Below are 188,400 nucleotides of genomic sequence, written 5' to 3'. Positions count from 1 at the left end.
GACGTTGAACATCACCAGCCTGCCATGACCGCCCTCTCTCAGCGAATTTGCAGAACTCTCAGCACACTACCAAAAATAGAGGTGCCGCAAATCGACGTGGTGCCGCTAGGGCTGCGAAGAAAGGACCGGCTTGCAGAGGCGCTCTATCGTTGCCACGGCGGAATCGATGTTCTTCGATATCTCATCCTTGTCAGGTTCGTCCCAACCAATGACAACTTCATATTTCTCCTGGCGTTCGGAATTCAACGGCTTTCGGTCGTTCAGCAACGCATAGGTGGCATGTTGAACTCGATTATAGCCAGTCACCAAATGGGAAAAGGCAGCGTCGCCATCGCTCCCAAAAAGCGCCGCGAAACGATATCGCTGCGCATTTAACTCTGAAAGAAATGGAAGCTCCTTTGTGAGCCGCTCCAGTGGTGCGTAAATGGCATTTTTGTAAGCCGCCGCATCATCAGTTTCATCTTCGCCCCTCTCTCGCGTGGTTCCTTCGCCACTGCGGGCAAAAGGTTGGCGGGCGGCTTGGAAGATAGATCGAGCCCTGTAAAAGCCCCCCAACACCGTCTCAGCGATATCAGTCTTTCGTTTCCAATCAGCCAGGGCTCGTTCGTAAAGATACCTCTTTTCCGCCAATGCGGCATCTGCAGCTAGACGTTCGGTATGCATCGTCCTTGCGCTGCGGGCGGCAAGGGTAGCTGAAACCAATGATATTGCGCCCGAGACGACCGCCGCGACAACCGCTGGTCCAATCAGAGCAGTGATATCCATCGACGCACCTCATGAACAACGAGAATCGATTTATCGACACACCGGTACCCGTTGGCTACACATGCAACACACAATATGTGGGAAGTCACAATGCGGCTTTTACTGAATTCTTGACGGACGGGACCGAGCCGCCTTTTATGGGCCATGCGCTGAAATAAAATGCGGTTTTCCCGGCTCCTCACCTGTTTACGACGTGTGGAGTGGACTGGAAAAAATCGCCTCAGAATACTATTTTAGTGTTTACCGGCGCGCTCGACGCTAGGTAGGGTGAACAGACCGGCAGAAAAAGATGCGCGAAAGCGCTATATATAGACAGAAGACCGTCGCCGCGTTGGCGCCGATGAAGACCGGCCGCGCCGGAGCCCGCGCTTACAGCGCCTTTCCCTAGAGTTCCAAATGATGTCCCGCACCATCGCGGTCGGCGCCGAAACGGCGCAGGTTCGCAAGCTATCTTGGGCTGAATTCTATCGAATCGTGCCGGTCAGGAAGCCCGCGAACGATACCCGTTCGGACTTTGGGGCGAGCCACGGCACGCATGGGGGTAGCCAGACGAGGCCGCACCTTGATTTGCCAAATGGGAACAAGATGCCAATGGCTCCTGCTCAAGCTCGAAAAGGGAGCCGGCTGGCGTCCTCGCCGATCGAAATGCACGGCTAGGCTTTCGTCGACTGCGGCCAATACGGCGCACCGCTCGAGCTGATCGTCGGACATCTCACAATCGGGAACTTTATCTCGCACCCACTGAACGGCAGCAAAGGTTGAAATGATCCGGCCAGGAGCAGAGCAGCCGATATACCCGACGATAGCGTCAGCGACGTCATCGGGAATATGAAAGTTCAAATGGCGCGAGGTGGAAGCTGCGCGGTTTGGCATTTCGCCTTCAGTAAGCCCCACCGGACTGGGACGCCGGGAAAGAAGAATTAGCAACACCTAATGTACGGCGCAGGATGTTATGCACCGTTTTCTTATTGCGGAATGGCACTGCCCGGCTTGGCCGGTTTCTCGAATGGGATGACCACCCGATGACAAAGACCACTCGTAAAGAAATGCTGGTTGCTGCCGACACGATTCTGAAGGCCAACCCGGTGGAGAAAAGCACGGCGATCCGGATCCGATACCGCGGCGGGCGCCCGGCCCTGACATGGATGAAGAAGCACAACGCCACCGGCGCCGCCGCTCTATGGCTTGTAGCCAGAGAGCGGTTGCCGCAAGCCGCGAACGATAACCTACCGATTGAAGCCGGACTTAACGTCGACCGCAGCCGCAAGGATGGAAGGTCGCGCGGCAAGAATCCGATTCCGCGCTCGCTGGATGCGTATCTCGCTCTACCTGCCATTCAGCCACGCATGGGCGACGCAGAGCCAGAGCCCGCGCCACGCCCGTGGTGGGCTGGCAGGGAAGACGCCGAGCAGCCACGCATTACGATCAAGCCGCAGCGGCAAAACTTCGAATTCAGCCCACACTGCCGCTTCAGCTTCCATCCTCCTGAGATCGCTGAGGGTGCAAGCTTCCTTGGCGCGATGGGCGGACTCGGCCATCTCAAGATGGGAAAAAGACGTGGTGATGTGCGACACCCCGACCGCGCAGATCTGTGCAATCCGCCTCCAGAGATCGATGCCGTTATCGAAGTGATCTTGGCAGGAGGCGGTGTTGCCGACGTTGGCAGGGCTTTCGGGGCGAAGGGCGGACATGCGGACAGACGCGGGGGCGCCGAGCTGCTCGCGGCAGGCCGGTGGGCGGTACTGGCGATGGCGAATGACATTGGTCGCATGAGGGCTGCTTAGGCCCATGTGCCAAATCGTGGACCCGAAAACCCTCTAGGGCAACAACAACGAAATCGGGGCGCTTCGGCGTCCCTTTTCTTTTGCGCCTGACGTCTCGTCATCGTCATGCGTAACGCGCTCATTGGTCCAGTAGGCCAGGGCGCGGTCAATCGTGCACTTCGGGTGCGCCCGCACTTCCCGAAATCCGACTGTCGGCAACGGCAGTTGTTGATCGACCCCAGCCGTCCCGTCGGGGGTGGTTGGGGTACCGTTTTCCCTTCTGAAAGGACCATAGAGATGGCCACCGCAAAAAAAGCAGAGGCAGCACCCGCAGCGCGTGAGTTCGATGAAATCCAGCGCCGGGCGGGCGGCCTCAAAGCGCGCGAAAAGGAACTGCTCGCCGCTCAGATCGAACTAGAACAGGCCGGTATTCGACCGGAACTGCCTGCGGTCGGACCCAGCGTGAGGGATTGGGCTGCAGCGTTGCTCGATGGTTCAGCGGTCCCAGCCGATCGCGATCCAACACCTGGCGAAGATCTTCAAAAAATCGTTCTCGAACGCCAGGCCATCGCAATCGCACTCGACGCGCTTGCCGAACAGGAGAACCAGGCCAGGCGCATCGCTGCTGCAGAGATGCTGCAGGAATCGGCGGCCGAATGGCGGGAAATTGTCCGGCAGCGCGCTCTTGCTGTTCTCACTTTGAGGCGCGTCAACGCCGCGGCATTCGAATTCCGGGAGCGCATCCGGCGCATTGCCCGAACAAACCCCAACCTAATTTGCGACGTCACGTCGGGTCCGCTCTTCGGACCGCCTGTCGTCGGCGACGGCGTCTACACGTTTCTCGAATCTGCGGTCGCGGCCGGGATCATCACCAAAAAGGAAATCGCCCAATGAATTTTCACTCCGGCGCCCGCATCCGCGCCTTCGATACCGACGCGGCAGCCCTAAAGGCTGGCATGTTTTTCCGTGCGGCTCTGCACGATGGTGACGAGGTCGCACAAGCCTGGTGCGCGAAAAACAGCGTGCGTATCGAGAAGGCGCAAGGCGAAACTAGCGGCACTATCGGCGGCTATCTTGTCCCCTCCGAAGTTGAGGCCGGAATCATCAAAATCCGCGCACTGGTCGGAACGTTTCGACGCAACGCCGACATCAAGCGCATGGGCTCGGACACGCGCTCATTCCCGCGGCTCGACACAGGTTTGACGGCTGCCTTCGTCGGCGAAAATGCAGCGATTGCAGAGCAGGACCGCGTTTGGAGTTCCGTGACGCTTAACGCCAAGAAAGCGGCAGCCCTGTCTCGCATTTCCAGCGAACTCGGCGAGGACGAGACGATCGACGTTGGCCAGGACTTCGCCGAGGATGCAGCCTTCGCAATTTCAAAGCTTGAGGATGATTGCGGCTGGAATGGTGACGGCACAGGCGCCTATGGCGGGATTGTCGGGATCTCCACAAAGCTCATCGATGGCAACCACGACGCCGGGAAGATCGTGGCGGCTACCAACAACGACACGTTCGCCGAGCTAACGGCCGCCGACCTGGGCACAGTTATTGCCGCTTGCCCTGAATATGCCTTGGGTAACGCAAAGTGGTACGCGAGTTCATACGCAATCGGCCAGACGTTTGTTCGCCTCGGCGCGACCGTCGTTGGGCTTGAAATGACGCCTACCGGCCCGAAGCCGATCCTGCAGTACGGCTCTTATCTCATCGAAGCCGTGCTCAGCCTGCCCGGCAGCGGCGATCAGTCGGGCAAGGTGATGATTGCCTTTGGCGACCTATCCATGGCGGCAACCCTCGGCGACCGCCGCGGCGTGACCGTGAAGACGACTGAGGAGCGATACCTCGAGTACGACCAGATAGGCTGCCGCGCGACCGCGCGTTTCGACATCAACGTGCACGATCTCGGCAGCAACACCGTTGCTGGACCTCTTGTTGGTCTGATCGGAAACTGACCATGGCCGAGATCAAACGCTCCTTTGTGGCAACAGTGCTAAAGTTTGCCGGCGATGGCATCGGACCCCGACAGGTCCGTGCGGTCGTCTCCACTGGCGAGGTGGACCGCATGGGCGATATCATCGTCCAGAGCGGAATCGACCTAACCGCATTTCGCAAGTCTCCGACAGTCTTGTGGCAGCACGATGCCGACCATCCGATCGCGAAGTGTCTGAGCGTCGGTATCGAAGGCGGCAAACTCGTCGCCCTGGTGCAGTTCCCGGATGCAGGCGTCAGTGCCAAATCGGATGAGGTCTATGGCCTGATCAAGGCGGGCGTCATCAACAGCACTTCGATTGGCTTTGTGCCGCTCAAGTATGTGCCGATCGATCCATCGAAGCCTTACGGCGGGCAGCGGTTTACGAGCAGCGAGATGCTGGAATTCAGCTTCGTCAGTGTGCCCGCCAACTCGAGCGCTTTGATCACAGGCAGATCGGCCAGCCAGACGCCGCGCCTCGACGCAGCCAAGCGCAAGTTCGCGCAGCTCAGCCGGTAACGATCCAGATTGGGCATTCCGAGACGGGGTGTCCATCCGGCGCCGAGGTGGCGTCTGACCCTCGGCGCCGGCCTTTCAATTCGCAGCAAGGATACAAAGATGCCCCATCAAGACAGGCAAACCGGGACCGTCAACACGTGGATCGACGGTTCAGCATACGGCTTCATCTCGCCCCATGATGGTGGCGCTGATCTGTTCGCGCACGTCACTGCCTTGCCGGGTGGCCTGGACTGCCTGCGCGTCGGCCAGCGCGTTTCATACGATAGCCAGGTCGACAGACGCAGCGGTAAGTCGCGCGCGATCAACGTCGAGGTGATGGTATGACAGAGAAGGTTCACTTCGATGGCAACGGCGACAGGCTCGTCATCGAATCTGGCGGATCCATCATCGTTCGCAATGGCGGCAACCTTCGAGCCGAAGCAGGCGCCGTCATCGACCTTCCCGAGACGGTCGAATTCTTCGCTGGCACAAGCTTCACGCTGTCGACGCGCGAGCGCTTCGTGCGGACCACAAGCGCAAGCGCTGTGTCGATCATCGTGCCGCCGTATGCGTCGGTGCCATTCCCGCCTGGTACGACGCGCACCGTACTGCAGGGCGGCACAGGTCAAGTCACATTCGTTGCTGGTGATGGCGTCACGATCAACACGCCAGAGACGCTGAAGATTTCCAAGCGGTATGCGACTGCCATGGTCGTTGCGACTGACGTGCAAGATGTTTGGGATCTCGTGGGCTACCTCGAGGCAGCGTGATTGCAACCCAGGGTACAGGGTCATCGACCCCTTTTCAGCCTTTGGGTTGCGACCGATGGGTCCCTCACCTTTTCAAAACGTCCACTTTTTTTGTTTCTGACGAAGGTTTTTTCATGGCAGCGCGAGGCAGAAAATCTGCGGCAAGTTTGGCAATCCAGACCATCAACATCGGTCAGGCGACCACGTTGCGACCGGCGGAAGGCCTGTCGGTAGCCGAGGCCGAAATGTGGTTCGACGTCATGGCGTGCATGCCGTCTGGCTTCTTTCGTCCTGAAAACGCAGAGCTTCTCGCTGGCTATGTGCGCCACTCGGTGTCGGCCCGCGATCTGTCCAAGATGGTCGCCGAGTTCAACCCGAGATGGCTGGTGAAGGAAGGCGGACTGGAGCGGTTCGACCGGCTGTTGAAGATGCGAGAGCGGGAGTCGCGCGCAGCATCGGCGGCGGCTCGTTCCCTGCGCATGACGCCCCAATCCCAGCAAGATCCGAAGACCGCAGCACGCAACCGCAACAGCGGCTGGGAACCCTCCGCGTACGAGATGATGAACGATGAACGCTAAGGATAAGAAAGCACTGGAACGTTGCATGGAAATTGCCTCACGCGACCGCAGCCGGGCAGAGCAACTCGACAGCATGCTGAAGGATCGCCACTGGGACGAGGTAGCGCACTTCGCGTGCTATTGCGTGCAGTCCCAGGCCCTCAACTTGAAGCCATGGGAAACCGCCCCGGCCTTCGCTGATATTGCCCACCCCGAAGGCATCCGCCGCGATCCCAATGCAGGTGCCTTGCAAGACAAGATGCTAGCCGCTGGTTTGTCGGTTTTCGAACCGGATCCGCTCTCGGCACTTAGGAGTAACCGTAAATGATCACAGCCCGCGACCAACTCACAGCCGCGCACAAATCTATGACGAAGACCCAGATTGCCGAGAACGCGCTGCTCTTAGCTGACGAACTCGAGCGCATGCACTACGCCCTTGGCAGTGCAGTGGAAGGCATGAACGCAGCCGCGGCCGCGGTCGGCTCTTTCGAAGAACTCGTTCGCATCCTGAAGGCTGACATTCGAACCGCCAGCAATCTTTTTCAGAGCGGCAGGAAGCGCGCAGCGCGCGAACTTTTGGCGAGAATGGCAGCCGTCCCTGACTTGGACCAGATCACCTTACGCATCAAGTTGAGTAGTCGACCGCGATGTTCAGCCCAGGCGATGCGCGGGAGGCGCGCCACTGATGGCCGACGAAACCGTTATTACCGAGTTGGTCATTGACGCGAGGCAGGCCGAGCAGGGCTCGGCAGCCTACGTGCGCGCCATGAAGGCTGCGCAAACTGCCTACGACAAGACCATCGACCAGACCAACGCTGCCACTGTTGCGATGGAAAAGCAGACTACAGTCATGACCGGAACAGCCGGCTCGATCACCTCGACGGCCAAGGCTTGGGAGCGGCTTAAGGCTGGCGTCGACCCTGCCTACCAGGCAACGAAGCGCATGGAGGGCGCGCTACTGACCGCCGACGCTGCAGCGAAGAAGCTCGGCGTTGACCAGGCTGAAATCAACCGCGTTATGGACTTGGCGCGCACCAAGCATCTCGGCACCGCTGTGGCTGTTGAAGAGGGTGCAGCCGCTGCGAAGCTTGGCGCGACCCAATGGGCTTCGCTTGGCCATTCTGCGCGCTCCGCTGCGGAAAGCATCGCCATTGGCGCATCGCCGATGCAGGCTTTGACCCAGCAGGCCAACCATCTCAGCTACGCCATGAGCGGTCCTCAGGGCATCATTGCTGCAACTGCCGGCGTCCGCGCGGCATTCGGAACATGGATCACGACAATCCCCGGCTTGCTCACAGGGGCGGGCGTGGCCGCGGCTGCGGCTGTCGGCGCCTATTTGCTCGCGACGCGGGAAGACATCAAGTCAGCGGACGAGGTGCTTCAGAACCATAAGACGTTGATTGACGAGATTGCCAAAGCTTACCCGGCTGCTGCCGAGGCCGCGAAAAATACGAGGAACAGGCGGCGAAGATGCCGCAATCGGTTGCCAATGCTGATCTCAAAGACCAGATGGCTGACGCACAGAAGACCATGTCGTCTCTCATGCAGAAGATGGCGATCGATTCTGAAGGTGCTGGGCGGTGACTATGCCCTTACCGGCTCTGTCGGCTCTAAGGCATTCGCCGACATCTCTGAAAAGATCACGCAAGGTAAGACGGATGCGATCGATCTGCAGGCAACGTTAGGTCACCTGCGCGTAGATCCAACCCTGTCAGATACGGCTAGGGATTTCGCGAAGTCATTGCAGGATACCGCCAACCAGGCGGCGAAACTCGAGAATGCTATCAAGGCCGAGGGCACCGTCAGCGACGTCATAGGAGGCGGCCACGCAGTGAAGACGCTTGCCGACATCGCTGCCGGGTTCAAGGATGTCTCAGAGAAGGCGGGCAACGCCGACACGACGATTGCCAAATTGTTTGGCGACATGGGCGGCGGCTCTGGCGGTTTTGGTGTGACGCGGTCACTTGGCGGCCTCAGCGGCTCTATCCAGGCCACGCTGGGTCAGTTCGAACAGATCGAGCAGGCCGTCCAGAATTCCCGCCGCAACCAGCTTCAAGGGATGCTGGACCTTACCAAGCAGTTCCGCGACACAACGACGGAGGTCGACACGCTGAAAGAGGCCCTTGCCTCGGCTGGCGGCAAGGACAACATCAAGGCCTTCTTCGGCGATGTGAACAGTATCGAGGGCGCCAACGCGGCTCTCGGCAACACCGTTGGGATCATCAACAGACTCTTCGACGCGATGAGCACCGGCAACGCCAAAGCCAGCGATGTGGCATCAGGGGTCGACCTGCTGCGCAAAACCCTGGTCGATGGTGGTCTGGGCGTTGAAGCGGTCGACAGGTTCATCGACTCGCTAGTCCGCGCCCGCATGATGTTGGACGCCGACACTGGCAAAGTCCACCAGTTGGGCGCTGCGGTCAACGCTCTGCGCGACAAGACAATCACCGTCACGGTGGTCACGCGCCAAGTCGGCACCGGCACGCAGTCGACCTACGATGTACCGAACCAGACAGGCGGCACTACCGGCGTAGGCGTCACGCGCTACTCCTCGAACGGCCCAGCGGTCTCCTCGACTCCGATCTTCAACACCTCCACCAATTCGTGGGGCTACACGCAGCCCAAGACCTATCAAGACCCGAGGGTGCTTGCGCAGGTTAATGCCATGTACCCGCAGCGTGCAGCCGGCGGTCCAATCTCGCCCAACACACCTTATTGGGTTGGCGAAAAAGGCCCGGAACTGGTCATGCCTCAATCGGCCGGAACGGTCATCCCGAACGCTCAGTCAATGACACTTGCCAACCCGCAATCCGCCTTCACAGGACAGGTAGCCACGCGCGAGACCGATCGCATGTGGCAGTTGTTCATGAACATCGAGGCCAACACCCGCAAGACTTATGAGGGTGTCGATAAGTGGGCGACTACAAGCAGCTATAGCGGCGGGTCGTCGTCTTCCGTCAGCAGCGGGTCGTCGTCGTCAGGCAGCAACTTGGATGACAAAGCCCGGCAATACCGGAAAGTCCTTGCCACATGGAACTCAAACTTTGCGGCTGCCGGAATCGTCGGCAGCGGCAACATTGGCTATGGCGCGCAGGGACTCGGCGCCACGCCGGAGCAAATAGCGCGTCGCATTGTCTACGGCATGGCTACAGGCGGCATAATTGGCGGCGACTCTCGCGACACGCAAAAGGTCGAGTTCTTCAAGAGGCCGAGCGAGCGGGTCATCATTGCCGATAATGACCAGATCAGCGATCAGCGCAGTGGGTCGTCAAGGTCCGCTGGCGGAGGCGAGCGACCTGTAGAAATCAAACAATACATCAGCATCCCTGGCGGCGTGTCGCCATCCAAGGAAAGCCTGGCCGAACTGCGAAGGCAGACTGCCATGGGCGTGCGCGATGGCTTGAGGTCACTCAATGGTCGATAAGCTCGCATGCTCTCCGCGGGCGTCGTGTTGGCGCTGGCTTGGCCGTTTTAGAGATCGCTTGGGCTTGCCATGGCGCCGTCGGTGACCACGGATGTACTGGCGGCGGCGGAGAAATTGTCCGATGCCGGAGCCAGACCGATCTGCATTGCGGATCTCCTTCGCGATGCACATCTATTAGCCAGGGCTATGTGGGTGCTTCGTGATCACGATCGACAATGCCATTCGTCTGGCCATCAGCCTGACGCTTCTCTTCATCGGCTTTCAGATGGGGGCCATCTGGGGAGCGCAACCAGGGGTCAACGGATGGCTATACATGTGGCAGACGCTTTTCGCCGGGCTGATGGCCATAGGCGCCGCGCTGCTGACAGTCTTTGCCATGTTCCGCACTGACGCAAAACAGCTGGAGCGTCACAACGAAATCTACGCCTTGACCCTCCGCCGCGACATCCTTGCCGTCGAGCGGGCCGCTCACATGGACCACTTCTATCGCCGTCTCGCTGGCGACATCGCGGCGACCACCGGAAAGGTGAAGGCAAATCTGGAAAGTGGTACGATCCGCCCAAGTGAGGACGACATCGACGCCCTCATCAATCTCGGAAAGCGGTTCAATATCGCCGTCAATATGACGCTTGTGAAATCTGCTGCGGATTTTTTCGGGCCGAGAATGGCGCAGGTTTACGAGGGTCTAGGCTTCGCGATGCCGGGCTTGGAAATTGGCGTCAACGACTTGCACAAAATGAATCTGGCGCGGGGGAATGCTGCCGACCACAATCTGCATGCCGAAGCTCTGCGTTACATCGGAGACATCAGTCACTACAACGATAGCCTCGTAGAATTTGCAGATTGTTTGGTCGCTCTCGGGGACCGATATCAAGGGCTTAAACGCTCATCCTCCCCGTCATGATGCCAGACTGCCCGTCGATGGTATCCACTCCGGCTGCGCTTTGATCTTTGATAATTTGAGGAATATAATCCTCCTGTTGCGGCGACCCCTCAAACGGAGATCGCCAGATGCCCCATACACTCGCCGACGCCCTTGCCGACAACGAATCCATATACGTCAACTGCGGGCATCCTATGTGCGCGAAGTCGACCAAGCTCGACATTCAGGCGCTGATCGACCGGCTCGGGCCGGATCATGGTGCCATGCACTGGGATATTGTCGGGATGTTTGGATGCTCGTCATGCAAGGCTGCCGGCCGCGATCGCCGACCGGTGTTCTTCACCTGTATTCCCGATTATGAGGGCCTCAACAGGGCTCGCAACCGTGACTGGAAGCCGACTTTCGAACGATAGACGGCAGGTGCGGGCAGCGGCTATATTTTAGCGATGCCTGAAAAGCCCGCAACAACCTACATCGTCAGCGTGTTCGACAAGCCGAATTGGCGCACGATCCTGACCACGAAGGACAGGGCAGCCGCAGAGGCGCTTGAACAGGTGATGGTGCAGGATGGCGTTAAGGCGCAGATCGAGGAGATCACGCCGAAGCCGAAGAGGCGCTAATCATCCTCAATCGGCAGGAAGGTCGGCCACATTTCGACAACTACCCGTCGTAGCGCAGTGGTGAGGGACACGACGCTGCCGTCCCGGCGACGCACAAGAACATCTCCTTTGTCGTCGCCCTGAAAATCGGTTTCTATCTCGATATCCTCCCCCGGAATCTTCACACCCCATAGCGCTCCCGGTGTGCCAACTTCGTAGAAGCCCTTAATGGCGTATAGGTGCTTGTAGACCGTGGCGACACTTTGAATCGTGAGGAAGCTCGGCTCCAGACTGCATAGGTGTCTTAGAAGTTTCTCCTTATTTGGCCACTGCGCGACCATTGCCGGATTCTCGCGTTCATAAAATGCATAGAAGATATCCGCGAGTTGAAAGGCCGACAGGCAAGCATTGAACCCGCGCCGCGCGTCGTCGGGTTCCGCCAGGTAATCCTCAAGATTGGGCTCCACGAAAACATGGAAGAACGATCGTGGTGTTGTTTTCAAGGGTCGCAGCCATCCATAGTTTTCGCCTTCGCAAGGTTGTGATTGACGATTTCATTCGAGGAAAATGGCCGGCGCTGCAGTGGGAGGTTGCCTGATCAGCGCCGGCCGGACGGTAATCATGTCCGCCGCGGCTCACTGATAGCTGAGTCTTTCCGTTACGTCATGTGGGGATCGGACTACGCCTAACCCTCAGCCTTCCGACCTAGACCAGACGCCTTCGCAAGCGCCGATCGCTTCGCGGCGTAGTTCGGCGTGACCATGGGGTAATCGCGAGACAAGCCCCACTTCTCACGGTATTCGTCGGGCGTCCTGGAGCGTTCTCAGGTGCGCAATCGCACACCCGGCCCGCCTTCGACCGTCTCGCCGTCGGCCAGGAAGATGACACCAGCGGATTCGAAAACGGCGCGTATAGCCTGGAGTGTCCGCGGCAAGAGTTCCTCGCCCCGTTCGAACCGGGTTACCGTGTTGATTGCCACTCCGGCCGACTTAGCCAAATCGCGAACTCCCAAGCCGAGCGCTGCCCTTGCCATTTTGCATTGTATTGGATGCATCTGCGAATTCTCTTGACGTTCTGAGGGTACGGCGTATTGTTGAGACATTGTAGCGATTCCGCTACAAACAATCAACAAGGGTTTGGGGCATGAATCACACGATAGTAGACTCTGCAGCCACCGAACAGGTGGCCGTTCACCTTGCGCCAAAGCGTGTTGCCTGCGAGCCAGAAAGGCCGCCAGCCGGCACGTTTTGGGGGAATAAGAATTACAAGGTGGATGGCTATTCTATTGGCCTACTGACGCACCACCGCCGTGGCTTTTCGTACATAGCCAATCCGATCGGTTGGTTTCCCGAATATGAAGCCGCAGTCAGCGCGGCTCGACAGATGGAGAGGGGTTCGGAGTCGGCATGAGTGTCTGGGGGGTCAACCTCTGAACCATGCGATATCGCAAATGAAAGGCCCGCCTCGCGCGGGCTTTTTGCTACCGCCCAATGGGCGTTCACGCGTGCGCTGAGGAGAAACAGCATGAGCCGCAACGCTGCTAACGATAACACTCCAGATGCATTGCTGTGGACATCGAAACAGACTGCAGCGGCGTTGGGCATCACAACCAAAACCCTGCTTGCCCACGTAACTTCAGGAGAGCTTCCTTACGTCCCGTCGGGCCGCGGTGTGGTGCGCCCCCGGATGAGTTTCCTACCAGACGACGTGATCAGATTCATCGAATTGAGGAGGACACGTAATTGTCCGTCTACAAGCCCAAAAACAGCCCGTTCTACCAATACGACTTCCAACTCGCAGGGCAGCGGTTTCATGGCTCTACGGGCAGCAAAAATGAGCGCGACGCACGCGGAATAGAGCGGGACCATCGTGCGAAAGCCAAGGCGGCTGTTCAGGCAGCCCGTGCCGCTAAGGGTGGCCCGCTGACAATGGATGATGCAGCCGCCCGTTATTGGCTTGAGGTTGGCCAGCGCCACGCCAATTCAAAAACGACGTGGACGGATCTCGGTCGCTTGGTCGACTACTTCGGCCCTGGCAAGCTCTTTGTGGAAATCACTGACGATGACGTCGCCAAGCTAGTCCAGTGGCGCCGCTCTCAAACCGCATGGGGCAAGTCGGAAACGCAGGATGGCAAGCCAATGCGATTGGTCTCATCTGCCACCGTAAACCGGTCCACCACGTTGGTCTTGAAGAAGATGTTTACCCGCGCCAAGCGCACATGGCGGCACACGTTCCCCGCCGAGCCTGTCTGGCGTGATCATTTCATTGCCGAGCCACGAGAACGAGTTCGCGAACTTCAGGCGGGAGAAAGCGCTGCGCTGCGATTGGCAACCCGATCTGACTACACGCCAGTCTTTGAATTCGAGCGCGCAAGCGGTCTGCGGCTGGATGAGTGCCTGCTACGCTGGAGCGAAGTCGATTGGGAGACCGGCTGGATTGTTACGACAGGTAAGGGTGGCCGCATGGTCAAAACCGCCCTCACCTCCGCTGTGCGGGCCATCCTGCTTCCGTTGCGTGGTCATCACAAGGAATGGGTGTTCACCTACCAAGCGAAGCGGACACGCAAGGCCGATGCTTCTTACAAAGGCGACGGCAAGGAACACATCAAAGGCCAACGCTACCCGATCACCTACAGTGGCCTGACCTCACAGTGGAAGCGGATTAGGAAGGCTGCCGGCGTTAAAGACTTCCGCTTTCATGACTTCCGCCACGACCTCGCCACCAAGCTTTTGCGGGCGACGGGCAATTTGAAGATGGTACAGAAAGCCCTCTCTCATGCCGATATCAAGACGACGACTCGATACGCTCATGTCCTTGATGAGGAGGTGGCGGCTGCAATGGAGTCGCTGCAAAATTCTGCCGCGAAGTCCCGAACAAAGTCCCGAACCCGAAAGCCAAAAACTGCCTAACGCAATGCGCCTAGACAACAATTTGCGTTGCGCCCTATTTCCTGGGGGTCAAGGGGTCGTCGGTTCGAATCCGGCCACTCCGACCAAACAAATAGTTGGCCGCTTCCCCCAAGGTGGCTACCGTCTTTTCGACTTCCCGCAAACAAGGTGCATTCTTAAGCCGCCATGCTGGCGTGCCGCTCGATAAAGAGTTCGATGGGACCTGTGAGAAAAGCAGCCTCCTGCTTGATCTTCTCGTCGCTCCATTCCCACCACCGGATCGCCAGCAATTTCGCAATAACATCCTGTGAAAAGCGATACCGGATAAGCTTGGCCGGGACCCCGCCGACGATCGCGTATGGCGGCACATCCCTGGTGACAATGGCGCCGGCCGCAACAATAGCGCCATCCGCGATGTGGACGCCTGGCATGATCAGCGCTTGGCGGCCGATCCAGACATCATTGGCGATGGTAATGCCGACGGGTTTGCCGCCGTGCGAATTGAGATCGGTCGCGTTCATCATGCGGCTGTGGATCGGAAAAGTGGTTGCAGCCCAAGGCACGTGGCTTCCCCCGGAACATTCAAAGCTCACGTTGCCGGCGACCGAACAGAACGCCCCAAGGGCCAACGGAGTGGCGGCAGACGCTCCAAGCACCTTCTTCCGGCTCACCCCATAGGTGTGACGTCCAACGGTCACGCTTGGGGGCAGCTTGGATCGAAACAGATTCCTCATGCGCAGCCAGCCCGTCACAGTGACCTCTTAAGCTTCTGGAGCAAGAGATCCGCGGGAGTCCGCCATAGACGATATCGACTGGCCTTTGCAACCTGCTGGCCGACTGGCGCCATGCCGTACGCGTTAAAGAACGCATGAACACGCGGCTCAGCGAACTGCTTTTTGCCTCGGGTATTGTAGTGTCGGATCGGCAGGCTATGAGGGCTTATGATTCGGCCGTTTTGAAAAAGGGCTACCCCGAGGCAGAACTGCTCGGGCGCCCAAGTGTCGGTCACCTTATGAACGGCCTTGATAGCGGCGAAGGCGTCCACCATGGCTGTGAGGTTGTCCCGGTGGATCCCGACGATGCCGCTGTTCCACATCGGTTCCTGGCCGGTCAGGACCTGGCCGCCGACGCTGATGTTCTTGCCCGGCAGCGCGTTCTGATAGATGCGATGCGGCCCTTCGCACAGGCGCATAGTGGAATGGGTCGCAGAGATCGAGCGGAAGCCCTTCGACGGGTCACCCACCGGGTACATGTCGGTGTCCATGAAAAGGAGCCGATCTGCTCGCTGCAAAAGCTCACGCATAGCCCCGGCCTTGATACCGAAATGGTAGCTTCCGCCGAAAGACCACTGGTCTTTCTGTTCGGCCGTTATGAGCATTGTCTCAACAGGATAAGCGCGAAATAGGTCAGTCCTGTCCGTTGCGACGACTATTCTGGCGGTCGGGCAATGGTGCAAAAGCTTGAGGGCGCTGAGTAGCGCGCCGCGATGGTAAAGCTCGTTCTCACCATAGGCGATGTAACCAAAAACGTCGTTCATTCCGCCACGTATAATGGGTCGTTCAATCTTCTACTAGCTGCGCTCGCAGTCGTTTTGCTCCCAGAAATCTCCTGCTGAAATCAGCCGACGATTACTACTGGCACACATCGACCCATTCGGCATCGACAATCTGTGCCATGCGCTCAGGGCTCAGCCGCACCGCGGCGTTGGTGGCGCCGGCCGCGGGCACGACTTCATCGAAGGCGCGCAGCGAGACGTCGCAATAGACCGGCAGCGGCGCCGGCAGGCCGAACGGACAGACGCCGCCGACGGGATGGCTGGTAATCGCGACAACCTCATCGGCGTCCAGCATCCGCGGCTTGCCGCCGAAGCGGTCCTTGAACTTGCGGTTGTCGAGCCTCGACATGCCCCCGGCCACGATCAGCATGGTCTCACCGCCGACGCGCAGGCAGATGGTCTTGGCGATCTGCGCCGGCTCCACGCCATGCGCCTCAGCCGCCAGCGCCACCGTCGCCGAACTCGCTTCGGTGACGAGCACTTCGACATCGGGCGCATGGGCAGCCAGGAAGGCGCGCACGGTCTCAAGGCTCATCTCGGCATCGTCCCATTCGAAAAATGCGGTTAGCGTTCACACTGGATAGCTTCACGCTCGGTCGGCGGCAACCTCCCCGCCCCTCGACGGCTGCAGCGGTACCAGGCCAGGCGGGCCGCGCCGCATGTCGGCAATGGAAGGCGCATCCCCCGTGCGGGAGATGTGTTCGGGCTGCTGCCTTGGTAGGTCGCAATGGACCAGGGCCGGCGCTGATGCTGTGCTCCCACGACCAACCGGAGAGATCATCATGCTCAAGCTCGCCTCGGCTCTGGCGCTGCTGCTTGTCGGGACGGCGCCGCTGCTTGCCGACGACATGCCGATAAACGCGGACGCCATCAAATGGGGCCCTGCTCCTGCTGTCCTGCCCGCCGGCGCGGACATGGCTGTCATCGCCGGGGACCCCTCGAAGGATGGCATCTACGTGCTGCGGTTGAAGCTGCCGGCCGGCTACAGGATTGCCGCGCACAACCATCCCACCTCGGAGTATGTGACGGTGATTTCCGGCAATTTTCATATCGGCATGGGCGACAAGCTCGACGAGACCAAAGGCATCGAACTGACCGCCGGCGGCTTCGGCGTAGCCCCACAGGGAATGAACCATTACGCCTGGACGACAAGCGCTACGATCGTCCAGGTTCATGGCGAGGGGCCGTTCGCGATCACCTACGTCAACCCGGCGGACGATCCTAGCAAGAAGTGACATTCGCCATTGGGCGAATGCAACAAGCCCGCCAGGGCAAACCATGGCGGGCTTGTTGAACGACGCTTGGCCGTTGTTTATGAAACGGACCGGTTTTCCACAGGCGCCGTGGGCGCCGGGGCATCGATCAGGGCCGTTTCCGGCAATTGCAATGCTGCGGCGATCCGGCGAAGTTTCGTCGGATCGGTGTCCTTGCCGCTCTCTATGTCGGCAATCTCGCTGGTCGACAGACCGCAGGTCAGGGAAAGCTCTTCAATACTGTATCCCTTTGTCTCCCGGATGGCTTTGAGGCCGGGGTGCTCAAGCGCTACATCGGCCGCAACATCGGCCGCCAGCCTGGAGAAGGGTTCGTGCTTTGCAGTTTGGGGCATTGGCAACTCCATGGGGCTAAAGAGTTTTGGATCAAATGATAGGGTGTTGCCTGAGAGCCGGGACAATGCCCGCTTGACGGCGATTTGCCAAGGCCCAAACCGACCGTCACAGCATCGTGAACCGGCGTCAAAACCGCAGGCGCCAGGGCACATATAGGATCTCCGCCCCGATCTCCCAATCAAGTTCTTTTGAAGGGCCGCACGCCGAAGTGTTCAGCGGTTTTGCGCCGCTCGCGCGTTAGCCTGATGTTGCTGGCAGTCGCATCGGGCCAGCTTTTCCCAAGAGGATCAGATCCATGACATTCAAGACATCAGCCATCGTGCTCGCCACGATTTCAGGCCTCGCCGGCGCGAGCATGGTCGCGGCGCAAGCCGCCGAGGCCGTGCGCATTCGCGGCACGGTGACCGCCTTTGCCGGAGCGACGCTGACGGTGAAGACCCGCGAAGGCGCTACCGACGCCATCGCGCTGGCTGAAGGGTGGAAGATTTCCGGCGTCGCCAAGGCGGATGCCGGGGATATCAAGCAAGGCGATTTCCTCGGCATTGCCTCTGTTTCGAAGGCCGATGGCGGCAGCGGCGCGCTTGAGGTGGTGATCTTCCCGGCCGCGCTCAAAGGCGCCGGCGAAGGCGACCGCCCGTGGGATCTCGAGCCCAACAGCCGGATGACCAACGGCACGGTCGCCGATGTCACCGAGATTGCAGGTCGCACGGTGACGCTGACCTACGACAATGGCCAGAAAAAGCAGATCGCGATCCCGCAGACGACGCCGGTGGTGACCTTCGCGCCGGCGACGCCCGCCGACCTCAAGCCTGGCTCTGTGGTGTTCGTCAACGCCGAGCGCGGCAGCGACGGCAAGCTGACCGCGGGCCGGGTCGTGGTCGGCACCAACGGCGTCATTCCGCCAATGTAAGTTGCCGACGAAGCGGCCAGACACAATCCAGAAACAAAATTCTACAGTCCGGAAAAACTGTCGAAAAGTTCGGAGGCGATAGTCATGACTGCGGGGTTCACCGGGACCGATCTTGCTCGGTGACGGTCAAATTCAGCCCGCGCAGAAAAGGAAACGAAGTCATGAAGAAGTCCCTCCTGTCGGCTCTCGGGCTGGCTTTTGCCCTGGCTGTCTCTCTGCCCCTCATCGGCGCCAGCAGAGCCGACGCAGCATCGCTGCACAAGAAGCATCACCATCATCATCATCACAACAAGCATCACCGCCATCACCATCACCACCACCACCACCACCACAACAAGGTGGAGGCCAAGAAGGCCTGACACGGCCGACTTGCCCAACGGGAAGGCTGGCCCTGGAGTCCTCGCCAAGGCCGCCTTCCCGTTGGTTTTTGCCAGGCGACATGTGGAAAAGCTGAAGGCAGGATTCGATGGCGCCGATGCGCCAGAACGCGAGCAACCACAGCGCACCCCAACGAACGTATCAGGCGCAAGGCCGACAACACAGCGGTTGCCAGTTGCAGGACACCACGGGTCTCTCAATGCTGTCGGAACCCGCTAGGACGGCGCCGCGAACGCGAGCACTATTGCGATCAAAATCAAAAGCGGTCCCATCCATTTGAAATGCTTCGCGACCTGCAGCCACCATGGCTGCTGACCTTTCTGGGCCTGAAAAGGACTTTGGAGCAGCCCAAAACCAACGCCTGTCATCCACAGCCCAGCGCAGAACATGATGAACTCGTCGATGTAATTTGCGACCACGCCCGTCTCCTCCGCCGGTACCTTTGGACTGGCGTTATAGTCGCAGCCGGGAGTGGCAGAAAGCGCGGTGCCAAGTGGCGGCAATGACTGCTGCCGCCACCTGACAAGAGCCGGGCGCGGACTCGGTCTTGGCCGGCCATTTGGGCACGCCACGGTGTGACCTTCGCATGGGATGCCGCGCCGCTACCTCAGCGGCCTTCACGCGAAAATGCATGGTCGATGCCGGCCCCGCCAGGCGCCGTCCGTTGGCGAAGGCTAAAAATCGACGTCGCGAAAAAACGCGAAGAAAATTCGAACCACGCATGAACCTTTGCTTTGGAGGCCGCACTAACCGGCATGGACGCCGAGAAGGCGATCCCAACACAGAAGGACGCCATGGTGGCGATCCTCGATCCAGAGAAGGAAATGCTCAAATGACCAACTTCAAGCGCATCACGCTCGCCGCGGCCCTCATCGTCTCGGCCTTCGGTTCGGCTTCCGTTCCGACCTCGGCTTTCGCCAACGGCACGCATCCCACGGGCGACGGCGGCGCGGTTTGCAAGGGCTCCGGTCATTGCCTGGTGCTCTCGATCGAGTGCAAAGGCACCTATACCGACGCCACGGACAAGAATGGCACTGTCTATGGCAAGTGCAGCCAGACCGCGCAGGTTTCGCCGCAGGCCAAGATCAAGCTCGCCAAGTAATCGGCCGCAGATCAGGGAAATGCGGTCGTCCGCGGGACGGCCGCCATTTTCTTTTTGTTTTCGTGAATTGTTTTAGCGCCGGCTGAGCAACAAGCTGGCGAGAAGGCCGACCACGACCAACCCAACAGCAGCGGCTGTTGCCGGACGATCGCGCGCCGTCTTTTCGATCGCCCTGCCCTGCTTCCTGATCGCCGGCAGCGCATCGCTGACAAGGTCGGCAAGCTGCCCATAATAGTCCGAAGCGGCATCGCGCCCGTCCTCGTAGTAAGCACCGCCGCGTTTGGCCACGACTTTGCGCAAGGCGGCGAGCTCTTTGGAAAGGGTCGCGACCTGCTTTTCGAGATCGAGATCGGAGAGGGTCGAAAGCGATGCCATGATTGTTTTCCTTCTTTTTGAGAGAAGGCCAAACGCATGGCCGCAGAACCGGTTCCGGTCTGCTTGCCCGAGGCAGCGGAAAGGTTAGCGCACCTGGTCGAGCAGGCGCTTGCACTCCAGGAGGTCAAACAGCGCCTCCTGCAGCAAGGCCCGGTTGTCGCGCGACAGTTTCGATGCGCCGGGCTGGACCGGACCTTCCTCCTCGGTCTTGCCCAGGCCGAAAAAGCGGCGGCTGGGTTTTACCTTGGGCTGGCCGACCAGCATCTCGTCATCCATGCCGCGCGGCTGGGCGGCTGGCGTCAGCGGCACCTGATCGGCCTGCCTGCGCTGCGAGATCGCTTCGACGGCAGCCATGTCGCCATTGCCGATGGCGACCAGGAAATGGTTGCCGTTCTCGCGCAGCAGTTTCTGCACGCCCTTGATCGTGTAACCCTGGTCGTAGAGCATGTGGCGGATGCCCTTGATCAGTTCGACATCCTGTGGCCGGTAGTAGCGGCGGCCGCCGCCGCGCTTCATCGGCTTGATCTGGTTGAAACGGGTTTCCCAGAAGCGCAGCACGTGCTGCGGCAGATCGAGATCCTCCGCGACCTCGCTGATGGTGCGGAAAGCGTCGGGGCTCTTGTCCATGGGCGAAATCCTCACGCTGGACGGCGATCCGGCCCAGTCTGCCGAATCGGGTATCATTTCAGCGGTTTATGAAACAATATTCAAGCCCGGCGTCAAAACGGCCCGGCGTTTTCAACCGAAGCCTGCGGCAGAACCTATTTGCCGCCCTTGGCCTTGCTGTTCTGGTGCGAGCGCAGGATACGGCTTTTCAGCACGTTCGACGACTTGAAGGTCATCACCCGGCGCGGCAGGATCGGCACTTCCTCGCCGGTCTTGGGATTGCGGCCGATGCGTTCGTTCTTGGAACGGACGTGGAAGGTGGCGAAGGACGACAGCTTCACCGTCTCGCCGCGTACGATGGCTTCACAGATTTCGTCCAGCACCGCTTCGACGAGTTCTGCCGATTCAGTGCGTGACAAGCCGACCTTACGGTAAACAGCTTCGGCAAGGTCGGCGCGCGTAAGTGTCTTTCCCCCCATGCGACCGTCCCATCAGTTCAAAAAACATAAATCGATACAGGTAAAGGCAGAGCCTAAGTAATTGATCCGGCAAGGTCAAGGACCGAAACCGGACCGTTCGGCACTTACCAGCGAACGAGAACCGCGCCCCAGGTGAAGCCGCCGCCCATCGCTTCCAGGAGCACGAGATCACCCTTCTTGATGCGACCGTCGGCGACAGCCACCGAAAGCGCCAGCGGCACGGAAGCAGCCGAGGTGTTACCGTGCAAATCGACGGTGACCACCACCTTTTGCTCTGCAATCCCGAGCTTCTTGGCCGAAGCGTCAATAATGCGTTTATTGGCCTGATGCGGCACGAACCAGTCGAGGTCGCCGGCGGTTATGCCGGCCTGCGAAAACGTCGCCTCGATGACATCGGTGATCATGCCGACGGCGTGCTTGAACACTTCGCGGCCTTCCATCCTGAGATGGCCGACCGTGCCGGTGGTCGAGGGACCGCCATCGACGAAAAGCTTGTCCTTGTGGGCGCCGTCGGAGCGCAGGCTCATCGCCAGCACGCCACGGTCGGCAATGCCGCCGGTGCCCTCATCCGCTTCCAGCACCAGCGCGCCGGCGCCGTCGCCGAACAAGACGCAGGTCGAGCGGTCGCTCCAGTCGAGGATGCGGGAAAAGGTCTCCGCGCCGATCACCAGCACGCGCTTGGCGAGGCCGCCTCTGATGTAGAGGTCGGCGGTGGTCACCGCATAGACGAAGCCCGAGCACACCGCCTGCAGGTCGAAGGCAAAGCCGTGATGCATGCCGAGCCGGTTCTGGATCTCGACGGCGGTCGCCGGAAAGGTGTTGTTGGGCGTCGAGGTCGCCAGCACGATCAGGTCGATGTCGGCAGGCGTAAGACCAGCATTGTCGAGCGCTGCGCGCGCCGCCGCCTCGCCCAGCGACGCCGTCGTCTCGTCATCGGCGGCTATATGACGCTGGCGGATGCCGGTGCGCTGGGCGATCCACTCGTCCGAGGTCTCGACCATGCCTTCGAAATCGGCATTCTTCATGATGCGGCGGGGCAGCGCAGCACCGGTGCCGCGCACGACTGATCTGATCAAAGCTCTTTCCTATTCCTTTTCGTCGACGGTGGCGTCGGATTTCCTGCTTGCCTGGGCATGCGGGTTGCGCGCATGGAACAGGTCGAGATCGGCCTCGATGCGGTCGATCAGATTGTTGCGCACCATGTCATAGCCAAGCTCGATGGCCGCCGCGAAACCGTCCGAATCGGCGCCGCCATGGCTCTTTACCACGATGCCGTTCAGACCCAGGAAAACACCGCCATTGGAGCGGCCCGGATCGAGCTTTTCGCGCAGGCGGTCAAAAGCGCCCCTGGCGAAGACATAGCCGATCCTGGCCATCAGCGTGCGGTTCATCGCGGCGCGCAGATAGCCTGAGATCTGGCGCACAGTGCCTTCTGCCGTCTTGAGCGCGATGTTGCCGGCGAAGCCCTCGGTGACTACCACGTCGACCGTGCCCTTGCCGATGTCGTCACCCTCGACGAAGCCATGATAATTCATCGAGGCCATGTTGGCCTCGCGCAGCATGCGCCCGGCTTCCTTGACCTCTTCCTGTCCCTTGATCTCCTCGACGCCGACATTGAGCAGGCCGACTTTCGGCCGGTCGATGCCGAACACCGAGCGCGCCATGCCGGTGCCGAGAATGGCAAAGTCGATCAGCTGGTGCGCATCGGCGCCGATGGTGGCGCCGACATCCAGCACCACGCTCTCGCCGCGCATCGTGGGCCAGATCGCCGCGATCGCCGGACGATCGATGGTCGCCATCGTGCGCAGGCAGAACTTCGACATCGCCATCAGCGCGCCGGTATTGCCGGCCGAAATGCAGGCCTGCGCGCTGCCACTCTTGACTGCTTCGACAGCCTTCCACATCGACGACTTCCAGCGGCCGTGGCGCAGCGCCTGGCTCGGCTTGTCGTCCATCCTGACCGCGACTTCGCAATGGTGGAACTCGCTGACCTCGGCCAGTTTGGGAAATTTGGCGAGTTCGGGGCGCACCAATTCCTCGCGCCCATATATGACGAAGCGGATGTCGGGACGCCTGACGGCGACCGTCATGAGTGCCGGGATGACCACGTTTGGCCCGTGATCGCCACCCATGGCATCGATGGAAATCCTGATCACGCGGTCTTTATCTCACTAGCTTGGGCCAGGGCACATGGCCCGCGAAAGAAATACTAAACTCGCGAAATTCGGGGGCTCGCGAAGGTTCGGCGAAAATAGCGGTTTTGGGCTGCCGCACAACCGGCTTTTCTCCGATCGCTTCGTGTTTTAGGATTTTCCAAGCAAGGATCGCAGCTTTTGCTGGAATTCATTCTCGACGGGCTCGTCCGGGCCGGCGGCATCGAGAGAGGCGCCTGCCTTGCGCGGATAGGGATCGATCGCCAGCCCGAAGAACTGTTCGGCGAGCGCGCCGACGTCGATCGTGTCGCCGGAGAATGTTTCCGGGCCGTCTGGCCCGTCGGCGTCGAGCAGGATCTCGCCGCCGCCTTCGAAACCTTGCCGTCCGAGTTTGGATTGTTCGGGCAAGAACAGCGCCTCGACCTCCTCGTCGATATGGGCCGCGACCGGCTCAAGGGTGACGATGCAGGCCTGGGTGATATCAGCCTCGACGCGGCCGCTGACCTTGACGCCATTGCGCTTCCACGGCGCCACCAAAAGCTCAGCACGGTAGTTTTCGACCGAAAGCAGCTCGTGCTCGCGCGCAAGCATTGCGCGCTGCGCGGCGTCGGCGTCGATCACCACCTGCAAACCTTTGTGCGGCAGGCGGCCGACATTGGCCGCGAATGAGACCGGGCTAGGCGTGTCCACATGTTTCATCTTGGTCTCCCCTCCTCACTCCGCTTTCGCGACCGGAAACGCCACGGCACCGGAAACGATCAATTCGGACGGCTGTGCTTCAAGCTGCCTTGCGGCATCGATTACATAGGACGCCAGCGGCAAGGCTTGCGGCCAGGCGCCGGCATCGGGCCTGACATTGCGCGCCAGGGCGGCAGCAAGCGCGTCGGGGTCGCTGCGTCTCAGCGCGTCGTCATAGGCGGCGGTACGGCCGTAGAACATTTTGGCCAGCCTCTTCATGCGCTTGGGCACGCCGACATCGCCAACGCCCAGTTCCCGCAGCGAATGCTCGACATCGAGAAAGAACTCGTCGATCAGCACCTGCGCGACCTCATGCGCGACGCCCTCTTCGCCGCGCAGCCGGTGCTGAAACAGGAACATGTGCAGCGACAGCATCTCGAAACGGCCGAGCGGCGTATCCGGCACATTCCAGTGGGAATAAAACACGGTCTGCCGCGCCGCCGCCACGATTTGTGCGTAAAGCGCCTCGGTGATAGCGCGGTTGGCATTGCGTTCGCGGCCAAAAAGGCGCTGGAACATTGAGGGTGGTCTCCTGGGGACCGATTGTTTGAATGGGCCTTGTTGCATCGGCAAGCAAGCTGGTTTACCGGTTTTGCCGCCCAGCGCAAGTTGCGGCCAGCTAATGGAGTTGTTGTTGCGCGCGCTGAAATTCAAGTCGACTTTTCTGCCTGGGGCCACCGCCGCGGTTTCGCTGGTGCTGGTGGCCTCCGCGCTGTCGGGCTGCAATTCGTCCAAGATGTTCGGCGACCTTAACCCTAGCGAGACGCTGACGCAGGGCTATGTTATCGACCAGCAAGCGGTCGATTCGGTGCCGGTGGGCTCCAGCCGCGAACAGGTGCTTCTGGCGCTCGGCACGCCATCGACGAAAGCCACCTTCGACAATGAGGCGTTCTATTACATTTCGCAGACGCGCAAGCGCTATGTCGCTTTCGACAAGCCGCGCCTGGTCGACCAGAAAGTGCTCGCGGTCTATTTTGGCGAGGACGGGCGCGTCACCCAGATTGCCAATTACGGTCTGAAGGACGGCAAGATTTTCGACTTTATCTCGCGCACCACGCCGACCGGCGGCAAGGACCAGAACTTCCTCAGCCAGATCATCAAAGGCGCCAGCAAGCTGGCGCCCCCCATTCCTGGCGGCGGCGCCTAAGAAGCGACCGCCTTCCTCAGATTTTTGCTTCCCCCGAAGCGACACCATCTCAGGCGACCAAAAGCCCGCGGGAGCGATCCTGCGGGCTTTTGTTTTGAGGTTATGCGGCCGCAACACCCGTCGCGCTTTGCCGCGCGTGGCCTGTTCGGCCGCCGGGCTCCAGCGAGGCGCGGTGCACAGCCGCACTCTGCCGCGCTTCCGAAGGCGTCATGCCGAAATGCCGGCGGAAGGCGTGGTTGAAGGTCGAGAGATCGCCGAAGCCGGCGTCGAAGGCGATGGCGCCGATGGTGCGGTGTGCCAGGCGCAGGTCGGATAGCTTGCTGCAAACCAGCGCCAGCCGCCGGCCAAGCACGAACTGCGACAGCGAGGTACCCTCACCCTCGAACAGCTTTCTGATATAGCGCGCGCTGACGCGGTGGCGCCCGGCCAGCGCGTCCGACCCGACATCGCCGGAAGCCAGATTGCTTTCGATATCGGCTTTGATGGCGCGCAGCCGCGCGGCGCGTATGCCGCGGCCTGCGGCGACCTCGGTGGCGTCCTGCGTTGCCCCGACCACGACCGCGACAAGGTCCTGTATGTGCTTGGCGGCAAGCCAGCGCAATTCGGACGCGGCCAGGTTCGGCTCCTGCATCAGCAGACGGACATAGCTGGTCAGCAGCAAGAACTTTTCGCCCACGCATGACATCGGCGTCATCAGGGCGGCATCCGCATTCGCAGCCATGGGCCCGAGCGCTGCCTTGGGGATGGTGATGAAGAGATGATGCGACATCGCCCGCTCGATCACATGCGGATCAGAGGAGGACAGAAGGATTGCCTGGCCGGCCTCGATGCTGGCCTCGCGGCCGAGATGCGAGAAGGTGGCAGCGCCCTCCAGACACATGAAGAAAATGTAATCATCGGTCCCCTTGGCCACGGCGCGGGAACGGATGGTGCGGAAGGCGGTGGTCCTCGAATCGGCAATGCCGACGCCCGGCAGCCGCAGGATGGTCGCGTCGACGGAGAGCTTTTCCTCCGTGACGTTAAAATCCATGTCGGTCACCATCCGGCGCAACAGGTCGCAATAGACGTTTCGCCATTCCGCTCGCGGCCACATGGCGGTCGAAAAGCGCGCATGCGCAAACTCGGGGGGTCGAATAGTCATGGGGTACTCCCAAGCGATTGTCTTCATTTCACTGTCGTTCGTAGTCGAGGCTCGTTCCATGAACGGCCTCTCATTCCGACGGCGGCAATCGGGGGGCAGTGGATGGCTACAATGATTTGCGCACTTGGACAAAAGACTATTTACGAAGCTATGGATGAGCTTAGTTCATTCATGCTAAGAAACCCAGGGGCAGGATAGGGTAACGGCAGATGACAAGACGGCTTCCACAACTGGAATCCATTCGGGCTTTCGAGGTCATTGCCCGGCTGGGCAGCTTCAAGCGCGCCGGCGATGAGCTGAATGTTACGCCAAGCGCGCTCAGCCACCGCATCGCCGATCTCGAAGCCGATCTCGGCGTGCTTCTGTTCACCCGCCATGTCCGCCGCGTCGAACTAACGCTTGAAGGCGAAAGATTGTCCGCGGGCGTGAGACGCGCACTGCTGGAAATCCAGAGCACGATCGCGAGTGTCGCGCGCAACGAGCGCACGAGGCTGAGGGTCACCGCCATTCCTTCGCATGCCGTGCGCTGGCTGGCCCCGCGTCTGCACAGGTTTCGCAAAAAGCATCCCGAAACAGAGATCGACATCAATGCGGATCTTGCAGTCGTCGACCTTTCGCAGCGAACAGTCGACATCGCATTGCGCTTCGGCGGCGGACACTATCCGGCCGTCGAGACCGAATGGCTGATGGCTGATGCGATCTTTCCTGTCGTCAGTCCCGACTATCTCGCCGCCAACGGCCCGGTCAGAGACCAGCACGATGTGCTGCGACTGTTTCGCATCCTCGACACGACGGCCGAAAATGACGAGAGCGGCGCCAATTGGCGCCACTGGTTCGAGAGAAACAATCTGCCGCTGGATACGGTTGGCGACGGCATGAATCTGAACGGCACCTTGTTGGCGGTCGAAGCGGCGGCGAGCGGTCTGGGCGTCGCCATCGCGAGGAAGTCGCTGGTCGAGAGCGATTTGCGCACCGGCAGGCTCGTCCGCCTCCTGACGACGGACATACCGACGAACTGGAACCACTACGTCGTCGTCCACCCGTCCATCTCCGCCTGGGAGCCTGCCAGATCGTTCATCAACTGGCTGAAGGCGGAAGCCGGCGACAACACCGGCGACGGTTGACCTCGGCGGCCGTCTAGGAGCTCTCATCACATCGTATCGGCCATTTGCTCATCCTTGCGGCCCGACTGGTTTGCGGTCTTGGCGGCAAGCGCTGCCGCCATCTGGCTCTCCAGCTCGCGCAGCTTGGCGTCGAGTGTCGCCATGCCGCCCCAGGCGAATGTCGCGCGGTACAGCGGTGCGATCTCGGGCGTCAGGAATTCGACCAGGGTTTCGTCCTCGACCCAGACCTTGAGCACCTTGAACAGGCGGGCATCGATCAGCCCGCTATGCCAGCCCATGCGGGCGGCAATGCCCTGGATGGTTTCGGTCGAATTGGGCGTGCTGAGCAGCACATGCGAGCCGGAGCGCAGGCGCATGTTCGGGTCGAAGCCGATGCCGAGCGGCGCTTGCTGGTCCAGAACCGTGCCGCACGGCAGGATTTCAATCAGCGAGCCGAAATCGTCGCCGAGGCAGACGAACCATGCTCCCTCAGGAAATGGCGGCGACGGCGCACGAACCGCGGTGGCGACAAGCATTTCGGCAAGGACGCTGGCGACGGCCTGCGGATCGCGGGCGTTGAATGAAGCGTGGTGCAGCATGGCAATACTCCTGTTTTCAACGGCGGCGGCCGGCAGAAGTGCCGACCCATGCCGCGGCGTTCCGCGAAAACTGAATCACCGGCTGAGCGTCAGGATGACCGCGGCAAACAAGCAGGCGTATTCGGCCAGTCCAAGCACAAGGCGCAAATTGTGGTTGGCCGCCCAGTTGTCGCGGGTCTGCGCCCAATCATCGGGGATGGTCACCGGCGTCCAGCTCTGCACCTGTTTGTTGAGCGGCACCTGAGTGCTGACGGTGAAGCCAATGTCGATCACCACCAGCGCCGCGGCGACGATGGTCAGGATGCGCGGCAGGCCGGCATCGACCGCAAACATCGCCATCGCCGCGATCAGCACCAGCGTCGTCAGCCTGACGACCGGCATCACCCGGGTAAACGTCCGGTCGCGCATCTGATGCATGGCCATGTACTGGCCGGCGGTAAGATCATCGATGCGAAAATCGTGGATTACGCCCGAGACGTAGATGCCGGCAATAATTCCAGCCAGCGCAAGCGAAGCCGCCATCAAGAAAATGTCCATGTCTTTTCCCTGTCCGAATGTCGTTTCCCTGGCCAAAATCGCCGCAGAGGCGAGCCCGACACCGCGCCTATTGCAATGTCCTGGCCAATGGCCGGGGTATTAAAGCAGGCGGAGGGTCCGGGCTTGGGTAGGATGGAACGATGTTTTGGGCAATGCGGCCCTCCGATTGCGTCGGAAACATCAAGTGCCGTGAGGTCGAAAGCTATCAGCAAACATTGACGCGTACTTGCCAGCGACCGGTCAAATTCGTATCAGACCGTGCTGGCCAATGGCGCATCACGCTGAATTGGGAGGAGCATCCGTGCCGGAAAAAACCCGGACAAAACCGACAGGCTGGATGGCGACCGGAACGGCTGACGGCCAGGTGGTCACGCCTGACTGGATACCCATCGAGCCGGTGGCGATCGATGGCGTGAGGGTCAAGGAGATCAGGCCGGTCGCAACCTCCACCGGCTATCTGACCGAGATCTTTCGCGAGGAGTGGGAGCTCGATTCGGAGCCGGTCGGCCAGGTCTTCCAACGGACCTTGTATGCCGGCGCGGTGACTGGCTGGCATGCACACGCGGTGACCACCGACCGGCTGTTCTGCTGCGTCGGCAGCGTTCGCATTTCGCTGTTTGACGGACGCAAGGCCTCGCCGACCTTCGGCGCCGTCTGGCACAAGATTATCGGCCCGTTGCGCCCGGCGGTCGTCATCATTCCACCCGGAATATGGCACGGTGTTGTTTCGCTCGGAGCGGAGACGGCGGTGCTGCTCAACCTCGTCGACAAGGCCTATGCCTACGATCAGCCCGACCATTGGCGCCTGCCGCCAGACACCGACCACATTCCCTACAGACTGGTGTAGCGTGGAAGCATCTGCGCAGCGCGATCAGGCCGGCGGCGAACCGCTGGTTTCGATCGTGATCGCGACGCACAACCGGCCGGCAGCACTGTGGCAGGCATTGACCAGCGTCATGCGCCAGACGTTGCAAGACTGGGAAGCCTTGGTCATCGGCGACGATTGCAGGCCGGATACGGCGGCCGTTGTCGCTGAATTTGACGATGCCCGCATCGTCTACATCGATCTTCCCGTCAATTTCGGCGAACAGTCCGGTCCCAACAATATCGGCTTTGCCAGGGCGCGTGGCCGCTTCGTCGCCTTGCTCAACCACGACGATCTGTGGTTTCCCGACCATTTGGCGGCGATGACCGGCTGGATCGACGCCTCGGGCGCCGACGTGGTGCTGGCGCGCGGTGCCGTCATCCAGCCGCCGTCGGCGGCCGGCAATCCTGTCAATTCGATCTTCGGGATCGGCAAGGATGGTTTTTACGACCCCGTCACGACGGAAGGATTTGGCTCGGCACACATGTTTCGCCGCGCTTCGTTCAGCCTGCTCGGACCTTGGCGACCCGCCAGCCAGTGCTTTTGCGAAAGCTCGCAGGACTGGCTGTTTCGGGCATGGCGAAAGGGCGCGGTGATCGCGACGATGCCGCACCTCACGGTGATCAAGTTGCATTCCGGCATACGCAAGGGTTCCTATCTCGGCGACAATGCGCAGGAACAGAAGGATCTTCTGGATGCCATGCAGACGCCAGACGCCTTGCGCGTGAAAATCCTTGGCTGCGCGGGCGAACCCATTCGCCTGGCGGCATCGAGTTATCTCAGGCGCAGGCTGATGGCGGCTCTTGGCATCCATCCCCGCGCCCGCGCCTTCCGCCGCAAGTATAAGCGAGGCGCCTTCCTTGCCAAGCTGCGGCGCCTGCGTGGCCTGGCGCCGATGCCTGAGCGCGAACCTGGCGTGAGCGAATTGCTGGATCGCTACAGCAAGCGCGGCGATGCCGGGACCGAGCCGGGTGAGGTCTGAACAGACCCCCGCATGAATCTCAAACAAAAACCCGCGGGATCGCTCCGCGGGTTTTTTCTTGAATCAGTGGCTTTGCCTCAGCCGTGCGCGAGCACGGCCAGCAGCAGAAGCGCCACGATGTTGGTGATCTTGATTGCCGGGTTGACCGCCGGGCCGGCGGTGTCCTTGTAGGGATCGCCAACCGTGTCGCCGGTGACCGAAGCCTTGTGCGCTTCGGACCCCTTGAGGTGCTTGACGCCGTCCTTGTCGACAAAACCGTCCTCGAACGACTTCTTGGCATTGTCCCAGGCGCCGCCGCCCGAAGTCATCGAGATGGCGACGAACAGGCCGTTGACGATGACGCCGAGCAACGAGGCGCCGAGTGCCGCAAAGGCGGACGCCTTGGAGCCCGAGATCAGCTGCACGCCGAAATAGACGACGAGCGGCGCCAGCACCGGCAGCAGCGAGGGGATGATCATTTCCCGGATCGCCGCCTTGGTCAGAAGGTCGACGGCGCGCGCATAGTTTGGCTTGGAGGTGCCGGCCATGATGCCCGGATCCTCGCGGAACTGCTTGCGCACTTCCTCGACGATGGCGCCGGCCGCACGGCCGACGGCCGTCATGGCGATGCCGCCGAACAGATACGGGATCAGACCGCCGAAGATCAGGCCGGCGACGACGTAGGGATTGGAGAGGTCGAAGGAGACATCGCCCATGCCCTGGAAGTACGGATATTTGTCGCCATTGGCGGCAAAGAACTTCAAATCGTTCGAATAGGCCGCAAACAGCACCAGCGCGCCGAGGCCGGCCGAACCGATGGCATAGCCCTTGGTCACCGCCTTGGTGGTGTTGCCGACCGCGTCGAGCGCGTCGGTGGAGTGGCGCACTTCCTTGGGCAGGCCGGCCATTTCGGCAATGCCGCCGGCATTGTCGGTGACCGGGCCGAAGGCGTCGAGGGCGACGATCATGCCGGCAAGGCCGAGCATGGTGGTGACCGCGATCGCCGTGCCGAACAGGCCGGCGAGCTGGTAGGTCGAGATGATGCCGCCGACGATGACGATTGCCGGCAGTGCGGTCGATTCGAGCGACACCGCAAGTCCCTGGATGACGTTGGTGCCGTGACCGGTCACCGAGGCCTGGGCGATGGAGTTCACCGGGCGCTTGTTGGTGCCGGTATAGTATTCGGTGATCACCACGATAAGACCGGTCACAACGAGACCGATCAGGCCGCAGATGAACAGGTTCTTGCCGATGATGGTCATGCCGGCGACGGTGCCGACCTCGCCCCAGCCGACGGTTGCCGAGGTAGCGACACCGAGACCGACGATCGACAGCAGGCCGGTGACGATCAGGCCTTTGTAGAGGGCGCCCATGATCGAGCCGTTGGAACCGAGCTTGACGAAGAAGGTGCCGACGATCGAGGTCAGGATACAGGCGCCGCAGATGGCGAGCGGATAGAGCATCGCCGCACCCAGAGCGGCGGTTCCGCCGAAGAAGATGGCAGCCAGCACCATGGTGGCAACGACGGTCACCGCATAGGTCTCGAAGAGGTCGGCGGCCATGCCGGCGCAATCACCGACATTATCGCCGACATTGTCGGCGATGGTGGCCGGGTTGCGCGGATCGTCTTCGGGAATACCGGCTTCGACCTTGCCCACGAGATCGCCGCCGACGTCGGCGCCCTTGGTGAAGATGCCGCCGCCCAGACGGGCGAAGATCGAGATCAGCGAAGCGCCGAAGCCGAGCGAAACCAGCGCATCGATGACGATGCGGTCATTGGGCTGCAGGCCCATCGGGCCGGTCAGAATATAGTAGTAAATCGACACGCCGAGCAGCGCCAGGCCAGCCACCAGCATACCGGTGATGGCGCCCGACTTGAAGGCGATGTCGAGACCGGCGGCGAGGCTGTTGGACGCCGCCTGCGCGGTGCGCACATTGGCGCGCACCGAGACGTGCATGCCGATGAAACCGGCGGCGCCCGAAAGCACGGCGCCGATCAGGAAGCCGACCGCGGCGGTGATCGAAAGCAGCCACCAGGCGAGCACGAGCACGACCACGCCGACGATGGCGATGGTGGTGTACTGGCGCGCCAGATAGGCCTGCGCGCCTTCGCGGATGGCGGCGGAGATTTCCTGCATGCGTGCATTGCCCTGATCGGCTGCAAGAACCGATCGTGTCGCCCAGATGGCGTAAAGGATTGAAAGCAAGCCGCAGGCGATGACGGCAGAAATGATGGTCATTGCCGAATTTTCCTCGATTGATGGCCCAAAAGAACCCCTCCCTGGGCCGTTGGTGCGGGGAGCGGATAAAGCCTAGGCGGAATCCGTCCTTCGCAGCGGTGTATGCGAAACAGGGCTCGGAACGTCAAGATATTGTTCGGTTTTTGCCCCGCTTTCAGCCAAAAGGTTTAGGCCACAACATTCCCATTGCCGATGCCCTGATATTAGATCGATTGAAATGACGCCGCGTCAGTCAATGCTTTGCCCGCAGTCCAGCGAACGTCAGTCGCCAGTCTCCTGCCCCATCTTGCGCGCCGTGTAGCGCTCGATGGCGGACAGCCCGTCATAGATCAGCACCGCCAGCGCCGCGACGATCAGGCCGCCTTGCAGGACGAAGGCGAGATTGCTGGACAGCAGGCCGGCGATGATCACCTCGCCCAGCGTCTTGGCGGCAACCGTCGAGCCGATCGTCGCCGTGGCCAGGCTGATCACCACCGACAGCCTTATGCCGCCCAGAATGATCGGCGCGCTCAGCGGCAATTCGACCTTGACCAGTCTTTGCCAGCCCGTCATGCCGGCGCCGCGCGCGGCCTCCATGATGTTGCCCGGCAGCGTCGTGAGGCCGGTCAGCGCGTTCTCGAAGATCGGCAGCAGGCCGTAGAGAAACAGCGCAATCAGCGTCGGCTTCTCGCCGAAACCGACGGCGGGCACCGCCAGCGCCAGCACCGCCACCGGCGGAAAGGTCTGGCCGATATTGACCAGACTGCGCGACAGCGGCAGGAATTCGGCGCCCGCCGGCCTGGTCACCAGGATGGCAAGCGCCACGGCAACGATGGTTGCGGCGACGGTAGCGATCAGCACGGTCCTGAGATGCACCAGGGTCAGCGTCAGCAGGCTGCCCTGATTGTAGATCGCCGGCGCATTGTTTTCGGTCAGCGGCTTCAACAGCGGCTCGAACCAGCCGGGATTGGTGACGAAGGCTATGAGAAGCACCACCAGGGCAAGCCTGAGCAGCGAAGGCAGCCAGGCTTTTAGACCGGCCCCTTTCATGCCGGTCTCGCCGCGCGCTTCACCAGCCCGTCGACGGTGACGCGGCCGAGAGGCTTGCCGTCTTCGCCCTTGACCGGCAGCGCCGGCCGGCCCGACCACAGAAGCTCGGCCAGCGCGTCGCGCTGGCTGGCGTCGCCTGGGATCGCCTCGCCTTCGGCAGTCCCCTTTTCCACGGCGTCGCGCACGCGGCCGAGCGACAAGAGCCGGAACGGCTTTTCGCTGGCGCCGACCAGGGTTTCGACGAAGGCGTTCGCCGGCCGCGCCAGGATCTCTTCCGGCTTGGCGTATTGCACCAGCTTTCCGGCATCCATGACGGCGATCTTGTCGCCCATGTGGACCGCCTCCTCCATGTCGTGGGTAACGAGGATGATGGTGGTGCCGAAGCGCTTCTGGATTGCCAGCAGGTCCTCCTGCGCCTTGGTGCGGATGATCGGGTCGAGTGCGCCGAACGGTTCGTCCATCAGAAGCACATTGGGCTCGGCGGCGAGCGCGCGGGCGACGCCGACACGCTGCTGTTGCCCGCCGGACAGTTCGTGCGGGTAGCGCGGGCCATAGGCCTCGGGGTCGAGCTGGTAGAGTGTCATCAACTCATCGACGCGGGCCTTGATGCGGTCCTTGTCCCAGCCCAGCAGGACCGGCACGGTGGCGATGTTCTGCGCAACGGTGCGGTGCGGGAACAGGCCGTGGCCCTGGATAGCGTAGCCGATGCTGCGGCGCAGCTCGTAGCCGGGCAGCGTGCGGTTGTCGTTGCCGTCGAGCTTGATGACGCCGGCGGTCGGCTCGACCAGCCGGTTGATCATTCGCAGCAGCGTCGTCTTGCCGGAACCGGAGGTACCGACAATGACGCAAACCGTACGCGGCTCGACGACCATGGACACGTCGTCGACCACGGTCGTCGCGTCATAGCGCTTGGTAATGCCTTCGATCTCGATCATGCCGTTTCAACCCTGCGCCTGGTGGCGGTCATTTCGATCACTGCGTCGAGGATGATGGCCGCGGCGAAGGCCAGCGCCACCGTCGGCACGGCGCCGAGCAGCACCAGGTCCATTGCGGTCTGGCCGACGCCCTGGAAGACGAAGACGCCAAAGCCGCCGCCGCCGATCAGTGCGGCGATGGTGGCCAGGCCGATGTTCTGCACCAGCACGATGCGGATGCCGGTGAGGATCACCGGAAAGGCCAACGGAAACTCGACGCCGAACAGGCGCTGGCCATTGGTCATGCCCATGCCGCGCGCTGCATCATTGGCCGCGCGGGGTACGCCGGCAAGCCCGACCACGGTGTTGGCCACCACCGGCAGCAGCGAATAGAGGAACAAAGCCACGAAGGCGGGCGCGGTGCCGATGCCTCTGATACCGAGCGCTGCGGCACCCGGAACATGCGCGGCGACCCAGCCCAGCGGCGCGATCAGCAGGCCGAACAGCGCGATCGAGGGTATGGTCTGGACGATGTTGAGCACATTGAGCACGCCGGCCCGCAACCGTTCGACGCGGTGGCACAGGATGCCGAGCGGCAGGCCGACGATCACCGCCGCCGCCAGCGACCCCAGCGCCAGTGTGATGTGCTTGGAGCCTTCCGCCCAGAAACTATCGGCGCGGTTTGCATATTCCTTGAGGATCGACAGGCTGTCCCACTGCCCCGATATCAGCAACAAGCCGATGGCCAGCGCCGCGAGGACGAGCACGCCGATGCGGGCCGGTGGCGACAGGTTGAGCCTGGTCAGCACGTCGGCGAGCAACAATGTGAAGGCAAAGATCAACAGCCAGAAGCCGGAACCCGGCGAGATGCGGGCGAAGGTGTTGCCGGCCGGCGTCAGGAAGGTGCCGGCGACACCGATCAGGATGGCAAGGGCGGCGAGCGCCACGACGCTTGCGGCCAGGCGCAGGCCAAGCGGGGTTTTCAGCAAGGCAACAATTGCGGCCACGACGACGACTGCCAGCAGCAGCGGCCCGATCGTTGCGGGCAACGCCTCCAGCATCGAGCGCGCCTGACCGGGGACGATACGATTGGCGCGGAAGGTGGCGAACGGGGCCAGAAACGCCGCATAGGCAACGATCGCCGCGATAACCATGCCGAGCTTGTCGAAACGCAGGGTCATGGATGCCCCTCATGAGGAGCGATTTTCCACGTTGCGCAGACTACGCTGGTGATCGGCGAAAGCCGACGCGAAATCCGATCTCCCCCTTTGCGGGGGAGATGGCCGGCAGGCCAGAGGGGGGTGTGAAGGATCGCCAGCTTTCGAGCGTCGGCCTGTTCAGAAGCAACCCTGTCGAGGCACGCACCTGCTACCGGTTGTGAGGTCGGCGGGACAGCACCCCCCTCTGTCCTGCCGGACATCTCCCCCGCAAGGGGGGAGATCAGCAGCTTCCAGAGAGGGGTGTCTCGCACCAGCGTCACGATCAGCTATGCGCTGACTACTTCAAAAACCCGTTCTTCTTCAAAAAGTCCTCGGCGACACCCTTGACCGGCTCGCCGCCGACTTGGACGCGGCCGTTGAGTTCCTGGAGCGTGACGAGGTCGAGCTTGGCGAACACCGGCTTCAACAGCGTCTCGATCTCCGGATGCTCTTTCAGCACCGCTTCGCGGATGATCGGCGCCGGCTGGTAGACCGGCTGCACGCCCTTGTCGTCGGCGAGCACGACCAGGCCGGACGGCGCGATGCCGCCGTCGGTGCCGTAGACCATGGCGGCGTTGGCGCCGTTGGTCTGGTTGGCGGCAGCACCGATTGTCGCGGCGGTGTCGCCGCCCGAAAGCGTGATCAACTGCTCCGGCTTCAGCGTGAAGCCGTAAGTGGTCTGGAACGCCGGCAGGGCTGCCGCCGAATTGACGAACTCAGCCGACGCCGCCAAAACCACCGTGCCGCCGCCGGCGACGTATTTGCCGAAGTCGGTCAGGGTCGCCAGCTTGTTGGTCTCGGCAACCTCCTTGCGCAGCGCGATCGCCCAGGTGTTGTTGGCCGGTGACGGCGACAGCCAGACGATCTTGTTGGCGTCATAGTCGAGCTTCTTGGCGGTCTCATAGGCCTTGGCGGCATCCTTCCAGACCGGATCGTCGGCCTTCTCGAAGAAGAAAGCGGCATTGCCGGTGTACTCGGGATAGATGTCGATCTCGCCGGCAGTGATCGCCTTGCGTACCACCGGCGTGCCGCCGAGCTGGATGCGGTCGGTGGTCTTGATGTTGTTGGCGTTGAGCACAAGCTGGATGATGTTGCCGAGCACGCCGCCCTCGGTGTCGATCTTCGAGGAGACGACCACCTGGGCATTGGCGGAGGCGGCCGTGATGCCGAGCGCCAACGCCGCGCCGGCCAGAATCTTGACTGAAAACATTGTGAAAACCCCTTGCTTTGGACCGAAACGCGGTGGCCGCATATGAGCATGGCTTCAACGCCCCGTCGGGGCACACGGTTTCATAACAATGGGTACAGACGCAATAATTTTGTGCGGTCGCCGCGATTTCGGCCGCCGCCATGCTGACACGTCGTGCCAAGCCAAAGATAGAACCGGATCAGGCGCGGGCTTTGCGCGATCCGGTCAGTTTGAGCGCGCCAAGGGCGACGAAGCAGAGGGCGACGACCGGGAAAACCAGCCAGTTCAGCATCTCCCAGCCCCACGCATTGTAGATGGCGCCCGACATTAGCGAGGCGAAGGCGACGGAGCCGAACAGGACGAAGTCGTGGAAGCCCTGCACCTTGCTCTTTTCGGACGGATGGTAGCTGTCGGCGACCATGGAGGTGGCGCCGATGAAGGCAGAATTCCAGCCGAGGCCAAGCAGGATCAGCGCCGTCCAGAACTGCCACAAATGCAGGCCGGACAATGCCACCGCGGCGCAGCCGATGAGCAGGACCAGGCCGGTTGCGACGATGCGTTCGGCGCCGAAGCGATGGATCAGCGATCCGGTGAAGAAGCTCGGCGCAAACATCGCCATCACATGCCAGGAAATGCCGAGCGTGGCGTCGTCCGTCGACAGGCCGCAGCCGACCATGGCCAGCGGCGCGCCGGTCATGACGAAACTCATCAGCGCATAGCTGCCGACGGCGCAAAACAGTGCCGCGACGAAACGCGGCCGGGTGACGATCTCGGACAGCGGCCGGGCGTCGCTTGACGCGACTTCCGCGTGGCCGGGAGCCTTGGCCGGGATGCGCAGGAATGACAGGATGATGGCGCCGGCCGCCGCCAGAACCGGAATGGCCACGAACGAGCCGGCAAACATCACCGGCGCCAGCAATTCGCGGGTGAAGATGACGATCTGCGGCCCGAGAATCGCGGTGATGACGCCGCCGGCCAGCACGAAGGAAATGGCGCGCGCCTTGAATTCGGGCGGAGCATTATCGGCGGCGGCGAAGCGGAACTGCTGGACGAAGGCGCCGCCGACGCCGATCACCAGCAGGGCGAAAGCGAACAGCCAGAAGCTGGCGTGGAACAGTGCCAGCGTGGAGATGACGCCGCCAAGCGCGGTCACGATGGTGCCGGTCATGAAGCCGCCGCGCTGGCCGAGCCAGCGGATGATGGCCGCGGCCGGCAACGCGCCGAGCGCCACGCCGATGTTGAAGCCGGTGATTGGCGCCGTTGCCAGCGACTTATCGGGGCCAAGCAGATATTGCCCGGCCAGCCCGCCCATGGAAATGGCAATCGGCGCGGCCGAACCGATAATCGCCTGCGACGTCGCCAGAATGATCGCCGTGCGGCGCGCTTCCCTTGCTGCGCCGGCGACGGTGCCGGTCACAATGCGTCCTTGCCGCGCCCCTCGCCCCGCACCCGGCGCGACACACGGTCGAGCACGGCGTTGGTCAGCTTCGGCTCGTCTTCCTCGTAGAAGGCCTTGGCGATGTCGACATATTCCGAAACGATGACGGCCACCGGCACGTCGTCGCGCTTCATCAGTTCGTAGACGCCGGCGCGCAGGATGGCGCGCAATGTCGAATCGAGTCTGGACAGCGGCCAGTCTTCCGTCAGCGCCTGGCGTATGATCGGATCGATGGTCGTCTGGTTCTCGACGACGCCGGCCAGGATGGCGCGGAACCACTGCGCGTCGGCCTCGCGATAAAGCGCGCCGTCGACTTCCTTGCCGAGCCGGAACGCCTCGTATTCGGCGGTGATCTCGAAGACGCCGCTGCCGGCCACGTCCATCTGGTAAAGCGCCTGCACGGCGGCCAGACGGGCGGCGCCACGCTTGTTGGCGTGGCGTATCGCGGGCTGGCCGGGCGAAGCGGGTTCGCTCACGATTGCGCTCCCAGCTTCTCCTTGAGCGCGATCATGGTCAGCGCCGCGCGCGCGGCAAAGCCGCCCTTGTCGCCCTCCGAGCGCTTGGCGCGCGTCCAGGCCTGCGCGTCGTTCTCGGTGGTCAGGATGCCGTTGCCGATCGCAATCGCTTCCTGCACCGAGAGATCCATCAGCGCGCGGCTCGATTCATTGGCGACGATGTCGAAATGATAAGTGTCGCCGCGGATGATGGTGCCGAGCGCGACAAAACCATCATAGTCCTTGCCGCCCTCGCCCATGCCGTCGAGCGCAAAAGTGATCACGGCTGGAACTTCCAGCGAACCGGGAACGGTGACGACGTCATAGGTCGCGCCGGCTTCGTCGAGCGCGCTCGTCGCGCCGTCGAGTAGCGCGTCGGCAAGATCGTCATGAAAGCGCGCCTCGATAATCAGAAGGTGGGCCTTCTTCTTCGGGCGAATGAACGCTTTGCCGTGTTGGGATGTGCCTGCCATGAATGTCTCCGGGGGTAGCCGGTGACTTAGGCCGAAGCGGTCACATTCGCAAGCTTTGTCCGACGCTCAGGCCCGGTCTAATTTCCCAGGGGGGCTCAAAGCCCCTCTTTCACCGCCTCGACCAGTCGCGCGGCGTAGCGGGCCATGGTGTCGATCTCCAGGTTGACCTTGTCGCCCACCTTGCGCTCGCCCCAAGTCGTCACGGTCAGCGAATGATGGATCAACAGCACGTCGAAACGGGCGCCTTCGACCTTGTTGACGGTAAGCGAGGTGCCGTCGAGTGCGACGGAGCCTTTTGGGGCAATGAATTTTGCCAGTTCGCGCGGCGCCTCCAGCGTGAAGCGAACGGCATCGCCTTCATCCTTCCGCTCGGCGATTTCGGCCATGCCATCGACATGACCCGACACGATGTGGCCGCCGAGTTCGTCGCCGATCTTCAGTGCCCGCTCGAGATTGACCTTGGTGCCTGATTTCCAGCCCGACGCCGTGGTCAGCCTCAGTGCCTCTTCCCAGGCTTCGACCTCGAACCAGCGGGCGTTCGAGCCGCCATCTGGCAGCGCCGTCACCGTCAGGCAGACGCCGCCGCAGGAGATCGAGGCACCGATGGCGATCGTCGCGGGGTCATAGGCGGTGTCGATGCGCAGGCCGACGCCTTCGCTCAGCGGCTTGACGGCCGCGACGGTGCCGATATCGGTGACAATTCCAGTGAACATTTCAGATATCTCTCACCCATTCGGCATAGCTGTCTTCCCCGAAGCGCATCTCGCGCAATTTGCGGAAGCCTGCCGGGATATGGTTGGCGTCGATGGGCGATGCAATGCCGCCCTCGCCGATCGCTTCCGGTCCCTGGAACAGCACGATGCGGTCGACCAGTCCTTCGGCGAGGAAGGCGCTGGCCACCTTGGCGCCGCCTTCGACCAGAACGCTGGCCATGCCGAGCGCGCCGAGATCCTCGAGCAGTTCCGGCAAGGCAATGCCGCCTTCATGGGTTTCGGTGCCGATGAAGCGCACGCCGGCACGCTCCAGCACCGACCGCCGTAGCGGATCAGCCTCCAGGCTCGCGGTGATATAGAGCGGCACCCGGTCGATGCCGGAGACCAGCTTCGAGGCTTCGGGCAGCCTGATCTGGCGGTCGAGCACGATGCGCGCCGGCGAGCGGTTCTCCAGCCCCGGCAGCCGCACGGTGAGCGCGGGATCATCCTCCAGCGCCGTGCCGATGCCGACCAGTATGCCATCGGCTTCGGCGCGCATCAGATAAACTTCGCGGCGGGCGATATCGCCGGTGATCGCGACCTGGCCGGCGCCATGCCTGCCGATCTTGCCGTCGCTGGAAAGCGCAAGCTTCAGAGTCACTTCCGGACGCTTTTTCATGGATCGAATCAAATAGCCGGCCATCTGCTCGGCGGCTTCCTCGACCAGCACCTTTTCGACCACTTCGATGCCGGCGGCGCGCAGGATGGCATAGCCTTTGCCGGAGACGCGCGGATCGGGATCGCTGGCGGCGCCCACCACCCGCGCCACTCCGGCATTGACCAGCGCGTTGGCGCAAGGCGGGGTGCGGCCATGGTGGGCGCAGGGCTCCAGCGTGACATAGGCCGTGGCGCCGCGCGCCAACTCGCCGGCTTCAGTCAGCGCCTCGGTCTCGGCATGCGGCCGGCCGCCAACGGCGGTGACCCCTGTGCCGACGATCATCGGGCCGGCGCCATCGTCGCGAACGATGATGGTGCCGACCGAAGGGTTGGTCGAGGTGCGGCCGGCATTTCTGCGCGAGAGCCTCAGCGCTGCGGCCATGAAGCGGCGATCGAGGGCCTGCTGATCGGCCTTCCCTGACGTTTGGCTTGCCATGCTCAGCCGGCGTCCTCTTCGCTCTTCAGCTCGTCGCCTTTGAGTTCGTCACCTTTGAGCTCACCCAGCACATCGTGAAAATCCTTGGCCTCACGGAAATTGCGATAGACAGAGGCGAAGCGGACATAGGCGACGTCGTCGAGCGACTTCAGCGCTTCCATGACGAGCCGGCCGACCTCGCCCGAGGCGATTTCCGTCTCGCCGGAGCTTTCGAGCTGGCGCACGATGCCGGTGACGGCGCGGTCGATGCGCTCGGGATCGACATTGCGCTTGCGCACCGCGATCTCCACCGAACGCAAGAGCTTGTCGCGGTCGAACGGCACCTTTCTGCCGGACTTCTTGACCACAACGAGATCGCGCAGCTGGACGCGCTCGAAGGTGGTGAAGCGGCCACCGCAATCGGGGCAGACGCGTCGCCGGCGGATCGCCGCGCCATCCTCGGCGGGGCGCGAATCCTTCACCTGCGTATCTTCGGACTGGCAATAGGGACAGCGCATGGAGAGCCTTCGGGTTGGCGATTCGGCGGAACGATAGGCTTAGAGGTTTTTGCCGGGACGGCAAAGGTTCGGCAACGGCCGCTGGCGCCCTCAGAGATAGCGAGGCGGGAGGAAAATTGCCAGCCGCGCCAGATGTCAGGGGGCGACGTCCTTGGTCGGGAAGCCGCAGGACGTTCCGAGGTTGCGGTAGGCCTTGGTGAAGCCATCCATCGGGATGCTGGCGACAGCCTGCTTGCCGAACGTCACATCGAGCGAGATGACCTGGCGCATGGCCCGCAACAAAGCGAGACTGGTCTTGGCCTGGTTGTCGACGGTCCAGCTCGGGCGGCCGGCATCATTGGAATAGACGGTCGCGGAAACCTTGACGCCGGGGTCGCCAAAGGTCGCGGCGATCTTCTTGCCGGTCGGCAGCTCCTTGTTGGCGATGGTGAACATGATCGCCGGATAGGCATCGGGCGGCAGGGCGTCGCCAGTCGAGATCGAAAGCGTCAGCGTGCCGGCATTGCCGTTGCCGTCGACAAAGGCTGTCGAGGCCGCACAGGTCTTGTGCGAATCCTGGCCGGTGTCGAGCGCATCGATGATGGTGGTCCACCTGCCAAAGGTGTTGGTGGCCGGGATATCCGTGCCCGGCTGCGTCTGCTCCTGGGCGATCGGGCCTGACGCGGTGAAAGCGGCAAGCAAGCCGAGGAAGGCCAGAACGGCAGGATGGAACATGCGCATCGTCAGATCTCCACAGGCCGCGCCGCCCGGACAGCAAGCGGCGCAGAGCGCGGGATAAAAGACGAAGCGCCGCTGGCGGTCAACCGAGATAGGGATAGAGCGGGAAACGATCGGTCAGCGCCACGACCTTGGCCTTCACGGCTGCTTCCACAGCCGCATTGCCTTCGTCGGAATTGGCGACCTTCAGCCCGTCCAGCACTTCGGCGATCAGCTTGCCGATCTCGCGGAACTCGGCCTGGCCGAAGCCGCGCGTGGTGCCGGCCGGCGTGCCCAGACGCACGCCAGAGGTGACGAAAGGCTTTTCCGGATCGAACGGGATGCCGTTCTTGTTGCAGGTGATGTTGGCGCGGCCGAGCGCTGCCTCGGCGCGCTTGCCGGTGGCGTTCTTGGGCCTGAGATCGACCAGCATCAGATGGTTGTCGGTGCCGCCGGAGACGATGTCGAGGCCGGTTTCCTTGAGGCTCGACGCCAGCGCCTTCGCGTTGGCGGCGACACTCTCGGCATAGAGCTTGAAGCTCGGCTTCAGCGCCTCGCCGAAGGCGACCGCCTTGGCGGCGATGACATGCATCAGCGGGCCGCCCTGCAGGCCGGGGAAAACCGCCGAGTTCATCTTCTTGGCGATGTCCTCGTCATTGCACAGGATCATGCCGCCGCGCGGGCCTCGCAACGATTTGTGCGTGGTCGTGGTCACGACATGGGCGTGCGGCAGCGGTGACGGATGCACGCCGCCGGCAACCAGGCCGGCGATATGGGCCATGTCGACCATCAGATAGGCGCCGACCGCATCGGCGATCTCGCGAAAGCGCTTCCAGTCCCAGATGCGCGAATAGGCGGTGCCGCCGGCCAGGATCAGCTTCGGCTTGGTCTCATGCGCGGTCTTTTCGATCGCATCCATGTCGAGCAGATGGTCGTCCTTGCGCACGCCATAGGAAACGACCTTGAACCATTTGCCGCTCATATTGACGGGCGAGCCGTGCGTCAGGTGGCCGCCGGAGTTCAGGTCGAGGCCCATGAAGGTATCGCCCGGCTGCAGCAGCGCCAGGAAGACCGCCTGGTTCATCTGGCTGCCGGAATTCGGCTGGACATTGGCGAAGTTGCAGCCGAACAGCTTTTTGGCGCGCTCGATGGCGAGTTCCTCGGCGACGTCGACGAACTGGCAGCCGCCATAATAGCGCTTGCCCGGATAACCCTCGGCGTATTTGTTGGTCATGATCGAGCCCTGCGCCTCGAGCACGGCGCGCGAAACGATGTTTTCCGAGGCGATCAGCTCGATCTCGTGACGCTGGCGGCCAAGCTCGTTGCGGATCGAGCCGAAGATCTCCGGATCGGCATCTTCCAGCGTGGTTTCGAAGAAGGATTCGAACTTGTTCGACGCTGCCGCTGCAGTTGCCATGGCCTGAAATCCTTCGGTTCGGGGCATTTATCTATGCATATCGTTGCCCCGAAACCGCTGCACGGTTCCGGGCGACATGCATTGCCGCGCCATTAACACAGTTGTTTTCGCCTCGCCACGTTTGCAGCGCGAAATTTGCTGGCCGGATTGCGCCAGAGCGGCCCTGAACCGCTATTTTCGCTCCTGCCGCCCCTGCAGCAAGGCTTCGGTGAGCGTGATCTCGGTAAACAGCGCCCGCGCCGTATGGTCGTTGATCGCGCCGCTGCTTAACATGTCGCGCACGGCGATGCGCTCGGCCTCGATGCCGGCAAGCCGCATTTCGAGCTCCAGCCGCCCGGCTTCGCGGGTCTCTGCCCGGGCGTCGTCGGCCTCGACCGAAGTGGCGATCCGGCGCCGGTAGCCGGCGACGATGTTTTCGGCGGCGGCAAGCCTGGCGCCGGGCACCTCGCCCTGGTCGTCGTCGCTGGCGCCCGCCATGCTTTCGACGCGGGCGATGGCCGCCTTGGCGGCGCCGATGCGGGCGAGACGCTCCTCGATGGCGCTGCCATCCTCGCCCGGCTCGACCAGCCCGCGCGCTATCTTCGGCAGCGCCACGCTGGCGATGGCGAGCGAACAGATGATGACGCCGGCGGCGAGGAAGATCACCAGGTCGCGCGCGGGAAAAGGCGAGCCGTCCGGCATGGCGAGCGGGAGCGACAGGATGCGGCCAGCGTGATCGCGCCGCGCACGCCCGCCACCGAGCCGGCAAGCCGCACACGCATCCCGAACGGCTCGGCCTTGCGCTTTCCCCATTTTGCCTTGAGGCCTGCCGCGATGTCGCCGACCCAGATCCAGAGGAAGCGCAGCGCGATCAGGCACAGCGTCAGCGCTATCACCGTCGCGACCGGCTGGATGATCGGGTAATGGCCGGTCAGTTCGGGCGGCACGCGGCGAATGATTTCGGGAAGCTGCATGCCGAGCACGATGAACAGCGCGCCATTGTAGACGAAGGACAAGGTCGTCCACAGCGAGATCGTCTGCATGCGCGCCGAGACGCCGAGGAAGCGGAAGACGCCGGAGCCGCCGGTCAAAAGCCCGGCGGTGACCGCCGCCAGAATGCCTGAGGCATGCAGATGTTCGGCGACGAGATAGGCAATGAAGGGCAGCAGGACCATGACCAGAACCTGCGCCTCGGCCGGAACGCCGCCGATGCGATTCAGAAGCTGCAGCAGCCTGGCGGCGATGAACAACGCGGCGATGCCGGCCAGGATGCCGATGGCGACGGCATAGACGAAGGACAGCGATGCATCGGCGAAGGAAAAGCTGCCGGTCACGGCGGCGGCGACGGCGAAGCGGAACATGACCAGGCCCGAGGCGTCGTTGAGCAGCGCCTCGCCTTCCAGAATATGCATCAGCCGCGCCGGCACCAGGCTTCTGTCGACGATCGAGGACACCGCCACGGCGTCGGTCGGGGACAGCACGGCGGCGAGCGCGAAGGCGACGACCAGCGGGATGCTCGGCACCAACCAGTGCAAGGCATAACCGAAGCCGACAATGGTAAAGAAGACCAGCCCGATGGCCAGATCGAGGATCGGTCCGCGCAGCGCGATCAGCTCGCGTTTTGGCGCTCCATAGGCATCGCCGAACAAAAGCGGCGGAATGAACACCAGCAGGAAGAGTTCGGGGTCGATCTCGACATGGATGCCTTTCACCGGCCAGGCGAGCGCGGCGCCGATGGCAATCTGCAGCACCGGCAGCGGCACCCGAACCAACCGCACCAGTGCGCCGGAAAGAGCGACGAAGACCAGCACGGCGAGGATGAAGATTGCGACCTGCATGGCGCGATTCCGGCTGTTTTGAGGACCATGCGCAATTGCCGTTAGTCCGTCCAGATGGGCCTGCGGCGCAACGTCCGGCAGTGTTCATGGCCTGCATGGCTGGCGGCCACCAGTCTTCTTCTGTTGGGATGTCGAACGGAAAAGGCCACCTTGCGGTGGCCTTTCCTGAAGGAGATCAGCAGCTTAGAGCGAAGAGGTGATCTGCAGTTCGCTGGCGCCATCGAGCGCGTAGACGTCGTCGCGGAACTGCACGACGCCCGGACCCGTCGACCAGGCCGACACATAGAGGAAGTGGACCGGAACCGGGTTGACGACCTGCACCGGCGTGTTCTCGCCGGTCTTGATGGTCGCCTCGAAATGCTGGCGGTCCCAGCCGGGTGTGTCGCGCAGGATCCATGTGACGAGGTCGCGCACGTTCTGGACACGCACGCAGCCCGAGGAATCGAAGCGCATCATCTTGCCGAACAGGCTTTGCTGCGGCGTATCGTGCATGTAGACGCCGTCGGGGCTGGGGAAGTTGATCTTGACCGAAGCCATGGCGTTGCCGGAACCCGGATCCTGGCGGAAGCGGTATTTTGCGGCATCATCCGTCGACCAATCGACAGTCATCGGATCGACTTCGCTGCCATCCGGCGCAAACAGGCGGATATGGCTGTCCTTGAGATAGTCGGGGTTCTTCCGCATCAGCGGAATGATGTCCTTGCGCACGATCGAGACCGGCGCGTTCCAGTAAGGATTGACGATGATCTCGTTGATCTTGGAATTGACCACCGGGGTCTGGCGGTCGATCTTGCCGACGATTGCGGTGTGGCGCAGCACGACGCGATCGTTCTCGACCGCCTCGATCTGTGCCGCCGGGATATCGACCAGCACATAACGGCTGCCCAGCGTGCCGGCCTTTTCGCGCAGGCGCTCCAGATTGGTCTGCAGCTGACCGAGGCGGATCTGCGCCGAAACGTTCATCGCGGCATAGGTGTATTTGCCCATGGCGCCGTCGGCCGGCAGGCCATGGCGCGCCTGGAAGCGCTTGACCGCGGCGTCGACGTAGGAATCGAACGACGTCGAAATGCCGGCGCTCTGCGCCAGGTCGCCCGAAACCATCAGCCGCTTGCGCAGCGGCACCACGTCCGGATCGTCGACGCCAAGCTGCAGCTTCTTGGTCGCTGGCACCTCGCCCCAGCCGCCCTGGGCGACGATGTTCTGATACTGCGCCACCGCCTGTTCGGTGAAGGCGACCGTCTGCAGGCTGAAGATCGGCAGCGTCGAGGCGACCTTGCCGCCTTCGGAGGCGCGGGCGTCGAACTGGTCGTCCCAATTGCCACGGTTCGAAGACTTCAGGATATCGTCGATCACATCCTGCGCGCTGGCGGCATTGGCAACCATGGCAACGGCGAGCGCGGAAGCTCCGGAAAGGAAAAAGCGGCGGCTGGTTCTCATGGACGTTCCAGACATTCTTGTCGTGTTTGGCTTGTAGCGTTTGGCTGTTGCAGCGTTCGGCTACGTGCTCGATGTTGGGCGATATCGCCCGCACTCTAAAGTTGGCACTGTTAACAATTAGCCAACCATGACCTGCGTCACCTGGCCGTCAAAAGCGGACGGCGATGCGACCTTACAGGCGCGCGAACAGCTTTCGCCGCCGCATACCCACAGCCCTCGCTTCCACCGCGAATATGGCGGCAACGTGGCTTTGCGCCGAATTGGAAGCGCAGGCGGCTCGAAAAAGAAAAGGCCGGTGCTTTTCGGCACCGGCCTGTTGACTGAGACTTGCCTCCGGCCGCGCTTCTTCCGGCGCAGCTGCTATTCAATGGCCCGCTGATTACATCCGGTAGGCGATGGTGTCGTTCCAGAAGCGGTCGAGGCGCTGCAGCGCGCGGTTCATCTGCTTGAACTCTTCGCTGTTGATGCCGCCGACCTGTTCGATCGAGCCGACATGGCGCTCATAGAGACCGGCGACGACTTCCGCCACTTCATTGCCCTTCGGCGTCAGCGAAACGCGGACCGAACGGCGGTCGATGCGCGAGCGCTGGTGGTTGATGAAGCCGAGATCGACCAGCTTCTTCAGATTGTAGGAGACGTTCGAGCCGAGATAGTAGCCACGCGAGCGCAGCTCGCCGGCGGTCAGTTCGGAATTGCCGATATTGAACAGAAGCAGCGCCTGGATGGCATTGATGTCGGAACGGCCGTTGCGGTCGAACTCGTCCTTGATCACGTCAAGCAGACGGCGATGCAGACGCTCCACCAGCTGCAGCGATTCCATGTAAAGCGAACGGATAGCCTCGCGGCGATCGTCGGATACGTTGGCGGTCTTCGCCGCCGGACGCGAATTGATCATTGTCTTTGCCTCTCGTTTGTCGCCCTGGTGATTTTTTGTTTTTCACCTTGATTGCGACACTATCGAATACTCATAAAATTCGACTTAAACGCTAGGGCTAACAAGAGCTTACCGGTAATAGGTTTCGCAAGACGCTTAACGAACGGTCACCCGAGCAAGGATAATTAACCTAAAGATTTACCCAATGGCTGCGGGGCGGCGTTTCAGGCGCGCGCGGGGCGCTTGCGCATCCAGATAACGGCGCGGAAGGCGATGTAGAGCAGCGCCACCGCGGCATGCGAGAAGACGATCAGCGGCCGGTGGCCGTACAGATCGGGGAAGCCGGCATACATGATGGTCTCGGTCACCGCGCAGATGAACCAGATCACCGGGCCCCACGACGCCAGCATCCAGAGGCCGGCGGCGGCGAAGGGGAAGAACACGGCCAGCATCACCGCCACGACCTGCCAGTGCACCGGCATCAGGTCGAAGCGCCACAGCGGGCCGGGATAAAAGCCGATCAGCCGGATCCAGTACAGGACGCCGAACAGCAGGCAATAGCCCGCTATGACGCGCTGGAACCAGGCGAAGATGATCTCGACACCCGAGGGCTGCAGCACGATGCGCCGCGACGTGACCTCGCTCACAGTTCGAGCTCCCGTTCGAGCGGCGCGAAATAGGCGTCCACCGAAGCAGCGTCGACCTCGGCCAGGCTTGCCGGCCGCCACTGCGGCGTCGAACCCTTGTCGACGAGGACGGCGCGGATGCCTTCATAGAAGTCGTGCCCGGCCAGCATGCGGTTGAGGATGCGGAACTCCATCTTCATGCAGGCTTCCATCGACAGCGTCAGCCCGGCGCTGATCTGGCGCCACGCGACATTGAGGCTGGTCGGCGAGCGGGTGCGGATGGTGGCCAGCGTCTTGGCGGCAAACTCGTCGGCGCCTGCCGCCCGCTCCAGGCTCTCGAGGATTTCGGCGAGCGAGGGTTGGGAAAAATGCCGGGCAATGGCTTCCAGCACCGGCTGGCCGGTCTCCCGCCTGGCCGGCACGAAAAAGCCGCGCAGCACCGATTCCGGATCGCCATTGGCGCAGAGCCGATCGAGAAAGGCAGCCTGGTCGGCGGCCTTGATGGTGTGGGTGGCCAGGCCAGACCACAGCGCATCGCCATAGCGAATGCGGTTGCCGGTCAGCGCCAGATACATGCCGAAGCTGCCGCCAAGGTCGGGCAGAAGATGGCTGCCGCCGACATCGGGGAAGAAACCGATGCCGACTTCGGGCATGGCGAACTGGGCGTTCTCGGTCAGCACACGCTGCGAACCGTGGAAAGAGATGCCGACGCCGCCGCCCATAACGATCCCGTCGATCAGCGCGACATAGGGCTTTTTGTAACTGTTGATGCGGGCGTTGAGCCGGTATTCGTCGGCGAAGAACTCGACCGGCGGCTTTCCGGCGCGGGCCTCGTAGACGTGCATGATGTCGCCGCCGGCGCAAAACGCCCTGCCCTCGGCCTTGACGATGACGACATCGACGCCGGTATCGCGCTCAAAAGCGTCGAGCGCCTTGTCCAGCGCCTTGATCATGCGATGTGTCAGCGCATTGAGCGCCTGCGGCCGCGTCAGCGTGACGACGCCCGCCTTGCCCAACCGTTCGAAGCGGATCTCGTCGCCGCCGCCAAAAACCATCGTCAGAGAATCCCTCCCCGCGCCTGCGGGACTGAAGTGCTAAAGGTGGCGCATGGGTGCGTCAACCGGCGGGCGCGGTTTGGATTTTCGCAAGGGAACGCGACCGTGCTTTGCCCCCGACAGAAATGCGCGCAAAATTGCCGGGCAAAACAGCCTTTCTTCTGATGCAGGGACAAACGCATGACGCTTGAAACCGCAGCGCCGAGCCATGGCTGGGAGATGCCGAAAAAGTTCGACCCGGATGATGTTCTCAGCCGCCCGCTGATGGCCAATCTGGCGACCGTGACGCCTGACGGCGCGCCGCGCAACGCGCCGATGTGGTTCATCTGGGAGGACGCTGCGATCTGGCTGCTCGGCTCGACCGGGGCAAGTGCTGTCAAACACCTCGAACGTGACCCGCTGCGCCGTGGAGATCGTCCATTTCGACAATGAGGCCGGCATCCTGCTGCATCTCGGCCTGCGCGGCGTCGCCACCATCGAAGCGATGGCGCCGAACCGCTTCAAACGGCTGCTGCACAAATATCTCGGCCCGGAGGCGACCTGGAACCGCTGGTTCATCGACAATGTGGCCGACATCGACCATCCGGACGGGCGCCTGATCCGGCTCGCCCCGGAGAGCATCTTCACCAACAATGTGTCGTTCTTCAAAACCGGCCCCGAGCTGGCGTGGCCGCCGAAGCCGTAAGCAGCGCGTTATCGACTGGCACAATCGTGTCGCATTGGTCAGAGGCAAGGCCTCGTGGTAAAAGCCGCCTCGACCCGGAGTTTTTGCGATGAACAAATTCACCCCCGCGACGAGCAACAAATTCGCACCGGCAAAGCCCGCCGGTGCGCGCAGCGTCGACGAGATCACCGGCAGCCGCCGCTTGCGGCGCATGCGCAAGGCCGACTGGTCGCGCCGCCTGGTGCAGGAAAACCGGCTTACCGTGGACGATCTGATCTGGCCGATCTTCGTGATCGACGGCAAGAACACGCGCGAGCCGATCGCCGCCATGCCCGGCGTCTTCCGCCTGTCGCTGGACCTCGCCGTCAAGGAGGCCGAGCGGGCCGCTAAGCTCGGCATTCCGGCGATCGCCACCTTCCCCAATGTTGAACTCAGCCTGCGCGACCAGACGGGATCGCACATCCTCGACCCGGAAAACATCATCAACCGCGCCACCCGCGCCATCAAGGACGCGGTGCCGGAGATCGGCATCATCACCGATGCGGCGCTCGACCCGTTCACCTCGCACGGCCATGACGGCATCTTGCGCGACGGCATCATCGTCAATGACGAGACAGTGGAACAGGTGACCGCCGCGGCCGTCATCCAGGCAGCGGCCGGCGCCGACATCATCGCGCCGTCCGACATGATGGACGGCCGCATCGGCGCCATCCGCGACGCACTCGACGCCAATGGTTTTCAGGATGTGGCGATCATGTCCTATGCGACGAAATTCGCCTCCGCCTTCTACGGCCCCTACCGCGAGGCGGTCGGCACCGCCGGCCTGCTCAAGGGCGACAAGAAGACCTACTATCTCGACCACGCCAATTCCGACGAAGCGGTGCGCGAGGCCGAGCAGGATATCGCCGAGGGCGCCGACATGCTGATGGTCAAGCCCGGCCTGCCCTATCTCGACATCATCCGCCGGCTGAAGGACGAGTTCCAGATGCCGACCTTCGCCTACCAGGTGTCAGGCGAATATTCGATGATCAAGGCGGCGGCCGCCAATGGCTGGATCGACGGCGAAAAGGCAATGCTGGAGAGCCTGCTCGCCTTCAAGCGCGCCGGCTGCGACGGCATCCTGACTTACTTCGCGCCGGAAGTGGCGCAAATGCTGAAGGGATAAATTCACTCCAGCACATAACTCTCTTTGACATTTCTTGTTTCGAAGTCCAGCCGACCACGCCCGCAAACCGACATGTCTTGGAACAAGTCGGGCTTCTTGATGCCTGCTTCAACACAGGCTTCTCTCAATTTGGGGGTGCAAATGACAATGCCCATGTTCTTCTGTTTGAAGATATGCGCATCGCCAACAATCTCCTCCTTGAAATAGAAGCAGGCGCCTCCGGCGCGGTCGTAGTGGACGCCTCCATTCTCGCCGATCAAAAGCCTAAACTTCGACGATTCGAGATCCACGGCATCAATCTTGCGAACGATGTCGCAAAGGTAGTGCTTTGGTTCGATCGGCTTTCCGCTCAAATAGAATACGTCGCAGTCGTTAAACACGACCCCATCGGGGTCGACTGACTGCAGAACGTCCTTCAGGCGCTCGGATACAAGCCAGTAACAATGAAAATCTTCTAAGTCTTTTGGTGGCCTGCAATAGGCTGTCGCTTCAGGCCGTAGCCTGGGCGTCTCCGGGTACTCAGGAAAGCCGTATCCCCCAAACTCCGTCGGCCCGAGCAGTATGCGGGGTGGCGGCACCAAAGCTTGGGCGTTTTCCAGCTGAAGACAATGGGACCCGCCGCGATATGTCGGTCCGATCTGGAAGAATTTTCCATGTTTCTTGAATTTCGCCTCTTTGCGGAAAACCCGCTCTGGGACTTGAGCTGGCCTATTCTGCGGGCGGTTCCGGTTGGCAAACAGTTTTGCAATGAGTGAAATAATGGTCACGTGCGCGCCTGCTCAGTTTACCGACTTTCGAGTTCAAGACTAAATCGCGTGAGAGTACCCGTCCACCTGCTTCGCGCCCGAAGTGGCGCAAATGCTGAAGGGTTAGCCGGAACCCTGATACACCGGGTTCCGGCTTTTCCTCACGCCTTCGGCAAATAAGGGATCGTTCCAGCGAGATCGGTATCGTCGATCAGTTGGAAGCGGCTGTCGCTGCCCTTCCGGCGCTCCGCCACAAACGGAGCGTATTGCGGATCGTTGGTGAAGGCTTCGGCTGCCTTTGCCGACGGAAACGCCATGATGGCGATCAGGCTGGTGTCGAGCGGCTTGCCCTCCAGCGTCTTCACATTGCCGCTGCGGGCGAGATACTTGCCGCCATGCTTGTGGACGAGGTCATGCACCGAAGCGGCATAGGCCGGCACCCATTTGTCGTCCTTCACCTTGATGTCTGCGATCACGTAAGCGGTCATTGTCCAACTCCTCATGGATCGGCACCGGACTGCCCGGTGACGTGACCGCTGCCTCGCATGGCGGCGCCGGACCGCTCCAGTCACAGAACTGTACCGGGGGTGCCAGTACAGCTTCTGTACTGGCTGAACTCAGGTTTTCTGAATAAGGTCCGGCAACATCTTTTGGAGCTCACCACATGACACAAGCCGGTTACAAGCAATTCTGCCCGCTCTCCATGGCCGCCGAGCTGCTCTGCACACGCTGGACCATGGTGCTGCTGCGCGAACTGGTGGCGGGATCGACCCGCTTCAACGATTTGCGCCGCGGCGTGCCGAAAATGTCGCCAACCCTTCTGTCGCAACGGCTCAAGGACCTCGAGGCCGGCGGCATCGTCGAGCGGACCGAGATCGCGACCGAGAAGGGCGTGTTCGAATACCGGCTGACCGAGGCGGGCCGGGATTTGCGCCCGGTTGTCGAGGCGATGGGGTTTTGGGGCCAGAAATGGATCGAGGCCAGGCTGTCGCTCAAAAACCTCGATCCGTCGCTGCTGATGTGGGACATGCGGCGCAATCTGAACCCCAGTCCGCTGCCGGACGGGCGCACCGTGATACAATTCCTGTACCATGACCTGCCGGCGTCAAAACGATCGTGGTGGCTGATCGTCGAAAAGCAGGGCGAGGTCGATCTTTGCTGGTACGATCCGGGCTTCGACGTCGATCTCTACGTCTCGACCGATCTGTGCACCATGACCTCGATCTGGATGGGGCTGACGACAGTTCACAAGGAACGCGACAAGATCAGCCTGACCGGCGATCTCGACGTCGCCGGCAAGATGCAGATCTGGCTTGGGCTCAGCCCGTTTGCGGTGATGCCGAAGCGCGTGGCGGCTTGAGGTCCCTGCGCATTCCACAGATCGGCTTGCCTCTAAAAATACTAGTTGCAAAATGCAATCAGTTTGAATACTGATTGCAAATCACAACTGGTCACCGAAAGGGAGTCTCCATGTCCAAACTTCGCGTCAATGCCTTCACCTTGTCGCTCGACGGTTTCGGCGCCGGTCCTGACCAGGACCTGCAAAATCCGCTCGGCGTTGGTGGCGAATATCTGCACAAATGGATGACCGGCACCCGCACCTTCCATGAGATGGTCGGCAAGGATGGCGGCACCACCGATGTGGACGACCGGTTCACTGTCCGCAGCTTCGACAATGTCGGGGCCTGGATCCTCGGCCGCAACATGTTCGGCCCGATCCGTGGCGAATGGCCAGACGAGAGCTGGAAAGGCTGGTGGGGCGACAACCCGCCCTATCACGTGCCGACCTTCGTGCTGACCCACTACAAGCGCGACCCCATTGTGATGGAAGGCGGCACCGTTTTCCACTTCGTTGCCGGCGGCATCCACGCCGCGCTCGAACAAGCAAAGGCCGCGGCCGGCGGCAAGGATGTCCGCGTCGGCGGCGGCGTTTCCACCATCCGGCAATATCTGCAAGAGAAGCTCATCGACGAGTTGCATCTGGCGGTGTCGCCGGTGTTGCTCGGGAGGGGCGAGAGCCTGTTTGCCGGGCTGGATATGCTGAAGCTGGGTTACCAGTGCACCGAGCAGGTGGCGACAGCGCTCGCCACGCATGTGACGATCAAGCGGGTGTAGTGGCGAAGTGATAGGCGCAGGCTTCTTTCTCCCCGTTCTACGGGGAGAAATGCCCGGCAGGCAATGAGGGGCAGCGCTGCTTTTGGAGGTTAGCAGCGTCCGACGGCTGTGAATTCGTCGATGCCGGCGCTGCCCCTCATCCGCCCTTCGGGCACCTTCTCCCCGTGAAACGGGGAGAAGGAAAAGTGCTCAATACTTCTCCGGCACGTAAAGCTCGCGCGGCAGGACCTGGCGCTCGTACTCCGGGTTGAACACCCGCTCGGGCAGCGTGATTTCTTCGTGCGGCACGTCCTCATAGGGCAGCTGTTTGAGGAGATGGTCGATGCAGTTCAGCCGCGCCCGCTTCTTGTCGTTGCCTTCGACGATGTACCACGGTGCCTCTGGGATGTTGGTGCGGGCAAACGTCTCTTCCTTGGCCTTGGTGTACTGCTCCCAGCGCACGCGCGACTGCAGGTCCATCGGCGACAGCTTCCACTGCTTCATCGGGTCGTGGATGCGCATCATGAAGCGCATCTGCTGTTCCTCGTCGGTGATCGAGAACCAGTATTTGACCAGCGTGACGCCGGAGCGGACCAGCATGCGCTCGAACTCCGGCACGTCGCGGAAGAACTCTTCGACCTGATCGGGTTCGGCAAAGCCCATCACCCGCTCGACGCCGGAGCGGTTGTACCAGGAGCGGTCGAACAGCACGATCTCGCCGCCGGCCGGCAGATGCGGCACGTAGCGCTGGAAATACCACTGCGATTTTTCGCGCTCGGTCGGCGCCGGCAGCGCCACGACGCGGCAGATGCGCGGGTTGAGGCGCTGGGTGATGCGCTTGATGACGCCGCCCTTGCCGGCGGAATCGCGTCCTTCGAAAACCACCACCAGCTTCTTCTTGTGGTAGGCGACCCAGGACTGCAGCTTGATCAGTTCCGACTGCAAGCCGATCAGGTCGCGGAAATACTGCATGCGGTCGATCGACGGCGGATGCGCGTTCTTGTAGATCTTGGAGATCTCCAGCGACAGCGCCGGCTCCGACATTTCAAGCTCATAGTCCTCGTCGAGCATGTCGGCGAGTTCGGCTTCCAGCCAATCCCTGGCCGGAGAATTCTGCTTCAACTCGGTCATTTCCACTGCTCCGCTTGCCGGCTGGCATGAAACCCTGAGCCGACTCGATATAGGCCGCCAATGACGGTTTTATTGCAAGCCGCCGGCCAGCCGGTCATCACTGCAAACCAGCGAGCATTGCCGATCCATCGCCCTGGGATGGCGACAAGCCGCTCAAATTGTCCTACAATTGGCGGACCCCTTCGGGCTTCCCCGCCCTTTCCTGCTAAAACCGCCTCCCCACCAAAACTACGAGGATCTGACATGGAATACCGCACGCTTGGCCGTTCCGGCTTGAAAGTTTCGGCGCTGACCTTGGGAACCATGACCTTCGGCGGCAGCGGGCCGTTCGCCGCCGTCGGCAATTCCGATCTCGCGGAGGCCTCGCGCATCATCGACACTTGCATCGATGCCGGCATCAATCTCATCGACACCGCCAATGTCTATTCCAACGGTCTGTCGGAAGAGATCATCGGCGAGGCGCTCGGCGGCAAGCGCAAGAACGACGTGCTGATCGCCTCCAAGGCGCGCATGCGGATCGGCAAGGGCCCCAATGACGAAGGCCTGTCGCGCCATCATCTGATCCGCGAATGCGAGAAGAGCCTGAAGCGCCTCAGGACCGATGTCATCGACATCTATTTCCTGCACGAATGGGACGGCGCGACGCCGCTCGAGGAAACCATCTCCGCGCTCGACACGCTGGTTGCCCAGGGCAAGATCCGCTATGTCGGCTGCTCCAACTATTCCGGCTGGCAGGTCATGAAGGCGCTCGGAATCAGCGACAGCCAGCACCAGCCGCGCTTCGTCACCCAGCAGATCCACTACACGCTGGAAGCACGCGAGGCCGAGTATGAGCTCTTGCCGATCTCGGTCGACCAGGGCCTTGGCGTTTTGGTGTGGAGCCCGCTCGCCGGCGGCCTGCTGTCGGGAAAATACCGCCGCGACAGTCCGACGGCGCGCCAGATCGGCGGCTGGTCGGAACCACCGATCCGCGACGAGGACCGGCTGTGGCGGATCGTCGACGTGCTGGTCGACATCGGCGCCACTCGCGGCGTCTCGGCGGCGCAGGTGGCGCTGGCCTGGCTGCTCGGCCGGCCAGCCGTCAGTTCGCTGGTGATCGGCGCACGCAATGAGTCCCAGTTGAAAGACAATCTCGCCGCGGCAAGCCTGACGCTGTCCTTTGATGAATGCCAGCGTCTCGATGCCGTCAGCCGGCCGCCGGTGCTCTATCCCTACTGGCACCAGCAGTTTACGGCGAAGGACCGCTTCGGCCCGGCCGATCTGGTTATGGACCGCAGCGTCATCTGACTTAAGGGCGCCGGAAGCCGCTAGCCCGCGATAAACCGCCAGACCTGCGGATCGGGCTCGATCTGGCCGCTGAGCACGAAATATTTGTAGAGCACGAGCAGGCAGATCGCCTGCTCGGCCCGCTCGTCGGCGAAGTTGCGGCAATAGGCGTTGGCCGCCGCAACGATGCGCTGGGCCTCGGCCGGATGTTTCTCGAGATGGTGCACGCGCTCGGCCAGATCGCTGAAGTCGGGCGCCAGCGGCACATAATGGACATCGGGCTCGAGCTGCCCCTCGGCGAACCAGGTCTCGTAAGTCGGCGGCGGCATCAGGCAGAGCGAGTTCGAGCTCATGATCCATTTCAGATTGGTCGCGACATCATTGCCTTCGAGCGAGATGATGTAGCGGTAGCGGCGCTGCTGATCGATGCTGAGATAGGGCTTGCGGTATTCCGCAGGTGCTGTCGCCCTCGGCGTGCCGACATCGCAGAACGGCAGATTGCGGGCTGCATCCAGCAACAAGGTGCGGATCGGATTGTTGAGTTCGCCGCGCCAAACGACGAGCGGATGCTTGTCGGCGAAGGCGACATCGTCGGCCGGCATGTAGAAATGACGGAACTTGTTCAGCTTGAACAGGACGCCGTTGCTGTTGTCGCCCGCTATCGGCCGGTCCTTGACGATCGACGGCATCTTCGGCACTTCGATGACGTCGCCGAATTCCAGGTCGATGCGCAGATCTGGGTCGAAATAACGGGTGAACTCCTTCAGATCGTAATAGTACATGCTGCGGTCCGACGGCAGCCGGCTGACCGGCACGGCCTCGGGGCTGGGGCTAAAAGGCTCCCGCAGCGTGTTGTAGTAATTGAGCCGCTGGCGGACGGATGCGTCGGAAAGCCTGGCCTGATCGAGCAGCCGGCCGAGCCGGCGCCGGAAAAGAACCGGCGGCGCGATGTCGCGCATGGCGTTGCGCGCATAGTAGATCAGCTTCTGTGCGTTTCTTTGAAGCGTGGCCATCGGTCGTTTTGATTCGAAATCGGTCGGCGGCGGCTCCAGCAACTGTCCCGCAGCCTTTTCTAAACCATTGTGTTCGCCATCACGCAAGTCCAGAACCGCTGGCATCTGCCCTCGCGGCGCTGTTGTGTTTGCCGGCCAATGCTTCTAGGCAGGATCAGGCACAGCGAAAGGAAACGATATGGCTCGACCACCGAATTACGGTCAGGAACGCAAAGAGCGCGACCGGCAGAAGGCCGCCAAGAAGGCGGAGAAGCTCGCCGCCAAGGTCGCAGCCAAGGAGCGCGCCGAGCCTGAGAACGAGGCAAGTTCCAAAACCGACACCGAGACAGAAAAATAGGCAAGACAGGATCACCGGCCCGCGAAACGGGCCGGATCCTGGCAAAATGCCGGTGTGATCAGGCCGATGTGATCAGGCCGGGGCCTTGTCGCTGACGAAGACGTTGACCTCGCGCGCGGCGGCGATGAAGGCGCGTCTTGCAATCATCGCCGGCTTGTCGCCGGCCAGCGCGTCATGGCAGGCCTGCAGCGCTTCGCGGTGCTTGGGGCTGCGCTTGCCGGGCCAGCTGTTGAGCAGGTAATCGGAAGCCTCGCGCACCGTACGCAAGAGCTGAGTGCTTCCCTCCGTGCCCGACTTAACGGTCACGGGTGTTTCAAATCGGTTGTTTTCCATGGCCGCCTCTTACGCCATCGGCGTCCGCGAAGCGAGGCCGAAAGCGGATCGCGACGGCGTTCTTTCGTTTTCGTGACCAGTATCAAGCGGCGACGACGGCAAAACCCCTGGCGCGCAGGCCGCGCCGGTCATTGTGCAACGACGTCACCAGGCGGGCGCGGCTGCCGGCTATATGGGCGGAAAGTCGCGCCGCCGCCGCATCGGCATCGCCGGCCCGCACCGCTGCCAGAATGGCGTGATGCTCGCTCCAGGCGCGGCCAAGGGCCGCCTCGTCGCGCACCTCCAGCCAGCGCGCCCGCGACAGCCGCGTCATGGCATCGCGCACGGCCCGAAACAGGAACTCGTTGCCGGAGAGCCGCGCCAGTTCGATATGGAAATCCATGCCGACGCGGTGCCATTCCTCGCGCGGCGTGGCAGTGTCGCAGGAGTCCAGCATCGCCTCGATGACATCGGCTGCGCTCCTGTCGGCCAGCGCCGAAGTCAGCCTGACCGCCGCGACCTCGACCGCTTCGCGGTACACCGCGATCTGTTCCAGTTCGGCAAGGTTGATCGGCGACACGGTCCAGCCGCGCCCGTCGCGGCAGATCAGCCCTTCCGTCTCCAGCCGCAGCAGGGCTGCCCTGACCGGCGTGCGCGAGGCGCCGAAGCGGCTCTCGATCCAGCGCTCCGTCAGCCGCTCGCCAGGACCGACCTCAAGGCCAAGGATCATCTCGCGAAGCGCTTTTTCGACGATCTGCATCTGCGACATAGTTGCTTCCATTGCTGGCGATCGGCCTTGCCCGTTGGTCTTGCCGATCACATTGAGAGCGCCTGATTGACAGCAGCCGGGCTTTGCGTCCATGAGGTACCAAGTTGGTATCCCAGAATGGTATCCGCAGCAAGCGGACAGGACAGGACATGCCGCAGGACAGTGCAGCGCAGGCCGCCGAAGCGCCTTCCACCTACAACATTCATTGGCGGCGCAACCTGCTCGTGTGCTTTGCCGGATCGTTCAGCACGCTTGTGGCGATGACGCTGTTGCTGCCGTTCCTGCCGCTCTATGTCGAACAGCTGGGCGCCCTGGGCCACGCGGCGATCGTGCAATGGTCCGGCATCGCCTTCGGCGCCACCTTCCTTGCCGCGGCCCTTGTCGCACCGCTGTGGGGGCGGCTCGGCGACCGCTACGGCCGCAAGGTGATGCTGGTGCGCGCCAGTTTCGGCATGGCGATCTGCATGTCGCTGACCGGCATGGTGCAGACCGTCTGGCAATTGGTGCTTTTGCGCCTGCTGATCGGCTTTGCCGGCGGTTATTCCTCAGGCTCGACGATACTTGTCGCCATGCAGACGCCGAAGGAGCGCTCCGGCTGGGCGCTTGGCGTGCTGTCGGCCGGCATCACCGCAGGCTCCCTGGTCGGCCCGTTGCTTGGCGGCGCGCTGCCGCCATTGATCGGTATTCGCGCCACCTTCCTCATCGCGGGCGGCGTCATTTTCCTGGCGGCGCTGGCGACGACGTTCCTGATCAAGGAGATGCCTCGCCCGCCAATGCAGGCACAACCCAAGGAGAAACCAAAGGGCGGTTGGGCGCAGATCCCCGACAAACGCCCTGTCGTGGCGATGCTGGCAACCGGCATGCTGTTCACCTTCGCCAACATGTCGATCGAGCCGATCATCACCGTCTACGTCCAGCAACTGGTCGCGGACGCAAGCCGGGTGACGCTGGTCTCCGGTGTCGTCATGTCGGCGGCCGCACTCGGCGTCATCCTGTCGGCGTCAGGCTGGGCAAGCTCGCCGACCGCATCGGCCACTGGAACGTCATCGTCGCATCGCTGGCCGTCTCGGCGCTGCTGTTGATACCGCAGGCCTTCGTCACCGAGAGCTGGCAGTTGGTCGGGCTGCGGTTCCTTATGGGTCTGGTGCTGGGCGGGCTGTTGCCCTGCATCACCAGCGTCATCCGCCACAATGTTCCCGATGGGGTCGGCGGCAATGTGCTGGGCCTGGCAATCTCGGCGCAATATGTCGGCCAGGTCGCGGGGCCGCTGCTGGGCGGCTTCGTCGGCGGCCATTTCGGCATGCGCGCGGTGTTTCTCGGCACGTCGGTGCTGATGGCGGGCGGTGCCGCGTATAATTGGCTGGCCCAGGCGCGCCGCACGCGCGACATGCTGGCGATATCGGAAAAATCCTGACAGACAGGTCGCGCCGCCTATCGTCAATCACGGAGCCCGAGACATGAGCATCGCCGAGTCAGCACCAGCAAACAGCGCGCGCATCCTCGTTTTCGCCGGCGGCATTGCCGGCGCGGCGGGCGTGGCGCTGTCGGCGGCTTCAGCGCATCTCGGCGGCGCGTTCGTCGGCACGGCCGCATCCTTCCTGCTCATGCATGCGCCGGTGTTTTTGGCCGTCGGCCTCGCCGGCGCAAACCGGATCTTGCGGATCGGCAGCCTGGTGCTGCTCGTCGGGCTTGTTCTGTTCTGCGGCGATCTGCTGGCACGGGATTTCGTGGGATCGCGGCTGTTCCCGATGTCGGCGCCGATCGGCGGCACCTTGCTCATCGCGGGCTGGCTGGTGATCGCGGCCTCGGCGCTCGTGCGGCAACGGTCCTGACGAGCCAAGAACCCTGCCCCATCAGATATCACACGAGGCTTAATCCTGCCGGTTTTGCGGCAGCAGGTCGCGGTTGCGCTTGGCAGACTTGGTCGGCCGCCGCCTTTCCGGCTGCTCCGTGGCAGGCGAGATACCCCAGTAGTTGCGATAAATGTCTTCGAACAGATGCTTCACGAGATGCATGTTCGTTCTCCTCTTCAAGAACTTGAATCGATCCAATCAGCTGGCACGAAAATGCCGGGGCCGATCAGTTGCGCTTGCGTTTCACAAGGTATTGCAGGTCACGCCTCCACGGCCCGACCTTGTCGCGGCGCTTGCGGGTGGCGGCGTCGGAGACTATGCCCCAATCATTGCCATAGATGTCTTCGAACAGATAATTCACGGGATGCATGGCACCCTCCTCTTGAATCGATCCAAGTTGTACTTGGTGAATCCCTTGGATCGATTCAAATATAGACTCTCTCCGCCGTCCGATCAAGGGAAAATTTGAACCGATCCAACGAAAGTGCTAAACAGGCTCCGGTTCAGGAGACGAAAATGACGGCATTGACCTCCGGCAAGACGAGACCAGTGCGGCTTGCCGACATCGCCAAGGCGGCCGGGGTCTCGCACGGTACCGCGTCCAACGTGTTCGCTCGCCCGGAAATCGTGCGCGAAGAGGTCCGCGAGCGGGTCAAGGCGGCGGCGGAAGCGATGGGCTATGCCGGCCCGGATCCCAAGGGCCGGCTGCTGCGCGCCGGCAAGGTCAACGCCATCGGCGTGGCAACGGCAGAACCATTGTCCTATTTCTTCGACGATCCCTTTGCCCGCGTCATGATGGCCAGCATTTCGCAGGCCTGCGACGCCACCGGCGCCGGAATTTCGCTGGTCTCGGCCGCCAACAGCGAGCAGCTCGCCTGGAACATCCAGAGCGCCCTGGTCGACGGCTTCATCGTGTTCTGCATCGAGGGTGGGTCGCGGCTGGTCGAACTGGCGCGCGAACGCAAACTGCCTTTCGTGGCGCTTGATCTCGATTCGGAAAATGAGGCGGTCGCTGCGATCGGCGTCGACAACGTCGCCGGCGCGGGTCTGGCGGCGCGCCATCTGGCCGAGTTCGGCCATCGCAGCTTTGCCGTACTCGCCCTGGAATCTGCCGACGCTGGCTTTGGTCCCGTCACGCAGGAGCAAGTCGAGACGACATCCCTCTACTCGGGCACACGCGACCGTCTGCGTGGCTATTTCGGCGAGCTCTCCCGCTTCGGCATCGACGTCTCGCAAGTGCCAATCTACGAAACCCTCAATGACGAGGCGAGCGTGCGGGCCGGCCTCGATCATATTTTCGCGCTGCCGCAGACGCCGACGGCAATCCTGGCCATGTCGGACAAGATCGCGCTGCATGCGCTCGACTGGCTGCGCGAGCGTAACATTGCCGTGCCGGGCGATGTGTCAATCGTCGGCTTCGACGGCGTGCCGGAAGGCGCCGACTCCGAGCCGCCACTAACCACTGTCGCCCAGCCGATCGCCGAGATGGGCCGCCTGGCCGTCAAGGCGATCCTCGAAAATGACGGCTCGCAGCACCGGCAATTGCTGCCGGTCGATCTTGTGGTGCGGGGGTCGTCCGGCCCCTCGCCTGCTAGCTAGGCGGCTGATGTGGGATCATCGGCTTAGCCTTGGCATCGCGGGCATGCCGAAGGTCTGGTGAACGGCTGGCGCTTCTTTGCGAACCGGCTTTTTGCCCAAGCCGATGCCGGACAGCCACTCAAGATAGAAGGCGAGCGCGAATTGCATGGCGATGCCGGCCGAAATCAGCAAGACGTCATAGGCAAAGCCGCCCGGATTGATCAGCTTCATCACCTGCGCCGCCATGGCGATCAGCGTGCCGGCGAGGAACACCGGCAAGGAGCGCTTGCCGAGCAGCGCTAGCGGATGATCCGGGCTGAGACCGAACAGGTTCGAGAAAGCCGGCAGGGCGACGATCAGATAGCTCACCGCCAATATGTGCAGGAGCCGCGGCAGCGACAGGAACGTCTTGTCGAAGCCGCCGATCACCACGGGCAGGTTAAACCACGTTATCTCGCCCCAGAGCGGGCTGTGCACCCAGACCGCCGCTGCCGCGACATAGGTCGCCGCGGCGCCCACCAGCCAGCGGTTCACCGGGAACGTGCCGCCGCGCCTGACATGCAGCATGCCGGCAAGGCCGATGTTGAACAGGAATTGCCAGGACAGCGGGTTGAGGAACCAGAAGCCGGGCTCGGGATAGTTCGGCGGCGCGATCTGCCAGAGGCCGGCGACGAGCCACAGCGCGCCGGAAAAGACCAGCGCCGGCAGCGGCCGGTAGCTGACGAAGAGCAGGAAGAGCGGCGCCATCAACAGCAGCGCCGCATAGACCGGCAGGATGTTGTTGTAGCCAAGCTGGTGGCCGAGCGTGACAATGCCGATCATGACCTCCGGCGTGTTCTTCATCAGCGGCTCGATGTTGATTAGCTTGAGCAGTTCCGGCCGCCGGCCGAACACCGCCGCGGCGCAGAATAACGCCATCACAACCATGGTGGTGACGATGTGGGCGCTGTAAAGCACGCCGGCCCGGCGCCACATCTTCAACGTCGCCAGTAGCCGGCCGCCCGGCTGGAACTTGTTGCCATAGGCGAGTGCGACCGACATGCCGGAAATCAGCACGAAGGCTTCCGCCGCGTCCGAGAATCCGAAATTCTTGTAGGTCAGCGTTTCGAAGACGGTGCCCGGCACGTGGTCGATATAGATGGTCAGGAGTGCGAGCGCGCGGAACACGTCAATGCGCGTGTCGCGATCGGGGATACGCGGAGCGCGATCGGCGATACGCGGAGCGCGATCGGCGATACGCGGGGCGCGATCGGGCGGAACTGGCAGGGTCATCGACAAAAGGCCTCAAAGGAGAGCAAGGGTGCTCGCGTTGTTCATGCCGGGATGCGACCATCGGCGCACACCGCTTCGATTCCTCCCGCAGGGAGCATATCGGCGCAGAAACGGTCTGAAATGAGCCTGCTGCAATCACATTTCGCGGAGCGTGAAAATATTCCGTTTTGAAGCTGGCAAAGGACCAATACCCCGTGAAATCAATGAGATATGAGCGTGCATCGATATAGCGACGAGAACGCCTTTCTGCATCAGGATCTGGCCTTTCCCTACCGCCTCCTCAAGCCGGAGAATGCCGGCGGCGAGAGCCTGTTTTTACTGCACGGATCGGGTGTCGACGAAACGACGATGGTGCCGATTGCGAGGCAGATCGCCCCCAACGCCACGCTGGTCGCGGTGCGTGGCCGCATCCGCCAAGAAGACGGCTTCCGCTGGTTCGAGCGGATCACGCCGACCAGTTTCGAACAGGCCAGCATCCGTGCCGAAACATTGGCCTTTGCCGCCTTCGCAAGCGAGGCCGCAAAGCGCCACGGGCTCGACCTCGCCCGGGCGACTTTCGTCGGCTATTCCAACGGCGCCAATCTGGTTTCCAGCCTGATGCTGCTCAACTCCGGCCTCGTCCGAAAAGCGGCGTTGCTGAGAGCAATGCCCGTGCTTGACGATGCGCCGGCAACCGATCTGACAGGAAGGCGCGTCCTGATTGTCGCTGGTGCCGCGGACGAGACCTACGGGCCGTTTGCGCCGCCACTGGTGAGGCTGCTCAACAAACATGGCGCCGAGGTAGATGCGCGCATCGTGCCTTCAGGTCACGAAATCGGCGACCCGGATGCCGCCATCGTCCGGCAATGGCTGGCGGGACCAGCATTGGTCGCACGCCAGGCAGGCTAGGAGACCTTGGTAGACCGCATCGGCGCCCGGCGGAACAGCTGAGCAGATGCTCGTCGCCTAGCCCTGTCCCATCCGGTTCCAAGCATCGAGCCCGGCGATCTTGTAGGCTTCGGCCAGCGTCGGATAGTTGAAGGTGTTGTTGACGAAGAAATCAACCGTGCCGCCGAGGTTGATCACCGCCTGGCCGATATGGATCAGTTCGGTGGCGCCTTCGCCGACGATGTGGGCGCCGAGCAGGCGGCGCGTTTCGACCGAGAACAGCAGCTTCAGAAAGCCGGAGTTGACGCCCATTATGTGGCCGCGCGAGGTTTCGCGGAACCGCGCCAGACCGACTTCATAAGCAGCGCCGCTCTCGCGCACCTGCTCCTCCGACTGACCAACGGTGGAGATTTCCGGCACGGCGTAGATGCCATAGGGGAAGGTTTCCGGCGGCGGTGGCAGTTGCACGCCGAAGGCGTGGCAGGCGGCCACCCTGCCTTGCTCCATCGATGTCGAGGCAAGGCTGGGGAAACCGATGACGTCGCCGGTGGCATAGATGTTGGGCGCACTGGTCTGGAAGGTCTGCGGATCGACCTTGATGCGGCCCCGGGAATCGGCCTCGATGCCGACCACGTCGAGGCCGAGGCTGCCGAGATTGCCGCTGCGGCCGGCGGCGTAAAGCACGATCTCGGAGCGGATGGTGCGGCCATCGGCGAGCGTCACTTCGGCATAGTCCGGTTTTGAGACGATTTCCTTGACCGTACTGCCGAGGCGAATGGTCATGCCGCGGTCGCGCATCTGGTGGATGAAGTCGTCGACGATCTCGCGGTCGACGAAATCGAGGATGGTGTTGCGCGGCTCCACCAGCGTCACCGGCACGTCGAGCGCCGAAAAGATCGTCGCATATTCAACGCCGATGACGCCGGCGCCGATCACCGTCAGCGTGCGCGGCAGATGGTCGAGTTCCAGCATCTCATCGCTGTCGAAGACGCGGATCTTGTCGAAAGGCACGTCGCGCGGCCGGTGCGGCCTGGTGCCGACCGCGATCAGCGCATTGGTGAAACCAACCTCCGAGTAGTCGCCATTGTCTGCCGTCAGGCTGACCTTGTTTGGGCCGACGAATTTCGCCATGGCGCGCACGCTTTTGACGGCGTTGCGCATAAACTGGTGCTGCAGCACCTCGACCTCGTGGTCGAGCGTCTTGTGCAGCCGCTCGACCAGGTCGGCGATGGAGATGTCCTGCTTGACCCGGTAGCCGCGGCCGTAAAAGCCCCGCTCGCGCCAGCCGGACAGGTTCAGCACCGTCTCGCGCAGCGTCTTCGACGGGATGGTGCCGGTGTGCACCGAGACGCCGCCGAGGCGCCGGCCCCTGTCGACCACCAGCACCGATTTGCCGAGCTTGGCCGATTGCACCGCGGCGCGGCGCCCGGAAGGGCCGCTGCCGATGACCAGCATGTCGTAATCCATGTAACCCCGTCCCCTCGGCGTCTTGTTGCGCCGCAGCAAGCTAACGCCATCCGTCCACCAAATTCAATCGGCTCAACCTCGTCACACTGCCGAGCCGGACCGATGGACGAACCGATCTTGATTCCGCCCGCGGTCTTCACCATTTCAGTGGCGGCGCACCCTAGCGTGGCGCCTGTTACGAGGACATGACATGAACGCGCGCGTACTTGACGGCGAAATCATCACCAGCAGGCTCGACGACGTCAGGGCCTATGACGGTGTGCGCACGCGGCGCATCCTGGCCTTCATCATCGACTATTGCATCGTGGCGCTGCTCACCATTCCGTTCGCGATCCTGGTGGCCGTGCTTGGCCTTTTGACATTCGGTCTTGGCTGGGCGCTGTATTCCATCCTCGTGCCGGCGGTCGCCATTCTCTACATCTGGAACACGCTGGGCGGTCGCAACCAGGCCACATCAGGCATGAAGATGATGGGCATTCGGCTCGATCGTCTCGACGGCAGCCGTATCGACGGCCTCACCGCCGTTGTCCATTCGGTGCTGTTCTGGGCGAGCACGGTCATCCTGACGCCGCTCGTCCTCCTGGTGACGCTGTTTTCCGATCGCAAGCGCACACTGCACGACCTGCTGCTTGGCACCGTCGTCAGCCGCAGCGACCGTTGAACCGGCGTTCAACCGACGCCAACAGGCATTTGTGCGCAAATGTGAAGGGGTCCGTTCAACCCCGCCTTCACAATCCTGTTGAATTTTTCGCCAGCCAAGCCAAAGGTAGAGCGATTCGCAGGAGTGTTCCCAAGGTTCGATGACGCACCATCCGACCCAGTCGCCGCAGTTCTTCCTGACCGCGCCATCGCCGTGCCCGTATCTCGAGGGCCAGTTCGAACGCAAGGTGTTCACGCATCTGGTCGGCGACAAGGCGCCGGAGATGAACGATCTGTTGACGCAAGGCGGTTTCCGGCGCTCGCAGAACATCGCTTACCGTCCCGCCTGCGAGACCTGCCGCGCCTGCGTCTCGGTGCGTATCCTGGCGCAGGAGTTCACCGCCAGCCGCAACATGAAGCGGGTGATCCAGCGCAATTCCGATCTGATCGGCGCCATGCACGACGCGCAGCCGTCGACCGAGCAGTATTCGCTGTTTCGCGGCTATCTCGACGCCCGCCACCGCCGCGGCGGCATGTCCGACATGACGGTGCTCGACTACGCCATGATGGTCGAGGATACCCATGTCGACACCAAGGTGATCGAATACCGGCGCCGCGGCCCCGACACATTCATCACCGGCAAGGGCCAGGGCGAGCTGATCGCCGTGGCGCTGACCGACAAGATGGCCGATGGCCTGTCGATGGTCTATTCCTACTTCAATCCCGAGTTCGAGGACCGTTCGCTCGGCACCTTCATGATCCTCGACCATATCGCCCGCGCCCGGGCCATGGGCTTGCCCCATGTCTATCTCGGCTACTGGGTCAACGGCTCGCGCAAGATGAACTATAAAATGCGCTTCATGCCGCAGGAGCATCTCGGCCCGAAGGGCTGGGAACGCTACGACCACGAAGCGGTCACGCGCTGATTTTTCTTCTTACCAGATCCTGATCTAAACATTTTCAGCCGAGACGATGCTGGTCTTCCGCCCGTTGGCGGGGCGATTGCGCCGACCGGCATCTGCTCAAATCATTGCGAAAGCCGTTGCATGTCCTCTCACAATGCCCACACCAAAGGACTCCTGCTCACCGCGCTTGGCGGGCTGGCGCTGACCATCGACATTCCCCTGATCCGGCTCGCCCATGGCGAAGCCTGGACGATCCTTTTGCTGCGCGCCGGCTGCACCTTCGTGGCGGGGCTGATCGTGTGGGCCATCTGGCGCTCGTTCAGCAAGAATGCTCCGCAGCTGATACCCGGCTGGGCGGGGCTCGTCGTCGCCACCCTCTACGGGCTCGGCGCAATCGCCTTCATCACCGCCGTCTACAACACCTCGACCGCCAATCTGGTTTTCATCCTGGCCTTCTCCACCATGTTCTCGGCGCTGCTCTCGTGGCTGTTCCTGAAGGAGCGACCGCAGCCGCTGACGCTTGCGGCAATGGCGCTGATGATCGTCGGCATCGCGATCATCGTCGGCGATTCCGTCGGCACGGGAAATCTGTTCGGCGATGTGATGGCGCTGTGTTCAGCCTTGGCGATTGCCTGCGCCATCACCGTTTCACGCGCCAGCGGCAGGGATATGGGATTCACCGCGCTGACCGGCGTCCTGCTGCCGTTCGGGCTGGCGGCGCTCATGGTCTCCAGGACCGGTTTCCAGGTGGAAGCGCCATGGTGGATCGTTTTCAACGGCGCCGTCATCATGCCGTTCGCCTTCTTCTGCCTGGCCAATGGGCCGAAATACATTTCAGGCCCGGAAGTGGCGATGTTCTATCTCCTGGAAACGGTTCTGGCGCCGGTCTGGATATGGATGATCTTTGCCGAGGCGCCGTCGCGCAACAGCCTGATCGGCGGCGTGATCCTGATCGTCACGCTGGTCGCGCATTCCCTGTGGCAGTTGCATGAAGGGCGCAAGCGCCGGGCAGCGCTCGCCGTCGCTTACCCAGCCTGACTTTTCTTCGCCGGGCCGGCGACAATCTCGATCTGCGGCGGCCCGCCTTCGAGCTCGGCCGCCCCGTCGGGAACGGTGTCTTCGGCCAGTTCCACCTCGCGCAGCCATTCGCGCCATATTGCCACCAGCAGCGCCATCAGCACGGGGCCGATGAACAGGCCGAGAAAGCCCATCGTCTTGACGCCGCCGATCAGGCCGAAAAAGGTGGGCAGGAAGGGCAATTTGATCGGTCCGCCGACCAGCTTCGGGCGCAAGGTCTTGTCGACGATGAACAGTTCCACCGCGCCCCAGATGAACAGCGCCAGACCCGCCATCGGCGAGCCGCTGGCGGCGAGGTAGATCGACACAAGCGTAAACGACAGCGGCGCGCCGCCGGGGATCAGCGCCATCACGCCGGTCAATGCGCCCAGCGTCACCGGCGACGGCACCCCGGCCAGCCAGTAGGCGATGCCGAGCACCAGCCCCTCGCCGATGGCGATCACGGTCATGCCGGTAACGGTCGAGGAAATGGTCGCCGGCACGACGCGCGAAATCCGCTCCCAGCGCGTCGGCAGGATGCGTTCGCCGAGCCGGTCGATCTGGCCGGCAAAGTGTTCGCCGTCGCGGTAGGCGAAGAACAGCGCGATCATCATGAACAGCAGCGTCAGCAACAGGCCGAAGGCGCTGCCGCCGGCAGCCAGCACGCCGCGATAGATGCTGCCGATATTGGCGCCGCTGACCAGCTGGATCAGCTCGCCGATGCCGCCGGGATGGCCGAAATTGTCGATCCACTGTTCGTTCAGCCACTCGCCGACGACAGGCAGCGAGGTGATCCAGTGCGGTGTGACCGCGCCGTGCCTGTTGGTCTCGATCGCCCAGCCGACCCATTCGCGGACCTCGTTGATGGCGTAGGTGCCGGCGAGCGCTATCGGCACCACCAGGAAGGCGAGGATGAACAGGATGGCGAGCGTCGCGGCGACGGTGCGGTTGCCGCCGACACCGGCAAGCAGCCGGCGGTAGAGCGGCCAGCTGGCAAAAGCAATGACGAGGGCTGCCAGCACGGGAAACAGGAACCCGTGGAAGAAATAAACGCCGGCGGCGACGATCAGCACCAACAGCCAGCGCGCAGCCGACAGCGGCGGAATGACGGCGGCCCGCAACGGTGTCGACAGGCCGAACAGGCGCTGCTGACGTTCCGGCTTCTGGATCTTCGCTTCCTTCAAACGGTCAATTCTCCCCAGCCTACACAGCGTTTATGCACTGTTATAGTGCCGCAATCGTGACGATAGTCCAAATGCCTTGGGATCTCCCCCCTTGAGGGGGAGATGGCCGGCAGGCCAGAGGGGGTCGCCGCGCATGAAGCGCCAGCCTTCTCTGCCAGCGAAAGGGTGTCGTGTCAGGACGTACCGACCCCCTCTGTCGCCTTCGGCGACATCTCCCCCTCGAGGGGGGAGATCCCTACCCAAATTTCCNCCCCTCTGTCGCCTTCGGCGACATCTCCCCCTCGAGGGGGGAGATCCCTACCCAAATTTCCCCGTCCGCGGGAATCCCTTCGGCACCATCCGTCCGGCCGACGCTCTCGCGCCGATCCATTCCGCCAGCTCCTCGCGCGACCTGACGAAGGTGCGGTCAGCGGAATCCTGCCAGGACAGGCCGCTCGCCAGCGTGAAGGGTCTCAGGTCGAGCAGACCGCCATCCTTGTATTTCTGCAGGCGAACGCCCTTGCCGCGGCCCATCTCCGGAATTTCGGAGAGCGCAAACACCAGCATCTTGCGGTTCTCGCCGACAATGGCGAGATGATCGCCTGACACGGGGACGCAGGCCTTGGCCTCGTCGGGCGCCTTGACGTTCATCACCTGCTTGCCCTTTCGGGTGTTGGCGACGACCTCCTCCTCCGGCACGACGAAACCATTGGCATCGTAGGAGACGAGCAGCAGCTTGCGTTTCGGGTCATGGACGAAGGCGGTGACGATGTCCTGGTCGTTGTCCATGTCGACGATGATGCGGATCGGTTCGCCATGGCCGCGGCCGCCCGGCAGCCGGTCGGCGCCGATGGTGTAGAATTTTCCGCCGGTGGTGAAGACCAGGATCTTGTCGGTGGTCTGGGCATGGAAGGCGAGCTTGAGGCTGTCGCCTTCCTTGAAGGTGAGCGTGGAATGGTCGGCCAAATGGCCTTTCATCGCCCGCAGCCAGCCCTTTTCCGAGACCACCACGGTGACCGGCTCGCGCTCGATCATGGCGTGCGCGATGTCGGTCAGATCGTGCTCCGGCGCGTCGGCGAACTGGGTGCGCCGCTTGCCGAGTTCGGTCTCGGGGCCGAACTTGTCGCGAACCTGCGTGACTTCCCATTTGATCGTCGACCATTGCTTGGCGTCGGATGCGAGCAATGCCTCGATCTGCTTCTTCTCGGTGGTGAGACCGTCGAACTCCTTGCGGATCTCGAACTCTTCCAGCTTGCGCAGGGCCCGCAGCCGCATGTTGAGGATGGCTTCGGCCTGGGTGTCGGTGAGCGACCAACGGGCCATCATCACCTGCTTGGGCTCATCCTCCTCGCGGATGATCCTGATGACCTCGTCGATGTTGAGATAGGCGATCAGGTAGCCGGCAAGGATTTCCAGCCGCTTCTCGATCTCGCCAAGCCGATGCTTCGAGCGGCGGATCAGCACATCGCGCCGATGGTCGAGCCACTCCTTCAGCACGCCCTTCAGCGACAGGACGTTAGGCACCTTGCCCCGCGACAAAACGTTCATGTTGAGGGGAAATCGGCTTTCGAGCTCGGTCAGCTTGAACAGCGATTCCATCAGAATGCCGGGATCGACCGAACGGCTCTTCGGTACGAGCACAATGCGGACGTCCTCGGCGCTTTCGTCTCTGACATCCTCGAGCAGCGGCAATTTGCGCGCGATCAACAGCTCGGCGATCTTCTCGATCAGCCTGGCCTTCTGGATGCCGTAGGGGATTTCAGTGACGACGATGCTCCAGGTGCCCCTGCCCTGATCCTCCTGGCCCCATTTGGCGCGCACGCGAAAACCGCCGCGGCCGGTCTCATAGGCCTCCAGGATGGATGCGCGGCTGTCGACGATGATGCCGCCGGTCGGGAAATCCGGCCCCTGGACGAACTCCATCAGCTTTGTCACGGGCGCGTCCGGCTGCTCGATCAACTGCAGCGCCGCGTTGCAAAGCTCGGCGGCATTGTGCGGCGGGATGGACGTGGCCATGCCGACCGCAATGCCGGAGGAACCGTTGGCGAGCAGATTCGGGAAGGCGCCGGGAAGCACTACGGGCTCCTCGTCCTCCTCATTGTAGGTTGGCCGGAAATCGACGGCGTCCTCGGTGATGCCGGCAAGCAAATCGCTCGCCACCTCGGTCATGCGCGCCTCGGTATAGCGCATGGCGGCGGCGTTATCGCCGTCGATATTGCCGAAATTGCCCTGCCCGTCGACGAGGGGATAGCGCATGGAGAAATCCTGCGCCAGGCGCACCAGCGCGTCGTAGATCGACTGGTCGCCATGCGGATGGAACTTGCCCATCACGTCGCCGACGATGCGGGCGCATTTGGCAAAGCCCTGGTCGGGGTTGAGCCTGAGCAGCCGCATCGCATGCATGATGCGGCGATGCACAGGCTTCAGCCCGTCGCGCACGTCAGGCAGCGCCCGGTGCATGATGGTCGAGAGCGCATAGGCAAGATAGCGCTCTTCCAGCGCCTTCTTCAGATCGACCGGTTCGATGTGGTCACCGCCGCCATTTTCAGGCGGCAAAATCCTTTTTCCCATGCGGCTGGACTAGCCGAGCGGGTGATTCGCGGCAAGGCGGGGCTGCGGAAATCCGCACTTTGCAGCCTTTGGGCTTACGAGGGCGGCTCAAGGTCCGACAATGGATGTGACGGACTTCATGTTCCCCCTTGCCGTCCCTGTGCAACAGCAACGGTAGCAGTGCTGTTGCCAACCAACATCAATCTGTTACACGCCCTCTCTAAGGCAGGAGACGGTACGCAGGGGAGCCCGACCTTCATGACATATTCACCGCGTCGGGCGAAGGCTCCCGCTCCGATTTGCCTTTTGCCGTGATTTTCGACAACTCTGCGGGAAAGCGCCTTTTTCCCGTCCAGTTCGTCACGGAATGGTGATGGCGTAGAATTGAGAAAACACTTTTTCAGGACTCTCTCAGGGAACTCGCGATGACAATCCAACGTTCGACACTCAAGAAACTTGCTTTTTCGACCTTTTTGCTGACGCTGCCGCTGAATGCCGCCTTTGCGCAAGACACGGCGGTTGCCGACCGACTGAAGGCCGCACTTGCCGTCCAGGGCGTCGATATCACCTGGACCGGCGTTACCGGCGACAATTCCAGCATGGTGCTGCAGGGCGTGTCGGTCAAACCGGCGGCCGAAAAGGAGGCGCTGCCGATCGGCGACGTCAAGCTCGAGAGCGTGACCGAAGCCAATGGCGGCTTCGATGTCGCGACCATCACGACTTCGGCCTTCGAGCACAGCAAGGACGGCGTCACGCTCAACCTCACCCCCTTCGTCATCCACGACGCCAACATCCCGGCTGAGGGCGCTACAGGCCCGCTCGGCTCGATGATGATCTACAAGTCGGCCGAACTCGAAAACCTGACGGTCAAGGTTGCCGACAAGACCGCCTTCTCGGTGGATGGGCTTGCTGTCCAGATCACGCCGCCGGCCGACGGCAAGGCGATGGAGTTTTCCGCCACCACGGAAAAGTTCAACGCCGACCTGACCCTGGTCGACGATGCGAAATCCAAGGAAGCCATCGAGGCCCTCGGCTACCAGAACATCTCGGGCAATATCGAAATCGGCGGCACCTGGCAGCCGAGCGACGGCAAGATGGACCTGTCGAAATACGACATCTCGGTCGAGAATGCCGGCACGCTCGGCATGACCTTCGGCCTCGGCGGCTACACGGTCGACTTCGTCAAGTCGCTGCAGGAGATGCAGAAGAAGATGGCGGCGCAGCCCGAAGGCGCCGACAATTCGGCGCAAGGCATGGCCCTGCTCGGCCTGTTGCAGCAGCTCTCCTTCAACAGCGCATCGATCCGCTTCGATGACGATTCGCTCACCGGCAAGGTGCTTGAATATGTCGGCAAGCAGCAGGGCATGTCGGGCAAGGACATCGCCAACCAGGCCAAGGCGATCGTGCCGTTCGGCATGGCACAGCTCAACAATCCCGAACTGACCGCCGAAGTGACGGCGGCGGTGAGCAAGTACCTCGACGATCCGAAGAGCCTCGAGATTTCGGCCGAGCCGCCCGCAGCGGTGCCGTTCGCGCTGATCATGGCCGGCGCCATGTCCAACCCGGCCGACCTGACCAAGACGCTGGGCGTCCACGTCAAGGCCAACGAAGACTGATCGAAGTTAGCTCCCTTCTCCCCGTCACTATACGGGGAGAAGGTGCCGGTGTCCGAACCGGATAGATAGGTAACAGAATGGACCGATAGCATGGGTGACAGTTTTCTTGTCCGCCGGAGGACCGGCGATGGTTTGGCGAGAGACTGGCATCATGGACGAGCGGCTACGGTTTGTTGTGGAGTGTCTTTCTGGGGATGAGACGATGGTTGCGCTTTGTGCGGCCTACGGGATCTCACGCAAGAACGGCTACAAATGGCTAGGACGCTATCGGACGTTTGGGCCTGAGGGTTTGCACGACCTGCCGCGAGCCCCGCTCAATCATGGCCGGGCGACAGCTCAGGATCTGGTTGAGCGGATTGTGGCGGCCAAGGAGCTGCATCCGCTTTGGGGTCCAAAGAAGATCGTGGCACGGCTCAGGCGCACGGCTCCCGAGTTCATGTGGCCTTCAGCCTCGACGGTCGGCGCGATCCTTGCGCGGCATGGGCTTGTCCGCGCCCGCAAGCGACCCCGCCTGCGGGCCTGCGGCAATGGACCCTGGCCACAGCCGCAAGAACCGAACGCGGTGTGGACTGGCGATCACAAGGGCTGGTTCCGGACCCGCGACGGCTGGCGTTGCGAACCCTTGACGGTGATGGATGCGTCGAGCCGCTACCTCCTGGCGCTCGAAGCGACGGGATCGACGGCCGATAGCGAAGCCTGGCCGGTGTTCGAACGGCTGTTTGAAGAGCATGGCCTGCCGGATCGCTCCAGAAGCGACAATGGCCCGCCCTTCGCATCGGCCGGCGTCACCGGACTGACGCCGCTTGTCGTGCGCTTCATCAAGCTCGGCATCACCTTGGAGCGGATCGCACCCGGCAGGCCACAGCAGAACGGACGTCACGAGCGCTTTCACCTGACCATGCTGCCGATGGCCGAGGCACCGGAAGCCGACCGAACGGCACAGGGCCAGGCCTTCGAGACCTTCCGCCAAAGCTACAATGAGGAACGTCCCCATGAGGCGCTGGGCATGGATACGCCCGCCCAGCACTACCGGTCCTCACAGCNCGAAGACGGACAATGGACACTCTCATTCCATGCCCACCCGCTCGGCATCATCGACACACGGCACATGAAGCTTGTCCGCCGCAGCGCCGCGCCAACCAATCCGCTTGGCGCTGCGGCGGACGCATAGGGGGAGAGAAGTGTCACCTATGTATCCGGTTCAAAGTGTTACCCATCTATCGGCTGGAAACCGGCAGGCGGGGCGGCGCGACGTCAGATGGGCTTTCGTGCCCGGCCACCATCGTTGCACGGACCGATCTGGCCCAACGCAAGTGGATTGGTCTGACCGGGCAGCACCCTTATTGTGCGCTGCAATGAACGCCGCGCCCTTACGCCTTGCTCTCGCCGGCATGATCGCCATGGCCGTTGCCATGGGCATTGGCCGCTTCGTCTACACCCCGATCCTGCCCGGCATGATGGAGGAACTGCATCTGTCGCCGGCCGATGCCGGCTGGATCGCTTCGGCCAACTATCTCGGCTACCTCGCCGGCGCGCTTGCGGCGGCCGGCGGCTGGGCGCATGGGCGCGAGCGGCTGCTGATGTTTGGCGGCCTTGCCGCCAGTGCTGCGCTCGCCGCCCTGATGGGACTGACCGAAACGATGACGGCCTTCATCCTCATCCGCTTCCTTGCCGGTCTCGCCAGCGCCTTCGTCATGGTGTTCATGGCCTCGATCGTCTTCGGTCACCTGGCAGCCGCCAACAGAAGCGACCTGCAGGCGCTGCATTTCGGCGGCGTCGGCCTCGGCATCGCGGCATCCTCAGCGCTGATGGCGGTTCTGGTCACCGAACATGCCGGCTGGGCTTCGGGCTGGCTGTGGTCGGCAGCGATTTCCGCCGCCGGCCTTGCGCTCGTCGCCTTGCTCGCCGGCGGCACCGCACCTAGCAGCGGCGTGGCCGACCGCGAACCGGCACTGCCGAGGGACCGGTCGTTGGCAAAGGTCATCGTTGCCTACGGCCTGTTCGGCTTCGGCTATGTGGTGACGGCGACCTTCCTGGTCGCCATCGTGCGCCAGGGCGGCGGCGGCCGTGTCTTCGAGGCAAGCGTCTGGATGGTCACCGGCCTTGCCGGCTTTCCCTCGGTCTGGCTGTGGCAAAAGATAGCGGCACGGATCGGGCTTTATACCGCCTATGCGCTGGGCTGCCTGGTCGAGGTCGTCGGCGTCACCGCCAGCGTCGCCATCGGCGGCACCTTCGGCCCGTTGCTCGCGGGAGTCCTGCTCGGCGGCACCTTCATCGCCATAACAGCACTCGGCCTGCAGACGGCAAGGCAGCTCGTGCCGCAGGCGCCGCGCCGCATCTTCGCTCTGATGACCGCGTCCTTCGGCATCGGCCAGATCGTCGGCCCTGTCGTCGCCGGCCTGCTGGCGCAAGCCTCGGGCAACTTCTTCCTCGCCTCGATCGTCGCTGCTGGCGTATTGGTGGTATCTGCTGGGATCACCTGGTCGGCCGCGCCAAAATCGCCATGATTGTGGTCTTGCTCGATGCCGGGCATCGGGCACGGGCATTTGCTTTCCACCTAATGTGTGACTTTATGCCCGCTGAACCCCGCTGATTTGCGCACCGACCGAGGATTTCACCACAGTGTTCGTATCCTTCTTCCCGCAGCCGAAGCTGTTTTTCACCTCGGCCGCCGTCTGGAGCCTTTTGCTCATCATAATTTGGTTTTTCGGCGGCCAAGAGCTGGGTACCCTGATTGGGCTTGCTCCGGTGGCAGCCGACACGCCCGTTGGCGTTGAAGTCTTTTGGTCTGACCCGTTCGTCTGGTTCTACCTATACTACGGCACGGGCGTAGCGCTTTTCGCTGGCTTTTGGAGGTGGTATTCACCCCATCCTTGGCAGAACTGGTCGATCCTTGGGTCCGCGCTCATTCTCTTCGTGATCTATTTCCAGGTTCAAGTGGATGTAGCCTTTAACGCTTGGTACGGACCGTTCTACGATCTCATACAGCGGGCGCTCGGCAAGGCGTATTCGACAACGCCGTGGGATTTCTACAGCCAACTGCTGACCATCTCCTGGGTCGCTGGATTGGCCGTTGCCGTGGGTGTTCTTAACCTATTTTTTGTGAGCCATTGGATCTTCCGCTGGCGCACGGCGATGAATGAATACTACATGTTCTATTGGGACAGGCTTCGCACTATCGAAGGAGCGTCGCAGCGTGTCCAGGACGACACCATGCGCTTTTCCACGACGATGGAAGCACTCGGTGTGAATTTGGTCCGCTCGGTAATGACGCTGATCGCATTCTTGCCCGTTCTCCTCGTTCTGTCGAAAAATGTAACTGAATTGCCAATCGTCGGAGAGGTCCCTTACTCCCTAGTGGTGGTAGCGATTGTTTGGTCGATTTTTGGGACTACTTTCTTGGCGCTCGTCGGCATCAAGTTGCCAGGCCTCGAATTCCGTAACCAGCGCGTCGAGGCTGCCTATCGAAAAGAACTTGTTTATGGTGAAGATGATCCGAATCGTGCTCGGCCGCCCACTGTCGCCGAACTATTTAACAACGTGCGGCGAAATTACTTTAGGCTTTACTTCCACTACATGTATTTCAATGTGGCTCGCATATTCTATCTTCAGATAGATAATATATTCCCTTATATAGTATTGGTCCCAACGATGGTGGCCGCCAAAATCAGTTTGGGTCTATTGAACCGAATTCTCGATGCCTTCGGGCAAGTGCGCTCCTCGTTCCAATATCTCGTCAATGCGTGGACAACGATTGTCGAGCTTCTGTCCATTTACAAGCGCCTGCGTGCCTTCGAGGCAATTATCCACGGCGAGCCGCTTCCCGATATCGATCGTCGTTTCCTCGCGCGCCAGGCAAAGGAACCCGACCCGGCTTGATCCTATCTGCATAGACGGTTGGCGGCTCAGCCGCCCACCGCCGCCTGCCTCTCGCTACCACGTTGCCGCTGCACATAATCGCGAAAACTGATGCACTCGACATCTGATTTGACGCAGTTTTCGCCGGCAAAGCGCTCCAGCGCGTCCCAGTAGGCGCCGTTGTTCATCGGCGTGAAGTGGAAGCTGAGCACCAGCGGGATGCGCTTGCTCTGATATTGCCTGTCGAAGGCGGCGCGGAACGCCTGGTACGTCCGCTCGGTGAAGTCTGCCGCCTGGCTTGGCCGCTCGAAGCCGCCGGAATGCCTGACATAGAGATTGTAGTCCATGGCGATCACCAGCCTACCATCAGGGCCTTCCGGGATCTGCGGCAGCGAAAAGCGGGTCAAGCCGCCGCCGGTCGGCGGCTCGACCGGGCCTTTCGAAACGCCGCTGGCATCATAGTGGTAGCCGGCTTCAGGCAGGGCCTCATAGAGCCCTTTGCTGGTCGAGAGGTACGGCGCGCGAAAGCCGACAACGGCATGGGCAATATCGCGCCAGCCTGCCGGCTCGGGCGCTATGCCGTTGATCGCATAGGCGTTCTCCAGAATGTGCCCGAACGAGGCGAATTCCTTCAGCCAGTCGGCCTTGCTCCAGTCCTTGCCGTCGAAATGGCCGCAGCCATGGCTGGCGATGTCGTGGCCTTCCGAAGCGGCGAGCCCGATCTGATCGAGCCGATCGGCGACGTCCTGCTTCGAAGCGGCAAAGCCGATGTTGGATTTGCCCGCGGACTTGGCCGGAGCTGTGTAGTCGGCCCGCGTCTGCGGCGACAGCAGGAAGACGCAGGACAAAAAGTAGGTGAAATGCGCGCCGGTGCGCTTGGCCAGCGCCCGGCTGCGCTGCCATTGCGAGATCTCCCGGGCGCTATCGAACGAGATGATGACGATTTGCTTCGGCTTTGCCGGGGCAGGCGGCGCCGGCGGGTCGGCGAAAGCCGCACCAGCCATGGCAAGCACGGCTGAGGAAAACGCAACAACGCGGGACAAACGTGGCATCGGCAATCTGGGCTTGATCTGGAGGCAGTCCAAGCCGGCTATCGGCAAAATGTGGCGCGGGTGCGATCAACGTCGGCAGCTATGCGCCCGGCGATTAGCCGATTTTCCTGCCGAGCCCCTTCCATGCCCGCGAAATTTCGCTAAAACGCGGGCTCAAGAAGCGCCCCTGTTAGGGCAGCAATGGTTTTGATTGATGTCCGACGACAGTTTTATCCGCGAAGTCAACGACGAGATCCGTCGCGAGCAGGCGCAGGCGCTATGGGACCGCTTTGGTCCGGCGATCCTTGGCCTCGCCATCCTGGTGGTGCTTGGCACCGCCGCCTTCGTCGGCTACCGCTATTGGGACGAGACCCGCGCCAACCGCTCCGGCGATGCCTTCTCGCAGGCGCTGAAGCTTGCCAATGACGGCAAGAGCGACGAGGCGCTGACCGCCCTCGAACAGCTGGAAAAGGACGGCTACGGCGCCTATCCGCTGCTCGCCCGCATGCGCGCGGCGACCGTCAAGGCCGACAAGGGCGACTTTGCCGCCGCCGTCGCCGATTTCGATGGCGTCGCCGCCGACAACGCCATTCCCCAGGGCATTCGCGACATGGCGCGCCTGCGGGCCGCCCTGCTGCTCGTCGATCACGGCTCCTTCGCCGACGTCTCCAGCCGCGTCGAGGCGCTGACCGCCGACAACAACACGCTGCGCCACACAGCGCGCGAAGCGCTCGGCCTTGCCGCCTGGAAAGACGGCAAGACCCAGGATGCGCTGAAACTGTTCGACCAGATCGCCGCCGATGACGGCGCCCCGCGCAACGCGCGCCAGCGGGCGACGCTGATGTCGGAATTGATCCGCGGCTCGGGCGCGTCATGATACGCATCGCCCAAAGCCTGCCCTCGGGCCTGACCCAAGGGCGCGCTGCGGTTTGGGCGATGATATGGATAGCCGGATGAGCTTCAAAGTCGCCATTATCGGCCGGCCCAATGTCGGCAAATCCACGCTTTTCAACCGGCTGGTGGGACGGAAGCTGGCGCTTGTCGACGACACGCCGGGCGTCACCCGCGACCGTCGCGTCCACGCGGCCAAACTCTACGATCTGCATTTCGATGTCATCGACACCGCCGGTTTCGAAGACGCCGCCGCCTCGACGCTGCCCGGCCGCATGCGCGCGCAGACCGAGATCGCGATCCGCGAAGCCGACCTGATCTTCTTCACCATCGACGCCAAGTCCGGGCTTTTGCCCGACGACCGCACCTTTGCCGAGATCGTGCGCAAGTCCGGCAAGCCGGTCGTGCTGGTCGCCAACAAGGCCGAGGCCAAGGGCGCCCAGGGCGGCATGCTGGAGGCTTGGGAACTCGGCCTCGGCGAGCCGATCCCGGTCTCGGCCGAGCACGGCCAGGGCATGCCCGATCTGCGCGACGCGGTGATCGAGGCGCTGGGCAAAGACCGCGCCTTCGGCGAGGAAGAAGACGAGGCCGAGGACGTCGCCGCCAGCGAGGTGCTGATCGGCGAGGACATCACCGATCCCGACGCCGAACCCGCCTATGACGACACCAAGCCGATGCGCATTGCCGTCGTCGGCCGGCCCAACGCCGGCAAGTCGACGCTGATCAACGCGCTGATCGGCGAAGAGCGGCTGTTGACCGGCCCGGAAGCCGGCATCACCCGCGATTCCATCTCCGTCGACTGGGACTGGCATGGCCGCCGGCTGAAACTGTTCGACACTGCCGGCATGCGCCGCAAGGCCAGGATCCATGAAAAGCTGGAAGTGATGTCGGTGCAGGACGGCTTGCGCGCCATCCGCTTTGCCGAGATCGTCATCATCGTGCTCGACGCCACCATCCCGTTCGAGAAGCAGGACCTGCAGATCGCCGACCTGATCATCCGCGAGGGCAGGGCGCCGGTCATCGCCTTCAACAAATGGGACCTGATCGACAATCCGCAGGAACTGCTGGCCGAACTGCGCGAAAAGACCACACGGCTTTTGCCGCAGGTGCGCGGCATCCAGGCGGTGACGGTTTCGGCCGAGACCGGGCGCAGCCTCGACAAGCTGATGGATGCCGTCATCAATACGCACAAGGTGTGGAACAGCCGCGTTTCCACCGGCAAGCTCAACCGTTGGCTGGAAAGCATTCTGGCGCATCACCCGCCGCCCGCCGTCGCCGGCCGCCGGCTCAAGGTCAAATATGTCACCCAGGCCAAGACCCGGCCGCCGGGTTTCGTCGTCCAATGCTCGCGGCCCGACGCGATGCCGCAATCCTATGTCCGCTACCTCTCCAACAGCCTGCGCGAAGCCTTCGACATGCCCGGCGTGCCGATCAGGATAGCGCTGCGGACTTCGGACAACCCGTTCGCGGGGAGAGCGAACAAGCGCAAGTGAGCGCAAATAAGCTTCAGGCTGGCGGGACAGCACCCCCCTCTGCCCTGCCGGGCATCTCCCCGCAAGGGGGGAGATCAGTCGTTTCGTCTTTGGAGCCTCTCTTGCAACGTTGAAAATTGGCGAAAGCATTCGCGAGATCCAATCTCCCCCCTCGCGGGGGAGATGTCCGGCAGGACAGAGGGGGGTGTGACGGAACGCTACGCTGGACAGCCGCTTCCGTCTAAGCGACCTCTCTCAACCGCTCGTCCTGCGGCAGCGCCGCCACCGCCGCGTGCCACAATATATCCGCCAGCCGCGCCGCCACCGGGTCCAGTTCGGCGTCTTTCTGGTGCAGCACCAGCGCCATGGTCGGCAGCGCGGGTAAGCCCAGCGTTTGCGGCGCCATCGCTCTGACATTGGCCGGCAGGCCGATATCCGTGCGGATCGTCAGGCCGAGGCCGGCGGCGACCGCCGCCCAGATGCCGCCAAGGCTGGGGCTGGAGAAGGCCATCCGCCATGGCAGGCCGGCGCGGTCGAGCGTTTCCGTCGTCACTGTGCGCAGCAGGCATGGCGCTTCCAGCGCCACCAGCGGCAGTGCCTCGGCCTCGCGCAGCCTGGTCTCGATCAGCTTTGCCGGCCCGATCCAGCGCAATTGCGCGTCGCCGACATGCCGGCTGTAAGGCAGCGCCTGGCCGCTGTCCCAGGCCAGCGCAATGTCGAGATTGCCTGATGTGATCCGCTCGGCGAGTTCATAGCTGCGCCCGATCCGCGCCTCGATCTTGACCTTGGGATGCGCGCGGGCGAAGCGTCCGAGCACCTCCGGCAGCACCGCCTCGCCGAAATCCTCCTGCAGGCCGAGCCTGACCCAGCCTTCCAGTTCCACGTCGTGGATGGCCGAGGCCGCCTCGTCGTTCAACTCGAGCAGCCGCCTGGCATAGCCGAGCATGGTTTCGCCGGCTTCGGTCAACGCCAGTCCGCGGCCCGACTTGCGGAAGATCGGCGTCGCCGCCTGGTCCTCCAACTTCTTCAGTTGCGCGCTCACCGCCGAGGTCGAGCGTCCAAGCCGGTCGGCGGCCTTGGCGAAGCTGCCGAGTTCCATGCCGGTGACGAAGCTTCGGAGGACATCGAGGTCGAAGGTTACGCGGCGCATCACAACGATCCTGTTTTTCGGGAACAATTGTCAAAAACTTCCCGATATTCGGGATGAAGTTATGGCGGTAAGACGAGGCGTCAAGGCCCTGAAAGGGCATCAACAGGAGTCCCGCCATGTCGATTGCCGACGCAAATTGTGAGCCAGGCCGGGTTGGCCGAGCCGCCGTCACGTCGAAGGCTGAACGATTTCGCGCCAATCATCGCTGGAAGGTGCTTGGCATCGGCGTTGCCGCCAATGCCAGTTTCTCCGCCACCTTCGCCGGCATACCGGCGGCGGCGGTGTTTCTGCGGTCGGGCTATCACTTGAGCAATGGCAATCTCGGCCTGGTCCTCGGCCTTCTCGGACTGGGCGTTGCCTTGAGCGAACTGCCCTGGGGCCTGCTCACCGACCGCTGGGGCGATCGCGGCGTGCTGTTGACCGGCCTTGGCGCGACCGCGGCGTGGCTCGCCTTGATGGCGTTGTTCATCGTGCCCTCAGTGACCTATGTGCCTGGCGTCGCAATGCTGGCCGCGTGCCTTCTGGTCACCGGCCTGCTCGGCGGTAGCGTCAACGGTTCCAGCGGCCGCGCCATCATGGCCTGGTTCCACGAAGGCGAACGTGGCTTTGCCATGAGCATCAGGCAGACTGCGGTGCCGCTCGGCGGCGGGCTCGGCGCGCTGGTCCTGCCGTCGCTGGCATCGGTGCACGGTTTCGCGGCGGTCTTCGGGCTGCTGGCCGCCATGAACGCCGTCTCTGCGTTGTTTGCCTGGCGATGGCTGCACCAGCCGCCGGAACTGGACAATGCCGGCAGCATGGCCATGGCAAAGTCGGGCGGTCCGGCGCCGCTGCGCAATGTCGAGGTCTGGCGCATCGCCACCGCCATCGGCCTGCTCTGCTTTCCGCAAGTGGCGGTGCTGACCTTTGCCTCGGTCTTCCTGCACGATTTCGCCGGCATGGCCACGCTCACGATCAGCGCCAGCCTTGCCGCGGTGCAGACCGGCGCGATGGTGATGCGCGTCTGGAGCGGCCGCTTCACCGACCGCCATGGCAACCGCCGCTGGTTCCTGCGCCTCTGCAGCATGACGAGCGCGCTTGGTTTCGCGGCCCTCGGCCTGCTGGTCCTGGCGGCAGGAGCCACGCCAGGCTCCCATGCCGCGTTGATCACGGCGATCGCCGTGATGCTGGTCGTTGCCGGCATTTCGGTCTCCGCCTGGCATGGCGTCGCCTACACCGAACTCGCCACGCTTGCCGGTGCCAGCCGCGCCGGAACCGCGCTCGGTCTTGCCAACAGCTTCGTCTTCATCGCCTTCTTCGTGGTGCCGACCGCCATTCCGGCTTTGCTGCTCATCTGGTCGTGGCCTGGCGTCTGGCTGGTGGGCGCGCTCTGCGCCATGATTGCATGGCCAATTTTCCTGCGGCCGAACTGACGGGTTGCCGGCCGGCAAACGGCGTCCCATTTCGGGCCGCTTCGGAACAACACGATCGACCGCGTTAACCCCGCATCAAGGTTAATGCTTCACTCTGGCTCTCCAGTGGCTCAGTTGCGTTTCTGGAGAGTTCCCCGTGCATCGACGTGTCCTGAAGCGGCTGGCCGCCGCCGCCGGTGAGAAAAAACGTTCCTTCGTATCGCCATTGGTCATCGGGCTCGGCATCTGGATCGGCTTTCCAACCGTCGTCGCCTACCAGGACATGGGCAGCCTGATTTCCGGCCTCGAAGCTTCGGGCACCCGCTGGAACTCTTATGTCGAGCGCTCCGTCGCCGGCTCGGTTCATGCCGCCGAAATGCCTTTCATCGATTCCGTCACCACCGGTTCGCTCTCGGGCTCGGGCGTGCGCCTGCCCGGCGTCGGCAAGGTCTCGTTTCGCGGCAAGGGCAATGTCGCCGGCATCACGCCCGACGAGGACCGCATCATGCGCGCCGACAAGAAGGGCCGCATCATCCAGGTCTCGCCGGTGGCGCCGCCGAAGAACTTCAATGCCGGCTCGATCTTTCAGCGCACGTCCTCGCTGCTGCGGCCGAGCATGGACAGCGGCCTGAAGCTCGCCTTCGCCAAGCCCGGCATCAAGGGCAAGGAAATCCAGATCGCCCAGGCCTTCCACACCAATGTGGACAAGAAGCCCGATCCCGGCGTGCCGGCCATGCTTGCCGCCCTCGTCAACAATGACAGACCGGACGTGCTGGCCACCGCCTATGCCCAGGCCGAACCAGATTACGCCAAGGCCTCGCCCTTCGAGGCGCTGCTGCAGGACGAGGAGCCGAGCAGCGGGCGCTTCATTCCGCCGATGGCCAAGGGTGACCACTCGTGGATCCAGAACCCGCTGCCGGCCAGCGTCTTCTCCACGAAGGAGCAGGCCTGCCTTGCCAACGGCATCTATTTCGAGGCGCGCGGCGAATCCGTGCGCGGCCAGGCCGCCGTCGCCCAGGTCATTCTGAACCGCGTCCGCAATCCGGCCTATCCAAACTCGATTTGCGGCGTCGTCTACCAGAACGACAACTGGCTGAACCGCTGCCAGTTCTCCTTCGCCTGCGACGGCCGCAAGAAGCGCATCGAGAGCCCCGCCCACTACAAGACCGCGCAGGACGTCGCGATGGCGGTCACCGCCGGCAAGATCTTCATTCCCGAAGTCGGCTCATCGACCCACTACTACGCCAACTACGTCCATCCGGGCTGGGCGCGCACGATGCAGAAGATGACCAAGATCGGCCTGCATATCTTCTACCGCACCTATGGCGGCGGCTGGAGCTGAGCCCTTCGGCTTGCCTGTCCCAAACGGACCGCAAAAGGTCCCGGAAGCCGAAATCGGACAGCGGTCGCCGGACGGATTCGGGGCATGTGCCGACCCGATAGTGCCGGGCACGATGTCGCACCTCGCCAAGTGATTGATTTCAATAGAAAAAATACATGGCTTTGAAGTCCCGCCCGTGGCTTGACGGGCGCAAACCCTCTAACTATGTTGCCGGCGACTTTAGAAGCGGACGGACGGTGACGGTCTGACCGGGCAGGGGGGTTACGATGGCCGACAAGAACGGGCCAGACGGAACCGGAGAAACCGGCCGCGGCAGCAAGCACGAGGCCGACATCCGCGACGAAGATCTCGAACGCCGCCGGCGTGAGCTTGGAGCATCGCTTGCGACAAGACGGCCGGATCAGCTCGAGGGGAATGACGGCGCGAAGGCGACGGCCGGATATGGCCAGGCGCTCAAGCTGTCCAGCGAGTTCATCGCCGGGATAGTGGTGGGTGTGGGCCTTGGCTGGTTTCTGGATCGCGTGGCGGGAACCTCGCCATGGGGTCTGGTCGTCGGCTTGTTGCTGGGCTTTGGCGCCGGCGTGCTCAATGTCCTGCGTTCGTCAGGTGTTGTGGCGGAATTCGGAAAAAGCGAGAAGTCGCACGATCCGAAAGAATGAAATGGCGCGCCGCCAATGGCGCACAAGGACACTTAAGGCCGCTCGCGGTTTTGACGGGGATGTAAATGGCTGCTGACAAGGTCGATCCGATCCACCAGTTCCATATCGTCAAGCTGATTCCGATCAATATCGGCGGCTATGACCTGTCCTTCACCAATTCGGCTCTGTTCATGGTCGCGACCGTGGCCATTGCATCGGCGTTTCTTTACCTCTCGACCGCAAGCCGCAGCCTTGTTCCCGGCCGCCTGCAGTCGGTTTCGGAAATGGCCTACGAGTTCGTCGCGAACATGTTGCGCGATGCAGCCGGAACCCAAGGTATGAAGTTCTTTCCCTTAGTGTTCTCGCTGTTCATGTTCGTGCTTGTTGCCAATCTGCTTGGCCTTTTTCCTTATTTCTTCACCATCACCAGCCACATCATCGTCACCTTCGGCCTGGCCGCGCTGGTGATCGGAACCGTCATCGTCTATGGCTTCATGAAGCACGGTCTGGGCTTCCTCAAGCTTTTCGTGCCGAAGGGCGTGCCCATCCTGATGATGGTGCTTGTCGTTCCGATCGAGGTGATTTCCTTTGTCTCGCGTCCGGTCAGCCTATCGGTTCGTCTGTTCGCCAATATGCTCGCCGGCCACATTACCCTGAAGGTGTTTTCCGGGTTTGTGGTCAGCCTGAGTGCGCTCGGCGCGCTCGGCGTTGCGGGATCGATCCTGCCGCTGGCGATGGCTGTGGCGCTGACCGCGCTGGAGTTGCTCGTGGCGCTCTTGCAGGCATATGTGTTCGCCGTGCTCACCTGCATGTACCTGAATGATGCGCTGCATCCTTCGCACTAGATAGAATGTCCGGCATCTTTCGCCGGATGGAATTGCAACGAATTACAGATCCAAAGGAGTTTAAAATGGACGCAGAAGCAGCAAAGTACATCGGCGCCGGTATCGCTTGCCTGGGCATGGGCGGCGCGGGCATTGGCCTCGGCAACATCTTCGGCAGCTACCTGGCGGGCGCCCTGCGCAATCCGTCGGCCGCCGATGGCCAGTTCGGCCGCCTGATTTTCGGCTTCGCCGTGACCGAAGCTCTGGGCATTTTCTCGCTTCTCATCGCGCTTCTCGCCCTGTTCGGCTGAGCCCCTGTTCGGCCAATTATCGGTCGGACGAGCATTGGGAAGAATTGGCTGGCCGCATTCCTGCGGCCATGCCTGATATCAGGGGATAGTCCATGTTCGTGACATCTGCGTTTGCGCAAGAGTCCGCACCCGCCGCTGAAGGCGCCCACACCGGTACGGAAGGCGACACGCATTCCGGCACCGGCGTGCCTGCCGAGGCGCACGGCACGTTCCCGCCATTCGATCCGGCGACGTTTCCGTCCCAGCTTCTGTGGCTGGCGATCACGTTCGGGCTGTTCTATTTGTTCCTGAAGAAGGTGGTGATGCCGCGCCTTGGCGGCATCATCGACGTCCGCAGCGATCGCATCACGCAGGACCTCGACCAGGCCGCCAAGCTGAAGGGCGAGGCCGACGCCGCCGTTGCCGCTTACGAGCAGGAACTGGCGGAAGCCAAGGCCAAGGCCAACGCGATCGGCCAGCAGGCCAACGACGCTGCCAAGGCTGAAGCCGAGGCTGCCCGCAAGAAGGTCGAGGCCGCCCTCGACAAGAAGCTCGGCGAGGCCGAGGCCAGCATTGCTTCCATCAAGGCCAACGCCATGAAGGAAGTCGGCACGATTGCCGAGGACACCGCTTCAGCCATCGTCGATGCGCTTGTCGGCGGCAAGACGAGCAAGGCCGAGATCTCGGCTGCGGTCAAATCCGTGGCCCGGTGAGGAGCACATCATGGACGCCACATCTCTCGCAACGCTTTGGGCAACGGTTGCCCTCGTCATTTTCCTCGGCGTTGCCGTTTACATCAAGGTGCCAGGCCTGATCGCCAAGTCGCTCGACGCCCGTGCGACCAAGATCAGCGACGAGCTTGCGGAAGCCCGCCGGCTGCGCGAAGAGGCCCAGCAACTGCTCGGCCAATACCAGAAGAAGCGCAAGGAAGCCGAGCAGGAGGCCGCAGCCATCGTCGCTGCCGCCAAGCGCGAGGCCGACATGCTTGCCGCCGAGGCGCACAAGAAGACCGAAGACTATGTCACCCGTCGCACTGCGCTTGCCGAGCAGAAGATCGGCCAGGCAGAGCGCGAAGCCGTCGCCGAAGTGCGCGCCAGCGCCGTCGACATCGCCGTCGAGGCGGCCCGCACGCTGCTCGCCGGCAAGATCGACGCCAAGGCCGGCGCCGACCTGTTCAAGTCCGCGCTGCAGGACGTGAAGGCCAGGCTGAACTGAGCGGCGTTAACTCGCTGACATCAAGCCGCCCGGGCAACTTGGCGGCTTTTTTGTTGAGCGCGGACAATCTGCCCCCTTGAGGGGGAGATGTCGCCAAAGGCGACAGAGGGGGTCGGTGCGACCGGGCGCGACGCTCTTTCTGCGGCCAGTAAGGGCTAGCGCTTCACGCGCGGCGACCCCCTCTGGCCTGCCGGCCATCTCCCCCTCAAGGGGGGAGATTACCATTACTCCAACCCGGCGAAGCTCTCTTCCTCAACCACCTCAACTCCACCCAGCCTGAACGGCGCGAATGACGCCCGGTGCAGCCTTGCCACCGGACCATGCGCTTCGATCGCGGTGCGGTGCCGCACGGTGGCGTAGCCCATATGGACTTCGAACCCGTAGCGTTCGTGGTGGCTGCCGCAGCCGCACATCATGCGGTCGCGCATCACCTTGGCGACAATCGAGGCGGCGGCGATCGATTGCGAGCGCTGGTCGCCCTTGATCAGCGCGCGGCCTTCGCAGAGGAGGCCCGGCGGCACATCGCGGCCATCGGCCAGCGCCAGCTTCGCCTGGATCGGCAGGCCGGCAAGGGCGCGGCGCATGGCTTCCAGGCTGGCCTTGAGGATGTTGCTGCCGTCAATGCCTTCGGCGCTGACCGAGGCCATCGACACGCCGAGCGCTGACCCCAGGATTTTCAGGAACAGCGCCTCGCGCTGCAAATGGTTGAGCCGTTTGGAATCGTCGAGCCCGTCGGGAATGTTGGCGGGATCGAGGATCACGGCCGCCGCCACCACCGGCCCCGCCAGCGGACCGCGGCCGGCCTCGTCCATGCCTGCCACCGGCCACAGGCCTTCGGCCATCGCCTTCGTCTCGAAGGAGAAATCGGGCTTTTCGACGATTTCGAAAAGAAGCGGAGAATCGGAACGTGCGCGAGCCATGTTGCGGCGAGGTTCGCATCGGCTCCGATTCTCCGCAAGTCCCTCCAGGGTCGAGTGGGGCAAGACCGGGAGGGCACCGTCTGCAGGCCAGGGGACAGGCCGGACGGGATTCTTGGGTCGCCTGACAGCCACGAGGGCAGGGCAGGCGCTACTCTCAGAGCAGCATCAGCTGCTCGGTCGCCTTGGCGGCGGCGACAAACTGGTCGGTTCGGAGCGTGCGCCGCTCGGCGTTGAGGCCGAGCCGCTTGGCCGTGATCTCGAAGCGCCGGCCGATCTGCCAGGCATAGGGGCCAGCGCCTTTCATCCGCTTGCCCCATTCCGAATCATAGTCCTTGCCGTCGCGCATCGAACGGATCAGCGACATCACGTGCCGGTAGCGGTCGGGATAGTGGCGCAGCAGCCAGTCCTTGAAGATCGGCGCCACCTCGAGCGGCAGGCGCAGGATCACATAGCCGGCCTCGCGGGCGCCTGCGGCGCGTGCCGAATCGAGGATGCGCTCCATCTCCTGGTCGGTCAGGCCGGGAATGATCGGCGCCACCATGACAGAGGCCGGGATGCCGGCATCGGAAAGCTGCCGGATCGCCTCAAGCCGCTTGGTCGGCGTCGACGCGCGTGGCTCCATGGTGCGCGCCAGCATGCGGTCCATCGTTGTCACCGACAGCGCCACCTTGGCCAAGCCCCGTTCGGCCATGCGCGACAAGATGTCGATGTCGCGCGTCACCAGATGGGATTTGGTGACGATGCCGACCGGATGGCCGCGCGCCTCCAGCACTTCGAGGATCTCGCGCATAATCCGGTATTGTTTCTCGATCGGCTGGTAGGGATCGGTGTTGGTGCCGATCGCGATGGTGCGCGGCTGATAGCCATCCTTCGACAGTTCCTTGTCGAGCAGCCGCGCCGCATCCGGCTTGGCAAACAGCTTCGCTTCGAAATCCAGCCCCGGCGACAGGCCCATGAAGGAATGCGTCGGCCGGGCGAAACAATAGACGCAGCCATGCTCGCAGCCGCGATAGGGGTTGATCGAGCGGTCGAAGGAAATGTCGGGCGATTCGTTGCGGGTGATGATGGTGCGCGGCTTCTCGACCTGCACTTCGGTCTTGAACGGCGGCAATTCCTCCAGCGAATTCCAGCCGTCGTCGAACACATGCCGGCTGACCGGCTCGAACCGGCCGGACGGGTTGATGCCCGCGGAACGGCCGCGGTTGCGATCCGGACGGACGCGCATGCCGCTCTGTTCGATCATCGCATTGGCCATCTCGGCTCGCCCTGCTCCGAAAGCAGCAATGTCCGCACGCACGATATGTTCCATTTTGGCCCTTTCCCAAGGACTGTCGGCTGGCTGTCGAATCGCTCTGTTCATGAAAATAATCCTATTTCGCTGATGAGAACAAAGCAAGAACTTTTTCGTTGGCCATGCACAACTGGCGCTGCGCCGGGCTTTCGGCTATTCGGCTAAAAATGCTCAGCGTTCTGATCGAAACCCGGGATGACGAAGAAGGCCTTGCCCGCACGCTCGCCTCGTTGATCGGCGGCGCGGTCGAGGGCGTGGTGCGCGATGTCATCGTGTGCGACACCGGCTCGACCGACCAGACGCATCGGGTTGCCGATCATGCCGGCTGCCACTTCGTGGCCGGCGGCATTGCCGCGGGAATCAGGCAGGCGAAGGGTGACTGGCTGCTGTTTCTGGAACCCGGCGCAAGGCTGGCGGAGGGCTGGATCGACGACGTTGTCGCTCACACGGCGCGGCAAACCATGCCGGCGCGCTTTTCCCGTGCGCGCGGCAGCCGCACGCCGTTCCTGTCACGGGTGTTTTCGGGCAACCGGGCGCTGGCCGAAGGGCTGGTCATCAGCAAGCGCCAGGCCGCTGCCCTGTCGAAGAACGCGCACAGCGCCGAAGCCCTTGCGCGCGGTCTCGCCACCAGGCGGCTCGACGCCGAAATCTGGCTGGCGCCGAAGAAGTGATGTTTCTCCCTTTTCCCGTTCCCAGGGAGAAGGGTGCCCGAAGGGCGGATGAGGGGCAGCGTCGGCGTCTCATCCGCATTGGCACGGTCGCAGCACCATCCCTCTTTTTCGCCGCAAAAAGCTATTGTGCATTGCACAAAAGCTGACGCGGGATTAGCATTCCGTTGATGCGGGATATCGGGGTTTGGGTAGTGCCGGAGCGGTAAGCAAGCGCCGCGTCGTCGTTGCTGCCGTTCATATCTGAGGACCCCGATGAACCTTTCGTCCCCCGACAAATCCGGCGCCCCCAGTCTGGAAGCCATTGCCCGCAACGGCAGCCTGCTCCGCCGCATTGCGGTGCGTATCCCGACCTATCTGTCCGACCTGCGCGAAAATCCCGCATGGCTGCCGATGTTCGTGCTTGCCCGCACCATGCCGGCGCGCAAGCTGCACTGGCTTGGCGCCAAAGCCGCGCGCCCCGCGCAGAGTGCCGGAGCGACGATGTTCAGGGGCGTCGACCTCAAGTCGATCGTCGCGGCGCTGCGCACCGATGGCCTGTTCTCCGGACTGGTCCTGCCGCAGGCAATCCACCAAGAGATCGCCAGCTTCGCTCAGAGCACGCCGTGCTTCGGCAATTTCGACCGCCGGCTCGAATTCATGCCCGGAGAACACGCAGAAGCCGAGAAGCGGTTCGGCCGCTCTTTGCTCAGCGGACACTATTTCGAGCGCATCCTCGGCTGCAAGGCGGCACTCGCCATCCAGAACGACCCGCTGCTGCTCGACATCGCCGAGCACTATCTGGGCGGGCAGGCGAAGCTGATCACCACGCGTGTCTGGTGGAGCTTTCCGACAGGCGAGGCTTCCGACGCCGACAAGAACCTTGCCTCGCTAGGCAAATATCATTTCGATCTCGACGACTGGCGGATGCTGAAATTCTTCTTCTATCTCAAGCCCTGCGATGCCGGCACCGGCCCGCACGTCTATGTCAAAGGCAGCCACAACAGGCGCAGCCTCAAGCACCAGTTGACGCTGCTGGTCGGCCATCCGGCGCAAGACGTGCTCAAGGTCTATGGCGACGACAGCCCGGTCACGCTGACCGGCGAGGCCGGCCTCGGCTTCGTCGAGGACCCGTTCGGCTTCCACATGGGCACCGTGCCGTCCACCACGCCACGGCTGATGATGGAGGTCGGCTTCGGCATCTCGCCGCCCTCGCGCCGCCGCTTCCACGGCGAGCCGGTCATCCGCTGACGCCGGAGCGGATCTCGACCGGCATCCAGCGCGCTTGCCGCCGGGCAATGCGACCCTCTTTGTTCTCGGCATCATAGTCCATTGGGACCGGCTCGCGGTTGAACCGCGGCCGGTCATCCAGCGCATTGGCGATGACGATCGCTCTCGGTTCGCCGTCGGTGGTCACAGCAGCGACATAGACGCCGCAGTCCCGGCAGATGAGATAATCGGCGGTGCGCAATCCGAACCGGTATCGGTGCAGCCGCGCCTCGTCCTCGACCGAGACGATCAATCGGCCCTGCGGATCGGCAGCGGCGCGCGAACCATGCCGGACACAGAACGCGCACTGGCAGGCGCGGATCTCCACCTCGGCCGGCTCGATTCCCGTTTCGAACGTCAGGTGGATGTTGCCGCAATGGCAGCCGCCGCGGTGCGCGCTCATTGGATCTCTTCCGTCTTGACTTGGCGACAGACTATCCGCCCGACGACCCGGAGGAAATGACCTCTCGAAGGCGCAGCCGCCATTCTGCCTGACAAAGGCAGCACTTGGCCGGCTTTGCCTTGGTTTACGAGGCGGCCTTGCCGCGCCGCAAATGCTCGTCCAGGCGCGGCATGATCTCGACGAAGTTGCAGGGCATGTGGCGGTAGTCGAGCTGCGGTTTCAGGATGCCGTCCCAGGCGTCCCTGCAGGCGCCGGGCGAGCCCGGCAGCACGAAGACGAAGGTGGCGTTGACGACGCCGCCCGTCGCCCGACTCTGCACTGTCGAGGTGCCGATCTTGTCGTAGGAAATGCGGTGGAACACTTCGGAAAAGCCATCCATGCGCTTCTCGAAGATCGGCTCCAGCGCCTCCGGCGTCACGTCGCGGCCGGTAAAACCGGTGCCGCCGGTGGTGATGACGACATCGATGTCTTCGTCGCGCGACCAGCCCAGCACCTTGTCGCGGATTTTCTCCCGGTCGTCGGTGACGATGTCGCGCGCGGCCAGGACATGGCCGGCCTCGACGATGCGATCGGCCAGCGTCCGCCCTGATTTGTCGTCGGCAAGGCTGCGCGTATCGGACACCGTCAGCACCGCGATGCGCACCGGGATGAAGGGGCGGCTTTCGTCAATTTTGGTCATCGGCCCCCTCTGAAGCGATGCTTCGTGTCGCGGCGACAAACCACTCCGGTTCGCGGCTGCGGATCTCGGCGGCGGCGCGCTTGGCGACATTGCCGGTCTCGAACAGTCCGAAGCATGTCGCGCCGGAGCCCGACATGCGCGAGAATCCAGATCCGGCCCTGTTCAGCAGGGAAAGCGCTCGGCCGATGGGTGGCTGGATCGCCTGCGCCGCCGGTTCGAGATCGTTGCGGGTGATCTCCAGCCAGTTGCGGACACTGTGGAAGTCAAATGCACGCGGCAGCGGCGGCAATCCCTCATTGTCGCGTTTCTCAAGTGCGTTGAACACATCAGGCGTCGAGACGGCGACGCCGGGATTGACCAGCACCAAAGCGAGCGCCGGAAAATCCGGCACCAGCGACAGCTCGTCGCCGACGCCACGCGCAACCAGCGGTTTTGCCGCAAGACACATCGGCACGTCGGCGCCGAGCGTGAGACCGATCCGGCTCAGTTCGGCCTCGCCGATGTCGAGCCCCCAGGTCCGGACAAGACCCTGCAATACCGCCGCCGCGTCGCTTGAGCCGCCGCCGACGCCGGATGCGATCGGCAGGTTCTTTTCCAGCCGGATGGCAACCGGCGGCGTGCTCTGCTGGCCGGCCTGCCTGCGCAGCGCCTCGCGCGCCTTCACCACCAGATTGCTGTCGTCGATCGGCACGGAAGTCGCGTAACGGCCCGATACGGAGAACCGGTCGGCGTCGGCAGGCTCGATCTCGACCCTGTCGCCGAAGCGGGTGAAAACGACCAGGCTCTCGAGCAGATGGTAGCCGTCGGCGCGCTTGCCGGTGACGTGCAGCGCCAGATTTATCTTGGCGGGCGCAAGCCACGTCCGGGCTGCGGCATCCAAACTGTCGGCTGCTGACGGGATGATGATCAGTCCTTGGCCAGGCGGTATTCGCCGGTCTTGGGATCCTGGACCAGCGTGCCGTTGGTGCCGTTGGCTGCCTGCTTTTCGGTGCGCCGCACCTTGGCGGTCACACGTTCGGCCTCGCGGACGAAGGTGCGGTAGCCGAAATAAGCGGCTGCGCCGACAACTGCGAAGAAAATGATCTGTGGCATTTCAAAGCTCCTCCCTCGCAAGGCGGCAAGGCAGACTGTCAAGCCCTCATGCTAGACGCTTTCCCTGCTTTTTCAAAGCCCGAAGCGAGCCCACAATGCGCGCTCTTCCGCCGCATCGATCACGCCGCTTGCGGCGGCGGCGGCAATATCGGGCGCTGAAAAGTTCGAGCCGAACAGGCCGATGCGGCCAAACAGGCCACGCGGCGCGGTGACCAGCCTGAGCTGGGTTTTCGCGCCGAAGCGGGTTTTCAGTACCGTGCGCATGTCGCTCAACGCATCGACGAGGCCAAGCTCCAGCCCTTTCTTGCCGGTCCAGAACAGGCCGGTGAACAGGTCCGGATCGTCCTTCAGCTTGGTGCCACGGCGTTCCCTGACCAGGTCGATGAAGGTCTCGTGCACTTCCAGCTGCAGCGCCTTCAGGCGCTCGACGTCTTCCCTCTTCTCCGGCTTGAACGGGTCGAGCACCGCCTTGTTCTGGCCGGCGGTGTGGACACGGCGCTCGACACCGATCTTCTTCATCAACTCGGGAAAGCCGAACGAGGCCGAGACGACACCAATCGAACCGACGATGGAGGACGGATCGGCAAAGATCTCGTCGCCGGCGACCGCGATCATGTAGCCGCCCGAGGCCGCCACATCCTCGACAAAGACCAGCACCTTTTTGTTCTTCTCGACCGCGAGGTCGCGGATGCGCTTGAAGATCAGCCGCGACTGCACCGGCGAGCCGCCAGGCGAATTGATTGAAATGGCGACGGCGGGCGCATCGAACAGGAACGCCTTTTCGATGAGGGCGGCGGTGGACGCCAAGGACAGGCTCGGCCGGAACGGGCCGCCGCCGGCCATGATGGTGCCATGCAGCCTGATGACGGGAATGGTGACGACGCTGGATCGCCAGGATTTCGGCAGCAGGCGGTTGAAAAGGCGTTTCACGAGGTGGCTGTCTCCAAATGGCTTCAACGCATGTAGGGATTTGCCGGTCAACGGCAATGCTGCAATCCATCTCAGCCAACTGTGTGCCGGTTTTGCGGCAACGACACTGACGGGCCTAAATCAATCGCCAAACAGCGACGCCAGTCCGTTGTTGATCATCTCGGTTCGTTCCGACGGGCCGTCGCCCGTTTGCCCATGCAGCATCAAAGGCTGGCGGATCGACAGCTTGCCGCGCGCGCCGAGCGCTGCCCTGACGACAATGCGGATTGCGGCTGCTTCCGGGCGCGGATGCACGGCCAGCATCTCGGCGTCGCCGAAGCGGCCCGACAGCGCATGGAGGAGGTCGCCAAGCTGTTCCGGCCGCGCAATGACGGCCAGGCCCCCGCGCGGCTTGGCGACGGCAGCCGCACTTCGGATCCAGCTCTCGAACAGCCCGTCGTCCATGACATGCGCTTGCCGCCGCAGCGGATCTGGCGTGGCGCGGTCCTGCGCCGCGTTGAAGGGCGGGTTCATGATGACGAAATCGAAGGAATTGTCGGCAAGGCCGGCTTGCGTCCGCGCCCGGCCCGACAGCGTGACGTCGGCGGTCAGCACCGAGGCGCGATTGCCGAGATGCGCATTGCCGGGATGGGCGAGCGTGGTTGTGGCGAAGCCTGCCATCTCGGTCGACCGTTCGACGAGCACGACCTGCGCCTCTGGGCAGCGCGACAGCACGGCAAGACCCGCCGCACCGGCGCCGGCGCCGAAATCGGCGAGGCGTCCAGCAAAGCCGGATGGAACTGCTGCCGCCAGCATCATGGCATCCATCCCGGCGCGATGCCCTGTCCTGGGCTGGACCAGCCAGAAGCGGCCGCGATGGAAGGCATCGACCGTATGGGCCGGCGTATCGCTGGTAAGCGCGCTCGCTTCAGCCATTATGTCTGGCGGATTTCGTTCTCGATGCCGGCGTCTTTCAAGATGCGCCGCGCCTGATCGGCCTGGTCGGCATCGACCATGACGCGCTTCTGCAAAAGACCGATCGACCCTTCGAGAATGCTCATGTTCTGGTCGGCGACGAAGCAGGCAATCCCGGCATCGCGCATCAGCGATTCGACGAAGGAGATGATCACGGCATCGTTGGTGCGCACGAGTTCTATCATCGGACGAAGTTCGCAGGTTGCAGCGTTGATGTAAACGCTGGAGCATGGCGCCGAAAAGTGTGGAGAGGTTTTCGGGCAACGGCATGCGGTCGCTAAGGTTGACACGCCGTCACCGCAGCCGCGCCAATTCGCCTCTTGCCGTGCCCGTATGTGCCGCCCTAGAGTCCCAGGCGGGACCAGGGTGCCGTCGCACGCGTGATCAAAGACGGGAGTGTTTGTTGGTGGGTGTCGTTCTCAACATCGAAAACGGGAAGCGGGAACCCGCCTCCATCAAGGATCTCATCGACCTGACAGCAGCCGATATGGGGCGCGTCAACAAACTGATCCTGTCCAAGGCCGGCTCCGACGTCGAGATGATCCCGGAGGTCGCCAATCATCTGATCTCGTCGGGCGGCAAAAGGCTGCGTCCCATGCTGACGCTCGCGGCGGCCCAGATGTTCGGCTATTCCGGCGAGGGCCACGTCAAGCTCGCCACCGCGGTCGAGTTCATGCACACCGCCACGCTGCTCCATGACGATGTCGTCGACGAGAGCGGCATGCGGCGCGGCAAGAAGACCGCCCGCATGATCTGGGGCAACCAGGCGAGCGTGCTGGTCGGCGATTTCCTGCTCGGCCAGGCTTTTCGCATGATGGTCGATGTCGGTTCGCTGGAAGCGCTCGACATCCTGTCCAGCGCCGCCTCGATCATCGCCGAGGGCGAGGTGATGCAGCTGGCGGCAGCCAAGAACCTGGATACCACCGAGGACGAGCATTTCGCCGTCATCAAGGCCAAGACCGCGGCGCTGTTCTCGGCTGCCGCCGAGGTCGGCCCGGTCATCGCATCGGCGACGCGCAACGATCGCGCCGCCTTGCGCTCCTACGGCATGAATCTCGGCCTTGCCTTCCAGCTCATCGACGATGCGCTGGATTATGGCGGCTCCAGCCAGGAGCTGGGCAAGAATGTCGGCGACGATTTCCGCGAAGGCAAGGTTACACTGCCGGTCATCCTCGCCTACCGGCGCGGCACCAAGGCCGAGCGCACCTTCTGGAAGCGCGCCATCGAGGACAATGTCACCGACGATGCCGGCCTGGAGAAGGCGATCGGCCTGATGACCCGCCATGGCGCCATTGCCGACACCATCGGACGGGCCCGCCATTTCGGCGAGATCGCCCGCGATGCGCTGGCACCGCTGGAGGCGACGCCGCAGAAATCGGCGCTCATCGACGTCATCGACTTCTGCATCAGCCGGGTGAACTGACCCGCGCCTGGCGCCAAAGCAAGTTTGCACGCGAAATCGGGCAATCACCGCTCGACAATCGGCAGCAGTGCAAATTATCTATAAAACATGGCAAAGACCGCAGACGACACCATCGCCGTGCGCATCAGCAAGGTGCTGGCGGATCGCATCATATCGGGCGCGATCGAACCCGGCGCCCGGCTGCGGCAGGATCACATCGCCGAGGAATTCCAGACCAGCCATGTCCCGGTGCGCGAAGCCTTCCGGCGCCTGGAGGCGCAAGGGCTGGCGGTCAGTGAGCCCAGGCGGGGCGTGCGCGTCGCCGCTTTCGATCTCGGCGAGGTAAGGGAAGTCGCCGAAATGCGGGCAGCCCTCGAAGTGCTGGCGCTGCGCCATGCCGCGCCGCATCTGACGGCTTCCATTCTCAACCTTGCCGAAGAAGCCACAAAGGCCGGCGACAAATCCCGCGATGTCCGCTCTTGGGAGGAGGCCAACCGCACCTTCCACCGGCTGATCCTGGCGCCCTGCGGCATGCCGCGGCTCATCGCCACCATCGACGATTTGCACGCCGCAAGCGCCCGCTTCCTGTTCGCCGCCTGGCGCTCGGAATGGGAAATCCGCACCGACCAGGATCATCGCGCGATCCTGAGCGCGCTGCGGCAAGGCAACACCGAATCGGCCGCCGCCACGCTTGGCCGGCACGTTCAGTGGATCGGCNCCTGAGCGCGCTGCGGCAAGGCAACACCGAATCGGCCGCCGCCACGCTTGGCCGGCACGTTCAGTGGATCGGCCAGAAACCGGTCAAGACCGCGTCGGGCAAGATGCGCGAAGCGTTTGCCATCGTCGGGTAGGGACGAAGGGACAAGTCGTCGGATTCCGCGCGTAGCGATCCTTCACACCCCCCTCTGTCCTGCCGGACATCTCCCCCGCAAGGGGGGAGATCAACAGCTTTGCCGTTGCGTTAGTCCTGCAACGTCGGCCATTGGCGAAAGCAAAGGCGACATCCGATCTCCCCACTTGCGGGGGAGATGGCCGGCAGGCCAGAGGGGGGTGCTGTCCCGCCAGCCTTTCCAAATGTCCTTTATTCGACACGCAAGCCCAAGCCTTTTTAGGGGTGAGGGTTGCCATTCCCGCGCAAATATGGATTCGATAATAGATCGAACAACAAAATTATCTATAATTTCAAACCAGCTAGGAAGCACCATGACCTACATCGCCTTTTCGCCGTCCAAGCCGTCCTTCAGCCCGTTGCGCCTGCAAACCCGCTCGCATAGCTGGCAGGCCGCAGCCGTCGCCCTCGGTACGCTGTTTCTGGCGCTGTTGTCCCAGATCGAGGTGCCGATGGTGCCGGTGCCGGTCACCATGCAGACCTTCGCCGTGACGCTGGTCGGCGCACTTTATGGCTGGCGGCTTGGCGCCATGACCATCATCGCCTGGCTCGCCGAGGGCGCCGTGGGCTTTCCTGTCCTGTCCGGAGGGGCAGCGGGCGCGTCGTATTTCGTCGGGGCAACGGGCGGTTATCTCTTCGCCTTCCCGGTCGTCGGCGCGCTGGTCGGCTGGCTGGCCGAACGCGGCTGGAACGGCAACCGCGTGCTGCTCGCCTTCGCCGGCATGGTCCTCGGCAACCTCGCCTGCCTGGTTCTCGGCACGGCCTGGCTCGCCGTCATGATCGGCCTCGAACAGGCCATCACCTTCGGCTTCTTGCCCTTCCTCGTCGGCGGCCTGCTGAAATCGGCGCTCGGCGCCGCGACGCTCAAGCTGTTTTCCGGTAAGGCGGACCCGGCAGGAGCATGATCCCGAAAAGTGGAGTCCGGCTTTCGGAAGAGATCATGCTCAAACAAAAAGATGGAGCCCCATCCCGATATCTTCGGGATGGAACAGGCTCCGCAACCGCGTCCTAAGACCGATGACCGTCAGGCTGCGCTCCCACCATCTGCTTTGCCTGCTGACCTATGTCGGCAAGGGCTACAGCGCAGCCTTCGTCGCCAACTATGACGTGATCGCGAAACGCCTGGGCCGGGGCGAGGATATTCTGATCGTCTCCGGCCCCGACGACATCTGCCGGCCGCTGCTCGGCGAGGCCGAGCCCCACTGCTTGCGCGAAAGCGCCGCAGGCCGGGACGAGCTGGCAGCACGCGATGTCGGCAAGCTGCTGGCCCGGCCGATCGAGGCGGGCGTCCGTCTCAGCCTCGACGCGGCAACGCTTGCCGCCTTGCGCGCGGCCTTTTCAGCCGGCGTGACGCGTGAGGCCTGCCAGGGTTGCGAGTGGGCCAGCCTGTGCAGCACCGTCGCGGCAGGCGGATATCGCGATGTCAGGCTGTAGCTCCCAACCCCGATCTGCTATTGTCGGAACCGACAGTGTCTGCGTCGCCATGGTTTGTTAATCGGGTGACCCGATTGTGAATTCGGCCCGGATTGCAGCCTGACCCCAAAAAGGCCATGCTTTGTCAGGAAACATCGAGTCTATGGCTTCTCCGCGCCGACGCGGGATGGCGCTTGGCTGAAAGGGATACGATGCGGCAAGGACGTGCGCGCTGGCTCGCGGGGCTGGCAATTGTGGCAGGGATGGCGATTTCTCCGCTGCCTGCCTACGCCAAGGAATCGACCGACCCGGTCAAGATCACCTCCTTCTCGGGCGCCTATCTCGCCGCCCGCATCGCCGAAGGCGACAACGACCTCGACAATGCCATCGCTTATTACAAGCAGGCGCTCGCCTTCAATCCCGGCGACACCTCGCTGCAGCAAAGCCTGATGCTGTCGCTGATCGCGCAAGGCCGCTTCGAGGAATCGCTGGTCTATGCCGACAAGCTCAAGGCAGTTCCCGACGTCGAGCGCTTCTCGCGTCTGGCTCTGGCGGTCGATTCCTTCCACAAGAAGGATTTCACCAAGGCGCAGTACTGGCTCAAGCTGTCGCTCGAATCCGATCTCGACCGGCTGATTTCCGGCGTCATGTCCGGCTGGGCACAAGAGGGCGCCGGCGACCCCACCGGGGCGATGGCCTCGATCGACAAACTGCAGGGGCCTGACTGGTTCGGCCTGTTCAAGTCCTTCCACCGCGCGCTGATCGCCGATGCCGCAGGCCTGTCGGACAAGGCCGACGCGCTTTATGACGCGACCCTGACCGACGTCACGGCCGGCGGTGCCGCGCCCGAGACATGGATGCGCAACGCCCAGGCCTACGCGTCTTTCCTGGCGCGCAAGGGCAACAAGAACAAGGCGCTCTACGTGCTCGACAAGGCCGAGGCGTTCGCGCCCGGCAAGCTCGACATCCAGGCGCTTCGCGACAGGATCAGCAAGGGCGACAAGATCGAGCCCTTCGTCGCCAGTCCCTCCGAAGGCGCCGCTGAAATCCTGCTCGACCTCGCCATCGCGCTCAATCGCGGCGGCGGCGAGCCGTTCGTGCGCCTCTATCTGCAATATGCGCTCGCGCTCAAGCCCGACAGCGACGCCGCTTTGGTGCAGCTTGCCGCCGTTGCGGAGCAGTTGAAGGACGGCGAAGGCGCCATTGCCCTCTATAGCCGCATTCCAGCCTCTTCGCCTCTGAAAGAGCTTTCCGACCTGCAGCTCGGCCTCAACCTTGCCGATCTCAACCGTCACGACGAGGCGATCGCCCATCTGAAGGCATTCGTCGAAGCTCACCCCGATGACATGCGCGCCTATCTGGCGCTCGGCGGGGTCTATGCCTCGAAGGAGGATTTCCGCTCCGCCGCCACTCTCTATGACAAGGCGGTCGCGGTGCTGAAGACGCCGACCAATGCCAACTGGAACATCTACTATCAGCGCGGCATCGCCTATGAGCGGCTGAAGGAATGGCCCAAGGCCGAACCGAACTTCCTCAAGGCGCTGGAACTGTTCCCCGACCAGCCGCAGGTGCTGAACTATCTCGGCTATTCCTGGGTCGACATGAACATGAACCTCAAGGAAGGCCTGGCGATGATCCAAAAGGCCGTCGACCTCAGGCCGAGCGACGGCTACATCGTCGATTCGCTGGGCTGGGCCTATTTCCGCATGGGCCGGTTCGACGACGCCGTGCGCGAAATGGAGCGCGCCGTGTCGCTCAAGCCGGAAGATCCGGTGCTCAACGACCATCTCGGCGATGCCTATTGGCGCGTCGGCCGCAAGCTCGAAGCCACTTTCCAGTGGAACCAGGCGCGCGACCTGAAGCCGGATCCCGATGTGCTTGCCATTTTGCAGCAGAAGCTGATGAAGGGCCTGCCGCCGATCGAATCCAACACGGCGCAGGAAACCCCGAAAGTCAAGCCGGCCACCCCGCCAGCGCCGAAGGGGTGATCGGGCCATACTTCTGATGAAACGGGGCTCGCTGAGCCCCGTTTTTGTTTCGGCTTGGCGTCTTAGAGCAATTCCAGGAAAAGTGTGCGCGGTTTTCCGCTCGGAATTGCGACAGAAACAAAGAGATAGAGACGCCCTATCGCGATCGTCATTCTATGGCGGAGCAAGGAGCGAAGCGACGCGGCGCAGACCCAGCGTTGGCGCTCATTCTAGAACAGCTTTCGGTAGACGACGAACCCCGAGAGATCGCCGATCTTGTCGTAGAGCTTCATCGCCGTGTGGTTGGTTTCGTGTGTCAGCCAGTAGACGCGGCTGGAGCCTGCGGTTTGCGCCCTGGTATAGACGTCTTCGATCAGTGCCCGGCCGAGGCCCTTGCCGCGCGACGCCTCATTGGTGAAGAGATCCTGCAGATAGCAGTTCGGCGAAATCGCCGTCGTGGTGCGGTGGTAGAGATAGTGGACAAGGCCGAGAAGCTTGCCTTCGCTCTCCGCGACCAGCGCATGCATCGGCTCATAGGCATCGAAGAAGCGCGACCATGTCATTGCAGTGATGTCACCGGGCAGGGCGGTCTCGCCCGAGCGGCCGTAAAACGCATTGTAGCCGTCCCACAGCGGCAGCCATTGCTCGTAATCCTCTCGGGTGACGGGGCGTACGGTGAACTGGCCTTGCATGGCTGAACCTTTGTCGTTGAAGCTGGGCGAGCAAACGGCCACCGGCACCGTCCGGCAATGGGCCAGTCCGAAGCAAAGCGTTCAACCTCTCATCAAGGCGGCGATAGGCGCTGCCTTGACGCCTACCGGCCCGGCAACTAGGGAATGGCATCATTTCAGCGCTTTCCGAGGCCGCCGTGACGTCAGACAGTCCAGCCCATATGCATCCCAGCCGCTCGTTCCAGGGGCTGATCCTGACCCTGCACAATTACTGGGCCGCCTATGGCTGCGTCATCCTGCAGCCTTACGACATGGAAGTCGGCGCCGGCACCTTCCATCCGGCCACCACGCTGCGCGCGCTCGGGCCCAAGGGCTGGAACGCCGCCTACGTCCAGCCCTCGCGCCGGCCCAAGGACGGCCGCTACGGCGAAAACCCCAACCGGCTGCAGCATTATTACCAGTACCAGGTGATCCTGAAGCCCAACCCGCCGAACCTGCAGGAACTCTATCTCGGCTCGCTCAAGGCGATCGGCGTCGATCCGTTGCTGCACGACATTCGCTTCGTCGAGGACGACTGGGCAAGCCCGACGCTTGGCGCCTGGGGGCTCGGCTGGGAGTGCTGGTGCGACGGCATGGAAGTGTCGCAGTTCACCTATTTCCAGCAGGTCTGCGGCATCGAATGCGCGCCGGTGGCGGGAGAACTGACCTACGGCCTGGAGCGGCTGGCCATGTATGTGCAGGGCGTCGACAATGTCTACGACCTCAACTTCAACGGCCGAGAAGGCGCCGAAAAAGTCACCTATGGCGATGTCTTCCTGCAGGCCGAGCAGGAATATTCCAGGCACAATTTCGAATATGCCAACACCGCCATGCTGCTCAGGCATTTCGAGGACGCCGAAGCCGAATGCAAGGCGCTGCTCGCGGCCGGCGCCCCGGCTTCGAACGACAATCTGCCGATGCACCGCATGGTCTTCCCGGCCTATGACCAGTGCATCAAGGCCAGCCACGTCTTCAACCTGCTCGACGCGCGCGGCGTGATTTCGGTGACCGAGCGGCAGAGCTACATCCTGCGGGTGCGCAATCTGGCGAAAGCCTGCGGCGAGGCATTTTTGCAGACCCAGGCCGGCGGGCTCGCCGCCTGAGGCTCACTTCATCATTTCGAGGGAAATGTTGATTGGGGCCAACATCGGGCCAGTCGACCCCGCCATGGTCCGCATAGCCTGCCGTACGCCCGGCATCGAGAAGGCGCCATGCACCTGCGCGGCGAAACAGGCGCTGAGCGCGATGATGTGGAGAAGTCTCGATGCCGTTTTCATGGTCGTTCAGCCAATAGGTCCCTGCCTGAGCGTTGGTCGCTTCAGCGCTGCGTTTGGTTCATGGAAATCTTTGATCAAAGGACGGGCGGGCTGGTTGCGGCCCGACAGGGGCGGTCAAAATTCCTGGAAACAGCGGTCAGCCGAGTTGCTATGCCCTCTTACCTCCCCCTAGATGGGGGAGGTCGCCGCGAAGCGGCGGGTGGGGGTGACAGCGCGACGTTCCATGCCAAAACTCGATCGATTCAAGCTGCAGTCTGCGCAAAGGCTTCGCGCGGCGATGACCGACGAGGAACGCATCCTGTGGCGGCATCTGTGGCGCATTCCAGTAGAAGGCACTCATTTTCGCAGGCAGGCGTCGGTAGGCGTTTACTTCCCTGATTTCATCTCCCACCGGCTGAAGCTGATCATTGAGGTGGACGGTGCCCATCACAGCTTCGATGACCAACAGCACCATGACGAACGTCGAACGAAATGGTTTGAGAGCCAGGGTTATCGAGTCATCCGCTTCTGGAACCATGAAATCAAAAACGAACTGGATTCCGTGCTCGATACGATCTATGCGGCGGTGGAAGAACGAAAATCACACCTGCGTTTGCGCGATGGTGCCGAAGGTATCGGCGGCTGAGAGGTCGCCACCCCACCCCGGCGCTGCGCGCCGACCCTCCCCATCGAGGGGAGGGTGGGAGCCTAACTATGCCTGATCTGCTTCTAGAACTCCGCTCGGAAGAGATTCCCGCCCAGCCGCGCAACCGCAGCGCCGGAGGCGCGAGGACCCGCAATCAGGAAGAAGGCATGCGGGTGGAGAAACTCTGATGCCTGATCTTTTGCTAGGACTTCGCTCCGAGGAAATCCCCGCCCGGCCGCGCAACCGCAGCGCCGGAGGCGCGAGGACGCGCAATCAGGGAGAAGGCATGCGGGTGGAGAAACTCTGATGCCGGATTTGTTGCTGGAACTCCGCTCCGAGGAAATCCCCGCCCGCATGCAGCGCAAGGCGGCGGGCGATCTCAGGAAGATGCTGACCGACGGTCTGGTCGAGGCGGGTCTGACCTATGACGCCGCGCGCGAATACTGGACGCCGCGGCGCCTGGCGCTCGATGTCAGGGGCCTGACCGCGCGCTCGAAGGATATCCACGAGGAGATCAAGGGGCCGTCGACGACGGCGCCGGAACAGGCGGTGCAGGGCTTTCTGCGCAAGGCAGGTCTTGCCTCGGCTGCCGAGGCGCATGTCCATTCCGATCCGAAGAAGGGCGATTTCTACGTCGCCCATATTTCGAAGCCGGGCAGGGCGGCGGAAGAAATCATCGCCGAACTGGTGCCGGCCATCATTCGCAGCTTCCCGTGGCCGACATCGATGCGCTGGGGGCCGGCTTCGGCCAAGCCCGGTTCGCTGCGCTGGGTGCGGCCGCTGCAGACGATCCTGTGCACCTTCGGCCCGGAGACCGAGGAGCCGGTGGTGGTCGATTTCGAGATCGATGGCATCCGCTCGGGCAATATCACCTACGGCCATCGTTTCATGGCGCCGGGTGAAATCACCGTGCGTCGCTTCGACGATTACGTGACCAAGCTCGAAGCAGCGAAGGTCGTGCTCGATGGCGACCGGCGCAAGGAGATCATCCTTGCCGACGCCCGCAACCTCGCCTTCGCCAACGGGCTCGATCTGGTCGAGGACGAAGGGCTGCTGGAAGAAGTGTCGGGCCTGGTCGAATGGCCGGTGGTGCTGATGGGCGAATTCGAGCAGGCCTTTCTTGCCATTCCGCCAGAAGTGGTCCGGCTGACCATCCGCGCCAATCAGAAATGCTTTGTCACCCGGCCGCAGGGCGACGGCGAAAACCTTTCCAACCGCTTCATCCTCACCGCCAACATCGAGGCCAAGGACGGCGGCAAGGAGATCGCGCACGGCAACGGCAAGGTGGTGCGCGCGCGCCTGTCGGATGCGCTGTATTTCTGGAAGACCGACCAGGGCGATCTGCCCGATCTGGGAGAACTCGAGGCATCGGCAAAAAAGTTCGGCCTCGATCTGAAGAAACCGCTCGACCAGCGCATGGCCCGCCTCGACCATCTCAATGTCACCTTCCACGCCAAGCTCGGCACGCAAGGCGAGCGGGTGGAGCGGATCAAGCGGCTGGCGGAAGAGCTGGCGCCGACAGTGGCGCACTCCATCTTCCCCCTCGAGGGGGAGATGGCCGGCAGGCCAGAGGGGGTCGCTTCGGCTGCCGCGACGCCGCCCGGTCTCTCGAAGAAAGAGGGAGTCAGCGCGCCACGCGAGACGACCCCCTCTGTCGCCTTCGGCGACATCTCCCCCTCAAGGGGGGAGATTGCCGCGCTCGCCGGGCGTGCCGCTGTGCTGGCCAAGGCCGACCTCACCACCGAAGTGGTCGGCGAGTTTCCGGAACTGCAGGGCGCCATGGGCCGCAAATACGCGCTGCTGCAAGGCGAGCATCCGTCCGTGGCTGCGGCGATCGAGGAGCACTACAAACCGCAAGGTCCGTCGGATAGCGTGCCGACCAATCCGGTGTCGATTGCCGTCGCGCTGGCCGACAAAATCGATACGCTGGTCGGCTTCTGGGCCATTGATGAAAAGCCGACGGGGTCTAAGGACCCTTACGCGCTGAGAAGGGCCGCACTGGGCGTGGTGAGAATCCTGATCGAGAATGGGATCTCACTGCCGCTGACATCGCTCTTCGATAGTGCCTATCAAACGGCGAGTTATCTCGCGTCTAAGGCTGGACGGGCATTTGGGCCCGACCTCCTCGCCTTCTTCCACGACCGCCTGAAAGTCTATCTCCGCGACCAGGGCGCTCGGCATGATCTCATTGACGCCGTGCTGGCAGGTGGTGGAAGCGCGCCAATCTCCCCCCTTTTGGGGGCGGCGAAGCCGACAAAGGGGGGCGCTGTCCCGCCGACCTCTCATTCTGGCGCGCCCCCCTCTGCCCTGCCGGGCATCTCCCCCACAAGGGGGGAGATCGGCCAATCGCAGTCGGACGACCTCCTGCAGATCGTGCGTCGCGTCGAAGCTCTGGGGTCCTTCCTCGACACCGAGGACGGCAAGAACCTGCTCGCCGGCGCCAAGCGGGCGGCCAACATTCTGGCTGCCGAGGAGAAGAAGAAAACGCTCGTCGCCGAGACTGTTGAGCCGGCGCTGTTTCGCGAGGAGGCCGAGAAATCGCTGTTTGCAGCGGTGAATCAGGCGGAGAGAGAAGCCGGCGAAGCGATTCAAAACGAAGACTTTTCCGCCGCCATGCTGGCGCTTAGCGTGCTGCGCGAACCGGTTGATTCATTCTTTGAACGTGTTCTCGTGAATGATGAGGACCAGGCCGTGCGCGCCAACCGTCTGGCATTGCTCGCCCGCATCCGCACGGCCACCGACCAGGTGGCTGATTTCTCCAGAATAGCTGGCTAAGCGACGGACAAGCCCGAAGACGGGCGGCGTTCATACGCCGCCCGTCTTGTTTTCAGTCCTCCCGAGGCTGACTCCGTCAGTCCTCCAAAATGCTGACATGCACGCTGTCTGAATAGACGTCGACCTGGATCAGCGGCTCGCCATTGACGATGGCGTTCCGTGTCGAGGAGCTCATCGCGCCACCGCGCTTCAGCATGCGTTCCAGATACGCGCGATCATCGTTGCTGCGGAACCAGTCATCGCCCTGGTCGTCGGCATCGCGCCGGTGGAACTTGTGCCAGTTGGCACGGTCCTGCCGCACCATCTGTGCTGCGCTGCTCAGCTCATAGCCGTCGCTGGCATGGTGGTCGCGATCGGAAATGCGCGCGACGTAGGACCCTAGCTCGTCACCGGCCTGCGCGCCGCCGACAGCTATAGGTGACGCCAGCAACAGGCCGGCAACAGTCAAAGATTTCGTCATGTTCATGATAACCCCTCGCTCTCCTAGAACCCGGCGCGCTCATGCCAAACCCGATTGGCGAAATTGGGGCCGCCGCCGCCAAGCCGATCGTGCGCCGGGGCGTCGATCGGCGTCAAGCGGCATGGATCGGCCGACTGTCTTGGCCGACTGTCTTGGCTGAATGGCCTACTCGGCTTTGCCGACGCCCTCGATCGGCTGCTGCGGTGTTGCTGCCGGCTGCGGCGCTGCCGGTTGCGACTCGGGCTTGCCGTTCGATGCCGTTGCAGTTCCGGCTGGTGCGGTCTCTGCCGGCTCAGTTGCCGGCGCCGCGGCGCTCGCCCTGGCCGGAGCCGGCGCGGCGAAGGCGCCGCCGACGATGCCGCCGCGAATGATCATCGGGTCCTGCCTAGGCTTTTCGGGGATCGCCGCGACCTTTTCATAAGTCACATCGGGCTGGGCATCGCCGAGCGCGACGATCGATGGCGACGAGGCGATCCTGACCGGTTCGGATCCGCCAACCTTGATGACCGATGGCGTCGAGGTCGAGACGCCGAGAAAGACGATCGACGAGGCGTGCGCCCCACCGGTCATCGCCGCCAGGGTGAAACCAAGCGCTCCAAGCACACGCATCGACATCGAAACCGTCCCCTTGCCCAACAAGCTGCCAGCCCTAACCCAAGTAGCCTAACCCCAGTGGATTGATGCCGGCTTGCAGGGAAACATAGCATTTTAGGCATTGATAATTCGCCAACGCCGGCTTGCCCGAAAACCACTGCCGTATTAGAGCAATTCCAGGAAAAGTGAGTAGCGGTTTTCCGTCCTGAATTGCGCAAAAACAAATACTTAGAGCGTTTAAGCGAACAGCTGAACCGCTCTAATGCATGTCGCTCAAAAGTGGCCCCGGTTTTGAGAGAACGACATGCATCAAAACAAAGACCTAAAGCGCGTCGCATGAATCCGGTTCAGCGCGACGCGCTTTAGGTCCGGCGCTGTGAGGTGAAGCGAGTGGCTGAGATACTATCCGTCGGCGAAGCGATGGAGCAGGCGTTGGCGCTGCTCGAGGGCGGCGACGTCGTCGGTATCCCGACGGAGACCGTCTATGGACTGGCCAGCGACGCGACCAATGGCGTCGGCGTCGCCCGCATCTTCGAAGCCAAGGGCCGGCCGCGCTTCAACCCGCTGATCGCCCATGTCGCCGATCTCGCGATGGCCGAGCGCATTGCGATCTTCGACCCGCTGTCGAAGCGGCTGGCCGAGGCGTTCTGGCCGGGGCCGCTGACGCTGGTGCTGCCGCTCCGACCCGGCAACGGCATCCATCCGCTGGTCACCGCCGGGCTCGATACGATCGCGCTGCGCATGCCGAGGGGCTTCGGCGGCGAGCTGATCGCCAGGCTCGGCCGGCCGCTGGCCGCGCCCAGCGCGAACTCTTCGGGCAAGATAAGCGCCACGACGGCGCAAGCCGTGGCGGCCGATCTCGGCGCCAAAATCCGGCTGGTGGTCGATGGCGGCGCCACCCCGGTCGGGCTGGAATCGACCATCGTCAAGGTCGAAGGCAACAGCGTGCGGCTGCTGAGGCCAGGCGGCATCGCTGCCGCCGATATCGAGGCCGTCACCGGCATCAAGCTGCAGCGCGGCGCGACAGCCGGCATCGAGGCGCCCGGCATGCTGGCGTCGCATTATGCGCCGAGCGCATCGGTGCGGCTCGATGCACAGAGTGTGGCTGAAGGCGAGGCCTTGCTGGCCTTTGGTGGCGACCGCGCCGAAGGCTGGCAAGCGGCGGCCGCCTTGCGCAACCTGTCCGCGTCAGGCGATTTGCGCGAAGCCGCAAGCAATCTGTTCGCGTATCTGCAGGAACTCGACCGCAGCGGTGCGGCCACGATCGCCGTCGAGCCGATCCCGGTCGAAGGGCTCGGCGAGGCGATCAACGACCGGCTGTTTCGTGCCGCTGCCCCCCGTGACAAGCTCGATTGAGCGCCATAGTTTGCGCCGATGAACGACTCCCCCTTCGACCTCGATCCCGCTCTCATCGACCGCTTCACTGCCATTGTCGGCGAAAAATATGCACTGCGCGACCAAGCCGATATTGCGCCGTATCTTACCGAGCGGCGCGGGCTGTGGCACGGTAGGACGGCCTTGGTGCTGCGTCCCGGCAGCGTCGACGAGGTGAGCCGGATCATGCGGCTGGCGAGCGAGACGGGAACGCCGGTCGTGCCGCAAAGCGGCAACACCGGGCTGGTCGGCGCCCAGGTGCCGGATGCCTCCGGCCGCGAGATCGTGCTTTCTTTGTCGCGGCTGAACCGCATTCGCGAGATCGACGTCTTCTCGAACACGGTGACCGTCGAAGCCGGCGTCATCCTGCAGACGCTGCAGGAAGCCGCCGACGCCGCCGACCGGCTGTTTCCGTTGTCGCTTGCCGCGCAAGGGTCCTGCCAGATCGGCGGCAATCTCTCGTCCAATGCCGGCGGCACCGGCGTGCTTGCCTATGGCAATGCGCGCGAACTCTGCCTTGGTGTCGAAGTCGTGCTGCCGACCGGCGAGGTGTTCGACGATCTGCGCAAACTGAAGAAGGACAACACCGGCTACGATCTGAAGAACCTGTTCGTCGGCGCCGAAGGCACGCTCGGCATCATCACCGCCGCGGTGCTGAAACTGTTTCCCAAGCCCAAGGGGCGCGAAGTCGCCTTTGCCGGCCTGTCGTCGCCGGAAGCAGCGCTTTCGCTGTTCAGCCTGGCGATGGACCGGGCCGGGGCGGCACTCACCGCCTTCGAGCTGATCGGCCAGCGTCCTTATGATTTCACGCTGCGCCACGCGCAGGGCGTCATCCGGCCGCTCGCCGAGGACTGGCCCTGGTATGTGCTGATGCAGATATCATCCGGCCGTTCGGCCGAGGACGCCAGGGGGCTGATCGAGGAGGTGCTGTCGGAAGGCCTCCAGCAAGGCATCGTCGGCGACGCGGTGATCGCGGCAAGCCTGGCGCAGGGCGACGCCTTCTGGAATTTCCGCGAGGTGCTGCCGGATTCGCAAAAGCCCGAAGGCGCGTCGATCAAGCATGATATTTCGGTGCCGGTGGCATCCATCCCGGCGTTTATCGAAAAGGCGGCCGGTGCAGTGGCTTCGGTCAGTGCTGGTGCGCGCGTGGTCTGCTTCGGCCATATGGGCGACGGCAATCTCCACTACAACATCTCCCGGCCGGAGGGCGGTGACGATGAAGCGTTTCTCGGCCTCTACCACGCCATGAACCATGCCGTGCACGATGTTGTGCGCTCCTTCCAGGGTTCGATCTCGGCCGAGCATGGCATCGGCCAGTTGAAGCGCGACGAGCTGATCGCCACCGCGCCGCCCATGGCGATCGAGCTGATGCGCCGAGTGAAGGCGGCCTTCGACCCGGCCGGCATCATGAATCCCGGTAAGGTTATCTGATCCTTTCAACATTTTGTGGCTGGTCTCATTCCGATAACCATCGCCTGAGATCAGCAAAATTTAACTGACTTTCTTAAGCCGGGCGGCAGAAGCTCGCGCTAATGTTTCACACAACGAGGCCGGGAAAACTGGCCCGGTGGGATCCGTGAAAGCGGCTCTCAGGAGAAACACAGGAAGGCAGCAGATGAACAGTGTATTGAAGCCCGTCTGGGCCGGGCGCAACATGCGCCTCGACCCATTCCGCCTGCCGCAAGTGGTGAGCTATGCCACGCGCGACGACTATGGCGACGTTACCTTCACCATCGACCAGCGCGGCGCCGTCATCCGCCGCACGCTCGAGATGAGCGGCGTGCCGGCGATCATCGCGCTGCCCGCCAACGCGTTTCGCGGCGTCGCCGCCCGCGCGATGGAGGATGCGCAAGGCAATGTCACGGTAACCCTCGAACTCCTGCACAACGACCCGATGCTGTCGGTGCCGCTGCTGGTGGCCGACGATCTCGACGACGTCGCCGCCGACTGGCGCGCCTGGGCCGATGCTTACCGGCTGCAGATGCTGCTGATCGAATCCGACGGCATTGCCCGCACGCTGGAGGAATCGCTCGGCGCCGCCATCAAGGCGCTGCCGGCCAAGGATCGCCGCAAGGGCCGGGTCTCGACCACGCGCCGCCCGCGCTTCCTCGCCCGCCGCAGGGCCGGCAATCTCGGGCTGAGGCTGGTGATCGATGGCCAGGAGATTATTTCGCGGGAGTAGCTTGGCCGGCGATTGGCGAAACCGCCGATGACAGCCTTCTTCTCCCCGGCACTATACGGGGGTTGAGGAGCGGTCCGCGTAGCGGACGAAAAGCCAATTGCTTGGCTTTTCGAGTGACGAACGCCCGGCAGGGCGATGAGGGGCGGCGCTGACCGAGGCATTTCTCGCAATATCGCCGCTGTGCATTTCATCTCCAAGATTGGCGCTGCCCCTCATCCGGCTGCCGCCACCTTCTCCCCGTATAGTGACGGGAGAAGGGAGACTACACCAGCGGCTTCAGCGCCACCCACAGCGCACCGCCGATCAGGCCGATGAAGATCAGCCAGCCGACCTGGTTGTTCGATTTGAACAGCCGCAGGCATTGATCGGGATCGTCGATATCCAGAACCGCTATCTGCCGCGCCATATGGGCGCCGGCGGCGATCAGCCCGGCCAGCGCCACCACCGGCACCTGCGCCGAGGCGAAGGCGATGGCGAAGCAGACCAGCGTGCCGCCATAAAGCCCGACCAGCCAGGTCTTGGTGTTGTCGCCGAACAGCCGCGCCGTCGAGCGCACGCCGACGATTGCGTCGTCTTCCTTGTCCTGATGTGCATAGATGGTGTCGTAGCCGATCACCCACAGGATCGAGCCGATATAGAGCATGATGCCCGGGCCATCGAGATCGCCGAACTCGACCGCCCAGCCCATCAGTGCACCCCAGGAGAAGGCGAGCCCGAGCACCAATTGCGGCCAGTTGGTGAAGCGCTTCATGAAGGGATAGACGGCAACGATGACCAGCGAGACGATGCCGAGCGGAATGGCGAAGTCGTTGAACTGCAACAGCACGACCAGCCCCAGCAGCGCCTGGATGACCAGGAATATCCAGGCCTGGCGGCGCGTCACCTTGCCGGCCGGCAATGGCCGTGAGCGCGTGCGCTCGACCTTGTTGTCGATGTCCTGGTCGACAATGTCGTTATAGGTGCAGCCGGCGCCACGCATGGCGACGGCGCCGACAAAGAACAGGAACAGGAACCACGGCGACGGCAGCAATGTGAGCAACGGGTCTGCCGGGCGGGGATAGGCGCTGGCCGCAAGCGCTGCCGACCACCAGCAGGGCCACAGCAGCAATTGCCAGCCGATCGGCCGGTCCCAGCGCGCAAGCTGCGCGTAAGGCCACAGCGAGCGCGGCAATATCTTGTAGACCCAATGGCCGCTCGGCGCGTCGGCGACGCGGCCCTGTGCGGCTTTCGACTGGATGGTTTCCATCGTGCTGGAGTGGCAGCAGCGGCGTGCGCCGTCAAGCGGCCGCATTGTCGCTCAGGCGGTGAAAATATCGTGGCTGGCAAACCATTCCTTCGCCACCTCCGTGAAGGCCAGCGCCGCCTTCGACAGCCTTTGCCTTGTGTCATGGGTGAGGATGATGCGCTGCATCGGCAGCGGATCGGACAGCGGCTTGCAGACCAGCGGCAGCCCGTCATAACTCCTGTCGCCATAAGGCCTGGTGTAGCTCACTGCGACGCCGAAGCCGTTGGCGACCATGCTGCGCTGCAGTTCGAACGAACTCGCCGTCGATTGCGAGACCGGCGACAGGCCGCGGCTGAGGAACAGGTCCAGCCATATGCTGCCAGTTATGCGGCTGGTCGGTGGTGATCAAGGCATGGGTCGCCAGCTCCGCCAGGCTGACGCTGGCCTGGCTGGCCAGCGCGTGGCCTTGCGGCAGAAGCGCGTGTGGCCGCAGCTCATGCAGCAGGGTGCGGGCGAAGTGCGAGGGCAGGCCGAGATCGTAGGTCAGGCCGAGATCGATTGCCGCATCGCCGAGCCGCCGGCCGAGCGTCTCGAAGGTCTCGTCGCGGACCACCACGGTGACCGCCGGGCAGCGTTGCGAAAAAGCGCGGATCAGCGCCGGCGCGAAATAAGGCGCCAGATCCTCGAAACAGCCGAGCACAAGTTCGCCGCCGACATCGGCGTCGCGCGTCCCGAGCCCAACCAGTTCGTCCGCTTCGGCCAGCACCTGCTTTGCCTTCGCCACCGCGCTGCGGCCGAACGAGGTCAGCGCGATGCCGCTGCCGCGCTGGCGCACGAACAGTTTCTGGCCGAGCGTCGCTTCGACATTGTCGATCGCCACCGAGATCGAGGGCTGCGAGACGTTCAGCATCCGGGCGGCCACCGTGACGCTGCCGTGACGGGCAACAGTGACGAGGTAGCGCAACTGGGTGAGGGTCAGGTTCATAGTAAAGCTATAAGGGAGATGAGAAGTTATTATTTTACGCGATGTGCGGCGGCTGCGATAGTCGGTCATCGAAACAGGGAAGACATGAGATGGCCGCCAGACATATTGATGCCGCAGCGACTGCCGACTACCAGCGCGACGGCGCGGTCTGCATACGCGGCGCCTTCAAGGACTGGGTCGGCACCATCGCCGCCGGCATCGAGCGCAACATGCAAAACCGCAGCGCCATGGCTTCGGACATCGCCAACGGCAAGGGCAGCTTCTTCGACGATTACTGCAATTGGGAGCGCATTCCCGAATTCGTCGACGTGGTGCGCAATTCCCCGGCCGCGGAACTCGCGGCAGCGGCGATGCAGTCGCGCAGCGCCCAGTTCTTCCACGACCATGTGCTGGTCAAGGAACCGGGCACGCAAAAGCCGACGCCTTGGCGGCACCCAGACCGTCAGCTTCTGGATTCCGATCGATCCGGTCAAGGAAGCGACGCTGCGGCTGATCGCCGGCTCGCACAAATGGGACAAGATGATCCTGCCGGTGCGCTGGCTAGATGACAGCAATTTCTATGCCGGCGAGGGCGACTACCTCCCCGTGCCGGATCCAGACAAGGACCCGTCGCTGAAGGTGCTCGAATGGGAGATGGAACCGGGGGACGCCATCCTGTTCGACTTCCGCACCGCGCATGGTGCGCGCGGCAATCCGACCGCGGCGCGGCGCCGGGCGCTGTCGCTGCGCTGGGTCGGCGACGATGCGCGCTATGTCGAGCGCCCCGGCCGTACCTCGCCGCCCTATGCCGGCCATGACATGAAGCCCGGCCAGAAACTGCGCGAGGACTGGTTTCCAGTGGTCTTCCAGAGCTGAGCCGCGAGAGCCGCGCTTCTGCTTCGGCTTGCCGATGCGTGCGACGTTGCCGTGCGCAACCGGCAAGCAGCGGACCAAAAGTCTTGACCCGCGCTGCGCAGCGCAATAGCGCAGTCCCTGTCGTGAAATGACAAGGGACATCGGCATGCGCGTTTTGTTGATCGGCTCCGGCGGCCGCGAACATGCCTTGGCCTGGAAGATCGCGGCCTCGCCGCTTTTGACCAAGCTCTATGCCGCGCCCGGCAATCCGGGCGTCGCCCGCGAGGCCGAACTGGTCAAGCTCAACATTAGCGACCATGCCGCTGTCGCAACCTTCTGCAAGGACAATGCGATCGACCTCGTCGTCGTCGGGCCGGAAGGGCCGCTGGTCGCCGGCATTGCCGACGATCTGCGCGGCGAGGGCATCCGCGTCTTCGGCCCGTCGAAGCGGGCAGCGCGGCTCGAAGGCTCGAAAGGTTTTACCAAGGACCTTTGCGCCAAATACGGCATCCCGACCGCCGCCTATGGCCGCTTCACCGAACTGGCTGCGGCCAAGGCTTACGTCGAAAAGGTGGGAGCGCCGATCGTCATCAAGGCCGACGGGCTCGCTGCCGGCAAGGGCGTCACCATCGCCATGACGCTGGACGAGGCGCGCGCCGCCCTCGATGCTTGTTTCGACGGCGCATTCGGTGACGCCGGCGCTGAGGTCGTGGTCGAGGAATTCATGACCGGCGAGGAGGCGAGTTTCTTCTGCCTGTGCGACGGCACGACCGCACTTCCCTTCGGCACCGCGCAGGACCACAAGCGCGTCGGCGATGGCGATACCGGCCCCAACACCGGCGGCATGGGCGCCTATTCGCCGGCGCCGGTGATGAGCCCCGAAATGGTAGAGCGCACCATGCGCGAGATCGTCGAGCCGACCATGCGCGGCATGGCCGAGCTTGGCGCGCCGTTCGCCGGTATTCTGTTTGCCGGGCTGATGATCACCGACAAGGGGCCGAAGCTGATCGAATACAACACCCGCTTCGGCGATCCCGAGTGTCAGGTGCTGATGATGCGGCTGAAGGACGATCTGCTGGTGCTGCTCAACGCCGCCGTCGACGGCCAGTTGGCGCACAGTTCGATCCGCTGGCGCGACGATGCCGCGCTGACCGTGGTGATGGCGGCACAGGGCTATCCCGGGACGCCGGAAAAAGGCTCGGTCATTCGGGGTCTCGACGAAGCCGCCGGCGAAGGCGTTGAGATTTTCCATGCCGGCACTGCCATCAATGGCGGCGCGCTGGTCGCCAATGGCGGCCGCGTGCTCAACGTCACGGCATCAGGCAAGACGGTGGGCGAAGCGCAAAGCCGCGCTTACGCCGCGCTCGACCGTATCGACTGGCCGCAAGGCTTCTTCCGCCGCGACATAGGCTGGCAGGCGGTGGCGCGGGAAAAGGCCAGCGCCGCCACATAAGCCTCAGCGCTCGCGAACCAGTTCCGTCGAAGCGGTGCTGACCGGGTCGGCGGCCTGCGAGAAGGCGGCCTCGAGCAGAGCCTCCGAACGATACGTGGTCCGCTTCCAGGCGACATACTCGGCAATGCCGAAGCGCGCGCGGCGCGGCACCGTCTTGACCACCGGCATGCGGAAGGCGGCGCGGAATGTCTGCCAGCGCGCGCCGAGCACCGCCACCATTTCCTCGACCGTCGGTGGCGTCGCCACATCGGCGTATGTGATGGTGACTTTGCCGGCGAGCCCGGCCGCGCGCGACACCGGCACCGGTATCGAGGCGAGGTAGTCGGGCGGCACGTCGATCAGGCCGCCGAAGGGCCATTGCTGGCGCAGTGCCGCCGCGTCCATCGGCGCGACGTTGACGTCGATGTCGTTGGGCGTGCCGGCGACGCGGTAGGGGCAGCGCAGGCGCCCGCAATTGGCCTGCGCCGAGAACTGCCACAGCGCATAGCCCTGCCAGTTGCCCATCGGAAAATGCACGTCGATGTCGGGCTTGTAGCGCGCATACCAGAGCGGCAGCCGCGACAGCAGACGGTATTGGTAGCGGTTGTCGGCGATGTACTGGGCGGTCTTGCCGTTGGTGTAGAGGATCGGGAAACGGCCGAGCCGCCGGTGCACCTGGCGCACGAATTCCTCGGCATCCTCGAGCGACATCCATTGCGAGGGGTCGTTGCCTTCGAGATCGAGGGCGAGCAGATCGTCAGGGGCTGGCTCGGCGAAATCGATGAAACTGTTGGCCTGCTCGAGCGGATTGCCGGGGCGGGCAAGATGATACGCGCCCCATTTCAGGCCGAGCGCCTTGGCCACCACCTTGCGCGTCTGAAACAGCTCGCGCGTCACCGCAAAGCGTTTCCACAATGTCTTGCAGAGTTGGACCGTAGGCTCGTCGCCGTAGCAGAAATAGGGCGGCGGCAGCCCGTCGGAGGCCTTGTTGATGAAGCCGACAATGCGCTTGTCGGTGGCAAGCTGCGCCCAGTCGATGGAATTGTATTCATAGGCGTCGACCACCAGCGCGCGGTCGCCATCCCGCCAAGGCTCGGAAAAGTCCGAGGCTGTAGCCGCTGACGTCAGCGCCATCATCGCCGCGAGAGCGATCGCTGAGCGGCGAAGAAGATGCGCCGGCGTTTTCAAACAGGGGATCCCCGCTGACCAAACACCGATGGTGGACCGGTATGGTTAAGGAAGTGCTTTCGGGCAGGAGTCCTGTCGCTCTCGCGATTTCGTCATTCTATGGCGAAGCAAGGAGCGAAGCGACGCGGCGCGGACCATAGTATGCATTCCGCGACTTCGAAGCGTTGCCACGGCGCGGAATTCTGCACCGTTGCGCCCCTAGCGCGAGGTCGCGACATGGTACTCGGCGTCCGCTACGCTCCCGCTCCACCTGTGGACGACGAAGTTCGATGAAAATCCGCGTGACAAAGTTTGACGTTTACGTAAAAAGAAGGTCGGAGGCCGCCCAGAGGCGGATGGTTTTGCATCGGCCCGGGTCCTAGGATCGAGCGGTCGGAGCAGCGGAGGAGAAAGCGGCATGTACAAGGCCCCGGTCGACGACATTTCGTTCACGCTCAAGCATGTCGCCGGGCTCAAGCCGGCGCTCGACCGCGGCGCGTTCGGGGACCTCGGCGAAGACCTTGTCGACGCCATCCTGTCCGAGGCCGGCCGCTTCGCCAGCGAGGAAGTGGCGCCGCTCTACAAGATCGGCGACGAGCATGGCGCGGTGCTGAAGGATGCGACCGTGACCACGCCGCCCGGCTGGAAGGCGCTTTACCGCAGCTGGATCGACGGCGGCTGGAACGCGCTGTCGGGACCGGAAGAATTCGGTGGCCAGGGCCTGCCGACCATGCTCGGCGTTGCCGCGCTCGAAATGTGGAACTCTGCCGCCATGGCCTTCGGCATCGGCCCGACGCTGACCATGGGCGCCGTCGAGGCGCTGGACAAGCATGCCTCCGAAGCGCTGAAGGCAAAGTATCTGGCAAAGCTCGTCTCCGGCGAGTGGATGGGGACGATGAACCTGACCGAGCCGCAGGCCGGTTCCGATCTCGCCGCCTTGCGCAGTCGCGCCGAGCCTGCCGGCGACGGCACCTACCGCATCTTCGGCCAGAAGATCTTCATCACCTATGGCGAGCATGATTTCACCGACAACATCATCCATCTGGTGCTGGCGCGGCTGCCCGACGCACCGGCCGGCACGCGCGGCATCTCGCTGTTTTTGGTGCCGAAATTCCTGGTCAATGATGACGGCTCGCTCGGTGCCCGCAACGACGTCTTCTGTTCCGGCCTCGAGCACAAGCTCGGCATCCATGCCTCGCCGACTTGCACCATGATCTATGGCGACGGGTTCCAGGGTGCTGCGCCCGGCGCCGTCGGTTGGCTGATCGGCGAGGAGAACAAGGGGCTCGCCTGCATGTTCACCATGATGAACAACGCGAGGCTTTGCGTCGGCATGCAGGGCGTGGCAGTGGCCGAAGCCGCGACGCAGAAGGCGATCGCCTATGCCAATGAGCGCCGCCAGGGCAAGGCATCGGACTTTTCAGGCGCCGGGATGGCGCCGATCGTCCATCACCCCGACGTGCAGCGCAATCTCTTGACCATGAAGGCTTTGACCCAGATCGCCCGCGCCATCTCGTATTCCTGCGCCTATGCCATCGACTTTGCGCGTGTGTCGACAGGCGAGGAGGCCGCGCATTGGCGCGATCGCGCCAATCTGCTGACGCCGCTGGCCAAGGCCTTTTCCACCGATATCGGCGTCGATGTCGCATCGCTCGGCGTCCAGGTCCACGGCGGTATGGGCTTCATCGAGGAGACGGGCGCGGCCGCGCTCTATCGCGACTCCCGCATTGCGCCGATCTATGAAGGCACCAACGGCATCCAGGCGATCGACCTTGTAGCCCGCAAATTGCCGCTTGGCGGCGGCGAGCATGTGCATGGCTATATCGCCGAACTGAAGGCCATCGCCGACGAGGTGCGGACCTCGAACCTGCAGGGCTTCGGCCGCACCGCCGAAGCGCTTGACCAGGCGTTCGACGATCTCACCGAGGCGACGCGCTTCCTGCAGAAGCTGCTGGCCGACGGCCGTCTGGACGAAGCGCAAGCCGGTGCGACCCCCTATCTCAGGCTGATCTCGCTTGCTGCCGGCGGCGCTTATCTGGCGCGTGGCGGACTTGCCCAGCAGAGCCGCATCGCCCTTTGCCGCTTTTTCGCCGAAAACCTGCTCGGCGAAGTCAGCGCCTTGAAGGAACGCGTCATCGATGGCGCCGAGAGCCTCGCTACCGCCGGCAAGGCGCTGATAACGGCCTGAATACCAGAGCGCTCACCAGGGAAGAATGACCGTGACAGACCATATTCTCGTCGAGCGCCAGGGCGCCATCCAGATCATCCGCATGAACCGTCCCGACAAGAAGAACGCACTGACGCGCGCCATGTACGCGACAATGTCCAAGGCGCTGGCCGATGGCGATGCCGACCCGGCGGTTCGCGTCCATGTCTTCCTCGGTGTGCCTGGCGCCTTCTCTTCCGGCAACGATCTCGCCGATTTCCTGGTCATCGCCACCGGCGGTGAGGGCGGCAACGAGGTCTGGGACTTCCTGATGGCGCTGGCCAAAACGGAGAAGCCGATGGTCTCCGGCGTCGACGGCATTGCGGTCGGCATCGGCACCACGCTCAATTTGCATTGCGACCTGACTTTCGCCACGCCGCGCACGGTGTTCCGCACACCCTTCGTCGACCTCGGCCTGGTGCCGGAGGCGGGCTCCAGCCTGCTGGCGCCGCTCATCCTCGGCAGGCAGGGCGCCTTTGCGCTGCTTGGACTCGGCGAAGGTTTTTCCGCCGAACGCGCCAAGGCCGCCGGCCTGATCTATGAGGTGGTCGAGGAGGACGGGCTAGAAGCCGCGGCACTCGCCGCGGCCGGCGCGATCGCCGCCAAGCCGCCGCAGGCGCTGAAGATCGCTCGTGACCTGATGCGCGCCCCGCGCGACGAGCTTGTCGCCCGCATCAAGGTGGAGAGCGAGCGTTTCTCCGAGCGGCTGAAGTCCGACGAAGCGCGCGCCGCGTTGACGGCCTTCATGACGCGCAAGAAGGCCTGAACTTATCCTCAGGGATAAAGCCGTGTCTTGTCCCAGCCGCCTTCGGCGTTGCGCGAAAAGACCAGCCGATCGTGCAGCCGGAATGGCCGGTCGTGCCAGAACTCGATCGCCTGCGGCACGATGCGGAAGCCCGACCAGTGCTTTGGCCGCGGGATTTCGCCGATAGGGTAGCGCGCCGTGTATTCGGCCACCGCCTTCTCCAGGGCAAAGCGGCTTTCCAGCGGCCGCGACTGTTTCGAAGCCCATGCGCCGATCCGGCTGCCGCGCGGCCGCGTCGCGTAATAGGCGTCGGCTTCAGCGTCGCTGACGATCTCCACCGGACCGCGTATGCGCACCTGGCGGCGCAGCGATTTCCAGTGGAAGCACATCGCCGCCTTCATGCTGCCAAGAATCTCGCGGCCCTTGGCGCTCTCGAAATTCGTGTAGAAGACAAAGCCGCTTTCATCGAACCCCTTGAGCAGCACCATACGCACATCCGGCATGCCGTCGGCATCGACGGTTGCAAGTGCTACGCCGTTGGCATCGTTGATTTCGCTTTTCTTGGCGTCCTCCAGCCACTCGGCAAAGAGCCGGAACGGCTCGGCGGCTTCGGTAAAGTCACTACTTGTTAACTCAGTGTCACTCATAGTTTTTCTCAAAATGTCTCGAGCTTCAGGAGGTTGCCGATTGTCGCGTATCGCGCAAGCTTTTGACAGCGGGCAATGGAGCGTTATCGCTTCGGCCAGTTCGAAAGCCGTGATCGTGATTATCGCCCTGCCGCTTGCCGCCTGCGGCGCCGGCGGCTTCAGCCTGGAAAAGGCCGAGGTCGACCGTTCCATCGTCACCTCGAGCGCGCCGGCGAGGGTGACATCGACGGACGCCGACAGCGCTTCCGACCAGACCACGATCGGCAATGCAGTGTCTTCGGCCGACATCGAGGAGCTTCGCGGCCAAGCCGTGCCGTGGGCGAATGCCGACACCGGCTCGCGCGGCTCCATCACCGAACTCGCCGAAGTGCAGGACAACGGCCAAGACTGCCGCAGCTTTACCGCCTCGCGCGAAAGCTTCGACGGCGTCGCTTTGTTCAAGGGGCAATTGTGCATCGTCGCGGCCGGCGGCTGGCACATGCAGGACTTCAAACCGCTCTGAGTTTTCGAGGTTTGCGGGCGCTGCAATTTCAACCCTCGATAAGCCTGTGCGCCACTGGAATTTCTTCCTATGGGAGCGCATATAAGGGCCAACGTGGATTTAACTCATTTTCCAGGGCAGGACGCATGCGCGACCCCTATGAGGTGCTGGGCGTTGCCAAGAACGCATCGGCCAAGGACATAAAATCGGCCTACCGCAAGCTCGCCAAGAAGTATCATCCGGACCAGAATCCGAATGATCCCAAGGCCAAGGACCGTTTTGCCGCCGCCAATCAGGCCTATGAGGTCGTCGGCGACGAGAAGAACCGTGCGGCCTTCGACCGCGGCGAGATCGACGCCGACGGCAAGCCGAAATTCCAGGGCTTCGAGGGTGCAGCCGGCGGCGGCGATCCGTTCGGTGGCTTCCGCCGCCAGCAGGGCGCCGGCGGCTCGCGCTTCGAATTCCGATCGGGGCGTCCGGGCGGCGATCCGTTCGACGGCAACAGCGACATTTTCAGCCAGATCTTCGGCGACGCCTTTTCCGGCGCGCGCGGCGCCGGAACAGGCGACCGCCGCCAGCAGGCGACCGCCGCCGATCTGAACGTCACGCTCGACGTCACCATCGAGGAGATAGCGACCGCCGAAAAGGTGACGGCGATGTTTCCCGACGGCCGCAAGATCGCGGTCAAGCTGCCGGTCTATGTCGAGGACGGACAGACCATCCGGCTGAAGGGCCAGGGCGAGCAGGGGCCGGGACAGCCGGGCGATGCACTGGTCAAGATCCGTATCCGCAGGCACCCGCGCTACCGCATCGAGGGCCGTGACCTGCATGCCGATCTGGAGGTAGCGTTGGCCGACGCGGTGCTGGGCGCCAAGGTGCCGGTCGACACGCCGACCGGCAGGCTGGCGGTCAACATTCCGGCTTGGTCGAGTTCCGATAAGGTGCTGCGCCTGAAGGGCAGGGGCTTGCCGGAAAAGGCCGGCGGCCATGGCGATCTCTACGCCCATGTCCGCATCATGCTGCCGGAAGGCGGCGACAGCGAACTCGAAGCGCTGATGCGCAGCCGCAAAGGCTGATGCGGCTCGACTTGGCTGGCTAGCTGCCGGGCGCCGCTTCCTCCATCCGCCGGATGGTTTCGCCGAAGCGGCGCAGCGCCTGCCGCACCGGGACATGCGGGCCCTCGATCTCCAGCAGGATCATCGTCTCGCTGCCGAGGAAGGCGGCGCTGACCAGGCTGGTCACTTCGGCGGCGGAGAATGGCCCGAGGCCGCCGAACCGCCGCTCCGCCTCTTGCGCCAGTCCGTCCAGCAGTTCGAACCAGCCGCGCAGGTCGCGGCGCACCGCCTTGGCGATTTCGGGGCTCGACAGGCTTGCCGCGATCATCTCGTGCAGGATCCGGACATAGCCGGACGCCAGATCATCGTCGAGGAAATCGCAAGCGCGCTCCCAGCGCTGCCACAGCGGCATCGGTGCCGCAAAAGTCTCCGCCTGGCGTTTCAGCAGGCCCTCGTTCAGATGGTCGAGCAGGGCCAGGAACAGCCGTTCCTTGGAGCCGAAATGGTAATGGATCTGGCTGAGCGGAACGCCGGCGATCTCGGCAACGCGGCGCGTCGACAGATCGGCGTAGCCGCCTCGATGGAGGCACAACTCGGCGGCTGAAATCAGTTCGGCGCGCGTGTCGCGCTTTTGCTTGTTCTGCGGTGGGGTAACGGCTTGGGCAGCGTCCGTCATGCGGCGTGGCTGCCGCTGGTAGCGGTGCAATCTGGGCGGATCATAGCTTCTCCTGTCCGGGGCTGGACGTCCCTCCACTCTATCTCGGTCGAGCGACCGATCAAGTTGACTCATCAGAGAATTTATGGTTTTTGACACTGAATTCGGTCGACCGACCGAATCCTGATGCTTGCATGGAGGGGCAGTCCTGGCGGGCGTAATCACCCTTATCTACGGCGTTGCCGCATACCTGATTTTTCTCGGTTCGTTTCTCTATGCGGTCGGTTTCGTCGGCAACATGGTCGTGCCGAAATCGATCGATTCCGGAGTCGCTGGAAGTCCGGTCGAAGCCGTCATCGTCAATGCACTGCTGCTCGGCCTTTTCGCCGCCCAGCACAGCATCATGGCGCGGCCGGTTTTCAAGCGCTGGTGGACACGGATTGTCCCGCACGCGGCCGAACGCAGCACCTATGTGCTTTTGGCCAGCCTCATCCTGCTGCTGCTCTACTGGCAATGGCGGCCGATTCCCGGTCTCGTCTGGACGGTCGAGAACCCGGTCTGGGTCGCCGTCATCCATGGCGTGTTCTGGCTCGGCTGGGCGGTATTGTTGACCAGCACCTTTCTGATCAACCATTTCGAACTGTTCGGCTTGCGCCAGGTTCTCGCCGCTTTGCGCAAGAGCGAACCGGCGCCGCCCGTGTTCAGGACGCCGCTGTTCTACAAATGGGTCCGGCACCCGCTCTATGTCGGCTTTCTCCTGGCCTTCTGGGCGACGCCGTCGATGACATGGGGCCATCTTCTGTTCGCGGCGGGCAGCACCGGCTACATCCTGCTCGGCATCTTCCTCGAGGAACGCGATCTCGTCGCGATGTTTGGCGATCAGTACCGCCTCTACCGCAAGCAGGTGGGAATGCTCATTCCCTGGCGCAAAATGGCTGGATAGGGCCGATGCGGTGCCGGCCAGCCGATTCGGCTGCCCGGCCTGGGCCGTCAAGGCGCGCTGGCCGCAGTGAGGCGTTCAAATCTCACAACAACGTTATTATCCCCCATTCGTTGTCACGCCGAGTGTCTGAATTGAACGCGCGCCCCGTCTGCGCTTGATGCGCCTTTCTGCCTGTGCGATAGGCACTCCAAAGCAGAAAATCTTTCGGAGAGCGCTGACATGGCGGGTGGACAGGGCCTTATGGCCGGCAAGCGCGGCCTTATACTGGGCGTCGCCAACAACAGATCGATTGCCTACGGCATCGCCAAGGCCTGCGTCGACCATGGCGCCGAGATCGCGCTGACCTATCAAGGCGAGGCGTTCAAGAAGCGCGTCGAGCCGCTGGCTGCGGAATTGGGCGCCTTTGTCGCCGGTCATTGCGATGTCACTGATCCGGCGAGCCTCGACGAGGTGTTTGCCAATGTCGCCAGGCATTGGGGCGGCAAGCTCGACTTCCTCGTCCATGCCATCGCCTTTTCCGACAAGGACGAGCTGACCGGACGCTATGTCGAGACGACGCGCGACAATTTCCTTCGCACCATGGACATTTCGGTCTATTCCTTCACCACCATCGCCAAGCGCGCCGAAGCGCTGATGACCGACGGCGGCTCGCTGCTGACGCTGACATATTACGGCGCCGAAAAGGTCATGCCGCATTACAACGTCATGGGTGTCGCCAAGGCCGCGCTCGAAGCCAGCGTGCGCTATCTCGCCGTCGACCTCGGCGGCAAGAAGATCCGCGTCAACGCCATCTCGGCCGGGCCGATCAAGACCTTGGCTGCTTCGGGCATCGGCGACTTCCGCTATATCCTGAAGTGGAACGAATACAATTCGCCGCTGAAGCAGACCGTCACCCAGGAAGAAGTCGGCGATTCCGCCGTCTATTTCCTGTCGGACCTGTCGCGTGGCGTCACCGGCGAGGTGCACCATGTCGATTCCGGCTATCACGTCGTCGGCATGAAGGCGGTCGACGCGCCGGATATTTCGACCGTCAAGGAATAGTTCTGCCGCGGTTTCCGCCTGCCTGTCCTGATTTCCGGAAGACCTGATGGTTCCGCTCGTCTACATCGTGCGCCATGGCCAGACGCAGTGGAATGCCGAGTCGCGGCTGCAGGGCCAGGCCGACACCGATCTCAACGCACTCGGCCGCGAGCAGGCGACCCGCAATGGGCGGCGGCTGGCCGAGCTGATCCAGAACCCTGAGGATTTCGACTTTGTCGCCAGCCCGATGAAGCGGACGCGCGAGACGATGCAGCGGCTACGCTTGGCGATGCAACTCGATCCCGATGCCTACCGCACCGACCCGCGTCTGGTCGAGGTGCACTTTGGCGACTGGCAGGGCTTTACCTATGCCGAACTCGATACGCGAATGCCGGGCTCGGCGAAGGCGCGACGGCGCAACAAATGGAATTTCCAGCCGCCGGGCGAGGGCGCCGAAAGCTACCAGATGCTGCTCGAACGGGTGAAGCCGTGGTTCGACGCGCTCGACCGCCAGACGGTCTGCGTCACGCATGGTGGCGTCGTGCGGACCCTGTTCAGGATGGTCGAAGGTGTTTCCGAACACGAAGCGGCAAACCTGGAAGTGCGGCAGGATCGGGTGCTCAGGCTGCAGGACGGGCGCCTGGATTGGCTTTAGGTTCGAGCGGATAAAACAGGACGACCGTCCTGTTTATCTGGGCAGGGCTCCGCTGAGCGGCAAGGCCCTGTTCGGTGCCGGTCTTACTCGGTATCGGGCAATTCCATATCGGTGACGACATTCTCGCCATTCGTCACGTCATAGGCAATCACGATATCCATGCCCGGCTTCAGCGAATCGAGGTCGGTCTCGGCGTTGAGCTTGTAGGACTTGCCATCCTCCAGCGTCAGCGTCAGCGCGTCCTTGTCGACCTTCTTGATCAGGCCTTCGGTCTGGCCGGCATAGGCGGCGGTGGAAATCAGCAACATGGCGGCAGCAGCGCCAATCAGGGTACGCATCGTCGTCCTCTTTGTCATTGCGCCTGCACGGATGGCGGCGAGCTTTCAACGGGCGGATGGAAGAGAGCAGAAACCAACCGAATGTGTCAAAACTAAAACCGCCGGATCACAGTTTGACCGCTGTGGAAAACGCCAATAGAACGCACCCTTGATCCGGTTCCGCTGCCGGGCAGGGCTAAAATTCATGTCTCACAACACGTTCGGCCATCTCTTCCGCGTCACCACCTGGGGCGAAAGCCATGGCCCGTCGCTCGGCTGCGTGGTCGATGGCTGCCCGCCCGGCATCCGCTTCACGCGGCAAGAGATACAGGCCGAACTCGACAAGCGCCGTCCCGGCCAGTCGCGTTTTGTGACCCAGCGCCGCGAACCGGACGAGGTGAACGTGCTATCCGGCTTCATCCTCGACGAGGACGGCGAGACGATGATCACCACCGGCACGCCCGTCTCGATGCAGATCGAGAATGTTGACCAGCGCTCCAAGGACTATGGCGACATTGCCCGCCAGTACCGGCCCGGCCACGCCGACTACACCTATGACGTCAAATACGGCCTGCGCGACCATCGCGGCGGCGGCCGCTCCTCGGCGCGCGAGACGGCCGCTCGCGTGGCGGCCGGCGCCTTGGCGCGCAAGGTGGTGCCCGGAATGGTGGTGCGCGGCGCGCTGGTCTCGATGGGCGAAAAATCGATCGACCGCGCCAACTGGAACTGGAATTTCATCGGTGACGCCGAAAACCCGTTCTTCACCCCCGATCCGGCCTCGGTTCCGGTCTTCACCAGCTATCTCGACGGCATCCGCAAATCCGGCTCCTCGGTGGGCGCGGTTATTGAAATCATCGCCGACGGCGTGCCAGCCGGCCTTGGCGCGCCGATCTATGCCAAGCTCGACCAGGACATCGCGTCCGGCCTGATGTCGATCAACGCCGTCAAGGGCGTCGAGATCGGCAACNGATCGGCAACGGTTTCGAAGCCGCGCGCATCACCGGCGAACAGAATGCCGACGAGATGCGCATCGGCAATGACGGCAAGCCGGTCTTCCTGTCCAACAATGCCGGCGGCATTCTGGGCGGCATCTCGACCGGCCAGGCGATCGTCGCCCGCTTCGCCGTCAAGCCGACCTCGTCGATCCTGACGCCGCGAAAATCCATCGACAAGGACGGCAACGACGTCGACGTCATGACCAAGGGCCGCCACGACCCCTGCGTCGGCATCCGCGCCGTGCCGATCGGCGAAGCCATGGTTGCCTGCGCCATCGCCGACCATTATCTGCGGCACCGGGGACAGACAGGCCGGGGATTAGGCAGTAGGGATTAGGCAATAGGCGAGCCCATCCTTCCTTCCCTAACTCCTACTGCCCAACCCCTATCCCCTGCGAGCGAAGCGAGCCAATGCCATACGACCAGAAGAAAATCGTCGAAGCCATCCGCGCCTTCGAGCGGGGCGAGATCGTCGTCGTCATGGACGATGACGGGCGTGAGAACGAGGGCGACCTGATCGTTGCCGCCGTGCATTGCAGCCCGGAGAAAATGGCCTTCATCATCCGTCACACCTCCGGCATCGTCTGCACGCCGATGCCGCGCGAGGAGGCCAAGCGGCTCAATCTGCAGCCGATGGTCGCCGACAATGATTCCGCCCACACCACGGCCTTTACCGTCAGCGTCGATTTCAAGCATGGCACCACCACCGGCATTTCGGCCGAGGACCGCACGCTGACCGTGCGCAACCTGGCCAACGGCAATGTCGGCGGTTCGGATTTCGTCCGGCCCGGCCACATCTTCCCGCTGATCGCTAGGGAAGGCGGCGTGCTGATGCGTTCGGGCCATACCGAAGCCGCGGTTGATTTGTGCAAACTTGCCGGCCTGCCGCCGGTTGGCGTGATCTCGGAGTTGGTCAATGACGACGGCACCGTCAAGCGCGGCCCGCAGGTGGCGAGCTTTGCCGAGGAACATGGCCTCAAGCAGGTTTCGGTCGCCGACCTCATCGCCTACCGGCAGCGCAAGGAAACGCTGGTCGAACGCGTCGCCTGCTCCGAAATCGACACACTCGGCGGCAAGGCACAGGTCTTCACCTACACGCTGCCCTGGGATTCCATGCACCATGTCGCGGTCGTTTTCGGCGACATCCGTGACGGCGAGGACGTGCCGGTGCGGCTGCATTCGGAGGATGTGGTGACCGACGTGTTCGGCACCAGCCACCGGCTCGACGCCATTATGAAGGCGATGGGCGAACGCAAGCGCGGCGTCATCGTCTATCTCCGGGAGGGTTCGGTCGGCGTCGCCCATCAGGAGCGCAACCGGCCGATGAGTGCCGACCGTGAGGACCACGAAGAGGCCCGCCGCCGTGAGAACGAGTGGCGAGAAATCGGCCTCGGCGCCCAGATCCTGAAGGACCTCGGCATTTCCTCGATCAACCTGATCGCCTCGCGCGAGCGCCACTATGTCGGGCTTGAAGGCTTTGGCATACATATCGCCAAGACCGAGATTATCTAGTTCGTCGCGCAAGAGCGACGCTGCCGAAAATATTGCGCGGGCAGGTCGCCTGCTTCTGCGATTTGCTGAAGCCTCCACGCGTTCGTCATCCTATGGCGAAGCAAGGAGCGAAGCGACGCGGCGCAGACCATAGGATCCATGCCGCGACTTCGACGCGTTGCAACGGTGCAGAATTCTGCTCCGCTGCACCCTACGGTAACGGAATGGCTCCTCGGGTCTGCGCGTCCGCTTCGCTCCCGCTTCGCCCGTGGATGACGACGCCAGAGGCCTCACCTAATTCCGAACGTTTGCGGTGGTCTCCAGAGCCAACGTCAGGCCTATCCTCACTCCGCGGGAACGGCGGCAGCGTCGCATCCGTCCAGCTCGCATGTGTGGGTGGCCAGGCTGCGCTGGCCCAGCAACACCGTGACCAATGCGATGACGCCGGCCGCCACCGAGACCCAGAACCCGTTCCTGGCGCCGAACTCATCCACCACCGCGCCGGCGGCAAACGACCCGAGCGCCATGCCGATGCCGATGCCGGTCATCACCCAGGTGATGCCTTCGGTCAGCATCGCTTCCGGCACGTGCCGCTCGATCAGGCCGAAGGCGGTGATGAAGGTCGGCGAGATCGCCACGCCGCTGATGAAAACGGTCAGCGCCAGCAGCGGCACCGTGTCGGCGGTGAGCGGCAGCAGCGTGCCGAGCGCGACGAGGGCGACCGCGAGGGCCAACTGGCGCTGCAGCGCCGCTTTCAGGTTGAGCGCACCGACGACGAGGCCGAGCACGAACGATCCCAGCGCATAGACGCCGATGACGAGGCTGGCGGCGCCCGGCTGGCCGAGTTCCTTGGTGATCGCCACCGTGGTCACTTCCGTCGTCGCGAAGGTGGCGCCGACGAAGATCAGGGCGAAGGTGATGATCTGCACCGGCCTGAGCCGGATTGCCGAGCCGCTCGAGACATGGTCGACCGGCCGCACTTGTGGTTCGGTCGAACGCTGCAGGATGAAGGCTGCCGAGCCAAGGGCGAGGAATAGCGTGCTGACCAGGACACCGGCTTCCGGGAACAGAGCGGCACTCAAGCCCACCGACAGCGATGCGCCTGCAATGTAGACGAGTTCGTCCGCCGCCGATTCGAAGGCGAATGCGGTGTTCATCTGCGGCCGGCCGCGAAAAATCTCGGTCCAGCGCGCGCGCACCATCGCCGGCATGCTGGGCATGGCGGCGGCCGCCAGTGCCGACACAAACAGCGTCCACACCGGCCAGTCCTGATTGGCTGCGGCAATCAGCACCGCGAAGGCGAGCACGGTGAGGATGGTGGTCGGAATCACGATCCGCGTCTGGCCGAGGCGATCGACCAGCCGTGATATCTGCGGCGCCACGAAAGCGTTGCTCAGCGCGAACGTCGCCGAGACAGCTCCCGCCAGCCAGTATTCGCCACGCGTCTGCGAGAGCATGGCCACGATGCCGATCGGCGCCATGGCGATCGGCAGCCGCGCGAGGAAGCCCGCGGCGGCAAACCCCTTGGCTCCAGGGGCACGAAAGATTTCCGAGTATGGGTTTTGCATGGCTGGTTCCTCGACAAGGGCCAATTCGACAATTACATACGATGCGTATGAATATAGGTAGTCGATACGCCACGTATGTCAATTGGCATACGAAGCGTATGTGAATAAGGCCAGAACCATGCACAGACCCCGCAAGGAGATGATTGCCGAAACGCGCGCCAAGCTGATCACGGCGGCCCGCCACGCTTTCGGCACGATCGGCTATGCCGACGCGTCGATGGACGACTTCACCGCCTCGGCCGGGCTGACGCGCGGTGCGCTCTATCATCATTTCGGCGACAAGAAGGGCCTGCTGCAGGCCGTCATCGCCGAAATCGATGGCGAGATGGCCGTCCGCATCCATGAGATTGCGTCGCGGGCGCCAAGCCGCTGGCAGCGTTTCGTCGACGAATGCACGACCTATATCGAGATGGCGCTGGAGCCGGAAATCCAGCGCATCATGTTTCGCGACGGTCCGGCTGTGCTCGGCGATCCGGCGCAATGGCCGAATGCCAATGCCTGCGTCGGTTCAATGACCGATCATCTGACCAGGCTGCAGCAGGAGGGGGTGGTCGTCCCCGGCGTCGACCCGGAAACCGCCGCAAGACTAATCAACGGCGCCAGCAGCCAGGCGGCACAGCGCATCGCCAATTCGAACGACCCCGAAGCCACGTCGAAGACCGTGGTGGCGGCCTTCCAGCAGTTGCTTGAAGGCTTGCTTAAAAAGCAGGACTCGCAGCCGGTCTGAAATCTCGCCAGCCGATCCCCGGCATTGCCGAGATTGACAATTCCCGGCCCGGGTTCATCCTCGCCGTCCATCTCTGAGGGGAGATTCGGGCGCATGTGGGATTTCGAAATCGGCAGGTCGGTGTCCATCATGATCAGGACATGGCCTTTCATTGCCCTTCGCATGATCATCTATTTCGGCATCACGCTCGCCTATATCGTGGCGACCGGCAGCGGCGCCTCCGTCGGCTATGGCGTCGGCCATGTCTCCACCGATCCCGACGGGCCGCTGTCCTTTGCGCTCTGGGGCGGCATCGTCGGCATCGGCGTCGTTTCGATCGCGCTGTACTGGATCCGCGAATACATCCTCTATGTCGTCAAGGCCGGCCATATCGCCGTCATGGTCCATCTGATCGATGGCCGCGAGATTCCCAATGGCCAGGACCAGATCGCCTACGCCAAGGATGTGGTGAAGGAACGTTTCGCCGAGGCCAACATCCTTTTCGTGGTCGACCAGCTGGTCAAGGGCGCCATCCGCGCCATCACCGGCCTGATCGGCGGCATCGCCGCCTTCCTGCCCATTCCGGGCCTCGGCGGCCTGGTCGCTTTCATCAATACGGTCATCCGCCTGTCGCTGACCTATGTTGACGAGATCATCCTCGGCTACAACATCCGTATCAACTCGTCGTCGCCCTTCGAAACCGCCCGGCAAGGCGTCGTGCTCTATGCCCAGAACGGCAAGACCATGGTCAAGAACGCCGTCTGGCTGGCGGTCATCATGTGGGGTGTGTCCTTCGTCATCTTCCTTTTGATGCTGGCGCCGGCCGCCGCCATCATGTGGTTCATTCCGGGGCAGCTCGGCGGCTGGGCCTTCGTGCTCGCCATCCTCCTTGCCTGGGCCTTCAAGGCGGCCTTCATCGAACCCTTCGCCATAGCCTGCCTGATGCAGGTCTATTTCAAGACCATCGAAGGCCAGGTGCCGAACGCCGAATGGGACCAGCGGCTGGCCGAGGGGTCGTCCAAGTTCAGGGAACTCAGGGATAAGGCGCTGGCCTCCTTCGGCGGCTCGCGCTGGACGCAGCCCGCGCCCGGGGTGTAATCCCTGTTGAACGTCGGGGCGGTGAGGCGTCAAACCATGGTCAAAGCGGCCGGGCGCGCCTATATCGGGTCATGGTCACCAGGCTCTACACCCATCCGATCTTCCTCGAACATCTGACGCCCCCCGGTCATCCGGAGCGGCCGGACCGCTTGCGCGCTATCGAGCGCGTGCTCGACGACGAGGCCTTCACCGCACTCGATCGGGTAACGGCGCCGCAAGGCGACGAGGCCACAATCCTCTACGCCCACCCCGAGGATTTCGTCGCCCGCGTCCGCGCCGCGATCCCTGAAAGCGGCATTGCCTCGATCGACGCCGACACCAGCGCCAGCCCGAAAAGCTGGCAGGCGGTGGTGACCGCCATCGGTGCCGCCAACGCCGCTGTCGACGACGTCTTCGAGGGCCGCGTCGCCAATGCCTTCGTCGCCTCACGTCCGCCCGGCCACCACGCCGAAAAGACCACGGCGATGGGCTTTTGCCTGTTCAACACCGCGGCGATTGCCGCGCGTTATGCGCAAAAGAAACACGGCGCCGAGCGCGTCGCTATCGTCGATTGGGATGTCCATCACGGCAACGGCACGCAGGACATCTTCTGGGACGATCCCTCGGTGCTCTATTGTTCGACGCACCAGATGCCGCTCTATCCCGGCACCGGCGCCAAGAGCGAAACCGGCGCCGGCAACATCGTCAACGCCCCGCTGGCGCCGCAGACCGGCTCGGACATGTTTCGCGATGCCTTGCTGTCGCGCGTCCTGCCGGCGCTCGACAATTTCGCGCCCGATCTGATCATCATTTCCGCAGGCTTCGACGCTCACCATCGCGACCCGCTGGCCGAGATCAACCTCAGCGAGGACGATTTCGACTGGGCGACAGGCCAGTTGCTGGAACGCGCCGGGCGCCACAGCGGCAACCGGCTCGTCAGCCTGCTTGAGGGCGGCTACGATCTGCAGGGACTGGCATTTTCGGTCGCCGCCCATGTCGGGCGGCTGATGAAGGGGTAAAGTATGGCTGGCGAAGCAAATGAAGACGTGAAGGCGATGAGCTTCGAGCAGGCACTCGACGCGCTGGAAAAGATCGTCGATGATCTGGAACGCGGCGACGTGCCGCTCGACCAATCGATCAAGATCTATGAGCGCGGCGAGGCGCTGAAGGCCCATTGCGACCGGCTGCTGAAGGCGGCCGAAGACAAGGTCGAGAAGATCAGGCTGTCGCGTGATGGCAAACCGGTGGGAACGGAGCCGCTCGACGCGGAGTAGTGGAATGGGGCGGGCATAAAGCAGATAGGAGTTCAAGCATGTGCAGAAACATCAAGACCCTGTTCAATTTCGAGCCGCCGGCGACCCATGACGAGATCCGCGACGCCGCCCTTCAATTCGTGCGCAAACTGAGCGGAACGACGCGCCCCTCGCAGCGCAACCAGGCAGCCTTCGACCGTGCCGTCGAGGCGATCGCCGAATCGGCGCATGAATTGCTGCATTCGCTGGAAACCACGCATCATCCGCGCAATCGTGAAGAGGTGGCGGCCAAGGCAAAAGCCAAATCGGCGCTCCGCTTCGCCTGAGGACATCCAGATGAGTTTCTTCCCCGGCAAGGACCCTGAGCCTGGCGATGCCTTCGCCAGCGACCAGATCGAGCTCATGGTCATTCCAAACGCCAAGGACATTGGCGGCTTCCAGGTTCGTCGCGCTCTGCCGACGGCAAAGCGGCGGCTGGTCGGTCCCTTCATCTTCTTCGACCGCATGGGGCCGGCGATCTTGCGCGCCGGCCAGGCGATGGATGTGCGCCCGCACCCGCATATCGGGCTTTCCACCGTCACCTATCTGTTCGACGGCAATATCAGGCACCGCGATTCGCTCGGCACCGAGATGGTCATCCAGCCCGGCGACGTGAATTTGATGACCGCCGGCCGCGGCATTGTCCATTCCGAGCGCACGCCCGAAGAACTGCGCGGCGCGCCGATGTCGGTCTCCGGCCTGCAGACATGGCTGGCTTTGCCCGACGGCAAGGAGGAAGTGGCGCCGGTGTTCGAGAACACGGCCGCGCTCCTTCTGCCCGAGATCGACGCCGAAGGTGTTTCCGGCCGCGTGGTGATCGGCGATTTCCAGGGACTGCGCTCGCCGGTAAGAGCCGACACCGAGACGCTCTACGCCGATCTGAGGCTGGCGCCCGGCGCCAGCGTCAAAATTCCCGCCGACGCCGAGGAACGCGCCATCTACACGCTGGACGGCGATGTCTCGATCTCGGGCGACCGTTTTCCGGCCGAACGGCTGCTGGTGTTCCGGCCTGGCGACGAGATCGTCGTGTCGTCCGAGCGCGGCGCCCATTTCATGCTCTTCGGGGGCGCTTCGCTCGGCTCTCCGCGCCACATCTGGTGGAACTTCGTCTCGTCGTCGAAGGAACGCATCGAACAGGCCAAGCAGGAATGGAAGACGGGCCGCTTCGATATCGTTCCTGGAGATGAGGAAGAGTTCATTCCGTTACCGGACAATTAACGTCAGCATCACCCGCGTCACTGACACGCATTTACATTCGGGCGACGCAGGCATATTTCGCCATGATCGACGCGCATCATAGCTGAGCAGGCCCTTAACAGTGAACGCAACGCTGCATACGCCGCTTCTCGACAAGGTCCGCATTCCAGCCGACCTGAAGAAGCTTGACGAAAGCGAGCTGCCGCAGCTGGCCTCGGAGCTGCGCGCCGAGCTGATCGATGCCGTCTCGCATACGGGCGGGCATCTCGGCGCTGGCCTAGGTGTCGTCGAACTGACGGTGGCGCTGCACTATGTCTTCAACACGCCGGAAGACCGCGTGATCTGGGATGTCGGCCACCAGGCCTATCCACACAAGATCCTGACCGGCCGCCGCGACCGCATCCGAACGCTCAGGCAAGAAGGCGGCCTGTCCGGCTTCACCCGTCGCGCCGAGAGCGAATACGACCCGTTCGGCGCCGCGCACTCCTCGACCTCCATTTCCGCTGGCCTCGGCATGGCCATGGCGCGCGACCTCTCCGGCGGCCACAACAATGTCATTGCCGTCATCGGCGACGGCGCCATGTCTGCCGGCATGGCCTATGAAGCCATGAACAACGCCGGCGCGCTCGATGCTCGCCTGATCGTCATTCTCAACGACAACGACATGTCGATCGCGCCGCCGACCGGCGCCATGAGCGCCTATCTGGCGCGGCTTGCCTCTGGCAAGACCTATCTTGGCCTGCGCGACTTCGGCAAGAAACTGACCTCCTATCTCGGCAAGCGTGCCGATCGCGCCATCAAGCGGGCGGTCGAGCATGCGCGCGGCTACGTCACCGGCGGCACGCTGTTCGAGGAGCTTGGCTTCTACCATATCGGCCCGATCGACGGCCACAATCTCGAGCATCTGATCCCGGTGCTGAAGAACGTCCGCGACCATGCCGACGGTCCGGTGCTGATCCATGTCGTGACCCAGAAGGGCAAGGGCTACGCGCCGGCCGAGGCTGCGGCCGACAAATATCATGGCGTGAACAAGTTCGACGTCATCACCGGCGCGCAGACCAAGGCCCCGGCCAATGCGCCGGCCTACACCAAGGTGTTTGCCGAAAGCCTGGTCCAGGAAGCCCGCCTGGACGAACGTATCGTCGCCGTCACCGCCGCCATGCCGAACGGCACCGGCCTCGATTTGTTCGGCGAAGCGTTTCCGACCCGGACCTTCGATGTCGGCATTGCCGAGCAACATGCCGTGACCTTCGCCGCCGGCCTCGCCAGCGAGGGCTACAAGCCCTTCGCCGCCATCTATTCGACCTTCCTGCAGCGCGCCTACGATCAGGTCGTCCATGATGTGGCGATCCAGAAACTGCCGGTGCGTTTCCCGATCGACCGCGCCGGTTTCGTCGGCGCCGACGGCGCCACTCATTGCGGCGCCTTCGACACCACCTTCCTGGCGACGCTGCCGGGCTTCGTGGTGATGGCGGCTGCCGACGAGGCGGAGCTTCGCCACATGGTGCGCACCGCCGCCTATTATGACGAAGGCCCGATCGCCTTCCGCTATCCGCGCGGCAATGGCGTCGGCGTCGACATGCCGGAGCGCGGCTCGGTGCTCGAAATCGGCAAGGGCCGCATCGTCAGGGAAGGCACCAAGGTGGCGCTTCTGTCCTTTGGCACAAGACTGCAGGACTGTCTTCTGGCGGCCGAGGAACTCGGCGCGGCCGGATTGTCGACAACGGTTGCGGATGCCCGTTTCGCCAAGCCGCTCGACGAGGATTTGATCCGCCGTCTTGCCCGCTCGCACGAAGTGCTGGTGACGGTGGAAGAGGGCGCTGTCGGCGGTTTCGCCAGCCACGTGCTGCAGTTCCTCGCCCATGAAGGCTTGCTGGAAAGCGGTCTGAAAGTTCGGCCGCTGGTGCTGCCGGACGAGTTCACCGACCACGCCAAGCCGGAAAAAATGTATGCCGATGCCGGGCTCGACGCGGCCGGCATCGTGCGCACCGTGTTCGTCGCGCTCGGCCATTCCGCGCGCGCGCAGCGCGCCTGAATCAAACCTCACGCAGCTGAAGCAGGTGCCTGTGCAAGCCTAACACTTTGTTAACGCTTCTCTTTGGCGTTTCGCTCACCGTCTCTTTTGGCCGTTTTTCAACGCCGCCCTGCTAGAACTGCCTCCAGGCAGGGAGTTAAAAACAATGCGAACGCTTCTGTGCGGCGCGGCCCTTTTGGCCGTCATCGCCCCGCCGGCCATGGCCGAGACGCGCTATGACCGCAAGCTCGAACAGGCGGTGGCAGGCATCGTCGCCCGCAAGATGGGCGATATCAGGGGCGCTTTTTCCTACAAGCAGGTGCCGCAGCTTGTCGTCGTGCCGGACGCACCAGTCGTTGCTGTCGAGCGCCCGCGCAAGCAGGCTTCAGATGACGGAAGCGACGGCCTGATGCCGGCCGTTGAACGGCAGGTCTCACGGACGATCTTCTAAAACCACATATCGCGCACGCAGCGCCCATCGCGCGGCAGGTCGTCATAAGTGTCCAGCCCGTCGAAATGGTCGATCGGCAGGTCGGCGACCGCCTCAGGCGGTGCCAGCCTGACATTGATGGCGATACGCGTGCGGCCGCTGTCGCTGCGGCGCAAACCGCGCCAGGCAAGCACACAGGCACATGTCGGGCAAAACAGGATTTCCAGCGACGGCGTCTCCTTGCCGGCGCGGGTGTAGGACTGCACAGGCCCCGCAAGCCGGATACGCTCGTCGACAAAGTCATAGGCCCAGAGTGTGCCATAGCGGCGGCAAAGCGTGCAATTGCAGGCCGTGATCGGGCCGGGATCGCCTTCCAGGGTCCAGTGGGCGGCGCCGCAATGGCAGGTTCCCGTCAGCATTCGTCTTCCTCCGCATTGCCTGAGCCTCTACATCTTGCCGGACTGGCTGCGCTATTCAACCGGGCGGACTGGCTTGCGGCCCGGGTCTCGACGTCCTCCTATGCCAATGTCCTTGCCTTCGCGGCCGGCTTTCGCCATGAAGGCCGATGAACTCCCCTCTGCCAGCCAGCACACGCCAGCGGCTCGACGAATTGCTCGTCCAGCGCGGCCTGTTTGCGAGCCGCTCGCGCGCCCGCGACGCGGTCGAGCGCGGCACCGTGACGGTCGACGGCGTGGTCGCCCGCAAGCCCGGCCAGACGGTTCTGCCGCACTGTCTCATCGTCATCGACGACCCGGCGCAGGGTTATGTCTCACGCGCGGCGCTGAAGCTGATCGCCGGGCTCGACCATTTCAGTCTCGATCCCGCGGGCAGTGAAGCCCTCGATATCGGCGCCTCGACAGGCGGCTTCACCCAGGTGCTGCTCGAACGCGGCGCGGCCCATGTCACTGCCATCGATGTCGGCCACGGCCAGATGCATCCCGGTGTCTCGTCCGACCCGCGCGTCACCGTGATCGAGGGCCTCAACGCTCGCGAGCTCGCGGCTGCCGATCTCGGCGGCCGTATCCCCGATTTCATCGTCTCCGATGTAAGCTTCATCTCGTTGAAACTGGCGATGCCACCGGCGTTGGCATTGGCACGGGACGGCGCTCGTGCGGTGTTTCTGGTCAAGCCGCAATTCGAGGCCGGCCGCGAGGCGATCGGCAAGGGCGGTCTTTTGAAAGACCCTTATGACGCCGCCCGTGTGGCCGGCTTGCTGCAGGAATGGCTCGAAGGCGTCCCTGGCTGGCGTACATTGGGCTTGCACATGTCGCCGATCGAAGGCGGGGACGGCAACCGCGAATTCCTGCTTGCCGGGATCAAGGATGCCGGGACCAAGGATGCCGGGACCAAGGACCGATGAGCACGGGCTTCACCATCAAGAGACTGGGTTCGCAGGGCGACGGCGTCGCCGAGACGGAGACCGGCGAGCTGTTCATTCCCTTCACCCTGCCCGGCGAGACCGTCACCGCCGCGCGCGAGAGGGATCGCGCCATGCTGATAGCGGTATTGGAGACGTCGCCGCTGCGTATCGATCCGGCCTGCCGGCATTTCACCGAATGTGGCGGCTGCGCCGTCCAGCATCTGCAAGCCGACGCTTACCAGCAATGGAAACGCGACAAGGTCGTGCATGCCTTGAAAGGTATTGCCGGCGACATCGGCGCCCTGGTGCCGTGTGCGCCACACACACGCCGCCGCGTCGTGCTTGCCGCCAGGCGCGCCGACACAGGCATGCTGCTTGGCTTCCATCGCCATCTGTCGCCGGAAATCATCCCCATCGAGGAATGTCCGATCTCGCTGCCGGAGATCGTTGCCGCGCTCGATCGCTTGAGGTCGGTCGCCGACCTGGTTTGCGCCACCACCAAATCGTTCCGGATGGCGGTCACTGTGACGGGCTCGGGGCTTGACGTCGCTGTCTATGAGTCGGGCAAGCTGGGCGAGAACCAGCGCCGGGTCGCCTCCAACTTCATCATGGCCAATGGCTTTGCCCGGCTTTCGATCGACGACGAGATTGTCATCGAGCCGAAAAAGCCGGTGGTCATGTTCGGCACCGTCGCTGTCGCCATACCGCCTGGCGCCTTCCTGCAGGCAACGCAAGCCGCCGAACAGACGATGGCCGATCTCGTTGGCGGACATCTGAAGCGTGCCAGGAAAGTCGCGGATCTTTTCGCCGGCTGCGGCAGCTTTGCGCTTCGGCTGGCGGCCAAATCCGAAGTCCACGCGGTCGAAGGCGACGCGGCAGCCCTTTCGGCGCTCGACCGCGGATCGCGCTTCGCCACCGGCCTGAAGCGGGTAACCGGCGAACGCCGCGACCTGTTCCGGCGGCCGCTGACGTTCAAGGAGCTGAATGCTTTCGATGGCGTCGTCTTCGACCCGCCGCGCGCCGGCGCCGAGGACCAGTCGAAGCAGATCGCCCGCTCGGATGTGCCGTTCGTCGCCGCCGTCTCCTGCAATCCGGTGACGCTGGCACGAGACCTGCGCATCCTGATTGACGGCGGCTACATCTTGAAGAGCGTCACGCCCATCGACCAGTTCCTGTGGTCGCCGCATGTCGAGGCCGTGGCGCTGCTGGAGAAGCCGAAACGGCGACGTTAATCCGCCGATTTTCACAAGGCCGTGCTTGAGTTTGCCGCCCCCCGCAAGACGTAGCCGGCTGGCAAACTAGCCTTCGCGAACGCTTTCGTACCCGGCCGCTTGTGCGGCCTTGATGAACTTACGGTCGAAGGACACAAATGCTGAGCAGTGCGAGGACTTGCCCAGATGGAGCGCATCGGCGAAATCCATTCCCGTCTCGGCTAGATCGACCGCGGAAGAGACCATCGCAGCATCCTCTATCTCGACAGTGGGAAGCCCGCCGAACACCCGCAGTGCATTGACGATCGAGGCCTGATCATAACCATAGCCGCTGCGCAGCACCCACTCAGCCGCCAGGATCACCGTGACGGCGACGAAAACGGGCTGACCGTCGATCAGCCGCCGGGCTCGCGGGGACTGCTCGGGATCGTCGTTCGTCAGATACCTGACGACAACGTTGGTATCAATCGCGAGCATGGCGCCGCCGTGCTTCAGCAAGGACGGCCGCGTCCATCTCCTCCAAGGTCTTCGGTCTGCCACTGTGCGGCAGGACACCAAAGACATCTTCTGGTCGTGTCGGGGCAAAGGCAGGCGCCGGTCTCAAAAGTACACCGTCCGGTGTGTCTTCGACCTGCAGGCGCGTGCCCGCGCCCCAGTCCCTCCGCTTGCGGATAGCGCTGGGCAGGATGACTTGTCCCTTGGTCGAGACGGTCGTTATAAGCTTTTCTATTGCACCCATTGCGGTATTACCCTTGTGTAAGACAAAGGTAAGATATCCCTGTGAGGGGAACTATTCAAGCCCGCCGACGTCTCCTCGCTCAAACCCTGGTGCCGCCGACCGTCATCTGGTTCATCCTGAGATGCGGCTGGCCGACGCCGACCGGCACGCCTTGTCCGGCCTTGCCGCACATGCCGATGCCGGTGTCGAGTTTCATGTCGTTGCCGATCATCGACACACGGTGCATGGCGTCCGGTCCGTTGCCGATCAGCATGGCGCCCTTGATCGGCTGCGTCACCTTGCCGTTTTCGATCATGTAGGCCTCGGTGCAGCCGAACACGAACTTGCCTGAGGTGATGTCGACCTGGCCGCCGCCGAAGGATACGGCATAGATGCCGTTCTTGACCGAGGCGATGATCTCATCCGGCTCCATGTCGCCCGCCGTCATATAGGTGTTGGTCATGCGCGGCATCGGCTGGTGCGCATAGCCTTCGCGCCGGCCGTTTCCCGTGGCTTTCATGCCCATCAGCCGGGCGTTCTGGCGGTCCTGCATGTAGCCGACAAGCTTGCCGTCCTCGATCAGCACATTGCGGGCCGAAGGCGTGCCTTCATCGTCGACGGTCAGCGAACCCCGCCGCTCCGGCATGGTGCCGTCATCGACCACGGTAACGCCCTTGGCGGCGACCTGCTGGCCGAGCAGGCCGGCAAAGGCGGAGGTCTTCTTGCGGTTGAAGTCGCCCTCCAGCCCATGGCCGACGGCTTCGTGCAGCATCACGCCTGGCCAGCCGCTGGACAAAACGATGTCGAACGTTCCGGCCGGCGCGGGAATGGCTTCGAGATTGACCAGCGCCTGCCTGAGCGCCTCCCTGGCCGCATGCTTCCAGGCGTCCTCGACCAGGAACTCGCCGAACGCCTTGCGCCCGCCCATGCCATAGGAGCCGCTTTCCTGGCGGTCGCCGTCGCCGACGACGACGGAAACGTTGATGCGGACCAGCGGGCGGATGTCGCGCACGATCTGGCCGTCGGCGCGCACGATCTCGACATGCTGCCAGGACGCCGCGAGCGAGGCCGTCACCTGGCGCACGCGCGGGTCCTCGGCGCGCAGCCATGCGTCGATTTCCTGCAACAGCTTGGCCTTGACCTCGAAGGAGGGCGAGGGGATCGGGTTCTCCTCGCCATAGAGATGGCGGTTGGTGCGCGCGGGTGCCGCGGCAAGCGTGCCGGAATAGCCGCCCCTGACTGTCGAGACGGCGTCGGCGGCGCGCAGCAGCGACGCCTCCGAAAGATCGCTGGAATGAGCGTAGCCGCTGGCCTCGCCGGCCACGGCGCGCAGGCCAAAACCCTGGTCGGTGTTGAAATTGGCGGTCTTCAGCCTGCCATTGTCGAACATCAGCGCTTCGCTCTCGCTGTATTCGAGGAACAGTTCGCCGTCGTCGGCGCCGTTCAGTGTGTCGGCGACGATCCGCTTGATGCGATCATCTGAAATGTCGAATTGGCCGGTCAGGCTGTTCATGGCAGGTCCGCTCACAGGAGGAATGGTGTTGCCACGATGTAGGCGCGAAGACGCGCCTGCACAATCCGCAATGACGATCCGCAGCAGGTAGGAGCGGGTAGCCCCGCCCCTGAACATGACATCCATCTTGAAGTTCGACCCGTCACCCGAAAAGGCCTTCACCCAGCGATATTTCTTGTTCCATTCATTGGCCTGGTCGGCCGTGAAGGGGTCGGTATAGCCCGAGGAGAACTGGATCGACTTGCACTTCTCATGGTTTTCGCAGCCATAGAAGTAGATGACATATTTCATGCCCTGAAGCCGGCCCGAGACCATCGGATCGCCCCGTCGTCCTTGTCCATCTTGGCCGAGCCATAGCCTTTCGCAAGCTCGAAAATGACGGCCGGATCGGGCGCCGTGATGATTTCGGAATCCTCGGCAAAGGCGACGGAAACGGCGCCGGTCAGGATCAGACCGGTCGACAAAAGCAAAGAACAAGCACGCATGATGACCCCCACAGCCAAAGATCAAACCCGTGGGAATTGTGAGGAAAGACGGTTTCGCAAGCATCAAGCTCAGGGCAGGGCGGCAAAACCGTCGGCGAAGCCCTTGAGGTCGACGGGGATGCCGATGCCTTCTTCCGGCGTCTGGAAGACGATGAAGGTGGCCGACGTCCCGGTCTTCAGCGTATCGAGCAGCGGCTTTTCGAGAATGACCTCGGCATAGCAGCCGTCCTGGAAGCAGCGCACGAAATAGGCGCGGCCGATATCCTTGCCGTCGACATTGAGGCCCAGGCCATTGGGCAGCAAAACGCCGAGCGGCGCCAGCACGCGCAGGATCTCGGCCTTGTTGTCGGCGGTGCGCAGGACGACGACGGACAGTCCCATTTCCGGGCGATCCTCGGCAACGACGTTCTGCATCATCACGCATTGTTCCGAGGTGGCGCCGGCCGGCGTGTCGCAGATGATCGACCACGCGCCATGCGTTGACTTGACCGTGCCGCTGGGCTGCGCTGCATTGGCGACGCCGGTTGCGGACGAGCCGATACCGATCAGGGCGGCGAGAAAAACGACCTTCGCCCCGCTTCTCGAAAGCCAAGCGCTTTTCGAATGCCAGGCGCTCTTCGAATGCCAGGCGTTTCTCGAAAGCCAAGAGGTCATGACGGCTCCATTGCGAATCACGGCACTTTAAGCCGCGCCAAGGCCAAGTAAAGGATAGGGCGACCGCCGGTCAGCCCCGGCAGGCGCAATAATGCGCTTTTCCCTAGCAAATTCGCCCGAATTGCGACCGTCGGGCGCATTCCGGACACAAGCCCGCATAGCCTGTCTGTCGACGACCCGCGCGGGCACGAGGCCGTCGAAACAGCGCGGCAGCACTTGCGCGCAAAAATGCCGCACGGTTTCGCCCGCTCCTTTCTTGCGGAGGGAAATAGAGTATGGTTTGAACCACCCTTGGGACTGTCCGGGATTCCCATCCCGGCATTGTTCGATATTCTTGCGTCGCGATCGCGAGGAACCGGGAGATGAAGAGGGCGATGAGAAAATTCCCAGCAAGCGCCAAATTGATGGCAACGGCAGGCGCCGCCGCCGCATTTTTCGCCGGTGCCTCCGCCCATGCGGCCCAGCCGCAGCCGTGGGAGATGACTTTTCAGCCGCCGGCGACAGACATGATGCGGCAGATCGAGTGGTTCGGGAACTACACGATGTGGTTCGTCGTCCCGATCACTGCTTTGGTTCTGGCGCTTCTCGCCTGGTGCATCTTCAGGTTCCGCGCCAGCAAAAACCCGGTTCCGTCCAAGACCAGCCACAACACGCTGATCGAGATCATCTGGACAGTCGGGCCGGTCGTCGTCCTGCTGTTCATCGCCATTCCCTCGTTCCAGTTGCTGACGGCGCAGTACACGCCGCCGGAAGAGGCCAAGCTGACCGTCAAGGTAACGGGCAATCAGTGGAACTGGGACTATGAGTACCAGACCGAGAACACGCTCTCCTTCAACTCAGCCATCCTGCAGGACGCCGACCGCGCCGCGATCGGCAAGGAAGACCGCAAGGTCTATCCGCGCCTGCTGGCGGTCGACAACGAGCTGGTCGTGCCGGTCAACACCATGACGCGCGTCCTGGTTACCGCAGCCGACGTGATCCATTCCTTTGCCGTTCCGGCCTTCGGCATCAAGATGGACGCGGTTCCCGGCCGCACCAACGAGACGTGGTTCAAGGCGGAAAAGGAAGGCATCTATTACGGCCAGTGCTCGCAGCTCTGCGGCAAGGACCATGCCTTCATGCCGATCGCCGTCCGCGTCGTATCCGACGCGCAGTACAAGACCTGGCTGGCAGCAGCCAAGACCGACCTCCCCGGCGCCAACAAGGCGCTGATGGCCGAGGTCGACGGTACCAACAAGGTAGCGGCCGCCGGCAATTGATGCCGCGGGTTAGCAAGAATTAGGGAACGGAGCCGACCATGGCAGAAGCTGCAGCTCACGACGACCACGACCACAAGCCCTATCATGGCTGGGTCCGGTGGGTGTACTCCACCAACCACAAGGACATCGGCACGCTCTACCTGATCTTCGCGATCTTCGCGGGCATCGTCGGCGGCGCGCTTTCGGTCGTCATCCGCATGGAGCTGCAGGAGCCGGGCATCCAGATCTTCACCGGTCTGGCGCAGATGGTCTATGGCATGAACGGCGATGCCGCCATCGACGGCGGCAAGAGCATGTACAACGCCTTCGGCACCGCGCACGCGCTGATCATGATCTTCTTCATGGTCATGCCGGCGCTGATCGGCGGCTTCGCCAACTGGATGGTGCCGATCATGATCGGCGCGCCTGACATGGCCTTCCCGCGCATGAACAACATCTCGTTCTGGCTGCTCCCGCCGGCCTTCCTGCTGCTCATCGCTTCGGCTTTCATGCCGAGCGCGCCCGGCGCCTATGGCGTTGGCGGCGGCTGGACGCTCTATCCGCCGCTGTCGACCTCCGGCCAGCCCGGGCCGGCCATGGATCTGGCGATCCTGTCGATCCACATTGCCGGCGCGTCCTCGATCCTCGGCGCCATCAACTTCATCACCACCATTTTCAACATGCGCGCGCCGGGCATGACGCTGCACAAAATGCCGCTATTTGCCTGGTCGGTTCTGATCACCGCCTTCCTGCTGCTCTTGTCGCTTCCGGTTCTGGCCGGTGGCATCACCATGCTGCTTACCGACCGCAATTTCGGCACCACCTTCTTCGCCCCGGATGGCGGCGGCGATCCGATCCTGTTCCAGCATCTGTTCTGGTTCTTTGGTCACCCCGAAGTGTACATCCTGATCCTGCCGGGCTTCGGCATCATCAGCCACATCGTCTCGACCTTCTCGAAGAAGCCGGTGTTCGGCTATCTCGGCATGGCCTACGCCATGGTCGCGATCGGCGCCGTCGGCTTCATCGTCTGGGCGCACCACATGTACACGACCGGCCTGTCGCTCGACACGCAGCGCTACTTCGTCTTCGCCACCATGGTCATCGCAGTACCGACAGGCGTGAAGATCTTCTCTTGGATCGCGACGATGTGGGGCGGCTCGATCTCGTTCAAGACGCCGATGCTGTGGGCGCTGGGCTTCATCTTCCTGTTCACGGTCGGCGGCGTCACCGGCGTCCAGCTCGCCAACGCCGGTCTCGACCGCTCGCTGCATGACACCTATTTCGTCATTGCCCACTTCCACTATGTGCTGTCGCTGGGTGCGGTCTTCGCCATCTTCGCCGGCTGGTACTACTGGTTCCCCAAGATGACCGGCTACATGTACTCGCCGGTGATCGCCAACACCCACTTCTGGGTCACCTTCGTCGGCGTCAATTTGATCTTCTTCCCGCAGCATTTCCTCGGCCTGGCCGGCATGCCGCGCCGCACCATCGACTATCCCGACGCGTTCGCCGGCTGGAACATGGTGTCGTCCTACGGCTCCTATATATCGGCCGTCGGCGTGGTGATCTTCCTCTATGGCGTGTTCGAGGCCTTCCAGAAGAAGCGCGTCGCCGGCGCCAATCCGTGGGGCGAGGGTGCAACGACGCTCGAATGGCAGCTGCCTTCGCCGCCGCCCTTCCACCAGTGGGAACAGCTGCCGAAGATCAAGTAAGGCAGCCCGAATACGAAACCGCCGGCCCGCCGGCGGTTTCGGCCAACGGAATGATTGGACTTATGTACGCATGGCCCTTGTCGACGACCCAATGATTGACGAAGCGGGCTTTCGCATGTCGGAAGCCACGTCGGGCGATTTCTTCGCCCTGCTGAAGCCGCGCGTCATGTCGCTGGTGGTGTTCACGGCCTTTGTCGGCATGGTCGCTGCGCCCGTGACCATCAACCCGCTGCTGGCGGTGATCGCCATCCTGGCCATTGCCATCGGCGCCGGCGCCTCGGGTGCGCTCAACATGTGGTACGACGCCGACATCGACGCGGTGATGAGCCGGACCGCCGGCCGCCCGGTACCGTCCGGCCGTATCCTGCCCGGCGAAGCCCTGAGCTTCGGCCTTGTGCTTTCGGTGCTGTCGGTGATGACGCTGGGCGTGCTGGTCAACTGGCTGTCGGCGGCGCTGCTTGCCTTCACCATCTTCTTCTACGCCGTCGTCTATACGATGTGGCTGAAGCGCTCGACGCCGCAGAACATCGTCATCGGCGGTGCCGCCGGCGCCATCCCGCCGGTCATCGGCTGGGCCGCGGTGACCGGAACAGTGAGCCTGGAAAGCCTCGTCCTGTTCCTGATCATCTTCCTGTGGACGCCGCCGCACTTCTGGGCGCTGGCGCTGTTCAAGTCCGACGACTACGCCAAGGCTGGCATCCCGATGATGCCGAACGTTGCCGGCCAGGCCTCGACCCGCCGCCAGATCTTTGCCTACGCCCTGATCCTGGCGCCGATCGGTGTGCTGCCCTGGGTGCTCGGTTTCACCACCGCCTTCTATGGCGTCGCATCAGTGGCTCTCGGCGCCGGCTTCGTCTGGTATGCCTGGAAAGTGCTGTGCATGACCGATAGCGACCGCGTCATGAAGCCGGCCAAGGCTCTGTTCGCCTATTCGCTGCTCTACCTCTTCGCCATCTTCGCCATCTATCTTGCCGACTGTGTCGTCGGTCGCGCTTTGGCCATCGGTGGAGCATGACCATGATCGACAAGAAGCTTGAACTGGTCACGCTGACCGAAAGCCAGAAGAAGGCGCGGCGCAACCGTTCGGCGGCGATCGGCGTCGCGCTGGCGATTCTGGTCGTCATCTTCTACGTCGCGACCATCGTGAAATTCGGCCATACCGGATGAGGCCGATGATGACCCGCCAGACCGTGACCGATCCCAGGAAGAAGAACACCAACCGCGTCGTCGCCGCCGTCTGCGTCGCCTTCTTCGGCGGCATGATCGGCATGGCCTACGCCGCGGTGCCGCTCTACAAGATGTTCTGCCAGGCCACCGGCTATGGCGGCACCACGCAGCGCGCCGAAAAGCAATATGCCGGCCGCATCCTCGACCGTGACATCACCGTGCGCTTCGACGCCAACACCAACGGCATTCCGTGGCAGTTCCAGCCGGTCGCCCGTTCGGTCACCATCAAGATCGGCGAGACCACGCAGGCGCATTACAGCGCCACCAACAAGTTCGACCGCGCCGTTACCGGCCGCGCCACCTTCAACGTGCAGCCGGAACTGGCGGGCCCCTACTTCAACAAGGTCGAGTGTTTCTGCTTCACCGACACGACGCTGAAGCCCGGCGAGACGCTGGACATGCCGGTCGTGTTCTATGTGGATCCCGATATCGTCAACGTGCCGGAACTGAAGGACTTGAACACGATCACCCTGTCCTACACCATGTTCCCGGTCCAAAAGAACAAGCCGGTGGCGTCATCGACGCCGAACAGCAGCAGCAAAGTTTCAGATACCGAAGCAAATCTCGGGGGTTGATATGGCAGACGCGCACGCAAAACCACAACACGACTACCATCTCGTCAACCCGAGCCCGTGGCCCTTCCTGGGGTCGATCGGCGCGCTGGTGACTGCAGTCGGCGGCGTCGCCCTGATGCAGTATCTCAAGAACGGCGATTTTCCAATTTTCGGCCACAACATCGCCAATCCATGGCTGTTCTTCATCGGCCTGGTCATCGTCCTCTACACGATGTTTGCCTGGTGGTCGGACACCATCAAGGAAGCGCATGAGGGCCACCACACGCGCGTCGTGTCGCTGCATCTGCGCTACGGCATGATCATGTTCATCGCTTCGGAAGTGATGTTCTTCGTTGCCTGGTTCTGGGCCTATTTCGATGCCAGCCTGTTTCCGAGCGAAGTGCAGAATTACGCCCGCACCGCTTTCACTGGTGGCGTCTGGCCGCCGAAGGGTCTCGAAGTCCTCGATCCCTTCCATCTGCCGCTCTACAACACCATCATCCTGCTTCTGTCGGGCACCACGGTGACATGGGCGCACCATTCGCTCATCCATGGCGACCGCAAGGGCCTGATCAACGGCCTGGTGCTAACCGTCGGCCTCGGCATGCTGTTCACCATGGTGCAGGCCTACGAGTACATGCACGCTCCGTTCGGCTTCAAGGATTCCATCTACGGCGCCACCTTCTTCATGGCGACCGGCTTCCATGGCTTCCACGTCATCATCGGCACCATCTTCCTGCTGGTCTGCCTGATCCGCGCCTGGAAAGGCGACTTCACGCCCAAGCAGCATTTCGGCTTCGAGGCGGCTGCTTGGTACTGGCACTTCGTCGACGTGGTCTGGCTGTTCCTGTTCGCATCGATCTACGTCTGGGGATCGGTCGGCGCGGTGATCGAAGGCCACTGACGGCTTTCACCGAACCGACAAATCAGAAGGGCGGTCGCGGCAACGCGGTCGCCTTTCGTCTTTTCGGCGCCCATCAATGGCCAACGGATTCGGCTGGTCGGGCTGGCTGCTTCAATTGGTCGACTGGACCGATGGCTGCATTGGGGTTACCGACTGCGACATGGACCAAATCTGGACTATGGTGCCGGATGGAACGCTGATCGAAATCGAGCCGTAAAGCATGACTATCCATGAGTGAAGATAGGGCGATCTGGCCACCCATCGAGCCGATCTCGGCCGGCCTGCACGGACGCTGCCCGCGCTGCGGCGAAGGACGGCTGTTTTCCGGCTTCCTCACCGTCGGCAAGCGCTGCAACAATTGCGGCCTCGACTATTCCTACGCCGATGCCGGCGACGGCCCGGCGGTGTTCGTCATCCTGATCATCGGCTTCATCGTCGTGGGGCTGGCGCTGTGGGTGGAGGTCACGCTGAGCCCGCCGCTCTGGCTGCATTTCATCATCTGGATACCGCTGGCCGTGGGACTGTGCCTGACGGCGCTGAGGTTGATCAAGGGGGTGCTGCTGACGCTTCAATACGCCAACAAGGCGGCCGAAGGCCGCCTGGACCAGGGGCAATGAGCGAGGCGCTGACGAAGCCCGCCGGCCGCTCGCGGCCGAAGACGGCATTGCTGCTCGGCCTCGGCCTGGTGGTGTTCGTCATCCTGCTCGGGCTTGGCACATGGCAGGTGCAGCGCCTGTACTGGAAGGAAGCCCTTCTGCAGACCATCGACCAGCGCACCCATTCAGCGCCGCAGCCGCTGGCGGACGTCGAGAAGGAATTCGCTGCCACCGGTGATGTCGACTACACGCCGGTCACCGTCAGCGGGACGTTCCTGCACTCCGGCGAGCGGCATTTCTACGCCACATGGGAGGGCGACGCCGGCTTCAACGTCTATACCCCGCTGGCCCTCGACGATGGCCGCTATGTCCTGATCAACCGCGGCTTCGTTCCCTATGATCTCAAGGATGCCGCCAAGCGCCCGCAAGGGCAGGTGACCGGCAAGGTCACGGTCACCGGCCTGGCGCGCAACCCGCTGCCGGCCAAGCCGTCGATGATGCTGCCCGACAATGACGTGGCCAAGAACATCTTCTATTGGAAGGACCGCGATGCCATGGCGGCGAGTGCCGGCCTGCCGGCGCGTGCCGTGCTGGTGCCGATCTTCATCGACGCCGACAAGACGCCGAACCCGGGCGGGCTGCCGGTCGGCGGCGTCACCATCATCGACCTGCCGAACTCTCATCTGCAATATGCCTTCACCTGGTTTGGCCTGGCGGCGGCTCTTGCCGCGGTTCTGATCGTCAGGCTGCGCCGTCCGGCAAAGACTGAATGATCCAGAGCATGATCCCGAAAACTGGGAACCGGTTTTTCGGACAAGATCATGCTCCAACAAAGAGTTGGATCAGGTTGACCATTCAACCTGATCTCAACTGCCCTTGACAGGGCAGGGGTGCACACCTCATTTCGCGTCACGATACGATCAACCGATCTGGAATCATGCTGCAGACCGCCACAAAACCACCGCTGACGATCCGGCTCTGCCAGCCGCGCGGCTTTTGCGCCGGCGTCGACCGCGCGATCCAGATTGTCGTGCTGGCGTTGAAGAAATACGGCGCGCCGGTTTATGTCCGCCACGAGATCGTTCACAACCGCTATGTCGTCGAAGGCCTGCAAAGCCTTGGCGCGGTTTTCATCGAGGAACTCTCGGAAATCCCGGCCGAGCACCGCAAGTCGCCGGTTGTCTTCTCGGCCCACGGCGTGCCGAAATCGGTGCCGGCCGACGCCAAGGCACGCGAGCTCTTCTATCTCGACGCCACCTGCCCGCTGGTGTCCAAGGTGCACAAGCAGGCGATGCGCCATCAGCGGCTCGGCCGCCATGTGCTTTTGATCGGCCATGCCGGCCATCCCGAAGTGATCGGCACCATGGGCCAGCTGACGGAAGGCGCCGTCACGCTGATCGAGACCGAAGCCGACGCTGGGACCTTTGCCCCCGCCGACCCGGAAGCGCTCGGCTTCGTAAGCCAGACAACGTTGTCGGTCGAAGACACTGCCGGCATATTGCGGGTGCTGCAGGAGCGCTTCCCGCAACTGCATGCACCGGCCGCCGAATCGATCTGCTACGCCACCACCAACCGCCAGGAAGCGGTCAAGGAAACCGCCGCCGGCGCCGATCTCTATCTGATCGTCGGTGCGCCCAATTCCTCCAATTCGCGCCGTCTTGTCGAAGTGGCGGAGCGCGCCGGCGCCACCATGTCGCTTCTCGTACAGCGCGCCGCCGAAATTCCGTGGAATGACTTCACAAACATCTCGACGCTCGGCCTGTCTGCCGGCGCGTCGGCGCCGGAGATCATCGTCGACGAGATCATCGACGCCTTCCGCCAGCGCTTCGAGGTGACCATCGACCTGGCGATCACGGCCACCGAAACGGAGGATTTTCCAGTCATGCGGGTTCTGCGCGATGTCGAACTGACGCGGGCCGACATGGCCTTCGTCAACGGAGCCGCGTGAAGAGCCCATGGCGGTCTACACCGACGTCAATGAGGGCGAACTCGGCGCGTTCCTGAGGGCATATCCTGTCGGCGAACTCTTGTCCTACAAGGGTATCGCCGAAGGCACGGAGAATTCGAATTTCCTGCTGCACACCTCAAGCGGCTCTTACATACTGACGCTCTACGAGAAGCGCGTCGACAAGGCCGACCTGCCGTTCTTCCTCGGCCTGATGGGCCATCTCGCCCGCAAAGGCATTTCCTGCCCGCTGCCGGTGACCGCGCATGACGGCACCGTCATCGGCACGCTGGCCGGCCGTCCCGCGGTCATCATCACCTTCCTCGAAGGCCTGTCGCTGCGGCGGCCGACAGCGGCGCATTGCGCCGAGGTCGGCAAGGCGCTCGCCGCCCTGCATTTGGCCGGGCAGGATTTTGCGATGACGCGTGACAACGCACTGGCCATCGAGGGCTGGCGCAAATTGTGGAACGCCTCGCGCGACCGAGCCGACGAGGTCGAGCCGGGACTGGCGGCCGAGGTCGACGCCGATTTCGCGGATTTCGAACGCCATTGGCCGCAGGGCCTTCCTGCCGGCATCATCCATGCCGATCTGTTTCCCGACAATGTCTTCTTCCTCGGCGAGAAACTGTCCGGCCTCATCGACTTCTATTTCGCCTGCCACGACCTCTACGCCTATGACGTCGCCACCTGTCTCAACGCCTGGTGTTTCGAGAAGGATTTCTCCTTCAACCTGACCAAAGGCACGGCGCTGCTGGCCGGCTATCGGAGCGTGCGGCCTTTGAGCGATGGCGAGAAAGCAGCGCTGCCGATGCTTTCGCGCGGTTCGGCGCTGCGCTTCATGCTGACCCGGCTCTATGACTGGCTGACGGTTCCAGAGGGCGGGCTGGTCATGAAGCGCGATCCGACCGAATATATCCGCCGCATGCGCTTCCACCGCGCGATCAGGTCGCCTTCGGAATACGGACTGACATGACCAAGCAGGTTGAAATCTTCACCGACGGCGCCTGCTCGGGCAATCCCGGTCCCGGCGGCTGGGGCGCCATCCTGCGCTTCAACGGCAAGACCAGGGAATTGTCGGGCGGCGAGGCCGAGACGACCAATAACCGCATGGAGCTGCTGGCCGCCATCTCGGCGCTGAATGCGCTGAAGGAGCCGTGCGCCGTCGAGCTTCACACCGACAGCAAATATGTCATGGACGGTATCTCCAAATGGATCCATGGCTGGAAGAAAAACGGCTGGAAGACCGCCGACAAGAAGCCGGTCAAGAACGGTGAACTGTGGCAGGCGCTGGATGAGGCCAATCGGCGCCACAAGGTGACCTGGAACTGGGTCAAGGGCCATGCCGGCCACACCGAGAACGAACGCGCCGACGAACTCGCAAGGGAAGGTATGGCGCCGTTCAAGAGGGGCTCAGCCAAACCTGCGGCGCCGAAAGTGGCGCTGAAGCCGGCGGCATCCGAGAAGCAGCCGGCGCCACGGGCACGGCGCTCGACCCAAAGCTATTGAGCTCAAGCTATCGGCAGGGGATCTCACTCATGCCGATCGTATACTACATCACCCATCCCCAGGTTCAGATCGATGCCAACGTTCCCGTGCCGCACTGGGGGCTGTCCGAGATCGGACGGGCTCGAGCATCAGCCATGCTCGAGCAGCCATGGGTCGGGTCGATCCGGCGGGTCGTCTCGTCGGCCGAACGCAAGGCGATCGAAACCGCCGAGATTCTTGGCAAACACCTCGGCCTCGCGGTCGAGGTGCGGGAGCGCATGCATGAGAACGATCGGTCGGCAACCGGCTTCCTGCCGCCGCCGGAGTTCGAGGCGGTCGCCGACCAGTTCTTCGCCAACCCGCACAAAAGCATCCGCGGCTGGGAGCGGGCCATCGATGCCCAGCAACGCATTGTCAGCGAGGTCGAAACGGTGCTGAGTGCTGCCGATGGCGGCGACATTGCCTTCGTCGGCCATGGCGGCGTCGAACATTGCTGCTGCTCTCGCTCAGCGGCCGCGCAATCAGCCGCGCCGCTGACCAGCCGGCCGGCGGTGGTAATTACTTCGCCTATGATGTCGGGACGCGCCGCGTCGTCCACGGCTGGCGGCCGATAGACAGTCTGGCGCCGCGCTAAAGCGGATGTCAGGAGATCATCGACACCGTAGCGGCGATGAAGCCGCGCGCGACCAGCGGATAGAACCTGTCCTCAGCGGATCAGCAGGGCCGTGCCGTAGAGGCCGAGCGCGAACACCGTGTGCGAGATCACGTTGAAGGCGCGGATCTGCATCGCGTTGGGGCGCTTTGACGCAGCCCAGCCGGCGCCCATGCCGGGCGCCAGCAGGAACCAGCCGGCGCCGATGGTGACCATGCCGAGGATGAAGGCCGGCAGGAAGGTCGGCGTGTCCAGCCATGCCGTGCCCACCAGCGCCACCAGGATGAAGCCGTAGACGATGCCGGTGACATAGTGGAAAGCCCAGCCCAGCGCCTGCTCATGCGCATAGGGTGCGGCTTGGGCGATATCGTCGTGGAAAACCTTGCCTTCCCTAAGGTGCCAGACCCAGCGGCCGGGCGGCCCCCAGTTCGGCCGCGGCTGGCTGAGCGCCAGATGCAGGAACAGCGCCCAAAGATCCATCAGCACCGTGGCGCCGATGCCGATCGCAATGCTGCGCCAGATGATGTCAAACATCGTCGATNCATCGTCGATGTCCCCCAAAGCAGGCAATCCGGCTGGAAGCGCGTGGTCGTCAGGCCATGGCGCTCATGAGCCGAGGCGGCCGCCGCGGTTTAGAGCTGGCTCAGAATGTGAGCGGCACCCGATGTGTCGACTCCTGGCTTGGTTTCGACATTGAGCGCCGTGACCTTGCCGTTGTCGACGATCATCGAGAAGCGCTTCGAGCGCAATCCCATGCCGCCGCTGGAATAGTCGGAGTCGAGGCCGATCGACCTGGCGAAGTCGCCATTGCCGTCGGCGAGATAGAGGATCTTGCCTTGACCGCCGGTGAAATTCGCCCAGGCGCCCATGACATGGACATCGTTGACGGACACGACGGCGATGGTGTCGACGCCGCGGGCCAGGATGGCATCGTGGTTCTCGAGATAGCCCGGCAGATGATTGTTGCTGCAGGTCGGCGTGAAGGCGCCTGGAACGCCGAACAGCACGACCTTCTTGCCCGCGAAAATCTCGGCCGAGGTGATCACCTTGGCGCCGTCGGCGGTCATTTCCTTGAAGGTCGCATCGGGCAGTTTGTCGCCAACGGCAATCGTCATGATGGTCCTCGTGTGAAAAGCAGGGAAGGTTTCTTGCGATAGCGAAATCGGGCATCTCCCGCAACCGCCGACAAGGCCTGGATCAAGGGAAAGCCTGGATCGGGTTCCGTATCAGGGGAACGGCAGAACGCCCTCGACCGCGCCTTCGGCACTTGTCAGGGTGTAATACAACCCGCCATCGGTCGGTGTCGTCGACGGCCGGTCGAGGATCGGAATGGTAAATACCAGCCGGCCGTCCTTTTCGCTGCGTGCAGGCGCCCCGAACATATAGTCGCGTCCCCCGGCGACGAAGAAATCCGCCGCCTCCGGATCTCCGGGAAAAGTCGCCTCGACGATCAGCGTCTCATGGTCGCCCGGCAGCACCTTGATCCCGAAATCGGGCTTGGCAGGCGCGGGCAAGGTGGCGAGTGCAGCCTTCACCAGCGCCGCATCCTCGGCATTGTCGGGATCGGCGGCGGGATCGACGCTCAGCCGCGTCTGCACCGGAATACAGATCGTCTCGCAAATGCCAAGAAAGATGTCGGCATCGATGACGGCCGCATCCCCAGGCGACGACAAAGTGAACGTCACCGGCAGCGAGACCGGATGGTTGTAGCCGGCCCATTTGCCGTAGCCGTCGTCATGGCGCTGCGGCGGCGGGAAGGAAAACGCCGCATCGGTGATGTTGGTGCTGGCCGAAACGTCGATCTGCGGCGGCACGCCGGCGTCGCCCGGATCACGCCAATAGGTCTTCCAGCCGGGCTTGAGCGCGATGTCGAGCACGCCATGGATGCGACCGGCCTCGTCGGCCTTGCCTGATGTCACCAGCCGCACCTTACCGCCTTCGCTGTTGTACCAGTCGGAAGACGAGGCGGCGGCGGGAATAGCTGCTCCGCATCCGATGGCGGCGCCGAGCAGCAGGATTTTCAAGCTTTGCATGGCGTTGATTTGATCGTCAGTTCACGGCCGCGCAATGTTTTCATGGCGCTCTGCGTATCATATTTGCGTGACCTTCGGGCAAGGAACAGTTGGCTTCAAGCAATCGGCCGAGTGAAGTTCGCAGTCAAGATTCCGTTGTTTCAACCGTTGGGCTTTGGCCGAATCGCACGCGGCGCATCTTTTCCGCGTCCCGGAAACGCGTTACGCTCCAGTGCATGGACTTGTTGCGCCACAAAAAGACAGCCGGTGGACGCGGCTTTCTTGACGACCAGTTCCTGATTGCCATGCCCGGCATGAAGGACGATCGCTTCACGCGCTCGGTCATCTACATCTGCGCGCACAGCGATGAAGGCGCCATGGGCCTGATCATCAACCAGACGCAACAGATGCTGTTTCCCGATCTTCTGGTGCAGCTCGGCATCATGAACGAGCAGGAGGCGATCAGGCTGCCGGCGCAGGCTCGCGACTTCGTCGTGCGCAATGGCGGCCCCGTCGACCGTAGCCGCGGCTTCGTCCTGCACTCGGGCGACTACCGGGTGGAATCCTCGCTCACCGTCTCCGACGATATCTGCCTGACCGCGACGGTCGACATATTGCGCGCCATCTCGTCCGGCCGCGGCCCGCGGCGCGCGTTGATGGCGCTCGGCTATTCCGGCTGGGGCGCCGGCCATCTGGAAACCGAGATCGCCGAGAATGGCTGGCTGACCTGTCCGGCCACGCCGGAGCTTCTGTTCGACGCCGACATCGAGCGCAAATACGACCGCATCCTGGCATCGATCGGGATTGATCTGGCGCATTTGAGCCTGGCCGCGGGGCACGCCTGAGGCCTCGCCTCGCCGACGTTCCGCCGAACCTTCGCGACTAGCCGAAGCCGCCCGCCACTTTCGTCATCCTAGGGTCTGCGCTGCGTCGCTGCGCTCCTTGCTTCGCCCTAGGATGACGAAGGCGCGGTCGCTTCAGCTAATTTTCGGGGTTCATTCCAATGTAACCACGCGCCTGCACGACGCATGCCTCACCCATCACGCCTGCGTCATCGGGTACTGCTCTTTCAACGCCTTCAGCACCTGGTCGCCTGGCATCGGCGCGCCGAACATGAAGCTTTGCACATATTCGCAGCCCATCTGGCGCAATTCCAGCGCATCGCTTTCGTCGGAAATGCCCTCGGCCACCACCGACAGGCCGAGTTCATGCGCCATGTTGACCATGGATTTGAGCAGCACCGCCCGCTTCGGCGTCGCGTCGTCGACGAAGCTCTTGTCGATCTTGATGGTGTCGAAGGGGAAGCGGGTCAGATAGGCGAGCGAGGAATAGCCGGTGCCGAAATCGTCCAGCGACAGGCCGATGCCGAGCTGTTTGAGCTTGGTCAGCACATGCGAGGTTTGCTCTGGATTGTCCATGACCAGCGATTCGGTAAGTTCGAGCCGGAAGCAGCGCGGCTTCAGATTGGCGCGCGCGATGACCGAGCGGACATCGCTGACCAGGTCGCGGCGGATCAGCTGGCGGCTGGACAGATTGACCGACACCGACAGCGGCGTGTCGCCGATCTGCTTTTGCCAGCCGGCGAGGTCCTCGGCCGCCTGCTGCATGGCAAACAGCCCAAGCTGCACGATCAGGCCGCAGCTTTCGGCGACCGGAATGAAATCGCCCGGCGGGATCATGCCGCGGCGCGGATGGTCCCAACGCAGCAGCGCTTCGAAGCCGGCAATGCTGCCATCCTCCAGCCGCACGATCGGCTGGTAGGCAAGGGTGAATTCGCGCCGCTCGATGGCGCGGCGCAGATCGGATTCGAATTGCAGCCGGTCGGTGCCGACGGTGCGGAAGGCCGGCCGGAACGGTTCGATCCTGTCGCCGCCGAAGCGCTTGGCCTGGTGCATGGCAAGCTCGGCGTCCTTGACCATGTCTTCTGCCGAAGTCTGCGCCGAGGTCCAGGTGATCAGGCCGATCGAGGCAGTCAGCACGATCTCGCGCTTGGCGAAGGTGATCGGGTTGTTGATGGCGTGCTTGATGGCGTCTGCCACCGCCGCGATGCGGGAGGGTTCCTGTTCGGAGAGCAGCATCAGGGCGAACTGGTCACCGGCAAAGCGCGACAGCGAATCCTTCGGTTTCAACAGCCGGTGCAAGCGGCGCGCAATGGTGAGCAGGATGGTGTCGCCGGCCGAGATGCCAAGCCCGTCATTGACCTGCTTGAAACGGTCGATGTCGATGACGAAGACGGTGGGGCGCACCTTCTCTTCGGTGCGCGCGATCGAGATGATGGCTTCCAGCCGGTTCATCAGAAGTTCGCGGTTGGGCAGGCCGGTCAGATTGTCGTGAACGGCATCGTGCAGCAGCCTTTCCTCGGACTTTTTCTGCTCGGTGACGTCGACCATGGTGCCGACGCAGCGAATCACTTCGCCATCCGAGCCGATCACCGGCCGCGCCCGAAGCAAGAACCAGTGGTAGTGCCCGTCGGCGCCGCGCAGGCGGAAATTCTGCGAGACCCGGCCGCGCCGATGTTCGAGCACCACGTCGAGCGTGGTGCGGAACGTGTCGCGGTCGTCGGCATGCAGCACCGGCAGCCAGTTGCGGGCCGCACCCCCCAGGCTGTTGGGCGCCAGGCCAAGCTGGATGCTGACGTCGGGCTTGGTGACGACGCGGTCGCGCAGCACGTCCCAGTCCCACACCGTGTCGCCGGAGCCGGCGACGGCCAGCGCCTGGCGCTCAAGATCGGAGAACAGGCCCTGATGCAGCGCGCCGCCGGCAAAGGCATGCTGCATGACGGTGAAGCCGATCAAAAGGATGATCAGGATCAGCCCGCCGCCCAATGCCGGCTGGGCGATGTCGTTGTCGAGCATGCCGGTGATCGCCATCCACGACCCGCACAGCCATAGCAGCACCATCACCCAACTGGGCACCAGCATGATCGCACGGTCGTAACCACGAAGACCGAGCAGGATGATGAGGCCGAGCCCGGTCAGCGCGGTGGCGGCAAAGGACAGCCGGGCAATACCGGCGGCGACGGCCGGATCGATGATGGCCACACCCGCAATCAGCACCAGACCGAGGATCCAGACCAGCGCGCCATAGCTGAAATGGCCGTGCCACCGGTTGAGGTTGAGATAGGCGAACAGGAACACCACGAAGGTCGCCGCAAGCGCCACCTCCGTTCCCGCCCGCCACATCTGCTCGTTCCCGGGCGATATCTCTATGATCTTGTTTAGAAAGCCGAAATCGACGCAGATATAGGCAAGTACCGCCCACGCAAGTGCGGCTGTCGCCGGAAACATCGAGGTTCCCTTGACGACGAAAAGGATGGTCAGGAAGAGCGCCAGCAGCCCGGCGATGCCGATGACGATGCCGCGGAACAGCGTATAGGAATTGACCGAGTCCTTGTAGGCTTCCGGCTCCCATAGATAGACCTGCGGCAGCTTCGGCGAGGCGAGTTCGGCGATGAAAGTGATCACCGTTCCCGGGTTCAGCGTCACCCGGAACACGTCGGCGTCGGAGCTTGACTGGCGGTCGAGCGCGAAGCCCTCGCTGGGGGTGATCGCGGCGATGCGGGTGGCGCCGAGATCGGGCCAGAAGATGCCGGAATTCACCAGCCGGAAATGCGGCGCCACGATCAGCCGGTCGAGCTGCTGGTCGGTGGTGTTGGCGAGCGCGAACACCGCCCAGTCGCCGCTCGAGCGCGCGTCATTGGCCTCGACCTCGATGCGCCGGACGATGCCGTCGGGACCGGGCGCGGTCGACACCTGGAAGTTTTCGCCCTGATTGACGTAGATCTGGACGGCGCGCGACAGGTCGAGCGCGACATCGTCGCGGGCAATCTTGATCGGTTCGACGGCGAAGGCCGGGAGCGCCGCGCAAAGCGTGACGACAACCGCCAGAACAAAGGCCAACAGCGACCCGTTTCGCAGGAAATTCGTCAAAAATCAGTCCTTCGTTCCAGCGCCCGGCGGATCGTCCGCGATCCGGGCGTAGAGGTAGTGGTCCTGCCAGATGCCGTTGATCCTGAGGTAGGATCGCAGAAGTCCTTCGCGCCGGAATCCGGCTTTTTCAAGCACGCGGATCGACCGGACATTGTCGGGAATACAGGCAGCTTCGATCCGGTGCAACCTCAGCGTATCGAAGGCGAAGCGGCAGACCACCTTGACCGCGTCGGTCATCAGGCCGCGGCCGCCGAACCGCTCCCCGATCCAGTAGCCGACATGGCCGCTTTGCGAGACGCCGTGGCGGATATTGCCGAGCGTAATGCCGCCTGCAAGCTTGCCGCTCGCCTTCTCGAAGATGAAGAAGGCGATGGCGGTTCCCTGCGCATAGTCTTCGCGGTAGCGGCCGATGCGCAGCCGCCAGGCGGTGCGGTCGAGTTCATCGGGCGTCCAGCGCGGCTCCCACGGTTCGAGGAAGGCACGGCTTTCGCCGCGCACCGCCGACCATTCGCGATAGTCGTTGGTGTAGGGCACGCGCAGCATGACCCGGTCGCCTTTCAGTGCCGGCAGGTCACGGCGAAAGAAAGGGAGCGCGAACACCGGCGCTTGAAGGCTTAGACGGCGAGCTTGCGGGCCGTGGTGTGCGTGCCCGCAAGCGAATCGAGAATCGCCTCATAGGGCGCGAGCGTACCCACCGGTCCAACCGCAGTCAGCGTCGGCTTGGTCGAAAACAGCCGGGACGAAAGGTCGGTCAGCCGCTCGACGGTCAGCGCCGACAGCCGTTCCATCAACTCCTCCTTGGCGATAGGCCGGCCGAACAGAAGCAGCTGCCTGGCGATCTGCGAGGCGCGGCTGGCCGGGCTTTCAGCCGACATGATCAGGCCGGCGCGGTATTGCGCGCGGGCGCGGTCGAGCTCTTCCTGAAGGATATTCTCGCCGGCCTTCTGCAGCTCGTCGATAATGACCGGCACCAGTTCGGCAATGTCGCTCTGCCCGGTCGCGGCATGAACGCCGAAGATGCCGGTATCGGAAAAACCCCAGTGGAAGGCATAGACCGAATAGCACAGGCCACGCTTTTCGCGGACCTCCTGGAACAGCCGGGACGACATGCCGCCGCCGAGGATCATCGACAGCACCTGCGAAGCGTAGAAATCGCGCACATGATAGGCTCGGCCTTCGAAGCCGAGCACGATCTGCGCGTCCATCAGGTCGCGATCCTCGCGGAAATCGCCGCCGACATACTGCGCATATTGCGGCATCGTGCTGTCGGACTTGCTGCGGAAACCGCCGAGCTGCTTTTCGACCTCGCGCACGAAATTGTCGTGCTTAATGTCGCCTGCCGCCACGATCACCATCTTCTCGGCGCCATACTGGCGCTCTATGAAATCATGCAGCTGTTTGGAGGTGAAGGATTTGACGGTTTCCGGCGTGCCGAGGATCGAGCGGCCGATCGTCTGGTGGCGGAAGGCGGTCTCGGTGAAACGGTCGAAGACGATGTCGTCGGGCGTGTCGTGCGCGGCGCCGATCTCCTGCAGGATCACATGCTGCTCGCGCTCCAGTTCCTCTGGGTCGAATTCGGACTCCTGCAGGATATCGGCAAGGATATCCACCGCCAGCGGCACATCGTCGGACAGCACCCTGGCGTAATAGGACGTCGTCTCGACTGATGTGGCGGCATTGATCTCGCCGCCGACATCCTCGATTTCCGAGGCGATCTCGAAGGCCGTCCGCCTTTTCGTACCCTTGAAGGCCATATGCTCGAGCAGATGGGCCATTCCGTGCTCGTCGTCACGCTCATTGCGGGCGCCGGACTTGACCCAGGCGCCAAGGGCAACGGATTCGAGGCTTGGAAGGGTTTCGGTGGCGACTGTCAGGCCGTTCGACAGACGGCTTACCTCAACACCCATATGGCAAGTACTCCCTAACGCGCTGCCCTTGAGTGGCGGCTCACGTAATCTTCCACCATTTTCAGGTCGGATGGAAGTACCGTGTACTTTTCGTCGGCTGACATCAAGGACCCCAGCCATGCGGGCAGGGCCGGCGACACGCCGCAGGCGGCTTCGACCGCGGCCGGGAACTTGGCCGGGTGCGCCGTGCCCAGCACCACCATCGGCACTGCACCGTCAGCCTTGCCGGCGGCGACATGCACGGCCGCGGCCGTGTGCGGATCGAGCAGATAATTGCTGGATTCGAGCGTTGAACGGATGGTGGCGGCAACCTCGTCCATATCAGCGCGTCCGGCGTCGAATTCGGACCGCATCCGGTCGATTTCTGCGGTTTCGATGGTGAAGGCGCCGGATTGCTTGAGGCCGGCCATGTAACGCCGCACCGTCTCTGCGTTACGGTCGCAGGCCTCGAACAGCAGTCGCTCGAAGTTCGACGATACCTGGATGTCCATCGATGGCGACGTCGTCGCAAACACACCCTTGGTGCGGTATTCACCGGTCGCGAAAGTGCGCGCCAATATGTCGTTGTCGTTGGTGGCGACGATCAGCCGCTCGATCGGCAGGCCCATCTTCTTGGCGGCGTAACCGGCGAAAATATCGCCGAAATTGCCGGTCGGCACGGTAAAGGAGACCGGCCTGTCCGGCGCGCCGAGCGAAAGCGCCGAGGAAAAATAATAGACGATCTGGGCCATGATGCGGGCCCAGTTGATCGAATTGACGCCCGACAGCGACACGCGATCACGAAAACCATGATCGTTGAACATATCCTTCAGCAGGCCCTGGCAATCGTCGAAATTGCCTTCGATGGCCAGCGCCTGGACGTTGGTGGCCGTCGATGTCGTCATCTGCCGCTGCTGCACCGGCGAGACGCGGCCATGCGGAAACATCACGAAAATGTCAGTTCGGTCGCGGCCGGCGAAGGCATCGATGGCGGCGCCGCCGGTGTCACCCGAGGTCGCGCCGACGATGGTTGCGCGCTGGCCGCGCTCAGTCAGTACATGGTCCATCAGCCGGGCAAGCAGCTGCATGGCAACGTCCTTGAAGGCCAGCGTCGGACCGTGGAAGAGTTCAAGGATGAACGTGTTGGCGCCGGTCTGCACCAGCGGGCAGACGGCCTGGTGGCGGAAGGTGGCATAGGCTTCTCGCACCAGGCGCTCGAAGACGGGTGCGGCGATCTCGCCGCCGAGGAACGGCGTCAGCACGCGGATGGCGAGGTCCGCATAGGGCAGGCCGCGCATGGCGCGGATCTCGGCTGCCGAAAACTGCGGCCATGTCTGCGGCACATAAAGCCCGCCGTCGCGGGCCAGCCCCGCCAGCACCGCGTCGGCAAATCCAAGCACGGGTGCATCCCCGCGGGTACTCACATAGCGCATCGTCAAGGTCCATTGCTGCCGCCGGTTCATCCACGGCAATTGGTTAATTTTCCGAGCCGGCTCAGTCGCATTTTTGCCGTGGCGTTGCTATACGTCACCAACTTTGCGAGAGGGAAGTGCAGTTTCATGGCGTTTCACAAGTTCAACCGTCGCTTTGTCGCGGGTCTGGCGCTCACCGGCTTTATGCTTGCCGCCGCCGGTTGCCAATCGAGCGACAATGGCATCCTCAATCTCGGTTTCGGCAAGAAGACCGACCCGAATGCGCCAATACCGCCGCAGGATCCCAAGGTTCTCGCCAGCCAGTTGCAGGCCTACTGCCCGAAAGTGACGGTGCGCGATGGCACCGCCTACTTCAATACCTACGCCAAGGGCGCGCCGCAGCCGAGAAAGAAAAAGGCTGATGCGGCACAGGATGCCGAGGCCGCGGCCGCCGCGCAGACGGCGCCTGACGGCTCCATCGTCGATCCGAACAAGGATCCGGCCAAGATCATCTACCAGGCCTCGATCAGCGATGTGAGCCGCGATTGCAGCCGTGCCAACGGCCAGTTGACGATGAAGGTTGGCGTTGCCGGCAAGATCGTGCCGGGACCGCTGTTCGCCCCCGGCACCATCACCATGCCGATCCGCATTGCCGTCATGCACGGCCCCGACGTGCTTTATTCGCAAATTCACCCCTATCAGATCCAGGTCAGCGATCCCTCGACCGCCACCCAATTCGTGTTCACCGATCCCAACGTCGTCGTGCCCGAACCCTCCGCCCGGGATTACACTGTCTATGCCGGCTATGACGACACCGCGCCGGCGGCGGCGGACAAGAAGTCCGGCAAGAAAAAGAAGCGCGCTCCCGCGACGAACTAAGCGCCTGGGCACCGTCGCTGCTGCGACGGTGCCGGTCAACTCTTTGAAAGATCCAAACGATCCGATCGTAATCCTGCAGGCGTGCGCCTGCGGCAGGTCGCGTCTGCGCTTTAATCTCGATCCATTCCGCCAGCGCACTTGACTCATCCATATCCCGGCGGTTATACGTCAATCAATAGCTCGCAGGTTATTGATCCCGATGCCGGACGCCCACGATACTTTGTTCAGAACGCTTGCCGACCCGACCCGGCGGGCCATCTTCGAGCGCTTGTGCCGCCAAGGTGAGCAGACCGTGGGGGCGCTGACGGCGCAGTCCGGGGTCTCGCAACCGGCGGTGTCGAAGCATCTCGGCGTCCTGAAGCTGGCCGGCCTGGTGCGTGACCGCCACGCCGGACGCCAGACCCACTACAGCGCCCAGCCCGCGGCACTTGGCCCGCTGACCGACTGGACAGTTCAAATGACTGGATTCTGGGAGAGCCGCTTCGATGATCTCGAGAGCCTGCTGAAAAGGATGGACCAGTGAGCAATCCCGAGCTGCGCACCGTCGTCGTCGAACGTGAAATATCCTGGCCGGCGGAGAAGATCTGGCGCGCGTTGACGCAGCCGCATCTGATTGAGGAATGGCTCATGAAGAACGATTTCAAGCCTGTCGTCGGCCACAGCTTCAATCTTCGCGGCGACTGGGGCGGCGTGCTCGACTGCGAGGTGCTGGCCATCGAGCAAAACAGGACGCTGTCCTACAGCTGGGATTTTGCGCATGAGGATGCCGCCTACAATCTGACGAGCGTGGTGACGTTCACGCTCACACCCACGAGCTCGGGAACCCATCTGCGCGTCGAGCAGTCGGGCTTCCATCCGAGCCAGAAGCAGGCCTATGGCGGCGCCAGGGCCGGGTGGCAGCAATTCCTCACCAAGCTGGAGCAGGTCCTGGCGAAGCCGGATTGAAGCCTGCCGGTACCATGCCCTGATCGCGGGGCACCGAATGCAAAAAGGAGTAAATCGATGAAGATCAAGCTGACCAGCGTCTATGTGGACAACCAGGACAACGCACTGCGCTTCTACACCGACGTGCTGGGCTTTGCCGTGAAGGCCGACTTCAGCAATGGGCCTTTTCGTTGGCTGACCGTCATCTCACCCGATGAGCCCGAGGGAGCCGAGCTACAGCTGGCGCTCAACGACAACCCGGCCGCCAAGGCCTACCAGCAGGCCATCTTCAAGCAGGGGCAGCCCGCGCTCATGCTGTTCACCGACGACGTCAAGGGTGATTACGAGCGCATCAAGGGACGCGGCGGTGCGTTCGCCATGGCGCCGACAGAAGTGACCGGCTCGACTATCGCCCAGCTCAACGACAGCTGCGGCAATCTCATCCAGATCACCCAACTGGCGCGTTGGTAGGCGCTGGTTTCAAGAGGAAGTTGCAATGAACTTGAGCAAATGGATACGTCAAACCCATCGTTGGCTGTCGATCATCTTCACGCTGACCGTGGCAGCCAATTTCATCACCATGGCGTTCGGGCAACCTCCGGCCTGGGTGGTCTATTCGCCGCTGCTGCCGCTATTCCTGCTGCTGTTCAGCGGCCTCTACATGTTCGTGCTGCCTTACGTCGCGAGATCGCGTGGCGAGCAGGGCGCGCAAGGGTAGGACATGGCCAAGGCGCCGGGAAAATCGAAGGTCGCAAAACCGGCCCCAGACAAGCCGGAAAAGCCGGTCCTGCTTTCGGGCGGCAACCCGCAGATCCCGAAGGCCTATGGGGACGCTCCGGTGCAGGCCTATATTGCTGCCATGCCGGGCTGGAAAAGCGATGTCGGGCGCTGGATCGACGCACTTATCGTCAGCGCCGTCCCCAGCGTCTGCAAGGCGGTGAAGTGGAACTCACCGTTCTATGGCATCGAGGGCGAGGGTTGGTTCCTCAGCCTGCATTGCTTCACCAGATACGTCAAAGTCGCCTTCTTTCGCGGCACGTCGCTCGATCCTGTGCCTCCCGGCGGTTCCAGGCAAAAGGAAGTGCGCTATCTCGACATCCATGAAGGCGAAGAGATCGACGAAGCCCGCTTCGCCTCCTGGGTGAGCCAGGCCAGCCGATTGCCCGGCGAGAAGATGTGAACGGAGGCAGACCATGAAGGTCAGCATGTCGAGCAAGGACGAGGGAGGCGCCTCTGCCTCCGAGCGGATAGATGCCCGAATCCGGGAGCTGGACGATTGGCGGGGCAAGACGTTGGCCAGCCTGCGCAAGACCATCCTCGACGCCGACCCGGAAATCATCGAGGAGTGGAAGTGGATGGGCAGCCCGGTATGGTCACGCGACGGCATGATCGCCGTCGGCAACGCTCACAAGGACAAGGTGAAGCTGACCTTTTCTCACGGCGCCAGCCTGCCGGATCCCGACAGGCTGTTCAACAACGGGCTCAACGGCAAGGTGTGGCGCGCCATCGATGTGGCGGAGGGCGACGAGATCGATGCGGATGCGCTGAAAGCGCTCGTCCGTGCCGCGATTGCCTACAACAGGGCAAAGAAGAAACCGGCCAAGTCGGCCAAAGCCAAGGACTGATCGGTTCAGGCGTCCGACCATTCCGACAGAGCGGCAACCACACTTTTCAGTTCGGCCCAGCGGCGGATGACGGTTTCGGCGCCGGCTTCGGTCAGCACATCGGCATGGCCGGGATAGCTGTGCGCGGCGCCGGTGAAGCCGATCACGCGCATGCCAGCGGCCCTGGCGCCGGTGACGCCGTGCACCGAATCCTCGATGACGAAGGTGTTTGCCGGATTGGCGTTGAGTTGCTGCGCCGCGATCAGGAACACATCCGGCGCGGGCTTGGTTTTCTTGCTTGGTATTTCCAGCGCTGAAAAAATCCGGCCGGCGAAGAACGGCAGCAGGCCCACTTTCTCGAGCATGAACTCGATCCGCTCCAAGCGTGAGTTCGAGCAGACGCAGCGCGGCGCGGTGACCGCGGCGACCGCCTCGCGCACGCCGTCGATGGCGCGCACGTCGCTGCGCAGTTTGCGGTCGACCAGCTCTTCGGCCCGGTCGATCATCGAGGCCTGGAACGGGATGGCGGATTTTTGCTCGACCCGCATCATGATGTCCTTGAAGGTCAGTCCGGCATAGGTTTCGGCGTATTCCTCAGCCGAGATTTCATATCCGGCCAAGGTCAGCAATTCGGCCTCGACGCGGGCTGCGATGATTTCGGAATCGACGAGCACGCCGTCGCAATCGAAGATGACAAGATCTGGCTGGGGCATGGCAATCCGAACGAGGGAGGGTGATGGAGGCCCGGCAAGGCTCAAGCGGCGCGACATACACCAACGGGCCGGGCTGCGCAAATTGACGACGTCAGGGCTGCCTGGACCGTTGCGTCCTTCACCGAATATTTACGCTGATCGGTAACCATAATGGGGAGTAAACAGTAACGCGTGCCTTGGGTGTAAAAATGTCTGCCGTGCGTCTTCTCGCCGACCTCTCCCACGCCCCCCAGCAATCCGAGTGGCTGGACACGATCCTCAAGGGCGATTGTGTCGCCGCGCTCGACCGGCTGCCGGAAAAATCCATCGACGTCATCTTCGCCGATCCGCCTTACAATCTGCAACTCGACGGCGATTTGCACCGGCCCGACCAGTCCAAGGTCGACGCCGTCGACGATGACTGGGACCAGTTCGAGAGTTTCGAGGCCTATGACGCCTTCACCCGCGCCTGGCTCCTGGCGGCACGCCGCGTGCTGAAGCCGAATGGCACCATCTGGGTCATCGGCTCCTACCACAACATCTTCCGCGTCGGCGCCAAGATGCAGGATCTCGGCTTCTGGATCCTCAACGATGTCGTCTGGCGCAAGACCAACCCAATGCCTAATTTCCGCGGTCGCCGCTTCCAGAACGCGCATGAGACCATGATCTGGGCCTCGCGCGACCAGAAGGGCAAGGGCTATACCTTCAACTACGAAGCCATGAAGGCATCGAACGACGACATCCAGATGCGCTCCGACTGGCTGTTCCCGATCTGCACTGGCGGCGAGCGGCTGAAGAACGACAATGGCGACAAGCTGCATCCGACGCAGAAGCCGGAAGCGCTGCTCGCCCGCATCATGATGGCCTCGACCAAGCCGGGCGACATCGTGCTCGACCCGTTCTTCGGATCCGGCACAACCGGCGCCGTGGCCAAGCGGCTTGGCCGCCATTTCGTCGGCATCGAGCGCGAGCAGGCCTATATCGACGCCGCCAATGAGCGCATCGATGCCGTGCGGCCGCTGGAAACCGCCGATCTCACCGTGCTCACCGGCAAGCGCGCCGAGCCGCGCGTCGCCTTTGTCAGCCTCATCGATACCGGGCTTATGCAGCCCGGCGCCACGCTTTACGATGCCAAGAAGCGCTGGTCGGCCAAGGTACGCGCCGACGGCACGGTTGCCATCGGTGACAGCGCCGGCTCGATCCACAAGATCGGCGCCGAAGTGCAGGGCCTGGACGCCTGCAATGGCTGGACCTTCTGGCACTATGAGCGCTCGGGCGGCCTGACCCCGATCGACGAACTGCGCCGCATCGCCAGGCTCGGCATGGAACGGGCAGGGGCTTGATCTCAGGGTGTAAAGTCGTAGAGCGCTACCTTCCGGCCTCTGCGCGGCTCACACCGCGATGCCATACCGCTCTAGGTCCGCCTTGAGCGTTTTTGCATCTGTGAACAGCACAGCATTCCAGCCAGCCGCCCTGGCTCCGTCGACATTCCTGGGGCTGTCGTCGATGAACAGCGTGGCGGAGGGCTCCAGGCCGAACGCGACCACGTGATGGTCGTAGATGGCGCGGTCGGGCTTGATCTCACGGATATCGGCCGACACGGTCACGCCGCGCGGGCGGCTAAGGAAATCGAAGCGCAGTCTTGCCTCGGCAAGCGTGTCGGCGGCGAAGTTCGTCAGCATGGTCACGTCGCGGCCGCTCTCGATCAGGCCGAGCATGATGGCGACGCTGTCCTCATAGGCATGCGGCACCATGTCGTTCCAATAGCGCCGGAAATTGCGAATGTTTTCAGCATGATCCGGGTAATCCGCGATCAGCAGCGCTTCCGCCTCTTCCCACGTCCGGCCACGATCCTGCTCGATGTTCCAGTCATGCGTGCAGACATTGTCGAAGAACCACTTGCGCTCTTCGGCATCGGGAATGAGGCGGCTGAACGGAATGTTCGGATCGTAGTGGAGCAAGACGCGGCCGATGTCGAACACGATATGGCGGATTTCAGTCATTTCTGGCCTTTCAAAGCGAATGCTAGTCAATCGGGCGGTGTTTTTTGGTTGCGCCCGGTATCGCTGCTTCGATGACCTTTTTCATGACGGTCGGCAGCGCTTCTCCGGAAATGTCATGGGCCAGCGACCAGAAATGCCCTTCCGGCGCATCACTTTTCACTTGAGCGTGAAAGACTTCGAGTTCGAGCGCGAAATGGGTGAAGACATGCGCGATCTCTCCGGCGCGCCGCCAGTCCGCAGCGAAGGGCGCTGCCTCCGAAGTGGTTGCGCCGTCGATCCGCGCTGTCCAACCTGTGGTCGGCACCTCGGTCATGCCGCCGAGCAGGCCCTTGTCAGGCCGCTTGCGCAGCAGGATGGCGCCGTCGCCGCGCTCGACGACGAAGGCGGCACCCCGCCTGAGTGGTTTGTCAACCTTGGGCAGGCGGACCGGAAAGCGCTCGGGGTCGCCGGACAGGATGGCGCTGCAATCCTCGCGCACCGGGCACAGCATGCAGCGCGGCCGTCTTGGTGTGCAGATCGTAGCGCCCAAGTCCATCATCGCCTGAGCGAAGTCGCCCGGCCTTGTCTGCGGAACCAGTCTTTCGACGAGCGCGCGGATTTCAGGCTTTGCCTCGCTGAGCGGCGTTGCGATCGAATAGAGCCGCGAGATGACACGTTCGACATTGCCGTCGACGACCGCCGCCGGACGGTTGAAGCCGATCGCCGCGATCGCCGCCGCCGTATAGGCGCCGATCCCCGGCAATTCCCTCAATCCCGTTTCGTTGTCGGGAAAACGGCCGCCCTGGCTCGCAACCAGATCGGCGCAGGCCTTGAGGTTGCGCGCTCGTGAATAATAGCCGAGCCCGGCCCAGGCCTTCATCACATCCTCGGCCGGCGCAGCCGCCAGCGCCTTCACATCAGGCCATTTCTCGACAAAGGCGCGAAAATAGGATTTTACCGCTTCGACCGTGGTCTGCTGCAGCATCACTTCCGAAAGCCAGATGCGATAGGGGTCCGGCCGTGCACCGCCGGCCGCGGCGTGCGGCGTGATCCGCCACGGCAGTTCGCGATGGTGCGCGTCGTACCAGGCAAGCAGACGCGCGGCGATCTCTCCCGATAGAGTTGGTCCGGATGCGGCCTTGCGGGTCTGTTCGTGCAGTGCCATTGATCGCGGGCTGGCTCTAGGCTGGTGAGGAACGTGGCTGGAGAACGTACATGGCAGGGAGAACGCCTTACGGCAATCCCGTTCCGGTGAGCGATCTCGCGACCGCGATCCTCGACCCCGTGCTGCGCAAGCGGGCCGGCATTTCGATCGGGCTGGTGCAGTCATGGGAAGAGATCGCCGGCCCCAGGCTCGCCGGCCATTCGCGCCCCGAAAAAATCCAGTGGCCGCGCCGCATGCATGAGGACGATCCGTTCGAGCCGGCGGTGCTGGTCATCGCCTGCGAGGGCATGGCCGCGCTGCACCTACAGCACGAGACCGGCGAGATCATCAACCGCGTCAATGCCTTTCTCGGCTTCAACGCGATCGGCAGGATCCGGATCGTGCAAAAGCCGGTGCTGAGGGACAAAGCCCGGCCGAAACCGACGCCGAGAGCACTGACTTCTGTCGAAAAGGCCAAATTGTCCGATACCGTCGGCAAGATCGAGGATGAAGGCTTGCGCGCCTCGCTGGAGCGTCTTGGCGCCACAATTCTTGGCCAAAGGAAGCGGCCAAGGTAATCAATCGGTAATCAGTCGGTCATGAACGCGTCATCTATCTCGCGCATTCGTGATCCTGCATGTAGAGTTTGGCGATTGGAATGGGGACGGCGATGCCTTAATTCCCGCCAACTCTCGCCTTTTCTAGCCTTTGCGTTGCAAAATCAAACCACAGTCAGGTGATTCGCATGAACCGTAGCTTGTCCCGCAGAAACCTCCTGTCTTCGCTGGCCGTCATTCCGGCAGTGGCTATGCTCGCCGCATGCAGCGATTCAGGGGAGGATGCCAAAGCAGCGGATGTGAAGCCTGCGGCTCCCGCGGTGCCTGCTTCGACGCCTGCCACTCCGGCCGCCGTCAAGGTCCCGGAGTCTTCCGGCAATGTCGACATGGCCGAACTGCTGAAGCCCGGCGCTTTGCCCGACAAGCAACTCGGCAAGGATGACGCCAAGGTCACCATCGTCGAATATGCTTCGATGACCTGCCCGCATTGTGCGCATTTCGCGGCGACCACCTTCCCTGAGTTGAAGACCAAATACATCGACACCGGCAAGGCGCGTTACATCCTGCGCGAATTCCCGTTCGATCCGAGCGCCGAGGCCGGTTTCATGCTGGCGCGCTGTTCGAAGGACAATTATTTCCCGATGGTCGACGTGCTGTTCAAGCAGCAGGCCAACTGGGTCGGCGTCAACAATACCAAGGATGCGCTGCTGCAGATCTCCAAGCTCGCCGGTTTTACACAGGAGTCCTTCGAGGCCTGCTTGACGGACCAGAAACTTCTGGACGATGTGAGATCGGTCCAGAAGCGCGGCGCCGATGAATTCAAGGTCGACTCGACGCCGACCTTCTTCATCAACGGGAAAACCTACAAAGGTGCGATGTCGATTGAGGAAATATCGGCCATCATCGACCCTCTGCTCTGACGTCCAGGCGGCGCCGGAGCGACTGCGCTTCGGCGTCAGCGCACCTTTGTGCCTTCCAGGCAGGCGCGAATGAAGTTTTCGCGCCTTCGCCTCCTCGGCTTCAAGTCCTTCGTCGAACCCGGCGAGTTCGTCATCGAACGTGGCCTGACCGGCATTGTCGGGCCGAATGGCTGCGGCAAGTCGAACCTTGTCGAGGCGATGCGCTGGGTGATGGGCGAAAGCTCATACAAGAACATGCGCGCGTCCGGCATGGACGACGTGATCTTTTCCGGCTCGGGAACGCGCCCGGCCCGCAACACCGCCGAAGTCACGCTGTTCCTCGACAATAGCGACCGGACCGCGCCCGCCGCCTTCAACGACGCCGATGAATTGCAAGTGTCGCGCCGCATCGAGCGCGAAGCCGGCTCGCTCTACCGCATCAACGGCAAGGAAGCCCGCGCCAAGGACGTGCAGCTTCTGTTCGCCGACCAGTCGACCGGCGCGCGCTCGCCTTCCATGGTCGGACAGGGCCGCATCGGCGAACTGATCCAGGCCAAGCCGCAGGCGCGCCGCGCGCTGCTCGAAGAGGCCGCCGGCATTTCCGGCCTGCACACGCGCCGTCACGAGGCCGAGCTTCGGCTGAAGGCGGCCGAACAAAATCTGGAACGGCTGGACGATGTCGTCGGCGAACTGGAGAGCCAGATCGAAAGCCTTAAGCGCCAGGCGCGCCAGGCATCGCGCTTCAAGAACCTGTCGGCCGATATCCGCAAGGCGGAAGCCACGCTCTTGCATCTGCGCTGGACTTTGGCCAAAACCCAGGAGGGCGATGCGCGTTCGGCATTGGCGGTTGCCACAGCTCTGGTCGGCGACCGCGCCGCCGCCCAGATGGCTGCCGCCCGTGAGCAAGGCATCGGCGCCCACCGGCTGCCCGATCTGCGCGATGCCGAGGCCGCCGCGGCTGCCGCCTTCCAGCGCCTGTCGATCGCCAAGGCTCAGATCGAGGAGGAGGCTGGCCGCATCCGCGCCCGCCAGGCCGAACTGGAGCGCCGGCTGCAGCAGCTCGACGGCGACATCGCCCGCGAGGAGCGCATGGTCCGCGACAATGCGGATATTCTTGAGCGCCTGCGCGAGGAAGAAGCCACGCTCAACTCCGAAAATGCCGGCGCCGCCGAGCGCGAGGCCACGACGCGGGCCGCTTTCGAGCAGGCCGGCGCAACGCTGTCGCAGAGCGAAGCCAAGCTCGCTGCGCTGACCGCCGAACGCGCCGAGGCCGCCGCCGCGCGCAATCAGATCGAACGAACGCTGCGCGAAAACGCCGAACGCCGCGATCGCTTTGCCCGCCAGCTGGCCGATGTCGACCGCGAATTGTCCGAGATTGTGTCGAAGGTTGCGGGCTTGCCCGATCCCGCCGAGAAGCGCGCTCTGGTCGAGGACGCGCTCGCCCGGTTGGAGGAGGCCGAGGCCGGCGCCATTGCTGCCGAACAGGCGGTCGCCGAGGCGCGCGCCACCGAGAGTGCCGCCCGTCCGCCGCTGCAGGATGCCAGGGCCGAACTCGCCGGCATCGAGACCGAAGCCCGCACGCTGGCCAAGATCCTCAATGCCGCCAGCGGCGATCTTTTCCCGTCGGTGCTGGAGCAACTCAGCGTCGAACGCGGCTATGAGACGGCCCTTGGTGCTGCGCTTGGCGAGGATCTCGACGTGCCGCTCGACCGCAGCGCGCCGGTGCACTGGGGCGAAAGCCAGGTTCAATCAGGCGATGCGGCCTTGCCGGAAGGCCTCAAGAGCCTCGCCAGCGTGGTGCGCGCGCCTTCGCAGCTTGCCCGACGGTTGGCGCAGATCGGCATTGTCGACACCTCTGACGGCCGCCGGCTGCAGGCTCTGCTCGCTCCCGGCCAGCGGCTGGTCAGCCGCGACGGCGCGCTGTGGCGCTGGGACGGGCTGACCGCCAGCGCCGATGCACCGACCGCGGCCGCGCAAAGGCTGGCGCAGAAGAACCGGCTGGCCGAGCTCGATGCGGAGGCGGTACAGGCGACGCAGATCGTGCGCGAGGCCGAAGCCGCCCTTGCCCAGGCCGAACAGGCACTCCGCCAGGCGAGTGAGGCCGAACGCAATGCCCGCCAGGCCGGGCGCGATGCCCAGCACGGCCTGGACGCCGCCCGCAACGCCTTGGCCGAGGCCGAAAAGGCCGGCGGCGAATTGGCAAGCCGCCGCGCCGCGCTCGACGAGGCGCGCGCGCGCATCGTCGACAGCCATGAAGAGACGGCCGCCGCCTTCGCCGAGGCCGAAATGCTGCTGCAGGACGCCCCCGATCTCGGTGACCTGCAACTTCAGCTCGAACAGACCGCCGCCAATGTCAGCCGCGATCGCGCAACCTTGGCCGACGCGCGTGCCGTCCATGAAGGCCTGCGCCGCGAAGCCGAGGCGCGCACGCGCCGGCTCGATGCCATCGGCGCCGAGCGCAGCAACTGGCTGCAGCGGGCCGAAAACGCCTCGACCCAGATCGCCTCTCTCGGCGAGCGCAGGGCCGAGGCCGAGGCCGAGCGCGAAACGCTGGCCGACGCCCCCGACGAGATCGACGCCAGGCGGCGCGCGCTGCTGTCGCAGCTGACCGAGGCAGAGACCTTGCGCAAGGCGGCCGCCGACCGCTTGCAGGAGGCCGAGAACAAGCAGGCCGAGCTGGACAAGGCCGCCACCGCGGCGATCCAGTCGCTGGCCGATTCCCGCGAAACCCGCGTCCGCGCCGAAGAGCGTTTGACCGCCGCCGATGAGCGCCGGCTCGAGGTCGAGGCGCGCATCCAGGAAACGCTGAACACGCCGCCGCATCTGGTCATTCGCCATACTGGCCTGGAAGCCGACAGCCCGATGCCCGAAATGGGCGACATCGAGCGCCAGCTCGACCGGCTGAAGGTTGAGCGCGAGCGGCTCGGCGCCGTCAATTTGCGCGCCGAGGAAGAGCAGAAGGAACTGTCGGACCGGCTGGAGGCCATCGTTTCCGAGCGCGAGGACATCATCGAGGCGATCCGCAAACTGAGGCAAGCGATCCAGAGCCTGAACCGCGAAGGCCGCGAACGGCTGCTTGCCGCTTTCGAGGTGGTCAACGGCCATTTCCAGCGGCTGTTCTCGCATCTGTTCGGTGGCGGCACGGCCGAATTGCAGCTGATCGAATCCGACGACCCGCTGGAAGCCGGGCTCGAAATCCTGGCACGTCCGCCCGGCAAGAAGCCGCAGACCATGACGCTGCTGTCCGGCGGCGAGCAGGCACTGACGGCGATGTCGCTGATCTTTGCCGTGTTCCTGACCAATCCGGCGCCGATCTGCGTGCTCGACGAAGTCGACGCGCCGCTCGACGATCACAATGTCGAGCGCTTCTGCAACCTTATGGACGAAATGGCCGCGACCACCGAGACGCGCTTCGTCATCATCACCCACAACCCGATCACCATGGCGCGCATGAACCGCCTGTTCGGCGTGACCATGGCCGAGCAGGGCGTCAGCCAACTGGTCTCGGTCGATCTGCAGGCCGCCGAGGCGATGCGCGAGGCGAGCTGACGCAGCATGCTTTGTTGATTTCGTCGGCGATGGCCTCGATCCGACTGTTGCAACAGGACCGTCGCCCTTGCGACCTGCTTGCGACGCGCATTCTGTAAGGTTTGAAGAGAAGGAATTTAAGCGCCACCTGAGAGCGAACGCCAAAGCCCACATGCAAAGCGCCGGCCAACGCGAAAGCGATGCCTACAAGGCGCAAATGGCAATAGGCTCCGACAGCAATTCAGCTGCCACGTTTATCGGAAGCCCAGGAAGCTCAGTATCGCAATCACGATAACGACTGCTCCGATGAGCCAGATTATGTTGTTCACCGTATCTCTCCCGAATTAGTTGCTGGGAGTGAACTCGTAAGAGCCTACTAATGTTCCCGCATTTTCTGCGTCGAAACAAATGGCGGCCATCGCTTCGTCGATTGCCAGACCAAGGTCCGAACAGGGTATGACTGAAGTCCTGACGTCGGAGCCATAGGCCTGAAGGCGGGCAACCTATGCCCTCCCGATACATTGGAACCGGGCTGCCGAGCATGAGTCCCTTCATCGGTGGTCAATCGGGTGCCCGCCATTCCTGAGAGGTTAGCGGGCACCCGATTGTCGTGACACCGCCAACGGCGTGCGTTTCAACAGCGAGGCTAACAGTGACCTTTGTCCAGAGATCAGTGCGTGACGGCGCAACCCGACCCGCAAACGACAACGACAGTCCTGCGGAAGTTTCTTCCGTTCTTGACCTCATACCATCGGCTGACGACGACAAGGTCACTGAGCTTGTCAGGCGAACAGAGCGCCTGGCAATCGCAGTGGTTATCGGAATCGCGGTTCTGCTGATCTTGGCGCCGGTGGTTTACCTTGCACTTTCTTACGGGATCTGAGACGGCCCGACCTATGGGATCTGAAATGGCCTGATTGGTCTGGTAAATCTCACAAATTGTGCCGACGTTCTTCCTCGCAAGACGGGTGTTTCCCGTCACAGATCAGGAGATCGAACGCGACGACATAGAAGGGTCCTGTGCAGCGCTCCTTTGTCGAGTGGCGTAACCCTGGTGGTCGGCTTGAAAGAGCGCCTTTACCAGAAGTTGCCAACAGGAGCTGCTGTCGCAACTTCTTCTTTCGATACGCCGTGTTGCACGGGAGCAGCCGTCACTGATCGCGCCCGTGGACCGACGACGCTACTCGGAACCAAAGGGATGGGACGCGGTTATCCCCGCGAAGGGATAATTAGCAGGTGGAGATATTACAATGAAAACAATGATCGTGAGCGCCTTGGCGCTGTTCATTGCCATGCCGACGATAGCTCCGGCAGCCGAAGCTGACGTGGTCATCACGACCCACCATCGACATCATCACAGGAGCGTAAAGGTCATCAATGACCAGGGTCAACGCCTTCATCACCGCAGACACGGCACGGTTGCCTTCTACGACCACGGCCGCAGACATCATCGCCGGGATACGGTCATCGTGACCGGCTCGATCGAGCGCAGCCATCATCGCTATTATCGACATCATCGGCATCATCCCGTCGTCATCCAGGACGACAACGATTACTGATCCTCTCCGCACGGCCCCGGCTCTGTCAACGGAGTCGGGGTCGCGTGGGAGTCAGATAGCTCCTGACGGCAGCCATCGATAAGGTCGGTAAATCATTGATTCCAAAGGCATGTGATTTGGCTGGGGCGCCAGGATTCGAACCTGGGAATGTCGGTACCAAAAACCGATGCCTTACCACTTGGCGACGCCCCAGCAAACGAGCTTTGCCCGCTGCGCGCGGCCTTATAGGACGAGCGGCACGAAAGCTCAATGCCGAGTTGGCCACTGTGCAAAACTGAGCCACCGCTTCGCGCGGGGACGCGCTATTCGCCCCAGACCGCCAACTCGTTGCCAGCGGGATCGGTGAAATGGAACCGCCTGCCGCCCGGGAACGAGAATATCGGCTTGACGATCGTGCCGCCGGCGCTTTCGACAACGTCGAGCGTTGCTTCCAGATCCTGCGAATAGAGCACCGGCAATGGTTTCGCCGTAGCCTCGGCTGCATCGGCCTGGAAGCCGCCATCGAGCCCTTCGCCGAAGGCCGAATAGGTCGGCCCGTAATCGGTGAACGACCACGAGAAGGCGGCGCTGTAGAAAGCCTTGACGCTGTCCAGCGTCGCGCCGGTCGCGGGCAGTTCGAGATAGTCGAGTTTTCCGTTGAGTTTCATCACGCTGCTCCCAACTTGTTCCCTATATGTTCTATATCCTGGGCAGCGATCCGGCAAGTCTTTTCGACGCAGCTTTTGCTTAATCGATTGTAGTCGCCGGGCTTCGCTGCCACACCTTGCCTTTCGCACTGCAGCATAATAACGCTCGGGTCGCGGGGGAACCGGGTCTTGGCCCCGGTGTTCTATCTTCCGAGGACTTGGAGGGCGAGCATGACCAAATGGGTCTACACCTTCGGCGATGGCGCCGCGGAGGGACGTGCGGGCGACCGCAACCTTCTCGGCGGCAAGGGCGCGAATCTGGCCGAGATGTGCAGTCTTGGCCTGCCGGTGCCGCCGGGCTTCACCCTCACCACCGAAGTCTGCAACGCCTATTATGCCAACGGCAACAGCTATCCGGCCGCGTTGAAGGCCGACGTCGTCAAGGCGCTGGACCATATCGGGCAACTGACCGGGCGCCGTTTCGGCGATCCGTCGAAGCTGCTTCTGGTCTCGGTCCGCTCCGGGGCCAGGGCCTCGATGCCGGGCATGATGGACACCGTGCTCAATCTCGGCCTCAATGACGAGACGGTCGAGGCGCTGGCAGCCGATTCCGGCGATGCCCGCTTTGCCTATGACAGCTACCGCCGCTTCATCCAGATGTATTCCGATGTCGTCATGGGTCTCGACCACGAAGTGTTCGAGGAAATCCTGGAGGACCAGAAGGCGAGCCTCGGCCACGAGCTCGACACCGAACTGACAGCGCAGGAATGGCAGAGCGTCATCGCCCTCTACAAGGCCAAGGTCGAGGAGGAGCTCGACAGGCCGTTTCCGCAGGACCCGCACGAGCAGCTGTGGGGGGCGATCGGCGCGGTGTTTTCCAGCTGGATGAACAACCGCGCCATCACCTACCGGCGTCTGCACGATATCCCGGAAAGCTGGGGCACGGCGGTCAATGTCCAGGCCATGGTGTTCGGCAATATGGGCGAGACGTCAGCCACCGGCGTCGCCTTCACCCGCAACCCCTCGACCGGCGAAAAGATGCTCTATGGCGAGTTCCTGGTGAACGCGCAGGGCGAGGATGTCGTGGCCGGCATCCGCACGCCGCAAAACATCACCGAGGCGGCGCGCATTGCCGCTGGCTCCGACAAGCCGTCGCTGCAGAAACTGATGCCGGACGCGTTTCGCTCCTTCGTCGACATCTCCGACCGCCTGGAACAGCACTACCGCGATATGCAGGACCTCGAATTCACCATCGAGCGCGGCAAATTGTGGATGCTGCAGACGCGTTCCGGCAAACGCACCGCCAAGGCGGCGCTGAAGATCGCCGTCGAAATGGCGCGCGACAAGCTGATCACGACGGAGGAGGCGGTCGCCCGCATCGATCCGGCCTCGCTCGATCAGCTGTTGCATCCGACCATCGACCCCAAGGCCGCGCGCGATGTCATCGGCGTCGGCCTGCCGGCTTCTCCGGGCGCGGCGACCGGCGAGATTGTTTTCTCCTCGGGCGATGCCGAGGATCTGAAGACGCAAGGTCGCAACGCAATCCTGGTGCGCATCGAAACCAGCCCCGAAGACATTCACGGCATGCATGCTTCGGAAGGCATCCTGACCACGCGCGGCGGCATGACCAGCCACGCCGCCGTGGTCGCGCGCGGCATGGGCAAGCCTTGCGTTTCGGGCGCCGGCTCGCTGCGTGTCGACTACAAGGCCGGCACGCTGATGTCGATGGGCCAGACCTTCCGCAAGGGCGACATCATCACCATCGATGGCAGCAACGGCCAGGTGCTGAAGGGCGCCGTGTCGATGCTGCAGCCGGAACTGTCGGGCGATTTCGCCGCCATCATGGAATGGGCCGATGCGGTGCGCCGCATGAAGGTGCGCACCAATGCCGAGACGCCGCTCGATGCGCGCATGGCGCGCTCCTTCGGCGCCGAAGGCATCGGCCTCTGCCGCACCGAGCACATGTTCTTCGACGGCGAGCGTATCGTCGCTATGCGCGAGATGATCCTGGCCGATACCGAGAAGGACCGCCGCACCGCACTTGCCAAGCTGTTGCCGATGCAGCGCTCGGATTTCCTCGAACTGTTCGAGATTATGGCCGGCCTGCCGGTGACGATCCGGCTGCTCGATCCGCCGCTGCACGAATTCCTGCCCAAGACGGAAGCGGAGGTGGCGGAGGTCGCCGCCGCCATGAACGTCTCGCCCGACAAGCTCAGGCAGCGCACAGAAGCCCTGCACGAGTTCAACCCGATGCTCGGCCATCGCGGCTGCCGTCTCGCCGTCTCCTATCCCGAGATTGCCGAGATGCAGGCGCGTGCCATCTTCGAGGCAGCCGTCGAGGCCGGCAAGAAAGCCGGCGCGCTGGTCGTTCCCGAGATCATGGTGCCGCTGGTCGGCCTGGTGAAGGAGCTCGACTACGTCAAGGCGCGCATCGATGCGGTCGCCAAGGCTGTCATGGACGAGACCGGCGTCAAGATCGACTATCTCACCGGCACGATGATCGAGCTTCCGCGCGCGGCGATCCGCGCCCACGTCATCGCCGCTACGGCCGAGTTCTTCTCCTTCGGCACCAACGATCTCACCCAGACCACTTTCGGCATCTCGCGCGACGACGCAGCATCCTTCCTCGAGACCTATCGGCAGAAAGGTATCATCGAGCAGGACCCGTTCGTCTCGCTCGACATCGAGGGCGTCGGCGAACTGGTGCGCATGGCTGCCGAGAAGGGCAGGGCGACGCGGCCCGACATCAAGCTCGGCATATGCGGCGAACATGGCGGCGATCCGGCCTCGATCCGCTTCTGCGAAGAGGTCGGCCTCGACTATGTCTCGTGCTCTCCCTACCGCGTGCCGATCGCAAGATTGGCCGCAGCCCAAGCCGCGGTGCAGATTGCCAAAACAGCAGTGCCGCGCCCCAAAAAGAGCGCCGCGGCATCCTGATTTCGACATAGTCCTTTCGGTATCGATGAAACGGCCACCCCTGCGTGGCCGTTTGGCGCTAAGCTTACGATTTTGTAAGCAAATTCACGCCGATGTGCGCGCCCCAACACGCAATCCCGACATCGTTTCTTCCCAATTTCACGGCCCCCCAACCCGCCCGGTGCCGAGAAAAAGATGTTACAGATTTCGCCCAGACCCTTCCGCTCGATCCTGATTATCCAGACCAAGTTCATCGGCGATGTTGTTCTGTCCTCCACGCTCGCCAAGAACCTGCAGCTCGAATATCCCGGTGTCAGGATCGTCTTTCTCTGCGAGGCGCGCCTCGCCAGTTTCGTCACCGCGCACGGCATCGCCGCCGAGGTCGTCAGCTTCCGCCGCGCCGCCATGCGCGGCACCCCGCTGGAGCGTGGACGCGAGCTCTATTCGATGATCAGCCAGCTGCGCCAATTCCGTTTCGACCTGACCATCGACCTCACCGATTCAAAGACATCGCGGCTCATCGTCAGGTTCCTCAACGCCAGCACCCGCATCGGCTACAATCCTCCGGAAAGGCCGCTGCGCTGGCATGAGCGCCAGCCCGCCAATGTCTTTGCCGAGCCGTTCGGTTTTGGCGAACGTCACTATCTCTACCGCTACCTTTCGCCGCTCGAGCCGCTCGGCGTCGGTCTGCGCGTGCGGGTGCCGTCGATTCGGCCATTGCCGATGGAGACGGCGAGGGCCCAGGCATTGCTGGACAAACACCATCTGCGGCCAAATGGCTTTATCGCGGTGCATGCCGGCGCCAGTTTTCACGGCCGGCGCTGGCAGCATGAACGCTTTGCCGCCGTGATCGACACGATTTCGCGCGAAACCGGACTGGATTTCGTACTCGTCGGCGGCCCTGACGAGCGCAAGCCGGCCGAGCAGATCCTCGCCAGTGCCGCGTCGATCGTCAACCTCGTCGGCGCGCTGTCGCTGGAAACGCTGCTGGCGGTGTTGCAGCAGGCGCGGCTGTTTGTCGGCAATGAGAGCGGCCCCATGCACATGGCAGCAGCGGCCGGAACGCCGGTTGTCGGCCTGTTCGGCCTGACCAGCCCGGCCGTCTGGGGACCGGTCGGCGTGCCCAGCCTCGCCTTGCAGCCATCCATGCCGTGCAATTGCGTGGCGGGCAGCCTGTGCAATCCGCTCGATCCCAGCAAGGCCTGCTGCGTCTGGCGCCTCGAGGTCGAACCGGTCGTCGCGGCCGTGCGCGAAGTCCTGTCACGCACGCATGTGGAACTGGAACACGCCGTCTGACGGTGCGCGGCGGTCACATTGTCTGGATATCAGCTTTCTCACGGCCACTATCCCGATTTCCGCCTTGTTGCGGGTCCTGGGATGCGGCTATGACAGCGCCGATTCTCAGACAAGACAGGCATCCCTTGCAAAAGCTGTTTTGCGCCTTGGCGCTATCTATCGTGGCCGTGTCCTCGGCCCAGGCCGCGCCGCTTGTCGAGCCGGCGCTGCATCTGAAGGCTGAGGACGGTAGCAGTGTCGGCCGCGTCGCGCTTACGCTCGACGCCTGCGGCGGGCAGACCGATACGAGGATCCTGTCGGCGCTGGTGGAGAACCGGATTCCGGCGACGATCTTCGTCACCGGTATCTGGCTGAAGCGCAACGCCGCCGCCGTCGAGATCATGCGCGCGCATCCGGACCTGTTCGAACTGGAAAACCATGGCGGCCATCACATCCCGGCCGTTGACACGCCGCGCAAGATCTACGGCATCCGCAGCGCCGGCAGCCCGGAAGCGGTGCAGGCCGAAGTCGAATCGGGCGCTGCCGCTCTCGCTGGCACCGGCGAGCCGGCGCCGAAATGGTTTCGCGGCGCGACCGCCGAATACAGCCCGTCGGCTATCGCCATGATCCGCAAGCTTGGCTTCAAGGTCGCCGGCTTTTCGATCAACGGCGATGGCGGCTCGTTGCTCGGCGCAACAGAAACTGCCCGGCGCATCGCCGCCGCCAAGGATGGCGATGTCATCATCGCCCACATCAACCAGCCGACCCACGCCGCCGGCGAGGGCGTCGTGCAAGGTCTGCTCGCGCTGAAGGCCAAGGGGCTGACGTTCGTGCGGCTGGATGACGCCGACGGTGTCGGCAACGACGGGACGACTGATTAGGATCAGGCGGCGGCAGGCAGTTTCATCGCCTTTGGACTGACGTCGCCGACGTTTGAGATTAGCCGAGGCCTCTGAGCTTCGTCATCCCAGGGTGAAACAGGAGCGAAGCTCCGTCGCGAAGACCCTGGGATGACGAAGCGAGCAACGGCGGCTTGAGTCGCTTGCTCAGGCCGGTGCTGCTTCGATCGTCACCCTGTCAGGATAGAAGGCGCCGTGGTCGCGAATCTCAGCCATTTCGTCGAACGGCTGCTCATAGCCCCACATTGCGTCCTTGCCGGTCTCGCCGGCCGGCAGCACGCTCCAGTAGCTGGCGTCGCCCTTGTAGGGGCAGTGGGTCGACAGGGTGGTTTTGCCGAGCTGGGTGAAGTCGATGTCTTCGAAGGGGATGTAGAATGCCTGGCGGTAGGGCGGTTCGGACAGAAGCTTCGCCCGCGTCGATGAGGCGATCACCGTATCGCCGGCACGCACGACCACGGTACCGCGATAGGGTTCGACGGTGATGACCTTGCCGGGATTGCTCTGAAAGCCGGGGGCGGGGTTGGCGATCTGGTCCATGCGGGGTTCTCCTTCTTCGATTGGGAGCACAGTCCGATTGAGAGCGTGCGGGATTGCTTCCCATGTCTCTAAAATGTGTCTGGAGAACCCGTTGCGCAAGCATTTGCCAGTAGGCCAGAGCTGGCCTTCCGATCATTAAAAACGATCCCGCGTGGAATGCTCAGGCTGCGGTCTTGAACACGTCCATGAGGCCGGCATAGGCCGCGGCAATACCGGCTACCGGGTTGGTGCTTCTTGACGTCGTCTCGACCTTCAGTGGGCCGCCGCCTGTCGGCAAGGTGAGCAGCAGGAACTGGCGATTGCCGCCGTCGCCGATCGATGCGGCGGCGACATGCTGGCCTTCGCCTTCGTTCTGGACGCACATTTTGAACAGCAGCGTGCCGCCGACCGCCTCAAGGGCGCCGCCGACCACCTCGACAAATTCGTCTTCGGAAACCTTTTTGGCCTCCGGCACGAGATCGGCCAGACTTGCGGCAAGCGTGTCTTCAAGCTCTTTGTCGTCGAGTTGAATATCGTCCAACTGCACGTCTTCGGCCCCGCTGTCAGCCAGCTGCCTGTCGTCGATCTGCCTGTCGTCGATCTGCCTGTCGTCGATCTGCTTGTCGTCGAGCTGCGTGTCCATGCGAACCTCTTTCAGTCGCCAATCCGCACCCCTACCCCGTTAACGAACCTTAACGTCGACGATGGCCGGATTGTGGCGGTTTTCCCCGCCTTTCGATCACTGCTTGCTTCAGCCGTTAACGGTTGGAGACGTCATGGCTGGACAATCCGTCCGTTCGTCCCACAATGGAACAAAAGACGGGAAAAACGAGGAAGCAATGGGAGGAACCAGATGCTCGGACTGATGCAGGAATGGCCGCTGCTCTGCCACAAGCTGATCGACAATGCCGAGCGGCAGCACGGGACGCGCGAGATCGTCTCGCGCTCGATCGAAGGTCCTGTCGTTCGCACCACCTATGCTGAAGTTCATCGCCGCGCGCTCAAGGTCGCTCAACGGTTGGAGCGCGATGGCTTTGTGCTCGGCGACCGCATCGCGACCCTGGCCTGGAACACGGCGCGCCACATAGAGGCCTGGTACGGCATCATGGGCATCGGCGCCATCTACCATACGCTTAACCCGCGTTTGTTCCCCGAGCAGATCGTCTGGATCATGAACAATGCGCAGGATAGAGGGATCTTCGTCGACCTGACCTTCATGCCGCTGCTGGAAAAGATCGCCGGCGCGGTCAAATCGCTGAAAAAGGTGATCGTCCTGACCGACAAGGCGCATCTGCCTGAAACGACGCTGCCGAATGTGGTTGCCTATGAGGACTGGTTGAACGAGGCCGATGGCGACTTCGCCTGGAAGGTTTTCGGCGAAAACACCGCAGCCGGCATGTGCTACACCTCCGGCACGACGGGCGATCCCAAAGGCGTGCTCTACAGCCACCGCTCGAATGTGCTGCATGCCATGATCGCCGCCATGCCCGACGCCATGGGCCTCTCCGCGCGGGACACGATCCTCCCCGTCGTGCCGATGTTTCATGCCAATGCCTGGGGCCTTGGCCAGAGCGCGCCGATGATCGGCGCCAAGCTGGTCATGCCCGGTTGCAAGATGGACGGCGCCTCGATCTACGAGCTGCTCGACACCGAGAAGGTGACCTTCAGCGCCGCCGTGCCGACCGTCTGGATGATGCTGCTGCAGCATCTGGAAGAGACCGGCAAGAAGCTTCCCTATCTCAGCAAAGTCGTCATCGGCGGCTCGTCCTGCCCGCGCGCCATCATCAGGAAATTCCAGGACAATTACGGTGTCGAAGTCATCCATGCCTGGGGCATGACCGAAATGTCGCCGCTCGGCACGCTGTGCACCATGAAGCCGCAGTATCAAGCGCTCGAGGGCGAGGACCGGCTCGATATCCAGGGCAAGCAGGGCTACCCGCCCTTCGGGGTCGAGATGAAGGTGACGGATGACGACGACAAGGAACTGCCTTGGGACGGCAAGACCTTCGGCCGGCTGAAGGTGCGCGGTCCAGCCGTCGCCAGCGCCTATTATGGCGGCGTCGGAGCCGAGCAGTTCGACAAGGACGGCTGGTTCGACACTGGCGATGTCGCCCATATCGATTCCGGCGGCTACATGCAGATCACCGATCGCGCCAAGGACGTCATCAAGTCGGGCGGCGAGTGGATATCGACCATCGACCTGGAGAACCTCGCCGTCGCCCATCCCGATGTCGCCGAGGCCGCGGCGATCGGCGTCCATCATTCGAAATGGGGCGAACGGCCCTTGCTGGTCGTGGTCGCCAAACCCGGCAAGGAGCCGAGCAAGGCCGATATATTGGCGTTCATGGACGGCAAGGTGGCGAAATGGTGGATGCCCGACGACGTCGCTTTCATCAGCGAAATCCCGCACACCGCCACCGGCAAGATCCAGAAGATCACCTTGCGCAAGCAGTTCAGCGACTACCGCCTGCCGACGGATTGATCGGGACCGTGCGATTCCTTGACCTTCAAGCTACCGGCGGCAAAAACGTTAGGGCAGGGGATGTTCAATTTGAGCATCCTTTGCTCTAAGCGTCTGTGCGGGTTGGGGCGGTGCTGAAGACAATGGAAATTGACGAGCGGCAGACATCGAAGGCGGCCGGCTGGTCGCGGCGCACGGGCGCTTTTGCCCTGGTCCTGCTGCTGACCGTGCTGGCCGGCCATCATTTCGAACTGGTCGAAACGCCGGCCTTCCTGTGGGTGCTGGCGATCGTCGCCCTGCTTGCCGCGTTCGCCTTGCTGTTTGCCGGCCTCGCTTTGTCCCGGCTGTGGCATTTCGGCGACCGTGGCGGCCGCGACCTCTCGGTCGGCGCCCTGCTGGCGCTGCTGGTGCTGACGCCCTACGGCTTTGCCACCTATTTGGCGGCGACCACGCCGCCCCTGAGGGACATCACGACGGACCTCGACAATCCGCCAGTGCTCGACACCAGCGACCGCACCAAGGACATGAACGTGCTCGCGCTGCCAACGCCGGGCGAAGCGCGCCTGCAGGCCGACGCCTATCCGCTGGTCACCGGGCATAGCTACAATCTGCCTTTCGAAACCGTCGTCGACGCCGTTGAAACCGTGCTCGACCGCCGCGATTGGCAACTTACTGCGCCATATCCGGTGACGGACGGTCAGGACGAGGTGACGATATCGGCCGTTGCCCGGAGCTTCGTGGTCGGCCTGCCCGCCGACGTCGCCATCCGGGTCAGCAATGACGGCGACACGATCGTCGTCGACATGCGCTCAGCCTCCCGCTACGGCCGCTACGACCTCGGCGACAACGCCGCGCGGATTGTGGAGTTTCTGGCCGAGCTCGACCGGGAGGTCGCGGGGCAGGTGGGTGCCGCGCCGGCTGAATAGTTCTCTACCCCACTGGCACAAAAACGCCGTCGATGGCCGGGTCACCCTGGGTAGCAACCAGGCCGCGCGCCACCAGGTCTTCGAGATGGGCAAGCACCGACAGGCCGGCGGCGCCATGCAGGCGTGGGTCGGTGTCCCGGTAGATAGCCTTGACCATGTCCGGGATCGTCCGGTCGCTGTCGCGGATCCGCTCGAGGATCGCCCGTTCGCGCATCTTGCGATGGGTCTTGAGGCCGCGCATGAAGCTGCGCGGCGCGGTCACCGGGCCGCCATGGCCGGGCAGCAGCAGGCGATCGCCGCGCGCGATCAGCCTGTCGAGCGAGGCCATGTAGTCGGCCATCCCTCCGTCCGGCGGCGCCACGATCGATGTCGCCCACGCCATCACATGGTCGGCTGAAAACAGGATGCCGGTGCCTTCGAGCGCAAATGCCGCGTGATTGGCGGTGTGGCCCGGCGTCAGCACCGTCCGGATCGTCCAGTCATCGCCCTCGACCAGCGCATTGTCGGGCAGCGCGATCTCCGGGACGAAAACCGTGTCGGCGCTGGCGTCGAGCGGGTTGATCTCGCCGATCCGCAGCGGCCTTGCCGGGCGGTGCGGGCCTTCGGCCAGTACAATAGCGCCGGTGTGCGCTTTCAGCCGGGCGGCCAGCGGAGAATGGTCGCGATGCGTGTGGCTGACGAAGATATGGCTGACCGGCCGGTTTGCGATCACCTTGAGCAGCGTCTGGAAATGCGCCTCGTCATCGGGGCCGGGATCGATCACCGCCAGCGTATCGCGCCCGACGATGTAGCTGTTGGTGCCGTGAAAGGTGAACGGGCTGGGGTTTTTGGCGGTGACGCGCAAGACGTCCGGCGCAACGGTGACGCCCTCGCCATAGGCCGGATCGAAGCTGGTGTCGAATTTGAGCGCCATGGCGGTGTCGTTGAATCTCTGTTCAGGAAGACGGCAAAACTGATTGCCGCATAACACGGAAGCCAATATAGAAAAACGCAAGGCCGCGATCTGCGGCAATCCGGATTGGGGAAGACCATGGCACTTGCAACGACGATGCGCCCGCTTGTTTCTCTCGCTTTGCCCCAGGAGGGCGCGCAGCGCCTGGCAACCCAGCTTTTGCTGGCGATCGCCGGAACGCTGCTTTTGACCCTGTCGGCCAAGACGAAAGTCGTGCTCGGGCCGGTCGACATCTCGATGCAGACGCTGGCCGTCCTGCTGATCGCCACCGCATTTGGCCTGCGGCTTGGCGTCGCTACCCTGCTTCTCTACATGGCCGAAGGCGCCATGGGCTTCCCGGTCTTCCAAAGCACGCCTGAAAAGGGCATCGGCATCGCCTACATGATCGGCGGCACCGGCGGTTATCTCGCCGGCTTCGTCGTCATGGCGGCCATTGTCGGCTGGGCCGCCGACCGCGGCTGGGACCGCCACCCGATCAAGTTGTTCAACGCCATGCTGGTCGCCGAAATCGTCATGATGGCCATGGGCTTTGCCTGGCTGGCCACCCTCATCGGCGTGGAAAAGGCGTGGCAGTTCGGCGTTTTGCCGTTCGTCCTCGGGGATTTGATCAAGGTTGCGCTCGCCGCCAGCCTGGTGCCGGCGGTATGGTCGCTGCTGCCCAAGCAGCCCTGAAACGGAGGCTTTTTCCACCGAACTTTACGTGAATAAAAGAGTGTAAAACCGGGGGTACGGCTTTTTGCGGCAACAGCGTCCGGTCGCCTATGCAAGATCAAGATTTCACTGAAATCAGACTTTATGGCGAGGTCATCATCAGCCGCGAGAGAGATATCGCGCCAGAGTTTTCCGACTACGACATCGACGCCCCCTTGCGACTGGATACTGCTGCCAACCTCGCTTTTCCGGATGGAACGATGGGCGTCAAAGGGTTCCGAAAGGAGCGCGATCAGGGTCGCCTTACCACAGAAATGATCGCCAACAAGGAATATACGCCTTGGCCGCGATCGAGCGCATGAGAGAGGTATGTCGCGTCCAAGCAAGGGAACCCGTCTCGCATGGCCGGAATTGCGGCGCAGATGGTCAGCGACTTCACCGGCGCAGAGACGATCGATCCAGATTTGCTGGATTGGATCGTGCGGAACTAGGCGCACTCAGCGCCACGGGAACAGCGTTTCGGTTCGGTTCCTGAGCGAAAGGGGGATACGCAGACCATCGCCATCGGCAATTTGAAGATGATTGAGCTGAAGACGCGATGGCGACCATTGCAGCAGCCAGCGCCTAAACCAGGCGTTGGCCCAGACTTCGAAGCCATAGTGGATAGCCAGCCCCCAGGCGGTCGCAAACGAGAGCATCAACAAAAGCCCAAGGTGGGGCTCTATCACCTCGTACCAACGCCAGTACCAAATCGGCCATTTGAAAAAGCTCCCCTGC

General features: G+C 63.0%; 198 protein-coding genes, 1 tRNA gene and 10 pseudogenes (1 of these 209 running past the window's edge). 117 read left to right on the top strand and 92 right to left on the bottom strand.

Going from position 1 to position 188,400, the window contains the following annotated elements; translation table 11 throughout:
- Nucleotides 1–105 precede the first annotated feature (105 nt).
- Entirely contained in the window at nucleotides 106–765 is a 660-nt protein-coding gene (locus tag X750_RS149390; RefSeq protein WP_023747609.1) for a hypothetical protein, read from the bottom strand.
- Nucleotides 766–1,787: 1,022 nt separating this feature from the next.
- Here X750_RS149390 and X750_RS149400 point away from each other — a divergent pair.
- The 13 genes from X750_RS149400 to X750_RS1000000166415 all read left to right on the top strand — a co-directional run bounded on the left by X750_RS149400 (nucleotide 1,788) and on the right by X750_RS1000000166415 (nucleotide 11,225).
- A complete protein-coding gene (locus tag X750_RS149400) occupies nucleotides 1,788–2,549 on the top strand; it encodes a hypothetical protein (RefSeq protein ID WP_156932397.1) in 762 nt (253 codons plus the stop codon).
- Nucleotides 2,550–2,825: 276 nt separating this feature from the next.
- A complete protein-coding gene (locus X750_RS1000000166425; RefSeq protein ID WP_023747606.1) occupies nucleotides 2,826–3,422 on the top strand; it encodes a hypothetical protein in 597 nt (198 codons plus the stop codon).
- Nucleotides 3,419–4,477, top strand: a complete 1,059-nt coding sequence (locus tag X750_RS149410; protein ID WP_023747605.1) for a phage major capsid protein — start codon at nucleotides 3,419–3,421, stop codon at nucleotides 4,475–4,477. Before X750_RS1000000166425 ends, X750_RS149410 begins: the two co-directional genes overlap by 4 nt.
- A gap of 2 nt (nucleotides 4,478–4,479) precedes the next feature.
- Nucleotides 4,480–5,013, top strand: coding sequence for an HK97 family phage prohead protease (locus tag X750_RS149415; RefSeq protein WP_023747604.1), 534 nt, complete (start codon nucleotides 4,480–4,482; stop codon nucleotides 5,011–5,013).
- A 99-nt stretch (nucleotides 5,014–5,112) separates the two neighbouring features.
- Nucleotides 5,113–5,337 (top strand): cold shock domain-containing protein, encoded by a 225-nt coding sequence (locus X750_RS149420; protein WP_023747603.1) that lies wholly within the window; start codon nucleotides 5,113–5,115, stop codon nucleotides 5,335–5,337.
- Complete coding sequence (locus X750_RS149425) at nucleotides 5,334–5,762, top strand: hypothetical protein (RefSeq protein WP_023747602.1); 429 nt, start codon at nucleotides 5,334–5,336, stop codon at nucleotides 5,760–5,762. Before X750_RS149420 ends, X750_RS149425 begins: the two co-directional genes overlap by 4 nt.
- Nucleotides 5,763–5,875: 113 nt before the next feature.
- Complete coding sequence (locus tag X750_RS1000000166420) at nucleotides 5,876–6,319, top strand: hypothetical protein (protein ID WP_023747601.1); 444 nt, start codon at nucleotides 5,876–5,878, stop codon at nucleotides 6,317–6,319.
- Complete coding sequence (locus X750_RS149435; RefSeq protein WP_031242895.1) at nucleotides 6,309–6,626, top strand: hypothetical protein; 318 nt, start codon at nucleotides 6,309–6,311, stop codon at nucleotides 6,624–6,626. The genes X750_RS1000000166420 and X750_RS149435 overlap by 11 nt, the downstream gene beginning before the upstream one ends.
- Complete coding sequence (locus X750_RS149440; protein ID WP_023747599.1) at nucleotides 6,623–7,021, top strand: hypothetical protein; 399 nt, start codon at nucleotides 6,623–6,625, stop codon at nucleotides 7,019–7,021. Before X750_RS149435 ends, X750_RS149440 begins: the two co-directional genes overlap by 4 nt.
- On the top strand, nucleotides 6,984–9,722 hold the full coding sequence (locus tag X750_RS149445; protein WP_023747598.1) for a hypothetical protein: 2,739 nt from the start codon (nucleotides 6,984–6,986) through the stop codon (nucleotides 9,720–9,722). The genes X750_RS149440 and X750_RS149445 overlap by 38 nt, the downstream gene beginning before the upstream one ends.
- Nucleotides 9,723–9,921: 199 nt before the next feature.
- Nucleotides 9,922–10,626, top strand: coding sequence for a hypothetical protein (locus tag X750_RS149450; RefSeq protein WP_023747596.1), 705 nt, complete (start codon nucleotides 9,922–9,924; stop codon nucleotides 10,624–10,626).
- Nucleotides 10,627–10,733: 107 nt separating this feature from the next.
- Nucleotides 10,734–11,018, top strand: a complete 285-nt coding sequence (locus X750_RS149455) for a hypothetical protein (RefSeq protein WP_023747595.1) — start codon at nucleotides 10,734–10,736, stop codon at nucleotides 11,016–11,018.
- Nucleotides 11,019–11,051: 33 nt separating this feature from the next.
- On the top strand, nucleotides 11,052–11,225 hold the full coding sequence (locus tag X750_RS1000000166415) for a hypothetical protein (protein ID WP_023747594.1): 174 nt from the start codon (nucleotides 11,052–11,054) through the stop codon (nucleotides 11,223–11,225).
- On the opposite strand, the gene X750_RS149460 is transcribed toward X750_RS1000000166415, so the two are convergent.
- The 3 genes and pseudogenes from X750_RS149460 to X750_RS149465 all read right to left on the bottom strand — a co-directional run bounded on the left by X750_RS149460 (nucleotide 11,222) and on the right by X750_RS149465 (nucleotide 12,201).
- Entirely contained in the window at nucleotides 11,222–11,707 is a 486-nt protein-coding gene (locus tag X750_RS149460; protein ID WP_156932396.1) for a hypothetical protein, read from the bottom strand. The two genes, X750_RS1000000166415 and X750_RS149460, sit on opposite strands and share 4 nt — an antisense overlap.
- A gap of 182 nt (nucleotides 11,708–11,889) precedes the next feature.
- Nucleotides 11,890–12,015: pseudogene (locus X750_RS1000000164520) on the bottom strand (MucR family transcriptional regulator); the annotation flags it as partial.
- 12 nt (nucleotides 12,016–12,027) lie between these two features.
- Entirely contained in the window at nucleotides 12,028–12,201 is a 174-nt protein-coding gene (locus X750_RS149465) for an XRE family transcriptional regulator (RefSeq protein ID WP_348524470.1), read from the bottom strand.
- Between the two features lie 745 nt (nucleotides 12,202–12,946).
- Between X750_RS149465 and X750_RS149470 the strand changes: the two genes are divergently transcribed.
- Nucleotides 12,947–14,113, top strand: coding sequence for a site-specific integrase (locus tag X750_RS149470; RefSeq protein ID WP_023747591.1), 1,167 nt, complete (start codon nucleotides 12,947–12,949; stop codon nucleotides 14,111–14,113).
- A 155-nt stretch (nucleotides 14,114–14,268) separates the two neighbouring features.
- On the opposite strand, the pseudogene X750_RS1000000167545 reads toward X750_RS149470, so the two are convergent.
- The 3 genes and pseudogenes from X750_RS1000000167545 to X750_RS149480 all read right to left on the bottom strand — a co-directional run.
- A pseudogene (locus tag X750_RS1000000167545) lies at nucleotides 14,269–14,577 on the bottom strand (CatB-related O-acetyltransferase); the annotation flags it as partial.
- Between the two features lie 263 nt (nucleotides 14,578–14,840).
- A complete protein-coding gene (locus tag X750_RS149475; RefSeq protein ID WP_023747590.1) occupies nucleotides 14,841–15,629 on the bottom strand; it encodes a hypothetical protein in 789 nt (262 codons plus the stop codon).
- Nucleotides 15,630–15,723: 94 nt separating this feature from the next.
- Complete coding sequence (locus tag X750_RS149480; protein WP_023705057.1) at nucleotides 15,724–16,182, bottom strand: YbaK/EbsC family protein; 459 nt, start codon at nucleotides 16,180–16,182, stop codon at nucleotides 15,724–15,726.
- 247 nt (nucleotides 16,183–16,429) lie between these two features.
- On the opposite strand from X750_RS149480, the gene X750_RS149485 reads away from it, so the two are divergent.
- Complete coding sequence (locus tag X750_RS149485) at nucleotides 16,430–16,882, top strand: cupin domain-containing protein (RefSeq protein ID WP_023715404.1); 453 nt, start codon at nucleotides 16,430–16,432, stop codon at nucleotides 16,880–16,882.
- 77 nt (nucleotides 16,883–16,959) lie between these two features.
- Here X750_RS149485 and X750_RS149490 read toward each other — a convergent pair whose 3' ends face one another.
- On the bottom strand, nucleotides 16,960–17,253 hold the full coding sequence (locus tag X750_RS149490; RefSeq protein WP_023682373.1) for a helix-turn-helix transcriptional regulator: 294 nt from the start codon (nucleotides 17,251–17,253) through the stop codon (nucleotides 16,960–16,962).
- A 296-nt stretch (nucleotides 17,254–17,549) separates the two neighbouring features.
- Between X750_RS149490 and X750_RS149495 the strand changes: the two genes are divergently transcribed.
- Nucleotides 17,550–18,164 carry a hypothetical protein gene (locus tag X750_RS149495; protein ID WP_023705058.1) on the top strand — a complete coding sequence of 205 codons (615 nt, stop codon included), beginning with the start codon at nucleotides 17,550–17,552 and terminating at the stop codon, nucleotides 18,162–18,164.
- A gap of 161 nt (nucleotides 18,165–18,325) precedes the next feature.
- Nucleotides 18,326–18,523, top strand: coding sequence for a hypothetical protein (locus X750_RS1000000164510; RefSeq protein WP_084013643.1), 198 nt, complete (start codon nucleotides 18,326–18,328; stop codon nucleotides 18,521–18,523).
- A gap of 234 nt (nucleotides 18,524–18,757) precedes the next feature.
- Here X750_RS1000000164510 and X750_RS149505 read toward each other — a convergent pair whose 3' ends face one another.
- A complete protein-coding gene (locus X750_RS149505) occupies nucleotides 18,758–18,961 on the bottom strand; it encodes a hypothetical protein (protein ID WP_023669377.1) in 204 nt (67 codons plus the stop codon).
- A 413-nt stretch (nucleotides 18,962–19,374) separates the two neighbouring features.
- Here X750_RS149505 and X750_RS149510 point away from each other — a divergent pair, with 413 nt between their 5' ends.
- A complete protein-coding gene (locus tag X750_RS149510; RefSeq protein ID WP_023669376.1) occupies nucleotides 19,375–19,644 on the top strand; it encodes a hypothetical protein in 270 nt (89 codons plus the stop codon).
- Between the two features lie 72 nt (nucleotides 19,645–19,716).
- On the opposite strand, the gene X750_RS149515 is transcribed toward X750_RS149510, so the two are convergent.
- The 7 genes from X750_RS149515 to X750_RS149545 form a co-directional block, all read right to left on the bottom strand.
- A complete protein-coding gene (locus X750_RS149515; protein WP_023705060.1) occupies nucleotides 19,717–20,019 on the bottom strand; it encodes a hypothetical protein in 303 nt (100 codons plus the stop codon).
- 84 nt (nucleotides 20,020–20,103) lie between these two features.
- Nucleotides 20,104–20,646, bottom strand: a complete 543-nt coding sequence (locus tag X750_RS149520; protein WP_023669374.1) for a MerR family transcriptional regulator — start codon at nucleotides 20,644–20,646, stop codon at nucleotides 20,104–20,106.
- A 134-nt stretch (nucleotides 20,647–20,780) separates the two neighbouring features.
- On the bottom strand, nucleotides 20,781–21,104 hold the full coding sequence (locus tag X750_RS149525) for an integration host factor subunit alpha (protein WP_006201891.1): 324 nt from the start codon (nucleotides 21,102–21,104) through the stop codon (nucleotides 20,781–20,783).
- Between the two features lie 104 nt (nucleotides 21,105–21,208).
- Nucleotides 21,209–22,180: a beta-ketoacyl-ACP synthase III gene (locus X750_RS149530; protein ID WP_023705061.1), complete on the bottom strand. Its 972-nt coding sequence runs from the start codon at nucleotides 22,178–22,180 to the stop codon at nucleotides 21,209–21,211.
- Between the two features lie 9 nt (nucleotides 22,181–22,189).
- Nucleotides 22,190–23,260, bottom strand: a complete 1,071-nt coding sequence (gene plsX, locus X750_RS149535; protein ID WP_023689496.1) for a phosphate acyltransferase PlsX — start codon at nucleotides 23,258–23,260, stop codon at nucleotides 22,190–22,192.
- Nucleotides 23,261–23,407: 147 nt separating this feature from the next.
- On the bottom strand, nucleotides 23,408–23,956 hold the full coding sequence (locus X750_RS149540; protein ID WP_023669370.1) for a DUF177 domain-containing protein: 549 nt from the start codon (nucleotides 23,954–23,956) through the stop codon (nucleotides 23,408–23,410).
- 15 nt (nucleotides 23,957–23,971) lie between these two features.
- Nucleotides 23,972–24,514 (bottom strand): ubiquinol-cytochrome C chaperone family protein, encoded by a 543-nt coding sequence (locus X750_RS149545; RefSeq protein WP_023697440.1) that lies wholly within the window; start codon nucleotides 24,512–24,514, stop codon nucleotides 23,972–23,974.
- A gap of 115 nt (nucleotides 24,515–24,629) precedes the next feature.
- On the opposite strand from X750_RS149545, the gene X750_RS149550 reads away from it, so the two are divergent.
- Entirely contained in the window at nucleotides 24,630–25,142 is a 513-nt protein-coding gene (locus tag X750_RS149550) for an outer membrane protein assembly factor BamE (protein ID WP_023669368.1), read from the top strand.
- A 100-nt stretch (nucleotides 25,143–25,242) separates the two neighbouring features.
- Here the strand turns inward: X750_RS149550 and X750_RS0132810 are convergent, their stop codons facing one another.
- Nucleotides 25,243–26,283 (bottom strand): helix-turn-helix domain-containing protein, encoded by a 1,041-nt coding sequence (locus X750_RS0132810; RefSeq protein WP_198018641.1) that lies wholly within the window; start codon nucleotides 26,281–26,283, stop codon nucleotides 25,243–25,245.
- Nucleotides 26,284–26,492: 209 nt separating this feature from the next.
- On the opposite strand from X750_RS0132810, the gene X750_RS149555 reads away from it, so the two are divergent.
- Nucleotides 26,493–27,407 (top strand): LysR substrate-binding domain-containing protein, encoded by a 915-nt coding sequence (locus X750_RS149555; protein WP_023730859.1) that lies wholly within the window; start codon nucleotides 26,493–26,495, stop codon nucleotides 27,405–27,407.
- Nucleotides 27,408–27,433: 26 nt separating this feature from the next.
- Here X750_RS149555 and X750_RS149560 read toward each other — a convergent pair whose 3' ends face one another.
- Nucleotides 27,434–27,985 (bottom strand): hypothetical protein, encoded by a 552-nt coding sequence (locus X750_RS149560; RefSeq protein ID WP_023730858.1) that lies wholly within the window; start codon nucleotides 27,983–27,985, stop codon nucleotides 27,434–27,436.
- Between the two features lie 75 nt (nucleotides 27,986–28,060).
- Nucleotides 28,061–28,522: a DUF1772 domain-containing protein gene (locus tag X750_RS149565; RefSeq protein ID WP_023747589.1), complete on the bottom strand. Its 462-nt coding sequence runs from the start codon at nucleotides 28,520–28,522 to the stop codon at nucleotides 28,061–28,063.
- Nucleotides 28,523–28,823: 301 nt separating this feature from the next.
- On the opposite strand from X750_RS149565, the gene X750_RS149570 reads away from it, so the two are divergent.
- Both X750_RS149570 and X750_RS149575 read left to right on the top strand, forming a co-directional pair.
- Nucleotides 28,824–29,369, top strand: a complete 546-nt coding sequence (locus X750_RS149570; protein ID WP_245259899.1) for a dTDP-4-dehydrorhamnose 3,5-epimerase family protein — start codon at nucleotides 28,824–28,826, stop codon at nucleotides 29,367–29,369.
- A gap of 1 nt (nucleotide 29,370) precedes the next feature.
- Nucleotides 29,371–30,369: a glycosyltransferase family 2 protein gene (locus X750_RS149575; protein ID WP_023747588.1), complete on the top strand. Its 999-nt coding sequence runs from the start codon at nucleotides 29,371–29,373 to the stop codon at nucleotides 30,367–30,369.
- A 77-nt stretch (nucleotides 30,370–30,446) separates the two neighbouring features.
- On the opposite strand, the gene X750_RS149580 is transcribed toward X750_RS149575, so the two are convergent.
- From X750_RS149580 to X750_RS149645, 15 genes and pseudogenes are all read right to left on the bottom strand, one after another.
- A complete protein-coding gene (locus X750_RS149580; protein WP_023689501.1) occupies nucleotides 30,447–32,588 on the bottom strand; it encodes a sodium-translocating pyrophosphatase in 2,142 nt (713 codons plus the stop codon).
- 261 nt (nucleotides 32,589–32,849) lie between these two features.
- Nucleotides 32,850–33,617: an ABC transporter permease gene (locus X750_RS149585; protein WP_023747587.1), complete on the bottom strand. Its 768-nt coding sequence runs from the start codon at nucleotides 33,615–33,617 to the stop codon at nucleotides 32,850–32,852.
- A complete protein-coding gene (locus X750_RS149590) occupies nucleotides 33,614–34,552 on the bottom strand; it encodes an ABC transporter ATP-binding protein (protein ID WP_023747586.1) in 939 nt (312 codons plus the stop codon). Before X750_RS149590 ends, X750_RS149585 begins: the two co-directional genes overlap by 4 nt.
- Entirely contained in the window at nucleotides 34,549–35,712 is a 1,164-nt protein-coding gene (locus tag X750_RS149595) for an ABC transporter permease (protein WP_023747585.1), read from the bottom strand. Before X750_RS149595 ends, X750_RS149590 begins: the two co-directional genes overlap by 4 nt.
- Nucleotides 35,713–36,028: 316 nt before the next feature.
- Nucleotides 36,029–36,940 carry an ABC transporter substrate-binding protein gene (locus X750_RS149600; protein WP_023689505.1) on the bottom strand — a complete coding sequence of 304 codons (912 nt, stop codon included), beginning with the start codon at nucleotides 36,938–36,940 and terminating at the stop codon, nucleotides 36,029–36,031.
- Nucleotides 36,941–37,118: 178 nt separating this feature from the next.
- Entirely contained in the window at nucleotides 37,119–38,336 is a 1,218-nt protein-coding gene (locus X750_RS149605) for an MFS transporter (protein WP_023747584.1), read from the bottom strand.
- Entirely contained in the window at nucleotides 38,333–38,833 is a 501-nt protein-coding gene (gene nusB / locus X750_RS149610; RefSeq protein WP_023682390.1) for a transcription antitermination factor NusB, read from the bottom strand. Before nusB ends, X750_RS149605 begins: the two co-directional genes overlap by 4 nt.
- Nucleotides 38,830–39,324, bottom strand: a complete 495-nt coding sequence (ribH, locus tag X750_RS149615) for a 6,7-dimethyl-8-ribityllumazine synthase (protein ID WP_023727519.1) — start codon at nucleotides 39,322–39,324, stop codon at nucleotides 38,830–38,832. The genes nusB and ribH overlap by 4 nt, the downstream gene beginning before the upstream one ends.
- A gap of 95 nt (nucleotides 39,325–39,419) precedes the next feature.
- On the bottom strand, nucleotides 39,420–40,037 hold the full coding sequence (locus X750_RS149620; protein WP_023727518.1) for a riboflavin synthase: 618 nt from the start codon (nucleotides 40,035–40,037) through the stop codon (nucleotides 39,420–39,422).
- A 1-nt stretch (nucleotide 40,038) separates the two neighbouring features.
- Nucleotides 40,039–41,169: a bifunctional diaminohydroxyphosphoribosylaminopyrimidine deaminase/5-amino-6-(5-phosphoribosylamino)uracil reductase RibD gene (gene ribD, locus X750_RS149625; protein ID WP_023727517.1), complete on the bottom strand. Its 1,131-nt coding sequence runs from the start codon at nucleotides 41,167–41,169 to the stop codon at nucleotides 40,039–40,041.
- Nucleotides 41,170–41,171: 2 nt separating this feature from the next.
- Nucleotides 41,172–41,666 (bottom strand): transcriptional regulator NrdR, encoded by a 495-nt coding sequence (nrdR, locus tag X750_RS149630; RefSeq protein WP_023669351.1) that lies wholly within the window; start codon nucleotides 41,664–41,666, stop codon nucleotides 41,172–41,174.
- A gap of 135 nt (nucleotides 41,667–41,801) precedes the next feature.
- On the bottom strand, nucleotides 41,802–42,386 hold the full coding sequence (locus X750_RS149635) for a hypothetical protein (RefSeq protein ID WP_023747583.1): 585 nt from the start codon (nucleotides 42,384–42,386) through the stop codon (nucleotides 41,802–41,804).
- Between the two features lie 79 nt (nucleotides 42,387–42,465).
- Nucleotides 42,466–43,779, bottom strand: coding sequence for a serine hydroxymethyltransferase (gene glyA / locus X750_RS149640; RefSeq protein WP_023669349.1), 1,314 nt, complete (start codon nucleotides 43,777–43,779; stop codon nucleotides 42,466–42,468).
- Between the two features lie 171 nt (nucleotides 43,780–43,950).
- Nucleotides 43,951–45,596 (bottom strand): annotated as a pseudogene (locus tag X750_RS01000000162960) (Na+/H+ antiporter).
- Between the two features lie 183 nt (nucleotides 45,597–45,779).
- On the bottom strand, nucleotides 45,780–47,033 hold the full coding sequence (locus tag X750_RS149645; protein ID WP_023682396.1) for a L,D-transpeptidase family protein: 1,254 nt from the start codon (nucleotides 47,031–47,033) through the stop codon (nucleotides 45,780–45,782).
- 127 nt (nucleotides 47,034–47,160) lie between these two features.
- On the opposite strand from X750_RS149645, the gene X750_RS149650 reads away from it, so the two are divergent.
- Nucleotides 47,161–47,412 carry a hypothetical protein gene (locus tag X750_RS149650; RefSeq protein WP_023693254.1) on the top strand — a complete coding sequence of 84 codons (252 nt, stop codon included), beginning with the start codon at nucleotides 47,161–47,163 and terminating at the stop codon, nucleotides 47,410–47,412.
- Here X750_RS149650 and X750_RS149655 read toward each other — a convergent pair whose 3' ends face one another.
- The 3 genes from X750_RS149655 to X750_RS149665 form a co-directional block, all read right to left on the bottom strand.
- Nucleotides 47,413–47,928, bottom strand: coding sequence for a winged helix DNA-binding protein (locus X750_RS149655; protein ID WP_023672997.1), 516 nt, complete (start codon nucleotides 47,926–47,928; stop codon nucleotides 47,413–47,415).
- Nucleotides 47,929–48,131: 203 nt separating this feature from the next.
- Nucleotides 48,132–48,554: a DUF6163 family protein gene (locus X750_RS149660; protein ID WP_023697451.1), complete on the bottom strand. Its 423-nt coding sequence runs from the start codon at nucleotides 48,552–48,554 to the stop codon at nucleotides 48,132–48,134.
- The gene (locus X750_RS149665; RefSeq protein WP_023697452.1) at nucleotides 48,551–49,588 is read right to left on the bottom strand and encodes an enoyl-CoA hydratase/isomerase family protein; all 1,038 of its coding nucleotides are present in this window, start codon (nucleotides 49,586–49,588) and stop codon (nucleotides 48,551–48,553) included. Before X750_RS149665 ends, X750_RS149660 begins: the two co-directional genes overlap by 4 nt.
- A 180-nt stretch (nucleotides 49,589–49,768) precedes the next feature.
- Between X750_RS149665 and X750_RS1000000166910 the strand changes: the two genes are divergently transcribed.
- The 3 genes from X750_RS1000000166910 to hemB all read left to right on the top strand — a co-directional run bounded on the left by X750_RS1000000166910 (nucleotide 49,769) and on the right by hemB (nucleotide 51,417).
- Entirely contained in the window at nucleotides 49,769–50,020 is a 252-nt protein-coding gene (locus X750_RS1000000166910) for a pyridoxamine 5'-phosphate oxidase family protein (RefSeq protein WP_245260289.1), read from the top strand.
- A complete protein-coding gene (locus tag X750_RS1000000166905; protein WP_245260288.1) occupies nucleotides 49,995–50,273 on the top strand; it encodes a hypothetical protein in 279 nt (92 codons plus the stop codon). The genes X750_RS1000000166910 and X750_RS1000000166905 overlap by 26 nt, the downstream gene beginning before the upstream one ends.
- Before the next feature lie 88 nt (nucleotides 50,274–50,361).
- On the top strand, nucleotides 50,362–51,417 hold the full coding sequence (gene hemB / locus X750_RS149670) for a porphobilinogen synthase (RefSeq protein ID WP_023697453.1): 1,056 nt from the start codon (nucleotides 50,362–50,364) through the stop codon (nucleotides 51,415–51,417).
- A gap of 2 nt (nucleotides 51,418–51,419) precedes the next feature.
- On the opposite strand, the gene X750_RS1000000164505 is transcribed toward hemB, so the two are convergent.
- Together X750_RS1000000164505 and X750_RS149675 are read right to left on the bottom strand one after the other, a co-directional pair.
- On the bottom strand, nucleotides 51,420–52,184 hold the full coding sequence (locus X750_RS1000000164505; protein WP_023697454.1) for a DUF1629 domain-containing protein: 765 nt from the start codon (nucleotides 52,182–52,184) through the stop codon (nucleotides 51,420–51,422).
- 140 nt (nucleotides 52,185–52,324) lie between these two features.
- The gene (locus X750_RS149675; protein ID WP_023673003.1) at nucleotides 52,325–52,651 is read right to left on the bottom strand and encodes a DUF1330 domain-containing protein; all 327 of its coding nucleotides are present in this window, start codon (nucleotides 52,649–52,651) and stop codon (nucleotides 52,325–52,327) included.
- Between the two features lie 176 nt (nucleotides 52,652–52,827).
- Between X750_RS149675 and X750_RS149680 the strand changes: the two genes are divergently transcribed.
- Together X750_RS149680 and X750_RS149685 are read left to right on the top strand one after the other, a co-directional pair.
- Complete coding sequence (locus X750_RS149680; protein WP_023747581.1) at nucleotides 52,828–53,523, top strand: helix-turn-helix domain-containing protein; 696 nt, start codon at nucleotides 52,828–52,830, stop codon at nucleotides 53,521–53,523.
- A gap of 110 nt (nucleotides 53,524–53,633) precedes the next feature.
- A complete protein-coding gene (locus X750_RS149685) occupies nucleotides 53,634–54,278 on the top strand; it encodes a dihydrofolate reductase family protein (RefSeq protein WP_023697456.1) in 645 nt (214 codons plus the stop codon).
- Nucleotides 54,279–54,467: 189 nt separating this feature from the next.
- Here X750_RS149685 and ppk2 read toward each other — a convergent pair whose 3' ends face one another.
- On the bottom strand, nucleotides 54,468–55,388 hold the full coding sequence (gene ppk2, locus X750_RS149690) for a polyphosphate kinase 2 (RefSeq protein ID WP_023682405.1): 921 nt from the start codon (nucleotides 55,386–55,388) through the stop codon (nucleotides 54,468–54,470).
- Between the two features lie 243 nt (nucleotides 55,389–55,631).
- Between ppk2 and X750_RS149695 the strand changes: the two genes are divergently transcribed.
- Nucleotides 55,632–56,675, top strand: coding sequence for an aldo/keto reductase (locus X750_RS149695; protein ID WP_023747580.1), 1,044 nt, complete (start codon nucleotides 55,632–55,634; stop codon nucleotides 56,673–56,675).
- Between the two features lie 20 nt (nucleotides 56,676–56,695).
- Here the strand turns inward: X750_RS149695 and X750_RS149700 are convergent, their stop codons facing one another.
- On the bottom strand, nucleotides 56,696–57,667 hold the full coding sequence (locus tag X750_RS149700; RefSeq protein ID WP_023747579.1) for a glycosyl transferase family 90: 972 nt from the start codon (nucleotides 57,665–57,667) through the stop codon (nucleotides 56,696–56,698).
- 178 nt (nucleotides 57,668–57,845) lie between these two features.
- Between X750_RS149700 and X750_RS1000000164500 the strand changes: the two genes are divergently transcribed.
- Nucleotides 57,846–58,004: a hypothetical protein gene (locus X750_RS1000000164500; RefSeq protein WP_023673009.1), complete on the top strand. Its 159-nt coding sequence runs from the start codon at nucleotides 57,846–57,848 to the stop codon at nucleotides 58,002–58,004.
- Nucleotides 58,005–58,076: 72 nt separating this feature from the next.
- Here X750_RS1000000164500 and X750_RS149705 read toward each other — a convergent pair whose 3' ends face one another.
- Together X750_RS149705 and X750_RS149710 are read right to left on the bottom strand one after the other, a co-directional pair.
- Complete coding sequence (locus X750_RS149705; RefSeq protein WP_245259900.1) at nucleotides 58,077–58,310, bottom strand: DUF982 domain-containing protein; 234 nt, start codon at nucleotides 58,308–58,310, stop codon at nucleotides 58,077–58,079.
- A 109-nt stretch (nucleotides 58,311–58,419) separates the two neighbouring features.
- The gene (locus tag X750_RS149710) at nucleotides 58,420–59,085 is read right to left on the bottom strand and encodes a GntR family transcriptional regulator (protein WP_023689520.1); all 666 of its coding nucleotides are present in this window, start codon (nucleotides 59,083–59,085) and stop codon (nucleotides 58,420–58,422) included.
- A 149-nt stretch (nucleotides 59,086–59,234) separates the two neighbouring features.
- Here X750_RS149710 and X750_RS01000000162950 point away from each other — a divergent pair.
- Both X750_RS01000000162950 and X750_RS149715 read left to right on the top strand, forming a co-directional pair.
- Nucleotides 59,235–60,499: pseudogene (locus X750_RS01000000162950) on the top strand (multidrug efflux MFS transporter).
- 43 nt (nucleotides 60,500–60,542) lie between these two features.
- Complete coding sequence (locus X750_RS149715; protein WP_023673013.1) at nucleotides 60,543–60,917, top strand: DUF423 domain-containing protein; 375 nt, start codon at nucleotides 60,543–60,545, stop codon at nucleotides 60,915–60,917.
- Nucleotides 60,918–60,956: 39 nt separating this feature from the next.
- Here X750_RS149715 and X750_RS1000000166410 read toward each other — a convergent pair whose 3' ends face one another.
- Nucleotides 60,957–61,100 (bottom strand): hypothetical protein, encoded by a 144-nt coding sequence (locus X750_RS1000000166410; RefSeq protein ID WP_023747578.1) that lies wholly within the window; start codon nucleotides 61,098–61,100, stop codon nucleotides 60,957–60,959.
- Between the two features lie 64 nt (nucleotides 61,101–61,164).
- A complete protein-coding gene (locus X750_RS1000000166405) occupies nucleotides 61,165–61,308 on the bottom strand; it encodes a hypothetical protein (RefSeq protein WP_023700561.1) in 144 nt (47 codons plus the stop codon).
- A gap of 146 nt (nucleotides 61,309–61,454) precedes the next feature.
- Between X750_RS1000000166405 and X750_RS149720 the strand changes: the two genes are divergently transcribed.
- Nucleotides 61,455–62,537 (top strand): substrate-binding domain-containing protein, encoded by a 1,083-nt coding sequence (locus X750_RS149720; protein WP_023682412.1) that lies wholly within the window; start codon nucleotides 61,455–61,457, stop codon nucleotides 62,535–62,537.
- Between the two features lie 15 nt (nucleotides 62,538–62,552).
- Here the strand turns inward: X750_RS149720 and opgC are convergent, their stop codons facing one another.
- On the bottom strand, nucleotides 62,553–63,788 hold the full coding sequence (gene opgC / locus X750_RS149725; protein ID WP_023747577.1) for an OpgC domain-containing protein: 1,236 nt from the start codon (nucleotides 63,786–63,788) through the stop codon (nucleotides 62,553–62,555).
- 216 nt (nucleotides 63,789–64,004) lie between these two features.
- Between opgC and X750_RS149730 the strand changes: the two genes are divergently transcribed.
- On the top strand, nucleotides 64,005–64,676 hold the full coding sequence (locus X750_RS149730) for an alpha/beta hydrolase (protein ID WP_245271843.1): 672 nt from the start codon (nucleotides 64,005–64,007) through the stop codon (nucleotides 64,674–64,676).
- 57 nt (nucleotides 64,677–64,733) lie between these two features.
- Here the strand turns inward: X750_RS149730 and sthA are convergent, their stop codons facing one another.
- Nucleotides 64,734–66,122 carry a Si-specific NAD(P)(+) transhydrogenase gene (gene sthA, locus X750_RS149735; protein ID WP_023682415.1) on the bottom strand — a complete coding sequence of 463 codons (1,389 nt, stop codon included), beginning with the start codon at nucleotides 66,120–66,122 and terminating at the stop codon, nucleotides 64,734–64,736.
- 190 nt (nucleotides 66,123–66,312) lie between these two features.
- Here sthA and X750_RS149740 point away from each other — a divergent pair, with 190 nt between their 5' ends.
- The 3 genes from X750_RS149740 to X750_RS149750 all read left to right on the top strand — a co-directional run bounded on the left by X750_RS149740 (nucleotide 66,313) and on the right by X750_RS149750 (nucleotide 68,704).
- Nucleotides 66,313–66,783 (top strand): RDD family protein, encoded by a 471-nt coding sequence (locus X750_RS149740; protein ID WP_023673020.1) that lies wholly within the window; start codon nucleotides 66,313–66,315, stop codon nucleotides 66,781–66,783.
- Nucleotides 66,784–66,922: 139 nt separating this feature from the next.
- Nucleotides 66,923–67,687 (top strand): arginyltransferase, encoded by a 765-nt coding sequence (locus tag X750_RS149745; RefSeq protein WP_023682417.1) that lies wholly within the window; start codon nucleotides 66,923–66,925, stop codon nucleotides 67,685–67,687.
- 120 nt (nucleotides 67,688–67,807) lie between these two features.
- Nucleotides 67,808–68,704, top strand: coding sequence for a DMT family transporter (locus X750_RS149750; protein WP_023747575.1), 897 nt, complete (start codon nucleotides 67,808–67,810; stop codon nucleotides 68,702–68,704).
- On the opposite strand, the gene X750_RS149755 is transcribed toward X750_RS149750, so the two are convergent.
- Both X750_RS149755 and parC read right to left on the bottom strand, forming a co-directional pair.
- Nucleotides 68,692–69,906, bottom strand: coding sequence for an AI-2E family transporter (locus X750_RS149755; RefSeq protein WP_023747574.1), 1,215 nt, complete (start codon nucleotides 69,904–69,906; stop codon nucleotides 68,692–68,694). The genes X750_RS149750 and X750_RS149755 overlap by 13 nt on opposite strands.
- A gap of 297 nt (nucleotides 69,907–70,203) precedes the next feature.
- On the bottom strand, nucleotides 70,204–72,456 hold the full coding sequence (parC, locus tag X750_RS149760) for a DNA topoisomerase IV subunit A (RefSeq protein WP_023747573.1): 2,253 nt from the start codon (nucleotides 72,454–72,456) through the stop codon (nucleotides 70,204–70,206).
- Nucleotides 72,457–72,860: 404 nt separating this feature from the next.
- On the opposite strand from parC, the gene X750_RS149765 reads away from it, so the two are divergent.
- The 4 genes from X750_RS149765 (at nucleotide 72,861) to sbmA (ending at nucleotide 77,930) form a co-directional block, all read left to right on the top strand.
- Nucleotides 72,861–74,051, top strand: a complete 1,191-nt coding sequence (locus X750_RS149765; RefSeq protein ID WP_023715386.1) for a hypothetical protein — start codon at nucleotides 72,861–72,863, stop codon at nucleotides 74,049–74,051.
- A 127-nt stretch (nucleotides 74,052–74,178) separates the two neighbouring features.
- Nucleotides 74,179–75,222: an integrase core domain-containing protein gene (locus tag X750_RS149770; RefSeq protein ID WP_023747572.1), complete on the top strand. Its 1,044-nt coding sequence runs from the start codon at nucleotides 74,179–74,181 to the stop codon at nucleotides 75,220–75,222.
- 184 nt (nucleotides 75,223–75,406) lie between these two features.
- Nucleotides 75,407–76,558 (top strand): YbfB/YjiJ family MFS transporter, encoded by a 1,152-nt coding sequence (locus tag X750_RS149775; protein WP_031242886.1) that lies wholly within the window; start codon nucleotides 75,407–75,409, stop codon nucleotides 76,556–76,558.
- Between the two features lie 115 nt (nucleotides 76,559–76,673).
- The gene (sbmA, locus tag X750_RS149780; protein ID WP_023668493.1) at nucleotides 76,674–77,930 is read left to right on the top strand and encodes a peptide antibiotic transporter SbmA; all 1,257 of its coding nucleotides are present in this window, start codon (nucleotides 76,674–76,676) and stop codon (nucleotides 77,928–77,930) included.
- 26 nt (nucleotides 77,931–77,956) lie between these two features.
- Here the strand turns inward: sbmA and X750_RS149785 are convergent, their stop codons facing one another.
- Nucleotides 77,957–78,961 (bottom strand): polysaccharide deacetylase, encoded by a 1,005-nt coding sequence (locus X750_RS149785; RefSeq protein ID WP_023747570.1) that lies wholly within the window; start codon nucleotides 78,959–78,961, stop codon nucleotides 77,957–77,959.
- Nucleotides 78,962–79,154: 193 nt separating this feature from the next.
- Between X750_RS149785 and X750_RS149790 the strand changes: the two genes are divergently transcribed.
- Both X750_RS149790 and der read left to right on the top strand, forming a co-directional pair.
- Nucleotides 79,155–79,817: a tetratricopeptide repeat protein gene (locus X750_RS149790; protein ID WP_023747569.1), complete on the top strand. Its 663-nt coding sequence runs from the start codon at nucleotides 79,155–79,157 to the stop codon at nucleotides 79,815–79,817.
- A gap of 76 nt (nucleotides 79,818–79,893) precedes the next feature.
- Nucleotides 79,894–81,324, top strand: a complete 1,431-nt coding sequence (gene der, locus X750_RS149795) for a ribosome biogenesis GTPase Der (RefSeq protein ID WP_023747568.1) — start codon at nucleotides 79,894–79,896, stop codon at nucleotides 81,322–81,324.
- Nucleotides 81,325–81,544: 220 nt separating this feature from the next.
- On the opposite strand, the gene X750_RS149800 is transcribed toward der, so the two are convergent.
- Complete coding sequence (locus X750_RS149800) at nucleotides 81,545–82,453, bottom strand: LysR substrate-binding domain-containing protein (protein ID WP_023747567.1); 909 nt, start codon at nucleotides 82,451–82,453, stop codon at nucleotides 81,545–81,547.
- A 116-nt stretch (nucleotides 82,454–82,569) separates the two neighbouring features.
- On the opposite strand from X750_RS149800, the gene X750_RS149805 reads away from it, so the two are divergent.
- From X750_RS149805 to X750_RS149835, 7 genes are all read left to right on the top strand, one after another.
- A complete protein-coding gene (locus X750_RS149805; protein WP_023747566.1) occupies nucleotides 82,570–83,862 on the top strand; it encodes an MFS transporter in 1,293 nt (430 codons plus the stop codon).
- A 136-nt stretch (nucleotides 83,863–83,998) separates the two neighbouring features.
- Nucleotides 83,999–85,183 (top strand): cell wall hydrolase, encoded by a 1,185-nt coding sequence (locus tag X750_RS149810; RefSeq protein ID WP_023668487.1) that lies wholly within the window; start codon nucleotides 83,999–84,001, stop codon nucleotides 85,181–85,183.
- Nucleotides 85,184–85,449: 266 nt separating this feature from the next.
- Entirely contained in the window at nucleotides 85,450–85,842 is a 393-nt protein-coding gene (locus X750_RS149815) for an AtpZ/AtpI family protein (protein ID WP_023668486.1), read from the top strand.
- 65 nt (nucleotides 85,843–85,907) lie between these two features.
- On the top strand, nucleotides 85,908–86,666 hold the full coding sequence (locus X750_RS149820) for a F0F1 ATP synthase subunit A (RefSeq protein ID WP_023696586.1): 759 nt from the start codon (nucleotides 85,908–85,910) through the stop codon (nucleotides 86,664–86,666).
- 65 nt (nucleotides 86,667–86,731) lie between these two features.
- The gene (locus X750_RS149825; RefSeq protein ID WP_006206606.1) at nucleotides 86,732–86,956 is read left to right on the top strand and encodes a F0F1 ATP synthase subunit C; all 225 of its coding nucleotides are present in this window, start codon (nucleotides 86,732–86,734) and stop codon (nucleotides 86,954–86,956) included.
- 92 nt (nucleotides 86,957–87,048) lie between these two features.
- The gene (locus X750_RS149830; protein WP_023684380.1) at nucleotides 87,049–87,648 is read left to right on the top strand and encodes a F0F1 ATP synthase subunit B; all 600 of its coding nucleotides are present in this window, start codon (nucleotides 87,049–87,051) and stop codon (nucleotides 87,646–87,648) included.
- Between the two features lie 10 nt (nucleotides 87,649–87,658).
- Nucleotides 87,659–88,150, top strand: a complete 492-nt coding sequence (locus X750_RS149835; RefSeq protein ID WP_023668483.1) for a F0F1 ATP synthase subunit B — start codon at nucleotides 87,659–87,661, stop codon at nucleotides 88,148–88,150.
- Between the two features lie 224 nt (nucleotides 88,151–88,374).
- Here the strand turns inward: X750_RS149835 and X750_RS149840 are convergent, their stop codons facing one another.
- On the bottom strand, nucleotides 88,375–89,070 hold the full coding sequence (locus X750_RS149840; protein ID WP_023747565.1) for a ribonuclease HII: 696 nt from the start codon (nucleotides 89,068–89,070) through the stop codon (nucleotides 88,375–88,377).
- A gap of 154 nt (nucleotides 89,071–89,224) precedes the next feature.
- Complete coding sequence (locus X750_RS149845; protein WP_023684378.1) at nucleotides 89,225–90,379, bottom strand: PA0069 family radical SAM protein; 1,155 nt, start codon at nucleotides 90,377–90,379, stop codon at nucleotides 89,225–89,227.
- A gap of 149 nt (nucleotides 90,380–90,528) precedes the next feature.
- Here X750_RS149845 and X750_RS149850 point away from each other — a divergent pair, with 149 nt between their 5' ends.
- Both X750_RS149850 and X750_RS149855 read left to right on the top strand, forming a co-directional pair.
- Nucleotides 90,529–91,032 (top strand): glycosyltransferase, encoded by a 504-nt coding sequence (locus X750_RS149850; RefSeq protein ID WP_023684377.1) that lies wholly within the window; start codon nucleotides 90,529–90,531, stop codon nucleotides 91,030–91,032.
- Between the two features lie 252 nt (nucleotides 91,033–91,284).
- Nucleotides 91,285–92,259 (top strand): hypothetical protein, encoded by a 975-nt coding sequence (locus X750_RS149855; RefSeq protein ID WP_023747564.1) that lies wholly within the window; start codon nucleotides 91,285–91,287, stop codon nucleotides 92,257–92,259.
- Here X750_RS149855 and X750_RS149860 read toward each other — a convergent pair.
- From X750_RS149860 to X750_RS149890, 7 genes are all read right to left on the bottom strand, one after another.
- Entirely contained in the window at nucleotides 92,249–92,680 is a 432-nt protein-coding gene (locus X750_RS149860; protein WP_023747563.1) for an aldehyde-activating protein, read from the bottom strand. The genes X750_RS149855 and X750_RS149860 overlap by 11 nt on opposite strands.
- 124 nt (nucleotides 92,681–92,804) lie before the next feature.
- Complete coding sequence (moaB, locus tag X750_RS149865) at nucleotides 92,805–93,359, bottom strand: molybdenum cofactor biosynthesis protein B (RefSeq protein ID WP_023732120.1); 555 nt, start codon at nucleotides 93,357–93,359, stop codon at nucleotides 92,805–92,807.
- Entirely contained in the window at nucleotides 93,346–94,239 is an 894-nt protein-coding gene (locus X750_RS149870; protein WP_023747562.1) for a 4-(cytidine 5'-diphospho)-2-C-methyl-D-erythritol kinase, read from the bottom strand. Before X750_RS149870 ends, moaB begins: the two co-directional genes overlap by 14 nt.
- A gap of 26 nt (nucleotides 94,240–94,265) precedes the next feature.
- The gene (locus tag X750_RS149875; protein WP_023668475.1) at nucleotides 94,266–94,451 is read right to left on the bottom strand and encodes a membrane protein; all 186 of its coding nucleotides are present in this window, start codon (nucleotides 94,449–94,451) and stop codon (nucleotides 94,266–94,268) included.
- 72 nt (nucleotides 94,452–94,523) lie between these two features.
- Nucleotides 94,524–95,381, bottom strand: coding sequence for a S49 family peptidase (locus X750_RS149880; RefSeq protein ID WP_023668474.1), 858 nt, complete (start codon nucleotides 95,379–95,381; stop codon nucleotides 94,524–94,526).
- A gap of 120 nt (nucleotides 95,382–95,501) precedes the next feature.
- Nucleotides 95,502–96,296, bottom strand: a complete 795-nt coding sequence (locus X750_RS149885; RefSeq protein WP_023668473.1) for a methyltransferase — start codon at nucleotides 96,294–96,296, stop codon at nucleotides 95,502–95,504.
- Nucleotides 96,296–96,520 (bottom strand): DUF2007 domain-containing protein, encoded by a 225-nt coding sequence (locus X750_RS149890; protein ID WP_023692106.1) that lies wholly within the window; start codon nucleotides 96,518–96,520, stop codon nucleotides 96,296–96,298. The genes X750_RS149885 and X750_RS149890 overlap by 1 nt, the downstream gene beginning before the upstream one ends.
- A gap of 221 nt (nucleotides 96,521–96,741) precedes the next feature.
- Between X750_RS149890 and X750_RS149895 the strand changes: the two genes are divergently transcribed.
- From X750_RS149895 to X750_RS149915, 5 genes and pseudogenes are all read left to right on the top strand, one after another.
- Nucleotides 96,742–97,758, top strand: a complete 1,017-nt coding sequence (locus X750_RS149895; RefSeq protein ID WP_023668471.1) for a polyprenyl synthetase family protein — start codon at nucleotides 96,742–96,744, stop codon at nucleotides 97,756–97,758.
- Between the two features lie 87 nt (nucleotides 97,759–97,845).
- A pseudogene (locus X750_RS149900) lies at nucleotides 97,846–98,588 on the top strand (GntR family transcriptional regulator).
- A 352-nt stretch (nucleotides 98,589–98,940) separates the two neighbouring features.
- Nucleotides 98,941–99,531, top strand: a complete 591-nt coding sequence (locus X750_RS149905; protein WP_023668469.1) for a biotin transporter BioY — start codon at nucleotides 98,941–98,943, stop codon at nucleotides 99,529–99,531.
- A 112-nt stretch (nucleotides 99,532–99,643) separates the two neighbouring features.
- Nucleotides 99,644–100,060, top strand: a complete 417-nt coding sequence (locus tag X750_RS149910; protein ID WP_023747559.1) for a DUF1284 domain-containing protein — start codon at nucleotides 99,644–99,646, stop codon at nucleotides 100,058–100,060.
- 191 nt (nucleotides 100,061–100,251) lie between these two features.
- Nucleotides 100,252–102,027: a tetratricopeptide repeat protein gene (locus tag X750_RS149915; protein ID WP_023709651.1), complete on the top strand. Its 1,776-nt coding sequence runs from the start codon at nucleotides 100,252–100,254 to the stop codon at nucleotides 102,025–102,027.
- A 209-nt stretch (nucleotides 102,028–102,236) separates the two neighbouring features.
- On the opposite strand, the gene X750_RS149920 is transcribed toward X750_RS149915, so the two are convergent.
- Nucleotides 102,237–102,698: a GNAT family N-acetyltransferase gene (locus tag X750_RS149920; RefSeq protein ID WP_023747558.1), complete on the bottom strand. Its 462-nt coding sequence runs from the start codon at nucleotides 102,696–102,698 to the stop codon at nucleotides 102,237–102,239.
- Nucleotides 102,699–102,874: 176 nt separating this feature from the next.
- Between X750_RS149920 and X750_RS149925 the strand changes: the two genes are divergently transcribed.
- The 3 genes from X750_RS149925 (at nucleotide 102,875) to glyS (ending at nucleotide 107,393) form a co-directional block, all read left to right on the top strand.
- Nucleotides 102,875–103,819: a glycine--tRNA ligase subunit alpha gene (locus X750_RS149925; protein WP_023687115.1), complete on the top strand. Its 945-nt coding sequence runs from the start codon at nucleotides 102,875–102,877 to the stop codon at nucleotides 103,817–103,819.
- Nucleotides 103,820–104,216: 397 nt separating this feature from the next.
- Nucleotides 104,217–104,618: a DUF559 domain-containing protein gene (locus X750_RS149930; RefSeq protein WP_023668463.1), complete on the top strand. Its 402-nt coding sequence runs from the start codon at nucleotides 104,217–104,219 to the stop codon at nucleotides 104,616–104,618.
- 306 nt (nucleotides 104,619–104,924) lie between these two features.
- On the top strand, nucleotides 104,925–107,393 hold the full coding sequence (gene glyS, locus X750_RS1000000163685; protein WP_023747557.1) for a glycine--tRNA ligase subunit beta: 2,469 nt from the start codon (nucleotides 104,925–104,927) through the stop codon (nucleotides 107,391–107,393).
- A 76-nt stretch (nucleotides 107,394–107,469) separates the two neighbouring features.
- Here glyS and X750_RS149935 read toward each other — a convergent pair whose 3' ends face one another.
- Both X750_RS149935 and X750_RS149940 read right to left on the bottom strand, forming a co-directional pair.
- A complete protein-coding gene (locus X750_RS149935; protein ID WP_245259948.1) occupies nucleotides 107,470–107,853 on the bottom strand; it encodes a hypothetical protein in 384 nt (127 codons plus the stop codon).
- Between the two features lie 165 nt (nucleotides 107,854–108,018).
- On the bottom strand, nucleotides 108,019–108,468 hold the full coding sequence (locus X750_RS149940) for a hypothetical protein (protein WP_023738474.1): 450 nt from the start codon (nucleotides 108,466–108,468) through the stop codon (nucleotides 108,019–108,021).
- Between the two features lie 369 nt (nucleotides 108,469–108,837).
- Here X750_RS149940 and X750_RS149945 point away from each other — a divergent pair, with 369 nt between their 5' ends.
- The 3 genes from X750_RS149945 to X750_RS149955 all read left to right on the top strand — a co-directional run bounded on the left by X750_RS149945 (nucleotide 108,838) and on the right by X750_RS149955 (nucleotide 112,003).
- Nucleotides 108,838–109,803 (top strand): L-threonylcarbamoyladenylate synthase, encoded by a 966-nt coding sequence (locus tag X750_RS149945; protein WP_023738475.1) that lies wholly within the window; start codon nucleotides 108,838–108,840, stop codon nucleotides 109,801–109,803.
- Between the two features lie 18 nt (nucleotides 109,804–109,821).
- The gene (locus tag X750_RS149950) at nucleotides 109,822–111,252 is read left to right on the top strand and encodes an FAD-binding oxidoreductase (protein WP_023738476.1); all 1,431 of its coding nucleotides are present in this window, start codon (nucleotides 109,822–109,824) and stop codon (nucleotides 111,250–111,252) included.
- 184 nt (nucleotides 111,253–111,436) lie between these two features.
- Nucleotides 111,437–112,003, top strand: coding sequence for a DUF6101 family protein (locus tag X750_RS149955; protein ID WP_023668457.1), 567 nt, complete (start codon nucleotides 111,437–111,439; stop codon nucleotides 112,001–112,003).
- A 262-nt stretch (nucleotides 112,004–112,265) separates the two neighbouring features.
- Here X750_RS149955 and ubiA read toward each other — a convergent pair whose 3' ends face one another.
- Together ubiA and X750_RS01000000162945 are read right to left on the bottom strand one after the other, a co-directional pair.
- A complete protein-coding gene (gene ubiA / locus X750_RS149960; protein ID WP_023738477.1) occupies nucleotides 112,266–113,249 on the bottom strand; it encodes a 4-hydroxybenzoate octaprenyltransferase in 984 nt (327 codons plus the stop codon).
- A gap of 51 nt (nucleotides 113,250–113,300) precedes the next feature.
- A pseudogene (locus X750_RS01000000162945) lies at nucleotides 113,301–114,213 on the bottom strand (LysR family transcriptional regulator).
- Nucleotides 114,214–114,254: 41 nt separating this feature from the next.
- Between X750_RS01000000162945 and X750_RS01000000162940 the strand changes: the two are divergent.
- Both X750_RS01000000162940 and purD read left to right on the top strand, forming a co-directional pair.
- Nucleotides 114,255–115,068: pseudogene (locus X750_RS01000000162940) on the top strand (phytanoyl-CoA dioxygenase family protein).
- Nucleotides 115,069–115,213: 145 nt separating this feature from the next.
- Nucleotides 115,214–116,500, top strand: a complete 1,287-nt coding sequence (purD, locus tag X750_RS149965; RefSeq protein ID WP_023738478.1) for a phosphoribosylamine--glycine ligase — start codon at nucleotides 115,214–115,216, stop codon at nucleotides 116,498–116,500.
- 3 nt (nucleotides 116,501–116,503) lie between these two features.
- Here purD and X750_RS149970 read toward each other — a convergent pair whose 3' ends face one another.
- Nucleotides 116,504–117,616 (bottom strand): glycoside hydrolase family 25 protein, encoded by a 1,113-nt coding sequence (locus X750_RS149970; RefSeq protein ID WP_032904536.1) that lies wholly within the window; start codon nucleotides 117,614–117,616, stop codon nucleotides 116,504–116,506.
- A 448-nt stretch (nucleotides 117,617–118,064) separates the two neighbouring features.
- Here X750_RS149970 and X750_RS149975 point away from each other — a divergent pair, with 448 nt between their 5' ends.
- Together X750_RS149975 and X750_RS149980 are read left to right on the top strand one after the other, a co-directional pair.
- Entirely contained in the window at nucleotides 118,065–119,834 is a 1,770-nt protein-coding gene (locus X750_RS149975; protein ID WP_023738479.1) for an acyl-CoA dehydrogenase family protein, read from the top strand.
- 31 nt (nucleotides 119,835–119,865) lie between these two features.
- Complete coding sequence (locus X750_RS149980; RefSeq protein ID WP_023738480.1) at nucleotides 119,866–120,618, top strand: crotonase/enoyl-CoA hydratase family protein; 753 nt, start codon at nucleotides 119,866–119,868, stop codon at nucleotides 120,616–120,618.
- Between the two features lie 8 nt (nucleotides 120,619–120,626).
- On the opposite strand, the gene pdxH is transcribed toward X750_RS149980, so the two are convergent.
- Entirely contained in the window at nucleotides 120,627–121,244 is a 618-nt protein-coding gene (gene pdxH, locus X750_RS149985) for a pyridoxamine 5'-phosphate oxidase (protein ID WP_023668448.1), read from the bottom strand.
- 40 nt (nucleotides 121,245–121,284) lie between these two features.
- Between pdxH and X750_RS149990 the strand changes: the two genes are divergently transcribed.
- Both X750_RS149990 and X750_RS149995 read left to right on the top strand, forming a co-directional pair.
- Nucleotides 121,285–121,746: an RT0821/Lpp0805 family surface protein gene (locus X750_RS149990; protein WP_023731327.1), complete on the top strand. Its 462-nt coding sequence runs from the start codon at nucleotides 121,285–121,287 to the stop codon at nucleotides 121,744–121,746.
- 125 nt (nucleotides 121,747–121,871) lie between these two features.
- Entirely contained in the window at nucleotides 121,872–122,801 is a 930-nt protein-coding gene (locus tag X750_RS149995) for a J domain-containing protein (protein ID WP_023692090.1), read from the top strand.
- A 19-nt stretch (nucleotides 122,802–122,820) separates the two neighbouring features.
- Here the strand turns inward: X750_RS149995 and X750_RS150000 are convergent, their stop codons facing one another.
- A complete protein-coding gene (locus X750_RS150000; RefSeq protein ID WP_023747555.1) occupies nucleotides 122,821–123,456 on the bottom strand; it encodes a TetR/AcrR family transcriptional regulator in 636 nt (211 codons plus the stop codon).
- A gap of 169 nt (nucleotides 123,457–123,625) precedes the next feature.
- On the opposite strand from X750_RS150000, the gene mddA reads away from it, so the two are divergent.
- The 3 genes from mddA (at nucleotide 123,626) to X750_RS150015 (ending at nucleotide 126,053) form a co-directional block, all read left to right on the top strand.
- Nucleotides 123,626–124,378: a methanethiol S-methyltransferase gene (gene mddA / locus X750_RS150005; RefSeq protein ID WP_245271842.1), complete on the top strand. Its 753-nt coding sequence runs from the start codon at nucleotides 123,626–123,628 to the stop codon at nucleotides 124,376–124,378.
- Nucleotides 124,379–124,597: 219 nt separating this feature from the next.
- Nucleotides 124,598–125,419 carry an enoyl-ACP reductase FabI gene (gene fabI, locus X750_RS150010; protein ID WP_023692087.1) on the top strand — a complete coding sequence of 274 codons (822 nt, stop codon included), beginning with the start codon at nucleotides 124,598–124,600 and terminating at the stop codon, nucleotides 125,417–125,419.
- Nucleotides 125,420–125,465: 46 nt separating this feature from the next.
- Nucleotides 125,466–126,053, top strand: a complete 588-nt coding sequence (locus tag X750_RS150015) for a histidine phosphatase family protein (protein ID WP_023747553.1) — start codon at nucleotides 125,466–125,468, stop codon at nucleotides 126,051–126,053.
- 83 nt (nucleotides 126,054–126,136) lie between these two features.
- Here X750_RS150015 and X750_RS150020 read toward each other — a convergent pair whose 3' ends face one another.
- On the bottom strand, nucleotides 126,137–126,391 hold the full coding sequence (locus X750_RS150020; RefSeq protein ID WP_023747552.1) for a DUF1344 domain-containing protein: 255 nt from the start codon (nucleotides 126,389–126,391) through the stop codon (nucleotides 126,137–126,139).
- Between the two features lie 184 nt (nucleotides 126,392–126,575).
- Between X750_RS150020 and aroC the strand changes: the two are divergent.
- Nucleotides 126,576–127,702, top strand: a pseudogene (aroC, locus tag X750_RS01000000162935) (chorismate synthase).
- 74 nt (nucleotides 127,703–127,776) lie between these two features.
- Complete coding sequence (gene ribB / locus X750_RS150025) at nucleotides 127,777–128,877, top strand: 3,4-dihydroxy-2-butanone-4-phosphate synthase (protein WP_023668438.1); 1,101 nt, start codon at nucleotides 127,777–127,779, stop codon at nucleotides 128,875–128,877.
- A 323-nt stretch (nucleotides 128,878–129,200) separates the two neighbouring features.
- On the opposite strand, the gene X750_RS150030 is transcribed toward ribB, so the two are convergent.
- Nucleotides 129,201–130,424, bottom strand: a complete 1,224-nt coding sequence (locus tag X750_RS150030) for an MFS transporter (protein ID WP_023747551.1) — start codon at nucleotides 130,422–130,424, stop codon at nucleotides 129,201–129,203.
- 118 nt (nucleotides 130,425–130,542) lie between these two features.
- On the opposite strand from X750_RS150030, the gene X750_RS150035 reads away from it, so the two are divergent.
- From X750_RS150035 to X750_RS150070, 8 genes are all read left to right on the top strand, one after another.
- Entirely contained in the window at nucleotides 130,543–131,151 is a 609-nt protein-coding gene (locus X750_RS150035; protein WP_023747550.1) for a TetR/AcrR family transcriptional regulator, read from the top strand.
- A gap of 93 nt (nucleotides 131,152–131,244) precedes the next feature.
- The gene (locus X750_RS150040; protein ID WP_023747549.1) at nucleotides 131,245–132,228 is read left to right on the top strand and encodes a hypothetical protein; all 984 of its coding nucleotides are present in this window, start codon (nucleotides 131,245–131,247) and stop codon (nucleotides 132,226–132,228) included.
- Between the two features lie 71 nt (nucleotides 132,229–132,299).
- Complete coding sequence (locus tag X750_RS150045) at nucleotides 132,300–133,226, top strand: histone deacetylase family protein (protein ID WP_023747548.1); 927 nt, start codon at nucleotides 132,300–132,302, stop codon at nucleotides 133,224–133,226.
- Nucleotides 133,227–133,229: 3 nt separating this feature from the next.
- Nucleotides 133,230–133,481: an exodeoxyribonuclease VII small subunit gene (locus tag X750_RS150050; RefSeq protein ID WP_023668433.1), complete on the top strand. Its 252-nt coding sequence runs from the start codon at nucleotides 133,230–133,232 to the stop codon at nucleotides 133,479–133,481.
- Between the two features lie 38 nt (nucleotides 133,482–133,519).
- Nucleotides 133,520–133,786, top strand: a complete 267-nt coding sequence (locus X750_RS150055; RefSeq protein ID WP_023668432.1) for a DUF2277 domain-containing protein — start codon at nucleotides 133,520–133,522, stop codon at nucleotides 133,784–133,786.
- 10 nt (nucleotides 133,787–133,796) lie between these two features.
- Nucleotides 133,797–134,717, top strand: a complete 921-nt coding sequence (locus tag X750_RS150060) for a pirin family protein (protein WP_023685413.1) — start codon at nucleotides 133,797–133,799, stop codon at nucleotides 134,715–134,717.
- A gap of 100 nt (nucleotides 134,718–134,817) precedes the next feature.
- Nucleotides 134,818–136,731 (top strand): 1-deoxy-D-xylulose-5-phosphate synthase, encoded by a 1,914-nt coding sequence (gene dxs / locus X750_RS150065; protein WP_023685414.1) that lies wholly within the window; start codon nucleotides 134,818–134,820, stop codon nucleotides 136,729–136,731.
- A gap of 145 nt (nucleotides 136,732–136,876) precedes the next feature.
- Nucleotides 136,877–137,161, top strand: coding sequence for a hypothetical protein (locus X750_RS150070; RefSeq protein WP_023740703.1), 285 nt, complete (start codon nucleotides 136,877–136,879; stop codon nucleotides 137,159–137,161).
- On the opposite strand, the gene X750_RS150075 is transcribed toward X750_RS150070, so the two are convergent.
- The gene (locus tag X750_RS150075) at nucleotides 137,158–137,559 is read right to left on the bottom strand and encodes a GFA family protein (RefSeq protein WP_023747547.1); all 402 of its coding nucleotides are present in this window, start codon (nucleotides 137,557–137,559) and stop codon (nucleotides 137,158–137,160) included. The two genes, X750_RS150070 and X750_RS150075, sit on opposite strands and share 4 nt — an antisense overlap.
- 146 nt (nucleotides 137,560–137,705) lie before the next feature.
- Between X750_RS150075 and X750_RS150080 the strand changes: the two genes are divergently transcribed.
- The gene (locus X750_RS150080; protein ID WP_023702017.1) at nucleotides 137,706–138,500 is read left to right on the top strand and encodes a TlyA family RNA methyltransferase; all 795 of its coding nucleotides are present in this window, start codon (nucleotides 137,706–137,708) and stop codon (nucleotides 138,498–138,500) included.
- The gene (locus X750_RS150085) at nucleotides 138,497–139,732 is read left to right on the top strand and encodes a class I SAM-dependent RNA methyltransferase (protein WP_023747546.1); all 1,236 of its coding nucleotides are present in this window, start codon (nucleotides 138,497–138,499) and stop codon (nucleotides 139,730–139,732) included. The genes X750_RS150080 and X750_RS150085 overlap by 4 nt, the downstream gene beginning before the upstream one ends.
- Before the next feature lie 66 nt (nucleotides 139,733–139,798).
- Here X750_RS150085 and X750_RS150090 read toward each other — a convergent pair whose 3' ends face one another.
- The 5 genes from X750_RS150090 to X750_RS150100 form a co-directional block, all read right to left on the bottom strand.
- The gene (locus X750_RS150090; protein ID WP_023747545.1) at nucleotides 139,799–140,188 is read right to left on the bottom strand and encodes a type II toxin-antitoxin system VapC family toxin; all 390 of its coding nucleotides are present in this window, start codon (nucleotides 140,186–140,188) and stop codon (nucleotides 139,799–139,801) included.
- The gene (locus X750_RS1000000164470) at nucleotides 140,175–140,450 is read right to left on the bottom strand and encodes an AbrB/MazE/SpoVT family DNA-binding domain-containing protein (protein WP_081725433.1); all 276 of its coding nucleotides are present in this window, start codon (nucleotides 140,448–140,450) and stop codon (nucleotides 140,175–140,177) included. Before X750_RS1000000164470 ends, X750_RS150090 begins: the two co-directional genes overlap by 14 nt.
- Before the next feature lie 79 nt (nucleotides 140,451–140,529).
- Nucleotides 140,530–142,233, bottom strand: coding sequence for a metalloprotease TldD (tldD, locus tag X750_RS150095; RefSeq protein WP_023816786.1), 1,704 nt, complete (start codon nucleotides 142,231–142,233; stop codon nucleotides 140,530–140,532).
- Entirely contained in the window at nucleotides 142,230–142,427 is a 198-nt protein-coding gene (locus X750_RS1000000166400) for a hypothetical protein (protein ID WP_155923284.1), read from the bottom strand. Before X750_RS1000000166400 ends, tldD begins: the two co-directional genes overlap by 4 nt.
- A gap of 69 nt (nucleotides 142,428–142,496) precedes the next feature.
- Nucleotides 142,497–143,081 carry an invasion associated locus B family protein gene (locus X750_RS150100; RefSeq protein ID WP_023668422.1) on the bottom strand — a complete coding sequence of 195 codons (585 nt, stop codon included), beginning with the start codon at nucleotides 143,079–143,081 and terminating at the stop codon, nucleotides 142,497–142,499.
- A 374-nt stretch (nucleotides 143,082–143,455) separates the two neighbouring features.
- Here X750_RS150100 and coxB point away from each other — a divergent pair, with 374 nt between their 5' ends.
- The 13 genes and pseudogenes from coxB (at nucleotide 143,456) to X750_RS01000000162930 (ending at nucleotide 153,376) form a co-directional block, all read left to right on the top strand.
- Nucleotides 143,456–144,340: a cytochrome c oxidase subunit II gene (gene coxB, locus X750_RS150105; protein WP_023687148.1), complete on the top strand. Its 885-nt coding sequence runs from the start codon at nucleotides 143,456–143,458 to the stop codon at nucleotides 144,338–144,340.
- A gap of 38 nt (nucleotides 144,341–144,378) precedes the next feature.
- Nucleotides 144,379–146,031 (top strand): cytochrome c oxidase subunit I, encoded by a 1,653-nt coding sequence (gene ctaD / locus X750_RS150110; protein WP_023668420.1) that lies wholly within the window; start codon nucleotides 144,379–144,381, stop codon nucleotides 146,029–146,031.
- Between the two features lie 70 nt (nucleotides 146,032–146,101).
- Entirely contained in the window at nucleotides 146,102–147,046 is a 945-nt protein-coding gene (locus X750_RS150115; RefSeq protein ID WP_023668419.1) for a heme o synthase, read from the top strand.
- A gap of 2 nt (nucleotides 147,047–147,048) precedes the next feature.
- Nucleotides 147,049–147,198, top strand: a complete 150-nt coding sequence (locus tag X750_RS150120) for a hypothetical protein (RefSeq protein WP_023698516.1) — start codon at nucleotides 147,049–147,051, stop codon at nucleotides 147,196–147,198.
- An 8-nt stretch (nucleotides 147,199–147,206) separates the two neighbouring features.
- Nucleotides 147,207–147,833: a cytochrome c oxidase assembly protein gene (locus X750_RS150125; RefSeq protein ID WP_023740706.1), complete on the top strand. Its 627-nt coding sequence runs from the start codon at nucleotides 147,207–147,209 to the stop codon at nucleotides 147,831–147,833.
- Between the two features lies 1 nt (nucleotide 147,834).
- The gene (locus X750_RS150130) at nucleotides 147,835–148,716 is read left to right on the top strand and encodes a cytochrome c oxidase subunit 3 (protein WP_023668416.1); all 882 of its coding nucleotides are present in this window, start codon (nucleotides 147,835–147,837) and stop codon (nucleotides 148,714–148,716) included.
- A gap of 82 nt (nucleotides 148,717–148,798) precedes the next feature.
- A pseudogene (locus tag X750_RS1000000164465) lies at nucleotides 148,799–148,933 on the top strand (L,D-transpeptidase family protein); the annotation flags it as partial.
- Between the two features lie 13 nt (nucleotides 148,934–148,946).
- Complete coding sequence (locus X750_RS150135; RefSeq protein WP_023685423.1) at nucleotides 148,947–149,333, top strand: DUF983 domain-containing protein; 387 nt, start codon at nucleotides 148,947–148,949, stop codon at nucleotides 149,331–149,333.
- Nucleotides 149,330–150,085 (top strand): SURF1 family protein, encoded by a 756-nt coding sequence (locus X750_RS150140; RefSeq protein ID WP_023747544.1) that lies wholly within the window; start codon nucleotides 149,330–149,332, stop codon nucleotides 150,083–150,085. Before X750_RS150135 ends, X750_RS150140 begins: the two co-directional genes overlap by 4 nt.
- 164 nt (nucleotides 150,086–150,249) lie before the next feature.
- A complete protein-coding gene (gene ispH, locus X750_RS150145; RefSeq protein ID WP_023732092.1) occupies nucleotides 150,250–151,260 on the top strand; it encodes a 4-hydroxy-3-methylbut-2-enyl diphosphate reductase in 1,011 nt (336 codons plus the stop codon).
- 7 nt (nucleotides 151,261–151,267) lie between these two features.
- Nucleotides 151,268–152,230, top strand: a complete 963-nt coding sequence (locus tag X750_RS150150; RefSeq protein ID WP_023747543.1) for a homoserine kinase — start codon at nucleotides 151,268–151,270, stop codon at nucleotides 152,228–152,230.
- A complete protein-coding gene (gene rnhA / locus X750_RS150155) occupies nucleotides 152,227–152,763 on the top strand; it encodes a ribonuclease HI (protein WP_023692070.1) in 537 nt (178 codons plus the stop codon). Before X750_RS150150 ends, rnhA begins: the two co-directional genes overlap by 4 nt.
- 29 nt (nucleotides 152,764–152,792) lie before the next feature.
- Nucleotides 152,793–153,376 (top strand): annotated as a pseudogene (locus X750_RS01000000162930) (histidine phosphatase family protein).
- A gap of 72 nt (nucleotides 153,377–153,448) precedes the next feature.
- Here X750_RS01000000162930 and X750_RS150160 read toward each other — a convergent pair.
- The 3 genes from X750_RS150160 to X750_RS150170 form a co-directional block, all read right to left on the bottom strand.
- The gene (locus X750_RS150160) at nucleotides 153,449–153,928 is read right to left on the bottom strand and encodes a DUF2938 domain-containing protein (RefSeq protein WP_023747540.1); all 480 of its coding nucleotides are present in this window, start codon (nucleotides 153,926–153,928) and stop codon (nucleotides 153,449–153,451) included.
- A 98-nt stretch (nucleotides 153,929–154,026) separates the two neighbouring features.
- Complete coding sequence (locus tag X750_RS150165) at nucleotides 154,027–154,509, bottom strand: peroxiredoxin (protein WP_023698522.1); 483 nt, start codon at nucleotides 154,507–154,509, stop codon at nucleotides 154,027–154,029.
- Between the two features lie 111 nt (nucleotides 154,510–154,620).
- Nucleotides 154,621–155,427, bottom strand: coding sequence for a protein-disulfide reductase DsbD domain-containing protein (locus tag X750_RS150170; RefSeq protein ID WP_023687156.1), 807 nt, complete (start codon nucleotides 155,425–155,427; stop codon nucleotides 154,621–154,623).
- A 215-nt stretch (nucleotides 155,428–155,642) separates the two neighbouring features.
- Between X750_RS150170 and X750_RS150175 the strand changes: the two genes are divergently transcribed.
- Nucleotides 155,643–156,251 carry a YqgE/AlgH family protein gene (locus X750_RS150175; protein ID WP_023747539.1) on the top strand — a complete coding sequence of 203 codons (609 nt, stop codon included), beginning with the start codon at nucleotides 155,643–155,645 and terminating at the stop codon, nucleotides 156,249–156,251.
- Nucleotides 156,252–156,446: 195 nt separating this feature from the next.
- Here X750_RS150175 and X750_RS150180 read toward each other — a convergent pair whose 3' ends face one another.
- Genes X750_RS150180 through thrC form a run of 4 tightly spaced genes read right to left on the bottom strand, consistent with a single transcriptional unit; the run spans nucleotide 156,447 to nucleotide 162,654 of the window.
- On the bottom strand, nucleotides 156,447–159,335 hold the full coding sequence (locus X750_RS150180) for an EAL domain-containing protein (protein ID WP_023706671.1): 2,889 nt from the start codon (nucleotides 159,333–159,335) through the stop codon (nucleotides 156,447–156,449).
- A gap of 3 nt (nucleotides 159,336–159,338) precedes the next feature.
- Nucleotides 159,339–159,935, bottom strand: coding sequence for a GNAT family protein (locus X750_RS150185; RefSeq protein WP_023668403.1), 597 nt, complete (start codon nucleotides 159,933–159,935; stop codon nucleotides 159,339–159,341).
- Between the two features lie 14 nt (nucleotides 159,936–159,949).
- Nucleotides 159,950–161,242 (bottom strand): pitrilysin family protein, encoded by a 1,293-nt coding sequence (locus X750_RS150190; RefSeq protein WP_023668402.1) that lies wholly within the window; start codon nucleotides 161,240–161,242, stop codon nucleotides 159,950–159,952.
- A 14-nt stretch (nucleotides 161,243–161,256) separates the two neighbouring features.
- Complete coding sequence (thrC, locus tag X750_RS150195; RefSeq protein ID WP_023709657.1) at nucleotides 161,257–162,654, bottom strand: threonine synthase; 1,398 nt, start codon at nucleotides 162,652–162,654, stop codon at nucleotides 161,257–161,259.
- A 126-nt stretch (nucleotides 162,655–162,780) separates the two neighbouring features.
- Here thrC and X750_RS150200 point away from each other — a divergent pair, with 126 nt between their 5' ends.
- The 7 genes from X750_RS150200 (at nucleotide 162,781) to X750_RS0132755 (ending at nucleotide 166,061) form a co-directional block, all read left to right on the top strand.
- Nucleotides 162,781–163,512 carry a hypothetical protein gene (locus X750_RS150200; RefSeq protein ID WP_023668400.1) on the top strand — a complete coding sequence of 244 codons (732 nt, stop codon included), beginning with the start codon at nucleotides 162,781–162,783 and terminating at the stop codon, nucleotides 163,510–163,512.
- Nucleotides 163,513–163,711: 199 nt separating this feature from the next.
- A complete protein-coding gene (locus tag X750_RS150205; RefSeq protein WP_023668399.1) occupies nucleotides 163,712–164,035 on the top strand; it encodes a metalloregulator ArsR/SmtB family transcription factor in 324 nt (107 codons plus the stop codon).
- Entirely contained in the window at nucleotides 164,032–164,457 is a 426-nt protein-coding gene (locus X750_RS150210; RefSeq protein ID WP_023668398.1) for an SRPBCC domain-containing protein, read from the top strand. Before X750_RS150205 ends, X750_RS150210 begins: the two co-directional genes overlap by 4 nt.
- Nucleotides 164,458–164,514: 57 nt before the next feature.
- Nucleotides 164,515–164,907, top strand: coding sequence for a VOC family protein (locus X750_RS150215; protein WP_023668397.1), 393 nt, complete (start codon nucleotides 164,515–164,517; stop codon nucleotides 164,905–164,907).
- Between the two features lie 25 nt (nucleotides 164,908–164,932).
- On the top strand, nucleotides 164,933–165,154 hold the full coding sequence (locus X750_RS150220) for a hypothetical protein (RefSeq protein WP_023668396.1): 222 nt from the start codon (nucleotides 164,933–164,935) through the stop codon (nucleotides 165,152–165,154).
- 3 nt (nucleotides 165,155–165,157) lie between these two features.
- A complete protein-coding gene (locus X750_RS150225; RefSeq protein ID WP_023668395.1) occupies nucleotides 165,158–165,616 on the top strand; it encodes a DUF1801 domain-containing protein in 459 nt (152 codons plus the stop codon).
- Between the two features lie 13 nt (nucleotides 165,617–165,629).
- Complete coding sequence (locus X750_RS0132755) at nucleotides 165,630–166,061, top strand: DUF1801 domain-containing protein (RefSeq protein ID WP_023668394.1); 432 nt, start codon at nucleotides 165,630–165,632, stop codon at nucleotides 166,059–166,061.
- A gap of 5 nt (nucleotides 166,062–166,066) precedes the next feature.
- Here the strand turns inward: X750_RS0132755 and X750_RS150230 are convergent, their stop codons facing one another.
- Nucleotides 166,067–166,753, bottom strand: a complete 687-nt coding sequence (locus tag X750_RS150230) for an HAD family hydrolase (RefSeq protein WP_023706677.1) — start codon at nucleotides 166,751–166,753, stop codon at nucleotides 166,067–166,069.
- Between the two features lie 188 nt (nucleotides 166,754–166,941).
- On the opposite strand from X750_RS150230, the gene X750_RS150235 reads away from it, so the two are divergent.
- On the top strand, nucleotides 166,942–168,075 hold the full coding sequence (locus X750_RS150235) for a site-specific DNA-methyltransferase (RefSeq protein ID WP_023668392.1): 1,134 nt from the start codon (nucleotides 166,942–166,944) through the stop codon (nucleotides 168,073–168,075).
- Nucleotides 168,076–168,123: 48 nt separating this feature from the next.
- On the opposite strand, the gene X750_RS150240 is transcribed toward X750_RS150235, so the two are convergent.
- Nucleotides 168,124–168,735, bottom strand: a complete 612-nt coding sequence (locus X750_RS150240; RefSeq protein WP_023706678.1) for an HAD family phosphatase — start codon at nucleotides 168,733–168,735, stop codon at nucleotides 168,124–168,126.
- Nucleotides 168,736–168,757: 22 nt separating this feature from the next.
- Nucleotides 168,758–169,879 carry an A/G-specific adenine glycosylase gene (gene mutY, locus X750_RS150245; protein ID WP_023747538.1) on the bottom strand — a complete coding sequence of 374 codons (1,122 nt, stop codon included), beginning with the start codon at nucleotides 169,877–169,879 and terminating at the stop codon, nucleotides 168,758–168,760.
- 50 nt (nucleotides 169,880–169,929) lie between these two features.
- On the opposite strand from mutY, the gene X750_RS150250 reads away from it, so the two are divergent.
- From X750_RS150250 to X750_RS150265, 4 genes are all read left to right on the top strand, one after another.
- Nucleotides 169,930–170,436 (top strand): DUF721 domain-containing protein, encoded by a 507-nt coding sequence (locus X750_RS150250; protein ID WP_023687168.1) that lies wholly within the window; start codon nucleotides 169,930–169,932, stop codon nucleotides 170,434–170,436.
- Between the two features lie 167 nt (nucleotides 170,437–170,603).
- On the top strand, nucleotides 170,604–171,335 hold the full coding sequence (locus X750_RS150255; protein ID WP_023687169.1) for a DsbA family protein: 732 nt from the start codon (nucleotides 170,604–170,606) through the stop codon (nucleotides 171,333–171,335).
- Nucleotides 171,336–171,404: 69 nt separating this feature from the next.
- Nucleotides 171,405–174,863: a chromosome segregation protein SMC gene (gene smc / locus X750_RS150260; protein ID WP_023747537.1), complete on the top strand. Its 3,459-nt coding sequence runs from the start codon at nucleotides 171,405–171,407 to the stop codon at nucleotides 174,861–174,863.
- A gap of 1,229 nt (nucleotides 174,864–176,092) precedes the next feature.
- The gene (locus X750_RS150265) at nucleotides 176,093–176,401 is read left to right on the top strand and encodes a hypothetical protein (RefSeq protein ID WP_023670691.1); all 309 of its coding nucleotides are present in this window, start codon (nucleotides 176,093–176,095) and stop codon (nucleotides 176,399–176,401) included.
- Between the two features lie 117 nt (nucleotides 176,402–176,518).
- Here X750_RS150265 and X750_RS150270 read toward each other — a convergent pair.
- Together X750_RS150270 and X750_RS150275 are read right to left on the bottom strand one after the other, a co-directional pair.
- Nucleotides 176,519–176,593: transfer RNA gene (locus X750_RS150270), tRNA-Gln, on the bottom strand.
- A 110-nt stretch (nucleotides 176,594–176,703) separates the two neighbouring features.
- The gene (locus X750_RS150275) at nucleotides 176,704–177,048 is read right to left on the bottom strand and encodes a VOC family protein (protein WP_023747536.1); all 345 of its coding nucleotides are present in this window, start codon (nucleotides 177,046–177,048) and stop codon (nucleotides 176,704–176,706) included.
- 210 nt (nucleotides 177,049–177,258) lie between these two features.
- Here X750_RS150275 and ppdK point away from each other — a divergent pair, with 210 nt between their 5' ends.
- The 3 genes from ppdK (at nucleotide 177,259) to X750_RS150290 (ending at nucleotide 182,099) form a co-directional block, all read left to right on the top strand.
- Nucleotides 177,259–179,964, top strand: a complete 2,706-nt coding sequence (gene ppdK / locus X750_RS150280; RefSeq protein WP_023747535.1) for a pyruvate, phosphate dikinase — start codon at nucleotides 177,259–177,261, stop codon at nucleotides 179,962–179,964.
- A gap of 174 nt (nucleotides 179,965–180,138) precedes the next feature.
- Nucleotides 180,139–181,239 carry a glycosyltransferase family 9 protein gene (locus X750_RS150285; RefSeq protein ID WP_023747534.1) on the top strand — a complete coding sequence of 367 codons (1,101 nt, stop codon included), beginning with the start codon at nucleotides 180,139–180,141 and terminating at the stop codon, nucleotides 181,237–181,239.
- Between the two features lie 89 nt (nucleotides 181,240–181,328).
- On the top strand, nucleotides 181,329–182,099 hold the full coding sequence (locus X750_RS150290) for a polysaccharide deacetylase family protein (RefSeq protein WP_050588131.1): 771 nt from the start codon (nucleotides 181,329–181,331) through the stop codon (nucleotides 182,097–182,099).
- Nucleotides 182,100–182,264: 165 nt separating this feature from the next.
- On the opposite strand, the gene X750_RS150295 is transcribed toward X750_RS150290, so the two are convergent.
- Both X750_RS150295 and X750_RS150300 read right to left on the bottom strand, forming a co-directional pair.
- Nucleotides 182,265–182,654 carry a DUF427 domain-containing protein gene (locus X750_RS150295; protein ID WP_023731365.1) on the bottom strand — a complete coding sequence of 130 codons (390 nt, stop codon included), beginning with the start codon at nucleotides 182,652–182,654 and terminating at the stop codon, nucleotides 182,265–182,267.
- 160 nt (nucleotides 182,655–182,814) lie between these two features.
- Entirely contained in the window at nucleotides 182,815–183,174 is a 360-nt protein-coding gene (locus X750_RS150300; RefSeq protein WP_023670697.1) for a hypothetical protein, read from the bottom strand.
- 312 nt (nucleotides 183,175–183,486) lie between these two features.
- Between X750_RS150300 and X750_RS150305 the strand changes: the two genes are divergently transcribed.
- Both X750_RS150305 and X750_RS150310 read left to right on the top strand, forming a co-directional pair.
- The gene (locus X750_RS150305) at nucleotides 183,487–185,115 is read left to right on the top strand and encodes a fatty-acid--CoA ligase (RefSeq protein ID WP_023747532.1); all 1,629 of its coding nucleotides are present in this window, start codon (nucleotides 183,487–183,489) and stop codon (nucleotides 185,113–185,115) included.
- A 122-nt stretch (nucleotides 185,116–185,237) separates the two neighbouring features.
- Entirely contained in the window at nucleotides 185,238–186,020 is a 783-nt protein-coding gene (locus tag X750_RS150310) for a DUF1499 domain-containing protein (RefSeq protein ID WP_023747531.1), read from the top strand.
- A 4-nt stretch (nucleotides 186,021–186,024) separates the two neighbouring features.
- Here the strand turns inward: X750_RS150310 and X750_RS150315 are convergent, their stop codons facing one another.
- On the bottom strand, nucleotides 186,025–186,933 hold the full coding sequence (locus X750_RS150315; protein ID WP_023747530.1) for an MBL fold metallo-hydrolase: 909 nt from the start codon (nucleotides 186,931–186,933) through the stop codon (nucleotides 186,025–186,027).
- 117 nt (nucleotides 186,934–187,050) lie between these two features.
- On the opposite strand from X750_RS150315, the gene X750_RS150320 reads away from it, so the two are divergent.
- Nucleotides 187,051–187,644, top strand: coding sequence for a biotin transporter BioY (locus tag X750_RS150320; protein WP_023705510.1), 594 nt, complete (start codon nucleotides 187,051–187,053; stop codon nucleotides 187,642–187,644).
- An 89-nt stretch (nucleotides 187,645–187,733) separates the two neighbouring features.
- Complete coding sequence (locus X750_RS01000000162925) at nucleotides 187,734–187,985, top strand: hypothetical protein (protein WP_023705509.1); 252 nt, start codon at nucleotides 187,734–187,736, stop codon at nucleotides 187,983–187,985.
- 135 nt (nucleotides 187,986–188,120) lie between these two features.
- Here the strand turns inward: X750_RS01000000162925 and X750_RS150325 are convergent, their stop codons facing one another.
- A protein-coding gene (locus tag X750_RS150325; RefSeq protein WP_023705507.1) for an acyltransferase crosses the window boundary here: on the bottom strand, nucleotides 188,121–188,400 show its 3' end. Its footprint extends 869 nt past the window's final position; 280 of the gene's 1,149 nt are visible here — the last part of the coding sequence; the start codon falls outside the window, past its right edge; the stop codon is at nucleotides 188,121–188,123.

The sequence above is a fragment of the Mesorhizobium sp. LNJC391B00 genome, from assembly GCF_000502535.1.
Lineage (GTDB): Bacteria > Pseudomonadota > Alphaproteobacteria > Rhizobiales > Rhizobiaceae > Mesorhizobium.
The sequence above is the reverse complement of the archived record's forward strand: the minus strand, read 5'-3'. Positions and strand labels throughout refer to the sequence as shown.

What these genes read in the sequence shown, in the direction of transcription:
- X750_RS149390 (WP_023747609.1), bottom strand. Translation starts at nt 765, where the DNA reads ATGGATATCACTGCTCTGATTGGACCAGCGGTTGTCGCGGCGGTCGTC.
- X750_RS149400 (WP_156932397.1), top strand. Translation starts at nt 1,788, where the DNA reads ATGACAAAGACCACTCGTAAAGAAATGCTGGTTGCTGCCGACACGATT.
- X750_RS1000000166425 (WP_023747606.1), top strand. Translation starts at nt 2,826, where the DNA reads ATGGCCACCGCAAAAAAAGCAGAGGCAGCACCCGCAGCGCGTGAGTTC.
- X750_RS149410 (WP_023747605.1), top strand. Translation starts at nt 3,419, where the DNA reads ATGAATTTTCACTCCGGCGCCCGCATCCGCGCCTTCGATACCGACGCG.
- X750_RS149415 (WP_023747604.1), top strand. Translation starts at nt 4,480, where the DNA reads ATGGCCGAGATCAAACGCTCCTTTGTGGCAACAGTGCTAAAGTTTGCC.
- X750_RS149420 (WP_023747603.1), top strand. Translation starts at nt 5,113, where the DNA reads ATGCCCCATCAAGACAGGCAAACCGGGACCGTCAACACGTGGATCGAC.
- X750_RS149425 (WP_023747602.1), top strand. Translation starts at nt 5,334, where the DNA reads ATGACAGAGAAGGTTCACTTCGATGGCAACGGCGACAGGCTCGTCATC.
- X750_RS1000000166420 (WP_023747601.1), top strand. Translation starts at nt 5,876, where the DNA reads ATGGCAGCGCGAGGCAGAAAATCTGCGGCAAGTTTGGCAATCCAGACC.
- X750_RS149435 (WP_031242895.1), top strand. Translation starts at nt 6,309, where the DNA reads ATGAACGCTAAGGATAAGAAAGCACTGGAACGTTGCATGGAAATTGCC.
- X750_RS149440 (WP_023747599.1), top strand. Translation starts at nt 6,623, where the DNA reads ATGATCACAGCCCGCGACCAACTCACAGCCGCGCACAAATCTATGACG.
- X750_RS149445 (WP_023747598.1), top strand. Translation starts at nt 6,984, where the DNA reads ATGGCCGACGAAACCGTTATTACCGAGTTGGTCATTGACGCGAGGCAG.
- X750_RS149455 (WP_023747595.1), top strand. Translation starts at nt 10,734, where the DNA reads ATGCCCCATACACTCGCCGACGCCCTTGCCGACAACGAATCCATATAC.
- X750_RS1000000166415 (WP_023747594.1), top strand. Translation starts at nt 11,052, where the DNA reads ATGCCTGAAAAGCCCGCAACAACCTACATCGTCAGCGTGTTCGACAAG.
- X750_RS149475 (WP_023747590.1), bottom strand. Translation starts at nt 15,629, where the DNA reads ATGAACGACGTTTTTGGTTACATCGCCTATGGTGAGAACGAGCTTTAC.
- X750_RS149480 (WP_023705057.1), bottom strand. Translation starts at nt 16,182, where the DNA reads ATGAGCCTTGAGACCGTGCGCGCCTTCCTGGCTGCCCATGCGCCCGAT.
- X750_RS149485 (WP_023715404.1), top strand. Translation starts at nt 16,430, where the DNA reads ATGCTCAAGCTCGCCTCGGCTCTGGCGCTGCTGCTTGTCGGGACGGCG.
- X750_RS149490 (WP_023682373.1), bottom strand. Translation starts at nt 17,253, where the DNA reads ATGCCCCAAACTGCAAAGCACGAACCCTTCTCCAGGCTGGCGGCCGAT.
- X750_RS149495 (WP_023705058.1), top strand. Translation starts at nt 17,550, where the DNA reads ATGACATTCAAGACATCAGCCATCGTGCTCGCCACGATTTCAGGCCTC.
- X750_RS1000000164510 (WP_084013643.1), top strand. Translation starts at nt 18,326, where the DNA reads ATGAAGAAGTCCCTCCTGTCGGCTCTCGGGCTGGCTTTTGCCCTGGCT.
- X750_RS149510 (WP_023669376.1), top strand. Translation starts at nt 19,375, where the DNA reads ATGACCAACTTCAAGCGCATCACGCTCGCCGCGGCCCTCATCGTCTCG.
- X750_RS149515 (WP_023705060.1), bottom strand. Translation starts at nt 20,019, where the DNA reads ATGGCATCGCTTTCGACCCTCTCCGATCTCGATCTCGAAAAGCAGGTC.
- X750_RS149520 (WP_023669374.1), bottom strand. Translation starts at nt 20,646, where the DNA reads ATGGACAAGAGCCCCGACGCTTTCCGCACCATCAGCGAGGTCGCGGAG.
- X750_RS149525 (WP_006201891.1), bottom strand. Translation starts at nt 21,104, where the DNA reads ATGGGGGGAAAGACACTTACGCGCGCCGACCTTGCCGAAGCTGTTTAC.
- X750_RS149540 (WP_023669370.1), bottom strand. Translation starts at nt 23,956, where the DNA reads ATGAAACATGTGGACACGCCTAGCCCGGTCTCATTCGCGGCCAATGTC.
- X750_RS149545 (WP_023697440.1), bottom strand. Translation starts at nt 24,514, where the DNA reads ATGTTCCAGCGCCTTTTTGGCCGCGAACGCAATGCCAACCGCGCTATC.
- X750_RS0132810 (WP_198018641.1), bottom strand. Translation starts at nt 26,283, where the DNA reads ATGACTATTCGACCCCCCGAGTTTGCGCATGCGCGCTTTTCGACCGCC.
- X750_RS149555 (WP_023730859.1), top strand. Translation starts at nt 26,493, where the DNA reads ATGACAAGACGGCTTCCACAACTGGAATCCATTCGGGCTTTCGAGGTC.
- X750_RS149560 (WP_023730858.1), bottom strand. Translation starts at nt 27,985, where the DNA reads ATGCTGCACCACGCTTCATTCAACGCCCGCGATCCGCAGGCCGTCGCC.
- X750_RS149565 (WP_023747589.1), bottom strand. Translation starts at nt 28,522, where the DNA reads ATGGACATTTTCTTGATGGCGGCTTCGCTTGCGCTGGCTGGAATTATT.
- X750_RS149580 (WP_023689501.1), bottom strand. Translation starts at nt 32,588, where the DNA reads ATGACCATCATTTCTGCCGTCATCGCCTGCGGCTTGCTTTCAATCCTT.
- X750_RS149585 (WP_023747587.1), bottom strand. Translation starts at nt 33,617, where the DNA reads ATGAAAGGGGCCGGTCTAAAAGCCTGGCTGCCTTCGCTGCTCAGGCTT.
- X750_RS149590 (WP_023747586.1), bottom strand. Translation starts at nt 34,552, where the DNA reads ATGATCGAGATCGAAGGCATTACCAAGCGCTATGACGCGACGACCGTG.
- X750_RS149595 (WP_023747585.1), bottom strand. Translation starts at nt 35,712, where the DNA reads ATGACCCTGCGTTTCGACAAGCTCGGCATGGTTATCGCGGCGATCGTT.
- X750_RS149600 (WP_023689505.1), bottom strand. Translation starts at nt 36,940, where the DNA reads ATGTTTTCAGTCAAGATTCTGGCCGGCGCGGCGTTGGCGCTCGGCATC.
- ribH (WP_023727519.1), bottom strand. Translation starts at nt 39,324, where the DNA reads ATGGCAGGCACATCCCAACACGGCAAAGCGTTCATTCGCCCGAAGAAG.
- X750_RS149620 (WP_023727518.1), bottom strand. Translation starts at nt 40,037, where the DNA reads ATGTTCACTGGAATTGTCACCGATATCGGCACCGTCGCGGCCGTCAAG.
- ribD (WP_023727517.1), bottom strand. Translation starts at nt 41,169, where the DNA reads ATGGCAAGCCAAACGTCAGGGAAGGCCGATCAGCAGGCCCTCGATCGC.
- nrdR (WP_023669351.1), bottom strand. Translation starts at nt 41,666, where the DNA reads ATGCGCTGTCCCTATTGCCAGTCCGAAGATACGCAGGTGAAGGATTCG.
- X750_RS149635 (WP_023747583.1), bottom strand. Translation starts at nt 42,386, where the DNA reads ATGCGCATGTTCCATCCTGCCGTTCTGGCCTTCCTCGGCTTGCTTGCC.
- glyA (WP_023669349.1), bottom strand. Translation starts at nt 43,779, where the DNA reads ATGGCAACTGCAGCGGCAGCGTCGAACAAGTTCGAATCCTTCTTCGAA.
- X750_RS149645 (WP_023682396.1), bottom strand. Translation starts at nt 47,033, where the DNA reads ATGAGAACCAGCCGCCGCTTTTTCCTTTCCGGAGCTTCCGCGCTCGCC.
- X750_RS149650 (WP_023693254.1), top strand. Translation starts at nt 47,161, where the DNA reads ATGACCTGCGTCACCTGGCCGTCAAAAGCGGACGGCGATGCGACCTTA.
- X750_RS149655 (WP_023672997.1), bottom strand. Translation starts at nt 47,928, where the DNA reads ATGATCAATTCGCGTCCGGCGGCGAAGACCGCCAACGTATCCGACGAT.
- X750_RS149665 (WP_023697452.1), bottom strand. Translation starts at nt 49,588, where the DNA reads ATGGTTTTTGGCGGCGGCGACGAGATCCGCTTCGAACGGTTGGGCAAG.
- X750_RS1000000166910 (WP_245260289.1), top strand. Translation starts at nt 49,769, where the DNA reads ATGACGCTTGAAACCGCAGCGCCGAGCCATGGCTGGGAGATGCCGAAA.
- hemB (WP_023697453.1), top strand. Translation starts at nt 50,362, where the DNA reads ATGAACAAATTCACCCCCGCGACGAGCAACAAATTCGCACCGGCAAAG.
- X750_RS149675 (WP_023673003.1), bottom strand. Translation starts at nt 52,651, where the DNA reads ATGACCGCTTACGTGATCGCAGACATCAAGGTGAAGGACGACAAATGG.
- X750_RS149680 (WP_023747581.1), top strand. Translation starts at nt 52,828, where the DNA reads ATGACACAAGCCGGTTACAAGCAATTCTGCCCGCTCTCCATGGCCGCC.
- X750_RS149685 (WP_023697456.1), top strand. Translation starts at nt 53,634, where the DNA reads ATGTCCAAACTTCGCGTCAATGCCTTCACCTTGTCGCTCGACGGTTTC.
- ppk2 (WP_023682405.1), bottom strand. Translation starts at nt 55,388, where the DNA reads ATGACCGAGTTGAAGCAGAATTCTCCGGCCAGGGATTGGCTGGAAGCC.
- X750_RS149695 (WP_023747580.1), top strand. Translation starts at nt 55,632, where the DNA reads ATGGAATACCGCACGCTTGGCCGTTCCGGCTTGAAAGTTTCGGCGCTG.
- X750_RS149700 (WP_023747579.1), bottom strand. Translation starts at nt 57,667, where the DNA reads ATGGCCACGCTTCAAAGAAACGCACAGAAGCTGATCTACTATGCGCGC.
- X750_RS1000000164500 (WP_023673009.1), top strand. Translation starts at nt 57,846, where the DNA reads ATGGCTCGACCACCGAATTACGGTCAGGAACGCAAAGAGCGCGACCGG.
- X750_RS149710 (WP_023689520.1), bottom strand. Translation starts at nt 59,085, where the DNA reads ATGTCGCAGATGCAGATCGTCGAAAAAGCGCTTCGCGAGATGATCCTT.
- X750_RS149715 (WP_023673013.1), top strand. Translation starts at nt 60,543, where the DNA reads ATGAGCATCGCCGAGTCAGCACCAGCAAACAGCGCGCGCATCCTCGTT.
- X750_RS1000000166410 (WP_023747578.1), bottom strand. Translation starts at nt 61,100, where the DNA reads ATGCATCTCGTGAAGCATCTGTTCGAAGACATTTATCGCAACTACTGG.
- X750_RS1000000166405 (WP_023700561.1), bottom strand. Translation starts at nt 61,308, where the DNA reads ATGCATCCCGTGAATTATCTGTTCGAAGACATCTATGGCAATGATTGG.
- X750_RS149720 (WP_023682412.1), top strand. Translation starts at nt 61,455, where the DNA reads ATGACGGCATTGACCTCCGGCAAGACGAGACCAGTGCGGCTTGCCGAC.
- opgC (WP_023747577.1), bottom strand. Translation starts at nt 63,788, where the DNA reads ATGACCCTGCCAGTTCCGCCCGATCGCGCCCCGCGTATCGCCGATCGC.
- sthA (WP_023682415.1), bottom strand. Translation starts at nt 66,122, where the DNA reads ATGGATTACGACATGCTGGTCATCGGCAGCGGCCCTTCCGGGCGCCGC.
- X750_RS149740 (WP_023673020.1), top strand. Translation starts at nt 66,313, where the DNA reads ATGAACGCGCGCGTACTTGACGGCGAAATCATCACCAGCAGGCTCGAC.
- X750_RS149745 (WP_023682417.1), top strand. Translation starts at nt 66,923, where the DNA reads ATGACGCACCATCCGACCCAGTCGCCGCAGTTCTTCCTGACCGCGCCA.
- X750_RS149750 (WP_023747575.1), top strand. Translation starts at nt 67,808, where the DNA reads ATGTCCTCTCACAATGCCCACACCAAAGGACTCCTGCTCACCGCGCTT.
- parC (WP_023747573.1), bottom strand. Translation starts at nt 72,456, where the DNA reads ATGGGAAAAAGGATTTTGCCGCCTGAAAATGGCGGCGGTGACCACATC.
- X750_RS149765 (WP_023715386.1), top strand. Translation starts at nt 72,861, where the DNA reads ATGACAATCCAACGTTCGACACTCAAGAAACTTGCTTTTTCGACCTTT.
- X750_RS149775 (WP_031242886.1), top strand. Translation starts at nt 75,407, where the DNA reads ATGAACGCCGCGCCCTTACGCCTTGCTCTCGCCGGCATGATCGCCATG.
- X750_RS149785 (WP_023747570.1), bottom strand. Translation starts at nt 78,961, where the DNA reads ATGCCACGTTTGTCCCGCGTTGTTGCGTTTTCCTCAGCCGTGCTTGCC.
- X750_RS149790 (WP_023747569.1), top strand. Translation starts at nt 79,155, where the DNA reads ATGTCCGACGACAGTTTTATCCGCGAAGTCAACGACGAGATCCGTCGC.
- der (WP_023747568.1), top strand. Translation starts at nt 79,894, where the DNA reads ATGAGCTTCAAAGTCGCCATTATCGGCCGGCCCAATGTCGGCAAATCC.
- X750_RS149800 (WP_023747567.1), bottom strand. Translation starts at nt 82,453, where the DNA reads ATGCGCCGCGTAACCTTCGACCTCGATGTCCTCCGAAGCTTCGTCACC.
- X750_RS149805 (WP_023747566.1), top strand. Translation starts at nt 82,570, where the DNA reads ATGTCGATTGCCGACGCAAATTGTGAGCCAGGCCGGGTTGGCCGAGCC.
- X750_RS149815 (WP_023668486.1), top strand. Translation starts at nt 85,450, where the DNA reads ATGGCCGACAAGAACGGGCCAGACGGAACCGGAGAAACCGGCCGCGGC.
- X750_RS149820 (WP_023696586.1), top strand. Translation starts at nt 85,908, where the DNA reads ATGGCTGCTGACAAGGTCGATCCGATCCACCAGTTCCATATCGTCAAG.
- X750_RS149825 (WP_006206606.1), top strand. Translation starts at nt 86,732, where the DNA reads ATGGACGCAGAAGCAGCAAAGTACATCGGCGCCGGTATCGCTTGCCTG.
- X750_RS149830 (WP_023684380.1), top strand. Translation starts at nt 87,049, where the DNA reads ATGTTCGTGACATCTGCGTTTGCGCAAGAGTCCGCACCCGCCGCTGAA.
- X750_RS149835 (WP_023668483.1), top strand. Translation starts at nt 87,659, where the DNA reads ATGGACGCCACATCTCTCGCAACGCTTTGGGCAACGGTTGCCCTCGTC.
- X750_RS149840 (WP_023747565.1), bottom strand. Translation starts at nt 89,070, where the DNA reads ATGGCTCGCGCACGTTCCGATTCTCCGCTTCTTTTCGAAATCGTCGAA.
- X750_RS149845 (WP_023684378.1), bottom strand. Translation starts at nt 90,379, where the DNA reads ATGGAACATATCGTGCGTGCGGACATTGCTGCTTTCGGAGCAGGGCGA.
- X750_RS149850 (WP_023684377.1), top strand. Translation starts at nt 90,529, where the DNA reads ATGCTCAGCGTTCTGATCGAAACCCGGGATGACGAAGAAGGCCTTGCC.
- X750_RS149855 (WP_023747564.1), top strand. Translation starts at nt 91,285, where the DNA reads ATGAACCTTTCGTCCCCCGACAAATCCGGCGCCCCCAGTCTGGAAGCC.
- X750_RS149860 (WP_023747563.1), bottom strand. Translation starts at nt 92,680, where the DNA reads ATGAGCGCGCACCGCGGCGGCTGCCATTGCGGCAACATCCACCTGACG.
- moaB (WP_023732120.1), bottom strand. Translation starts at nt 93,359, where the DNA reads ATGACCAAAATTGACGAAAGCCGCCCCTTCATCCCGGTGCGCATCGCG.
- X750_RS149875 (WP_023668475.1), bottom strand. Translation starts at nt 94,451, where the DNA reads ATGCCACAGATCATTTTCTTCGCAGTTGTCGGCGCAGCCGCTTATTTC.
- X750_RS149885 (WP_023668473.1), bottom strand. Translation starts at nt 96,296, where the DNA reads ATGGCTGAAGCGAGCGCGCTTACCAGCGATACGCCGGCCCATACGGTC.
- X750_RS149890 (WP_023692106.1), bottom strand. Translation starts at nt 96,520, where the DNA reads ATGATAGAACTCGTGCGCACCAACGATGCCGTGATCATCTCCTTCGTC.
- X750_RS149905 (WP_023668469.1), top strand. Translation starts at nt 98,941, where the DNA reads ATGACCTACATCGCCTTTTCGCCGTCCAAGCCGTCCTTCAGCCCGTTG.
- X750_RS149910 (WP_023747559.1), top strand. Translation starts at nt 99,644, where the DNA reads ATGACCGTCAGGCTGCGCTCCCACCATCTGCTTTGCCTGCTGACCTAT.
- X750_RS149915 (WP_023709651.1), top strand. Translation starts at nt 100,252, where the DNA reads ATGCGGCAAGGACGTGCGCGCTGGCTCGCGGGGCTGGCAATTGTGGCA.
- X750_RS149920 (WP_023747558.1), bottom strand. Translation starts at nt 102,698, where the DNA reads ATGCAAGGCCAGTTCACCGTACGCCCCGTCACCCGAGAGGATTACGAG.
- X750_RS149930 (WP_023668463.1), top strand. Translation starts at nt 104,217, where the DNA reads ATGCCAAAACTCGATCGATTCAAGCTGCAGTCTGCGCAAAGGCTTCGC.
- glyS (WP_023747557.1), top strand. Translation starts at nt 104,925, where the DNA reads ATGCCGGATTTGTTGCTGGAACTCCGCTCCGAGGAAATCCCCGCCCGC.
- X750_RS149935 (WP_245259948.1), bottom strand. Translation starts at nt 107,853, where the DNA reads ATGACGAAATCTTTGACTGTTGCCGGCCTGTTGCTGGCGTCACCTATA.
- X750_RS149940 (WP_023738474.1), bottom strand. Translation starts at nt 108,468, where the DNA reads ATGTCGATGCGTGTGCTTGGAGCGCTTGGTTTCACCCTGGCGGCGATG.
- X750_RS149950 (WP_023738476.1), top strand. Translation starts at nt 109,822, where the DNA reads ATGAACGACTCCCCCTTCGACCTCGATCCCGCTCTCATCGACCGCTTC.
- X750_RS149955 (WP_023668457.1), top strand. Translation starts at nt 111,437, where the DNA reads ATGAACAGTGTATTGAAGCCCGTCTGGGCCGGGCGCAACATGCGCCTC.
- ubiA (WP_023738477.1), bottom strand. Translation starts at nt 113,249, where the DNA reads ATGGAAACCATCCAGTCGAAAGCCGCACAGGGCCGCGTCGCCGACGCG.
- purD (WP_023738478.1), top strand. Translation starts at nt 115,214, where the DNA reads ATGCGCGTTTTGTTGATCGGCTCCGGCGGCCGCGAACATGCCTTGGCC.
- X750_RS149970 (WP_032904536.1), bottom strand. Translation starts at nt 117,616, where the DNA reads ATGATGGCGCTGACGTCAGCGGCTACAGCCTCGGACTTTTCCGAGCCT.
- X750_RS149975 (WP_023738479.1), top strand. Translation starts at nt 118,065, where the DNA reads ATGTACAAGGCCCCGGTCGACGACATTTCGTTCACGCTCAAGCATGTC.
- pdxH (WP_023668448.1), bottom strand. Translation starts at nt 121,244, where the DNA reads ATGAGTGACACTGAGTTAACAAGTAGTGACTTTACCGAAGCCGCCGAG.
- X750_RS149995 (WP_023692090.1), top strand. Translation starts at nt 121,872, where the DNA reads ATGCGCGACCCCTATGAGGTGCTGGGCGTTGCCAAGAACGCATCGGCC.
- X750_RS150000 (WP_023747555.1), bottom strand. Translation starts at nt 123,456, where the DNA reads ATGACGGACGCTGCCCAAGCCGTTACCCCACCGCAGAACAAGCAAAAG.
- fabI (WP_023692087.1), top strand. Translation starts at nt 124,598, where the DNA reads ATGGCGGGTGGACAGGGCCTTATGGCCGGCAAGCGCGGCCTTATACTG.
- X750_RS150015 (WP_023747553.1), top strand. Translation starts at nt 125,466, where the DNA reads ATGGTTCCGCTCGTCTACATCGTGCGCCATGGCCAGACGCAGTGGAAT.
- X750_RS150020 (WP_023747552.1), bottom strand. Translation starts at nt 126,391, where the DNA reads ATGCGTACCCTGATTGGCGCTGCTGCCGCCATGTTGCTGATTTCCACC.
- ribB (WP_023668438.1), top strand. Translation starts at nt 127,777, where the DNA reads ATGCCATACGACCAGAAGAAAATCGTCGAAGCCATCCGCGCCTTCGAG.
- X750_RS150030 (WP_023747551.1), bottom strand. Translation starts at nt 130,424, where the DNA reads ATGCAAAACCCATACTCGGAAATCTTTCGTGCCCCTGGAGCCAAGGGG.
- X750_RS150035 (WP_023747550.1), top strand. Translation starts at nt 130,543, where the DNA reads ATGCACAGACCCCGCAAGGAGATGATTGCCGAAACGCGCGCCAAGCTG.
- X750_RS150040 (WP_023747549.1), top strand. Translation starts at nt 131,245, where the DNA reads ATGTGGGATTTCGAAATCGGCAGGTCGGTGTCCATCATGATCAGGACA.
- X750_RS150045 (WP_023747548.1), top strand. Translation starts at nt 132,300, where the DNA reads ATGGTCACCAGGCTCTACACCCATCCGATCTTCCTCGAACATCTGACG.
- X750_RS150050 (WP_023668433.1), top strand. Translation starts at nt 133,230, where the DNA reads ATGGCTGGCGAAGCAAATGAAGACGTGAAGGCGATGAGCTTCGAGCAG.
- X750_RS150055 (WP_023668432.1), top strand. Translation starts at nt 133,520, where the DNA reads ATGTGCAGAAACATCAAGACCCTGTTCAATTTCGAGCCGCCGGCGACC.
- X750_RS150060 (WP_023685413.1), top strand. Translation starts at nt 133,797, where the DNA reads ATGAGTTTCTTCCCCGGCAAGGACCCTGAGCCTGGCGATGCCTTCGCC.
- X750_RS150070 (WP_023740703.1), top strand. Translation starts at nt 136,877, where the DNA reads ATGCGAACGCTTCTGTGCGGCGCGGCCCTTTTGGCCGTCATCGCCCCG.
- X750_RS150075 (WP_023747547.1), bottom strand. Translation starts at nt 137,559, where the DNA reads ATGCTGACGGGAACCTGCCATTGCGGCGCCGCCCACTGGACCCTGGAA.
- X750_RS150080 (WP_023702017.1), top strand. Translation starts at nt 137,706, where the DNA reads ATGAACTCCCCTCTGCCAGCCAGCACACGCCAGCGGCTCGACGAATTG.
- X750_RS150085 (WP_023747546.1), top strand. Translation starts at nt 138,497, where the DNA reads ATGAGCACGGGCTTCACCATCAAGAGACTGGGTTCGCAGGGCGACGGC.
- X750_RS150090 (WP_023747545.1), bottom strand. Translation starts at nt 140,188, where the DNA reads ATGCTCGCGATTGATACCAACGTTGTCGTCAGGTATCTGACGAACGAC.
- X750_RS1000000164470 (WP_081725433.1), bottom strand. Translation starts at nt 140,450, where the DNA reads ATGGGTGCAATAGAAAAGCTTATAACGACCGTCTCGACCAAGGGACAA.
- tldD (WP_023816786.1), bottom strand. Translation starts at nt 142,233, where the DNA reads ATGAAATATGTCATCTACTTCTATGGCTGCGAAAACCATGAGAAGTGC.
- X750_RS1000000166400 (WP_155923284.1), bottom strand. Translation starts at nt 142,427, where the DNA reads ATGCGTGCTTGTTCTTTGCTTTTGTCGACCGGTCTGATCCTGACCGGC.
- X750_RS150100 (WP_023668422.1), bottom strand. Translation starts at nt 143,081, where the DNA reads ATGACCTCTTGGCTTTCGAGAAACGCCTGGCATTCGAAGAGCGCCTGG.
- coxB (WP_023687148.1), top strand. Translation starts at nt 143,456, where the DNA reads ATGAGAAAATTCCCAGCAAGCGCCAAATTGATGGCAACGGCAGGCGCC.
- ctaD (WP_023668420.1), top strand. Translation starts at nt 144,379, where the DNA reads ATGGCAGAAGCTGCAGCTCACGACGACCACGACCACAAGCCCTATCAT.
- X750_RS150115 (WP_023668419.1), top strand. Translation starts at nt 146,102, where the DNA reads ATGGCCCTTGTCGACGACCCAATGATTGACGAAGCGGGCTTTCGCATG.
- X750_RS150120 (WP_023698516.1), top strand. Translation starts at nt 147,049, where the DNA reads ATGATCGACAAGAAGCTTGAACTGGTCACGCTGACCGAAAGCCAGAAG.
- X750_RS150125 (WP_023740706.1), top strand. Translation starts at nt 147,207, where the DNA reads ATGACCCGCCAGACCGTGACCGATCCCAGGAAGAAGAACACCAACCGC.
- X750_RS150130 (WP_023668416.1), top strand. Translation starts at nt 147,835, where the DNA reads ATGGCAGACGCGCACGCAAAACCACAACACGACTACCATCTCGTCAAC.
- X750_RS150135 (WP_023685423.1), top strand. Translation starts at nt 148,947, where the DNA reads ATGAGTGAAGATAGGGCGATCTGGCCACCCATCGAGCCGATCTCGGCC.
- X750_RS150140 (WP_023747544.1), top strand. Translation starts at nt 149,330, where the DNA reads ATGAGCGAGGCGCTGACGAAGCCCGCCGGCCGCTCGCGGCCGAAGACG.
- ispH (WP_023732092.1), top strand. Translation starts at nt 150,250, where the DNA reads ATGCTGCAGACCGCCACAAAACCACCGCTGACGATCCGGCTCTGCCAG.
- X750_RS150150 (WP_023747543.1), top strand. Translation starts at nt 151,268, where the DNA reads ATGGCGGTCTACACCGACGTCAATGAGGGCGAACTCGGCGCGTTCCTG.
- rnhA (WP_023692070.1), top strand. Translation starts at nt 152,227, where the DNA reads ATGACCAAGCAGGTTGAAATCTTCACCGACGGCGCCTGCTCGGGCAAT.
- X750_RS150160 (WP_023747540.1), bottom strand. Translation starts at nt 153,928, where the DNA reads ATGTTTGACATCATCTGGCGCAGCATTGCGATCGGCATCGGCGCCACG.
- X750_RS150165 (WP_023698522.1), bottom strand. Translation starts at nt 154,509, where the DNA reads ATGACGATTGCCGTTGGCGACAAACTGCCCGATGCGACCTTCAAGGAA.
- X750_RS150170 (WP_023687156.1), bottom strand. Translation starts at nt 155,427, where the DNA reads ATGCAAAGCTTGAAAATCCTGCTGCTCGGCGCCGCCATCGGATGCGGA.
- X750_RS150175 (WP_023747539.1), top strand. Translation starts at nt 155,643, where the DNA reads ATGGACTTGTTGCGCCACAAAAAGACAGCCGGTGGACGCGGCTTTCTT.
- X750_RS150190 (WP_023668402.1), bottom strand. Translation starts at nt 161,242, where the DNA reads ATGGGTGTTGAGGTAAGCCGTCTGTCGAACGGCCTGACAGTCGCCACC.
- thrC (WP_023709657.1), bottom strand. Translation starts at nt 162,654, where the DNA reads ATGCGCTATGTGAGTACCCGCGGGGATGCACCCGTGCTTGGATTTGCC.
- X750_RS150200 (WP_023668400.1), top strand. Translation starts at nt 162,781, where the DNA reads ATGGCGTTTCACAAGTTCAACCGTCGCTTTGTCGCGGGTCTGGCGCTC.
- X750_RS150205 (WP_023668399.1), top strand. Translation starts at nt 163,712, where the DNA reads ATGCCGGACGCCCACGATACTTTGTTCAGAACGCTTGCCGACCCGACC.
- X750_RS150215 (WP_023668397.1), top strand. Translation starts at nt 164,515, where the DNA reads ATGAAGATCAAGCTGACCAGCGTCTATGTGGACAACCAGGACAACGCA.
- X750_RS150220 (WP_023668396.1), top strand. Translation starts at nt 164,933, where the DNA reads ATGAACTTGAGCAAATGGATACGTCAAACCCATCGTTGGCTGTCGATC.
- X750_RS150225 (WP_023668395.1), top strand. Translation starts at nt 165,158, where the DNA reads ATGGCCAAGGCGCCGGGAAAATCGAAGGTCGCAAAACCGGCCCCAGAC.
- X750_RS0132755 (WP_023668394.1), top strand. Translation starts at nt 165,630, where the DNA reads ATGAAGGTCAGCATGTCGAGCAAGGACGAGGGAGGCGCCTCTGCCTCC.
- X750_RS150230 (WP_023706677.1), bottom strand. Translation starts at nt 166,753, where the DNA reads ATGCCCCAGCCAGATCTTGTCATCTTCGATTGCGACGGCGTGCTCGTC.
- X750_RS150235 (WP_023668392.1), top strand. Translation starts at nt 166,942, where the DNA reads ATGTCTGCCGTGCGTCTTCTCGCCGACCTCTCCCACGCCCCCCAGCAA.
- X750_RS150240 (WP_023706678.1), bottom strand. Translation starts at nt 168,735, where the DNA reads ATGACTGAAATCCGCCATATCGTGTTCGACATCGGCCGCGTCTTGCTC.
- mutY (WP_023747538.1), bottom strand. Translation starts at nt 169,879, where the DNA reads ATGGCACTGCACGAACAGACCCGCAAGGCCGCATCCGGACCAACTCTA.
- X750_RS150250 (WP_023687168.1), top strand. Translation starts at nt 169,930, where the DNA reads ATGGCAGGGAGAACGCCTTACGGCAATCCCGTTCCGGTGAGCGATCTC.
- X750_RS150255 (WP_023687169.1), top strand. Translation starts at nt 170,604, where the DNA reads ATGAACCGTAGCTTGTCCCGCAGAAACCTCCTGTCTTCGCTGGCCGTC.
- smc (WP_023747537.1), top strand. Translation starts at nt 171,405, where the DNA reads ATGAAGTTTTCGCGCCTTCGCCTCCTCGGCTTCAAGTCCTTCGTCGAA.
- X750_RS150265 (WP_023670691.1), top strand. Translation starts at nt 176,093, where the DNA reads ATGAAAACAATGATCGTGAGCGCCTTGGCGCTGTTCATTGCCATGCCG.
- X750_RS150275 (WP_023747536.1), bottom strand. Translation starts at nt 177,048, where the DNA reads ATGAAACTCAACGGAAAACTCGACTATCTCGAACTGCCCGCGACCGGC.
- ppdK (WP_023747535.1), top strand. Translation starts at nt 177,259, where the DNA reads ATGACCAAATGGGTCTACACCTTCGGCGATGGCGCCGCGGAGGGACGT.
- X750_RS150285 (WP_023747534.1), top strand. Translation starts at nt 180,139, where the DNA reads ATGTTACAGATTTCGCCCAGACCCTTCCGCTCGATCCTGATTATCCAG.
- X750_RS150290 (WP_050588131.1), top strand. Translation starts at nt 181,329, where the DNA reads ATGACAGCGCCGATTCTCAGACAAGACAGGCATCCCTTGCAAAAGCTG.
- X750_RS150295 (WP_023731365.1), bottom strand. Translation starts at nt 182,654, where the DNA reads ATGGACCAGATCGCCAACCCCGCCCCCGGCTTTCAGAGCAATCCCGGC.
- X750_RS150305 (WP_023747532.1), top strand. Translation starts at nt 183,487, where the DNA reads ATGCTCGGACTGATGCAGGAATGGCCGCTGCTCTGCCACAAGCTGATC.
- X750_RS150310 (WP_023747531.1), top strand. Translation starts at nt 185,238, where the DNA reads ATGGAAATTGACGAGCGGCAGACATCGAAGGCGGCCGGCTGGTCGCGG.
- X750_RS150315 (WP_023747530.1), bottom strand. Translation starts at nt 186,933, where the DNA reads ATGGCGCTCAAATTCGACACCAGCTTCGATCCGGCCTATGGCGAGGGC.
- X750_RS150320 (WP_023705510.1), top strand. Translation starts at nt 187,051, where the DNA reads ATGGCACTTGCAACGACGATGCGCCCGCTTGTTTCTCTCGCTTTGCCC.
- X750_RS01000000162925 (WP_023705509.1), top strand. Translation starts at nt 187,734, where the DNA reads ATGCAAGATCAAGATTTCACTGAAATCAGACTTTATGGCGAGGTCATC.